The 227,402-nt window shown below is 69.7% G+C and carries 199 protein-coding genes, 1 tRNA gene and 1 pseudogene (2 of these 201 only partly in view); 109 read left to right on the plus strand and 92 right to left on the minus strand.

Going from position 1 to position 227,402, the window contains the following annotated elements; all coding sequences use genetic code 11:
- Positions 1-518, minus strand: partial view of a DUF924 family protein gene (locus OZ403_RS03280; protein ID WP_140797133.1) — the 5' portion only. It extends 37 nt beyond the left edge of the window; the window shows 518 of its 555 coding nt (coding positions 1-518); its start codon is at positions 516-518; its stop codon lies off the left edge, out of view.
- A gap of 159 nt (positions 519-677) precedes the next feature.
- On the opposite strand from OZ403_RS03280, the gene OZ403_RS03285 reads away from it, so the two are divergent.
- Complete coding sequence (locus tag OZ403_RS03285; RefSeq protein ID WP_237080170.1) at positions 678-1,190, plus strand: TspO/MBR family protein; 513 nt, start codon at positions 678-680, stop codon at positions 1,188-1,190.
- 13 nt (positions 1,191-1,203) lie between these two features.
- Here OZ403_RS03285 and OZ403_RS03290 read toward each other — a convergent pair whose 3' ends face one another.
- The 3 genes from OZ403_RS03290 to OZ403_RS03300 form a co-directional block, all read right to left on the minus strand.
- Complete coding sequence (locus tag OZ403_RS03290; protein WP_162520980.1) at positions 1,204-1,371, minus strand: hypothetical protein; 168 nt, start codon at positions 1,369-1,371, stop codon at positions 1,204-1,206.
- A gap of 154 nt (positions 1,372-1,525) precedes the next feature.
- Positions 1,526-3,121, minus strand: a complete 1,596-nt coding sequence (locus tag OZ403_RS03295; protein ID WP_140787138.1) for a sensor histidine kinase — start codon at positions 3,119-3,121, stop codon at positions 1,526-1,528.
- Between the two features lie 147 nt (positions 3,122-3,268).
- Positions 3,269-5,878 carry a M1 family aminopeptidase gene (locus OZ403_RS03300; RefSeq protein WP_268783448.1) on the minus strand — a complete coding sequence of 870 codons (2,610 nt, stop codon included), beginning with the start codon at positions 5,876-5,878 and terminating at the stop codon, positions 3,269-3,271.
- Positions 5,879-6,065: 187 nt separating this feature from the next.
- Between OZ403_RS03300 and OZ403_RS03305 the strand changes: the two genes are divergently transcribed.
- A complete protein-coding gene (locus OZ403_RS03305; RefSeq protein WP_268783449.1) occupies positions 6,066-6,857 on the plus strand; it encodes a J domain-containing protein in 792 nt (263 codons plus the stop codon).
- Between the two features lie 10 nt (positions 6,858-6,867).
- Here OZ403_RS03305 and OZ403_RS03310 read toward each other — a convergent pair whose 3' ends face one another.
- Positions 6,868-7,860: an endonuclease/exonuclease/phosphatase family protein gene (locus OZ403_RS03310; RefSeq protein WP_268783450.1), complete on the minus strand. Its 993-nt coding sequence runs from the start codon at positions 7,858-7,860 to the stop codon at positions 6,868-6,870.
- A 293-nt stretch (positions 7,861-8,153) separates the two neighbouring features.
- Between OZ403_RS03310 and OZ403_RS03315 the strand changes: the two genes are divergently transcribed.
- Positions 8,154-8,708 (plus strand): hypothetical protein, encoded by a 555-nt coding sequence (locus OZ403_RS03315; RefSeq protein ID WP_268783451.1) that lies wholly within the window; start codon positions 8,154-8,156, stop codon positions 8,706-8,708.
- 56 nt (positions 8,709-8,764) lie between these two features.
- Positions 8,765-9,322 (plus strand): hypothetical protein, encoded by a 558-nt coding sequence (locus OZ403_RS03320; RefSeq protein WP_268783452.1) that lies wholly within the window; start codon positions 8,765-8,767, stop codon positions 9,320-9,322.
- Here OZ403_RS03320 and OZ403_RS03325 read toward each other — a convergent pair.
- Both OZ403_RS03325 and OZ403_RS03330 read right to left on the minus strand, forming a co-directional pair.
- On the minus strand, positions 9,297-9,713 hold the full coding sequence (locus OZ403_RS03325; protein ID WP_268783453.1) for a DUF3037 domain-containing protein: 417 nt from the start codon (positions 9,711-9,713) through the stop codon (positions 9,297-9,299). The two genes, OZ403_RS03320 and OZ403_RS03325, sit on opposite strands and share 26 nt — an antisense overlap.
- Positions 9,691-10,476, minus strand: a complete 786-nt coding sequence (locus tag OZ403_RS03330) for a HipA family kinase (RefSeq protein WP_140873153.1) — start codon at positions 10,474-10,476, stop codon at positions 9,691-9,693. The genes OZ403_RS03325 and OZ403_RS03330 overlap by 23 nt, the downstream gene beginning before the upstream one ends.
- Positions 10,477-10,663: 187 nt before the next feature.
- On the opposite strand from OZ403_RS03330, the gene OZ403_RS03335 reads away from it, so the two are divergent.
- The 3 genes from OZ403_RS03335 to OZ403_RS03345 all read left to right on the plus strand — a co-directional run bounded on the left by OZ403_RS03335 (position 10,664) and on the right by OZ403_RS03345 (position 13,310).
- Positions 10,664-12,292, plus strand: a complete 1,629-nt coding sequence (locus OZ403_RS03335) for a S8 family serine peptidase (RefSeq protein WP_140797142.1) — start codon at positions 10,664-10,666, stop codon at positions 12,290-12,292.
- A gap of 107 nt (positions 12,293-12,399) precedes the next feature.
- Positions 12,400-12,855: a MarR family winged helix-turn-helix transcriptional regulator gene (locus OZ403_RS03340; RefSeq protein WP_171452291.1), complete on the plus strand. Its 456-nt coding sequence runs from the start codon at positions 12,400-12,402 to the stop codon at positions 12,853-12,855.
- A 17-nt stretch (positions 12,856-12,872) separates the two neighbouring features.
- Complete coding sequence (locus tag OZ403_RS03345; RefSeq protein ID WP_140787159.1) at positions 12,873-13,310, plus strand: organic hydroperoxide resistance protein; 438 nt, start codon at positions 12,873-12,875, stop codon at positions 13,308-13,310.
- A gap of 199 nt (positions 13,311-13,509) precedes the next feature.
- Here the strand turns inward: OZ403_RS03345 and OZ403_RS03350 are convergent, their stop codons facing one another.
- Entirely contained in the window at positions 13,510-14,733 is a 1,224-nt protein-coding gene (locus OZ403_RS03350; RefSeq protein WP_268783454.1) for a DUF6068 family protein, read from the minus strand.
- Positions 14,734-14,832: 99 nt separating this feature from the next.
- Between OZ403_RS03350 and OZ403_RS03355 the strand changes: the two genes are divergently transcribed.
- Positions 14,833-16,842 (plus strand): hypothetical protein, encoded by a 2,010-nt coding sequence (locus tag OZ403_RS03355; protein WP_140852976.1) that lies wholly within the window; start codon positions 14,833-14,835, stop codon positions 16,840-16,842.
- Between the two features lie 39 nt (positions 16,843-16,881).
- Here the strand turns inward: OZ403_RS03355 and OZ403_RS03360 are convergent, their stop codons facing one another.
- The 4 genes from OZ403_RS03360 to OZ403_RS03375 all read right to left on the minus strand — a co-directional run bounded on the left by OZ403_RS03360 (position 16,882) and on the right by OZ403_RS03375 (position 21,026).
- On the minus strand, positions 16,882-17,430 hold the full coding sequence (locus OZ403_RS03360; RefSeq protein ID WP_268784848.1) for a hypothetical protein: 549 nt from the start codon (positions 17,428-17,430) through the stop codon (positions 16,882-16,884).
- Between the two features lie 186 nt (positions 17,431-17,616).
- Positions 17,617-19,338 (minus strand): amidohydrolase, encoded by a 1,722-nt coding sequence (locus OZ403_RS03365; RefSeq protein ID WP_237078008.1) that lies wholly within the window; start codon positions 19,336-19,338, stop codon positions 17,617-17,619.
- A gap of 115 nt (positions 19,339-19,453) precedes the next feature.
- On the minus strand, positions 19,454-20,152 hold the full coding sequence (locus OZ403_RS03370) for a hypothetical protein (RefSeq protein WP_268783455.1): 699 nt from the start codon (positions 20,150-20,152) through the stop codon (positions 19,454-19,456).
- Between the two features lie 100 nt (positions 20,153-20,252).
- Positions 20,253-21,026 (minus strand): rhomboid family intramembrane serine protease, encoded by a 774-nt coding sequence (locus OZ403_RS03375; protein ID WP_140787171.1) that lies wholly within the window; start codon positions 21,024-21,026, stop codon positions 20,253-20,255.
- A 201-nt stretch (positions 21,027-21,227) separates the two neighbouring features.
- On the opposite strand from OZ403_RS03375, the gene OZ403_RS03380 reads away from it, so the two are divergent.
- The gene (locus OZ403_RS03380; protein ID WP_140787173.1) at positions 21,228-21,752 is read left to right on the plus strand and encodes a hypothetical protein; all 525 of its coding nucleotides are present in this window, start codon (positions 21,228-21,230) and stop codon (positions 21,750-21,752) included.
- A gap of 2 nt (positions 21,753-21,754) precedes the next feature.
- Here OZ403_RS03380 and rnz read toward each other — a convergent pair whose 3' ends face one another.
- Positions 21,755-22,678 carry a ribonuclease Z gene (rnz, locus tag OZ403_RS03385; RefSeq protein WP_268783456.1) on the minus strand — a complete coding sequence of 308 codons (924 nt, stop codon included), beginning with the start codon at positions 22,676-22,678 and terminating at the stop codon, positions 21,755-21,757.
- A gap of 120 nt (positions 22,679-22,798) precedes the next feature.
- On the opposite strand from rnz, the gene OZ403_RS03390 reads away from it, so the two are divergent.
- The 4 genes from OZ403_RS03390 (at position 22,799) to OZ403_RS03405 (ending at position 28,544) form a co-directional block, all read left to right on the plus strand.
- Positions 22,799-23,476, plus strand: coding sequence for a DUF2293 domain-containing protein (locus OZ403_RS03390; RefSeq protein ID WP_140873157.1), 678 nt, complete (start codon positions 22,799-22,801; stop codon positions 23,474-23,476).
- Positions 23,477-23,574: 98 nt separating this feature from the next.
- Positions 23,575-24,306, plus strand: coding sequence for a TetR/AcrR family transcriptional regulator (locus OZ403_RS03395; RefSeq protein WP_237078010.1), 732 nt, complete (start codon positions 23,575-23,577; stop codon positions 24,304-24,306).
- Positions 24,303-25,412: an efflux RND transporter periplasmic adaptor subunit gene (locus OZ403_RS03400; protein ID WP_140852980.1), complete on the plus strand. Its 1,110-nt coding sequence runs from the start codon at positions 24,303-24,305 to the stop codon at positions 25,410-25,412. Before OZ403_RS03395 ends, OZ403_RS03400 begins: the two co-directional genes overlap by 4 nt.
- Positions 25,413-25,424: 12 nt before the next feature.
- A complete protein-coding gene (locus tag OZ403_RS03405; protein WP_268783457.1) occupies positions 25,425-28,544 on the plus strand; it encodes an efflux RND transporter permease subunit in 3,120 nt (1,039 codons plus the stop codon).
- Between the two features lie 22 nt (positions 28,545-28,566).
- Here the strand turns inward: OZ403_RS03405 and OZ403_RS03410 are convergent, their stop codons facing one another.
- Positions 28,567-29,319 carry a hypothetical protein gene (locus OZ403_RS03410; protein WP_140873159.1) on the minus strand — a complete coding sequence of 251 codons (753 nt, stop codon included), beginning with the start codon at positions 29,317-29,319 and terminating at the stop codon, positions 28,567-28,569.
- A 55-nt stretch (positions 29,320-29,374) separates the two neighbouring features.
- Between OZ403_RS03410 and OZ403_RS03415 the strand changes: the two genes are divergently transcribed.
- Complete coding sequence (locus OZ403_RS03415; protein ID WP_268783458.1) at positions 29,375-29,932, plus strand: DUF2378 family protein; 558 nt, start codon at positions 29,375-29,377, stop codon at positions 29,930-29,932.
- Between the two features lie 54 nt (positions 29,933-29,986).
- Here the strand turns inward: OZ403_RS03415 and OZ403_RS03420 are convergent, their stop codons facing one another.
- The 3 genes from OZ403_RS03420 to OZ403_RS03430 form a co-directional block, all read right to left on the minus strand.
- Positions 29,987-30,415 (minus strand): hypothetical protein, encoded by a 429-nt coding sequence (locus OZ403_RS03420; protein WP_174258632.1) that lies wholly within the window; start codon positions 30,413-30,415, stop codon positions 29,987-29,989.
- 200 nt (positions 30,416-30,615) lie between these two features.
- Positions 30,616-31,182 (minus strand): endonuclease dU, encoded by a 567-nt coding sequence (locus tag OZ403_RS03425; protein WP_268783459.1) that lies wholly within the window; start codon positions 31,180-31,182, stop codon positions 30,616-30,618.
- A gap of 93 nt (positions 31,183-31,275) precedes the next feature.
- Positions 31,276-31,479, minus strand: a complete 204-nt coding sequence (locus tag OZ403_RS03430; RefSeq protein ID WP_002635980.1) for a cold-shock protein — start codon at positions 31,477-31,479, stop codon at positions 31,276-31,278.
- A gap of 267 nt (positions 31,480-31,746) precedes the next feature.
- On the opposite strand from OZ403_RS03430, the gene OZ403_RS03435 reads away from it, so the two are divergent.
- The 4 genes from OZ403_RS03435 (at position 31,747) to OZ403_RS03450 (ending at position 33,796) form a co-directional block, all read left to right on the plus strand.
- Positions 31,747-32,304 (plus strand): SPW repeat domain-containing protein, encoded by a 558-nt coding sequence (locus tag OZ403_RS03435; RefSeq protein WP_237080174.1) that lies wholly within the window; start codon positions 31,747-31,749, stop codon positions 32,302-32,304.
- Positions 32,301-32,621 carry a transcriptional regulator gene (locus OZ403_RS03440; protein WP_140787193.1) on the plus strand — a complete coding sequence of 107 codons (321 nt, stop codon included), beginning with the start codon at positions 32,301-32,303 and terminating at the stop codon, positions 32,619-32,621. The genes OZ403_RS03435 and OZ403_RS03440 overlap by 4 nt, the downstream gene beginning before the upstream one ends.
- A 99-nt stretch (positions 32,622-32,720) precedes the next feature.
- Positions 32,721-33,209, plus strand: a complete 489-nt coding sequence (locus OZ403_RS03445) for an SRPBCC family protein (protein WP_140787194.1) — start codon at positions 32,721-32,723, stop codon at positions 33,207-33,209.
- A gap of 41 nt (positions 33,210-33,250) precedes the next feature.
- Positions 33,251-33,796 carry an SRPBCC family protein gene (locus tag OZ403_RS03450; protein ID WP_268783460.1) on the plus strand — a complete coding sequence of 182 codons (546 nt, stop codon included), beginning with the start codon at positions 33,251-33,253 and terminating at the stop codon, positions 33,794-33,796.
- Between the two features lie 68 nt (positions 33,797-33,864).
- Here the strand turns inward: OZ403_RS03450 and OZ403_RS03455 are convergent, their stop codons facing one another.
- The 5 genes from OZ403_RS03455 to OZ403_RS03475 form a co-directional block, all read right to left on the minus strand.
- A complete protein-coding gene (locus tag OZ403_RS03455) occupies positions 33,865-34,245 on the minus strand; it encodes a hypothetical protein (RefSeq protein ID WP_140797155.1) in 381 nt (126 codons plus the stop codon).
- A gap of 144 nt (positions 34,246-34,389) precedes the next feature.
- On the minus strand, positions 34,390-35,361 hold the full coding sequence (locus OZ403_RS03460; RefSeq protein ID WP_140797156.1) for an aldo/keto reductase: 972 nt from the start codon (positions 35,359-35,361) through the stop codon (positions 34,390-34,392).
- A 240-nt stretch (positions 35,362-35,601) separates the two neighbouring features.
- Complete coding sequence (locus tag OZ403_RS03465) at positions 35,602-36,411, minus strand: M57 family metalloprotease (protein WP_237078013.1); 810 nt, start codon at positions 36,409-36,411, stop codon at positions 35,602-35,604.
- Between the two features lie 155 nt (positions 36,412-36,566).
- The gene (locus tag OZ403_RS03470) at positions 36,567-40,130 is read right to left on the minus strand and encodes a M1 family aminopeptidase (protein WP_268783461.1); all 3,564 of its coding nucleotides are present in this window, start codon (positions 40,128-40,130) and stop codon (positions 36,567-36,569) included.
- The gene (locus OZ403_RS03475; RefSeq protein WP_140873165.1) at positions 40,120-40,992 is read right to left on the minus strand and encodes an ABC transporter ATP-binding protein; all 873 of its coding nucleotides are present in this window, start codon (positions 40,990-40,992) and stop codon (positions 40,120-40,122) included. The genes OZ403_RS03470 and OZ403_RS03475 overlap by 11 nt, the downstream gene beginning before the upstream one ends.
- Before the next feature lie 237 nt (positions 40,993-41,229).
- Between OZ403_RS03475 and OZ403_RS03480 the strand changes: the two genes are divergently transcribed.
- Entirely contained in the window at positions 41,230-41,592 is a 363-nt protein-coding gene (locus tag OZ403_RS03480) for a YciI family protein (RefSeq protein ID WP_174259184.1), read from the plus strand.
- A gap of 18 nt (positions 41,593-41,610) precedes the next feature.
- Complete coding sequence (locus OZ403_RS03485; RefSeq protein WP_268783462.1) at positions 41,611-42,846, plus strand: RNA polymerase sigma factor; 1,236 nt, start codon at positions 41,611-41,613, stop codon at positions 42,844-42,846.
- Positions 42,847-42,926: 80 nt separating this feature from the next.
- Here OZ403_RS03485 and OZ403_RS03490 read toward each other — a convergent pair whose 3' ends face one another.
- Positions 42,927-43,178, minus strand: coding sequence for an SDR family NAD(P)-dependent oxidoreductase (locus tag OZ403_RS03490; RefSeq protein ID WP_268783463.1), 252 nt, complete (start codon positions 43,176-43,178; stop codon positions 42,927-42,929).
- A gap of 90 nt (positions 43,179-43,268) precedes the next feature.
- On the opposite strand from OZ403_RS03490, the gene OZ403_RS03495 reads away from it, so the two are divergent.
- Positions 43,269-43,529 (plus strand): LysR substrate-binding domain-containing protein, encoded by a 261-nt coding sequence (locus OZ403_RS03495; RefSeq protein ID WP_174259148.1) that lies wholly within the window; start codon positions 43,269-43,271, stop codon positions 43,527-43,529.
- A 21-nt stretch (positions 43,530-43,550) separates the two neighbouring features.
- On the opposite strand, the gene OZ403_RS03500 is transcribed toward OZ403_RS03495, so the two are convergent.
- Positions 43,551-44,258: a glutathione S-transferase family protein gene (locus OZ403_RS03500; RefSeq protein WP_268783464.1), complete on the minus strand. Its 708-nt coding sequence runs from the start codon at positions 44,256-44,258 to the stop codon at positions 43,551-43,553.
- A gap of 130 nt (positions 44,259-44,388) precedes the next feature.
- Between OZ403_RS03500 and OZ403_RS03505 the strand changes: the two genes are divergently transcribed.
- On the plus strand, positions 44,389-45,276 hold the full coding sequence (locus tag OZ403_RS03505; RefSeq protein WP_268783465.1) for a LysR substrate-binding domain-containing protein: 888 nt from the start codon (positions 44,389-44,391) through the stop codon (positions 45,274-45,276).
- 27 nt (positions 45,277-45,303) lie between these two features.
- On the opposite strand, the gene OZ403_RS03510 is transcribed toward OZ403_RS03505, so the two are convergent.
- The 7 genes from OZ403_RS03510 to OZ403_RS03535 form a co-directional block, all read right to left on the minus strand.
- Complete coding sequence (locus OZ403_RS03510) at positions 45,304-45,900, minus strand: class I SAM-dependent methyltransferase (RefSeq protein WP_140797162.1); 597 nt, start codon at positions 45,898-45,900, stop codon at positions 45,304-45,306.
- Positions 45,884-47,236: a cytochrome P450 gene (locus tag OZ403_RS03515; protein WP_268783466.1), complete on the minus strand. Its 1,353-nt coding sequence runs from the start codon at positions 47,234-47,236 to the stop codon at positions 45,884-45,886. Before OZ403_RS03515 ends, OZ403_RS03510 begins: the two co-directional genes overlap by 17 nt.
- 118 nt (positions 47,237-47,354) lie before the next feature.
- Positions 47,355-47,438, minus strand: a complete 84-nt coding sequence (locus OZ403_RS39615) for a cittilin family RiPP precursor (protein ID WP_225888965.1) — start codon at positions 47,436-47,438, stop codon at positions 47,355-47,357.
- A gap of 146 nt (positions 47,439-47,584) precedes the next feature.
- A complete protein-coding gene (locus OZ403_RS03520) occupies positions 47,585-48,343 on the minus strand; it encodes an iron ABC transporter ATP-binding protein (RefSeq protein WP_140787219.1) in 759 nt (252 codons plus the stop codon).
- Complete coding sequence (locus tag OZ403_RS03525; RefSeq protein WP_140787221.1) at positions 48,340-49,308, minus strand: iron chelate uptake ABC transporter family permease subunit; 969 nt, start codon at positions 49,306-49,308, stop codon at positions 48,340-48,342. Before OZ403_RS03525 ends, OZ403_RS03520 begins: the two co-directional genes overlap by 4 nt.
- On the minus strand, positions 49,298-50,260 hold the full coding sequence (locus OZ403_RS03530) for an ABC transporter permease (protein ID WP_140787223.1): 963 nt from the start codon (positions 50,258-50,260) through the stop codon (positions 49,298-49,300). The genes OZ403_RS03525 and OZ403_RS03530 overlap by 11 nt, the downstream gene beginning before the upstream one ends.
- A 12-nt stretch (positions 50,261-50,272) precedes the next feature.
- Complete coding sequence (locus OZ403_RS03535; protein ID WP_268783467.1) at positions 50,273-51,259, minus strand: siderophore ABC transporter substrate-binding protein; 987 nt, start codon at positions 51,257-51,259, stop codon at positions 50,273-50,275.
- Positions 51,260-51,463: 204 nt separating this feature from the next.
- Between OZ403_RS03535 and OZ403_RS03540 the strand changes: the two genes are divergently transcribed.
- Positions 51,464-51,745 (plus strand): hypothetical protein, encoded by a 282-nt coding sequence (locus OZ403_RS03540; RefSeq protein ID WP_268783468.1) that lies wholly within the window; start codon positions 51,464-51,466, stop codon positions 51,743-51,745.
- A 12-nt stretch (positions 51,746-51,757) separates the two neighbouring features.
- On the opposite strand, the gene OZ403_RS03545 is transcribed toward OZ403_RS03540, so the two are convergent.
- Positions 51,758-53,170, minus strand: coding sequence for an FAD-dependent oxidoreductase (locus tag OZ403_RS03545; RefSeq protein ID WP_268783469.1), 1,413 nt, complete (start codon positions 53,168-53,170; stop codon positions 51,758-51,760).
- 159 nt (positions 53,171-53,329) lie between these two features.
- Positions 53,330-53,653, minus strand: a complete 324-nt coding sequence (locus tag OZ403_RS03550) for a hypothetical protein (RefSeq protein WP_140797169.1) — start codon at positions 53,651-53,653, stop codon at positions 53,330-53,332.
- A 214-nt stretch (positions 53,654-53,867) separates the two neighbouring features.
- Between OZ403_RS03550 and OZ403_RS03555 the strand changes: the two genes are divergently transcribed.
- The 6 genes from OZ403_RS03555 (at position 53,868) to OZ403_RS03580 (ending at position 59,966) form a co-directional block, all read left to right on the plus strand.
- Positions 53,868-54,143, plus strand: a complete 276-nt coding sequence (locus OZ403_RS03555; RefSeq protein WP_268783470.1) for a hypothetical protein — start codon at positions 53,868-53,870, stop codon at positions 54,141-54,143.
- Positions 54,144-54,300: 157 nt separating this feature from the next.
- Complete coding sequence (locus OZ403_RS03560; RefSeq protein ID WP_268783471.1) at positions 54,301-54,807, plus strand: right-handed parallel beta-helix repeat-containing protein; 507 nt, start codon at positions 54,301-54,303, stop codon at positions 54,805-54,807.
- 79 nt (positions 54,808-54,886) lie between these two features.
- Positions 54,887-56,368, plus strand: coding sequence for a hypothetical protein (locus tag OZ403_RS03565; protein WP_268783472.1), 1,482 nt, complete (start codon positions 54,887-54,889; stop codon positions 56,366-56,368).
- 450 nt (positions 56,369-56,818) lie between these two features.
- Entirely contained in the window at positions 56,819-57,271 is a 453-nt protein-coding gene (locus OZ403_RS03570) for a hypothetical protein (RefSeq protein WP_237078016.1), read from the plus strand.
- 226 nt (positions 57,272-57,497) lie between these two features.
- Complete coding sequence (locus OZ403_RS03575; protein ID WP_237078017.1) at positions 57,498-57,770, plus strand: hypothetical protein; 273 nt, start codon at positions 57,498-57,500, stop codon at positions 57,768-57,770.
- Positions 57,771-57,911: 141 nt separating this feature from the next.
- Positions 57,912-59,966 (plus strand): B12-binding domain-containing radical SAM protein, encoded by a 2,055-nt coding sequence (locus tag OZ403_RS03580; protein ID WP_268783473.1) that lies wholly within the window; start codon positions 57,912-57,914, stop codon positions 59,964-59,966.
- A gap of 58 nt (positions 59,967-60,024) precedes the next feature.
- On the opposite strand, the gene OZ403_RS03585 is transcribed toward OZ403_RS03580, so the two are convergent.
- The 4 genes from OZ403_RS03585 to OZ403_RS03600 form a co-directional block, all read right to left on the minus strand.
- The gene (locus tag OZ403_RS03585) at positions 60,025-62,472 is read right to left on the minus strand and encodes an ABC transporter permease (protein ID WP_140797174.1); all 2,448 of its coding nucleotides are present in this window, start codon (positions 62,470-62,472) and stop codon (positions 60,025-60,027) included.
- A gap of 72 nt (positions 62,473-62,544) precedes the next feature.
- Positions 62,545-63,687 (minus strand): aldo/keto reductase, encoded by a 1,143-nt coding sequence (locus OZ403_RS03590; RefSeq protein ID WP_268783474.1) that lies wholly within the window; start codon positions 63,685-63,687, stop codon positions 62,545-62,547.
- Between the two features lie 221 nt (positions 63,688-63,908).
- A complete protein-coding gene (locus OZ403_RS03595) occupies positions 63,909-64,298 on the minus strand; it encodes a hypothetical protein (protein ID WP_140852994.1) in 390 nt (129 codons plus the stop codon).
- 316 nt (positions 64,299-64,614) lie between these two features.
- Entirely contained in the window at positions 64,615-65,529 is a 915-nt protein-coding gene (locus tag OZ403_RS03600) for an oxygenase MpaB family protein (RefSeq protein WP_268783475.1), read from the minus strand.
- Between the two features lie 167 nt (positions 65,530-65,696).
- Between OZ403_RS03600 and OZ403_RS03605 the strand changes: the two genes are divergently transcribed.
- From OZ403_RS03605 to OZ403_RS03615, 3 genes are all read left to right on the plus strand, one after another.
- Positions 65,697-66,647: an alpha/beta hydrolase gene (locus OZ403_RS03605; protein ID WP_140797178.1), complete on the plus strand. Its 951-nt coding sequence runs from the start codon at positions 65,697-65,699 to the stop codon at positions 66,645-66,647.
- A 188-nt stretch (positions 66,648-66,835) separates the two neighbouring features.
- Entirely contained in the window at positions 66,836-67,399 is a 564-nt protein-coding gene (locus OZ403_RS03610) for a hypothetical protein (RefSeq protein WP_237078018.1), read from the plus strand.
- 103 nt (positions 67,400-67,502) lie between these two features.
- The gene (locus OZ403_RS03615) at positions 67,503-68,312 is read left to right on the plus strand and encodes a metallophosphoesterase family protein (RefSeq protein WP_140787250.1); all 810 of its coding nucleotides are present in this window, start codon (positions 67,503-67,505) and stop codon (positions 68,310-68,312) included.
- A 27-nt stretch (positions 68,313-68,339) separates the two neighbouring features.
- On the opposite strand, the gene OZ403_RS03620 is transcribed toward OZ403_RS03615, so the two are convergent.
- The 3 genes from OZ403_RS03620 to OZ403_RS03630 all read right to left on the minus strand — a co-directional run bounded on the left by OZ403_RS03620 (position 68,340) and on the right by OZ403_RS03630 (position 71,972).
- Positions 68,340-69,533 carry a hypothetical protein gene (locus OZ403_RS03620; RefSeq protein ID WP_268783476.1) on the minus strand — a complete coding sequence of 398 codons (1,194 nt, stop codon included), beginning with the start codon at positions 69,531-69,533 and terminating at the stop codon, positions 68,340-68,342.
- Between the two features lie 512 nt (positions 69,534-70,045).
- Positions 70,046-70,546 carry a hypothetical protein gene (locus tag OZ403_RS03625; protein WP_140797180.1) on the minus strand — a complete coding sequence of 167 codons (501 nt, stop codon included), beginning with the start codon at positions 70,544-70,546 and terminating at the stop codon, positions 70,046-70,048.
- 82 nt (positions 70,547-70,628) lie between these two features.
- Positions 70,629-71,972, minus strand: a complete 1,344-nt coding sequence (locus OZ403_RS03630; protein ID WP_268783477.1) for a short-chain fatty acid transporter — start codon at positions 71,970-71,972, stop codon at positions 70,629-70,631.
- A gap of 177 nt (positions 71,973-72,149) precedes the next feature.
- On the opposite strand from OZ403_RS03630, the gene OZ403_RS03635 reads away from it, so the two are divergent.
- On the plus strand, positions 72,150-74,273 hold the full coding sequence (locus OZ403_RS03635) for an FUSC family protein (RefSeq protein ID WP_140787257.1): 2,124 nt from the start codon (positions 72,150-72,152) through the stop codon (positions 74,271-74,273).
- Positions 74,274-74,279: 6 nt separating this feature from the next.
- On the opposite strand, the gene OZ403_RS03640 is transcribed toward OZ403_RS03635, so the two are convergent.
- Positions 74,280-75,821, minus strand: a complete 1,542-nt coding sequence (locus OZ403_RS03640) for a PAS domain-containing sensor histidine kinase (protein WP_140787258.1) — start codon at positions 75,819-75,821, stop codon at positions 74,280-74,282.
- 220 nt (positions 75,822-76,041) lie between these two features.
- Here OZ403_RS03640 and OZ403_RS03645 point away from each other — a divergent pair, with 220 nt between their 5' ends.
- From OZ403_RS03645 to OZ403_RS03730, 18 genes are all read left to right on the plus strand, one after another.
- Positions 76,042-76,854 (plus strand): helix-turn-helix domain-containing protein, encoded by an 813-nt coding sequence (locus OZ403_RS03645; protein WP_268783478.1) that lies wholly within the window; start codon positions 76,042-76,044, stop codon positions 76,852-76,854.
- Between the two features lie 64 nt (positions 76,855-76,918).
- Positions 76,919-77,272, plus strand: coding sequence for a DUF3703 domain-containing protein (locus OZ403_RS03650; protein ID WP_268783479.1), 354 nt, complete (start codon positions 76,919-76,921; stop codon positions 77,270-77,272).
- Positions 77,273-77,359: 87 nt separating this feature from the next.
- The gene (locus OZ403_RS03655; protein WP_268783480.1) at positions 77,360-78,835 is read left to right on the plus strand and encodes an ATPase domain-containing protein; all 1,476 of its coding nucleotides are present in this window, start codon (positions 77,360-77,362) and stop codon (positions 78,833-78,835) included.
- Positions 78,836-78,863: 28 nt separating this feature from the next.
- Positions 78,864-79,229, plus strand: coding sequence for a response regulator (locus OZ403_RS03660; protein ID WP_140787265.1), 366 nt, complete (start codon positions 78,864-78,866; stop codon positions 79,227-79,229).
- Between the two features lie 5 nt (positions 79,230-79,234).
- On the plus strand, positions 79,235-80,059 hold the full coding sequence (locus tag OZ403_RS03665) for a hypothetical protein (RefSeq protein ID WP_140787267.1): 825 nt from the start codon (positions 79,235-79,237) through the stop codon (positions 80,057-80,059).
- A 232-nt stretch (positions 80,060-80,291) separates the two neighbouring features.
- A complete protein-coding gene (locus OZ403_RS03670) occupies positions 80,292-86,747 on the plus strand; it encodes a HAMP domain-containing protein (RefSeq protein ID WP_201799749.1) in 6,456 nt (2,151 codons plus the stop codon).
- Positions 86,744-87,580, plus strand: a complete 837-nt coding sequence (locus tag OZ403_RS03675; RefSeq protein WP_140787269.1) for a CheR family methyltransferase — start codon at positions 86,744-86,746, stop codon at positions 87,578-87,580. Before OZ403_RS03670 ends, OZ403_RS03675 begins: the two co-directional genes overlap by 4 nt.
- The gene (locus OZ403_RS03680; RefSeq protein WP_140787271.1) at positions 87,577-88,134 is read left to right on the plus strand and encodes a chemotaxis protein CheB; all 558 of its coding nucleotides are present in this window, start codon (positions 87,577-87,579) and stop codon (positions 88,132-88,134) included. Before OZ403_RS03675 ends, OZ403_RS03680 begins: the two co-directional genes overlap by 4 nt.
- Entirely contained in the window at positions 88,131-89,267 is a 1,137-nt protein-coding gene (locus OZ403_RS03685; protein WP_268783481.1) for a response regulator, read from the plus strand. Before OZ403_RS03680 ends, OZ403_RS03685 begins: the two co-directional genes overlap by 4 nt.
- A gap of 55 nt (positions 89,268-89,322) precedes the next feature.
- Positions 89,323-89,724, plus strand: a complete 402-nt coding sequence (locus OZ403_RS03690; protein ID WP_140787276.1) for a hypothetical protein — start codon at positions 89,323-89,325, stop codon at positions 89,722-89,724.
- Positions 89,717-89,977: a DUF5985 family protein gene (locus OZ403_RS03695; protein ID WP_140787277.1), complete on the plus strand. Its 261-nt coding sequence runs from the start codon at positions 89,717-89,719 to the stop codon at positions 89,975-89,977. The genes OZ403_RS03690 and OZ403_RS03695 overlap by 8 nt, the downstream gene beginning before the upstream one ends.
- Before the next feature lie 6 nt (positions 89,978-89,983).
- The gene (locus OZ403_RS03700; protein WP_140787279.1) at positions 89,984-90,259 is read left to right on the plus strand and encodes a DUF5985 family protein; all 276 of its coding nucleotides are present in this window, start codon (positions 89,984-89,986) and stop codon (positions 90,257-90,259) included.
- A 103-nt stretch (positions 90,260-90,362) separates the two neighbouring features.
- Complete coding sequence (locus OZ403_RS03705; RefSeq protein ID WP_268783482.1) at positions 90,363-92,870, plus strand: sensor histidine kinase; 2,508 nt, start codon at positions 90,363-90,365, stop codon at positions 92,868-92,870.
- Positions 92,855-93,631: an ABC transporter ATP-binding protein gene (locus OZ403_RS03710; RefSeq protein WP_140787283.1), complete on the plus strand. Its 777-nt coding sequence runs from the start codon at positions 92,855-92,857 to the stop codon at positions 93,629-93,631. Before OZ403_RS03705 ends, OZ403_RS03710 begins: the two co-directional genes overlap by 16 nt.
- Before the next feature lie 2 nt (positions 93,632-93,633).
- The gene (locus OZ403_RS03715; RefSeq protein WP_140787285.1) at positions 93,634-94,437 is read left to right on the plus strand and encodes an ABC transporter permease; all 804 of its coding nucleotides are present in this window, start codon (positions 93,634-93,636) and stop codon (positions 94,435-94,437) included.
- A 260-nt stretch (positions 94,438-94,697) separates the two neighbouring features.
- The gene (locus OZ403_RS03720) at positions 94,698-95,246 is read left to right on the plus strand and encodes a hypothetical protein (protein ID WP_268783483.1); all 549 of its coding nucleotides are present in this window, start codon (positions 94,698-94,700) and stop codon (positions 95,244-95,246) included.
- 385 nt (positions 95,247-95,631) lie between these two features.
- On the plus strand, positions 95,632-96,678 hold the full coding sequence (locus OZ403_RS03725) for a serine/threonine-protein kinase (RefSeq protein ID WP_268783484.1): 1,047 nt from the start codon (positions 95,632-95,634) through the stop codon (positions 96,676-96,678).
- A gap of 76 nt (positions 96,679-96,754) precedes the next feature.
- Positions 96,755-98,059, plus strand: coding sequence for an ABC1 kinase family protein (locus tag OZ403_RS03730; protein ID WP_268783485.1), 1,305 nt, complete (start codon positions 96,755-96,757; stop codon positions 98,057-98,059).
- A gap of 13 nt (positions 98,060-98,072) precedes the next feature.
- Here OZ403_RS03730 and OZ403_RS03735 read toward each other — a convergent pair whose 3' ends face one another.
- Positions 98,073-98,480: a response regulator gene (locus OZ403_RS03735; RefSeq protein ID WP_140853004.1), complete on the minus strand. Its 408-nt coding sequence runs from the start codon at positions 98,478-98,480 to the stop codon at positions 98,073-98,075.
- A 149-nt stretch (positions 98,481-98,629) separates the two neighbouring features.
- Between OZ403_RS03735 and OZ403_RS03740 the strand changes: the two genes are divergently transcribed.
- Complete coding sequence (locus OZ403_RS03740) at positions 98,630-99,292, plus strand: response regulator transcription factor (protein WP_268783486.1); 663 nt, start codon at positions 98,630-98,632, stop codon at positions 99,290-99,292.
- 178 nt (positions 99,293-99,470) lie between these two features.
- On the opposite strand, the gene OZ403_RS03745 is transcribed toward OZ403_RS03740, so the two are convergent.
- The 8 genes from OZ403_RS03745 to OZ403_RS03780 form a co-directional block, all read right to left on the minus strand.
- On the minus strand, positions 99,471-100,259 hold the full coding sequence (locus tag OZ403_RS03745) for a dienelactone hydrolase family protein (RefSeq protein WP_140853005.1): 789 nt from the start codon (positions 100,257-100,259) through the stop codon (positions 99,471-99,473).
- A 197-nt stretch (positions 100,260-100,456) separates the two neighbouring features.
- Positions 100,457-101,491: a methyltransferase gene (locus OZ403_RS03750; RefSeq protein ID WP_268783487.1), complete on the minus strand. Its 1,035-nt coding sequence runs from the start codon at positions 101,489-101,491 to the stop codon at positions 100,457-100,459.
- A complete protein-coding gene (locus OZ403_RS03755) occupies positions 101,488-102,336 on the minus strand; it encodes a tryptophan 2,3-dioxygenase family protein (protein WP_268783488.1) in 849 nt (282 codons plus the stop codon). The genes OZ403_RS03750 and OZ403_RS03755 overlap by 4 nt, the downstream gene beginning before the upstream one ends.
- Positions 102,337-102,423: 87 nt before the next feature.
- Positions 102,424-102,828 carry a response regulator gene (locus OZ403_RS03760; protein WP_013936116.1) on the minus strand — a complete coding sequence of 135 codons (405 nt, stop codon included), beginning with the start codon at positions 102,826-102,828 and terminating at the stop codon, positions 102,424-102,426.
- Positions 102,821-105,766, minus strand: coding sequence for a response regulator (locus OZ403_RS03765; RefSeq protein WP_140787304.1), 2,946 nt, complete (start codon positions 105,764-105,766; stop codon positions 102,821-102,823). Before OZ403_RS03765 ends, OZ403_RS03760 begins: the two co-directional genes overlap by 8 nt.
- 3 nt (positions 105,767-105,769) lie before the next feature.
- On the minus strand, positions 105,770-106,930 hold the full coding sequence (locus OZ403_RS03770) for an FIST signal transduction protein (RefSeq protein ID WP_268783489.1): 1,161 nt from the start codon (positions 106,928-106,930) through the stop codon (positions 105,770-105,772).
- A gap of 29 nt (positions 106,931-106,959) precedes the next feature.
- Positions 106,960-108,855 carry a cytochrome C gene (locus OZ403_RS03775; protein ID WP_140787309.1) on the minus strand — a complete coding sequence of 632 codons (1,896 nt, stop codon included), beginning with the start codon at positions 108,853-108,855 and terminating at the stop codon, positions 106,960-106,962.
- A gap of 225 nt (positions 108,856-109,080) precedes the next feature.
- Complete coding sequence (locus OZ403_RS03780; protein WP_268783491.1) at positions 109,081-110,925, minus strand: sensor histidine kinase; 1,845 nt, start codon at positions 110,923-110,925, stop codon at positions 109,081-109,083.
- Between the two features lie 228 nt (positions 110,926-111,153).
- Between OZ403_RS03780 and OZ403_RS03785 the strand changes: the two genes are divergently transcribed.
- The 5 genes from OZ403_RS03785 (at position 111,154) to OZ403_RS03805 (ending at position 118,427) form a co-directional block, all read left to right on the plus strand.
- Positions 111,154-114,207 carry a helicase-related protein gene (locus OZ403_RS03785; RefSeq protein WP_268783492.1) on the plus strand — a complete coding sequence of 1,018 codons (3,054 nt, stop codon included), beginning with the start codon at positions 111,154-111,156 and terminating at the stop codon, positions 114,205-114,207.
- A 144-nt stretch (positions 114,208-114,351) separates the two neighbouring features.
- Positions 114,352-115,161 carry a TadE/TadG family type IV pilus assembly protein gene (locus OZ403_RS03790; protein WP_140787317.1) on the plus strand — a complete coding sequence of 270 codons (810 nt, stop codon included), beginning with the start codon at positions 114,352-114,354 and terminating at the stop codon, positions 115,159-115,161.
- Positions 115,140-116,678, plus strand: coding sequence for a pilus assembly protein (locus OZ403_RS03795; RefSeq protein ID WP_140787319.1), 1,539 nt, complete (start codon positions 115,140-115,142; stop codon positions 116,676-116,678). The genes OZ403_RS03790 and OZ403_RS03795 overlap by 22 nt, the downstream gene beginning before the upstream one ends.
- 1 nt (position 116,679) lies before the next feature.
- On the plus strand, positions 116,680-117,630 hold the full coding sequence (locus OZ403_RS03800; protein ID WP_268783493.1) for a hypothetical protein: 951 nt from the start codon (positions 116,680-116,682) through the stop codon (positions 117,628-117,630).
- Positions 117,609-118,427, plus strand: coding sequence for a hypothetical protein (locus OZ403_RS03805; RefSeq protein ID WP_268783494.1), 819 nt, complete (start codon positions 117,609-117,611; stop codon positions 118,425-118,427). Before OZ403_RS03800 ends, OZ403_RS03805 begins: the two co-directional genes overlap by 22 nt.
- Before the next feature lie 3 nt (positions 118,428-118,430).
- Here OZ403_RS03805 and OZ403_RS03810 read toward each other — a convergent pair whose 3' ends face one another.
- The 3 genes from OZ403_RS03810 to OZ403_RS03820 are packed head-to-tail and all read right to left on the minus strand — an operon-like array spanning position 118,431 to position 120,030.
- Complete coding sequence (locus OZ403_RS03810) at positions 118,431-118,994, minus strand: hypothetical protein (RefSeq protein WP_140787326.1); 564 nt, start codon at positions 118,992-118,994, stop codon at positions 118,431-118,433.
- A gap of 3 nt (positions 118,995-118,997) precedes the next feature.
- Entirely contained in the window at positions 118,998-119,759 is a 762-nt protein-coding gene (locus tag OZ403_RS03815; RefSeq protein WP_268783495.1) for a hypothetical protein, read from the minus strand.
- 46 nt (positions 119,760-119,805) lie between these two features.
- Positions 119,806-120,030 (minus strand): hypothetical protein, encoded by a 225-nt coding sequence (locus tag OZ403_RS03820; protein ID WP_011550870.1) that lies wholly within the window; start codon positions 120,028-120,030, stop codon positions 119,806-119,808.
- 138 nt (positions 120,031-120,168) lie between these two features.
- On the opposite strand from OZ403_RS03820, the gene OZ403_RS39425 reads away from it, so the two are divergent.
- Entirely contained in the window at positions 120,169-120,789 is a 621-nt protein-coding gene (locus OZ403_RS39425) for a hypothetical protein (RefSeq protein ID WP_328285502.1), read from the plus strand.
- 973 nt (positions 120,790-121,762) lie between these two features.
- Here OZ403_RS39425 and OZ403_RS03830 read toward each other — a convergent pair.
- Positions 121,763-122,140: a hypothetical protein gene (locus OZ403_RS03830; RefSeq protein ID WP_140787333.1), complete on the minus strand. Its 378-nt coding sequence runs from the start codon at positions 122,138-122,140 to the stop codon at positions 121,763-121,765.
- A 93-nt stretch (positions 122,141-122,233) separates the two neighbouring features.
- On the minus strand, positions 122,234-123,997 hold the full coding sequence (locus OZ403_RS03835) for an ABC transporter ATP-binding protein (protein WP_140853012.1): 1,764 nt from the start codon (positions 123,995-123,997) through the stop codon (positions 122,234-122,236).
- Between the two features lie 158 nt (positions 123,998-124,155).
- Here OZ403_RS03835 and OZ403_RS03840 point away from each other — a divergent pair, with 158 nt between their 5' ends.
- The 4 genes from OZ403_RS03840 to OZ403_RS03855 all read left to right on the plus strand — a co-directional run bounded on the left by OZ403_RS03840 (position 124,156) and on the right by OZ403_RS03855 (position 129,884).
- A complete protein-coding gene (locus OZ403_RS03840) occupies positions 124,156-124,596 on the plus strand; it encodes a hypothetical protein (protein ID WP_140787337.1) in 441 nt (146 codons plus the stop codon).
- 168 nt (positions 124,597-124,764) lie between these two features.
- The gene (gene dnaJ / locus OZ403_RS03845; RefSeq protein ID WP_140797195.1) at positions 124,765-125,892 is read left to right on the plus strand and encodes a molecular chaperone DnaJ; all 1,128 of its coding nucleotides are present in this window, start codon (positions 124,765-124,767) and stop codon (positions 125,890-125,892) included.
- Between the two features lie 186 nt (positions 125,893-126,078).
- Entirely contained in the window at positions 126,079-128,244 is a 2,166-nt protein-coding gene (locus tag OZ403_RS03850; protein ID WP_174258637.1) for a penicillin-binding protein activator, read from the plus strand.
- Positions 128,241-129,884 (plus strand): WD40 repeat domain-containing protein, encoded by a 1,644-nt coding sequence (locus OZ403_RS03855; RefSeq protein WP_268783497.1) that lies wholly within the window; start codon positions 128,241-128,243, stop codon positions 129,882-129,884. Before OZ403_RS03850 ends, OZ403_RS03855 begins: the two co-directional genes overlap by 4 nt.
- A gap of 80 nt (positions 129,885-129,964) precedes the next feature.
- Here OZ403_RS03855 and OZ403_RS03860 read toward each other — a convergent pair whose 3' ends face one another.
- Complete coding sequence (locus tag OZ403_RS03860; RefSeq protein ID WP_140787346.1) at positions 129,965-130,657, minus strand: NAD-binding oxidoreductase; 693 nt, start codon at positions 130,655-130,657, stop codon at positions 129,965-129,967.
- Positions 130,658-130,741: 84 nt separating this feature from the next.
- On the opposite strand from OZ403_RS03860, the gene OZ403_RS03865 reads away from it, so the two are divergent.
- Positions 130,742-131,482, plus strand: coding sequence for a transglycosylase domain-containing protein (locus tag OZ403_RS03865; protein ID WP_237078026.1), 741 nt, complete (start codon positions 130,742-130,744; stop codon positions 131,480-131,482).
- A 12-nt stretch (positions 131,483-131,494) separates the two neighbouring features.
- Here OZ403_RS03865 and OZ403_RS03870 read toward each other — a convergent pair whose 3' ends face one another.
- The 4 genes from OZ403_RS03870 to OZ403_RS03885 all read right to left on the minus strand — a co-directional run bounded on the left by OZ403_RS03870 (position 131,495) and on the right by OZ403_RS03885 (position 137,894).
- On the minus strand, positions 131,495-133,222 hold the full coding sequence (locus tag OZ403_RS03870) for a serine/threonine-protein kinase (RefSeq protein WP_174259187.1): 1,728 nt from the start codon (positions 133,220-133,222) through the stop codon (positions 131,495-131,497).
- Between the two features lie 132 nt (positions 133,223-133,354).
- Positions 133,355-135,016, minus strand: a complete 1,662-nt coding sequence (locus tag OZ403_RS03875; RefSeq protein ID WP_237078027.1) for a DUF1565 domain-containing protein — start codon at positions 135,014-135,016, stop codon at positions 133,355-133,357.
- Positions 135,017-135,030: 14 nt separating this feature from the next.
- A complete protein-coding gene (locus OZ403_RS03880; protein WP_140787352.1) occupies positions 135,031-136,050 on the minus strand; it encodes a hypothetical protein in 1,020 nt (339 codons plus the stop codon).
- A gap of 41 nt (positions 136,051-136,091) precedes the next feature.
- Positions 136,092-137,894: a CpaF family protein gene (locus OZ403_RS03885; RefSeq protein ID WP_268783498.1), complete on the minus strand. Its 1,803-nt coding sequence runs from the start codon at positions 137,892-137,894 to the stop codon at positions 136,092-136,094.
- A gap of 179 nt (positions 137,895-138,073) precedes the next feature.
- Here OZ403_RS03885 and ung point away from each other — a divergent pair, with 179 nt between their 5' ends.
- The gene (gene ung / locus OZ403_RS03890; protein ID WP_140853017.1) at positions 138,074-138,751 is read left to right on the plus strand and encodes a uracil-DNA glycosylase; all 678 of its coding nucleotides are present in this window, start codon (positions 138,074-138,076) and stop codon (positions 138,749-138,751) included.
- Between the two features lie 68 nt (positions 138,752-138,819).
- The gene (locus tag OZ403_RS03895; RefSeq protein ID WP_140797196.1) at positions 138,820-139,632 is read left to right on the plus strand and encodes an acyl-CoA thioesterase; all 813 of its coding nucleotides are present in this window, start codon (positions 138,820-138,822) and stop codon (positions 139,630-139,632) included.
- A 3-nt stretch (positions 139,633-139,635) separates the two neighbouring features.
- Here OZ403_RS03895 and OZ403_RS03900 read toward each other — a convergent pair whose 3' ends face one another.
- Both OZ403_RS03900 and OZ403_RS03905 read right to left on the minus strand, forming a co-directional pair.
- Entirely contained in the window at positions 139,636-140,001 is a 366-nt protein-coding gene (locus OZ403_RS03900; RefSeq protein ID WP_140787381.1) for a response regulator, read from the minus strand.
- A 73-nt stretch (positions 140,002-140,074) separates the two neighbouring features.
- On the minus strand, positions 140,075-141,415 hold the full coding sequence (locus tag OZ403_RS03905; RefSeq protein WP_174259188.1) for a M24 family metallopeptidase: 1,341 nt from the start codon (positions 141,413-141,415) through the stop codon (positions 140,075-140,077).
- Positions 141,416-141,582: 167 nt separating this feature from the next.
- Here OZ403_RS03905 and OZ403_RS03910 point away from each other — a divergent pair, with 167 nt between their 5' ends.
- Both OZ403_RS03910 and gyrA read left to right on the plus strand, forming a co-directional pair.
- A complete protein-coding gene (locus OZ403_RS03910; RefSeq protein ID WP_140787386.1) occupies positions 141,583-142,362 on the plus strand; it encodes a tetratricopeptide repeat protein in 780 nt (259 codons plus the stop codon).
- A 168-nt stretch (positions 142,363-142,530) separates the two neighbouring features.
- Positions 142,531-145,359 (plus strand): DNA gyrase subunit A, encoded by a 2,829-nt coding sequence (gene gyrA / locus OZ403_RS03915; protein WP_268783501.1) that lies wholly within the window; start codon positions 142,531-142,533, stop codon positions 145,357-145,359.
- 1,174 nt (positions 145,360-146,533) lie between these two features.
- Here gyrA and OZ403_RS03920 read toward each other — a convergent pair.
- Together OZ403_RS03920 and OZ403_RS03925 are read right to left on the minus strand one after the other, a co-directional pair.
- Complete coding sequence (locus OZ403_RS03920) at positions 146,534-147,370, minus strand: PfkB family carbohydrate kinase (RefSeq protein WP_140797200.1); 837 nt, start codon at positions 147,368-147,370, stop codon at positions 146,534-146,536.
- Positions 147,371-147,380: 10 nt separating this feature from the next.
- Positions 147,381-147,995 (minus strand): nuclear transport factor 2 family protein, encoded by a 615-nt coding sequence (locus OZ403_RS03925; protein WP_268783502.1) that lies wholly within the window; start codon positions 147,993-147,995, stop codon positions 147,381-147,383.
- Positions 147,996-148,141: 146 nt separating this feature from the next.
- Here OZ403_RS03925 and OZ403_RS03930 point away from each other — a divergent pair, with 146 nt between their 5' ends.
- The 5 genes from OZ403_RS03930 (at position 148,142) to OZ403_RS03950 (ending at position 153,101) form a co-directional block, all read left to right on the plus strand.
- A complete protein-coding gene (locus OZ403_RS03930) occupies positions 148,142-149,125 on the plus strand; it encodes an iron ABC transporter substrate-binding protein (protein WP_140787394.1) in 984 nt (327 codons plus the stop codon).
- Positions 149,125-150,690: an ABC transporter permease gene (locus OZ403_RS03935; RefSeq protein ID WP_268783503.1), complete on the plus strand. Its 1,566-nt coding sequence runs from the start codon at positions 149,125-149,127 to the stop codon at positions 150,688-150,690. Before OZ403_RS03930 ends, OZ403_RS03935 begins: the two co-directional genes overlap by 1 nt.
- 48 nt (positions 150,691-150,738) lie before the next feature.
- On the plus strand, positions 150,739-151,797 hold the full coding sequence (locus tag OZ403_RS03940; protein WP_268783504.1) for an ABC transporter ATP-binding protein: 1,059 nt from the start codon (positions 150,739-150,741) through the stop codon (positions 151,795-151,797).
- Positions 151,798-151,910: 113 nt separating this feature from the next.
- The gene (locus OZ403_RS03945) at positions 151,911-152,177 is read left to right on the plus strand and encodes a YkvA family protein (protein ID WP_174259033.1); all 267 of its coding nucleotides are present in this window, start codon (positions 151,911-151,913) and stop codon (positions 152,175-152,177) included.
- Between the two features lie 96 nt (positions 152,178-152,273).
- Positions 152,274-153,101: an SDR family oxidoreductase gene (locus OZ403_RS03950; protein WP_268783505.1), complete on the plus strand. Its 828-nt coding sequence runs from the start codon at positions 152,274-152,276 to the stop codon at positions 153,099-153,101.
- A gap of 6 nt (positions 153,102-153,107) precedes the next feature.
- On the opposite strand, the gene OZ403_RS03955 is transcribed toward OZ403_RS03950, so the two are convergent.
- The 3 genes from OZ403_RS03955 to OZ403_RS03965 all read right to left on the minus strand — a co-directional run bounded on the left by OZ403_RS03955 (position 153,108) and on the right by OZ403_RS03965 (position 157,298).
- Positions 153,108-154,220, minus strand: coding sequence for a tetratricopeptide repeat protein (locus tag OZ403_RS03955; RefSeq protein ID WP_237081731.1), 1,113 nt, complete (start codon positions 154,218-154,220; stop codon positions 153,108-153,110).
- A 70-nt stretch (positions 154,221-154,290) separates the two neighbouring features.
- Positions 154,291-156,804 carry a VIT domain-containing protein gene (locus tag OZ403_RS03960; protein WP_268783507.1) on the minus strand — a complete coding sequence of 838 codons (2,514 nt, stop codon included), beginning with the start codon at positions 156,802-156,804 and terminating at the stop codon, positions 154,291-154,293.
- Positions 156,801-157,298 carry a MerR family transcriptional regulator gene (locus OZ403_RS03965; protein ID WP_268783508.1) on the minus strand — a complete coding sequence of 166 codons (498 nt, stop codon included), beginning with the start codon at positions 157,296-157,298 and terminating at the stop codon, positions 156,801-156,803. The genes OZ403_RS03960 and OZ403_RS03965 overlap by 4 nt, the downstream gene beginning before the upstream one ends.
- A 216-nt stretch (positions 157,299-157,514) precedes the next feature.
- Here OZ403_RS03965 and OZ403_RS03970 point away from each other — a divergent pair, with 216 nt between their 5' ends.
- Positions 157,515-157,976 carry a DUF2721 domain-containing protein gene (locus tag OZ403_RS03970; protein ID WP_140787410.1) on the plus strand — a complete coding sequence of 154 codons (462 nt, stop codon included), beginning with the start codon at positions 157,515-157,517 and terminating at the stop codon, positions 157,974-157,976.
- A 6-nt stretch (positions 157,977-157,982) separates the two neighbouring features.
- On the opposite strand, the gene OZ403_RS03975 is transcribed toward OZ403_RS03970, so the two are convergent.
- From OZ403_RS03975 to OZ403_RS03985, 3 genes are read right to left on the minus strand one after another with little or no spacing between them, the layout of a single operon-like run.
- A complete protein-coding gene (locus tag OZ403_RS03975; RefSeq protein WP_140787412.1) occupies positions 157,983-158,822 on the minus strand; it encodes a slipin family protein in 840 nt (279 codons plus the stop codon).
- Positions 158,822-160,177, minus strand: coding sequence for an NfeD family protein (locus OZ403_RS03980; RefSeq protein WP_268783509.1), 1,356 nt, complete (start codon positions 160,175-160,177; stop codon positions 158,822-158,824). Before OZ403_RS03980 ends, OZ403_RS03975 begins: the two co-directional genes overlap by 1 nt.
- A 1-nt stretch (position 160,178) precedes the next feature.
- Entirely contained in the window at positions 160,179-161,489 is a 1,311-nt protein-coding gene (locus tag OZ403_RS03985; RefSeq protein ID WP_268783510.1) for a glycosyltransferase, read from the minus strand.
- A 214-nt stretch (positions 161,490-161,703) separates the two neighbouring features.
- On the opposite strand from OZ403_RS03985, the gene OZ403_RS03990 reads away from it, so the two are divergent.
- On the plus strand, positions 161,704-161,922 hold the full coding sequence (locus tag OZ403_RS03990) for a hypothetical protein (protein ID WP_140787417.1): 219 nt from the start codon (positions 161,704-161,706) through the stop codon (positions 161,920-161,922).
- Positions 161,923-162,022: 100 nt separating this feature from the next.
- Positions 162,023-163,621 (plus strand): amidohydrolase, encoded by a 1,599-nt coding sequence (locus OZ403_RS03995; RefSeq protein ID WP_140873205.1) that lies wholly within the window; start codon positions 162,023-162,025, stop codon positions 163,619-163,621.
- Between the two features lie 18 nt (positions 163,622-163,639).
- On the opposite strand, the gene nhaR is transcribed toward OZ403_RS03995, so the two are convergent.
- Entirely contained in the window at positions 163,640-164,539 is a 900-nt protein-coding gene (gene nhaR, locus OZ403_RS04000) for a transcriptional activator NhaR (RefSeq protein WP_140787423.1), read from the minus strand.
- A 117-nt stretch (positions 164,540-164,656) separates the two neighbouring features.
- Here nhaR and OZ403_RS04005 point away from each other — a divergent pair, with 117 nt between their 5' ends.
- Both OZ403_RS04005 and OZ403_RS04010 read left to right on the plus strand, forming a co-directional pair.
- Positions 164,657-165,451 (plus strand): sigma-70 family RNA polymerase sigma factor, encoded by a 795-nt coding sequence (locus OZ403_RS04005; RefSeq protein ID WP_174258641.1) that lies wholly within the window; start codon positions 164,657-164,659, stop codon positions 165,449-165,451.
- A gap of 88 nt (positions 165,452-165,539) precedes the next feature.
- A tRNA-Phe gene (locus OZ403_RS04010) sits at positions 165,540-165,612 on the plus strand.
- Between the two features lie 147 nt (positions 165,613-165,759).
- Here OZ403_RS04010 and OZ403_RS04015 read toward each other — a convergent pair.
- Positions 165,760-166,206: a hypothetical protein gene (locus tag OZ403_RS04015; RefSeq protein ID WP_140873207.1), complete on the minus strand. Its 447-nt coding sequence runs from the start codon at positions 166,204-166,206 to the stop codon at positions 165,760-165,762.
- A gap of 453 nt (positions 166,207-166,659) precedes the next feature.
- Between OZ403_RS04015 and OZ403_RS04020 the strand changes: the two genes are divergently transcribed.
- Positions 166,660-168,315, plus strand: a complete 1,656-nt coding sequence (locus OZ403_RS04020; RefSeq protein ID WP_140873208.1) for a DUF6119 family protein — start codon at positions 166,660-166,662, stop codon at positions 168,313-168,315.
- Positions 168,316-168,375: 60 nt separating this feature from the next.
- On the opposite strand, the gene OZ403_RS04025 is transcribed toward OZ403_RS04020, so the two are convergent.
- A complete protein-coding gene (locus OZ403_RS04025) occupies positions 168,376-169,530 on the minus strand; it encodes a hypothetical protein (RefSeq protein ID WP_140873209.1) in 1,155 nt (384 codons plus the stop codon).
- 272 nt (positions 169,531-169,802) lie between these two features.
- Between OZ403_RS04025 and OZ403_RS04030 the strand changes: the two genes are divergently transcribed.
- From OZ403_RS04030 to OZ403_RS04045, 4 genes are all read left to right on the plus strand, one after another.
- A complete protein-coding gene (locus tag OZ403_RS04030) occupies positions 169,803-170,348 on the plus strand; it encodes a hypothetical protein (RefSeq protein ID WP_140873210.1) in 546 nt (181 codons plus the stop codon).
- A 104-nt stretch (positions 170,349-170,452) separates the two neighbouring features.
- Positions 170,453-171,859, plus strand: a complete 1,407-nt coding sequence (locus OZ403_RS04035) for a M16 family metallopeptidase (protein ID WP_174259980.1) — start codon at positions 170,453-170,455, stop codon at positions 171,857-171,859.
- On the plus strand, positions 171,856-173,316 hold the full coding sequence (locus OZ403_RS04040; RefSeq protein ID WP_268783511.1) for a M16 family metallopeptidase: 1,461 nt from the start codon (positions 171,856-171,858) through the stop codon (positions 173,314-173,316). The genes OZ403_RS04035 and OZ403_RS04040 overlap by 4 nt, the downstream gene beginning before the upstream one ends.
- 155 nt (positions 173,317-173,471) lie before the next feature.
- Complete coding sequence (locus OZ403_RS04045; RefSeq protein WP_268783512.1) at positions 173,472-175,088, plus strand: hypothetical protein; 1,617 nt, start codon at positions 173,472-173,474, stop codon at positions 175,086-175,088.
- 26 nt (positions 175,089-175,114) lie between these two features.
- On the opposite strand, the gene OZ403_RS04050 is transcribed toward OZ403_RS04045, so the two are convergent.
- The 5 genes from OZ403_RS04050 to OZ403_RS04070 form a co-directional block, all read right to left on the minus strand.
- The gene (locus tag OZ403_RS04050; RefSeq protein WP_268783513.1) at positions 175,115-176,470 is read right to left on the minus strand and encodes a DUF1615 family protein; all 1,356 of its coding nucleotides are present in this window, start codon (positions 176,468-176,470) and stop codon (positions 175,115-175,117) included.
- Between the two features lie 170 nt (positions 176,471-176,640).
- The gene (locus OZ403_RS04055; RefSeq protein WP_237078033.1) at positions 176,641-177,336 is read right to left on the minus strand and encodes a hypothetical protein; all 696 of its coding nucleotides are present in this window, start codon (positions 177,334-177,336) and stop codon (positions 176,641-176,643) included.
- Between the two features lie 143 nt (positions 177,337-177,479).
- Positions 177,480-178,289, minus strand: a complete 810-nt coding sequence (locus tag OZ403_RS04060) for a hypothetical protein (RefSeq protein ID WP_140787450.1) — start codon at positions 178,287-178,289, stop codon at positions 177,480-177,482.
- Positions 178,290-178,346: 57 nt separating this feature from the next.
- Positions 178,347-180,155: an acyl-CoA dehydrogenase gene (locus OZ403_RS04065; RefSeq protein WP_268783515.1), complete on the minus strand. Its 1,809-nt coding sequence runs from the start codon at positions 180,153-180,155 to the stop codon at positions 178,347-178,349.
- Between the two features lie 21 nt (positions 180,156-180,176).
- Positions 180,177-180,551, minus strand: a complete 375-nt coding sequence (locus OZ403_RS04070) for a hypothetical protein (RefSeq protein ID WP_237080998.1) — start codon at positions 180,549-180,551, stop codon at positions 180,177-180,179.
- 349 nt (positions 180,552-180,900) lie between these two features.
- Between OZ403_RS04070 and OZ403_RS04075 the strand changes: the two genes are divergently transcribed.
- Positions 180,901-181,449: a hypothetical protein gene (locus OZ403_RS04075; protein ID WP_268783517.1), complete on the plus strand. Its 549-nt coding sequence runs from the start codon at positions 180,901-180,903 to the stop codon at positions 181,447-181,449.
- A 3-nt stretch (positions 181,450-181,452) separates the two neighbouring features.
- Here the strand turns inward: OZ403_RS04075 and OZ403_RS04080 are convergent, their stop codons facing one another.
- Positions 181,453-182,067 (minus strand): hypothetical protein, encoded by a 615-nt coding sequence (locus tag OZ403_RS04080; protein ID WP_140787456.1) that lies wholly within the window; start codon positions 182,065-182,067, stop codon positions 181,453-181,455.
- A 63-nt stretch (positions 182,068-182,130) separates the two neighbouring features.
- On the opposite strand from OZ403_RS04080, the gene OZ403_RS04085 reads away from it, so the two are divergent.
- On the plus strand, positions 182,131-182,874 hold the full coding sequence (locus OZ403_RS04085; protein WP_268783518.1) for a hypothetical protein: 744 nt from the start codon (positions 182,131-182,133) through the stop codon (positions 182,872-182,874).
- Between the two features lie 14 nt (positions 182,875-182,888).
- Here the strand turns inward: OZ403_RS04085 and OZ403_RS04090 are convergent, their stop codons facing one another.
- From OZ403_RS04090 to OZ403_RS04110, 5 genes are read right to left on the minus strand one after another with little or no spacing between them, the layout of a single operon-like run.
- A complete protein-coding gene (locus OZ403_RS04090) occupies positions 182,889-183,089 on the minus strand; it encodes a hypothetical protein (RefSeq protein ID WP_140787458.1) in 201 nt (66 codons plus the stop codon).
- The gene (locus OZ403_RS04095) at positions 183,086-183,973 is read right to left on the minus strand and encodes a hypothetical protein (protein WP_237080999.1); all 888 of its coding nucleotides are present in this window, start codon (positions 183,971-183,973) and stop codon (positions 183,086-183,088) included. Before OZ403_RS04095 ends, OZ403_RS04090 begins: the two co-directional genes overlap by 4 nt.
- Entirely contained in the window at positions 183,970-185,106 is a 1,137-nt protein-coding gene (locus OZ403_RS04100; RefSeq protein ID WP_140787460.1) for a TadE/TadG family type IV pilus assembly protein, read from the minus strand. Before OZ403_RS04100 ends, OZ403_RS04095 begins: the two co-directional genes overlap by 4 nt.
- A gap of 10 nt (positions 185,107-185,116) precedes the next feature.
- On the minus strand, positions 185,117-186,745 hold the full coding sequence (locus tag OZ403_RS04105) for a pilus assembly protein (RefSeq protein WP_268783519.1): 1,629 nt from the start codon (positions 186,743-186,745) through the stop codon (positions 185,117-185,119).
- A 23-nt stretch (positions 186,746-186,768) separates the two neighbouring features.
- Positions 186,769-187,602: a TadE family protein gene (locus tag OZ403_RS04110; protein ID WP_237078037.1), complete on the minus strand. Its 834-nt coding sequence runs from the start codon at positions 187,600-187,602 to the stop codon at positions 186,769-186,771.
- 354 nt (positions 187,603-187,956) lie between these two features.
- Here OZ403_RS04110 and OZ403_RS04115 point away from each other — a divergent pair, with 354 nt between their 5' ends.
- The 4 genes from OZ403_RS04115 (at position 187,957) to OZ403_RS04130 (ending at position 192,444) form a co-directional block, all read left to right on the plus strand.
- A complete protein-coding gene (locus OZ403_RS04115) occupies positions 187,957-190,485 on the plus strand; it encodes a PAS domain-containing protein (protein ID WP_268783520.1) in 2,529 nt (842 codons plus the stop codon).
- A gap of 3 nt (positions 190,486-190,488) precedes the next feature.
- On the plus strand, positions 190,489-190,947 hold the full coding sequence (locus OZ403_RS04120; protein ID WP_140787468.1) for a response regulator: 459 nt from the start codon (positions 190,489-190,491) through the stop codon (positions 190,945-190,947).
- A gap of 11 nt (positions 190,948-190,958) precedes the next feature.
- Positions 190,959-192,086: a hybrid sensor histidine kinase/response regulator gene (locus OZ403_RS04125; protein WP_140796337.1), complete on the plus strand. Its 1,128-nt coding sequence runs from the start codon at positions 190,959-190,961 to the stop codon at positions 192,084-192,086.
- 151 nt (positions 192,087-192,237) lie between these two features.
- Entirely contained in the window at positions 192,238-192,444 is a 207-nt protein-coding gene (locus OZ403_RS04130) for a hypothetical protein (RefSeq protein ID WP_140787470.1), read from the plus strand.
- A 29-nt stretch (positions 192,445-192,473) separates the two neighbouring features.
- Here OZ403_RS04130 and OZ403_RS04135 read toward each other — a convergent pair whose 3' ends face one another.
- From OZ403_RS04135 to OZ403_RS04145, 3 genes are all read right to left on the minus strand, one after another.
- Complete coding sequence (locus OZ403_RS04135; protein ID WP_268783521.1) at positions 192,474-193,334, minus strand: DUF4202 domain-containing protein; 861 nt, start codon at positions 193,332-193,334, stop codon at positions 192,474-192,476.
- Positions 193,335-193,496: 162 nt separating this feature from the next.
- A complete protein-coding gene (locus tag OZ403_RS04140) occupies positions 193,497-193,733 on the minus strand; it encodes a hypothetical protein (protein WP_140787474.1) in 237 nt (78 codons plus the stop codon).
- A gap of 136 nt (positions 193,734-193,869) precedes the next feature.
- On the minus strand, positions 193,870-194,640 hold the full coding sequence (locus tag OZ403_RS04145) for a hypothetical protein (protein WP_237078039.1): 771 nt from the start codon (positions 194,638-194,640) through the stop codon (positions 193,870-193,872).
- Positions 194,641-195,012: 372 nt separating this feature from the next.
- On the opposite strand from OZ403_RS04145, the gene traC reads away from it, so the two are divergent.
- The 5 genes from traC to OZ403_RS04170 all read left to right on the plus strand — a co-directional run bounded on the left by traC (position 195,013) and on the right by OZ403_RS04170 (position 201,372).
- Complete coding sequence (gene traC, locus OZ403_RS04150) at positions 195,013-196,905, plus strand: outer membrane exchange accessory lipoprotein TraC (protein WP_268783522.1); 1,893 nt, start codon at positions 195,013-195,015, stop codon at positions 196,903-196,905.
- A gap of 298 nt (positions 196,906-197,203) precedes the next feature.
- The gene (locus OZ403_RS04155) at positions 197,204-198,691 is read left to right on the plus strand and encodes a pre-peptidase C-terminal domain-containing protein (protein ID WP_140787478.1); all 1,488 of its coding nucleotides are present in this window, start codon (positions 197,204-197,206) and stop codon (positions 198,689-198,691) included.
- Between the two features lie 116 nt (positions 198,692-198,807).
- Complete coding sequence (locus OZ403_RS04160) at positions 198,808-199,713, plus strand: AEC family transporter (protein ID WP_140787480.1); 906 nt, start codon at positions 198,808-198,810, stop codon at positions 199,711-199,713.
- Positions 199,714-199,844: 131 nt separating this feature from the next.
- Entirely contained in the window at positions 199,845-200,645 is an 801-nt protein-coding gene (locus tag OZ403_RS04165) for a nucleotidyltransferase family protein (protein WP_174258643.1), read from the plus strand.
- 130 nt (positions 200,646-200,775) lie between these two features.
- Positions 200,776-201,372 carry a hypothetical protein gene (locus OZ403_RS04170; RefSeq protein WP_140797229.1) on the plus strand — a complete coding sequence of 199 codons (597 nt, stop codon included), beginning with the start codon at positions 200,776-200,778 and terminating at the stop codon, positions 201,370-201,372.
- Between the two features lie 12 nt (positions 201,373-201,384).
- Here the strand turns inward: OZ403_RS04170 and OZ403_RS04175 are convergent, their stop codons facing one another.
- Positions 201,385-201,594 (minus strand): hypothetical protein, encoded by a 210-nt coding sequence (locus OZ403_RS04175; protein ID WP_011550932.1) that lies wholly within the window; start codon positions 201,592-201,594, stop codon positions 201,385-201,387.
- 198 nt (positions 201,595-201,792) lie between these two features.
- Here OZ403_RS04175 and OZ403_RS04180 point away from each other — a divergent pair, with 198 nt between their 5' ends.
- Both OZ403_RS04180 and OZ403_RS04185 read left to right on the plus strand, forming a co-directional pair.
- The gene (locus OZ403_RS04180; RefSeq protein WP_268783523.1) at positions 201,793-202,023 is read left to right on the plus strand and encodes a hypothetical protein; all 231 of its coding nucleotides are present in this window, start codon (positions 201,793-201,795) and stop codon (positions 202,021-202,023) included.
- Positions 202,024-202,077: 54 nt separating this feature from the next.
- The gene (locus OZ403_RS04185) at positions 202,078-202,371 is read left to right on the plus strand and encodes a hypothetical protein (RefSeq protein WP_268783524.1); all 294 of its coding nucleotides are present in this window, start codon (positions 202,078-202,080) and stop codon (positions 202,369-202,371) included.
- Positions 202,372-202,378: 7 nt separating this feature from the next.
- Here OZ403_RS04185 and OZ403_RS04190 read toward each other — a convergent pair whose 3' ends face one another.
- Complete coding sequence (locus tag OZ403_RS04190; RefSeq protein WP_268783525.1) at positions 202,379-203,572, minus strand: hypothetical protein; 1,194 nt, start codon at positions 203,570-203,572, stop codon at positions 202,379-202,381.
- 359 nt (positions 203,573-203,931) lie between these two features.
- Here OZ403_RS04190 and OZ403_RS39620 point away from each other — a divergent pair.
- The 4 genes and pseudogenes from OZ403_RS39620 to OZ403_RS04205 all read left to right on the plus strand — a co-directional run.
- Positions 203,932-204,393: pseudogene (locus tag OZ403_RS39620) on the plus strand (MG2 domain-containing protein); the annotation flags it as partial.
- A 2,340-nt stretch (positions 204,394-206,733) separates the two neighbouring features.
- Entirely contained in the window at positions 206,734-209,187 is a 2,454-nt protein-coding gene (locus OZ403_RS39625; protein ID WP_442929803.1) for an alpha-2-macroglobulin family protein, read from the plus strand.
- A 207-nt stretch (positions 209,188-209,394) separates the two neighbouring features.
- Positions 209,395-210,432, plus strand: a complete 1,038-nt coding sequence (locus OZ403_RS04200) for an effector-associated domain EAD1-containing protein (protein WP_140853051.1) — start codon at positions 209,395-209,397, stop codon at positions 210,430-210,432.
- 44 nt (positions 210,433-210,476) lie between these two features.
- The gene (locus OZ403_RS04205; protein ID WP_268783527.1) at positions 210,477-212,867 is read left to right on the plus strand and encodes a hypothetical protein; all 2,391 of its coding nucleotides are present in this window, start codon (positions 210,477-210,479) and stop codon (positions 212,865-212,867) included.
- 10 nt (positions 212,868-212,877) lie between these two features.
- Here OZ403_RS04205 and OZ403_RS04210 read toward each other — a convergent pair whose 3' ends face one another.
- A complete protein-coding gene (locus OZ403_RS04210) occupies positions 212,878-213,687 on the minus strand; it encodes an SDR family oxidoreductase (RefSeq protein ID WP_140873226.1) in 810 nt (269 codons plus the stop codon).
- Positions 213,688-213,799: 112 nt separating this feature from the next.
- Between OZ403_RS04210 and OZ403_RS04215 the strand changes: the two genes are divergently transcribed.
- From OZ403_RS04215 to OZ403_RS04240, 6 genes are all read left to right on the plus strand, one after another.
- Positions 213,800-214,480: a MotA/TolQ/ExbB proton channel family protein gene (locus OZ403_RS04215; protein ID WP_011550941.1), complete on the plus strand. Its 681-nt coding sequence runs from the start codon at positions 213,800-213,802 to the stop codon at positions 214,478-214,480.
- A 3-nt stretch (positions 214,481-214,483) separates the two neighbouring features.
- The gene (locus tag OZ403_RS04220; protein WP_140787504.1) at positions 214,484-214,918 is read left to right on the plus strand and encodes an ExbD/TolR family protein; all 435 of its coding nucleotides are present in this window, start codon (positions 214,484-214,486) and stop codon (positions 214,916-214,918) included.
- 16 nt (positions 214,919-214,934) lie between these two features.
- Entirely contained in the window at positions 214,935-215,735 is an 801-nt protein-coding gene (locus OZ403_RS04225) for an energy transducer TonB (protein ID WP_140787506.1), read from the plus strand.
- Positions 215,736-215,877: 142 nt separating this feature from the next.
- Positions 215,878-218,640 (plus strand): TonB-dependent receptor, encoded by a 2,763-nt coding sequence (locus OZ403_RS04230; protein ID WP_268783528.1) that lies wholly within the window; start codon positions 215,878-215,880, stop codon positions 218,638-218,640.
- A 1-nt stretch (position 218,641) separates the two neighbouring features.
- Positions 218,642-219,562: a hypothetical protein gene (locus OZ403_RS04235; RefSeq protein WP_268783529.1), complete on the plus strand. Its 921-nt coding sequence runs from the start codon at positions 218,642-218,644 to the stop codon at positions 219,560-219,562.
- 89 nt (positions 219,563-219,651) lie between these two features.
- Positions 219,652-221,835, plus strand: a complete 2,184-nt coding sequence (locus OZ403_RS04240) for a caspase family protein (protein ID WP_268783530.1) — start codon at positions 219,652-219,654, stop codon at positions 221,833-221,835.
- A gap of 114 nt (positions 221,836-221,949) precedes the next feature.
- Here the strand turns inward: OZ403_RS04240 and OZ403_RS04245 are convergent, their stop codons facing one another.
- Positions 221,950-222,723, minus strand: a complete 774-nt coding sequence (locus tag OZ403_RS04245; protein WP_140787514.1) for an alpha/beta fold hydrolase — start codon at positions 222,721-222,723, stop codon at positions 221,950-221,952.
- Positions 222,724-222,773: 50 nt separating this feature from the next.
- Between OZ403_RS04245 and OZ403_RS04250 the strand changes: the two genes are divergently transcribed.
- Positions 222,774-223,394 carry a nuclear transport factor 2 family protein gene (locus OZ403_RS04250; protein WP_140797239.1) on the plus strand — a complete coding sequence of 207 codons (621 nt, stop codon included), beginning with the start codon at positions 222,774-222,776 and terminating at the stop codon, positions 223,392-223,394.
- Between the two features lie 5 nt (positions 223,395-223,399).
- On the opposite strand, the gene OZ403_RS04255 is transcribed toward OZ403_RS04250, so the two are convergent.
- On the minus strand, positions 223,400-224,746 hold the full coding sequence (locus OZ403_RS04255; protein WP_140787518.1) for an erythromycin esterase family protein: 1,347 nt from the start codon (positions 224,744-224,746) through the stop codon (positions 223,400-223,402).
- Between the two features lie 166 nt (positions 224,747-224,912).
- Here OZ403_RS04255 and OZ403_RS04260 point away from each other — a divergent pair, with 166 nt between their 5' ends.
- The 3 genes from OZ403_RS04260 to OZ403_RS04270 form a co-directional block, all read left to right on the plus strand.
- Complete coding sequence (locus OZ403_RS04260) at positions 224,913-226,145, plus strand: alcohol dehydrogenase catalytic domain-containing protein (RefSeq protein WP_268783531.1); 1,233 nt, start codon at positions 224,913-224,915, stop codon at positions 226,143-226,145.
- Positions 226,142-226,522 carry a hypothetical protein gene (locus OZ403_RS04265; protein ID WP_140797240.1) on the plus strand — a complete coding sequence of 127 codons (381 nt, stop codon included), beginning with the start codon at positions 226,142-226,144 and terminating at the stop codon, positions 226,520-226,522. The genes OZ403_RS04260 and OZ403_RS04265 overlap by 4 nt, the downstream gene beginning before the upstream one ends.
- Positions 226,523-226,964: 442 nt before the next feature.
- Positions 226,965-227,402 carry the 5' portion of a M6 family metalloprotease domain-containing protein gene (locus OZ403_RS04270; RefSeq protein ID WP_268783532.1) on the plus strand. 1,626 nt of this gene lie beyond the right edge of the window, so 438 of the gene's 2,064 nt are visible here — the first part of the coding sequence; its start codon is at positions 226,965-226,967; its stop codon lies beyond the right edge, outside the window.

Below are 227,402 nucleotides of genomic sequence, written 5' to 3' on the forward strand. Positions count from 1 at the left end.
TCCTCCGGAGTCGTCGGGCGGCCCAGCGTCACGTTGCGATGCGGGAAGCGGCCGAAGCGCTGGATGACGTCCCGGTGTTGCCGGGCGTAGTCGAGCGCTTCCCGGCTGTCCGCGTGATACAGCGCGAGCACCTCGAAGAGGGCCACTGACAGCCGCTGGTCGTTGACGGACTCGCTGTGCTCGAAGGGCAGGTACATGAACCACCGCCACAGCGGCGGCAGGGTCATGTCCAGGCCGCGCGCCAATCCGTGCCGGGCCACCTCGCGCGCCCGCGCGTCCGCGGCGAAAGCCTGGGGCGTGCCGCGGAAGAGATTGCGCGGGAACTGGTCCAACAGCAGGAGCAGGGCCACGCAGCTGCGAGGCTCGTCCCGCCAGTCGTCCAGCTCGCCCTCGGCGGCGCGCTCGACGGCGGGCAGGAAGCGGCGCCGGCATTCATCATCGAAGGCTTCGTCCCGCAGGAACCACCGCTCGCGTGGCTGCCCGAACCAGAAGCCCAGGATTTCCTCTGCGCTCACCATGAGACGCCTCTTCGTCAACGAGGGGAAGCCACCTTGTACACCGGCGCCAGCCGGGGTGGCGGCTGGGAGGCTCCGGTACCACCTTCCACCCGACACTGGCGGGTGCTCCGCCAAGGGAGGACGCGGATGGACTGGACGCTGGAGCCGACGACACGAAACATGCCTGACCCGGTGCGGCGCACGGCGCTCAACCCCACGCTGCGCAAGGAGTCCGTGGTGGCGCTGGGTGTCTTCGGCGCCCTGACGTTTGGCGCGGCGGCCCTGGGCGCTCGCGTCAGCTCGGCGGACACGCGCTGGTACCGGCGTCTGCGCAAGCCCTCGTTCCAGCCGCCACCGAAGGTCTTCGGCCCGGTGTGGACGGTGCTGTATGGCCTCATCGCGCTTTCGGGTTGGCGTGTATGGACGGCGCCCGCGGGCGCGGCCCGCTCCCAGGCCCTGGCCTGGTGGGGCATCCAGATGGGATGCAACGCCGCCTGGTCCTGGCTCTTCTTCGGCAGACACCAGCCTCGCCGCGCCCTGGCGGACAACCTGGCGCTGCTGGGCAGCGTGACGGCGTATGTCGCCGTCACCAAGGACGTGGACCGCCCCGCGGCCTGGATGGTGGTGCCGTACCTGGGCTGGGTGGGCTTCGCCAACGTGCTCAACGCCGAAATCGTCCGCCTCAACCCCTGAGCCACCTCCCGCCCTAGTTGCGCAGCTTCGACGGCTGGGGCGGGTTCATCGCAAGCACGGTGGCGAAGTAGCGGGCCTGGCTCTCCGTGGTGCAGCGCACCTCCTGGATGCGTCCGCCCACCTTCACGCGGACGAGCCAGCCTTCATTGTCACGAGTCCAAGCAGGCGTGTCGGTCGTCATGGTCATCCTCCCTCGAAGTGCATCCTCCGCCTTTCGATAGAGCAGCCGCCATGCCAGCGCTGGAAGCGTGCGAATCCAGGCGCTTCCCCCGGCCTCTTGGCCAATGGAAGACACCCACACCTGTCATTTTTGCGGAAGGCGGGGTGGCGGAGTTTCAGTGGATGAGCTGTCCGGGTTCCTCGACGTTCGGCTGCGCGGGAGCGCCCGCCATCAACGGCAGGGCGACGTGGAAGGTGGAGCCATGGCCTGGCTCGCTCTCCACCCAGATGCGCCCGCCGTGGCGCTCGACGATGTCCCGGCTGATGTAGAGCCCCAGCCCCAGTCCACCGAAGGAATGGGCAGAGGCGTTGCGCGCCCGGAAGTACCGGTCGAAGAGCAGCTTCTGCTGGTCCGGAGGGATGCCGATGCCTTCGTCGGAGACAGACAGGAGCGCCAGCCCGCCGCGCTGGCGCAAGCTCACGCGCACGGTGCCTCCATTCGGGCTGTACTTGAACGCGTTCTCCACCAGATTGGCGAGCACCTGCTCCATCCGGAAGGGGTCCACGTTCACCTGCACGGGCTGCTCGGGCGCGTCGAACCGCACGGTGTGGTTGCCGCGCTGGGGCTCGAGCTCGTGGAGGACGTGCTCCACCAGTCCTTCCAGCCGGGTGGCCTCCCGGTGAAGGGCCAGTCGTCCTGCCTCGATGCGTGAGGAATCCAGCAAGTCGTTGATGAGGCTGGTGATGCGCAAAAGGTACAGGCGCGCCTGACGCAAGGTGGAGGACTCCACGAGCTCGCCACGCGCCAGCCGGCGCTCCAGCGTGGCCAGCCGGAGGCTCAGCGGGGTGAGGGGTGTCTTGAGCTCGTGCGAGGCGATGGACAGGAAGTCGTCGCGCACGCGGATGGCCTCCTGGGCTTCACGGTACAGGCGCTCGCGCTCGCTCTCCGCGCGGCGGCGCTCGGAGATGTCCTCGACGATGCCAATGCCGCCCTCCACCTTTCCGGCCGCGTTGATGTAGGGGGCGAAGCGGATGTGGACCGGCGTCTTCTTGCCGGAGGTGATGGCGCGGTACTCACCTTCGTAGTCGCAGGTATGTCCCGCCAGCGTCTCCCGGACGCAGTGGAGGATGCCCTCATCCCGGAGCGACAGGAGGTTGAGGCCCACCAACAAGCGCTTGGGCGAGCCGATGATGCTCACGAACAGCTCGTTGCACGCGATGACGATGGCGCTCCGGTCGAAGTAGATGATGCCCAGGGGCGCGTGCTCCACGACGATGCGGAAGAGCGCGTCGCCAGGAACGCTCTCCGACTCGCGTCCGTGCAGCGCGCGCTCCACGGGCTCTGCCAGGATGTCGACGACCTCGTGCAGGCGGCGGAAGTTGAGGACGATGCGCTCATCGTGGCCCTTGCCGGAGGCGCCCACCGTCAGCTCCACCATGATTTCAGCGCCGTCCTTGCGACGCGCGAGCACCCGGGTCGCGCGCCCCCCGAGCGTGGTCCGCCGGGAGAGCAGGTGGCGCAGCAGGCTCTCGCCTTCATGGCGGTGCAGCCGCTGGGGAAAGAGCCGGGACGCCGGCTGGCCGATGAGCTCTGCCTGCGTCCATCCCAGCAGGCGCTCTGCCGCGGCGTTGAGGAAGCAGACGTTCTCACCGGCGTCGCAGGCCACGAAAGGGTCCACGGCGGCATCCAGCCACGCGCTGAGCTCGTCGATGCATGAGGCCATGCTCTCCTCGGAAATCCGCTGGCCGTCGTTGCCAGCGTCCCGGGACATGGGAGCTCGAAACGCCTCGACGCGAAATGCGGAGGGCGTGTCCCTTTCCATACAAGTAGGCATTGGAGGCACAGCCCGCGTCTCCCACGTCGATGGTCGGCGTGCGGACGCCAGGTTCGACGGGCAGGCGAGCGGGCGGGCCCCTGTCTAGCGACGCGTGGCCTTGCGTGTCCGGCCACTCGCCTTGCGTGTAACGGGCTTCGCGCCCCCGCGCGGTGGACGCGGCGGTTCGGGGGGCTTCAGCGCGAGCCCTTCCAGCCGCTCGCGCAAGGCCCGCGTCTCCTCCTTGAGGCGGTCCACCTCTTCGCGCAGCGATGCCACCTCGCGGGCCTGCGGTTCACCTTCGCGCAGGAAGCGCACCGTCTCGCGCGCCGCGCGCCGGGCGACGGCATCCAGCAGTGGCGTCTGCTCCAGCGCGGGCAACAGGCGTGAATCCCCCAGGGTGCGCGCCGCCTCGAAGACGCCCATGCGCACGCGGAAGAGCGGGTCGCGGAGCAGCTCTGCGAGCAGGTCCACGGCCTCGCGCTTGCGACCCGCGACCTCCGCCAGCTTCGCCACCGCGAGCGTGGCGGCGCGGCGCAGCGGAGCCGCGTGGCCATAGGCGGTGCGCGCCAGCACCACCGAGAAGGCGGCGGGGTCCTGAGACTCGGCGAGCCCATCCACCGCGCCCACGGCGATGACGTCCTGGTACGAGGGCCGGGTGCTCGCGGCCTCCAGGACGCCCAACGCGTCCGGCGCGCGCACGCGGCCATAGCTGCGGGCGGCCTCCGCCTCCACGAAGTAGCTGGCGTCACCGCCGTTCACCAGGGCGCGCAGGCGCGCTGCCACCTCCGCGTCGCGGCGGAACTCGCCCAGCGAAGCCACCACGGCGCGGCGCACACGGGGGTGTTCGGTGGACAGCGCGGCCAGCAGGCGCACGCGGGCCTCGGGGGTACGGATGCGGCCCAGGGACTTCGCGCACGCGGCGCGAGTGCCCCAGAACAAGCGCGCGTCCGTTAGCGCCGTGCCCAGCGCGTCCACGGCGCGGGGGCTGCCGTCGCGTCCCAGGGCCACGGCGGCTTCGGTGCGCGCGCGCATCTCCGGCGCGGCGCGCAGCTCCTCCATCCAAAGGCCCGCGGACTTGTCCACCGTCAGCGTGCCGAGCACCCCGCGCCGAGGGTCCACCCGCACCTGCGAGGGCGCGCTGGGGCAGGGCAGGTGGAACGCGTGCTCCGCGTCCGTCACCTCCAGCCGGTGGACGGTGTCGCGGCCGTCCACGGTGAGCGCCACGTCCAGCGGCAGCCGGAAGAGGGGCACGCCGTCTGCCGTGGACTGCGTCTGGCGCACCTGGAGGCGCAGCCGCGCTTCCTCGGCGTCGTAGCGGACGTCGACCTTCAGCTCGGGGTGGCCGGGCGCGAAGACGTACTGGTCGAAGAAGGCGTCCAGGTTGTGGCCCGTGGCATCCTCGAACGCGCGGGCCAGGTCCACCGTCTCCACGGAGCCGTGGCGGTGCCGCGCGACGTAGTGACGCAGGCCCTTGAAGAACAGGTCATCGCCCAGCCGGCGGCGCAGCTCGTGGAGGACCAGGCCGCCCTTCTCGTAGAGGTGCCGGTCGAAGACATCCATGGGCGCGTGGAAGCGCCGCGCGACAATGGGGCGGGCGTAGCGCTCACGCGCCTCGCCCAGGTAGGCCTCCAGGTCCACGAGCCGGTGCTGGTCGGCCTCGTCCTGCCCGTCGGCGCGCTCCTTCCAGAGCATCTCGAACCAGGTGGCGAAGCCCTCGTTGAGCCAGCCGTGGGGCCAGTCTCGGCAGGTGAGCAGGTCCCCGAACCACTGGTGGGCCAGCTCGTGCGAGACGAGCGGCTCGGCGTTGTAGTCCGGCTGGGCGCGCGCGTCGTGGAGGACGGCGTCGGTGAGGCTGGTGGCGGAGGTGTTCTCCATGCCGCCCAGGATGAACTCGGTGACGAAGACCTGGGCGTAGCTGCTCCAGGGGTAGGGCTCGCCAGTGACTTCCTGGAAGACGCGCACCATTTCCGGCGTGCGGCGCACGCAGCGCAGTGCGTCCTCCTTGAGGCCCTTGGGGAAGAGGTAGCGCAGGGGCACCGTGCCAGCCGTGTCGGTGGCCTCTTCAAATTCACCCACCACGAGCGTGACGAGGTACGGCGCGTGCGGCTGCGCCATCCGGTAGTGCTGGGTGCGGCGCCCGTCGTGGACGCGGTCGCTTTCCAGTGTGCCGTTGGACAGGGACGTCATCGCCTCGGGGAAGGTGGCGATGACCTCGGACGTGGCCTTCTGGGCGGGCGTGTCCAGGCAGGGGAACCAGGCACGCGCGTCGATGTCCTGGCCCTGTGTCCAGGCCTGACGCGGACGGTGGGGATAGGCGGCGTCGGGAGCCCAGAAGTAGAGGCCACGGCGAGGCCGGGCCGTGTAGCGGATGGCCACCTCGAGGGCCTGTCCGGCGGCGAGCGGCGCTGACAGCTCCACGCGGACATGAGCGCCGGAGTTGGAGAAGCGCGCGGCGCGGCCGTCGACCTGGACGTCCGACACGTCGAGGTCCACCGCATCGAAGGTGACGGTGTGGACGGGACGGACGGCGGAGACGCGCGTGGTGCACAGGCCGTTGATGCGGTGGGTGTCGAAATCGAGGTCGACCTCGATGCGGACGTGCTCGGCGCGAACTGGCCGCTCGGCGGCATAGTGCTCGGTGGCGCCAGGAAGGGAGAAGGGGCGGGGGCCGGAGGGGATGGACTCGGAGGCGTGACGGTGGCAGCAGCGCATGGGCACTTAGGACTCTTTCGCAAGCTCGCGTCACCGTCGAGGAGGAGTGCACCCAGGGGCCGATGAGCGTCGTGTATCGACGAAGTCATGAAGATGACGCCAGGGTCGCGCTCCTCCCCACTGGGGCGTTCATGGCATTCACCTGAACACACGCGGAACGGCGTCGACCGGGTAGTCTCTGACCACCGTGCAGTGGGTCCTATTCTTCTCCGACAGACAGGTGCGTGAGCAGCTCTTCGCCCGGGTGGATTCGACCCGGGGGTTGTTGCTGGTGACAGGGGTCCGGCACGGCGCGGCCATGCGTCCTCCGGAGACGCGCGAGCCCTTCGCCACACTGGAGCGGCTCCACGGCGCCGTGTTGTCACAGGTGCTGGTGGCCGACGAGGGCACCACGGATGGCATGTGGAGAGACCCGCTGGGAGACCTGGGCGACCGGCTCCACCCCGGCAGCCGGGATGACGCCTACGCGGCGGCCACGGGCTACCTGCTGCTGCGGGACGGCCGTCCAGCGGCGGTGGTGCGCAAGCAGGGCACGCCGTTCGAGGAGCTCTGGTTCCTGCAAGAAGCCCTGAGCAAGCTCACCCCTCGCGTGCCCCCGCCGGACCCGGCCCAACGGCCAGGACGTCGCCGCGCGGAGCCCGCGCCCCGCTCACCCCCGCGGCCCGCGAGCGGTGGCACGAACGCCCGCGCCACGGGCACGCGGGAGCGGACCGTCTGGGACGATGAGGCCACGCCGCCCCGTGGCACGCGCGTGCCTCCGCCCGAGCCGCCGAGGAAGGACCCGTGGACGGTGCTGGGCATCGCGCCCGGGACGCCCCTGGATGAGGCGCGCAAGGCCTTCCGGGCGCTGGTGGTGCAGTACCACCCGGACAAGGTGGCCCACCTGGCGCCGGAGTTCCACGCGCTCGCCGAGCTGCGCACGCGGGAGATTCTGGACGCGTGGGAAGAGGTGGCGCGAGCGCTGTCCGGAGGGACGTGAGCCCGCGTGGCTACAGCAGCAGCGACGCCGGCGGAGGCGTGATGAGCGTCTTGCCGCTCTCCAGGGCGAAGCGCGCGACGATGGGCATGTGGTCGGACAGCCCGTGGAAGCGGCTGCGGAGGTCCCCGAAAGGCGACGTCTCCTGCGTGTCGAGCCAGCGCACGCCCGCGCCGGAGAACACATGGTCCAGGTGCATCCGCACGTGCATGAAGCCGGCGGTGGGGAAGCCGCGCGACACGTTCGGGTCAATCTGCCCCACGGCGGCCTGCGCGCAGGTGAGCCGGCCATCGGTGGTGAGGAAGCGGTACACGGGCGACGCGGGCGGCGAGTTGAAGTCTCCGCACACGATGTAGGGCTCGTCACCGGTGAGCCCTTGCATGAACTCCGTCAGCTTGCGGGCCTCGTGGAGTTGGTTGACGCCGCAGCCCATCTTGTCGCGCGTGGCCCAGAACTCACGCGCGAAGGGCGTGGGCAGGCTGAGGTGGGTGTTGAAGATGTGGAAGGGGTGCCTGTCCTCGCGGCGCAGCAGGCGCATGTGCGCGCAGATGCGGCTCTGCTTCCGGTCCTTGAGCCGTTGGACGTGGTGGTGGGTGATGGCCTGGGGCGCGCCCACGTTGTGCGTGGCCACCTCCAGCTTGCGCGTGTTCACCAGCACCGCCAGCCCGGTGGTGTAGAGGGACACCTCGCCGAGTTTGTAGTGGTGGGCGCGGAAATAGAAGGCCTCGTAGGGCATCTCCCGGCCCAGCCTGTCGAACGTCTCCACCATCCGGCCCATGAAGGCGGTGAGCTGCGTCTCGCCCGGCTGCTTGGGCCGGTCGGCGATGTTGCTGCGCAGCGAGGACGTCTCCACCTCCTGCAGGCAGACGACATCCGGCAGCGGGTCCAGCGACGCCAACGCCGCGGCGACGCGCCGCTTGGGGCCCACGGTGCTCGCCAGGCCGCGGAGCATGTGGCCGAAGTAGCGGACGTTGTAGGTGACGATTCGCAGCGGGGATGGGCTCATGGGCAGCGCGCTGGCCCCCTCCGGTGGGCCTCGGGAGGAAACTACTAACCACCAGGCGCTCCGGCTTGCGATGGCGTCAGGCACCTGACACTCCTCGGGCCTGCCTGCCCGGCCGTACTGTTCGTGCGGGGAGACGAGGACACCGCGCCAAGATGCTCTTCACCAGGCAACGACTGAATCTGGGTTCCAGCCACCCTGTGGTTTTCTGCTGAGGGTTCCGGGCTCACGGGGGGGGGACGGCGCCCGGCGACCGGTGACGGGTCATCAGCGGTGTAACCGAAGGAGGGCTGTTCATGCGGGGATACGCGTCTGGTGTGGCAATCGCATCCATGATGGGGCTCATCGGGTGCGGCGAGGACGACACGTATGTGTATGACGTGACGCTGGATGCGGCGGCCCTGAGCAACGTCCCGAACGAGTGCTCGGGCCAGCTCAAAAAGAACTTTGAAGGAGAAGGCCCGGCGACTGGAATCGAGGCCCAGCAACAGTGGCGCCTTCAGCGCGGGGAGATGGATTCGATGACGCTTGAGATGCCCGATCTCAACATTCGGGCTCCGGGTATCTCTGGGTACAGCGTGGACGCGGACGACGAGCCGGACATCTTCCACGGCTCAGTCGGCGCGGACGGTGGTTTTCAGTTCGTGCAAACCAAAGTGACGAACTTCGGGTTTGAGTGGGGGGCCAACCAGGCGTTCAGCATCGTCATCACGAGCAAGCACCTGGACGACACCATCCAAGGCCATCTGTGGTTCCGAAGTGAGCACCTGGTCGCGCCTCCGGCAGCCGATTGGGATGAGGCGGAATGCGTCGCGACCATCCCTTTCACGGGCAAGCGCGTGAAGGAGTAGGCTGCTCCGCTCGTGTCGCCGTGGCGCGAGCCCTGTGACGGAAGGAGCGGAGACCGATGCGTGGAGACCAGTGGGGCGCCATGGCCGCCGTGGTGATGGCGCTCACGGGATGCGGCGAGGACGACACGTACACCTACGACGTGACCCTGGACGCGGAGACGCTTGCCCAGGTGCCGACGGAGTGCAGCGAGTTGGTCGAACCCGCCCAGGGCCCCGCGGTCGGCCTGGACGCGCAGCAGCGCTGGACGATTCGCCGCGGGGAGTTGGACTCGATGTACCTCGAGGTCCCCGACATCGACTTCCAGACGCCGAACAACGCCTATGTCATCAACGGCGACGGCGAGCCGGACGTCCTCATGGGCTCGGTGGGCGCGGACGGCGGCTACCAGTTCATCCACATCCAGACGCGCCTGGATGAGGAGCACAAGCTGTCCTCCTTGGGCAACGAGCACGCCTTCCGCATCGCCATCAACAACAAGGACCTGGATGACGCCATCCAGGGCACCGTCTGGGTCCGCAACGAGCACGTCGAGCGGGACCCCGTCAACGGCTCCACGCTAGCCTCCGGCTGCGCCTCCGCCGTCCGCTTCACCGGCCGCCGGGTGACGGAGTAGCTCGCTTCATCCGCACCACGGTGTCCAGCAGGTGCTCCAGCGCCGCCTGGGGCTCGTTGCACAGGCCAGAGTGCACCGGCCCCGTCTGGATGATGGTGCTGCGCGGTGCCACCACCCAGTGCCAGCGCTCCTTCTGGGACAGCTGGCCAATGGGCCCCGAGCCCTTCCCGCCCTCGCACACGCGGCGGGAGCTCTCCAGGTGGCCTCGCACCAGGTCCACGTCCACCTCGGGCCACAGCGCCTTCAGCCGCGCCTCATCCGGCTCTACGCGCACGCCCAGGAAGCGCTGGGTGGCGCAGAAGAGGACGACGCCCGCGTTGATGAACTCCTCGCGCTCCACGCGCGGGACGACGCGGATGATGGCGTAATCAAACGAGCTGGGCGCGGGCACGGTCCGCCTCCTCGATGAACGCGGGCACGGCTTCCAGCCGGCGCAGCAGCCAGGTGGCGTAGGCGGCGCGGTGCGCCTCGGCGGTGGGGAAGGGGGACTCGGTGCTCGTGAGCCATGCCTCCGGAATGGCCCCGACGATGCGCTCCACCACCTCCCGGGTGATGCGCTCGCCCAGGTGCTTGCCGGCCTCCGTCAGCGCCGTGGCCCACGGCAGCAGCACGTGGTCCTTGATGGGCGCGAAGCGGCCCTGGCTGCGCGCCTCCCAGTCGTCCCACGAATGGTGGAAGTACAGCGAGGCCCCGTGGTCGATGAGCCACAGCTTCCGGTGCCAGGTCAGCATGTTGGGGTTGCGTGGGGTCCGGTCCACGTTGGTGATGTACGCGTCGAAGGCGACGATGCCGGACGCCTCCGCCGCGGTGGGCGCGGGGTCCGCCACCGGGTCGAACGTCACCGACGCCGGAAGGTAGTCCAGCGCCAGGTTGAGGCCCGCGCTGGCCTTGAGCAGCTCGCGAATCTCGGAGTCCGGCTCGTTGCGTCCCAGGGCCGGGTCCAGCTCCACCAGGACGAGCTCCGGCACCCGCAGGCCCAGCTCCCGGGCCAGCTCCCCGGCGATGAGCTCGGCGACGAGCGCCTTGGCGCCCTGTCCGGCACCCCGGAACTTCACGACGTAGAGCCCCGCGTCGTCCGCCTCGATGATGGCCGGCAGCGAGCCGCCCTCCCGCAGTGGCGTCACGTAGCGCGTGGCGGTGACCGTCCTTGGCATTCCTGACCTCCCGTCCTCTCTCCTGGCGTCGTCCCTGGGGCGCCGGGCCGCGCCGCGGCATGTAGCATGTCGGCCGGGGGTGGGAGGCGCTGACGCCGCCTCGGGCTGATCGCTGGAAACTTTGTCCGACACAATGCGACAATCATTTATCGGCGTTTTTTTCTGCCCCCCACGGAGCACCCCCACCATGGAAATCTCTCGCAAGCCGAAGTCGCCCGTGTCGCAGTCCACCCGCGCTGGTGACACGGCCAAGCCGGCCGCTGCGGCCAGGCCCGTGGAGAAGGCGCCGGTCCAGACGGCGAAGGACGGCTTCGACTCGGCGCCCACGGGTGGCGCGCGGGGCTCCAACTTCGTGGACCGCCCGAAGGGCAACTTCGTGGACCGCCCCACGGGCCTGCCCCAGGGCACCCCGTCGGCGCTGCCGGCCTCGGCCTTCACCTTCGGCTCCGGCCACGTCGCCGTCCGTCCCTTCGCGGCGAGCGCGGCCCGCGCGCCCGTCACGCTGGCGGCGTCCGCCACGCCCAACGCGAAGGTGAACGACCTCCAGACGACGACGTCCACCGTGTCCTTCGACCAGGACGTGAAGCTGGACTCGCTGAAGCTGAACCTGGACCTGGCGCACACCTTCAAGGGTGACCTGGTCGTCAAGCTGACCAGCCCCTCCGGCAAGACGGAGACCCTCCACAACCGCCAGGGCGGCAGCGCGGACAACATCAAGGGCAGCTTCGACCTGGCCGCCTTCAAGGGCGAGTCCACCAAGGGCACCTGGACGCTCTCCGTCGAGGACAAGGCGCGCCGCGACACGGGCACCCTGAAGAGCTGGAGCCTGGACGCCGCCGGCCAGACGACGGGCACGGGCCCCATCGAGGAGCCGAAGCCCCAGCTCTCCGGCCCGCCGGTCATCGCCGTGTTCGACGGCGGCGTGGACTTCAAGCACTCCGACCTGGATGACGCGATGTGGGTCAACCCGAACGAGGTCGCGGGTGACGGCATCGACAACGACGGCAACGGCGTCAAGGACGACATCTACGGCTACAACGTCGGCTACAACAGCGGCGACGTGATGCGCGGCAGCGGCACGGACCACGGCACGCACGTGGCCGGCATCATCGCCGCTGAGGACAACGGCGAGGGCAACACCGGCGTCGCCGCGGGCAAGGCGAAGATCATGAGCCTGGGTGGCCTGTACAACGGCGCGGACCTGCTCACGAACTTCGAGCGCGGCGTCGACTACATGGTGAAGATGAAGACCGAGCACGGCGTGAACATCCGCGCCGTCAACGCGAGCTTCGGCAACGAGTACCGTGACGCGGCCTCCGTGAAGCGCTGGACGGACGCGGTGCAGAAGCTGGCTGACGCGGACATCCTCCTGGTCGCGGCCACGGCGAACGGCTACGGCAGCAACCTGAACGACGTGGCGGACATGCCCGCCAACATCGACCTGCCCAACGTCATCACCGTGGCGTCCATGGACAAGAAGAACGACAAGCTCGCGGACTTCTCCTCCTACGGGGACAAGGTCGTGGAGCTGGCCGCGGTGGGCGAGGACGTGCTGAGCACCGTCCCGGGCGGCGGCTGGGAGGAGATGAGCGGCACCTCCATGGCCACCCCGACGGTGGCGGGCGCCGCGGCGCTGATGTTCGCCGAAAACCCCAACCTGACGGCCGCGCAGGTGCGTGACCTGCTGGTCCAGACGGTGGAGGTGGACTCCGACCTCAAGGGCAAGGTGAGCACCAGCGGCAAGCTGGACATCGCGGCCGCTGTCGCCGCCGCCAAGGCCACGCTCGAGGACGACACCACGGTCGCCGGGCGCTGAGCCGGTCCTGAGATGACGCAGTGAAGAGCTCCCGGTGCCCAGGCGCCGGGAGCTTTTTCGTGTCCGATTTGATTGCGCACAATTTAATTGCGCCCTATTTATCTTCCATGTCGATGGATGACCCGCTCAGCCTGGACCGGCAGATCTGCTTCCCGCTCTACGCGGCGGCCCGGGCGATGACGCAGGCGTATGCGCCGCTGCTGTCACGGCTGGGCCTGACGTACCCGCAGTACCTGGTGTTGCTGGTGCTGTGGGAGACGGACGGGGAGACGGTGAAGGGGATGGGGGAGCGGCTGTACCTGGACTCGGGGACGCTCACGCCGCTGCTCAAGCGGATGGAGTCCCAGGGCCTGGTCCGGCGGGAGCGGAGCGCGGAGGACGCGCGCTCGGTGCGCATCTACCTGACATCCGAAGGGCGGGCCCTGCGCCGCAAGGCCACGTCCATTCCCGAGGCGATGGCCTGCAAGTTGGGGCTGACGCTGGAGGAAGCAACCCGCCTGCGCCGCGACGTCCAACGTCTTTTCGAAGTGCTTTCGCAGTCCCACGTTGATTCCGCGAAGTAACGCTCAAGGAGAACACCATGGCTCCCGTCGCTATCAGCCCGCTGTACAGCACCTCCGCCACCACCCACGGTGGCCGCAACGGCCGCGTGAAGTCGGAGGACGGCGTCCTGGACCTGCCCCTGGCCATGCCCAAGGAGCTGGGTGGCGCGGGCGGCGCCGTCACCAACCCGGAGCAACTCTTCGCGGCGGGCTACTCCGCCTGCTTCGAGAGCGCGCTGCGGCTGGTGGCGCGCATGCAGGGGAAGAACCTGGGCAACGACGCGGGCGTGCGCGCCACCGTCACCATCGGCAAGACGCCGGACGGCGGCTTTGGGCTCGCGGTGGAGCTCCAGGGAATCCTGCCGGGAATCCCCAATGACGAGGCCCAGAAGCTGATGGCGGCGGCTCACGAGGTGTGCCCGTACTCGAAGGCCACGCGCGGCAACATCGACGTGAAGGTCTCCGTCGCTGGCTAGTTGCACGTGGAGTGCTCAGGAGGGCCACTCAGGCGTTGGTATCGTGCGCGATGGCGGATTCCTCGCTGCCTGCTTTCGCGCCGCGTGCATCGATGGCCCTCATCGCGACCGGGTGGGCCATGTCATCGGCCGGCGCGAAAGGAAGCCTGAGCACGCGCGCGCTGTTCGACGAGTGCGCGCGTGCCTGGACACAAGGCGCCTACGGTGTGACGCCCGGCACCCACACGCCCCAGTCCGTGAGCTGCGTGCCTCCACCGTTGGGCGTGATGCGGTCAAGCAGCGGCTGGAAGCGGGCCTCGTGGGCCAGCCCCGCCAGCGCATCCTCCCAGGGGTCGGCGGCGTATGCCTGAACGCGGACGTTGTTCGCCTGGGGCTGCGCGGTCTCGAACTGGAGCGCCGGAACGCGGTGCGAGCCCACCGTCACCGTCTCTCGCTTCGCCGGTGCGAGGCCTTCATGGGACGGCGGCCACTGGCGTGCGTCCAGGGACTCCCAGATGCGCGCCAGCACTGCCTCCTCCAGGGGCACGGCTTCCGCCTGGGCGAAGTCCGGGCACGCCGCGCCTGTCGTGGGCGGTGTCACCTGCTGACGCAGGATGAAGCCTCGCTCCGCGGCCTGGCAGGTGCGCAGCACGGACGTGGTGCCTTCCGTCTCCATCCGCATGTCGAACCAGGTGCCTGGGCCCCAAGGGCGGGCGAGCGCTGGAGGCAGGCCGGTGCCACCTTCCTGTCCCTGGCGCGCCTCCACCAGGGTGAGCTGTGAGCCGCCGCCCATCCCGAAGCCCGACAGCGTGATGCTCGCGTCGAGCAGGCCATTGGTGAGGTACAGCGGGCCCGGCGTCGCCGCGTAGAGGCGGTTCTCCAGGGGGCCGTCGAATGCCCGCTTGTCATTGAGGTACCGCTTCGCCTCCCACTGGCGGCCCGCGGCGGTGAGCTGCTCGGTGCTCTGCTTGCCCTCGCGGGGGACCTCCAGCGCACGCGACTCATCCGCTCGCATGGGCACCACCAGCGGCCGCGCCAGCATCGGCTGCCGCGACGGCGCGCCGCCATCCTCGGTGAAGTAGAGCGTCACCCAGACCCAGGGCAGCTCCACGGCGACGACCTCCAACGTCACCACGCCGGCCACCGCGGCCTCGGGCACGGTGCCGGACTGCTGCCGGCCCATGGTCTTGCGGTTGGCGGAGAAGGAATACGCCACGCGGTCGCCCACGCGAGCCCGCAGCCAGGGCGAGTTGCCGCGCCGCGTTGGCGTCTCCGCCTCCGTCTCCGTCTCCGTCACGGTCTCCTGGGTGGAAACTTCCGGCGGGGCGGTGGTGCCGTCGGAGGGCGTGGTGTGGGGCTCCACGCTCTTGCAACTCGTGCCAAGGGCCAGGGCCGCGCACAGCATCGCGGGGCGGGACAGGGAGGAGGCGATAGGCTTTGGCATTCGGGCAACCTCGGCGGTGAGGGGCATTGCGTCACCCCTGTCGGACCTTGATACACCGGGGCGTTGGCCCGCCCTCAACTTTCTGGAGTTCCGCGTCCCATGACCACGAACCTGCGCATTCGTCGTGTCGTTCTCTACAAGCATGGCGTCGGCTACTTCGAGCGCCGGGGAAAGGTGAGTGGCAGCGACACGCTCCACCTGGACTTCAAGGCGCGCGACATGAACGACGTGCTGAAGTCGCTGACGGTGTTGGACCTGTCGGGCGGCTCGGTGTCGGCGGTGAGCTACGACTCCACGAAGCCGCTGGAGCAGCTCCTCGCGGAGGCCACCATCCGCATCCCGGAGGACGGCAGCCTCACGGCGCTGCTGGGGCAGATCAAGGGCGCGCGCGTGCGGGTGCGCGTGGGCGGCGCGCAGGTGGAGGGCTCCATCATCGGCCTGGACTCGCTGGCGGTGGCGGCCGGCGAGACGAGCCTGATGCGCCCGTTCCTGTCGCTGCTGGTGGGCGCCTCGCTGCGGACCTTCGACATCCTGGACGTGGCCGAGCTGGAGTTCCTGGACGAGGCGGTGCGCAAGGATTTGGAGTTCTACCTGGCCACGGTGCTGTCCTCGTACAAGAAGGACTCCAAGCGGATGGCCATCCTCACCTCGGGCCAGGGCGAGCGCGAGCTGTTCGTCAGCTACGTGGTGGAGTCACCGGTGTGGAAGACGAGCTACCGCATCCTCCTGGATGAGGGCGAGCCGCCGCTGCTCCAGGGCTGGGCGCTGGTGGACAACACCGGGGACGAGGACTGGGTGGACGTGAAGCTGTCGCTCATCGCCGGGCTGCCGGTGTCCTTCGTGCATGACCTCTACAACCCCCGGTACATGAAGCGGCCGGTGGTGGAGGTGCAGACGGAGGCCGCCGCCGCGCCGGTGATTCCTGAGGAGAGCTTCGGCAGCGCCGGGGACATGATGATGGAGCAGGAGATGGCCGCGCCGATGATGTCCGACATGCCCGCCGCGGCCCCCATGGCCGCGCCGCGCCGTTCCCGGGCGGAGAAGGCCATGTCGGTGGGCGGCCCTGGCCGTGGAGGCCCGAGCCGGCGCGAGGCCATGGAGAAGAGCGCCGCGGTGACGACGCTCACGAAGGAGGTGGGGGACCTCTTCGAGTACGGCGTGGACCGGCCGGTGACGGTGCACCGCAACCAGAGCGCGCTGGTGCCCATCCTGCACAAGCCCTTCGAGGGCAAGCGGGTGCTCCTCTACAACCGGGCCACGCGTGAGAAGAACCCCATGGCGTGCATCGAGCTGAAGAACACCACGGGGCTCACGCTGGAAGGCGGCCCGGTGACGGTGTCGGAGGACGAGCGCTACGTGGGCGAGGCGATGCTCGACACGATGAAGCCGAATGACCGGCGCTTCGTGCCCTACGCGGTGGAGCTGGGCTGCGTGGTGTCGATTGAAGACCGCACGGAGGACGGGCCGGTGTTCCGGGTGGCGGTGAACTCCGGGATGCTGGTGGCGGAGTACTTCCACGTGCGGCGTACGACGTACGTGTCGCGCAACAAGGGGCAGCGGGCGCAGGTGCTGTTTGTGGAGCACCCGCGCCAGGGCTGGGAGCTGGCCAAGGATGCTCCGGAGCCTGCGGAGACGACGGACGGCTTCTGGCGCTTCAAGCGGGAGCTGGCCGCGGGGGCGCAGGACTCGCTCACCGTCACCGAGCGCACACGGGGGCAGCGCCAGTACCTCATCTCCAGCATGGGGCTGGACCAGGTCTCCTACTTCGTGTCGCAGCGCTTCGTTGACGAGAAGATGGCGGGTGCGTTGAAGGAGGTCGTCGCGCAGCGCGAGCAGGTGGATGCGCTGGCGAAGGACGAGCAGCGCCTGCAGGAGGAGCGCAACCAGCTCTTCCGGGACCAGGAGCGCATCCGCTCCAACATCGAATCGCTGAAGAGCGGGGCGTCGCAACGCGAGCTGGCGGACCGCTTCGTGTCCAAGCTCAACGAGCAGGAGGACCGCCTGGAGGCCATCGCCCGCGAGCTGGAGCAACTGGCCAAGCAGCGGCAGGAGGCGCAGAAGGCGCTGAACCGCCGCATCCAGGCGCTCAGCTACACGGTGGACCTGTAACCCGCGGTGGGCTGCCCGGACCGCACCGGGCAGCCTTCGCTACCCGGAGAGGATGCGCCAGCGCAGCGTCCCGTCCTTGTCCGGCGCGACGATTTCCACGCGCGGATTCTTGGCGCTGGAGCATTCCAGGTACGCCTTGAAGCCTCCCGCCATCTCATGGATGGCCACCGGCGTCTGGTAGGTGAACTGGCGCAGCAGCAGCATGCCCGTGCCGTTCTCCTCCTGGTGCAGCAGCTCCCCCTGGTCGCAGTAGGAGCGCCACATGCGCCGCGCCATCCCCAACACCATGTTGGGCGTGGTGAAGCGCAGCACCATCTTGAAGATGGAGTGGATGTCTCGCAGGGTGACTTCGTAGCCCACCGTGTGGGCCCCCTCCGGCTTCCCGTCGAAGTGCCGGTCCACCACGTGCTGGATGATGCCGAAGTACGTCTCCACCGGCACCCAGCCCACCGCCAGCGTCGTGCGCGGGTCCGCGTGGGGTTGCAGCTCGGGAAGCAGCGACTCCACGGCCGTACGCGCGGTGTCCTCGCCGAAGCGCTCGTGCACGTAGGCCAGCAGGTTCTGGACGGTGAAGCCCTTGTAATTCACTCCGGACAATGAGGCTGTCACGCTTGCGATACCCCCCGCTCCAACCTGTGAGCCGGCCTTGGCTCACAGGAGGGTTGCGGCAAAGTCGTATGCTAGAGCACTCCACGACACGGCGGAAATAGCGGTACGCGCCAATTCCCCGCGACAGCCACGTTGCGCCCTGGATTCCCCGCCTGTCCTGAGCGCTCAGCGCTGGAAGGCGCGGTAGACCTCCACGCCGGCCACCACCGTCAGCCGCACCTCGGCGCCGGGCAGCGTGGTGACGGGCCCGTCCACCGGGTCCACCGACAGTGCCACGAAGTCCGCGTCCATGCCGGGCTGGAGCCGGCCGCGCCGGGCTTCGGCGAAGGACGCGTGCGCCGCGCCCACGGTGAAGCCCTCCAGCGCCTCCTGCCCGCTCAGCCGCTGCTCCCCGTACCAGCCGCCGTCCGGCAGGCCCCGGACGTCCTGACGCGTGCGCGCCGCGTACAGGCCCGCCAGCACGTTGGGCCGCTCCACGGGGAAGTCACTGCCCAACGCCAGCACCGCGCCGGACGCCTTCAGCCGCTGCCACGCGTAGGCCCCGCGGATGCGCTCCGCTCCCACGCGGGCCTCCGCCCACGGCATGTCGCTGGTGGCGTGCGTGGGCTGCACGCTGGCGATGAAGCCGCTGCGGCCCAGCCGTTCAATGTCCTCGGGGCGCATGATTTGCGCGTGCTCCACGCGGTGCCGGCCGGACTGGAGCGTGCCGGTGGCCTCGGCCGCGCGCGCGAGCACGTCCAGCACCACCGTGTTGGCCCGGTCGCCAATCGCATGCGTGCACACCTGGAAGCCCTTCGCCATGAAGGCGCGCACGCGCGCTTCGTACTCCTCGGGGGACAGCAGCAGCAGGCCACGGTGGCCGGGCTCGTCGCTGTAGTCCTGGTGCAGCGCCGCGCCCCGGCTGCCCAGCGCGCCATCCAGGGTGAGCTTCACCGCGCGCATCGTGAGCATGCGCCCCTCATAGGGGCCGTCCTTCAGGTACGTCTCCCGGTCGCCCGTCTGGCCATCCGCCATGGCGTAGACGCGCAGCGGCAGCTTGCCTTCCTTGTCCCAGCGCTGGAGCAGGCGGAAGGTGCGCAGGTCCATGCCCGCGTCGTGGACACCGGTGAGACCCACTTGCGCGCCGCGCTGGAGCGCCGCGGTCAACTGCGCCGCGTGCTGCGCGTCCGTGGCGGGCGGCAGCACGGACTCCACCAGCTCCATGGCGTTGTCCACCAGGATGCCGGTGGGCTCTCCGCCCTCGCCCCGGAGGATGCGCCCGCCCGCCGGGTCCTTCGTGTCACGGGTGATGCCGGCGCGCCGCAGCGCCTCGCCATTGACCCACAGCGCGTGGCCGTCCACTCGGCTCAGCGCCACCGGACGCAAGGGAAAGCGCTTGTCCAGGTCGGCGCGCGACGGGAAGGTCTTCTCCGGCCAGTCGTTCTGGTCCCAGCCGCGGCCCAGCAGCCACTCACCCTGGAACGCGGAGGAGGGCGCCGAGGCGAGCCGCTCCAGGGCCTCCTCCTTGGTGTCCACGCCCTGCAGGTCCACCGTCACCAGGCCGCGGCCCAGGCCCGCCAGGTGCCCGTGCGCGTCGGTGAGGCCCGGCACGACCGTGGCGTTGCCCAGGTCCACCACGCGCGCGTCCTTCCCCGCGGCGGCGAGCACCTCGTCCTTCGTGCCGGTGGCCAGCACCTTGCCGTCCTTCACCGCGAGCGCCTGCACCTGGGGCTTCGCCGGGTCCAGCGTCCGGATGCGCTGGGCCACGTACACCGTGGTGGTCGCGGTGGGCTCCGGCACGGGGCCCGGGTTGTCGTCCACGGGCGCCACGCGCCGGGCGCAGCCCGAAAGGCTTGTCAGAAGGAGTACCGCTCCGAGCAATCCACCACTGAGTCGTCGCAAGCTCATGTCTGGCACCTGTCTGGGAGCCCGCGCCAATCCCTGGCGCGTCCGGCGCGACACTCTGGCGCACCCAGAGGAGGAGGCCAAGCACTGGCGTCCCCCTCCGAGCGTGCCTACGTCACTACAGGTTGGTGGGGCACGGTTGCGTGCGTGGCGAGCAGGCCGTGGACTCCACCTGGTAGGTCAGCTCGTACTTGCCACCGTGGCCTTCCAGCACCGTGGTGAAGGTCCCTGTCTGGCCGCGCAGCGTGGTCCAGCCAATCTGCTCCTGCACATCGAAGATGTGCATGCTCTTGTCCCAGAGCGCCACCAGCTTGCCGCCCGCGCCCACCGTGTTCGTCGTGAACAGCAGCGGCGGCGGATAGGAATTCAGGGGGCTCCACTCCACCCGCTTGTTCGGCGTCATGTAGTCGTCGTTCCAGATGACCTCGGACTGATGGTCGCCGGTGACCTCCGCCTCCAGCCAGGCCTCGTCGTTGCCGTCGATGTCCGACGTGGTGATGCACTTCAGGGACAGCAGGTTCGCCCGCCAGAACAGCGTGTAGTAGGGCCAGTCGGGGTCGGGCTCGTCGCCGCCACCGCCGCCCTCACAGGACGGGTCATTGCACTGCGCCGGCGGCGCCAGGCTGGCCTCCTGCAACTGCTTCTCCATCGCGATGATGTCCACCGGCTTCGCGTCCGCCGCCTGCGCGTCCACGCTCTCCATTGCGTCCGCCTCCACGGGCGGCTGCGCCGGCTCCATGCGCTCCGTCCCACAGGCCGTGAGCGCGAGCACCGCGCCCATCGTCAGCCCCAGCGTCTGCCGCTTCGTCTTGCTCATCCGCATCTGCGCTTCCTTCAGGTGTCTGGCCCCAACAGCCTGGATACGCAGTGCTTCACGAAGTCTGGCAATTCGCGGATGCGGAAAAGTCAGCCCTCCCTCACGGATGGTTGGGATGGAGCCGGTGGCGCATCGACGTGCGCTGGTTCGTGTATCGCGGGTTCTGGAACAGCTTGATGAGCGCCATGCCCGCCACGAAGCCACCGATGTGCGCCCAGAAGGCGACGCCGCCGGACGCGTCCGCGCTCACCGTGTTGAGCTGGGGCAGGCCGCTGAAGAGCTGCACGCAGAACCACCACAGCAGCACCGCCCACGCGGGCACGGAGAAGACGCGGATGAAGATGACGATGATGAACAGCATGTTCACCCGCACCCGTGGATAGAGCAGCAGGTACGCGCCCATGACGCCGGAGATGGCACCGGAAGCGCCCACGGTGGGCACCGGCGAGCTCGGGTCCACCAGCAGGTGCGCCGCCGCCGCGGCCAGTCCGCACAGCAGGTAGAACACCACGAAGCGCAGGCGGCCCATGCTGTCCTCGACGTTGTTGCCGAAGACCCAGAAGAAGAGGCAGTTGCCCAGCAGGTGTCCCCAGCCGCCGTGCAGGAACATGGAGGTGATGGGGGTGAGGAGGTTGATGGGCTCGTTGTCCACGACGCACGCCAGCCCGTCTCCGAGGGGAACGGGGAGGCCCAGCGCCGCCTTGCCCGTCAGCTCGCCGGGCACCATGCCCAGGTTGCAGACGCTGGCCGCCAGCCGGTAGGCGTCCAGGCCGGCGCCCTGGATGAAGACCCAGACGAAGCCGATGGTGCCGAGCAGCAGGTACGTCACGACGGGAGTGCGGAGGGTGGGGTTGTCGTCGCTGATGGGAATCATGTGGGGGCCCCATCATGCGCATCTCCCTGGCGGGGCGCGGCGGCGGAGGGGGCCTGGATGTGCGGCGCTGGACGCATGGGCACCCATACGGGCGGAGCGGGTGGGATGCTTGCCCAGGGAAACCATCCCCGGGGAGACTTGGCTGCGGGAAGAAAGTTGAGGGATGTTGAGTCGCCTCATACTCCCGTGGAGTCCTGAGAAATGAACCTGTCGATGCTGTCGCGCGGCGCCGCCGCGCTCCTCGTGGTCGCCGCGCTGTCCCTCACCACCACTGGTTGCGCCGGCCGCCGCCGCGAAGCCTTCCTGCTGGAGAAGGCGCGCAACCACGTCTACCGCAAGCCCGTGGCGGAGGTGTATCCGCAGGCGCTCGCCCTGCTGAAGGAGAAGGGCTACTCCTTCAAGACGGGCCAGGGCGGCTTCGAGGCCACCACCGAGTGGTTGATGCAGGGCGCCCCGTCGTCGCTGGGCACCACCCAGGTGCGCTACCTGGTGCGCGGCATCGAGAAGGGCCCGGGCCAGTGCTCGGTGGAGCTCACCCGGCAGCTCGTCACGCAGTCCGCGGGCGCCGCCAACACGTCCGGCCGCGCGAGTGACATCACCGAGCCCGCCGTTCGGGCTGACGGCGGCAACATCACCCGGGACGAGGCGCTGGAGTGGGAGCTGGTCCAACTCGTGGACGCCGAGTCCGCGTCGGCCCTGCGCGCCGAGTCCGAGAAGATTCAGTAGCCTCAGTCCCGGAGGGGCAATTCGACGGTGAACCCGTCGAAGGCCACCTCCACCGGCCCCTGGTACTCCTCACGCGCCTGCGTGAGCAGCTTCGAGGGGTCGGTGTCGTGCCGGCTGGAGAGGTGGGTGAGCACCAGCCGCCGTGCTCCCGCCTCTCGCGCCACACGCGCCGCTTCCCGCGCGGTGGAGTGCCGGGTCTCCACGGCCCGCTCCTGTTCGTCGTCGGAGAAGGTGGACTCGTGGACCAGCAGGTCCGCGTCCTTCGCGGCCTTCACCATGGACGGGCACGGGCGCGTGTCCCCGGAGATGACCAGCCGGCGCCCGGGGCGCGGGACGCCCAGCACGTCCTCCGGCTTCACCGTCCGCCCGTCCTCCAGCGTCACCGGCTCGCCCCGCTGGAGCTTTCCGAAGCTGGGGCCCTCCGGCACACCCAGCGAGCGCGCCATGTCCAGGTTGAAGCGCCCGGGCCGGTCGTCCTCCACCAGCGCGTAGCCCAGGGCGTTGATGCGGTGGTCCACGCCCACCGCGTGGACCGCGTAGCCCTTGCGTGGCACCATGTCACCGTCCTTCAGTTCGTGAATCTCCACTGGGAAGGACATGGACTCCACGCCCAGGTGGACGGCCTGGTGGAGCAGGCGCTTCGCGGAGGGCGGGCCGTACAGGTGGATGGGCTCTGAGCGCCCCGTCATGCCCAGCGTGCGCAGGAAGCCGATGATGCCCAGGTAGTGGTCCGCGTGGAAATGCGTGAAGAACACCGCGTCCACGGTGAAGCCGGTGCCGTAGCGAACCATCTGCCGCTGGCTGCCCTCACCGCAGTCGAAGAGCAGCAGGTCCGCGTGCGCCTTCACCGCGAGTCCGGACAGGTTCCGGTGCAGCGTGGGCTGCGCGGCGGATGTACCGAGGAACGTGAGCCTGAGGAGGGACATGCCGGCACTTCCCACGCGTTAGAGGACCTCCCGCGCCAGTCAACCGCCGACGCGAGGGGGCCATTTACCAGGGTTGGAGGCACCCATGCTATGTGGCCGCCCCCGACCTCGGACTTCACCATGCCTGAATCCCTGACCTTCGCGCCGACTTCGGACCCTCGCCGCGTGCGCGCGCCGGATGGCCGCGTGCTCACCGTGCCGGACGGCTGGGCCCTGCTTCCCCCCGGTGACGCCGGGCTCACCCGCCGCGTGAAGGCGGCGGGGCCTTCCTGGACCGTGGCGGAGAAGGTGGGCCGCAAGCTCTTCTCCCGGGGCGTGTGGGCGCCGGAAGCGCACATCCTCCGCGCCCGCGCCGTCCTCGAGGCCGAGCGCGCCACCCCCGCCTACGAGAAGAAGCTGGCCGCCGGACGCGAGCGCCGCGCCCGCGAGCAGGAGGCCTACGAGGTCGACTTCGCCAACGCCGTGCTGCGCTTCCTCGCCTTCTCCCCGGCGTGGCTGCCGCACGCCAAGCGCATGGCGGTGCTCGTCGCCACCCATGCCACCCCCGTGGGCAGCGGCACCGTGGCCCGCACCGAGCGCATCCCCCTGGAGCGCCGCGCCGAGGCCGCCGTCATCGCGTGGATGCGACATCAGACCACGAGCTACGACGACATGCGCATCGCCCGGGTGAAGGGCGCCCGGCGGGAGGTGCGCCGGGAGCTGGCGGACATCTCCCGCGCCGTGCTGGACCTGCACCGCCGCGATGCTCCCCACGGGCCCGCCGCGTGCCCGCTGTGCACCGCGCTGACGCGGACCTGAGCGGCGGAACGCACCCACAGTCGCAGTCTTTGGATTACTGACCCGGTGTTCAGAAACCTTGTGTGGTTAATGACCGGCGGGTTAGGAATCCGGCCAGCATGGCCCGTCCCGCCGACCCTCACGCTCGCAGTGCGCTGGTGTCCGCGGCCCGGCGGGAGTTCGCTCGCCGGGGGCTGAAGGGGGCGCGCATCGAGGACATCACCGCCGCGTGCGGGCTGTCCAAGGGCGCCTTCTACCTGCACTTCCCGTCCAAGGAGGCGCTGTTCGGGGAGGTGGTGGGCGCGTTCGAGTCCGGGCTGATGGAGATGAACGGGCGTCGCATGGCGCGCATGGAGGGCTTCTTCCAGACGCACGGCATCCCGGGCGCGCAGGACCGCATCGAGCGCAGCGAGCGCTACCTGCGGTTCCTCCAACTGGAGAAAGAGCACGACCTGGAGGCCCTGGATTGGGTGTGGGAGTTCCGGGACGTGTCCCTGGTCCTCACCAGCGGCAGCCAGGGCACGGAGTTCGAATCCCTGCTGTGGCGCGTGACGGATGCCCAGGTGGAGCGCATTTCCCACGACTTCCGGCGGCTGCAGGAGGCTGGCGCCATGGACCCGGAGTTGGACGCGCGAATCTTCGCCTCCATCATCGTCGGGTCCTTCCTGCTGCTCTCCACGCAGATGGCGCGGCTGGATGAGAAGCCGGACCTGAACGCGTGGGCGAACACGCTCCAGCGGCTGTGCCAGGAGGGCACCCGTCCGGCGTCGCCCGCCCCGTCCAAGCGTGTTGCGCGGCGGCCTCGTGCCGCCGCCGAGAACCCCCGAAAGACCTCGAGGAAACGCTCGTGAAACCCAACCTGAAGCCGTCCGCTGTCCGCGTGTTCGCCGCGGCGGGCATGGCCGCCGCCGTGCTGTCGCTGACCGCATGCCAGAAGGCGGATGCCTCGTCGTCGCCGCCCGCCAAGGGCTCGGCGCAGGAGGTGGTGCCCACGGTGAAGGTCGTCTCCGCGCGGACGGTGCGGGCCGCGCCGAGCGAGTCGGTGACGGGCACGCTGTTTCCCGCGCAGGGATTGATGGTGGGCTTCGAGGTGGGAGGCCGCCTGTCGGTCGTCCGGGTGAAGAAGGGGCAGGGGGTGAAGAAGGGCGATGTGCTGGCGCAGCTGGACCCGGAGATCGCCGACGCGCAGGTGGCCCAGGCCGAGGCCGCGGTGGCCGCCGCGGAGGCCGCCTCCACCATGGCCGCCGACGTGGCCGCCCGCAACGAGAAGCTCCAGCAGCAGGGTGGGGTGAGCGAGGTGGCCCACCGCACCGCCAGCGCCAATGCCGCGCAGGCGCAGGCGCAGTGGATGGCCGCCAAGGCGCAGCTGGCCCAGGCGCGCGCGTCCCGCCGCCGGCACGAGCTGCGGGCGCCCTTCGACGGCACCATCATCGACGCACCGGAGCAGACGGGCGCGACGGTGGCGCCGGGCACGCCGCTGTTCAACCTGGAGCGCCTGGACACGCTGCTCTTGAAGACGACGGTGTCGGAGGCCCTGCGCTCGCAACTGGAGCCCGGCGCCAAGGTGCGCGTGGAGTCGGTGGGCGCGCGCGTGTCCTCGGACGAGGCGGTGGTGCGCACCATCCTTCCCTCCGCGGACCCCGCCACGCGCCGCATCCCGGTGGAGCTGGCCGTCCCCAACGCGGATGGCCGCTTCGTGGCGCACACGCTGGCGCGGGCGGTCCTCTCACTGGGGCAGGCGCAGGACGCCCAGGTGCTGCCGGGCAGCGCGTTGTCGGCCCTCAACGGGGACCATGTCTGGGTGGTGGCGTCCGGTCAGGTGCGTCGTGTGGACGTGCGGGTGTTGGAGCGGCGCGAGCAGGGCGAGGTGGTGGTGCTGGCGTCCTCGCCGCTCGACTCCGTCGTTGACCACCCCACTCCGGGCCTGTCGCAGGGCGCCCGCGTCTCCGTGAAGTAGGGAGCCCTCTCCATGCTGCTCAGCGACGTCTCCATCCGCAGGCCCGTCTTCACCGCGATGTTGTCGCTGTGCCTCGTCGTGCTCGGCCTCATGGGCCTGGGCCGCCTGGGCACCGACCTCTATCCGGACGTGTCCTTCCCGGTGGTGGTCATCAACACCGTCTACAAGGGCGCGGGTCCGGGCGAAATCGAAACGCAGGTCATCAAGCCCCTCGAAGACGCCGTCGCTGGCATCAGCGGCGTGGACAAGATTCACTCCTACAGCCGGGAGAACGTGGGCATCGTGGTGGTGCAGTTCAAGATGACCGCCCCGCTGGACCGCGCGGTGCAGGACGTGCGCGACAAGGTCGCCGGCATCGTCAGTCGCCTGCCCCAGGACGCGGACGCGCCCGTCATCGGCCGCGTGGACCTGGGGGCCACGCCCATCCTCACCTACGCCGTCTCGGCGGCGCTGCCCTCGCAGGAGCTGCGCCGGCTCATCGACGACCGCGTGAAGCCCGCGCTCGCGCAGTTGGAAGGCGCCGCCGAGGTGCGCGTCACGGGCGGTGACACGCGCGAGGTGCAAATCGACATCGATTTGGACAAGGCGCGCGCGGCGGGCGTGTCTCCGCTGGGCATCGCCCAGCGCGTGGCGTTGGAGAACCTGGACCTGCCCGCGGGCCGGCTCCAGCTGGGCGCCTCCGAGATGACGGTGCGCTCGCTGGGGCAGTTCCAGAACGTGGATGAAATCCGCGACCTGCCGGTGGCGCGCAGCGCGACGGGCGCGCAGGTGCGGTTGGGTGAAATCGCCAGCGTGACGGACGGCGTGGCGGAGCGGCGCACCCTGGCGCGCCTCAACGGGCAGGACGCCGTCATCCTGGAAATCGTCAAGCAGCCGGGCTCCAACACCGTCGCGGTGAGCGATGCGGTGCGGCAGGTGATGTCGCAGATGGGCTCGGTGGTGGGGCATGGCTTCCAGGCCACGCTGCTCATCAACCAGTCGGACCTCATCCAGGAGAACGCGCACGAGGTCTGGGTGGCGCTCATCTTCGGTGGCGCGATGGCGGTGCTCATCATCCTCATCTTCCTGCTGGACGTGCGCGGCACCTTCATCTCGGCGCTGGCGCTGCCCACCTCCGTGCTGGGCACCTTCTTCGTGATGTACGTGCTGGACTACACGCTCAACCAGATGACGCTGCTGGGCCTGTCGCTGGCCATCGGTCTGCTCATCGACGACGCGGTGGTGGTCCGCGAGGCGATTACCCACCGGCTGGAGAAGGGTGAAGACCCGGTAAGCGCCGCGTCCAACGGCACCAAGGACGTGGGCCTGGCGGTGCTCGCCACCACGCTGTCGCTGGTGGCGGTGTTCGTGCCGGTGGCCTTCATGCCTGGCATCGTCGGCCAGTTCTTCCGGCAGTTCGGCATCACCATCTCCGTGGCGGTGCTGATTTCCCTGTTCATCTCCTTCACGCTGGACCCGATGATGTCGGCGCGGCTGGCGAAGCGGCGCGTGCCGGGCGAGGTCCGCCAGGAGAACGCGGTGGCCGCGACGCTGCGCCGCTTCCTGGACGGCACCGAGCGCGTCTACGAGTCCATCCTCCGCTGGGTGCTGGCGCACAAGTGGACGACGATGGGCCTCACGCTGGTGCTGCTGGTGGTGTCCTTCGGAGGCGCCAGCCGCCTGGGCATGGAGTTCATGCCCGCGGAGGACCGCTCGCAGTTCTTCGTGGACCTGACGCTGCCGGACTCGGCCAGCATCCGGGAGACGGAGGCCCGCACCGCCGACGCGGAGGTGCTGCTGCGCCAGCTGCCGGAGGTGACGGACGTCTACTCCATCGTCGGCAAGGACGGCGATGTGAACAAGTCCCGCATGCGCGTGCTGACGGTGGGCAAGGACGCGCGCACCAAGGGCATCCAGGTGCTGAAGGAGGATGCACGCGCGCTGCTGGAGCCAGGGCTGGTGGGCACGCGGGTGAACCTGAGCGACCCGCCCATCCTGGAGGGCATGGGCGACTACTACCCCATCATGGTGCGCATCACCGGGCCGGACCTGGCCCGCGTCAACGAGGAGGCCGAGCGCGTCGCGGGCATCCTCCGCGAGCTGCCGGGCACCGCGGACGTGCGCGTGGAGTCCAACCCGCCCAAGCCGGAGATGCAGGTGCTCATCGACCGGGCGCGCGCCAGCGACGTGGACCTGCACGCGGGCGCGCTGGCCACGCAGCTGCGGCTGGCCATTGGCGGTGACGTGGTGGCGAAGCTGCGCGAGGGCGTCACCGAGACGGACATCCGCGTGCGCCTGTCGGAGAAGGACCGCGCCACGCCGGAGCGCGTGCGCCAGTTGGAGGTGTACACGCCCAGCGGCCTGCGCCCGCTGACGGACGTGGCCCGGGTGGAGATGAAGAACGGCCCCAGCCTCATCGAGCATGAGAATCGCGAGCGGCAGATTGCCGTGTACTCGCAGCTGGGCCTGGGCGCGGCGCTGGGCGACATCGCCCGGGAGCTGAAGGCGCGCGTGGCGGCCCAGCCGCTGCCACCGGGCTACGCGCTCATCTACGACGGGCAGATGAAGAACCTGGACGAGCAGAACGACGCCTTCGGCGCGGCGTTCGGTCTGGCCTTCGTCTTCATCTACATGGTGCTCGCCAGCCAGTTCGAGTCCTACAAGCACCCGCTCACCATCATGGTGTCGCTGCCACTGGCCCTGGTGGGCGCGCTGCTGGGACTGGTGGTCACGGGCTTCCACCTGTCCATGGGCGCCATGATTGGCATCATCCTGCTGATGGGCCTGGTGACGAAGAACGCGATTCTGCTCATCGACGGCGCGCTTCAGAACCTGCGGGAAGGCGACACGGTGGACGAAGCGCTGCTCAAGGCGGGCCCGCGCCGGCTGCGGCCCATCCTGATGACGAGCGCGGCCATGGCCATCGCCATGGTGCCCACGGCGGTGGGCACGGGCACGGGTTCCGAGTTCCGCGCACCCATGGCCATCTCCGTGATTGGTGGCGTCATCACCTCCACCTTCCTCACGCTGCTGGTGGTGCCGGTGGTGTTCGCCGGCATGGAGCGCCTGGGCTTCAAGCGCAGCCGTCCGCGCGACGATGCCGCCGCCGCGCCGCCGCACCAGGTGGAGCCCAAGCCCGGTCAGGCGGCCTGAGGTCCACAGGCTCGGGGGACGTTCATCCCCTCGCGTACAGCGGCGCCATCGCATCCATGATGGCGCCCATCAGCCGCTGGCCGTCGGCCGTGTCCGGGCAGAGTCCGCCCCAGACGAGCGTGAGGCGTTCGGCCACCGGGCGGAAGTACATGCGCCCGCGCATGCGGACCGGCTCGTAGCTCTCCCGGCCGCCCACGAGGTAGTCCTCCTCTGGCACGCCGAACACGGCGTAATACGTGAGGTCCGGCGCCTGCGCGTCCTGCACCCGGTGCAGCCCGCTGGGGATGATGCAGCTCACCTCCGCCATGTGCCACGGGCCTTCACGGCCCTGGCGCACGTCCAGCACCTCGAAGCACATCTTCGACGCGGGGCAGCCCAGCTCCCCGGCCGTGAGGAAGTTGTAGTCGAGTCGCGGAATCTCCAGCATCTCGTCCAGGTCCGGGCGGCCGTCGCGGGTGAATCCCCACGGGCTGCCATCCCGCTTGTACGAGCGGATGCCGTAGGCGCCGTAGAAGACGTTGTACCAGGGGCTGTGCGGGTTGAAGTAGTTGGAGCAACCGGCCCGCTCCGGGAAGTCTCCGATGGTGAAGGCCACCAGCAGGTCCATCAGCCGCTTGGTGTCGAAGGCCATGAACGGTTCATGCGCCACCGCGCCAATCGACCCGCGGATGGAGGGCACCGGTGTGGCGACACCGGCCTCCGCCAGGAAGTTCTTCTTCCCCGGCAGCGGCGTGGCTTTCATGGCCAGGATGGCGAGCTCTCGTTGCAGACCCATGGAATTCCTACCCCCTCGCCGCACATCCTAGCGGAGGAAGGGTACACTGCTGAACATGCCGGAGAAGCTCGTCTTCGAGCACACCTTGGAGGGTCTCTTCGTGCGAGGACTGGGCGCCCGCGTCACCCCCGTGCTCCGCGAGCGGCTGCGGGAGGTGGGCGTGGACCTGGAGCGCAAGCTACAGCCCGCCTACTCCTTTGAAACATGGTGCTCCGCCGTGCGCGTGGCCGCGCGCGAGCTGCACCCGGACGTGCCCGACGACGTGGGCTACGCGCTGCTGGGTGAGCGCATGGTGGATGGCTACCGGGAGACGGTGCTGGGGCGCGCGGCCTTCGGTGTGATTCAGCTCCTGGGCCCCCGCCGGTGCGTGAGCCGGGCCCGGCAGATGTTCCGCTCCGGGAACAACTACACGGAGACACGCCTGGACGACGTGTCCCCCTCCGAAGTGGACCTGTGGATGAACGAGGCCGGGGCCATCCGCTACTTCACGCAAGGCGCGCTGCGCGCGGGCCTGCGCGCCGTGGGAGCGCCGCATGCCGAGGTGCAGGTGCGCGCCTTCACCGACGAAGGCGTCACCTACCGGCTCACGTGGCGCAACGGCGACGAGGCCTGAGCCTGCTGGGCTTCCATGGGCTGGAGCCATCCTGCTCCCGCCTGGAGGTGTTTCTCAGCGCGCCGCGTGCTCCACCGCGCCTTCCGGAGCCGCGCCCAGGAAGTAACGCGAGCGCGCCTTGGCGAGCTGCGAGTGCGCTTCCTCCAGCGACACGCAGTCCACCGTGATGTCGTTGTCCGCCGCCGCCGCCGAGGCCACCCGCGCCGTCTGCAACCGGGCGATGGTGGAGTCCGAGACGTGCGCGCACATGACGCAGCCCATCTGCCGGCCGTAGGCCACCACCTCTCCGAAGAGGCTGGCGGACTCCGGCTCCAGGGTCCTGAGCCCACGCATGTCCGCGAGCACCAGGTGTCGTCCTCCTCCATAGGAGTCTGTTTCGTGACGATACCGGCTCGCGAAGTCCCGCATCTCGTTCGGCCTGACGAACCCACTCAACCGCACGGTGACGGTACGGCGATTCTTGTCATTGATGACTTCGAACATGCGTGCGCCCTCCTCGCGAGGCAAAGATTAACATGAAAACAAACGGGGTTCCATGCAGCCCTCCAGGGCAGGTTCATGGCTGGAAGGGTGTGCAAGCGTGTCTGGATTGTCTGGCGCAGGTGGAAGATTCCGCGCGCTGGTGCCCACATGTGGTGGCGGCGCAATCCTCTGCCAGGAGGTGAAACCCGTCTGGGAAAGGTTCAGGCGCGCTGGCTGCTCTGGCCGGTGACGACGGCGGAGCCGATGAGGTGCGCCAGCCGCAGGGCCTCGGGGACGAGTCCGCGGTCCGTCACGTGGGCCAGCGCCTGGGCCACCCATGCGGGCTCCGCGCCCTGCACCTGGAAGGTGAAACCTCCCAGCTGGTGGATGGGACCCGCGCGCTTCAGCTTCGCCCAGCGCGCGTCCGCGCGAGGCAGCCGCCGCAGCGCGCGCTCCACCGCGCCCAGGTCCGGTGGCCGCCGCATCACTGCCACGCACGGCCGCTTCAGCCGGCTTGCCAGCAGGGGCAGGTCCACGACATTGAAGCCGCCGAACGCAATGCCATCCAGCAGCACCAGGTGGAGCTGCGGGAGGAACTTCCCGCCTTCCAGCAGCCGGCACACCTCCTGCGTGGCGTTCCAGCCGTCGCGGCGCACCCGTCCCCAGACGAGCCCTTCGAAGCGCGTGCCTCCACACACCACGCCCGCCAGGGGCACGGCGGCGCCGGGGCGGCGCGCGAAGGGGCCGTCGTCGAAGCCGATGACACGCGGGAAGCGGGGCAGGCGCATGGGCCGCGCAGCCTCTCAGGGGGAGCCCGCAAAGAGAAAGCCCGGACTCGCCATCCGCGAGACCGGGCTTTCATGGCTTCGCCGGACCGCCGTTCAGGCCGCGCGAACGTTCTGCGCCTGCAGACCCTTGGGGCCTCGGCCTACTTCGAACTCCACCTTCTGGCCTTCCTGCAGGGTGCGGAAGCCATCCATGTTGATGGCGCTGTGATGGACGAACACGTCCTCACCGCCGCCGTCCTGCACGATGAACCCAAAACCCTTCGCATCGTTGAACCACTTGACGGTACCGGTTGCCATGAATCGCGTTCTTTCGTTCCAAAGCGGCTGGGGTGGCCGCGGATATCGCCCTCTCAGAAACTGAAGGGCCGTGCTGCGAGCCATAGTCTGCCCGGGGCGGGCCACCGAGTGGAAGCCCCCCTGGTTGCCCAGCAGCCAGGAATTCGCGGGTGGACAGGCTTCCTACCCCCGGTGCCCGGGCAGGCGAGGGGCGCATCGCCGTGCGTCACGGGCCGCGTGCCTACCGTAGTGGCGACTTCACGACGGCAAGACTGGAAGGAGCGCCACATGGCTGAACCGCAGACCCTGAGTCCGTCCACCCCCAGACTCGTCCCTTCCCCGGTGCCTCCGGAAGGGCGCTTCCGGCGGGGCGTGCGCCGCGCCATGGACCGGAGCGCCGCCGCTGGCATCCTCTCCCGTCCGCTCCTGGGGCGGCTGCCGTTGCGCCGGTGGGTGCCCCAGGACCTGCACTCGCTCATGCACTACAAGGGCGGGACGGCCTCGGTGGTGGCGGGGGTGTTGTCCGGAGATGCCGTGGCGAAGTCCGCGGGCATTGCCCTGGGGTCCACCATCCTCGGTGTGTCATTGTTGACGGATTACCGCATCAGCTTGACCAAGCTCATCCCCATCGAAGCGCATGAAATCGCCGACTATGCCTTTGGCGCCGCGTTCATCCTCGCGCCCTTCGTGCTGGGCTACGCGAAGCGCAGCCCGCTGGCCGCGGCCATCCACGTGGCGGTGGGCGTGACGACCGTGCTCGCGTCGCTGGTGACGGACTACCGGTGCCAGACGGGCATGCACCTGGGAGGCGAGCTGGCGACGGACCCGGGGGCGATAGGCGCGTGAGTGCCCCCGTTCCTCCAGCGCGCGGCAGCACCGTGCGCGGCGCGCTGGAGGCGGCGCTGACGTCCGCCCCGGAGAGCGGCCTCACCGCGAAGGACCTCTCCGCCCTGGTGGGCATCTCCGAGAAGGACGTGGCCGGGCACCTGGAGCACCTGGAGAAGTCCCTCAAGGCCCAGGGCGCCCGCCTGGAGGTGTTGCCCGCCTCCTGCCTGGCGTGTGGCTTCACCTTCAAGGACCGCAGGCGCTTCACGCGGCCCGGCGCCTGCCCCCAGTGCCGCGCCACGCGCATCGATCCGCCGGCCTTCCGCGTCATCGGTTGAACGCGCCTGGGGGCGAGGTGGAGATTTCACCATTCGGTTGACAATCGAGCGGTGATGGCTGAAATATTCAACCAATTGGATGAATATCGGGAGTGCGTCATGGCGTCGACAGGGAATGACAAGGGTGCGCCGGTTGCCACGGCGATGATGATGATTCGCCGTCCCGTGGCGGACGTCTTCGCGGCCTTCGTGGACCCCGCAATCACCACGAAGTTCTGGTTCAGCCGGGGCAGCGCGCGGCTCCAGCCCGGCGGCACGGCGCAGTGGTTCTGGGACACCTATGGCGTGTCGGCCACCGTGAACGTGTTGGACTTCGAGCCCGGCGCCCGCCTGCGCATCGAGTGGGGTGACCCGGGTGTGATGACCTTCGTCGAGTGGACCTTCACGGCGCTGTCGCCGGACCGCACGTATGTCCGCGTCGTCGAGTCCGGCTTCCGGGGTGACGACAAGGCCGTCGTGGCGCGAGCGCTGGACAGCACCGGGGGCTTCAACCTGCTCCTCGCCGGGGCCAAGGCCTGGCTGGAGCACGGCATCGCGCTCGCGCTCGTTCCGGACCATGTCCCCGAGGACGCGCGGCACCTCGTCTGACGCCGCGGTTTCCCCCACCCCCACGCATGACCGAAGGCGCCATGAAACGAGACTCGCACGCCCGCTTGTTGTCCTCCGACACCGTCCGTATCGAGCGCCTGCTGCCCGGCCCCATCGAGCGCGTGTGGGCCTATCTCACCGAGCCGGAGAAGCGCCGGCTGTGGCTCGCGGGCGGTCCCACGGAGACGAAGGTCGGTGGCAGGGTGGAGCTGCTGTTCCGCCACTCCGAATTGGCAGAGGAAGGCGGCGCCCCACCGCCGCGCCACGAGGACATGGCACAGGGCCACGTGAATGCGGGACGCGTGACGGCGTGTGAGCCGCCGCACCTGTTTGCCTATACGTGGGCGGAGAACCACGGGGACCCGTCAGAGGTTCGCTTCGAGCTGGCCGAGCGCGAGGACGGCGTCCTGCTGACCGTCACCCACGTGCGCCTCAACGGCCGGGATTCCCTGCGCAGCGTGGCGGGAGGCTGGCATACGCACCTCGACCTCCTGGTCGACCGTCTGAACGGGCAGCGCTCGCCGAACTTCTGGGAGGCCTACGAGCGCGCCCACGCCGAGTACATCACGCGCCCGGGCTTTGAGTAACGCTGCCACCGGCGCTCCAGCGGTGCATCCGGGTGCGGCCCTTGGAGGACCGCCCCGGAGGCCAGTGCTTACATCGGGTCTTGGGGGTCGAAGCGGCAGTCCGGGTCGGTGCTGGCGCACAGCTGATTGCAGCAGCCATCCGCCCGGCAGCTGCAGGTGGGCTCCAAGATGATGGGCCTGCAGGTCTGGGAGTTGCCGTTGCAAGTCACGGTGCCGCCGTTGGCGCTGCTGGCCGAACAGGCGAAGCCCGTGCCATTGCACTCCTTGATACTCCCACCCTGGCACTCGATCCGCACGAAACAGTCACCGGTCAGCGCGGCCTCCTGCGTGCGGAAGTGGTCCTCGGCGGTGACGTCGTTACCTCCCTGGGTCTGCTCCTCGGTGGGTACGGGCCCGCAGGAGGTCAGCATCACCAGCGCCATGACGAAGATTCCAGCCATCGACTTCATGAGAACCTCTCTTCTGTTGGGGGACACCGCGACAGGAAATATGAAAGGAATTTCCTGTCGTCAATAGTGACGCTCCGTGATGGCTGGGTGTCTTTTTCGACCGTTTGAGAGGGATTTGTAACCCTTTATGTCTCGCCCGGTGCGTCACCAGGCATAGTCCTCCGGGGCGGGTTTGTGGCCCGGGAAGATGTCATCCAAGCGTGACAGTGTTTTGGCATCAAGAGTGACATCGGCCGCGCGGATGGCGGCGTCGAGCTGGGCGGACGTTCGCGGTCCGATGATGGGCGCGGTGACGGCGGGCTGGTGCAGCAGCCACGCCAGCGCGACGTCTCCGGGCTCATGTCCGAGCTCGTCGGCGAGCGCCTCGTAGCGCTCGATGCGCTCACGGTGCTTCTGGAGGGCTTCCTTGGCGCGTCCTTCCAGACGGCGCTTGCCCTCGCGCTCCTTGCGGAGCACGCCGCCCAGCAGTCCGCCCTGGAGGGGAGACCAGGGAAGGATGCCTACGCCATGGAACTGCGCGGAGGGCAGCACCTCCAGCTCCACGGTGCGGGCCATCAGGTTGTAGAGCGACTGTTCGCTGACCAGTCCGGTGAAGTTGCGCCGTGCCGCCACGGCCTGGGCCTGGGCGATGTGCCAGCCCGCGAAGTTGCTGCTGCCGACGTAGAGCACCTTTCCCTGCGCCACGGCCACCTCCATGGCCTGCCAGATCTCCTCCCAGGGCGTGGCGCGGTCGATGTGGTGGAACTGATAGAGGTCGACGTAGTCCGTGCGCAGCCGCTTCAAGCTGGCATCCAGCGCGCGGCGGATGTTGAGCGCGGACAGCTTGCCCTCGTTGGGCCAGTCACCCATGGGCGCATAGAGCTTGGTCGCGAGCACGGTGCGCTCGCGCCGCCGGCCGCCCTTGGCGAACCAGTTGCCGATGACCTCCTCGGTGCGGCCCTTGTTCTCTCCGAAGCCGTAGACGTTGGCGGTGTCGAAGAAGTTGATGCCGCGGTCGAGCGCGGAATCCATGATGGCGTGGGACTCGGGCTCCTCGGCCGTCCAACCGAAGTTCATGGTGCCCAGGCACAGCCGGCTGACGGAGAGCCCCGAGCGGCCCAATTGCGTGTACTTCATGGCGACTCCTCGATGGCCGGAGGCAGGCTCCCTCCGCCGAGGACGGCCCGGCCGTTCACCGCCCGCGGGTGCCGTGCATTCAGGGCATCCGCGGCGCATGGGGGCCAGGGGTTTGCGGTGACGCCCACGCCAGGTGTCGGGCAGCCAACCCGGACGCGCGTCGAGGCGGCGTTGGTGAAACGAAAAAGGGCCACCACCATGAAGGCGGTGGCCCTTGGGGCCGGCGGACGAGCGTAGGGCTTACGGGTACAGCGCGCGGGCGCCGCTGCGGTCGTAGCTGGTCAGCACCAGGTCACCCGTCTGGGTGCCGCTGCACTGCGGGTAGTGCATGACGGAGCTGGCGTCATACGGCGTCAGCGCGCGCCAGGCGTTGTCCTCGTAGCAGCCGGTGGTGGTGAGGCGGGTGTGCTCGTGGCGGAAGCCCAGCACGTGACCCAGCTCGTGGCGAATCACGCCCTCCAACGTCCAGGGGGAGATGTTCTGGAAGGACGTGGTCGAGATGAGGACGTTGGCGCTGCGGCGGGCGCTGTTGGGGAAGAAGGCGCGCGCCAGGTACTGGGACGTGTTGGTCTGGTTCACGTCGAACACGACGTTGTTGTTGCGGTTGGTGCACTTCGAGTCTTCAGCGCTGACGTGGACGAACTTGACGTTGGCAGCCGCCTCCCACTCCGCCGCGGCGCTCTTCATCGCGTTGACCACGCGCGTGTAGTTGCTCCCGAACTTGGTGCTTACGCAGTACGTGAGGTTGAGCGCCTGGCTGGCGCTCCATTTGATGTCGCGTCCACCGCTGTAATACACGGCCAGCGCGCCCTGCTGGGTGCCAATGCCGCTGACGGCCTGCTCGTAGAACTCGCGCAGCTCCGACTCCGTCGGCAGGAAGATGTCACCGTCGACGACGAAGCCACCCGACTCCGGCTCCTGGTACGCGCTGGCGCGGAACTCCTCGAACGAGACCTGCTGCGTATCCTGCGTCTCGGACTCAGGAGCGCCGCACGCGGAGCCAAGGAGGGAGATGCCTGCCAGAAGCGCAACGGAGTGAAACTTAGCCATGGTGGACCCTCGGAGCGGATTCTCGGAATTGAAACAAAAAGCGAGAAGAAGACCCCGGCTCCGAAAAAACGGACACACAGGTCCACGCGAATTCTGAACCGGGTTTCGAGTCCCACCGGAGGGGAGAGAGTCTGCTCTGACTCAGGGATATGTAATTAGGGTTGTTCCAACTTCCAGACGGTGCCGGTCCGCTCCAGCGAGACGCGGCGGAGGAAGGGGTCGACACCGATGGAGACGGGGCGTTGGTCCACGGTGAGGGAGACCTCGGTGATACCGCCTGTGAAACGGTGTTTCGCTGCGTACAGCGTTGCATCCTGGGACAACACCGCCACGTCGAGGGACTCGTTCATGGGCAGGGGGACGTCCTGTCCGTTCTGGCGTGCGTGCTTCGACGCCGATATCCGCGCGGTGACGCGGTAGCGGCCATCCGCCAGGGGCTCGACGGCGGCGGACTCCACCTTCAGCTCGTACAGCACGACCTGCGTCAGCCACTGGTCCACGAGCGGCCGCGCCTCCTCGGTGGCCTCTTCATGCAACAGGGCGAGCAGGTCGCTCGCGGTGGGCTGAGGCTTCGGGTGGGCATGCTGCTGGACGAGCTTGCGCAGGGCCCGGTCGAGCGCGGCCTCACCGAGGAGGTCCGCCAGGGCGTGCATCACCACCGCGCCCTTGCCGTAATAGAGGTAGGGCTCGTCCTTCGTCTGGAGGAGTGGAGGTTCCTCGCCGTGCTCCTCCGCGCGGCCTCGCAGGTAACGGTCCAGGTCGAAGGCCAGCACCTGACGCACCTGGGCCTCGCCGTGGAGGGCCTTCAGCACTCGCTGCTCGGCGTACTTCGCCAAGGACTCGGTGATGAGCAGTCCGCCGGGACCGCTCACCGGGTCGACCTGATGGCCCCACCATTGGTGCGCCACCTCGTGCGCGATGCGCCGGGTGATGAGGTCCACGGTGTCCTGCTCACCCGAAGCGGTGAGGAAGCCTCGGTGCTCGGGGTAGTAGATGGTGTTCGACAGCGCGAGCGCACCGAAGCCCCAGGTGGAAGGCACCTCCACGATGCGAAGCTGTCGGTGGGGGTAGCGGCCGAGTTGCTCCTCGAGCACCTCCAGCGAGCGTGTCGCCGCGCGCAGCATCCGCTCCACGTTGTGGGCATGCCCGGGGTGGTAATACACCTCCACGTCCACGCCCCGGTGTTTCTCCTTCTTCACCGCGTAGCGCGCGGAGACGAGGGCGAACCAGTTGAGCATGGGGCGCTCCATGACGTAGCGGAAGACGCGTCGGTCCTCCTCATTCCACGTCTGCCTCAGCTCGCCTGGGGCCACCGCGAGCTGGGTGTCCGGGGTCGACACCGTCAGGTCCAGCGTGGTCCAGGCGCGCTGCCCGCCGCCACCCTCCGCGAGCCCCAGGTCGCCCGCGGCCTCCGCCTCCACCCGAGGCGTCTCCGGCAGTCCTCGCTGGCGCCGCTCCCGGGCGTCGTCGAGCTCGTAGCCCTTCCGGTATCCGATGGCGGGAAATGCCTCCTGGTTGGAGATGAACGAGCCGTTCCCGGCGATGGAGGTGTCGCGCGCGCCTTCGCGAATGCCTCGCCGCTCCGTCTCGATTGAGAACGCGAGCCCGGTCTTCGCGCCGGGGGGCAGCGGCGTGTCCAGCTCGAAGGCGGACATGCCGAAGCGGCTGTCGTGGTGGACCTGTCGGGCCCCTTGCAACGAGAGCGTGGCGTGGCGCACGTCGCGGCGCACGGAGAGCCACACGCGTTGGATGGGCGCTTGCGTCCGGTTCTCCAGCACATAGCGGCCGGTCGCGTGATAGCGCGCTTCTTCTGGGTACAGGTCGACGCGGGCCTTCACGGCGACGATGCTGGGCTGGGGGAAGGATTCGTAGCGCTGGTAGGCCTTCTCGTAGTCGGCCTTCCAATCGGCGAGCTGGGCGCGCGTCTCGTAGCGGTTGAGCACGTTCGTGCCGTGGAAGATGAAGCCTCCCGCCAGCACGAAGAGGGCCAGGCACGCCGTTACCGCCGTCTGGCCTCTTCGTCCCCACACCTGGGGAAGGGCCGCGAGGCGTGCACGCAGCGGAGGGCTGACGCCGCGCCGCCACAGGCCACAAGTGAGCAGCCCCAGCACACCCGCCAGGGCGCTCCAGTACACCATGTATGCGTTGAAGCCGTGGACGCTGGCTCCAAAGCCATTCATGTCGGAGTAGCGCAGCGGCGGCCCGCTCGCGTAGCGCAGCAGGCCGTGCTCCAGTCCCACGAGGCCGCCCTGCCGCATGGCCAGCGCCAGGAGCAAGCCCAGGAACATCCCCACATAACGGTGGGGACTCAGCGTCTGGAGCCACAGCACCGCCACCGCGAACAGCAGCAGCGGCAGTCCGGAGAAGTACAGCAGCGACAGGTACAGCGCTGGCTCCAGGGGGCGGTGGCCTCGCGAGAGCTGGTACAGCACGGCGATGCCCACCGCGGAGGCCGTCAACACGAGGACCTGCAGGGCCAGCACCGCCAGCTTCGACAGATAGAACACGGCGCTGGAGGCGGGCGTCGCGTCGAGGAGTTCGCTCAGACGGACCCCGCGCTCCCGCCAGACGAGCTCGGCGCCGAAGTAGACCACGCACAGCGAGCCAAAGAGGAACAGCGGCGGCTGGATGGCTTGTAGAAGCAGCCCCGTGGTGGGCAGCAGCCGCGTGCCGTATTCCGCCTGCGTGGCGCTGGCGGCGACCTCCATGCCGAGCACGAAGACCCAGAGCGCCATCAACGCCAGGAAGGCCCGGCTCTTGAGGATGGCGTGGGTCTCCATCTTCCACGTGGATACCAGGGCGGCGCGGAACCGGGCGCCCTCGTCGCGTTCCGGCTCCACGGGGCGGTAGGGGACGCTGCCGGGGGCCGCCGTCTCGGACGCGATGCTCCGGGGCGTCGCGCCGGACGCCGCGCGGAAGGAGAAGCGCTGGTAGACGAAGGCCAGCACCCCGGCGGAGACGCCCAGCCATAGGAGCCGGTTGTGCAGGAAGGCACCTTCCAGATGGAGCAGGCGGGTGTTGCGCTCGTGTTCGGTCCAGTAGCGCGTCTGGGCGAAGAAGGCGGACAGGCCGAACGGGTCCAGCAGGGCGGCGCGCGCCAGGGCCTCCGGTGTCTGCGGCGCGGTGCCCGCCATCAAGGGGGAGTCCCCCAGCAGCGCCCCCACGAAGTAGAGCGCGTAGAGGAAGACGGCGCCGACATAGGTGGCCAGCGCGCTGCGCGTCAGCGTGGCGACGGCGAACAGCAGCGACGCGGCGAAGAGCAGGTTGGGCAACACCATGACGGCGAGCGCCCAGGCATAGCGGAGGACCTCCCAGCTCCCGCGCCGCTCGGGGGCCACGTCGAGGACCCATGGCGCCAGCATCATCCCCAGCGCGGTGACGCTGAACACGGCGAGCGCCGCCAGCAGCGCGCCCGCGAGCCGGACCGACAGGTACGTGAGCTTGGAGACGGGCGTCGCGTAGACAAGCGCCTCCATCCGGTGCTCGCTGTCCCGCAGGGCGGCGTTCGCGCAGAAGGCGCTGAGCACGAAGATGGAGAACAGTGACAGGAACCCCAGCGACTGCATGACGGACGCCGGGGAGTTGACGTGGGCGTTGTCCGGGCCATAGCCCGTGCCGACGAACACGAACGCCATTCCCAGGAAGGCGGCGACGGCCACGAGGAAGGCGGCCTGGCGCGTCTGGAAGCGCCACTCGAAGCGAATCAGCTCACCGGCCATGTCCGACCAGGGCGGCGAAGTAGACGTCTTCCAGGTCCGGTGGGACGCGCTCGAAGCCCGGCGCGGGCGCTTCGTCCGTCAGCACGCGGAGCACCGTCCTGCCTCCCGACAGCTGCGTGGAGAGCACCGTCTGGGAAGCGCGGAGGGCGGGGACCTCGAGTTTCTCCACCGTCTTGCGCCACACTCGGCCCGTCAGCTCGGTGACGAGTTGCTCGGGGATGCCTTCGCGCAGCACCCGGCCTCCGGACAGGATGGCCATGCGGGGACAGAGCTGGCGGACGTCCTCGACGATGTGGGTGGACAACAGCACCACGATGTCCTCCGCCACCTCGCTGAGGAGGTTGTGGAAGCGGTTGCGCTCCTCAGGGTCCAGTCCCGCGGTGGGCTCGTCGACGATGAGCATCCGAGGCTGGCCCAGCAGGGCCTGCGCGATGCCGAAGCGCTGCCGCATGCCTCCAGAGAAGCCGCTGACGGCCTTCTTCCGGTGCGCGTGGAGGTTGGTTTGATGAAGCAGCGCGTCCACCTGCTCGCGGCGCTGGCGCGCGTTCGTCAAACCCTTGAGCACGCCCAGGTGGTCCAGCAGCTCCACGGCGGACACGCCCGGGTACACACCAAAGTCCTGGGGCAGGTAGCCCAGGTGCCGCCGGTGCGCTTGTGGGGCCGCGAGCACGTCGACGCCGTCGAAGAGGAGCTGCCCCTCGTCAGGCAGCTGGAGCGTAGCCAGGATGCGCATGAGCGTGGACTTCCCCGCGCCATTGGGGCCCAGCAGCCCGAAGAGCCCCTTCTCGATGGTGAGGTCGATGCCCTGGAGTGCTCTGACGCCGTTGGGGTAGGTCTTCGAGATGGCGGAGAGGCGGAGCATGGGGGACCGGAGCGGGATGGGGTCCAACGGCTACGGTCCGCCCGAAGCGCGATTGCGCTCGTCCGGTGCCGTAAGGGGAATACGGGTTGTGAATGACTTGGCCCGCATCGACGGCGGGTACCGGGGGCTGGTAATCGAAAAGAAATCCCCCGTGAAAAGGCGGTCGATTCACGGGGGTTCCGTTCGACCACGGAAGCAGGGAGGCTCTTCTCCCGCTCACCCGTGAGGCACGGACCCATGAAGTACCTGCTGATGATCTACGAGAACGAGAAGGCCGCCGAGACGCTGTCGGAGGCGGACGTCCAGCGCGTGATGGGGGAGTACGGCACCTTCGAGGCGGCCATCAAGCAGAGCGGGCACTTCATCTCGGGCGAGGAACTGGAGCCCACGGCTGCGGCCACCACGGTACGCATCCGCGACGGCAAGCGTCTGACGACCGACGGCCCGTTCGCGGAGACGCGGGAGCAGTTGGGCGGCTTCTTTCTCGTGGAGGCCAGGGACCTCGACGAGGCCATTGGCATCGCGTCCCGCATTCCCAGCGCGCGCAGCGGCTCCGTCGAGGTGCGGCCGGTGCGGGAATTCACCATGCCCCAGGACTGACGCAGGGGCCCGCGCGGCATGATGGACACCACCTCCATTCTCGAACGGGCGCACCGTGAGGATTACGGGCGCATCGTGGCCACGCTCATCCGCGTGCTGGACGGCGACTTCGGCGCGGCGGAGGAGGTGGTGCAGGACGCCTTCGCCGCTGCCTTGAAGCAGTGGCCGCGCGAGGGCGTGCCGCGCGAGCCGGCCGGTTGGCTGATGCGTGTCGCGCGCAACAAGGCGGTGGACCGCATGCGGCGGTCCGCTCGCCTGGAGGCGCGCGTGGGCGAGTTGGAGGCGGTGGCGCCATCCGTGGACGCCGCCGAGTGGCAGACGTTGCCGGACGACTCGCTGCGGCTGCTCTTCACCTGCTGTCACCCCGCCTTGTCACCCGAGGCCCAGGTGGCGCTCGCGCTTCGTTGCCTGTGTGGGTTGACGACGGAGCAGATCGCCCGCGCCTTCCTCGTGTCGCCCGCCACGCTGGCCCAGCGGCTGGTGCGCGCGCAGCGGAAGATACGCACCGCGCGCATCCCCTACGTCATCCCGGAGCCCGAGGCGCTGGCGGAGCGTACCGAGGGCGTGCTGCACACGCTCTACCTCGTCTTCTCGGAGGGCTACGCGGCCACGGACGGGCCGGCGTTGCTGCGAGTGGACCTTTGCGAAGAGGCCCTGCGCCTGGCCCGGCTGGCGCGCTCGCTGCTCCCAGGCGACGCGGAGGTGGCGTCGCTGCGGGCGCTGATGCTGCTCCACCACTCTCGCCGCCGGGCGCGCGTGGCGGCGGATGGCGGGCTGGTGCTGCTGGACCGGCAGGACCGCTCGCTCTGGGATGGCGCGCAGCGGGACGAAGGGCTGGCGGAGCTGGACGCCGCGCTCGCCATGGGCGCCCGGGGGGCGTACACGGTGCAGGCGGCCATCGCGGCGCTGCATGCCCAGGCTCCGCGCGCCGAGGACACCGACTGGGCGCAGATTGCCGCGTTGTATGCGCGGCTGGTGGTGCTGACGCCGGGGCCCGTGGTGGCGCTCAACCATGCCGCCGCCGTGGCGATGGCCCGTGGCCCCGAGCACGGATTGTCCCTGGTGGATGACCTGGAGGCCTCCGGACGGCTGGCGGACTATCACCTGCTGCCGGCCGCGCGCGCGGACCTGCTCCGGCGTCTGGGGCGCAAGGACGAGGCCGTGAGTGCCTACCGGCGGGCACTGGCGATGGTCCGCACCGCGCCCGAGCGGCGTTTCCTGGAAGCGCGGCTTCGCGAGCTGCTGGTGGAGTGAAGGGGCCCTCCGTGGCGGAGGTCCTGGAGCGGCACCTCGGCCAGCCCTGAGCTGACGTGAGGCCGGCGGGCGCTCTGGATTCAGGGCGCCCGCGCTGGCTTCGCGGTGGTGTCTACAGCGCCAGGGTCATTCCTCCGTTGGCCCGTCACATAGGGGTGGTCATGCCGGGACATGGGGGTGTCCACCGAGCCGGGGCAGAGCGCGTTCACCCGGATGTCCAGGGTGCCGTACTCCAGTGCCGTGGCTTGGACCAGCCCCACCAGCGCGCGCTTGCTCGCGCTGTAGGCCGAGGTGCCCTTCCGTGTGGCGATGGACTGGACCGACGACGTCACGACAATCGAGCCACCCCCGCCGCGGAGCATGGTTCCGGTGACGGCTCGCTGTACCGCTGGCAGTTCCTGAAGAAGGGGCAGCCGCTGGAGATGGCTGTCCAGGGCAGCGTCATCGTCAATGACCCCGTGCTCAACCTGAGCGCCGCCGTGAAGGGCCTGGGGTTGGCCTGCGCGGCGGAGCCGCTCGCCGCGGAGCACGTGCGCCAGGGGCGGCTCGAGCGGGTCCTGGCGTCATCCTGCCCGGGCACGCCTGGCTTCTTCCTCTACTTCCCCAGCCGCCACCAGGCGCTGCCAAAGCTCCGCGTGTTCATCGACTCCGTGCGCAAGCACCTGAGGGTGTCACAGCCCTGAGGCGGCGGCCGCCGTCGCGGCTCAGGCGGGCAGTCGTCGCAGGGCCTCCGCGAGGCGGATGTGTCCCTGGAAGGCGCCGTTGCCCCGGGGCGTCTCGCCCTTTTCAATGGCGTGGGCGAAGCGCACGCCTTCGTCGGCCTCCAGCCGCTCGAAGAGGCCCTGGAGCTTCGGGTAGTCCCGGCGGTCCAGCACCTCGTGGTACCGGGTCCACCGGGCGATGCCGATGAAGTAGGCGTCCGCCAGGGTGCGCTGGTCGCCCAGCAGCCACGGCTGGTGACTCAGCATCGCCTCGAGCTTCGCGTGCGCGGTGACCACGCTGCGGGCTCCGTAGGTGCGCAGGGCCTGCTTGTCGAACTCCGGCAGCTCGGCGTGCTCCAGCGCGTACCAGAGCGGCGAGAAGGCGCCGAAGAAGGTGGTGTTCAGGTACGCGAGCATCTGGTTCAGGCGGTCGAAGCCCTCGGTGCCTTGAGCGAATGACAGCCCCGTGTCGACGCCGCGCGCGCCCAGGTGGTTGAGGATGGCCATGCTCTCGCTGATGCGCGCGCCTGTCTCCGTCATCAGGGTGGGCGTCTCCGCGACGGGGTTGATGCGGCGGTAGTCCGCGGTGGTGACGTCCTCCGGCATGGCGATGCGGCACAGCTGGTAGGGCCGGCCCAGCCATTCCAGTGCGACGATGGAGCCGAATGAGCAGCCAGAGGGGATGCCGTAGAAGAGGGTGGGCAGTTCCATGGTGAATCTCCTGTCCGAAGCAGAAGGCGCGATGCCTTCGATAGGGACAAGATGGCCGTGGAAACGTGCGCCGTGTAGACAGCGGAACGCGAACGCAAGGTCCACATCCGTGGACGATGAGGCGCGGCCCTTGAATCTCAACGACCTCCATATCTTCGTCCAGGCGGTGGAGAGCGGTGGCTTCGCCGCGGCGGCTCGGCGGTTGGGCATTCCCAAGTCCACGGTGAGCAAGCGCGTGGCCGAGCTGGAGGACGGGCTGGGCGTCCGGTTGATTCAGCGCACGTCGCGGAGCTTCACGTTGACGGACGTGGGGCGGGACTTCCTCGACCATGCCCGCGCTGTCGTGATTGAGGCGGAGGCCGCGGAGAGTGTGGTGCGCCGCCGGCAAGTGGAGCCCAGTGGCGTGGTGAAGATCACCACGGCGGTGCCAACGGCGCAGTTCCGGCTCGCGGACCGGCTGCCGCTGCTGGCGCTGGCCCACCCCAAGGTACGTGTCGAGCTTCACGCGACCGACCGCTTCGTGGACCTGGTGCAGGAGGGGTTCGACATCGCGGTGCGCAGCCACTTCGCGCCGCTGCCCGCTTCGGGTTTGGTTCAGCGTCGGCTGTCGGTGGAGCCCATCATCCTGGTGGCTTCGCCCGGCTATCTGTCCGGACGTGGCAAGCCTCGCCGGCCGGAGGACCTGGGCGAACACGACGGTCTCCTGACCAGCTCCATGGCCACCCAGTGGCGGCTGCGCGGACGCGCCGGTGAGGCCGTCACGGTGGTGCCTCGTGTGCGCATGAGCGCCGACGAATCGCTGGTGCTGCTGAAGGCGGCCATTGCTGGGCTGGGCATCGTCTGCCTGCCGGAGTCATTCACTCGCGCGGATGTGGAGGCGGAACGGCTGGTGCGCGTGCTGCCGACGTGGACCGCTGGCACGGTGACGACGACGCTGCTGACGCCACACCGCAGAGGCCAGTTGCCCGCCGTGCGCGCCGTCATCGACTTCCTGATGGAGGGCGCCGACGCTGCGTGAGCTTCGTCACCGCGCGTGACGGTGCGGCTACGTCGCCACCCGCTCGATGGTGGCGAGCCAGGCCAGCGCGCCCTCTGGGTCGGTCTGCTCGTAGTGCGCCTCCCGGATGGACTTCACGCGCCATCCTTCCCCGAAGGTCGCGCTCAGGGCCTCCGGGGGAATGGCACGCGGTCCGTCGCGGAAGTACAGCGCATGGTAGTGCCCGCCGGGCCGTAGCACGCTCGCGAGGCTGGCGGCGAACGCGGGCCGGTCTCCAGGCTCGAAGACGTGGAGCAGGGCCGAATCGAGGAGGGTGTCGAAGCGCCGGCCCAGCGTGGCCAGCTCCAGGGCGTTGCCCACGCGCAGGTCCACGTCGAGCCCGCGCAGGTATGCCGTGTCTCGCGCCCGCTGGATGGCCGGCTCCATCATGTCCACGCCGCACACCGGCAGGCCCTTGGCCGCCAGGAAGAGCGCGTTCTCCGCGAAGCCGCAGCCCACGTCGAGCACCTCGCCGGAAATCGCGCCGGCCTCCCACAGTTCGACGAAGGCCCGCTGGGGCCGTCCGATGTCCCAGGGCGCGCCCAGCAGATATGCCGAGCGGAAGAACTCGCGCCGGACCGCTGCTCCTTCAGGCACCCGCCGCATGCCGCACCTCGCCTTTCTGTGTGCTCTGAGAGCGATGCCGCGGAATCAGCCGGACCCCGAGCGGCTGGAGCGCGAGCGCCGGCCGGGGCCGCACCACGCAGCCCGGTGCCAGCTCCAGCCGGAACCGCCGGGCCACGCACGCGGTGATGAGCACCGTCTCCAGCATCGCCAGCGCCGAGCCGATGCAGAACCGGGGGCCGCCGCCGAACGGGAAGTAGACGTACCGGTGCATGCGCTGGGCGTCCTCGGACAGCCAGCGCTCCGGACGGAAGGACTCGGGGGCGTCGAAGTAGCGCGCGTCGCGGTGGGTGACCCACTGGCTCACCGCCAGCATCGTGCCCGCCGGGACGTGGAACCCACCGAGCTCACAGTCGCGCAGCGCCTCCCGGCTGGTAATCCACGCCGGTGAGTACAGGCGCATGGCCTCCTTCACCACCGCCTCCGTGTAGCGCAGGCGCGGAAGGTCCTCGGCGCCAGGAAGCCAGCCACCGAGCACCGTCTCCAGCTCCGCCACCAGCCGGGCCTCGGCCTCCGGGTGCTGGGCCAGCAGGTACCAGGCCCACACGAGCGCGTCCGCCGTCGTCTCGTGCCCGGACATGATCATCGTCGCCAGCTCATCGCGCAGTTGGGCCTCGGAGAGGGGCTCCGGGGCGGACAGCAGCAGGGCGAGCAGGTCCGTGCGCGACTCCGGTTGCTCCCGGTAGCGGCGCACGAGCGTCGCGAGCAGCGTGTTGAGTCGGCCCAGCGCCCGGCGCAGGCGCAGGTTGGTGGGAGTGGGCACCCAGATGGGCGGCCGCAGGGGACTGTCGGTGTGCCGCATGACGGCGTCCACGGCGGCGGCCACGTGGCGGGCCTCGTCGTCGATGGGCGTGTGGAAGAGGAAGCGGCTGACGATGTCGAGCGCCAGCGCGGACACGTCCGCGTGCACGTCCCGCGCGTCGCCGGGGCGCCACGTCTGGAGCATCGTTTCGGTGAGGGCCACCACGGTGTCACCACACGCGGCCACGTGCTTGCGATGGAACGCGGGCTGGACGAGGCGCCGCTTGCGCAGCCAGTCCTCGCCCTCGCTGTTCATCATCGCTTCGGGAAAGCCGCCTTTGTGACGCTTGCCTTGGCCCACGCCGGCGAGCTTCACGAAGTTGCCGTCGCCGTTGACCAGGACCCGTTCAATCAGGTCCGGGTGATTGAGGAGGAAGTTGCGCTTCCCCAGGCGCACCACGTCGCCGTACTCCCTGGCGCAGCGGGTGAGGAACCCCAGCGGGTCCTCGGAGAACTCCACCAGGTTGCCAGCAATGAAGTGGCCCTGGGGCCCCGGCGGAAGGCGCACCTGTGGCATGAAAGGGTCCTGGAGGGGGGAACTGCCGCTGGCGCAGGCGGAGCGAACCGTGCGCTCCACCCGCGTCGACCAGCTCTTGCGACCCAACCGTCAGGGCACAATGCCTGACGGCTTTTGACTAGTAATAGATATACGGGGCGGAGAGCTTGTCCGCGCGAGCAAACCGCATCAGCACAGCCAAAGAGTACAGGGCCTTCTTCATGGCGAACTCCTGGTTTGAGGTGGTGGCGTCTTGCTGTCTGCTGACGTCATGGCCAGCACGGTGAAATGTGGCACAGCCCGAGAAGGCAGTGCAAGTGTCTGTGATTAGTGGAAACCCCTTGCTTCCCAGGCTGGCGCGCCGCGCCGTCACCGGTAGTGGGTGGCAATCCAGTCGCCTTCAATCTGCTGCACGGAGATGTCCAGCTCGTAGATGGCGCGCAGGACGTCGGGGCGCATGATGTCCTCCGGGCGGCCCTGGAACGCGACCTTGCCGTCGCGCATGGCGACGATGTGGTCGGAGTAGCAGGATGCGAAGTTGATGTCGTGCAGCACCAGCACGAAGCTCTTGCCCAGCGTGTCCGCGGCGTGCCGGAGCCGCTTCATCATGGACACCGCGTGTTTCAGGTCCAGGCCGTTGAGCGGCTCGTCCAGCAGCACGTGGTCCGTGTCCTGGCAGAGCACCATGGCCACGAAGGCGCGCTGACGCTGGCCGCCGGACATCTCATCCAGGAAGCGGTCAGCGAGCGCGCTCAGCCCCATGTGTTCAATCGCCCGCTCCACGTGTTCGCGGTCCTGCACGGTGGGGCGGCCCTTGGAGTGCGGATAGCGGCCGAAGGTTACCAGCTCACGCACCGTCAGCCGGGCGGTGATGTGGTTGTCCTGCCGGAGGATGGCCAGCCGCTTCGCGAGCGTGTCCCCGGGCGTGGTGGAGACGTCCAGCCCGTCCACCAGCACGTTGCCCGACGACATGGGCATCACCCGGCTCATCATGGACAGCAGGGTCGACTTGCCCGCGCCGTTGGGGCCGATGATGGAGGTGATGCCGCCCACGGGCAGGCTCAGGGTGACGCCATCCACCACCAGCGTTTCACCGTAGCGCTTGCTGACGTTCTTCGCCTCGATCATCTCGTGGCCTTTCTCATGAGCATCGCGATGAACACCATCCCGCCGACGAACTCGATGATGACCCGGGGATTGGTGTCCAGGCGGAAGACGCGCTCCAGGATGAACTGCCCGGCGACCAGGGCGATGGCGGCGATGAGCGCGGCGGCGGGGAGGACGAACGCGTGCTTGTACGTCCGCATCACCGCGTAGGCGATGTTGGCCACCAGCAACCCCAGGAACGTCACCGGCCCCACCAGCGCGGTGGACACGGCGACCAGGATGGCCACCAGCGCCAGCACCCAGGACACCGTCCGCTGGTAGTCCACGCCCAGGTTGATGGCGGCCTCCCGGCCCAGCACCAGGACGTCACAGGCCCGCAGCAGCCGCAGGCCCAGCACGGAGACACCCAGCGTCAGCACCGCGGAGAGCAGCAGCAGTTCGTGCTCCGGGTCGTTGAAGCTGGCGAAGAAGCGGTCCTGCAGGAAGATGAACTCGTTGGGTTCGATGACACGCTGGACGAACGACGACAGGCTCCGGAACAGCACGCCCATCACCACGCCGGTGAGCAGCAGCAGGTGGACGTTGCCCCGCGCCATGCCGAAGAGCCAGCCGTGCAGCATGGCGGAGAAGGCCACCATGATGATGACCTCCGCGCCGAACAGGAGCCGGGGGTCCAGCCCCGCCACGGTGGTGGAGCCCAGGAAGAACACCAGGCACGTCTGGATGAGCACGTACAGGTAGTCGAACCCCATGATGGCGGGCGTCAGCACGCGGTTGCCCGTCACCGTCTGGAAGAGCACCGTGGAGACGGCGACGGCGTAGCCCACCAGCAACGCGGTGGCGACCTTCTTCCCGCGGAAGGGCAGCACGAAGTCCCACGGGCCGCTCACGTCGACGAGCATGAACAGGGCCATGAAGGCCGCGGCCACGCAGCCCAGCACGAGCAGGGACCGCAGGGGGCTGACGGACGGGGCGCTAGCCGACACGGGCGCCTCGCTTCAGCAGGAGGTACAGGAAGAGCACGCTGCCGATGACGCCGGCGATGGTGCCCCCGGGAATCTCATACGGGTGGCGCACCACGCGGCCCACGATGTCGCAGAGCAGCACGAAGGCGGCGCCGCTCACCGCGACCCAGGGAATGGACCTGCGCGCGTTGTCGCCCATGACCATGCTGACCAGGTTGGGGACAATCAGGCCCAGGAACGGAATCATGCCCACCGTGACGACCACCATCGCGGTGACCAGGGAGACGATGAGCAGCCCCAGCGCGACGATGCGCGGGTAGTTCAGCCCCAGGTTGGTGGTGAACGTCTCGCCCATGCCGGCCACGGTGAAGCGGTCCGCGGCGGTGTAGGCGGCGCAGGTGAGGCCCAGCGTCACCCATAGCAGCTCGTAGCGGCCGCGAAGCACGGTGGAGAAGTCACCCGTGGTCCACGCGTTGACCGTCTGCAGCAGGTCGTACCGGTAGGCGAAGAAGGTCGTCGCCGAATCGATGATGCCGCCCAGAATCAGGCCCACCACCGGGACGATGAGCGCCGAGCGCAGGGGGATGCGCCGCAGCACCAGCAGGAACAGCGCCGTCCCCGCCAGGGCGAAGACGGTGGCCACCATCATCTTCCCGAGCACCGGAAGGCCAGGCGCCAGCAGGGTGGCGGTCAGCAGGCCCAGGCTGGCGGACTCCGCGGTGCCCGCCGTCGTGGGCTCCACGAAGCGGTTGCGGGCAATCATCTGCATGATGAGGCCCGCGACGCCCAGGGACGTGCCCGCCAGCATGACGGCGAACATGCGCGGCAGCCGGCTGATGACCAGCACCTGGAGGGCGCGCTCATCCGGCTCGGGAGCGAAGAGGGCGCGCCAGGACACGTCACTGGCGCCAATCAGGAGGCTGACCACCGCCAACGTGACGAGGACGGCGGCCGCGGCGAATGCGCGCTTCACGGCGGGAACGGACTACTGGGCCTGCGCGTAGGCGCTCGCGACCTGGTCGCGCAGCTGCTTGACGGACTGGATGCCGCCGCCGGTCAGGTAGGTGATGCCGGGGTCCAGGTAGACGACCTGGTTCTTCTGCCAGGCCGTCGTCTGCCGCACCAATTCGTTGTCCAGCACCTGCCGGGCATTGCCCTCCTTCTGGCCGGTGGCGGCGTCCCGGTCGATGACGAACAGCCAGTCGGGATTCTTCTCCCGGATGAACTCCGCGCTGATGGACTCGCCGTGCAGCGAGGTGCGCAGGCCCTCGGCGGCCTCGGGCACGCCGAAGTCACCATGGATGACGCCAAAGCGGGAGCCCGGGCCATAGGCGCTCATGCGCCCGCCGGTGACGAGCACGACCAGGCCCTTGCCGCGCGGCGCCGTCACCTGCTGGAGGTCCGCCACCGACTTGCGCAGGTCCTCAATCAGGCCGCGCGCCTTCTCCTCCTTGCCGAAGACGCTGGCCAGCATCTCCGTGTTGGCAATCACCGAGGCGATGAAGTCCTTGCCGCTCATCGGCACGTCGATGGTGGGCGCGATGCGGGACAGGTTCGAGTACTTCGCGCTGGAGCGGCCCCCGGTGATGATGAGGTCCGGCTTCGCGGCCTGGAGGGCCTCGTAGTCGGGCTCGAACAGGGTGCCCAGGCGCGGGTACTTCGCGTCACGGAACCGGGTCAGGTGCTGGGGGAACATGTCTCCCGCCACGCCGTGGACGTCCACCTCCAGGGCCTGGAGGATGTCCAGCGCCACCAGGTCGAACACCACCACCCGCCGCGGCTTCAGCGGGACGACGGTGGTGCCCTGTCCGTGCGTCACCGTGCGGCCCTCCGGCGCGGCGGCCTCTGCGGCGGGTGTGGACGCGGCGGCGTCCGGGCGCTGGAACTTCACGCCCACCCACAGGACGGCCAGCACGACGACGACGGAAAGCAGGGCGAAGAGCGGAAGGGAACGCCTGTTGGATGTACTCACAGTGGTCGCCGGAAAGGGTGATTTTGATTCTGAGAATCAATTGCGTATCATAGGTGCTTACGTCCGCACCGTCAAAGCCTGGGTGTTTCTTCTGTCGCGCTCCGGGGCGGTCCCTCGCGCCGGGCTGCGGGTCGCCAGGCTGGCTGTTTGAATCCGGCCGCGCCGGAATGACGTTGCCGCTGGGGGACGCAGGAGGAGGACTCCATGGGCGAGGCATCCACGACCAGCACCCACCCCGAGCCGGGCATCCCCGCGCGCTTCTTCGGGGACCCGGACTTCGACTTCGAGGCGCGGCTTCACGAGGATGAGCAGTTCTGGCCCGGCCAATCCCAGGTGCTCTACCGCGCGCTGTCTGGTGAGAAGGTATTGGCCCGCTTCACCCGTGAGGACGGCGCGAACTTCCATTGCCAGCCATTGGGCCGCACGCTCACGGACGTGCGCATGTTCGACTTCTTCGCGGAACGGCTCGGCCGCCGCGTGCATTAGCGCGCGGGTCCGTCATGGAGACGAGGAGGGCAGGGCCGGGCGGATGTCCGTGTTCGCCCGCGCATGCAGGGGCATGAAGAGCGCGCGGGCGCCGTCCGCGAGCACTGGCAGGGCCACCGAAGGCTGGAGGACGGCGCCCAGCCCCGCCTGGAGATGCAGGAGGCGGTTGAACTGCCGGTGCACGGCGGCGTCCCGGGAGCTGCGCTCCATCATCCGCCGGATGTACCAGTGCAGCACCCCCACGCCGGGCTTCCGTTGGCCGACGGCCTGCGGGTACTGCAGGTCGATGTTCGTGCCCATGAACCAGGGCAGGCGGATGGTGTCGGACAGGCGCTTGCGGAAGCGCTGGGCGAGTCCGTCGAGCGTCGTGGGGGAGCGCCTGGCCTGCTCTTCGATGCAGGCGTGGAGCAGCGCCGCGCCCTGGGCCGCCACCGACATGCCCTGGCCGAAGACGGGGTTGAAGGCACACACGGCGTCACCGACGATGACCCAGTTCTCCGGGAAGCGCGCGAGGCGTTCATAGTGCCGCCAGCGGCTCTCCTTCACCTTGTGCAGGGTGAGCGGTCCCAACGGCCGGGCCTCCCGCAGGCAGGCGTACAGGTCCGGCTGGGGCAGGGAGCGGGCGAACGCGAGGAAGCCTTCGTCATCCGTGGGCGCGTGCTCACCGAAGTACCCATTGAGCGTGACAATCCAGCGGCCCTGCTCCACGCGGGAGATGAAGCCAGCGCGCCAGTTCACTGGCGGACACGGGTACTGCATGAGCACCTTCCAGTCCTCCTGGAGGTGCGCGGGAGGTTCGTAGAGGCGGGTGGTGTACGCGAGGTCCACCCGCACCTGTTCCTCCTCGGGACGTGCATGGCCCAGGGCCTCCAACCACTGGGGCGCACGCGAGCCCCGGCCCGTGGCATCCACCACCAGCGCGGCCTCCAGCGGCTCCTCCACGCCGTCCTTCTTCAATCGCACGCCGGTGACGCGCTGGTGGGAGGCGCCCGTGAGCAGCCCTTCGACCGAGACGCCGCCGTGAAACTCGACGTTGGGCAGCGCCAGCACCCGGCGCAGCACGTGCCATTCCAGGAAGGGACGCGTACACACCAGCAGGGGAAGTCCCTGGGGGACGCGCGACTTCCAGACGCCGAAGTGGTGCCACGCGACGTCCCGGCTCGAATCGATGAGCGCGGCCCCCTGGGCCTGGAGGTCCTGGAGGAGGCCGGGGAAGAAGCGTTCCAGGAGGCGGTGACCCGCGTCCAGCATCACGTGGACGTGCGTGCCCTGGGGAACACCTTTGCGCGCCGCGTGCGTGCCGGGGAGCGGGTCCCGCTCCAGGATGATGACTTTCTCGAAGTGGTCCGCGAGCGCGCGGGCGCTCAGCAGCCCCGCCATGCTGCCGCCCATGACCACGGCACGTCCAAAGCGATGTCCAGGCATGTCCACGTTTCAGGTCCCCTGCGTTCCATCCGACGTGCCCGCTTCGGGAGAAGGCAAGGCCATCTCCCGAAACCAGTCGCCGTCAGTGGGGACATTTCATGGCGTGGGTCTGACGTGTGCCGTTGGAATGCGCACGCGCTGCCCAGGCTGGACGCCTGCTCAAAGCAGTTCGCAGTCGGGGATGCAGTGACGCACGTTGATGAGCGTGCGCGTGCTCGCCATGCTGGACTGACACGCCGCGTACTGGGTCGCGGGCTGGCCGTTCTGACGCGTGTTTCCGCACTTCGCCGTACAGGCCTGCACGTTCTCGAACCAGTAGATGAGGTCTCCATTGGGGCAGTGAGGCGGGTGGCCCAGTCCCTGCTCGATGCTGATGGGGGCCTCACCCTCGGGGACGTCCATGTCGGCCTCTCCGCCACCGCAGGCGATGAGCGATAGGGAGAGACACGCGGTCAGCGAGGCGATGAGACGGGAGGCATTCATGGCTCGGCTCCTTCCAGGAGTGGAATCCAGAGATAGTGCACCATCCCCGGCCTTCACTGAAAGCACGTGCCGAGTGCTGCCGCGGAGGACAACCGCACCAGCACTTTTCGTAGGGAGCACAGATGCCGCGGCCCGGTCCGCCGCAGCCGCGGTCGCATTGGAAGTCGAAGGAGGCTCCCAACCGCAGGCGATTCATCGCAAAAGAAGAGTGACAATGGAGCCTGTTTCACTGCGCACCGCGTTCTGTGGCCTTTCTCTCATCGCGGCTCCCGCTGCCTTTGCCTGGGGGAGCACGCATTCCATTCCGCTGTTCGAGTCGCAGATGGCCGCGGGATTACGAACGCGGGAGATGGCGCGCTACTACGTCACCACGTGGGTGGACCCCTATGTCCGCGCGTGCCCGGGTGACATCGGCGGCTACGCCGTGGCGTTCGTCAACGAGGACTGGGACTCCGTCCGGTTCATCGAAGTGATGACCTGGTCGCAGTAGGGCCGGGACGCGGCCCTCATGGGGCGGCGGAGGCTGAATGGCCCCCTTCCACCGTCCCCTGCGTGTCTGTGGTTTGCATCTGTTCATTCGTTTGCACGTTGGCGTCCTCCTTGGGTGGGCAGCATGCCGCTCCCTCACGCTCACGAAGGAGGCACACGTGAAGACACGACACCCACTCTCCGCCCTGGTGACAGCCACGCTCATCCAGGTCAACGGCAACGGCGATGGGACGACGCTGCGCGGCTTATATGTTCGCAACGCCGGGAGCAACGGCATCCAGGTGCGCATGTCCGGAGAGGCGAGTGCTTTCACGAATCTCTGCGAGGACGTGCGCATCCAGGGCAACAAGGTGGAGAACAGCCGGCAGGACGGCATCAAGGTCCACCAGTGCAACCACATCCTCGTGGAAGGCAATCGGGTGGCTGGCTTCAGCAAGGGGAGCGACGCCGGCAACGAGCATGAGCACAGCATCGACTTCGTGGCGGTGGGCGCCTGTTGGCATTGGGTGAAGCTGCGCAACCTGGACACGTTGGCGCTCCAGTCTGGGAGCGTCACCTTCCGGGTGGAGAACCGGGAGAAGGGCGTCGCCATCGACCGGTCCTTCCTCACCAGCGATCCGAGCGCGCTGCCTTGGCCAGACGCCTTGTCGGATTTCCGGAAGTGACCTGCCCTCTAGGGCAATGGGCGTTCGCCACTCGGCTTCCCACCGTCCTCCGGTTTCGGACCGGAGAGGAGTGGTGCACATGCGCGTTGGCAGATGGTGTGTTCTTGCGGGGCTGGGGATGCTGGGCTGTGGTGGGGTCGAGGAGGACGTGCGCGCCGCCACCGGGGAAGAGCGGGTCCATGCACAAGCCTGTGCTCCCGGGGGCTCCGTCTACAAGGTGAAGGACATCCTGCCTCCGGGCGCGCCGCTCCCGTCCCCAAGCGTGCCGGTGCCCGACTCACTGACGAACGTGCAGGGCACGCTCTACTTCGGGTCGGACCTCTACGGAGACCGCGCCACCCTGTGGCGCAGTGATGGGACATCCGTGGGCACCGTGCCCGTGAAGGAGTTCATCGCGCAGGGGCCGGGTTACCGGGGACTGCGCGAGTTCACGTCGGTGGGCGCCCGCCTCTTCTTCATGGTGAATGAGCCACCATTCGGAAGGGAGCTGTGGGTCAGTGATGGGACGGGAGCGGGCACGCGGCTCGTCAAGGACCTCGAGCCGGGGACCGCCAGTTCCTCGCTGTACTACCTTGGACAGGCAGGGGACGTGCTGACCTTCTTCCGGATGCCCTCCGCGGGAGCCGGGCAGTCGCTGTGGCGCTCCGATGGGACGGAGGCAGGCACATTCCAGCTCATGGCCTACGGACCGGAGCAGGAGGTGTCGTCACGGTCGCTGGGGGTGGCGGGGGCGCGCTTGTTCACCGTGAGCAGCACGGGGGAGGGTACCTGGCTGTGGCGGACGGATGGAACGGCCGCGGGAACCACGCGGGTCAAACGCCTGGACGCGGAGCAGGTCTATCTCTCCGGCTGGGAGCACACCGAGGCGGGCGTGAGTGTCTTCACCTTCTGGGACTCGGGGTCCATCACCGAGGTCTGGAAGACGGACGGGACTCCGGGCGGCACCGTGCGCCTGGAGTCCTTCGGTGGCGATGTCCGGCTGTTGGGGGCCCTGGGTGGGCACGTCTATCTGTCGTCCGTTGTCGGGGGCGGGACTTCCTTGAGGGTGTCGAGGGTGTCGCTCGCGGGCGGTGGCAAGGAGGCGGTGACCACGCTGCCGAACCGCTACGCGGGCCAGCCCGGCGCGTGGCCCTTCGTGCAGATGGCGGTGCGCGCGGGCGGGAAGCTCTATCTGTCCGTGGGCATCGGCACGCCCGGGCCCGCGCCTCGCGAGGTGAGCCTCTGGGTGACGGATGGCACGGCGGCCGGGACGCGGGAGCTCAGCCGGGGCCTGTCGACGTCGGATGAGTGGGCCTCGCCGCTCTTCGACACCGGCGTCGGGACGCTGCTCTTCAGCACGAGCGAGGGCGGCACGGGCCTGGAGCCCTGGGTGACGGATGGCACGCACGAGCGGACAGGCCTCGTCGCGGACCTCAGCCCCCTGGGCGGCTCCGGGCCCGAGGACTTCACCCGCGTGGGCAGCACCGTGTTCTTCCGCGCCAACTCCAACACCTGGGGTGACGCGCTGTGGGCCATGCCCGCCAACGTGGCATGCCCCACCCAGGAGCTCCACGCGCGCTGACGCGATGCGCGCCGTGACGGCGTGAGGCGGTGGCTGGCGGCGTGCGTTCGAGCCTGCCTGGAGCAAGGCTCGACGCACGCGGTCGCAGCCGGTGTCGGGAAAGTCCCAGTTGTGACATGAAATGTAACAACCAGGCATCCATACATCGGTGATGGGGCTGGCTCTTGCCAGGAAATACGGGGGGATCCAAACGAGAATCGTGTCGTTGCGCGCCTCGTCGTGCTGATGGCATGTGACTGCATTCACACTTTGGCTGTCGTGATTTGACCGATAGTCCTGGCTGGATTATCTCTTCGTGCGCTGCTTCATGTCGCAGCCATGAAGCCTGTCGTCCATGCCGGTGGTCTGAAAAGGCAGGGCCCCATGAAGACGCTGAGCCGTGCGATAGGCCCGGGGCCGGCGCTGCTCCGCTCGTCGTCCCGCAGCCCATTCCCACAAGGAAGGTAGCCTGTGAACAGTCCCATCCTGATTCTGGGTTTGCTCGTGGCCAGCGCAGGCCCGAGTCATGCCGCGAACTCCTCGCGTGAAAGGGCGGCCACGGTGAACTCCGCCAGCTCCAGTGCCTCGACGGACCGTGTCTCCATGCAGGCCAATGGCGCGAGCCTGGTGGTCGAACTCAAGACGGTGCGTGACGTCAGCGCGGTGGTCGTCACCGAGTCGTCTCCAGTGGCGTTCTGGCCCTTCCAGAAGAACGACGTCATCGTGCGCATCAACACGAAGCAGATCTCCCGACCGTCGGACATCCTCTTCGTCTGGCGTACCGGCGCGCCCTCGTCCTTCGAGTTCGAGGTCCTCCGAGGCGGCACGCGCCTGGTGTTCACAGGCACGGCCGCGGAGTTCCCGGGGCTGGGCCTGCCGCCCACGCCGGAGCCGCCCCCGCCGCCTCCGCCCCCGACGCCCTGAGTCCCTGGCGCCGCCCGTCTCCAGTCAGTCGCGAGGCCCCGGTACGCCGGAGGCCCGCGTCTGCCATTCCAGGTGCCTGACGAAGCCATTTTAGTCGTGTGTCTGTTTTTGTCGGGCTGCGTCTTGATATGGCGTGAGAAAGTCATGAACAATCAAGACGCCCGGACAGGTGATGCGTGAAGACCTGAACGGGTCGCAGACAAAAACAACACCCCCGGAGGTACGCATGGACGACTCGAAGAAGGGTTCTCGTCGTACGATTCGCGCACTTGCCTCACCGGCTGCCCTGACGGTGCTCTTCGGAGCCTTCGCCAGCAACGCCGCGACCCTGAAGCCCGTGGTGAATGACACCATTGGCGTCAACAACGTCAGCTTCCCGACGACCGAGGTCCAGCAGCAACAGCAGCAGCAACAGCAGCAGGTCGTGAAGCCTGGCACCATGGCCAGCGGCAAGCCGGTGATGCTCCAGTCGCTCGTCGCGGACCTGGGCCTCGCATAGCTCCACCGAAGTCTGTTGTCAGCGCTGCCTTCCTGTGGGGAGGCAGCGCTTCTTCGGGGGCATTCAATTCATGGGAGCGCTCCCGGCGCGCGATGACGCACAGCCTTGTCGGTTCAGCCCAGCACATGGAGGTTCTGGCCCATGGAAACGCCCTTGACGCAGCGGCCCGGTGACACCCCCCAGGAGGCCCGCGACAGCTCGCGACCGGACCTTCATCTCGTCTTCCCTCCGCAGTGGTCTCCGCTCCAGCCCTTTCTGAGCACCCCGTCGCTCAAGGCCTACCTGGAGCAGAAGGGCCACCGCGTCCACCAGGACGACTGGAACGTCGTCTTCTACCGCTGGTTCATCAGCCGGGCGCGCCTGCCCCTGGCGCGGGCGCGACTGGAGCGCTTCATCGAGGCGCTGTCGGATGAGCACCGCCTCTACCGCGCCCGGTGCCTGCAGGCGCTGGCGACGCTGGAGGAGTATGAGCAGCTCATCGTCCAGGTGGAGGGGCTGCGCACCGGCGATACCTACGGCACGGTGGAGAGCTTCAAGGACAGCGTTGACGCGCTCAAGGCGCTGCTCGCGGCGTTCTCCGCGGCGGAGCCCGTCATCGAGGTGGGGACGACGTCACTCCAGGACGGCGACGTCCTGGGCTCCATTCCGTCACTGCTCGCCTTCATCGACAACCGCAACGCCAACCCCTTCATCGCCTTCTTCGAGGAGCAGGTCGCGGGCGTCAAGCAGCTGCCTCGCTACTTCGGCGTGTCCATCATCGGCACCGAGCAGATTGTCGCGGGACTCACGCTCTGCCGTGTGCTGAAGCAGCGCCATCCGGACGTCCCGGTGCTGGTGGGGGGCAGCGTGTTCTCCCGCCTGGTGGAGAAGGAGAGCACGTGGGTCACCCAGCTGTTCGACAGGTGCTTCGACTTCATCTGCCGGTACGAGGGCGAGCGCCCGTTGGACCGCTTTCTGTCCGTGGAAGACCCACGGGGAGACCGCCCGCCCAACTTCGCCTTCATGGAGGGTGAGAACCTGGTGCTGACGCCGCTGGGGGACTCACTGCCCATGAGCGAGGTCCCCACGCCGGATTTCGAGGGGCTGCCGCTGGATGAATACCTGTCCCCCGAGATTGTCCTGCCGCTGTTGACGACGCGCGGTTGTTACTGGGGGAAGTGCGCGTTCTGCTACCACGGCATGATTTACGGCGACCGCTACCGCATGCGCGCGCCCGAGATGATTGCCAAGGACCTGGAGGTGCTCAACGCGCGCCATGGCGTCCGGCACTTCGCGTTCAACGACGAGGCGCTGCCGCCCAAGCTCTTCCGCATGTTGCCGCCCGCCGTCCCCAAGGGGCGCTACTTCTTCACCGCGCTCTACAAGTTCGAGAAGTACTTCACGCGGGAGGACTTCCAGAACATGCACGACATCGGCTTCCGCTCGCTCTACATCGGGCTGGAGACGGCGTCCGAGCGCGTGCAGCGCCACATGCGCAAGAACAACACGCAGAAGGTGATGGTGGACAATCTCCAGTTCGCGCATGACGCGGGCATCTGGAGCCATACCTTCAACTTCTTCGGCTTCCCCACGGAGACGGAGGCCGAGGCGGAGGAGACCGTCCAGTTCCTGCTGGGGCATTCGGACATTCTGCACTCGGAGGGCACGGGGACCTTCGTCTTCGAGCACAACGCGCCCATCCACCTGTCGCCCGAGCAGTTCGGCGTGAAGACCTTCAAGCCGCGCACGGACACCGTGCTGGACCTCTTCTACGAATACGAGCCCGCCACGGGACTGGACGCGGCTGGCGCGCAGGCCGTGCTGGAGCGCTACAACCGCCTCAAGCGCGAGCGGAAGGTCTACCAGCATGGGCACTGGGTGGACCGGGAGCACCTGCTGCTGCTGCTCGGCCGCTACGGGCGGGACGCACTGAAGAAGGCCTTCGCCGAGGTCGAGGATTCGGACCGGGGCTATTCCGCGGCGGAGTTGCTGCGGGGCTATGAGTTCGACACGCCCGAGGGCAAGCGTCACTTCGTGGTGAACCGCCGGTTGCGCCGGGTGTGCATCACCAACGAGGACGCGGTGCGCATCGTCGGGTGGCTCCAGTTCGGCGCCAAGGTGGAGGACCTGCTCTCCGCCTATCCCGCGCTGTCGGCCGCGCTGGACCCGGTGCCCGAGGACGTGGTGGAGCTGACAGCGCTGCGCGAAGCGTCCTGAAGCCAGTGGCCCGTGTCCCTCGCGCCTGGAGGCCCCGGGCGCGAGGGACAGCGCCCCGTCACCGCTTCTGGATGGCGATGATGGGGTCCACGCGGGAGGCGCGGCGCGCGGGCAGCCAGGTGGCCAGCAGCGCCACGCCGCCCAGCAGCAGGGCGAACACGCCGAAGGTCAGTGGGTCCGTCCCGCTGACGCCGTACAGCAGGCTTTCCATGTAGCGGGACAGGCCGAAGGCGGCGACGAGCCCCACGCCGATTCCCAATCCCGCCATCTTCATGCCCTGGTCCATGACCAGCCGCACCACCCGGCCCGGAGGCGCCCCGAGCGCCATGCGGATGCCAATCTCCTGGGTGCGTTGCGAGACGAGGTAGGAGATGACGCCGTAGAGGCCCGCGGTGGCCAGCACCAGCGCGATGAGCGCGAACGCGCCCAGGAGCGTGAGGCTCAGGCGCCGTCCCGCCACGGACTGCTGGATGATCTCCTCCATGGTCATGATGTTGTAGAGCGGCTGCTCGGAGTCCACGGCGCGCACCGCGCCGCGCAGCGTGGCCGCCACGCCTGCGGGCGCCGAGTGTGTCTTGAGCACCAGCGTCACCGCTTGGAAGTACCAGAGCGTGGAGCGCGGATGGTTGTAGGGGAGGTGGACCTCGGGGAGGGGCTGCTGGTCCAGGCCCGCCTGCCGCACGTCTCCCACCACGCCGATGATTTCCACGGGCTGGCCCCCGACGAGCAGCCGGCGTCCCACGGCCTCGCTCCCCGCGAAGTGCCGGCGGGCGAGGGCCTGGTTGACGATGATGACCTGCTCGGCGCCGCGGCCGTCGTCCTCGGTGAAGTCGCGGCCGGCCAGCAGCGGTATCCCCAGCGACTTGAACAGGTCCGGGCTGGTCGTCCTGAACTCCGCGAACAGCGTCTTGCCCGGCTCCGCCGGCAGCTCGCCCTCCACGGCGTAGTCCCCGCTGGTCCACGCCGTCTGGATGGGCAAGAGGGAGATGAGCGCCGCGGACTCCACGCCTGGGAGCGTCCGGGCCTTCTCCAGGATGGGCTGGAAGAGGCGCTCGACGACCTCCTCCCGGGGGTACTGGTTCGGGGTGATGGGCAGGTGGGCGGTGAGGACGTGGCGCGGCTCCAGCCCTGGCTCGGTGCCCAGCAACTTCACGAAGCCTCGCAGCAGCAGCCCCGCTCCGACGAGCAGCACCAACGACAGTGCCACCTCCGTCACGACGAGCGCGCCGCGAAAGTAGTGGTGCGCGCGCGACGGAGACTGCTTGGCCCCCGGCTCCGCGAGGCTGGCGCTCAGCGGCGTGCGCGTCGCCTGGAGCGCCGGTGTCAGGCCGAAGGTGAGCGCGCTTCCCACGGAAATCAGCAGGAGGAAGCCGAGGACCCGCCCGTTGAGGGGAAGGTCCCCGGTGAGTGGGAAGGACGCCCGGACCAGGTTGCCCATGGCGCTCACACCCCAGGCGCCCAGGAGCACGCCCAGCAGCGCGCCCAGCAGCGACAGCAGCAGGCTCTCCACCAGGAGCTGCCGCACGATGTGCCCCCGGCTCGCGCCCAGTGCGAAGCGGACGGCAATCTCCTGCTGCCGCGTGGAGGTCCGGGCGAGCAGCAGGTTGGCCACGTTGGCGCATGCGATGAGCAGCACCAGCAGCACCGCGCCCTGCAGGAGCAGCAGCGTGGGCCGCACGTTGCCCGTCACCGTCTCCGCCAGGGACACCGCCGTGGCGCTCCGCCCGGCTTGCTGCGCGGGGTGTTCCTCCTCGATGCGGCGCGCCACTTCCTTCAACTCCGCCGCGAGCGTCTGGGGCGGGACACCCGGGCGCAGCCGCCCGAGGACACTCAGGAAGTGCGAGCCCCGGTTGTCCACCCGGTCGGCGGAGGGGACGAAGGGGATGAAGACCTCCATCCGGGCCCCCGCGGGAAAGCCCACCGCCGTGGGCAGGATGCCCACCACGGTGTGGGGCTGCCCGTCCAGCGTCAGCGTGCGTCCCACGAGGCCCGGGTCGGCCCCGAAGCGGCGCTGCCACAGGCCCTCGCCGATGACGACGACGGGCGCGGCCCCGGGCTGGTCATCTCCGGGCGCGAAGCCGGGGCCCAGCTTGGGCGGCGTGCCCAGGAGTTGGAACAGGTTGGCCGTGGCCGCCACCACGTTCACCCGCTCCGCGCCCTCGGGCGTCATCAGGTTGCGCCCCTGGAACTCGTAGGCGGCCACGCCTTCCAGCGAGGGGAGCTGGGTGGACCAGTCCTGGTAATTGGGCCACGACACCGAGCCCAGCCACTTCGGGTCCCGCGACGGCGTCGTCTCGAAGAGGCGAACGAGCTGCCCTGGCTCGTGGTAGGGCAGCGGGCGGAGCAGCACCGCATCCACCACGCTGAAGATGGCCGCGTTGGCGCCAATCCCAAATGCCAGACACAACACGGCCACCAGCGTGAAGACCGGGTCCTTCCGGAGCATCCGCGCCGCGAACTTGAAGTCGCTCGCGATGTCCCCCACTCCGTCGGCGATACGGGCCATGTCCACCTCGCGCGGGTGAGCCTAGCAAAAACAGCTCACCCGGCAATGAGGCCAAGCCCTGAGGGGCGGTGGTCAGGCCTTGGAAGGGACGGGCGCGTCCCGCGCAATCAGCCCTTCCTTCTTCAGTGCCTCCCAGAAGGTGTCTGGAATCGCGACCTTCATGGACTGCACGTTCGCCTTCACCTGTTCGGGCGTGCGCGCTCCAGGAATGACGGAGGAGACGACGGAAGGCGCGGCGGCGAACTGGAGCGCGGCTGTGCGCAGGTCGATGCCGTGCTTCGCGGCAATCGCGCTCATGCGGGCGCGCTTCTCCTGCACGCCGGGCGGAATGGTGCCGCCGTAGAGGTAGCGGTTGCGTCCGGCGAGGTAGCCGGCGTCGAGCGGCGAGCCCACCACCACGGAGATGCCGCGCTTCTCCAGGGCGGGGAACGTCTTGCTCAGGGCCTCCTCGTGGTTCGTCAGCGAGTACTGCGTGGCCAGCAGGAAGATGTCCGGGTCGCTGACCTCGAGGGCGCGCAGCGCGGGCTCCGCTCGGTTGACGCCGAAGCCCCAGGCCTTGATGAGGCCTTCCTCGCGCATCTTCGTCAGCTCGGGGATGGCGCCCTTGACGGCCTGGTCGAAGTACTCCGTCCACTTGTCGCCCATGTCCTGGTTGTCCGGCGACAGGTCGTGGATGAACACGATGTCGATGCGCGACACGCCGAGCCGCTGCAGGCTGTCCTCGACGGAGCGGCGCACTCCGGCGGACGAATAGTCGTACCGGTAGCTGAACGGAGAGGCGTCGCTCCACAGTAGCTTTGGCGGCGGCGCGTCCGCGGCGGTGAGGATGCGGCCCACCTTCGTGGACAGCACGTACTCGTTCGCGTCGCGGGTGTGCAGGAAGCGGCCGAAGCGGCGCTCACTCAGGCCCAGGCCGTACCAGGGTGACGTGTCGAAGTAGCGCACGCCAGCGGCCCAGGCGGTCTCCAGGGTGGCCTGCGCCTGCGCGTCGCTGGTGGACGCGAAGCCATTGCCAATGGCCACGCCGCCCAGGCCAATGCGGGTGGTGGGCCGGAACTTGCTGCCCGGAGCGTTGGTGGGAACGGACCGGGTGGCGTGTTTGCCCTTCGTCGGCATCACCGCGCCTTCGCCCGCGGCGCTGGCGAGCAGGGGCGCGGCGGCGAACGCGGCGGCCCCCGTGGCGGCGGCGGAAAGGAATTGGCGTCGATTCCACATGTCTTCCTCCAGGAAGTCCGGGCCGGGAGGGCTCGCGGGCGCGCGCATCCGGCAAGGTGGAGGAAGGACCGTGTCGGTGACTCCGCGGTGTGTCAACTGGATGCCGCCGCGGCACGGAGGTCCGCGGTGGATGGCGCCGCGATTCGTCGGGCGCTCATCACCTGGCTGTGAAGCCCCCAGTCCCGAACACGGGGCGTGGGGGCTTCACGGGGCGCGTCACTTCAGTGGGGAGCGATGCCCCGCTTCTCGCTGGGCGTCTCCGTGTAGGTGGACTTGAACAGCGAGGCCAGCCCATTGACGGTGGAGCCGAAGGCCTCCACGCCCGCCTGCTTGTAGTTGCCCTTCTTGGCGCTTTCGAAGGCATCCCGGCCGAAGTTCAGGGCCTCGCGCTGGTGGGCGTTGACCTCGCTGCGCTCCCCCGTCTCCACCTTCTTCACGTTGTCGATGACGCTGGCCTGGGAGCGCGAAGAGATGCCGATGTTGGCCCGGTCGAGAATCTGGTTCACGCCGCCGACCGCGTGGGCGTAGTCGCTCTTCTTGCCCTGCGTGGTCTGGTCGATCTGCTGCCGCATCGGATTCTGGAACGTGTGGTTCTGCTTGACCTTGAACATGGCGTTTCCCCCGTGGGCCTTCGCGGCCCCGCTATGTGATTCTTGAAATGATTGTCGGGGTGTGTGGGCGAAAGTTTCCTGGTCGCGCTTTTTCTCCCACAAAGGCGCCTGTGTATGGGGATGGGTGTGAGCGTCAGTAGAGGATGCTGCAGCCCCACCTCGGCTCCATGCGAGGTGCGCTTGGGCCCGCCTGGGGGAGCTTCTCCAGACGACGTCAGGCTCCGGCCCGTGTTGCGCTCATCGCCGCGCGAGTAGGTGATGTTGCCCCACCACTGGAGCGTGCCCGAAGGGCGTACTGCGTGGAGCGCCGGGCGTTTCAGAGGTTGCCTTTGGATGGCGCGTCTGGAGTGGCGGCGGCGCCGTGCTTCACGGGGCACGTCTTGGGGAAGGTGCCCAGGGATTCGACTGAGAAGCCCTGCGGGTAGCTGCGGATGTTGGCGCGCTTCCGGGCGTAGGCGGGCTCCTTTCGCGGAGACAGCGCGTAGCGCACGAACGTGCCGCGCGCCTTGAGCGCCATACGGAACACCTTGCGGCTGAGGCCGGACGGGTGGGGGTAGTTGAACGCGTCCAGCAGGGCGTCCTCCATCAGCGTGCGCGCGAAGAGGGTGACCAGCCGCTTGGGTGCGAGGTTCGTCGGCGGGAAGGTGGTGAGCAGCTCCAGGGTGGCGTCCGCGACGGCCTTGCTGCGCGCGTCGAAGGCGAAGTGCTCGGCTTCGTAGCCTTCCATGAACGAGCTGAAGGCCTCGTAGGTCTCCGGGATGTCCTGGATGCCCATGTGGCGGCCGACGGCGCGGTAGTAGTTCGTCCATGCCGTCACTTCATGCGGCGTGAGCGGCCGCCAGCCGAAGTCCGCAATCCAGCGCACGGGCATCACCACGAAGGTGGAGAGCACGTAGCGCATGTCATCGTTGGAGATGTCATAGGCGCCGTGCATCTGGTTCATGCGCCGGAAGGCGCTCCGGCCTTCTTGGCTGGCCATGCCGTGCTCCAGGATGGTGTCCAGGATGAGCACGGTGTCGTCGTAGCGCTTCTGGGTGCGCTGGGTGAACTCGCCCGTGTCGTGCAGGAGGACGCCGATGCTGGGCACCGCGTAGGTGCGGAACAGCGCGAAGCTGAGCGCCTGTTCGACGTCCCAGGGGAACTCCCGGGTGGCGAGGATGCGGACGATGTCTTCGTGTTGGGTCTGGGCGTCGAGACGGTCGGTGAGGTCACGCAGCGCGAAGCGGTTCATCCAACGCTCCTCTGTGAATGCCAACGCGGAGCCTAGCCCAGACAGGGCCTGCCGCGCCCGCTGGCGCCACGTCGGGGCCTTGCCCGCACGGTTGCTGACGCTCGCGACCGGATTGGCACCTTTCCGGCGGCGTCCATCCCTGGGCGCCGGACCAAGGAGCAGCGCGCATGAACCTGGACCCCTCCACACAGAAGTTCGTCTCGGACCTGGCGGCGTCGAACAGCCCGCCGCTGTACACCCTGACGCCAGAGCAGGCGCGGGAAGTCCTCCTCAAGGCGCAGTCGATTCCAGTGTCCATGCCGGACGCGGACGTGGAGGAGCGCAAGCTGCCCGTGGGGCCCAGGGGCTCCGTCCGGACGCTGCTCTTCCGGCCGAAGGGGAGCAAGGAGCGCCTGCCGGTGCTGATGTTCGTCCACGGCGCGGGCTGGGTGATGGGAGATGCCAGGACGCACGAGCGGCTGGTGCGGGAGTTGGTCAAGGGGGCGAATGTCGCCGCGGTGTTCGTGGACTATGGCCGCTCGCCTGAGAACAAGTTCCCCGTGGCCATCGAAGAGGCCTATGCCGCGACGAAGTACGTGGCGGAGCACCCGGACGAGTTCAACGTGGACGCCCGCCGCATGGCGCTGGTGGGGGACAGCGTCGGGGGGAACATGGCGACCGTCGTCAGCATGCTCGCGAAGGAGCGTGGTGGCCCGTCCATCCGCTTCCAGGTGCTCTTCTATCCCGTCACCGACGCCAACTTCGACAACGGCTCCTACCAGGAGTTCGCGGAGGGGCCTTGGCTGACGCGCAAGGCGATGAAGTGGTTCTGGGATGCCTACCTGCCGGAGGCCGGCAAGCGCGTGGACCCGCATGTGTCCCCGCTGCGGGCGTCACTGGACCAGCTCAAGGGGCTGCCTCCCGCGCTGGTCATCACCGATGAGAACGACGTGCTGCGTGACGAGGGTGAGGCCTACGCGGCGAAGCTCTCCGAGGCGGGTGTCAACGTCACCCAGGTCCGCTTCCTGGGGACGCACCACGACTTCGTCATGCTCAATGCGCTGGCGCAGACGCCGGCGACGCGGGGCGCCATCGAGCTGACCACCACCAAGCTGCGCGAGTGGTTGCACGCGAGCTGAGCCGGCCGAGGTGCTCGGAGGTGCTCCGAGCACCTCCGCCACAACGCAGATTCGCGAGCCTTTCATTTTCTGAGAGCCGGCCGGGAAGACTGGCAGGCGCATGACGGGCGCTGGCTCTCCGAGGCAATGGCTGCATGACGGCTGCCTCTCAATCTTGGCGCCTCCCCCCCGCTGCATTGGAGGCCGTCATGAAGCGCCTGTCTCTCAAGTCCTCATTCGCTGTTGCCAATTGCGTGAGTGGTATTGCCGCGCTGGCGTTCACTGTCGCTCCCGCGGCGGCGTTCGCGCAGGTTCCCCCACCCGAGTTCGCCCTGGTCGAGTGCACGCAGGGAAACCAGAGCCAGAACTACGCGCCGGCCATCTCGCTCTTCGCCCGCCCGGTGAGCGTGACGGGCTCGGGGCAGTTCTCGTCCTGTCTGGATGCGACGAACCCTGGGATTGCCTTTGGTTCGTTCACCATCACCGGGAACGGCGCGGCGAGCTGTCTGATGGCGAGCGTGCCCACCCAGAACACCGTGACCTGGAATGACGGCTCGCAGAGCGTCATCGAGTTCATCGGTGGGGTGGATGTGCGGCCGGTGGGGATGACGATGGTGACGCTGCTGGGCCGGGTCTCCAGCGGCCGGTATGAGAACGCGCTCGCCATCAAGACGATGGACGTGTCGTCCGTGCCCGGGGTGACTCAGTGCATCCTCGGCGGCGTGCGCTCCGCCACGGCGAACGTCTCGCTGTCCCTGCTGCGGCTGTTCTAATCGCTGCCCGCGGTATCCAATTCGCTGGGGCCCGAGGTCGTGGCCCCAGTTGGGGCGAACCGTGGCTGTCAGGAAGGCGCTACCCGGGGCGACCCTGGGCGCCATGCGAATCCTGAAGCTCGAAGCGGAACCGTTGTACCTGTGGCCCTACCTCTCCGCGGCCCCCAGAGGTGGAACCGAAACCCAGAACCTGCCCCTCCTGCAGGGGAAGGTCGACGCATTGCCAGCGGGGCTGGATGCCCTGGTGGTGACGTCGGACCTGCAGGGAGTGGCGCCTCGCGCGCTGCTGGGAGGCGCGGTGGCCCTGCTGGGAGAAGTCCTGGCGGATGGGCTCGCGTCCTTGAGTGCGGAGGGCGTGTTGCCTCCGCTTGAGCACACGGGCGTGGTGCTGGCGGGGGACCTGTTCTCCGACGACACCGCGCTGGTGCGGGGGGCATCAGGGGACGTGCGGTCCGTATGGGATGCCTTTGGACGACAGTTCCGCTGGGTGGCGGGCGTGGCAGGAAATCACGACACCTTTGGCACTGCGCGCGAGCGGGCGCAGTTCTTCCGCCAGCGTCCGGAGCAGCAGATGCTCGATGGCGACGTGGTGGATGTGGATGGGCTTCGGGTGGGCGGCGTGAGCGGCATCATCGGCCGTCCGGACAAGCCGGGCCGGCGCGACGAAGAGGCGTTTCTCCGGAGCCTTCGTGACGTCATACGGCAGGACCCGGAGCTGCTGGTGCTCCACCAGGGACCCGATGTGCCTGGAACGCGCATGCGTGGAAGCGCGGCCATCCGGGAGGGCCTGCCGGCCCGTGACGACCTGTTGGTGATTTGTGGCCACGCGCACTGGGACACGCCGCTGGTGGCGCTGCCCGCGGGGCCTCAAGTCCTCAACGTGGACAGCAGGGCCGTGATTCTCACGTGCTGAAGTCGCGGGCTCCGCGCTGGCTGTCCCTCAGGGCCTCAGGCGGAGAAGGAATCCATCCTGCGGGCGAGGGTAGGGCGTGCCTTCCGGAAGCGAGCGCGCCAACGCGCCCGCCGCCACCGCGTGGCCGCTCGCATCCACCGCCACCGTGCGCGCCAGGGTGGGGCTTGGACTGGTGAAGCTGCGCACCCAGAGCGAAGCGCCGTCCTCCGGGTGGAACCTGGCCACGTAGAGGCCCGCGGGCACGCCGCCGCCGCCCAAATCCAGCCCGCCATCATGCGAGCCCGCCAGGGTGAGCTGCCCGGCATCATCCGTGGCCAGCGCGGTGGCGGTGGCCGCGAAGGAGCGCGCCCAACGTTCCTTGCCATGGGTATCAAAGACAGTCACGAAACCCTGGTAGCCGCTGGAGGTGTGAGGCTTCCCCCGGAAGTAGAAGCGTCCGGAGAAGTTCCCACCGACGAAGACGCGGTCGGGGCCCACCGCCAGGGCATTGGCGGTGCCCTCGGTGCCACGCAAGTCCCGGCTCCAGGCGTGCGCGCCGTCTGAAGACAGCTTCAGCACGAAAGGCGAGCGCTGGCGCACCGTGACGAGCGTCGGCCCGCCAAAGCAGACGGAGCCCGCATAGGCACCCGCGACGTGCACGCCGCCAAAGACATCCACCGCCACGGCCCGGGCCGTCACCAGGCCTTCATCCCCCGCGGCCCAGGTGCGGCTCCAGCGCGTCTGGCCGCTGGCGTCCAGGCTCACCGCGAAGGCGGAGCGCTGGCCCTGAGGGGATTCCCTCACGCCGTCGCCGAAGTCGCGTTGGCCCTGGAAGTCTCCCACCAGCACCACGCCGCCAGTGCCGTCCGGCGCGAGCGCATTGACGGTGAGCGCACCCGTGCCGTTGAAGTTCCGCACGCGCTCCAGCGCGCCCTGGGGCGACAGCCGGGCCAGGAAGGCTCCGGGCGGGATTTTCACCTCGCCCAGCGCGAAGCCGGCGGAGACGCCGCCCAGCCACGCGTTGCCTTCGCCATCCACGGTGAGCCCGCCCACGTGCGCGCGCGCGGTGTCTGCCGCCGGTGTCAGCCCATGCGCCCAGCGCAGGGTGCCTTCCGAAGAGAAGCGCGCCACCAGCAGGTGAGGCGCTTTTGATACGTGGTTGAAGGGCAGGGGGCCTCCCCCAAGGTCCAGAGGCTCACGGTAGGTCGCCGCGACGAGGACGTCCCCGTCGGGAGCCACCACGGCATGTGGCGCTTCGCTGTCCCCCAGTACCAGCGGACGCGTCCACGCCAGGACCCCCTCGCCCTCACCTGCAGCCGACCCCGCCACCTCCAAGCCCGGAGCGCGGGCTGCCGCGTGCGCCCTCTCCCCGCACCCCGCCAGGAGAAGCCCGAACGCCAGCACCCCGATTGCCCATCGCCGCCTCCCCACCATCCCCGCCCCGGCCTCTCCCCCAACCCCAGCCCCGACAACCCCCTGCCCCTCAACCGCGGAAGCGCTTGTGCAAGGGCATTGCCAGACGCCGTCGCGGGTCGGCTCTCCTCTGGAAACGGGCGGAACATTGCCCCCGGGACAGAGGCGGGTGTCGGGTGCGCTGAAAAAACTCCCTGTCCGGCAGGGAACGTCGGAGGAAAAACGACGGCCTGCCCGATCTTGAGGGCAGGTGTGTGCCTGGTGCGCCAAAGCGAACGCCCGCCAGGTGGCCTGAGGGCCGCTGGCGGGCGCTGGGTGCTTCCACCTGCTTCAGGGGTGAATCAGAGCACCTTGACCTGAATCTCCTTCAGCACCTGGTCCCCGCGCAGCACCGACACCGTCCAGGTGCCAGGCTTGTTCAGCCGCAGGCCCGTCCACTGCCGCGCGCGCCAGCCCTCGCCCTTGATCTTCACGTCCTTCGTCTCACGGACGACGGCGCCTTGCTTCGACTGCACCATGATGTCCTCGACGGAGTCGCCCTGAGGCACCAGGTAGGCCTGCCACAGCATCACGCTGGTGCCGGCCTTGATGCCTTCCGGGCCGACCTCGGTGGTGCACTCGTACTTGTTGGGGCCTTCCTTGGCGACCTCGGTGCAGACCTTGGCCTCCACCAGCACGGGGCTCTGGCCCTGGCCCTTGTAGAAGTAGTTCCAGGTGTCACGCACCGCGTCCGCGTCCGGCGCCTTCACCTGCGCGGCGGCGGGCTCCGCGTCCTGCGCCATGGCCACCGGCGACATTCCCAGCACCGCGCACAGCAGGCTCCGCGTCAGCATCTTCGCCATCTCAAGTCCCCTCGTTCTCGTGATGTGGCAGGCCCCCAGGCCCGCCTTGCCAGGCTGGGTCTACCACACCCCGCGCCGCCGCTCAGCCGAAGAGGAAGAAGGCCAGCGTCACCAGCGGCAGGTACACGAGGAAGGCCACCAGCAGGAAGCCCAGGAGCTCCTTGAACTCCAAGCGCGCCACGGCCAGCAGCGGCAGCGCCCAGAAGGGTTGGATGAGGTCGGTGGCCATGTCACCCCACGCATACGCCAGCACCACCTTCTCCGGCGCCACGCCCAGCCGCGTCGCGGCGTCCAGGAGGTAGGGCGCTTCAATGGCCCACTTCGAGCCGCCGGAGGGGACGAAGTAGTTCACCACGCCGCTGTACAGGTAGACGATGGCGGGGAACGTCTCGCGCGTGGACAGCGACACGAACAGCTCGCCGATTCGCTCCGTCAGGCCGGTGGCCTTGAAGATGCCGTAGATGCCCGCGTACAGCGGGAACTGGAGGACGATGCCGTGCAGCACGGTGCCGGCCTCCTCGCTGGCCTTGAGCAGCCGCGCGGGGGTGCCGTGCAGCAGCACCGCCAGCACCAGGAAGGTGAAGTTCACCACGTTGAGGTTGAGCGCGCGCCAGCCGCCGTTCATCCACAGGTGCCGCGCCAGCCACACGAGCCCCAGGACGCCGATGACGGTGTTGAGCAGCCGCGAGTGGTCCAGCCACAAGGCGAAGCCGCGCTCGGCGGGGCGCGGGGGCGGGGTGAAGTCACCCAGGGACTCCAGCACCGCCGGGTCCACGCGGACGGTGTTCTCCGGCTTCGGGTGCAGCACCCACGCCAGCAGCGTCAGTCCCGCCACCACGACCAGCGTGAGGCCGATGTTGAAGGGCGAGAAGAGCGTCCTGTCGATGGGCAGCACGCCCAGGCTCTTCTCCAGGAAGTGGCCCGGCGTGGCCACCAGCAGCGGCGCGGAGGCGGACAGGCCCGAGTGCCAGGTGGCGCCCAGTCCGAAGTACGCGCACGCCACCAGCAGCCGGTAGTCCACGTCCGGCCGGCGCTTCACCATGAAGCGCACCAGCATGGCGCTGGCCACCAGGGACAGGCCCCAGTTGACGTAGGCCAGGGCCATGGAGACGAAGGCCATCCACGCCACCGCGCCCCGAGGCGTGCGGGGCACCCGCGCCGCGCGCTCCAGCAGCGCGCGCACCGGGCCGGTGAGGGCCAGCAGGTAGCCGGTGAACATCACCAGCGCCATCTGCATGGAGAAGCCGAGCAGCTCCCAGAAACCGCCGCCCCAGGCATCCAGCACGGCGGGCGGCGCGGCGCCGGCCCAGCCGGTGGCCAGCGCCATGGTGAGCAGCGTGAGCAGGACGGCGATGGCGAACGCACTGGGGACGAAGCGCGAAGAGAAGCGGCCGAGGCTCTCCGCGATTCGGACAAGGGTCTCCACGAAGTGTCGCTCCTTGGCAGGGCCGGCACGTTACGGCATGCGCGGCGCGCCGGTAGCGCAATCCCGCCGCGAGTCCTGGCCGCACGAGCCCGGGCGCGCCGGCTCCCCTGGCCGCGGGGGTGCCCGGAGAGGGAGGGCGGAGGTTCCTTCCGCGCCGCACGGTGTCAACGCTCCAGGATGCGCCGACTGCTGAGACACCTGCGCTCCGTCCTCCGCGTCCGGCCAGGAAAGCCCGCCATTGGCGCGGGCTTGCGGACCGCGCTGGCCACCGCCGTGCCCCTGGTCCTCGCGTTCCTGCTGGGTGTGAAGGATGCGAGCTGGGGGGGCTTGTCCGGCCTCCTGGTCTCACTGGCGGACAAGGGCGGCTCGTACCGGACGCGCGCGAAGGAGCTGGGCGCGGTGACGCTGCTGGGTGCGCTGGTGGGCGCGCTGGGCGCCCCGGGCGGGTCCACGCCGTGGCTGGACGTGTCCCTGATGTGGCTGGGGGTGACGGCGGCGGCCTTCGCGCGGAGCTACGGAGAGACGGCGGGCTCCGTCGGCGGGCAGCTCGCGGTCATCTTCGTCGTGTCGCTGGGCGCGCCCGCGGTGGGCGTGGATGCCGCGCTGGCCCGCGCCTTCTGGCTGCTCTTCGGCGGCCTGTGGGCCATGATGCTGTCCCTGGTGCTGTGGCCCTTGCGGCCCTACCGCCCGGCGCGGAGGGCCATCGCGCGCGTGTACCGGGAGCTGGCGGAGGCGTGCTGGGATTTGGGCCGCCTGTCGCGCGAGGGCGCCAGTTCCCAGGAGTGGGTGGAGGCCGCGGAGCGGCACATGAGCGTGCGGCCCCTCATGGAGCAGGCGCGCGCCACGCTGGGGGCCATGCGCGGCAGCAATCTGGGCAAGTCCCGGCGGGGCGAGCACCTGCTCGTGTTGCTCGAGACGTGCGAGCCGATGTCCGCCCAGCTCATCGCCCTGGCCGAGGCCATGGAGGCGGCCGTGCGCGAGCCCCGCTTCCTGCCGCTGCGCGCGCGCGTGGACTCGCTGTGTGACGCCTACGCGGCCATGGCGAGCTGGGTGGAGCAGGTGCTGGTGCGCGAGCGCAATGAGGGCGTCCCGCGCGCGCCCCGGATGGTGCCTCGCTCGCGCAGACGGCACTACCGGCCCGCTCCAGGCATCCGGAGCCGCGAGGACCCGCTGTCCATCCACGTGGAGGCGCTCTTCGGGAAGCTGCGGGAACTGGCGGGAGTGGCGCACGAGACGGCCGCGGGCCTGCTCCATGGCGACCCGGTGTCCGACCGCGGGCGGAGCGTGGTGGGCCATGAGCAGCGGCGCGCGCGCTCGTGGCTGGCCCCGCTTCGCGACCACCTCCGCTCCGACTCGCTCGTCTTCCGGCACGCGCTGCGCGTGGGGCTGGTGGCGACGACGGCGCTGGTGGTGACGCGGGCGCTGGGCATCCGCGACGCCCACTGGGTGAGCCTCACCGTCATCGCCATCCTCCAACCGTATTCGGCCATCACCGAGGAGCGCGCGCTCCAGCGCGTCGGCGGGACGCTGCTGGGCGCATGCCTGGCGGCGGTGATTGCCACGCGCGTGCATTCCCCCTCCGCGCTGCTCGCCGTCATCGTCCTGCTCACGGCGGTGTCGGTGTCCCTGCTGCCCATCAACTTCGGTGCCTTCCAGATTCTGCTCACGCCCGACTACCTGCTGCTGGCCACGTTGAGCTCGGGGGACTGGAGCCTCGCCGGCCAGCGCGCGCTGGGCGTGCTGGTGGCCTGCGCGCTGGCGCTGATGGGCGCGTGGCTGCTGTGGCCCATGCCGGAGCGCCGCCGCTTCCCAGAAGCCGCGGCGGCCGCGTTACGCGCGGATGGTGAATACCTGCGCGAGGTCATCTCCCGACGCAGCGGCACCCGGCCCGAGGTGGGCGCCGCGCGGCGCACCTTCGGCCTGGCGCTGCTGGACGCGGAGGCCTCCTTCGAGCGGCTCACCGCCGAGTACCACGGCCCGCCCCAGCAGCTCGAGTCAGGCATGGCCGTCATCACCTATGCGCGCCGCTTCGCCACCGTGGTGACGGCCCTGGGCATGGAGCGGCCGGAGGCGGAGGTCCCCGGCCAGTTGAAGCAGCTGGCGCACCAGGCGGGGCGCGCGCTCGACGAACTCGCGGACGCGCTCAGGGACCGGCGCGTGCCGCCGCCCCTGCCGCCGTTGAAGGTGTCATGCAAGACGGATGACCCCGTCTTCGGCGCGTTGCTCGAAAGGGTGCCCCGCCAACTGGGCATGCTGCACGGCGCCGTGTCACGGCTCAGCAGTGGCACCGTCCTGCGGTGACCCGCGTCAGGGATGGGCCTCCCGCTGCGCCGTCGCGGTGAGCACGGGCAGCGAGACATGGAACGTGGAGCCTCGGCCCGGCTCGCTGTCTACGCAGATGTGGCCGCCGTGCCGTTCGATGATGTCCCGGCAGATGTAGAGCCCCAGGCCCAGGCCCCCGAAGCCGGACACGGGCGCGTTGCTCGCGCGGAAGAAGCGGTCGAAGAGGTGCGCCTGCTCCTCCTGGGAGATGCCGATGCCGCCGTCCGCCACGCTGAGCACGGCGTTGCCGTCCGCATGAGACAGGGAGACGCGCACGGTGCCGCCCAGCGGGCTGTATTTGACGGCGTTCTCCAGGAGGTTGGCCAGCACCTGCGACAGCCGGCCCCGGTCGCCCATGACGAGGAGGTCCTCCTGGGGAAGCTCGCACGTGAAGGCATGCTCCGCGCTGAGGGCGCGGAACTCCGAGCACGCCTCGTTCGCCAGTTCCAGGAGCGACACGGGCTCACGTTGCAGCTTCAGCCGGCCCGCCTCCACGCTGGAGGCGTCCACCAAGTCATTGACCAGCGCGGACAGGCGGTGCACCTGCGCCATGGCCTTGTCCACGCGCTCCGGTGCGATGGGCTCCTTGGCCGTCAGCGTCCGCTTCAGCAGCTCCAGGTGGAGGCGCAGCGGCGTCAGGGGCGTCTTGAGCTCGTGGGCGGCGATGGAGAGGAAGTCGTCGCGCACGCGAATGGCCTCGTGCGCCTCGTCCAGCAGCCGCTCCTGCGTGCGCTGTGCGTGCACGCGCTCGGTGATGTCGCGGAAGCTCCAGACGCGGCCGGTGATGAGCCCGCGCCACCGCTGGGGCAGGGAGTAGTGCTCCAGGATGCGGCCGTCGCGCAGTTCGATGATGCCGAAGCTCTCCTGCCATGGCTCCTCGTACAGGGCCTGGACCCGCGAGAGGAAGGCGTCCGGGGCCTTCAGCTTCTCGCGCACGGCCGCGAGCAACGTCGCGTCGTGCGTGCAGGCCGCCAGTCCCGTCAGTCCCCAGAGTTGCTCGAACTGGCGGTTGCAGGCGGTGATGTGTCCGTCCCGGTCGACCACCAGCAGTCCGTCCGCCGTCGAGTCGAGCGTGGCCTCCAGCAGGGACACCGTCTGCTCCAGCCGCTCCTGGGCCTGATGCTGCTCGGTGACGTCCACCATGAGGCCGTGAAGCCGGTGGGCGTGGCCGTCCTTGGACAGCACGGTGACGATGTCACGCAGCCAGACGATGCGGCCGTCCGCGGCCAGCATCCGGTATTCGAATTCGTGGGGAAGGCATTGCTCCACCGCGGAGCGGCAGTAGGTGGAGGCCCAGTCCCTGTCGTCCGGATGCAGGTGCTCCACCCAGAAGTCGGGCTCCGTGAGCCACTGCTCCACCGGATAGCCGAGCAGCCGCTCCGCCTGCTTGCTGACGAAGATGAAGCGGATGGCGGGGTCTGCCTCCCAGACGATGCCATCGACGTTGTCGACCAGCGTGTCATGTCCACTCCGGGCAGGGGGGCTGACGACCCCGGCTGCGTCCAGGCCCGGCTCCCTCTCCGACATGGCGCGCTCCCTCCCCTGGAGCGGGGGCTCTCCCGTGTCTCAGGCCCCTTCAATCAATACACCCGGGGAGCCCGGCGCCACCGGCCCCTTACGGCCAGTGGTGCATCGTCCGCCAAATCTCCGGGGCCGGGCAGGCCGGGGCGCCCCGGTGCAAGGCCTTGCTTCCGCGCGGGGAATGCACAGGCGGAGACATGCGATGATGGCGCACCGAGCCCGCCCCATGACGCCTCCTCGCCCCACCCGTGCCCGAGCGAAGTCATCCCGTGAGGACCGTTGGCTGGGGCGCGTCTTCTTCGGTCCCCGGCGCTTGATGTACGCGGGGCCACTCGCTCCGACGGACCCGCATGCCCACCCCACCTTCCAGGTCCTGCTGTCCCTGGGCGCGCGGGTGCGCCTGCGCGACGCCCGTCAGCAGGAGGTCGAATGCCAGGCGGCCGTCGTTCCTCCGGACGCCGAGCACGCCATCGTTGAAGGCGCCCTGGCCACGGTGCTGCTCCACGTCCCCGCGGAGGACCTGGTGGGCCGCCGGCTGGCGACGCTGGGCATTGGCGCGGACGCAGCCGCGTGGGACGCGGCGGGCGAGCGTTTGAGGGCTTGTGGCATCGACCGGTTGCCGGTGCGCTGGGCGGAGGCCGAGGCGCAGACGCAGGCCCTGCTGCGTGAGCTCCAAGCCGACGCGGGCGTCGCGAAGCCCACCCACCCCGCGGTGAAGAAGCTGCTGCGGCTGCTGCCAGAGGCGCTGGATGAAGACGTGCGGCTGGCCACGCTCGCTCCGCGCGTGGGCTTGTCGGTGGGCCGGCTGTCGCATCTGTTCAGCGCGCAGGTGGGCTTCCCCTTGCGGCCCTACATCCTCTGGCTGCGCCTGCACCGGGCCGCCGGGCACCTGCAACAAGGCGCGTCCCTCACCGAGGCCGCGCACGCCGCGGGCTTCACAGACAGCGCGCACCTGAACCACGCCTTCCGCCGCACCTTCGGCCTCAAGCCCTCGGAGATTGCCGGGGTGGTGGAGTGGGTGCGCCCGCCCTCGCGATAGCGCGTTCTTACAAGCCGGCGGGGGCTTCGTGACGCGAAGGTGGCGACATGACCAGGAAGAATCCATGTCGATGAAGGCGAAGCTGCGCGCCGCTTTCGAAGCGGAGCTGCGCGAGGCCCATGAAGCGGAGTCGCGTTCGGAGCATGTGCGTGCCTGGCGGCACCTCGAGCGGGCCCACGTCCTCAGCCAGGCCCACGCGGGCCCTCACGTGCGGGTGCACTGGCGCATGCTGGGGTTCGGGTGGCGCCGGCGGAACGCCGCGGAGTGGGTGGGGCAGGTGGTGCGGCTGCTGGTCGCCGCGCCAGGCTCATGGCTCGGGCGGGCGCCGTTGGGAAACACTGGTGGCGTGAACGTGGGCATCCTCACGCCCATGCCCATTCCCGACGACCTGCGCACCCTGCTGGACGCCGACCGCTGAGGCCCTTCCGTCGTTCACGGTCCGCGCGGCTCTCTTCTCACATTCCGAGGCGCGTGCTGGGGCGAATTACGGTATGGAACGGACATCATGTCCTCTTCCGAGCAACCCGCACGGCAGGACGCACGCGTATCGACTGGCGTGCCTGGGCTTGACGCCGTGCTGGGCGGCGGCCTCGTGTCGTCGGGTGTCTACATCGTCGTGGGGGAGCCGGGCGCGGGGAAGACCCTCTTCGCCAACCAGCTCTGCTATCACCAGGGGCGCGCTGGCGCGCGGTGTCTGTATGTCACGCTGCTCGCGGAGTCCCACGCTCGCATGCTGGCCAACATGCGGGACATGGCCTTCTTCGACTCGGCGCTGCTGCCCGAGGGCGTCTACTACATCAGCGGCTTCCGCACGCTGGAGGAGCAGGGGCTGCCGGGGTTGTTGGAGCTCTTGCGGCGCGAGGTGCGCAACCACAACGCGAGCATCCTGGTGCTGGACGGCCTGGTGCAGGCGCAGGAGGCGGCCGGCAGCAGCCGCGACTTCAAGAAGTTCATCCACGAGCTTCAGGTCGCCGCCGGGCTGACGCGCTTCACGGCGCTGCTGCTCACCAGCGCCAACGGTCCCGCCGTCCATCCGGAATACACCATGGTGGATGGCATCCTGGAGCTGCGCGAGCGCACCCAGGGCGTGCGTTCCTGGCGCGAGCTGCAGGTGCGCAAGTTCCGGGGGAGCGCCACGCTCCACGGCGTCCACTCCTTCCGCATCACCAGCGACGGTCTGGAGGTCTTCCCGCGGTTGGAGTCACGCGTCCAGCGCACGCCGCCGCCGGACCCGGGCGCCCATCGCCTCCACTTGGGTGTTCCATCCCTGGACGCGCTCTTCCCGGAGGGGTTGGCGGCGGGGTCCACCTCCCTGGTGCTCGGTCCGCCTGGCGCGGGCAAGACGCTGCTGGGCAGCAGCTTCCTGGCGGAGGGGCTGAAGCAGGGTGAGCACTGCCTCTACATGGGCTTCTACGAGCCCCCCAACCGGCTGCTGGGCAAGGTGGCATCCGCGGGCATCGACATGGGCGGCGCCATGGCGGACGGACGGCTCAGCTTCATCTGGCAGCCGCCTTCCGAATGCATTCTCGATGTGCTGGCGGACCAGCTCCTGTCGGTCGTGCGGCGGTGCAACGTGAAGCGGGTGTTCGTGGACGGGCTCAGCGCCATGCAGCAGGCCTCGCCCGAGCCCGCGCGCATCAATTCGTTCTTCGCGGCCCTCACCCAGGAGCTGCGTTGCACGGGGACCACCACCCTCTTCGGCATGGAGACACCGCGGCTCTTCGGTCCGGTGCTGGACGTCCCGATGGAGGTCGGCCCTTCCGCTGTAGCGGAGAACCTCTTTTTCCTGAGACATGTCGAGCTTGAAGGCCGCCTGCGCAAGCTGCTGAGCATCTTCAAGATGCGTGACACCCACTATGACCCCACCCTGAGGGAGTTCGTCGTCACCCCCCAGGGAATCGAGGTGCTGCCCCCCTTCAGTGTCGCTGTGGATACCTTGCTCACGGGACTTGCCCGGCATCCGGGCGCTGGCCATTTCTGAACGAACGTCGAGGAGTAGTACCACCCGTATGGAGACGGTCCTGGTGGTGGATGACGAGCAGGGCATCCTGGAAGCCCTGGCGGACCTCCTTCGAGAGGAGGGCTACCGCGTTCTGACGGCCTCTCACGGACGTGAGGCGCTGGAGCGGATGGCGGAGCTCCGGCCGGACCTGGTCCTCACTGACTGGATGATGCCCGTCCTGGACGGACCGGCCCTCATCGCGCGCATCCGGGCTGAACCGGCCTACAAAGATGTATCACTCATGGGGATGAGCGCGGTGGACGTGTCCTCGCTGCGGCATCTGTATCCCGGCATGCCGTTCCTCCAGAAGCCCTTCGACATCCACGCGCTGATGCGACAGGTCCGCAAGGCCCTGGACGGAAAGCAAGGCTGAGCCCCATGTTCTACCTGCTCAAGCTGGGCCCTGTGCCACTCAGCCAGGGCAACACGCAGGTCCAGGTGTATCTGCGTATCTCCGATGCCGGAGAGCCCGCCGCGCCCGTCTTCGAATCGGATGACGGGGCCGGGCTGCGGGCCCTGCTGGAAGGAGTGGACGCGGCGGAGGTTCGCTGCGAGCCGGCGCTGGCCGCCGCGGGCGCGGAGCTGGGGCTCGCCGTGGCGGAGCCTTCGCCGCAGGCGCTGTCTTCCTGCGCGGCCATCGCTACCTTCGTGGCGTGGGGACAGCGAGGCTTGTCCGGGCTTGGCTCGGACAAGGCGCTGCTCTTCGTGCAGGCGTCGACGGAGTACTGGGATGCGCGGCCCTGGACGCATTGGGATGACAGCCAGCCCTTCGAGGTGGCCGTCACCGGGCCGATGAACCACACCTTCGAGGGGTGTGTCTTCCACATGGGAGACGGGCGCGCGGGACTGGCGCTGTACTTCAAGCCGGGCGCGCTGCAGATGCTGATGGAGATGCAGGCGCGCGGCCAGGGTGACGCCGCCACCAGCCTTCCCGCGATTGCCGTCACGCTGGACACGTCTCCTTCGTATGCCGTGGACGCGCTCACCGCCGCGGGGCGAGCGCCGCGCCTGCCGTTGCCCCTGAAGACGGGGCCGGATGGCATCAGCGTGCCGTCTCCGCTGGAGTCCCTGGTGCTGGTGGCGTCATTGCGCGCCGTGGCCCGGCTGTCACCGGAGCAGCGCGAAGTGCTCAGCAGCGTCGTGGCCGGAGACGAGCAGATGCAGGTGCGCGTCCGCGCGCCCGCGCCTCGCGTCCGTCACTGAGCCTGTCTGCTCTGTCGGCGAGCGCACCGGACTTTCACGCCGGGTGGCGGCGCGTTTGAGCCAGTGTTGGCTGCCGGACGAAGTCCTCCTGGAATGTCGCCTGATGGCCAGCCGAGCGCCTCGGGGGGGCTGGTTCAAGTGTGCGAAAGCGCGAGAAAACACGCTCCAGCTGCGAGATTCCCGCAGGACGGCAGCCCGTGCTTCGCCGTTCCGGGACCGACCAGGAACTCATATGGCCACGAAGAAGGTTTCCTCCCGCCGCGCACCCGTCGCGGCTCCACCTCCGCCGCGAATCCGGGAGGATGATTCGCAATCGCTCGATTCGCGTCAGTTGCTGCGTGTCCTCACCGCTGTCCGCAAGGGCGACTTCTCCGTGCGCATGCCGGTGGACAAGGTGGGCAGCGCCGGCAAGGTGGCGGACACGCTGAACGAAATCATCGAGCTCAGCGAGCGCATGGCCCGTGAGTTCGAGCGCATCGGCAACGTGGTGGGCAAGGAAGGCCGCATCACCCAGCGTGGCAACGTGGTGGGCGCGCTGGGCTCGTGGGGTGACTGCGTCGAGTCGGTGAATACGCTGGTGGCCGACCTGGTGCAGCCGACGACGGAGATGGGCCGCGTCATCGGCGCGGTGGCCAAGGGTGACCTGTCGCAGACCATGGCCCTGGAAGTGGATGGCCGTCCCCTCCGGGGCGAGTTCCTCCGCACCGCCCGGCTGGTGAACGGGATGGTTGAGCAGCTTGGCGCCTTCGCTTCCGAGGTGACGCGCGTGGCCCGCGAGGTGGGCACCGACGGAAAGCTGGGCGGTCAGGCCAAGGTGAAGGGCGTGGCCGGCACGTGGAAGGACCTCACGGACAACGTGAACTCCATGGCCTCCAACCTCACCGCGCAGGTGCGCAGCATCGCCGAGGTGACCACCGCCGTGGCCAAGGGCGACCTGTCGAAGAAAATCACGGTCGACGTGCGCGGCGAGATTCTGGAGCTGAAGAACACCATCAACACGATGGTGGATCAGCTGTCGTCCTTCGCCTCGGAAGTGACGCGTGTGGCGCGTGAAGTGGGGACCGAAGGCAAGCTGGGCGGTCAGGCCGTGGTGAAGGGCGTCGGTGGCACGTGGAAGGACCTCACGGACAACGTGAACTCGATGGCGTCGAACCTGACGTCGCAGGTGCGCAACATCGCCGAAGTCACCACCGCTGTGGCCAAGGGTGACCTGTCGAAGAAAATCACGGTTGATGCCAAGGGCGAGGTGCTGGAGCTGAAGAACACCATCAACACGATGGTGGACCAGCTCAACTCGTTCGCGTCGGAAGTGACGCGTGTGGCGCGTGAAGTCGGCACCGAAGGCAAGCTGGGCGGACAAGCCGAAGTGAAGGGCGTGGCCGGCACGTGGAAGGACCTCACGGACAACGTGAACTCCATGGCGTCGAACCTGACGTCCCAAGTGCGCAACATCGCCGAAGTCACCACCGCCGTGGCCAACGGTGACCTCTCCAAGAAGATCACCGTGGATGTGCGCGGTGAAATCCTGGAACTGAAGAACACCATCAACACGATGGTGGACCAGCTGTCGTCCTTCGCCTCGGAAGTGACGCGCGTGGCGCGTGAAGTGGGGACGGAAGGCAAGCTGGGCGGTCAGGCCGTGGTGAAGGGCGTCGGTGGCACGTGGAAGGACCTCACCGACAACGTGAACTCGATGGCGTCGAACCTGACGTCGCAGGTGCGCAACATCGCCGAGGTGACGACGGCCGTCGCCAAGGGCGACCTGTCGAAGAAAATCACGGTCGATGCCAAGGGCGAGGTGCTGGAGCTGAAGAACACCATCAACACGATGGTGGACCAGCTCAACTCGTTCGCGTCGGAAGTGACGCGTGTGGCGCGTGAAGTCGGCACCGACGGAAAGCTGGGTGGTCAGGCCGACGTGAAGGGCGTGGCCGGCGTGTGGAAGGACCTCACGGACAACGTGAACTCCATGGCGTCGAACCTGACGTCGCAGGTACGCAACATCGCGGAGGTGACGACGGCCGTCGCGAACGGCGACCTGTCGAAGAAGATCACCGTCGACGTGCAAGGCGAAATCCTGGAGCTGAAGAACACCATCAACACGATGGTGGACCAGCTCAACTCGTTCGCGTCGGAAGTGACGCGTGTGGCGCGTGAAGTGGGGACCGAAGGCAAGCTGGGCGGTCAGGCCGTCGTGCGCGGTGTCGGTGGAACGTGGAAGGACCTCACGGACAACGTGAACTCCATGGCGTCGAACCTGACGTCGCAGGTGCGCAACATCGCCGAGGTGACCACCGCCGTCGCCAAGGGCGACCTGTCGAAGAAAATCACGGTCGATGCCAAGGGCGAGGTGTTGGAGCTGAAGAACACCATCAACACGATGGTGGACCAGCTGTCGTCCTTCGCCTCGGAAGTGACGCGCGTCGCGAAGGAAGTCGGTACGGAAGGAAAGCTCGGTGGTCAGGCCATCGTGCGCGGCGTCGGTGGAACGTGGAAGGACCTCACCGACAACGTGAACTCCATGGCGTCCAACCTCACGTCCCAGGTGCGCAACATCGCCGAGGTGACGATGGCGGTGGCGCGCGGTGACCTCTCCAAGAAAATCACCGTCGACGTGCGCGGGGAGATTCTGGAGCTGAAGAACACCATCAACACGATGGTGGACCAGCTCTCGTCCTTCGCCTCGGAAGTGACGCGCGTGGCCCGCGAAGTGGGGACCGAAGGCAAGCTGGGCGGTCAGGCCATCGTGCGTGGAGTCGGTGGAACGTGGAAGGACCTCACCGACAACGTGAACTCGATGGCGTCGAACCTGACGTCGCAGGTGCGCAACATCGCCGAAGTGACGACGGCCGTCGCCAACGGTGACCTCTCCAAGAAGATCACCGTGGACGTGCGCGGCGAAATCCTGGAGCTGAAGAACACCATCAACACGATGGTGGACCAGCTCAACTCGTTCGCCTCGGAAGTGACGCGTGTGGCGCGCGAAGTCGGCACCGAGGGCAAGCTGGGCGGTCAGGCCGTGGTGAAGGGCGTGGCCGGCACGTGGAAGGACCTCACGGACAACGTGAACTCCATGGCGTCGAACCTGACGTCGCAGGTGCGCAACATCGCCGAGGTGACGACGGCCGTCGCCAAGGGTGACCTGTCGAAGAAAATCACCGTCGACGTGCAAGGCGAAATCCTGGAGCTGAAGAACACCATCAACACGATGGTGGACCAGCTCAACTCGTTCGCGTCGGAAGTGACGCGCGTGGCGCGTGAAGTGGGGACCGAAGGCAAGCTGGGCGGACAAGCCGAAGTGAAGGGCGTGGCCGGCACGTGGAAGGACCTCACGGACAACGTGAACTCCATGGCCTCCAACCTCACCACGCAGGTGCGCGGCATCGCCAAGGTCGTGACGTCGGTGGCCAACGGTGACCTGAAGCGCAAGCTGGTGGTGGACGCGAAGGGTGAAATCGCGGAGCTGGCGGACACCATCAACGGCATGATTGACACCCTGGCGGTGTTCGCCGACCAGGTGACGACGGTGGCCCGCGAGGTGGGCATCGAAGGAAAGCTGGGCGGTCAGGCCCGTGTGCCCGGTACGGCGGGCATCTGGCGTGACCTCACGGACAACGTGAACCAGCTGGCTGCCAACCTCACCACGCAGGTGCGCGCCATCGCCGAGGTGGCCACCGCCGTGACGAAGGGTGACCTCACGCGGTTCATCACCGTGTCCGCGCAGGGCGAAGTGGCCGCCCTGAAGGACAACATCAACGAGATGATCCGCAACCTGAAGGACACCACGCGGAAGAACACGGAGCAGGACTGGCTCAAGACGAACCTGGCCAAGTTCACCCGCGTCCTCCAGGGGCAGCGGGATTTGCTCACGGTGTCCAAGGTCATCCTGTCGGAGCTGGCGCCGCTGGTGGATGCCCAGCACGGCGTCTTCTACATCTCCGAGCGCGCGGACGGCGGCGACCAGATGCTCAAGCTGCTGGCGTCCTACGCGTACCGTCAGCGCAAGGGGCTGGCCAACACCTTCAAGTACGGCGAGGGCCTGGTGGGCCAGTGCGCCCTGGAGAAGGAGCCCATCCTCCTGTCGGATGTGCCGGACAGCTACATCCGCATCGCGTCCGGATTGGGCGAGGAGGTGCCACGCAACATCGTGGTGCTGCCGGTGCTCTTCGAAGGGGAAGTCAAAGCCGTCATCGAGCTGGCCTCCTTCCACACCTTCAGCGAGGTCCACATGGGCTTCCTGGAGCAGCTCACGGAGTCCATCGGCATCGTGCTCAACACGATTGCCGCCAACATGCGCACCGAGGCGCTGCTGAAGCAGTCGCAGGCGCTGACGGACGAGCTCCGCAAGCAGCAGGAGGAGCTGACGGAGACGAACAAGCGCCTGGAGCAGCAGGCCACCTCGCTCCAGCAGTCGGAGGAGCTGCTCAAGCGGCAGCAGGAGGAGCTGCGCAGCACCAACGAGGAGCTCCAGGAGAAGGCGAAGCTGCTCTCCGAGCAGAAGACGGAGGTGGAGCGGAAGAATGGCGAGGTGGAGCAGGCCAAGCTCGCCCTGGAGGAGAAGGCCGAACAGCTCAGTCTCACGTCCAAGTACAAGTCCGAGTTCCTCGCCAACATGAGCCACGAGCTGCGCACGCCGCTCAACTCACTGCTCATCCTCAGCCAGACGCTCAGCGACAACGTGGACGGCAACCTCACGTCGCGGCAGGTGGAGTTCGCCAAGACGATTCACGCGTCTGGCGCGGACCTGCTGGAGCTCATCAACGACATCCTCGACCTGTCGAAGATCGAATCCGGCACCATGGCCGTGGACGTGGGGCCGCTGCGCTTCGGCGACCTGCGCGAGTTCGTGGACCGCACCTTCCGGCAGGTGGCGGACAAGAAGGGGCTGGAGTTCCGCATCCGCCTGGCGGACTCGCTGCCCGGCGAGTTGGAGACGGATGCCAAGCGGCTGCAGCAGGTGCTCAAGAACCTGCTGTCCAACGCGTTCAAGTTCACCGAGTCCGGCTCGGTGTCGCTGCAGATGGGCCTGGCGAAGGACGGCTGGTCTCCGGACCACGCCATGCTGTCCTCCGCGCCCTCGGTGGTGGCGTTCACCGTGGTGGACACGGGCATCGGCATCCCGAAGGACAAGCACCAAATCATCTTCGAGGCCTTCCAGCAGGCGGACGGCTCCACCGCCCGCAAGTACGGCGGCACCGGCCTGGGCTTGTCCATCAGCCGCGAAATCGCGCGGTTGCTCGGCGGCGAAATCCGGCTGGAGAGCGACGTGGGCAAGGGCAGCGCCTTCACGCTCTACCTGCCGCTGGCCTTCATGGCGGAGCGCCCGCCGCAGGAGCCTTCTCGCTGGGACTACCATCCGCTGGCCACCACGGTGCTCCCCGCGCCCATCGCGGAGCCAGCCATCGAGTCGTCGGTGTCTTCGCTGAGCCGGATGGACATCGATGATGACCGGGGCTCCATCCAGCCCGGAGACAAGGTGCTGCTGGCCGTGACGCACCTGGCGGACCATGCCGCGCGCCTTCGTGCCGCGGCGCAGGGCACGGGCTTCAAGGTGCTGGTGTCCACCGAGGTGGAGGGCGCGCTGGACGCCGTCCGCAACATGCGGCCAGCGGCCGTCGCGGTGGACCTGGACCTGCCGGAGATGGCGGGCTGGGTGGTGCTGGACCGGCTGAAGCACGACGCGGCCACCCGGGCGCTGCCGGTGTACACGGTGTCGGAGGAGGACCACCGCGAGCGCTCGCTCAACCTGGGGGCCATTGGCCACCTGCGCGCGGCGGCGGACCCGGAGGCGGCGGTGGCCGCGCTGGAGTCCCTCAAGCGCTTCGTGGAGCGCAAGGGCCGCGGGCTGCTCGTGGTGGAGGACGACCCCGTCCACCGCCAGACGCTGACGGAGCTCTTGGGCAGTGAAGACGTGCAGACGGTGGCGGTGGGCACCGCGGCGGAGGCCCTGGCCGCGCTGGCCGAGCGCCGCTTCGACTGCATGGTGTTGGACCTGGGCCTGCCGGACATGCCCGGCACGGAGCTCATCCGCCGCATCCATGAGGCGCATGGCGCGGGCGGGCCGCCGCTCATCGTCTACACGGGCCGCGAGCTGACGCGCGCCCAGGAGACGGAGCTGCGGCGGGTGGCCGAGGCCATCGTGGTGAAGGACGCGCAGAGCCCGGAGCGGCTGCTGGAGGAGACGAGCCTGTTCCTCCACCGTTCGCCCTCGGAGCTGACCGAGCCCAAGCGCCGCATGCTGGAGAAGGCGCGCGAGAAGGACCCCTTGCTGGTGAACCGCAAGGTGCTGGTGGTGGACGACGATGTGCGCAACATCTTCGCCCTCAACACCGTGCTGGAGCGCTACGGCATGAAGGTGGCTTTCGCGGAGAGCGCGCGAGAGGGCCTGGGCCAGCTGGAGAAGGACGCCGACATCGAGCTGGTGCTGATGGACGTGATGATGCCGGAGATGGACGGCTACCAGGCCATGCGCGCCATCCGCCGCATGGAGCGCTTCGTCCACCTTCCGATTCTGGCCCTCACCGCCAAGGCCATGAAGGGTGACCGGGAGAAGTGCCTGGAGGCGGGCGCGTCCGACTACATCACCAAGCCGGTGGACATCGAGAAGCTGCTCAGCCTGCTGCGCGTGTGGCTGCACGCGCCGCGGGGCATGCCGCCGCGCGGCCTGCGCACGGAGGTCTCCGGATGACGGGGCCCGGCGCGCGCGGCGCGGAGCTGGAGGCGCTGGAGGTGGACCTGCTGCTGGAGGGCGTGGCCCGGAAATGGGGCTTCGACCTGCGCAGCCGCTCCCGGCCGCAGCTTTTGCGGCGGCTGCGGCACCACCTCCGCGAGGAGCGGCTGGACAGCTTCTCCGCGCTCCAGGCCCGCGTGCTGCACGACGCCGAGGCGCTGGACGCGCTGCTGCGCACGCTGTCCTGTACACCGCCCGCCCTGTTCGCGGAGGCCGCCTTCTTCCGCGACTTCCGCACCCGGGTGGTGCCCGTGCTTCGCACCTGGCCCTCCGTGCGGGTGTGGCACGCGGGCTGTGGCACCGGCGAGGACACGTACTCGCTGGCCATCCTCCTCCAGGAGGAAGGGCTGTGGGGCAAGTGCCGGCTGTATGCGTCCGACGCGAGTGAAGGGCTGTTGGCGGACGCGCGCACCGGCGTGCTGCCGCTGCCCACGAAGGAGGACGCGCAGCGCTACCTGGAGACGGGCGGGAAGGGCGCGCTCTCCGACTACTACACGCGCGACGGCAACTGGGCGCTGCTCCAGCCCCGGCTGCGCGACGGCATCTTCTTCACCCAGCACAACCTGGCCACGGATGGCTCGTTCAACGAGTTCCACGTCATCGTGTGCCGGGACACGCTGCTGACCTTCAACCGCGCACTGCACGACCACATCCACGGCCGTCTCTTCGAGAGCCTCGCGCGCTTCGGCTTCCTGTGCCTGGGGCGCAAGGAGTCGCTGGCGCGCACGCCGCACGCGGGGGCCTACGAGATGCTGGAGGACCGCGGTCGCATCTTCAGGAGGGTGGCATGAATCCCTTGGGCTTGCTGGTGGTGGGGGCGCCACGCTGCGCGGCGGCGGACGTGGAGTCGGTGCTGGCGCTGCTGCCGCCGCACCTGCCCGTGCCGGTGGTGTTGGCGCTACACCGGGGCCCACTGGATGCGCTGGCCGCGCCGCTGGGACGCCGCTGCGCGATGCCGGTGGTGGAGCCGGACGACAAGGATCCGCTGCTGCCCGGCGCCGTGTACCTGGCGCCTGCGGGCTACCACCTGTTGGTGGACCGGGGCTGCGTGTCCCTGTCCGTGGAGCCGCCTGAGCATGGGCAGCGGCCCGGCCTGGACGCGCTCTTCGAATCCGCGGCGGACAGCCATGGCCCCAGGGCCGCGGGGCTGCTCTTCGCGGGGCACGAGGATGGGGGGGCGGGCTTGCAGGTGCTCCAGGCGAGAGGCGCCCGGGTGGCCGTGGTGAGCGCGCTCCAGACGGGCGGAGAGGGTGAGGAGGGAGAGATGGAGCAATTGACGGTGGGTTCCGTGGGAGGGTGGCTCGCGCGGCTGGCCTATGTGCCGCGTTCCAAGGTGCTGCCTTGAGCGGCGCGCCCACGCGCGAGCGCCTGCCGGCGATTCCGGCGGAGCCCGTCTGCCTGCTGCTGGTGGATGACCAGCCGGAGAACCTGCTGGCGCTGGAGGCGACCCTGGCGCCCCTGGGGCAGCGGCTGGTCACCGCGAGCAGCGGCCGTGAGGCGCTGCGTCACCTGCTGACTCAGGACTTCGCCGTCATCCTCCTGGACGTCGTCATGCCGGACATGGACGGCTTCGAGACGGCCCAGCTCATCCGCGAGCGGGAGCGCAGCCGCGGCACGCCCCTCATCTTTCTCACCGGGCTGTCGCGGGGGCCACATCCGGAGCTGCGCGGCTATGCCATGGGCGCGGTGGACTACCTGCTCAAGCCCTTCGAGCCGGCCATCCTGCGCTCCAAGGTGAGCGTCTTCGTGGAGCTGTACCGAAAGACGGAGCTGGTGCGGCGGCAGGCGGAGGCGCTGCGCGATGCCCAGCAGCGCGAGCACGCGCGGGAGTTGTTGGAGGCGCAGCGGCGCGTGGAGGCCGAGCGGCTTCGTTCAGAAACCAACCGGAACCAGCAGCGCTGGCTGGAGGCGGTGATCGCCGCGCTCCCCATGCCGCTGGCGCTGGTGGAGCCGGGGAGCGGCCACACCCTGCTGGCCAACCGGGCGGCGCAGGGGCTGGCGGGGGGCTGTCTGGCCTATCGCGAGGCGCGCGCGCTGCATGCGGACGCACGCTTCCTCGGCGCGGATGGACGGCTGCTCGAGGACGACGCGCTGCCGCTGATGCGTGCCGCGCGCGGCGAGGTGTTCCAGGCGTCTCCCGTGGAGTGGAACGTGGGCGGCCAGCGCGGTTCGGTGCTCGCTTCCAGTGAGCGGCTGCCTCGCATGCACGGACGCCCGGAGACAATGGTGCTGGGCCTCTTGGACGTGACGGCGCTCCGAGCCGCCGCTCGCCACGACTGGCTCCCCCTGCCGCTGACGGAGCACATCGCTACACTGGAGGCACAGGGGGAGGACACAGGCCCGCTCACCCGGCTCATCGAGGTGCTGCGGAACCTGCCGGGCTTGAGCACCGCGAGCCCCGGACAGGAACGCGAGGAGGGCTCCTTGCCAGCGGAGGAGAGCAGCCAGGCGGGCAATCCTCCTCGGCCCGCGCGCTGAACATCGCCGGTCGAGAAATGGTTGACGCACAAAATAACATGGGCAAGGTGGACGTGTGAGTGACGCCGGAATCCCACAGCGGGTCCAGCGCTTCATCTCGACGCACATCGACTCCCTGGAGAAGTTGGAGGTGCTCCTCCTGCTTCGTGCGCGCGCGGACAGGGAGTGGACGGCATCGGCGGTGAGTCTGGAACTGCGCATTACAGATGCTTCCGCCACCTCCAGGCTGGAGGACCTGACGAACCGACGCATGTTGGTGAGTGATGGTGCCTCACCTCCGTCGTATCGCTACAGTCCTGAGTCGTCGGAGGATGTGCAGGCGGTGACGGAGCTGGCGGCGGTGTACGGCGCGAAGCGCGTCAGCGTCATCTCCTTCATCTTCTCGCGGCCGCTGGACAAGGTGCGAGGCTTTGCCGAGGCATTCATCCTGAAGAAGGACAAGGACGGCGATGGCTGAAGCAGTCTACATCCTGTGTGCGTTGACGAGCGTGGCGTGTGCGGTGCTGCTGCTCCGCGCCTACAAGCGCACGGGCATGCGGCTGCTTTTGTGGAGTGGGCTGTGCTTCGTGGGCATGGCGGTCAGCAACGTGCTCCTCTTCGTGGACCTGGTGCTGCTGCCCGCCACCATCGACCTGTACATGCCGCGCCTCATCGCCACGTTGTCCAGTGCCTCTGTCCTGCTCTATGGCCTCATCTGGGATGCGTCCTGAGGTGCCATGATGCTCAAGCCCATGCTCAACGGTGCGGTGGCGATGGCGTGGCTGGCGAGCGCGCTGTTCTTCCTGCGCTTCTGGGTCCAGTCGAAGGACCGGCTCTTCGCCTTCTTCGCGCTGGCCTTCACGATGCTGGCGGGCAACTCGGTGGTGGCGGCGCTGCTGGACGCGGATGACGAGCGGCGTCACTACATCTACGTGGCGCGGCTCTTCGCCTTCCTGCTCATCCTCTACGCCATCTGGGACAAGAACCGCGCGAACCGCCACGGCTCCGGGTAGGGCCGCGCCGTTGTCTGGCAGGTCATCTGGCTGACAGTTGTCTCGTACCTGCGTCCGAGCACCGTTGTCGCAGGTGGAGGGGCGTCATTATCTCCGGCACCCCATGTCGCGCCGCCCTTCTTCATCCTCGCGGCCCGCGTCCGTGGACGAGCGCGAACCCGAGCGGTCCGTCTCCACGGAGCCGGACGCGGTGTGTCCGCCGCGAGGGCTGGAGTCCCAGGTGGGTGGGGCCGGGAAGGCCGTCCGCTTGCGCGGCAGTGACGACGCGGAGGAGCGCCTCGCGTTCCTGGCCAGCGCGGGCGAGCTGCTGTCGTCGTCCCTGGATTCGGGCACGGTGCTCCAGCGGCTGGCGGAGCTGGCCGTGCCGCTGCTGGCGGACTGGTGCGCGGTGGACGTGCTCACGGCGGACGGACGGGTGGAGCGGGTGGCCGCGGCGCACCGCCTGGCGGAGCAGGTGCCGCTGGTGCACGAGCTGGCGCGCCTCCAACCCCTGGACCTGACGGCCAAGGGCGGCATCCCGGAGGTGCTGCGCACCGGCAAGGCCGCCCTCCTTCCCGAGGTCCTGGACGCGATGCTGCCGGGTGTGGTGCTCACGGAGGCGCAGCTGGAGGTGGCGCGGCGCCTGGGCATCCGGGCGGGCCTCATCGTGCCGCTGCTGGCACGAGGCCGCGTGCTGGGCGCGCTGTCGCTGGTCCGGGGCGACTCGGACGGCGTGCCCGGCGCGTCCGACCTGGAGCTGGCATTGGAGCTGGCCCGGCGCGCCAGCCTGTCCCTGGACAACGCGCTGCTGTACGCGGAGGCGCGCGGCGCGCAGCAGCGCACCGAGCGCCTCCAGGCCATCACCGCGGCCCTGTCCCGCGCGGCCACCGCCGAGGACGTGGCCGAAGCGCTGATGCGCGAGGAGCTGCGGCCCGCGGGCCCGGCGCGCGGCGCGGTGCTCGGCATGCTGGAGGATGGCCGGCTGCACGTGCTGGGCTCCTTCGGCTACGCGCCGGCGGTGCTGGATGCCCTGCGAGGGCTGTGGGCGGACCAGGTGCCCGGGGTGGACCGGGCGCTGGAGCAGCTGGAGCCGCAGTGGTTCTCCACCCACGCGGCGGTGCCGCGCGCCGTGCCCGAGTGGGCGCGGGACCTCGTCCAGGGGATGGGGACCGGGGCCTGGGCGGTGCTGCCCTTGAAAGTGGAGCACCGCATCCGGGGCTTCCTGCTGTTCGCGTGGGACGGGCCGCAGGTGTTCCTCGCGGAGGAGCGCGGCTTCCTGTCCTCGCTGGCGCAGCAGTGCGCGCAGGCGCTGGAGCGCGCGGCGCTGTACGAGGCGCTGCGTGAGCGCGGCGGCAAGCTGCACCTGGCGCTGGAGGCGGGCAAGGAGGCCGAGGAGCGGCTCTTCTTCCTGCTGGAGGCGAGCCGCGCGCTGGCCGAGCACCTGGACGACGTGGAGTGGACGCTGGAGCACCTGGCGCGAGTGGCCGCGCGAAACGTGGCCACGTACTGCCTGGTGGAGTTGATGGGGGCGGACGGCGTGCTGCGCGGCGTGGCCGCGTCCCACCGGGAGCCGGAGCGGGACGCGTCGGTGCTGGCCTCGCTGTCCCCTTCATGGGTGGAGGGCACGCTGAATCCGGCGCGCGAGTGCTTCCTGTCGGGGGAGACGCGCTTTTTGCCCGAGGTGGGGCCGGAGCTGCTCGAGCGCATGTGCCAGGGGCCCGAGCACCGCGCGTTCCTGGAGGCGCTCAATCCGCACTCGCTGCTCGCGGTGGCGGTGCGCATGCGGGGACGCACGCTGGGCGTCATCACGCTGGGCACCGCGGCCCCCTGCCGCCGGTTGGTCACCGCCGACGTGGCCATGGCGGAGGAGCTGGCGCGGCGCGTGGCGGTGGCGCTGGAGAACGCGTCGCTGTACCGGGACGCGCAGGCCGCGGTGCGTCTGCGCGACGAGTTCCTCTCCGTGGCCAGCCATGAGCTGAAGACGCCGCTCACCAGCCTGAAGCTCCAGCACGGCCTCATCGACCGCGCCGCCATCGGGGACGTCGGGGACAAGGTGCGGCCCCGGCTGGCCACGGCCGTGCGGCAGGTGCAGCGGCTGAGCGCGCTGGTGGACAGCCTGCTGGACGTCAGCCGGATTTCGCTGGGGCGGCTGATGCTGGAGCCGTCCGACGTGGACCTGGGCCAGGCGGTGCGCGACGCGGTGGACCGCATGGAGGAGGTGTTCACCCAGGCGGGCTGTCCGGTGCGGGTGGAGGTGCCGGGCCCGCTGCCGGGGAAGTGGGATTCGCTGCGGCTGGACCAGGTGCTGGTGAACCTGCTCACCAACGCGGCCAAGTACGGCGCGGGCCGGCCCGTCCTGGTGGAGGCGGCCCTCGAGGGCGAGGAGATGGTGCGGGTGTCGGTGCGTGACGAGGGTATCGGCATCGCCGCGGAGGACCTGCCGCGCCTGTTCGGCCGCTTCGAGCGCGCGGTGTCCGACCGGCACTATGGCGGCCTGGGACTGGGGCTCTACATCAGCCGGCAAATCGTGGACGCCATGGGCGGCCGCATCGAAGTGGAGAGCCGGCCCGGGCTGGGTTCCATCTTCACCGTGCGTCTGCCCCGGTCCACGGCACAATGCGCGCCATGGTGACCGTGGGAAGGGCGGATGTGCCCAAGGTGTTGTCGGTGGCGAAGCTGCGGAAGGAGTACGGTGGCAAGGCCGCGGTGGAGGGTGTCTCCTTCGAGGTGGGACGCGGAGAGATTGTCGGGCTGCTGGGCCCCAACGGCGCGGGGAAGACGACCACCATCAACATGGTGCTCGGCGTGCTGCAGCCCACGTCTGGCACCATCCACATCCAGGACCTGGACCTGGCGGCGCAGCGCTCCGCCGCGCTGGCGCTGACGAACTTCGCCGCCGTCTACTCGCCGCTGCCGGGCAACCTCTCCGTGTACCAGAACCTGCGCGTCTTCGGCCTCATCTACGGGGTGAAGTCCCTGGGGGCTCGCATCGCGGAGTTGCTGGAGCAGTTCGACCTGGTGAAGTACCGCGACGTGAAGTGCGGCGTGCTGTCCTCCGGAGAGCAGACCCGCGTGGCGTTGGCGAAGGCGATGCTCAACCGTCCGCACCTGCTGCTCCTGGATGAGCCCACCGCGTCGCTGGACCCCGCGACGGCCCGCGACATCCGCGCCCGGATTCGCGAGTTCGCCTCGCGGGACACCGGCGGCGTGCTGTGGACGTCCCACAACATGTACGAGGTGGAGGAGGTCTGCGACCGGGTGTTGTTCCTGGCACGCGGCCGGGTGCTCCTGGAAGGCAACCCGCGGACGCTGCCCGGCGAGCACGGCCAGGCCTCGCTGGAAGAGCTCTTCATCACCGTGGCGCGCGAGCCGCTCGCGCTGGAGCGGAGCTGACCATGCACCTGCACCGGGCCGCCGCCGTCGCGCTTCGCCACTACTACCTCCTGCGAGGGAGCCTCGCGCGCTTCCTGCCACTCTTCGCATGGGTGGCCATCGACATGGTGCTGTGGGGCTTCATGAGCCGCTACCTCAACACCGTCACCTCTCAGGAATACAACTTCGTCCCGGTGCTGCTGGGCGCCGTCCTGCTGTGGGACTTCTTCATCCGCGTCATGCAGGGCGTGACGATGGTGTTCTTCGAGGACGTGTGGTCGCGCAACTTCCTCAACATGTTCGCGTCCCCGCTCACCATCTCCGAATACCTGGGCGGGCTGGTGCTCTCCAGCATCGCCACCAGCACGCTGGGCTTGTTGGTGATGCTGGTGCTGGCCAGCACCGTCTTCGGCCTGTCCTTCGCCGCGTACGGCGTGCTCTTCGTGCCCTTCCTGCTGGTGCTGTTCCTGTTCGGCATCGCGCTGGGCATCTTCGGCTGCGCGCTGGTGCTGCGCCTGGGCCCGGCGTCGGAGTGGTTCGTCTGGCCCATCCCCGCGCTGCTGTCGCCCTTCGCCGGCGTCTTCTACCCGCTGTCCACGCTGCCCGCGTGGATGCAGGCGGTGTCCCATCTGCTACCACCCTCGTACGTGTTCGAGGGCATGCGCACGCTCGCGGCGGGGGGCGCGTTCCAGGTGTCCACGCTGCTGTGGGGGGCTGGCCTCGCCGTGGTGGAAATCCTGCTCGCGTGCGCCTTCTTCACGCGGGTACACCGGCAGGCCGTGCGCACCGGACTCATCGCGCGATACAGCGCTGAAAGCGTGAGCTGAGACAGGACGTTTTCAGTCGTGCTGTCGACACAGTGAGGGCGTGCGCAAACGCGTGGCCGGTGGGGCCGTGGGCGAGTCTATTCTCCGTGGTGGCTGTATCCGCGGGGGGCCGAGTCCTGGACGAACCGCGCTTGTGACTCCAGATGCCGCGCCCCTGCCCGCGGACTGGTGTCGACATGTGCAAGGTGGTGGTTGAGGTCGTCGTGGAGGAGGCCCGGCGTGGGTGGCAGCACTCGCACACCCGAACCTGGAGCATACCGATGCGAAGCCTCAATCCTGTTTTCTCGTCCGCGGTGGTGATGGCCCTGTGCTCACTGCTCGCGGGCGGTTGTGGCGGTTCACCGTCGGGCGGTGAGTCCCCGGACACGCAGACCCCTCAGAGCGGCGGGCTGGGCGGCAAGGCCGGCGAAGGAGGCCCTGTCTTCGGCGACGAGCCGACGTACCCCGGGGACGATGACGCCACGCCGGGCAAGGTCACCATCTGCCACATTCCCCCGGGCAACCCCGCCAACGCGCACACCATCTCGGTGTCCACGTCGGCCTGGCCGGCGCATGAGCGGCATGGAGACACACGGGGCCCCTGCGACGGTGACGCGGGCACGGGCGGCGAGGAGCCGGATGCCGGCGGTGGCGAGGAGCCGGACGCGGGCACGGGCGGCGAGGAGCCGGATGCGGGCACGGGCGGCGAGGAGCCGGACGCGGGCGCTCCGGTGTGCGGGCCCATTGGCGCGGCCTGTGGTGAGTCCGCCGCCTGCTGCTTGGGGCTGATGTGCGGCGAGGACAACACCTGCGATCCCGTCATCGGCTGACGTGGATGAACGCACCTCCCCGTCCGCAGCTGGGCGGGGAGGTCCGCCGCGCTCGGCTCACGGGCGCGGACGCGCGTTGAGCGCAGCACACTTGCCGAGGCTCCAGACGGTGGCGCGACGTCCGCCATGGAACTCCCGCGAGGCGTGCGTGCTCCGCCCAACAGAGCGGTCGTTGCGCGTTCGACGCACGTTCCGAAGTGCGTCGCGAAACGCGCCGTGACGGCGTTAGGGTTTCAGCTCAAGGAGGGGGACATCGGAGCGCCAGGACGCGCGTTCCGAACGGGCACTGTCACATCTTCCGAAACCCATTTCGCGCTGGCTCGTGCGTGGGCCCACTGGCTGCTGGCCAGAGCGGGGCGCCTGTCGCGCGAAGGATGTTGGCATCATGTCCCGGTTGGATGTCACCACCTCCATTCCCGTGTTCACCCAGACCTTCCGGTCCACGTGTGGCTGTGTGCCCGAGCACGGGGGGACCTGCGAATGTCCGGCCCGGGCGCGCGCGCGTCGTGCACCCTTGGAGTGTCCGCCAGCCTTCATGGTGCCGCCCGCGAGGGAGGCCCCGCTTCCGTCCTCGGCGGCCTCGCTGGTGGGACAGCAGGTGGGGCACTTCCGGCTGCTGCGCGAGCTGGGCCGGGGGAGCCTGGGCATCGTGCTGCTCGCGGAGCACGCGCTCATCCAGAAGCGCGTGGCCATCCAGGTGCTTCACACGCACGTGACGCAGGACCCGGCGCAGGTCGCTCGGTTCCTTCAGGCGGCGCGCACGCTGACGCTCATCCAGCACGCGCACATCGTCTCGCTCTACGACCTGGGCATGCGCGATGGGCGTCCCTACCTCGTCAGGGAGTACCTGGAGGGACAGAGCCTGACCGCCTTCGCGAAGGGGCCGCTGGCGTCCGCGCTGGTGGTGGACCTGCTCACCCAGGTGTGTGACGCGCTGGGCGCCGCGCATGCGCACGGCATCGCCCACGGCAGTCTCAATCCCACCAGCATCTTCCTCATCCCCGACGCGAATGGCCGCCAGCACGTGAAGCTGCTGGACTTCGGCATCGCCGGGTTGCTCCCTCCCTCCGACAGCGCCGCCGACCTGCCGGTGGCCGCGGACCTCTTCGCCGTGGGCGTGCTGGGTGCGTTGCTCGTCTCGGGCCGGCTGTCCTCGCGCGGGCACGCGGCGGAGGAGCCGCATCCTGGCCACGCTCGGGAGGTGCCACCGCTGCCGGCGGGCATCCCGTCGGCGCTGTCACGCGTGCTGCTCAAGGCCATGGCGCGCCGCCCGGTGGACCGTTATGCCAGTGCAGCCGAGCTGCGCGCGGCCTTGCAGGCGTCGGTGGCGCTCGACGGCGGCGTGGCGCATCCAGAGGCCCTGGAGCTGGAGCGGCTTCCCAGCTGGTACACGCGCCGGGGGCCGCCGGGGGCCGCGCCCGCCTCCAGGTAGGGCGGCCTGGCTGTCTCGGCGGGGCGTCATGCCTTGCGTCTGGCGGGGCCCTCCTCGTTAATCCACTTCAGCTCCCATGGCCTCCGACCCCGACGACAAGCTTCCTCCCCAGGGCCGCTTCAACCGCCTGCGCAAGCTGGCGGGCCTCTCCGTGCAGGTGGGCGCGGATGTACTCAAGAGCGGCGCGAAGCGCCTGTCCGGGAGCACGCCCGACCTGCTCAGCAAGGAGGCCGCGGAGAAGCTGGTCTCCACCCTGGGCGAGCTGAAGGGGGCCGCCATGAAGATGGGGCAGGCCATCTCCATGGACCCGGACCTGCTCACCCCCGAGGTGCGGCAGGTGCTGGCGCGGCTGCAGAACCAGGCGCCCTCCATGTCCTACGCGCAGGTGTCGCGCGTGGTCCAGGCGGAGCTGGGCGCGCCGCCGGAGTCGCTCTTCCGCGAGTTCAGCGAGGAGCCGTTGGCGGCCGCGTCGCTGGGGCAGGTGCACCGCGCGGTGCTGGAGGACGGCCGGGCGGTGGCGGTGAAGGTGCAATACCCCGGCATCGACGTGTCCCTGGCCCACGACATGGCGAACCTGGGCATCGTGGCGAAGACGGCGTCGACGGTGCTGCGCGTGTCCGATGCCGGCGCCTACTTCCAGGAGTTCCGCGACGAGATGCTGCTGGAGTTGGACTACCTCCGCGAGGCCGAGCTGGCCGAGGGCTTCGCGCGCAGCGTGGCGAAGCTGCCGGAGCTGTGTGTGCCCGCCGTCATCTCCAGCCACAGCGCGAAGCGGGTGCTGACGCTGGAGCTGCTGGAGGGGCTCACCCTCAAGGACTGGCTGCCGACGAATCCCTCCAACGAGGAGCGCTTCCGCGTGGCGCGCCAGCTCATCCTCGCCACCTACGGGCCCTTCTTCGGCGCGGGCGAAATCCACGCGGACCCGCACCCGGGCAACTTCATGGTGATGCCGGATGGGCGGCTGGGCCTGCTGGACTTCGGCTCCATCAAGCGATTCTCCACGCGCTTCGTGGACGTCAACCAGCGCATGCTCCGGCAGACGATGCGCACGGAGCCGTTGGACATCCTGAGCCTGAGCCGGGAGGTGGGCTTCACCGTGGAGCTTCCGGACGAGGAGGCCGAGGCCCTCATCGCCGAGGTGCTGCGCATCGCCGGGCGGCCCATGCGCCTGCCGGACTACGACTACGCGGTCTGCGAAATCAACCGCGACATGCGCCACCACTTCTCTCGCAACGCGCCGCGCTTCCTGAAAATCAGGCCGCCACCGGAGGCGATGATGTTCTTCCGCTCCACCGGTGGGCTGGCGCAGAACCTGAGGCTCATCGGCGCGCGGGGGGACTTCCGCGCTGTCTTCCTGGAAGTGACGGACCTGCCCGCGTGAGGCCGGCGCCGCGCTAACGCGTGGCCGGCACGGCTTCCGAGGCTGCGGGCTTGAGGTGGAGCGCCTCCAGCCGCTGGGCCAGCTCCTCGCCCTGCACGCTCTTGCAGATGTAGCCGTCCGCGCCCGAGGAGCGCGCCAGGGCGCGCAGCTGGGATTCGTCCGACGCGGAGTAGAGGATGAACTTGGTGCCCTTGGGCGCCTGACCGCGCGCGAGCGTGAGCACCTTGTCGCCGCTGAGCGCGGGGATGTTCACGTCCAGCAGCACCAGGTCCGGCTGGGTGGTGCGCACCAGGTTGGACACGCCCAGGGAGGAGCGGTGGGTGCGGACGTCGAAGCCAAAGGCGGAGAGCGTGCGCTCCGCGAGGGAGAGCTGGTCCTGGTCATCGTCCACGATGAGGACGCGAATCTTCGTCTCCGGCATGGCTTCCCCCTTCAGCGTGCGGATGGCACTGCGGGTGCTTCCTGACGGGGGAAGTATCCTCCAGACGTCATTCCCTGTCGCCCCCCACATGAGGGAATCCCCTTAGAGGGGTTGAATCGCAGGGGACGAACGGGGAGGGTGGAAGGGCCATGGAATCGGAACGCATCCGGGTGGCCATCCTGGAGGACCAGCAGGTCTTCCGGGAGGCCCTGGTGGCTGTGCTGGAAGGCGCGGGCATGGACGTGGTGGCGGGCTTCGGGGAGCCCGCGCCGTTCTTCGCGCGCGTGCGCGAGACGCTGCCCCACGTCGCGCTGGTGGACCTGCGCCTGGAGCAGCCGGGGTGGGACGCGTCCACCAGCGGGGTGTCGGCGCTCCAGTGTCTGCATGACTTCTTCCCGGCGGTGAAGCCGCTGGTGCTGTCGGGCCACCGCGAGGCGGAGGTGGTGGAGCAATGCCTCCAGGCGGGCGCGGCCGGCTACCTGTGGAAGCAGAACGTGGGCTGCGCGGAGGTGGTGGAGGCAGTGGAGCGGGTGGTGCGTGGCGAGCGGCTGCTGCCCGCGGGGCTGGCGTGGCCCCAGCCGGAAGCGTCGCCGCAAGGTGAGCTGGGCCGGCTGACGCCGCGCGAGCGCGAGGTGCTGGGCTACATCGCCGCGGGCGCGGACAACCTGCGGATCGCCGCATGCCTGGGCATCACCGAGCGCACGGTGAAGGCGCACATCACCGCCATCTACAAGAAGGTGGGTTCGGAGAACCGCACGCAGCTGGCGGTCCTCGGGTGCCAGTTGGGTGTGCAGCGCCCGGCAAGCCTCTGAGTCCGGAGGGCTTGCGCGTCAGACCGCTGGGCACTGGGAGCGCGCCACGACTGGTGGCACCGTCGAGGTGCCCGGGCGTCAGGCGCGCTCGCGTCTTCTCCCCCCACGCCAGGGCGTCCGCTGGGGGCCAGGGCAGCGTTGCTGGCTGCCCTGGCCCGCTATGTGGAAAGCCGGTGCTTCAGCTCCCGGCGGCGCGCGGCGCGGGCAGGGAATCCCAGCGCGGCGCGCCCAGGTGCTGGAGGAACCAGATGCACGCCAGGTCCACCATCTGCGTCAGCGTGCCGGGTTCCTCGAAGCGGTGCGTGGCGCCGGGGATGACCTCCAGGCGCTTCTCCGTCGTCATCGCGGCGTAGGTGCGGCGGTGGGGCTCCTGCGCGGACGTGTCCTCCGCGCCGACAATGAGCATGGTGGGCGCGCGCACCCGGGCCAGCGTCGCCCCCGGCTGCGCCAGGCGTCCGCCCCGGCACACCACCGCGTCCACCGCCTCCGGCCGCATCGCCGCGGCGGCCAGGGCCGCGGCCGCGCCCGTGTACGCCCCGAAGTAGCCGATGCGCAGGGCGCTGGTGCGAGGCGCGCGCCGCAGCCAGCGCGCCACGCCCGCCAGGCGTCCGCCGAAGAGGCCCAGGTTGAAGCGCAGGTCCCGCTCGCGGCAGGCCTCCTCTTCCGCCGCCGTCAGCAGGTCCACCGCCAGGGTGGCCAGCCCCTCGTTCTGCAGCAGCCGGGCGACTTCCAGGTCCGTGGCTCCGCGGCGGCTGCTGCCGTGGCCCCGGACCATCACCACCACGCCAGTGGCGCCCGGAGGCACCTGGAGCAGGCCCCTCAACTCCACCCCTTCCTCCACGGGGATGCGGACCTCTCCGTCCGCGGCGGGCGGCGTCCAGCCTCCCGTGCCTTGCGGCTGTGTCACCAGCCCGCGGACCGCCTTCTCCGAGCCTTCATCCGACCTGCGTGAACCCTGCTTCTTCATGCGGAGTCCCTCCTCTTTGTCGGACTGCGTCGCTGCCGTGCTACACGCGCTACGGACTGGAAGATTGCAGAAGCCGTGCCAGGGTTTCACCGGACACGGGGTGAGCCCATTCTACCAGCGCTCCCTGGCGCGGTGCGGTGGGGCCGGTGACACTTGGGGGACAAACAGGTGGACCCACCTGTGGGGTCCTGTCGTTTTTACCGGTGGGCCAGGATGAGCTCGAAGGGGCCGGGCAGGACTTCGACGTCCTTGAAACCCGTCTCGTCCAGCACGCGCAGGTAGTGCTCCACCTCGCGCAGGCGGCTCACGCAGGTGTCCACGCCCATGAGGAAGTAGGACCAGAAGAACTGGGCCGCCAGCCGCTCCGGGGTGCGGAACTCCTCGCAGATGAGGACGCGGCCACCGGGTGGGAGCGCGTCGCGCGCGGCCATGAGCAGCGCGCGCGCCGTGTCCGCGGGCCAGTCATGCAGCACCCGCACGAAGCAGAGCGTGTCGTAGCCGCCGGGCAGCGGTTCCCGGAGGAAGTCTCCGCCCTGGAAGCCCAGGCGCTCGGGGGAGAGGCCGAAGCGCTCGCGCGTGTGCGCCACCAGTGGCTCGGTGGCGGGCAGGTTGAACACGTCCACGTGAAGGCCCGGGTGCTCGCTCGCCAGGTGGGCGGCCAGCGTGCCGTCACCACCGCCCACGTCGAGCACATGGCCGCCGCGCTCCCAGAGCCGGTCGCGGTGGGCGCGGAACGTCTCCAGGATGGGGGGCAGGCCCGCGGCCATGCTGGCCTCGAAGCCCGCCACCTGCTCGGCGGTGCGCGGAGGCCAGTCGAAGGCGGCGGGGGGCATGGAGCGCTCACCGCGCAGCACCTGGGGCAGTTGCCCGTGCAGCTCGTGCCAGGCGTAGCGCTCCCGGTCCTTCTCCAGGGACTGCGGGCCCAGCACGGCCTGGGCGGCCGCGCGCAGGCCGGGGATGGCCTGGTAGCGCGCGGACTCCAGGGCGTCGGTGGGCTGCTCGCGCCGCACCAGCCCCAGGCTCTCCAGGCAGTCGAGCAGCTTGTAGAGCCGCACGGGCACCAGCCGGTGCCGCGCCGCCAGTTCTCCCAGGGTGACGGGGCCCGGCTCCAGGGCGTCCAGCAGCCCCAGGTCCAGGGAGGTCCTCAACACGTCCACGGCGCGGGCGCCGTTGTACAGCAGGTGGAGCAGTGCGCGAGGGGTGGTGGCCAGGGCCGTGGCCTCCCCCTTCATGGCTGTTCCGCCTGCATCCTAGCCGCGTGCGCCATGGGGCAGCCGCCGCCTGGAGGGGCCCGGTTGGCGCCCGGGGCGATGCCGCCCTCGCGTTGCCACCCGGACGTCAGCTCCAGCCGCACGTCCCAGAGCTGGCGGAACAGCGGCAGCGTCATCCGCCCCGCGAGCACCTGCGTGGGCAGCCCATCCAGCGCCTTCACGGAGCGGTCCACGCCGATGGTGCGGCGCACCAGCTGGAAGTGGGCATGGAGCCAGCCCTGGAAGGCCTCGTCCATGTCCACCAGCTGCTCGCAGATTCGCTTCAAGTCGTCCGGGCCACCCGCGGTGTACACGGACGCCAGCGCCAGCCCGCGCCGCGCGAGCAGTCGGTCCAGGGCGCCTTCCAGACCCTGCGCCACCCGCCGCAGCATGTTGTAGCCGGGGGACTCCTGGCCGCTGCCGTTGCCCAGGCTGCGCCGGATGACCTGGTAGGTGTCCGGCGTCATCGTCTCCAGGATGGCCAGCTCCTGCTTCACTGCCTGGAGCACCCGGCAGATGCGCTCCAGCCGCGACGAGGCAGCCCACAGCGCGTCCCGGTCCAGCTCGGCCACGACTTCCACCGCCTCGCGCGAGGCCAGCTTCAGCCAGAGCTCCTGCGCCTGGTGCACCACCTGGAACATCAGCTCGTCGTGGGCGACGCGCTCGCCGTCCGGCGCCTGCAGCGACAGCAGCGTGGGTGTCTTGAGGTAGACCTCGTAATCGAGCTCGCCCTTGCCCACCCACTTCTTCAAGAGGGGGTTGAAGAGGGGTTCTGCCAGTTCGAGTCGTAGTCTTTCAGCGTAACTGTAATCGATGGACGCGCTCATGCGGCCCTCCTGAGTGGGGGGGTAGCTCGGAAGGTGTGGAATCGCGGGCACCGTCCCAACGGTACCCGCGGGCATGTCATCCGGCGTTCAGGGGGCGGGCGTCGGGGTGGGTGGCCGGGGCTTCAGGTGGAAGGCGCGCAGGCGCTGGGCCAGCTCCTCGCCCTGCACGCTTTTAGAGATATATCCGTCCGCACCGGACGCGAGCGCCAGTGAGCGCAGCTTTGATTCGTCGGATGCTGAATAAAGGATGAACTTCGTCTTCGGCAGCGCGTACTGGCGCGCCAGGTTGACGACCTTGTCGCCCTTGAGGGCGGGGAAGTTCACGTCGATGAGGACGAAGTCCGGCTCCACCGAGCGGACGAGGTTGGAGACACCCAGCGCGGAGGTGTGCGTGAGCACCTCGAAGCCGTAGGCGCTCAGCGAGCGCTGTACGAGGTCGAGCAGGTCCGGGTCGTCGTCCACCACCAGGACGCGCGCTTTTTCTTCAGACATGGGTTCTCCCTAGATGCTTTCGAATCATCTCGAGCAACTGGTCACGATCAAGGGGCTTGGTGAGGTACGCGGTGCAACCGGCCTCGTGTGCCTTGTCCTGGTACTCCCGCCCCGCGTGTGCCGTCACCGCGATGACGGGAACATTGGCCGCGGCGGGTAGGGCTCGCAACCTGCGGGTGACTTCCCAGCCGTCCAGGCGGGGGAGCGACAGGTCCATCAGGATGAGGTCCGGGGCGTCGCGGATGGCGCGCTCCAAGCCGTGCTCGCCGTCCTCCGCTTCAATGACTTCGAAGTGGCCGTTGAGGTAGCGGCGGACGATGTCGCGGTTCTGCGCGCTGTCCTCCACATAGAGGATGCGGGCCAGCTTGCCGGCGCTGGCGGCGCGCTGGGACAGCAGCAGGCCCTTGGCCTGGGCGATGACGTCCTCCAGCGCGTGGCCGCCCTTCTTCACGAAGCCGGCGAAGCCGTCACGCAAGAGGGCCTCTTCCTCCGCGGAGAGCGTCTTGCCGGTGAGCACCACCACGGGCACCTGGAGCTTCTCCGCGCGCAGCCGGCGCAGGACTTCGAAGCCGTCCAGGTTGGGCATCATCAAATCCAGCACCACCAGGGCGGGCGGGGAGACGCGCGCCTTGAGCAGGGCGTCCTCGCCGCTGCGGGCCTCGGAGGTGGAGAAGCCGGCGCGGCGCAGGTTGCGGCTGACCAGCTCGCGGGTGGCCGAGTCGTCGTCCACCACCAGCACTTCGCCCACGCTGGTGGTGGCGCCAGGGGCCTGGTGGAGGCTTCGCTGCACCACCTCCACCAACCGCTCCGGCTCCACCGGTTTGACGAGGTACTCGCACGCGCCCAGGGAGAAGCCGCGCGCGCGCTGCTCCTCCACGGAGATGAGGATGACGGGGATGCCGGCCAGCGAGGGCTCGCTCTTGAGCTGGCTGAGCACCGACCAGCCGTCCAGCTTGGGCAGGTGGATGTCCAGGAGGATGGCCTGGGGCCGCAGCTCGCGGGCCCGCTTGAGGGCGGCGATGCCGTCCTCGGCCACCACCACCTTGAAGCCGGCGGGCTCCAACTGCCCGGCCACCAGCTGCTGGATGAGCGGGTCGTCGTCCACCACCAGCACCGTGCTGCCCGGCTGCGCCATGGTGCCCACGTGCTGGGCCACTTCCGCCACGGGCACGCCGCGCTCCAGGTGCGGCCCGCCGCCGTTGTCCGGCGACTCCAGGGTGGTGGGCAGGCGCACCGTGAAGGTGGTGCCGCGGCCCAGCGTGGACGTCACGGACACGTTGCCGCCCAGCACGCGGGACAGCTCACGGACGATGGCCAGCCCCAGTCCGGTGCCGCCCACCTTGCGCGTGGTGGAGCCGTCCACCTGGCGGAACTTCTCGAAGATGAAGGGCAGCTGGTCGGACGGGATGCCGACGCCGGTGTCCTCCACCGTCATGATGACTTCGCCGCCCGCGGGGACCAGGCTCAGCGACACCTCGCCCGCGTCGGTGAACTTGGCGGCGTTGCTCAGCAGGTTGAGCATGATCTGCCGCAGCTTCAGCGCGTCCGAGCGGAGCATGCGGGCGGACGGGTCGATGTTGGTGGTGAGGGCCACGTCCTTGCCCTTGAGGTACTCCTTCACCGTGGCCAGGCACTCCTCGGCCAGCTCCTGCACGTCCACCTGCTCGGTGACGACCTCCACGCGGCCGGACTCAATCTTGGACAGGTCCAGGATGTCGTTGATGAGCGCCAGCAGCGTCTTCGCGTTCGTCTTCACGACGTTGAGGTCGCGGCGGCCGTGCGCCGTCAGCCGCTGGCCCTCCTCGCGCATCAGGAGGTCGCAGTAGCCGATGATGCCGTTGAGCGGGGTGCGGATTTCGTGGCTGAAGTTGGCCAGGAACTCGCTCTTGAGGCGGGCGGCGGCCTCCGCCTCGCGGGCGCGCTCCTCCTCGTTGCGCTTGGCCACCGCCAGCTCCTGGGCCAGCCGGTCCAGGTCCTCGTTCTGCTGACGGATGATTTCCATCTGCAGCGCGCGCTGCTGGTAGGACGCCAGCGAACGGGCGGACACGGCGCGCGTGCGCTTGATTTCCTCCAGGCTGGCGGCGAGCTGCTTGTTGGCCGCCTCCAGCTCCGCCTTGGACGCGCGCAGCATCTCTTCATGCTGCTTGCGCTCGGTGATGTCCTCCGTGACGCCCATCACGTAGCGGGCCACGCCGTGCTCGTCGAGCAGGGGCAGCTTGCGCGTGGCGAAGATGCGGTCCACGCCGTCGGCGCGGGCCACCTCCTCGAAGGACCTCATCTGCTTGGATTCGAGAATCTCCGAGTCGATGGCGATGAACGACTCGGCCTGCTCCTTGGGGAAGTAGTCGTGGTCCAGCTTCCCCAGCAGCCACTGCTTGGTGACGCGGAAGGCGTCCGCGAACGTCTTGTTCGCCACCACCAACCGGCGCGTCTGTGCGTCCTTCACGAAGAGGACGAACGGAATCGCGTCGATGATGTTTTCCATCAAGTAGTTGGTGCGCTCCAACTGCACCGCGGTGGCGGTGTGGCGGCGGCGGTCCGCCGTCATCCGCAGCTCGCGCTGCACCACGGGCACCAGCCGGCTGAAGCGGTCCTCGGTGATGTAGTCGAGCGCCCCGGCGCGCACGCTGGCCTCCAGCGTGTCCTCGCTCCAGTCGCGCGACAGCACCACGAAGGGCAGCTCCTTGCCGTGCTTGCTCCACAGCGCCTGGACCTCGGCGAAGCCCATGTCGGGGACTTCCGAGCCGCACAGCACCAGGCCCCACGTGCGTGACAGCGCGGCCTCCGCCGCGGCCGCCGTGGTGGCGCGCTCCGTCACCACCGTCACGCCCGCGCGCTGGAGGGCTTCCTCCACGCGCTGGCACTCACGCTCGCCGGCCACGAGCAGGAGGGACGCATTGTCCGCCGGAGACTCAGAGGGAGGCTGCGAGGAGGCCATGGCTCAGTTCGCCCCGAAGACCAGCGCGGTCAGCGTGGTGTTGATGTGGAACCCCGAATAGATTTCGAAGTGCACGTTCATACCAGCGGCGGTGGGCGCGGCCTTCAGCGTTTCCGCCAATTGCTGCGCGGTGTTGGTGGCGCTGGCGTACCACATGCGTCCACCACAGTGAAAAAGCAGGGCGGCCTGGGGGTTCTGGACCCTGCGGGGTACCTCGTCGGTGAAGAAGCTGCGCGTCATGCCGGCCATGTCGCCCAGCTTCATCAGCTCCAGCTCGGTGCCTTCCTCCAGCAGGTTGGCGAAGAGGATGGAGCCATCCTCCTGCGGGCTCCAGGCGGCGCGGATGAAGTATTCGCGGCCCACGCGCAGGGCGGTGGGGCGCACGGCGAAGCCGCGGGGCGTGCCGAACTCCAGCTCGTCCACGCCCACGCCCAGGATTTCCGCGTAGCGTTTGGCCGCCGGGTGCCCGTCGATTTCGAGCGCGCGGGTGTGGCTCTCATCCACCTTGGTGATGGTGAGCTTCTCACCGGTGGGCACGTACCAGTGGGAGCGGAGCGCGGCCCAGGGCGCGCTCGTCTTGAAGAGGGCCACCAGCACCGCGTCGGTGGCGACCTCGCCGTCCACGTGGACCATGGCGGACTGCTTGGCCGGGTCGCGGTTGGTGTCGCTGGCGCCGCCGCCCACCAGCACCAGCGTCTGGCACTTCTCGAGGATGCCGAGCAGCAGCTCTTCCTTCTTGTAGCGGAAGCCGTCGTCAATCACGAGGCCGACGAACCGGCGCGGGTCCAGGTCCTGCTGCCGCACGCCCAGGTCCTCGCACGCGCGCTTGATGGAGGCGGCGCCCGCGCTGATGGCGTCCACGGACAGGCCGGTGCCCAGGCCCAGGCCCACCTCGAAGTCACCGAAGAGGGCGCTCATCACCACGCTGCCCTCGTGGATGCCGGTGTTGTCCAGCTCGCCCGCGGTGGTGGCGCCAATCAGGCGCGTGCCCGCCGGCAGCCGCTGACGCACGGCGCGGTTGAGCGCGTGCTGGTCACGCTCCCGCGAGGCGAACATCGTCACCAGGCGGGGCGTACCGCTGCCCAGCTGACTCAGGAGGTCCTCCGCGGCGGCATCTGGCTCCCTCAGCGTGGTGCGAGCCGTCTGCATCTTGACCTGAGCCATGGAGGAACTCCGGGGTGCGCGAGCGGGGGTTAGAGGCCGCTGCCGGGGTGCCGAGTATGACAGGCGCCGGTGCACTGCTGGAAAGACTCAGCGCCCCCCCCCACGTACATGCTCTCGATGGGTCCAAATTGCGCCACGTGACTGTCCGGGTAGCTCTTGTGGCAGGACAGGCATGCGGCCTTGCTCGTGCGCTGGATGCTCTCCTTGGTGAGGTGACAGGACGAGCACTGGTGGAGCGGTGCGTCAAAGCGGTTGGACCGGGAGTGGATGAAGTGGGTGCGCACGAAGATGGGGCCCTCCAGCTCGAAGGCGAGCGGGGCGTGGCACCCGGCGCACGCGGCGCGGTTGTCGTTGGCGTGCAGCACCACGCTCAGCTCGCCGCCCTTGCTGTGGCAGGAGGTGCAGGGGCCGGTGGTCAGCTTGGGCTGGGTGCGCTGCGGGGTCCCCACCTGGATTTCAATGGTCGTCGTCCCGGGGATGTCCTCGCCCAGGTACGCGCGGCGGCCCTTCACCGTCACCAGGTAGGTGCCGGGCACCGCGTTGTCCGGCAGCTTGAACTGCCAGGTGTCCGTGTTGGGCTGGTTCCAGAGGTTCGGGTCCACGAAGGCGCCGCCGAAGAGGACGTTGGCGAAGGGCAGGGTGGCGAACTGGGAGAAGACGCCGTCGCGCTCGGGCGTGGCGACCACCTGCTCGTCCACTTCGGGGTCCAGGAAGGCCTCCAGGGCGACGATGGAGCGGATGGGCTGGATGTTCTGCGCCGGCCCGATGATTTGCGTCATCAGCATGCGCTCGCGGTGCTTGCGCCGGTAGTAGGTGGTCGTCGCGTCGAAGAAGGCCCGGTAGTACTGCAGCCCGGAGTCGGTGCCGTCGGGGGCCACTTCGTTGTAGGGCGGCAGGTATCCCTTGTCGTGGAGCCGGTTGCCCGCGCCGTCCCGCAGGGTGAGCTGGAAGCTGATTTCCGTGCCGGGGGCATAGGTGCCGTCCGGGCGAGGCGGGGTGAGGGCCTCCACGCCAATGCGGAAGCCGTAGGTGTAGCGCCCGTCGCGCACCTGCTCCACCGGGATTTCGTAGGGCGCGGCCGGACGCAGGCTCCAGCGCAGGCGCAGCGTGCGGGTGTCAGAGCGCAGCGTGAGCGTCTGGCGCTGGGCGTGCTCGTACGCGTTGCGCAGCTCCAGGATGGCCTCTTCCTCGAAGTCGGTGGAGGCCGAGCAGTCGTCGGGCGTGGCGCAGCCGGAGGCCGTCTGGATGCCGCGGAAGCGGCGGATGAAGAAGTCATCCATGCCCGCACGGCGCTGATGCTCGGTGCCCGCGTTGAGCAGGATGGGGACGCCGGTGAGCCGGCCGCGCGAGTCCACCGGTTCCACGATGAAGTGGCTGGGCAGGTCCATCCACGCCGCGTTCCGGAAGAAGCGGCGGCGGGTATAGGGCCCCGGGGCGCCAATGGACTCCTGGTCCACCTGACGCACGCCCCACCAGCCCAGGCCGCCGAAGTCGCTCTGGGCGATGAGGTTGCGCAGGCCCTCGTCCCGGGTGGAGGTGACGAAGGTGCGGATATCAATCTGGTTGATGAAGAAGGTGGAGCCCTCGCGCACGCGCAGCGGCTGTCCCACGCCGTTCTTCACCTCGAGCGCCAGCGCCACCGCGGGCGTCTTGTTGCCAGGCCACGGCCAGCCACCCAGCAGCGACTGGGGGTCCGCGTCCAGGAGCGTCTTGTCCGCGGACCGCGCGTCCAGCGAGGCCGTCTCCAGCGAAGCCGTGTCCAGCGAGGCCATGTCCAGCGCCTGCGCGTCCAGCGAGGCTGCGTCCGGGGCATCCTGTCCGCCGCAGGCGAGCATCAGCCCCGCGAGCGACGCGAGCAGGGCCCGGGGGGCTCCAAGTCCACCCATGGTGCAACTCCTCGTACGTGTAAAAGCCGACGCCGCCATGGCGCCTGGGGCCAGTGGGCCGTGTAACCCGTCGCCTATGGGGCGGTGTGGGCTGGGCCTCTCCCGTTTCCGGGTTTCCCCGGTTCGAGCCTTTTTGGCCGTACGAAGATTATCTGCAACCAGCAGATTTGTTCAACTTCTGGGAAAACAATCCGCCTGGAGTCAAACCTGCTGTGTTTTCAAGGAGATGAATGCCTGCCCCGCAGGGCCGCCTCACCTACAAGGTCATACCTGTACTTCATTCACTGAGCAGGATTCCTTGTTTGTCCTGCGGGGAAGTTCAATTGTGAATTCCGCGCCTTCCCCGATTCGACTCTGGACGTGGATGGTGCCCCCGTGGGCTTCGACGAGTTGGCGGACGATGTAGAGCCCCAAACCGGTGCCGGGGTGCTGTCCGCCGGCATGGACGCGCTGGAAGCGGTGGAACAGGCGCTGCTGTGCTTCCACGCCAATGCCGATGCCGCCGTCCCGGACGGCGAAGCGGACGCAGTGGGTGTCGGCCTGGACGCGCAGCTCCACGGGGTGGCCGCGGCCGAACTTGAGGGCGTTGCTCAGCAGGTTGGTGACGACGCGGTCCAGGCGCTGCCGGTCCCACTGGCCGGTGGCGCCTTCCTCCACGCGGATGCTGAGGGCGCAGCCCGCGGCGTTGGCCTGGTCGCGGTGGCGCTCCACCACCTCTCGCACCAGGTGCGCCAGGTCCAGCGGCTCCGTGTCCAGCACCATGCGGCCCGCCGACAGGCGGGACAGGTCCAGGAGGTTGTGCACCAGCCGGCCCAGGCGCAGCGTCTCGCCCTCGGCTCCGGCCAGGCCTTCGCGCAGCCGCGTGTCGGAGGTGCCGGCGCTCTGCATGGACATGCGCCGCAGCCGCAGTTGGAGCGAGCTGAGCGGGTTGCCCAGGTCATGCGCGGCGATGCCAATCAGCTCCAGCGCGCCCTGGGCCTGCGCCAGCAGCCGGGCGTTGTCGAGCGCGAGCGCGGCGCGCGCCGCCAGCTCCTCCATGAAGGCCCGGTCCACCTCGCCGAAGCGGCGGTGCGTGCCGGTGGACATCAAGCACAGCGCGCCCAGCACGCGCGAGCCCACCGCCAGCGGCACCGTGAGGGCGGACGTCACGCCCAGCGCGCCCAGCAGCTCGCCGTGCGCGCTGCCTTCCAGCGCCGGCGTGAGACGGGCGCTGTCTAGCTCCGGCAGCAGCTCGCTGCGGCCCGTGCGCACCACGCGGGAGGGGCCCACCTCGCCGTCCTCCGGACAGCGCAGCAGCGGCTCCCACATGCGGTGGGTGGCGGCGATGTCCTCGCAGGCCACCGCGTGCGGACGCACCGTGCCGTCCTCGGAGGGGAGGAAGAGGATGCAGGCGTCGGCCACCTCGGGCACGCACAGTCGGGTGAGGGCCTCGCCCACTTCGCGCGCGCCTGACAGCGGCTGGAGCACGCGACCGGCTTCCGCGAAGAGCGCCTGGGCCCGCTCCATCCGGCGGCGCTCGGTGATGTCGCGTGTCACCTTCACGAAGCCGCGCAGTCGCCCGTGCGCGTCGTACAGCGCGGTGAGCAGCGTCTCCGCCCAGAAGCGGCTGCCATCGCGGCGCACCCGCCAGCCCTCCGCCAGCAGGCGCCCCTCGCGCGCGGCCCGCTCACGGTGCGCGCGGGGCACGCCAGCGGCCACCTCGTCCACCGGATAGATGCGGTCCGCGTCGCGTCCGGCGAGCTCCACCTCGGACCAGCCCGTGAGGCGCTCGGCGCCCGCGTTCCACGCCGTCACCCGGCCGTGCCGGTCCAGGAAGCACAGCGCATAGTCCGTCACCCCGTCCATGAGGAGCTGCAGGTGCTGCTCGCTGGACTCGTGGCGCGCGTGCAGCGGCGCCAGCGCGCGGTGGAGCACGAAGCCCAGCGCCGCCACGCAGGCCAGACCCAGCAGCCCCGCCAGCACGGCCTGGGGCAGGGCGCCGTGGCCCACGGGCGTGCTGGCTTGCGCGTAGACGGCGGACAGCAGCGTCGCGAGCAGCAGCAACCCGGCGAACAGGCAGGCGGACAGGCCCGCGCTCACTCGCTGAGCGAACGTCCAACGGCGCATCATGTGTGGCTCCCCCCCAAGGCACCCTGTCGGGCGTGCCGTCGGTAAGGAAAGCATCACCCATACTGCACGCTGGAAGACATCGTCCTGGTGGACGGGGTGGGTCCGCCCCAGGGGGGCTCGGGCCGTGCGGTGCGGGCCTCCGGAGGGCGCTCCGTCCGACGAAAGGCCGTCACGGGAGGCTGTCATGGAATGGCCTTCATCCGGACGGGGGGTTATGAGCGGACGTCCATGTCTCTCGTCGAAGGTTCGAAGGTCCGCTACCTCCCGCAGCCCGAATGGGGTGTGGGGCATCTGTTGTCGCTGCAGGAGGACGGCGCCAAGGCGCTCGTCGCCTTTCCCGCCCGGGAAGACGCCCCGGTGCTGGTGTCCACCAAGGGGGGCGCCCTGGTGCAGTACCCGCTGCCTCCGGGCGAGCCGGTCATCACCTACAAGGGCCGCCTGGCGCTGGTGGTGCGCGAGGAGCCGGGGGCGCGCGGTCTGCGCCGCTACGTGCTGCGCTACGTGGAAAACGACGAGGAGGACGAGCTCCCCGAGTCCTCGCTGCGCGCGCTGCCGCCCCGCTCCGACCTGCTGACCACCCTGCGCGAGGGCCGCGTGGGCGAGGCGCGGGCCTTCACGCTGCGCAAGCAGGCGCTGGTGCTGGACGACGAGCGCCGCTGTGACGCGCTGGGCGCGCTGCTGGCCAGCCGCATCATGGTGAAGCCGCACCAGGTGGGCGTGGTGCAGCGCGTGTTGTCCGCCAGCCGTCCGCGCTTCGTGCTGGCGGACGAGGTGGGCCTGGGCAAGACGATTGAGGCGGGCATGGTGTTCAGCGCGCTGCGCCTGTCCGGACTGGCGCGCCGCTGTCTGGTGGTGGCGCCCAGCCACCTCACCGTGCAGTGGCTGGTGGAGCTGTTCCACAAGTTCAACCAGCTCTTCACGCTGATGGATTCGGACCGCTACGCGCAGTCCCTGAAGGAAGCGCCGGAGGTGTCTCCCTGGGCGCGCTTCCCACTGGTGGTGACCAGCCTGGAGTTGCTCCAGCGCAGCGAGGAGCACCGCCGCGCGCTGGCCGGCGAGGACGCCTTCTGGGATTTGGTCATCATCGACGAGGCGCACCACCTCAAGGGCGAGCGCGCCTTCGAGGCCGCGCAGGTGCTGGCGAAGAACACGTGGGGCCTGTTGCTGCTCACCGCCACGCCCATGCAGTTGGACCCGGCGGAGTACCACGGCCTGCTCACCCTCATCGACGCGGCCACGGCGCCCTCCGTCGCGGGCTTCGAGGAGCGGCTCAAGCGTCAGGAAGAACTGTCCGCCGCGGTGCGCGCGCTGATGGAGGGTGGCAAGCCGTCCGCCGCGGTGCAGGCGCTGGCGAAGCGCTTCCCCGAGGACGCGAAACTGTCCTCGCTGAAGGACCGCGACGCGCTGCTGCAACACCTGTCGGAGACGTACAGCCTCAGTGACCGGCTGGTGCGCAACCGCCGCGCGGTGGTGGGCGGCTTCTCCACGCGCCGGCTGCACCGCCACCCGGTGACGCTGCCCGCCGAGGAGCTGAAGGTCCGCGACGCCGCGCTGGCGGTGCTCGCCGGGGCCAGCCTGCGCGGCGCGCCGCTGGGCAACGTGCTGCGCCGGCTGGAGTCCAGCCCCGCCGCCTTCGCGGGCGCGGTGCGCGCCATCCCCGTGTTCAAGGGGCATGCGGACGCGCTGCGGTTGCCGTCGCGCGACGCGAAGTTCGGCGCCTTCCTGGGCGTGCTGCGCGGCGTCTGGAAGTCGGAGCCGGCGGCGAAGGTGCTCGTCTTCACGGAGAGCCGCGACACGCTGGACGCGCTCCAGTCCGAGCTGGGCCGCGAGGGCGTGGAGGCGCTGGGCTACCACGGTGATTTGCCCCTGGTGGAGCGCGACCGGCAGGTGGCGCGCTTCCGTGACCCGGAAGGGCCCAAGGTGCTGCTGTGCACCGAAGTCGGTGGCGAGGGCCGCAACTTCCAGTTCGCGCACCACTTGGTGCACTACGACCTGCCTTGGAGCCCGGCCACGGTGGAGCAGCGCATTGGCCGCCTGGACCGAATCGGCCAGACGCACCCGGTGGAGATTCACGTCTTCGACCCGGCGGGCACGCTGGCCTCCGACGTGCTGATGCTGCTGGCGGACGCGGTGGGCGTCTTCGGCGAGACGGTGGGCGGCCTGGACGCGGTGCTGGAAGAGGTGGAGGCGCGGCTGGCCGAGCTGGCGCTGATGCCGCGCGAGGCCCGCATGGCCTACGCGCAGGAGCTGAAGGCCCGCGTGGAGGCGGCGCGCGCGCAGGTGAAGCGCGCGTATGACCCGCTCCTGGATGTGCGCAGCTTCGACCGGCCCGCGGTGGAGCGCCTGGTGAAGCGTGCGCAGGAGCGCATGGGCATCGAGGCCGACGAGGAGGACGAGGACGGCGAGGCGGAGGCGTCCGGCGTGGAGGATGGCCTGTGGGGCATCGCGCGCGACCTGGACGAGCGGCTGGAGGAGACGGTGACGGAGCTGGCGCGCCGGGTGGGCATCGGCGTGGACACCGACGAGCAGGTGGAGGCCTTCCAGGTGGCCTTCCAGTTCGGCCACGCGCTGAAGGTGGACGGGCTGCCGGGCATCGACGTGATGGAGGACCGCACGCAGCTGGGCACCTTCTGGCGCGACACCGCGGTGGAGGCGGAGGAGCTGGAGTACTTCGCCACCGGCCACCCGCTGGTGGAGGCGCTCTTCGGCTTCCTGCGAGACGGCCCCTACGGGCGCAGCGCCTTCCGCTTCATCGAGCGGCGTGGACCCCAGAAGGGACGCGGCGTGGAGCTGCTTTTCCACGCCCAGTTGCCGGAGCCAGAGGACACGTCCCCTGGCGCCCGGGTGCCCAGCCGCCAGCTGGCGCGCTTCCTGGAACGCACGCTGCTGCACGTGGCCGTGGTGGACGGCGCCGGCGGCCCCAAGGCCGACACCGCGCTGCTTCCCGCGCTGGAGACGGAAGGGCGCTCGCTCAAGGGCGACGAGGTGGCGCGCGCCTTCCCGGGCTTCGCGGACTTCGTGGACGCGGCGGTGCCCGTGGGCCAGAAGGCCGCCGAGGCGGAGCTGGCGAAGCTGGCCACCCGGGCGCGCAAGGCCATTGAAGCCGAGCGCGACGCCGCCGTGGCCCGCCTGCGCTTGTCCCTGGGACACCAGGGCCTCTCCACGGAGGCCGTGGAGGCGCAGCTGGACGCGGAGCGTAACCACTACGCCCGGCTGCTGGACGCGCTGGCGGGTGCCAAGGTGGTGCTCGACTCCGCCTGCGGCTTCGTCCTCAACCGCTGAGGCGCCCCGCCCAATGTCCGCCTGTTGACGCGCGATGTCGTGTTGCTGGGACTTCCAGAGTTTCTGCTTTTGTTCTCCTAGTGAAATCGCGCGTCTTCAGGATGGCGGGCCATTTGACCGATTCCTCAATCAACGAGAAATAGGATGGTGGAGGCTCGCATGATCCACCGAGGCACCCCACGCACACGACGTCAGTCGGGACAGGCCGCGGTGGAAGCGGCGCTGACCCTTCCGCTGGTGGTGTTCCTTGTCCTGGGGACACTGCAGCTCTTCATGATGCTCCAGGCCCGCATCCTGGCGCAGGTGGCGGCATACCGGGCGGTGCGCGCGGGCAGCATCAACCACGGCAACTGCCTGCCGATGATGCACGCGGCGCTGGTGACCATGCTGCCCACGGTGGCGCGCACGGACAGCGCGGAAAACCTGGCGGCGGCCTTTTCCCCCCGCCGTCACAACCAATTCCGGGTGCGCAGCTCCTACGGGCGCGACTTCAACGAGCCGTTGATTGAAATCGTCCGGGAGTCGCCGGATGCCGGCTGGGCGCAGGAGCTGACGGGGGGCGAGGACCTGCTCTTTGATCAGCCCACGGACAACGCGGCGGCGCTTCGGGCCCGCACGTTGGAGATACGCATGGTGGCCTGGTACTACATGCGCGTCCCCTTCGCGAACTGGGTGATGAGCCGCATGCTGCTGGCCCACTTCCGGCTCCGGCGCTACACGGCGGCCAACCCGCTGATGCCGGTGCAGCGCCGCTCCGCGTGGTGGGGCGAGACGAGCGCCACGCTGGGGCGCGACGGCTGGCCCGGCGGTGATTTGGGCACGCGCATGGTGCGCTGGAGCGACGAGGGACACTTCGTGTTCCCCATCCAGGTCAACGCGGCCATGCGAATGATGACGCCCGTCATGTCCGAGTACTTCATGGGAGGTCCCGCGTGCAATCTCCACGGCTCGTGAGGCACTCGCGGCGAGGCCAGGCGCTGGTGCTGTTCGCGCTGACGCTGCTGCTGCTGACGTTGATGGTGCTGATGACGCTGGGCTTCGGCATGCGCGCCAAGGAGCGCGTCGAAATCCAGATGGCCGCCGACGCGGCCGCCTACAGCCAGGCGGTGGCCACGGCGCGCGCCTTCAACGCCATCGCGGTGATGAACCGCGCCCAGGTGGCGCACATGGTGGCCATGGCCGGCACCCAGTCGCTCATCAGCCACAGCAGCCAGGAATACGCGGCGCACGACGTGGCCTGCCCCGGCTCCATCCCGCCGCCGGTGTGGTTCGCCGCGGACGCGGCCGCCGCCATGCAGGTGCAGCAGCTCCAGGGGCGGGCCGGCAACATGTTCCAGGCCGGGCTCAACATCTACGGCAAGCTCCTGAGCGAGCACATCGCGGAGCAGGAGCTCACCCGGCGTGTCGCGCAGGCGGTCAGCTCGGAGCTCCGCGCGCCGCCCGAGGGCGCGGCCAAGAGCTTCTCCGAGCTCAATGGGGGCAACGACGTCCCGGAGCGCGACGCCGTCATCCAGTCCATCAAGGCGGGCACCTATGGCTGCGGCGTGGGAGACGGAGCGCTCTGCCCTTCGGGCGGCGGCACCCCCGCGCTCAACGCCACCATGGGGAGCATGGGGTGGACGTGGGTCCACAACCGTCCGGGAGGCACCGCCGGTTTCGGCACCGGCGGCGCCGCCATCTCCACCAGCTTCCGCCGCTACGGCTCGGTGTCGCAGATGGACCCCGCGTCGTACCACACCGTGTCGGGCCGCAACTCGACGGCGCATGACCACGGGCGCGTCGTCATCCCCACGCGCTGCACCAGAGCGCCGACGCTTCCACCCATCGCGACGGATGCATGGGTGATGTCCGACGAGGAGCAGACGCACGAGGACCAGCACGTCTACGGCGCGCGTATGCCCCCGGGCCAGGCGCCGGAGGACGGCAAGCCGCCCTACGAAACGCACACGCTGGGCGCGTGCGTCGTGTGCCCCGGCATCTGGCCCTACTCCGTTGGCTACAACGTGGACGAACTGCACGCCGGCGCGTCCAACCACTATGGCCAGCCCAAGCTGTACAGCATGCTGTACCGGGACTACGCGAGCGCGGAGCGCCAGGCCCGTCCGGACCCGTGGAACCTCTTCTTCCGCTTCCGCTTCGCGGGGACCGAAACAGAGTTCGACAACAGCAGTCCGCTGGGCCGCATTCGCCCCACGGGCCGCGAGGACGTGCACCGCAACCAGGTGGCCCTCTCCGCCGGCATGGTCTACTACCACCGACCCCGGCCCGCGGCGCAGGGCGGCGGCTGGCGCGAGCCTCCCAACTTCCTCAACCCCTTCTGGCGCGCCACGCTGGTGAGCGCGGAGGGCGCCCGGGATGACCGGCCCGCGGACAGCCTGTCCGCCGCGGGCTTCGCCGGACACGCGCGGGCACTGCGCGAACTGCACTCCGTGGGCTACCGGGGCGGTGGCCCTGGCGACAGGGGCTACTGACATGCGGGCTCGCCACGCACGAGGCCAGTCGCTGGTGGAGACGGCGCTGGGGACGATGGTGTTCGTCACCATCCTGCTGTTCGGCATCTACTTCGCCGAGGTGGGCGCGCTGACGCTCAAGGTGCAGGAGGCCGCCAACTTCGCGATGTGGAACGCCACCGGCCGGGTGATGCACGACCCGCAGGACAATGAGTGGGGCCGACGGGGCACGGTGCTCGCCGCCGAGGCGGAGGCCAACGGCCGCTACTCGGACTTCGACGGACGTCAGCGCATGGGCCGCACGGGCGTGGCCGTCCAGCAGGCCATTGCCCGCGCGCAGCCCATCCAGGTGGATTGCCGCCCGGAGCTGCCGGGCACCGTGCGCGGCCTCTCCATGGCGGATGCCGACCCGGACCTCGCCGGCACCATCGCCATGGGGACGCAGGGCATGGGGTGCACCGCGTCCTCGAGCATTCGCGGCGTCCGGATTGGCCGCTATCTGGAGAATGGCCGGGAGGGGTTCTTCAAGGTGTCCCAGCGCCGGGCCGCTGATGCCTTCACGGTGTGCGCCGCCGGGCGTGCCTCGGGCGGCCGCTGCACGGCGCGCTTCGGCATGCTGCTGGATGACTGGGGGCTGGGCGGCGTGGAGGAGGGCCGGGCCTGCGCGCTCAACATCAACGGCGCGCGCCGGTGCGCCAACCCGGACTACTACGAGTGGGCGCAGCGCGTGTACCGGGCCAACGGTGCGGGTGGCAACGACGGCTCCGCGCTGGCGGCGCTGACCGGCGCGGCTGGCGTCAACGAGGACCAGTTCTTCATGAGCTTCCGTGGCGAGGAGAACAACTACGAGGAGAACCTCGGCTCCACGCACGCCGGCGGCCAGACGCGCTGGGAGGTGACGCCCTTCGACGCGCCCAACATCCGCTCGCACAACGTGGGCCGGGTGAACCATTGGCTCGGGGTGCCGCGGTGACGTGGCGCCGGGGGCTGCTCGTCACGGCGTGCCTGCTCGGCGCGGCGCCGGTGGTGGCCCAGGGCACGGCGGCGAAGGCACCCGTGGCTGCACGGGGCTCGGCAAGCAAGGCACCCGCCGCGTCTCCGGCGCAGCCCGATGCTTCCGCGCGGCCGCGCTTCGCCTGGCCCCGCGTGCAGGTCATCGACACCGTCGAGTCGAATGAAATCGTCGAGGCAGGGGGCATCCCCGTCGCGCTGCGCGCCGTGCACGCGAAGGAGCGGATGGATGACCTGGTGCAGCGCTTCGCGGACGCCTTCATCCAGGCGGGCCTGCACCTGCCACCGGGCCATGAGCAGCCGCAGCTCGCCAGCGGCGCGGTGATGCTCACCGCCATCGACGGCCACCGGGGCATCACCTACACCGTCATCTTCCAGCCGCAGCCGGACCGCACCACGAAGATGTACCTCGGTGAGGCCAATCACGCCCTGCGCAGGGACCCGGCGGCGGCGGGGGACTTCGCGCCCATGCCGCCCCAGGCCAGCCAGGTGCTGCGCGTCAACAGCGAGAGCTCACGGACGCTTGCCTTCCATGTCCCCCTGTCTGGCGAGGCCGTGGACGCCTTCTACGCCCAGGCGCTCACGCGCGCGGGCTGGAGGCTGGAGGAAGGGGAGACGTCCTTCTACGTGCGCGCGGGCGAGGAGCTGCGCGTGGTCCACGAGTCGGGCGAGGCCAACCAGCGGGCCGTGGTGCTGGTGTACCGCGGCGGACGGAGCGTGCCACCGCCGCCGCCCGGGCCCGCCGCCGTCGTGCGCTGAAGCTCAGGCGCGCAGCTTCTCGCGCAGCGCCTTGGCGCGGCCCTGCATGTCCGGATCCATGCTCGTCAGCTCAACGGACTTCAGGCGCTGGTCCAGGCTCTGCGGCACCTTGGTCTTCAGCTTGCCTTCCTCTCCGAGGACCTCCAGCTTCGCCAGCGCCTTGTCGACGATGCGCTCGCGCGGGTGGTCCAGCAGGCTGTCGAGGAAGTACGCGTCCTCGGGCAGCTCCGGGTACTTCTCCAGGTAGTCCACCACGGCCTTCACCCAGTCGGCGCGCGTCTCGGACTCCGTCACTTTCTGCATGGCCTGCTTCTGGGCCTTGCGCTTGCCTTCGGGGTCGAACGTCTTCGCCAGCCCTTCAGGCAGCTCGCCGCCGGTGAAGAGCGCGTCCGCGGCGGCCTTGTACTTCTGGTAGCTCGCGCTGCGCTCCAGCTTCTGCTGCGCGGGGTCGTCCTGGCGGGAGGTGTACTTGCTGCCCTTGCCGCGCCCCGCGTCGATTTCGCGCCAGCTCTTGCTTCGCTTGCCGGAGAAGCCGCCGCCGCCGTTGTCGTCCCTGTCCTTGGCCATCCTTCATCTCTCCTTGCGAGCGCCCCACAGCGCCGCCAGTCCGCGATGGACGAGGCGCCGCACCACCTCCAGTTCCTGGGAGGACAGGGGCTGCTCCTCGTCCTGCTCCGCCTCGAAGAGCGCCTCGTCCGCGTAGTCCTTCAGCGGCTGAGGCACTGGCGGGGCATCCGTGTCCGCCTCCAGCACCGCCGGCTTGATGGACGTGAGTCCCGGCGGCCAGCCCAGCTCCAGCATGGCGTACAGCTCGAGGAGCAGGTGGCGGGCGACGCCATATCCTTCGTCCGTGAGCGCCGCCGCGTCAAGCGCGCCCAGCAGCGCGTCCTGCCGGTTTTCGAAGGCATGGGTGAAGCGCGTGCGCGTCTTCTCGTCGTCCTCCAGGTAACGCCAGGCGGCCTCCACGAATTCGCCCGAGGGCGTCCCCGGGTGGAAGGGCGCGGGCGCGGGGGCCTTCACCTTCTTCGGGCGGGGCGGGCGGGCCTCGTCTTCCAGCCGCACGTGCTTTCCCTCCGCCACCAAATCCCAGAGGCCCAGCAGGTTCTGGTACAGGCGCCGGGCGATTTCGGGGGAGGGGAAGCGCGGCTCCTCGTCGAACAGCGCGGGGATGACGTCGCTGGGCGGCGTGCCATTGGCGCGGGCGTCCCGCATGCGTTCGAGGACCTGGGCGCTGTCCAGCCCGCTGCCGGCCAGGTCCAGCAGGCCGTCGAGCGTCTGGGCGCCCTCGAAGTGGCGTTGGAAGTCATCACCTCTGTCGCGGGAGCGGCTCATGTGGGCGGGCACGCTAAGCACAGCGGGCGGGCGGGCGCACGCGGCTTCATGACTCGCCGGGCCATTCGCCCATCAGTTCGTCCTGGCGCTCCTTGGGATTGGAGGTCCACGCGTAGTCTTCCGGGACGTGGCCGCCTCCGTGCGCGGCCCAGCCATCCCAGCTCACCTGCGCCTTCATGAAGGCGTCGGTGGGTTCGTCAGTGACCTCGGGGCGGTTGGCAGGGACCTCGAAGGGCGTCTCGATGGGCTCATCAGGAAGGGTGATGGCCATGGCTCAATCCTCCTGGTGTGAACAGTAGGGAGGCTCCGGGTGCGAGAGGAGCGGGGCTGCCAGGCAGACGAGCAGCGGGTCGTCTTCCGTTTCGGGACCTTCGCACCTAGTCTCCGTTCACAAATGGCAGAAACCTCCGTGGAAACGTTGAAGACCGCGGTGCAGGCGCTCTACCGCGTCCACGCGGTGGAAGGCCCGCCCGGCGAGAATGGGCTGCGCACCGTCTGGCATCTGTGCCCGGACGGCGCGGAGCTGATGTCCCTGGTGGATTCAGAGGGGCGCGTGCGCCGGCAGGAGCTCACGCTGCTGGAGGACCACTATGTGTGGGCCAGCGGTGAGGGCGTGCGCACCGGCTACCTGGAGCGCGGCGGCGGCAAGCCCACGGCCGCGGCGGTGGTCCAGACGGACCCGGAGCTCGTGCCGCAGCGGCTGATGCGCGCCGCGCTCGCCATGGGCACGTACACGGGACAGGACCGCTACCTGCTCCACATGCAGCGGGTGCTGGCGCTGGCACGCGAGGGCCTGGAGATGAAGGGCGGCCTTACCCGTCCCTCGGAGCCCACGCTGCCCGCCGTGGAGGCGCCAGTCGTGACGACGGCTCAGGCCGCCGTCTTCGACGTGCCGCCCGCTGCGGTGGCGGTGGTGGAGGAGGTCACGCCTCCGGTGGTGCGGCCCGGTGAGGGCATGACGATGCTGCTGGTGCTCGCCCTGGGGTTGCTGGTGGGGTTCGGGATGCTGGCGTTCATCTTGATGGGCTGAGCGGGGCTCACGTCTCCGGAGGGCGGCTGCGGCATGCTCCCCGAGGGGCTCTCGCCGTGTTCGGCGGGAATGGCCACGGGCGCGTGTTCCGTGGCGGAGCTCACCGGGTGCGCATCCAGCACCAGCAGCACGGCCACCGCGGTAGCGGGCACCAGCCGGGCGGACCAGCCCAGCGGCGTGTGGGAGTCTTCTCCGGCGCGCCGGGCCATCAGCGTCAGCCCCAGCACCGTCAGCACCCCGGTGCACGTCCACCGCAGCGCGCGCAGGTTCGCCGTCGCGGCGAGCCCCGTGGCGATCAACTCCGAGCGCTCCGCGTCCGGCATCCGCGCCAGGCTGGTGAGGAAGCTCAGCAGGTGGCGGGCCTCGAGCGCGCCCACCATGGCCACCGAGGCCAGGGACGCGGAGACGCCGCTGGCCAGCAGCAGTCCGCGGTTGCGGGGGGCCGCGGCCTCCCGGAAGCCCGTGGGGCCGAAGTGCGCCAGCGCCAGTCCCAGCGCCAGTCCCAGCAGCAGCGCGGTGCTCGTCCAGGCGCCCAGCAGCCGCGGCGCCATGGCCTCTCCCGTACTGGTCGCCAGCACCAGGCCCGCCTCCACCGTGTCCAGCCGGGGCAGGGACACCAGCACCCGGTCCATCAGGACCTCGGTGCCCATCAACCCCAGCATCCACGGCAAGGTGGCGAGCCCCAGCATCGCGGACAAGGGCACCCGCCGATCCATCCCGGAGCTGACCAGCGCCAGGGACAGCAGCGGCACCTCCAGCGCCAGCGCCATCGCCACCAGCGCGGCGAATGGCCCGGCCGCCTGGAGCGCGTGCGACACGCCGGCCATCCCCTCCAGCAGGGGACCCAGTGTGAAGCACCACACGAACACTGTGATGGGCACGGCCAGCGCCACGGCCAGGCCGGGCGCGAGACGAAGCCGGAGCGGAACGAGCATTTCAGGAGAGAGTAGTCTCTCCGGTTAAGCCTGTGAAATTAGACCGGGGGACGACCCACGAGCCAGTAGATGACGCTCGCCAGCACCCCTGCGACAGGAGAGACGAGCACACCCAGCAGGTAGAGCTTGGGACACCCGCCGCCGCTGCAGCCGATGCGGCCGTAGGCGAGGACGCCGGCCAGCAGCAGGGGGACGTGCATGCCCATGAGGAAGACGCCCACGCCGCGCAGCACGAGCCCGCGGTACCAGGTGCGTGTCCACAACCGGAAGACGACGGGGAGCAGCAGCAGCGTCAGGGTGGCCGCGGTGGCCAGGGTTCCTTGCTGAGCCGACACCGCCACACACGCCAGGGCCGCGAGCGCCAGGGCGGGGACGAGCAGCAGGGCGTTGAGGGACAGGGGCTCCCGGGGACGCATTGAAGTCAGCCAAGGACGCTGGCAGAGCGACGGTGGGGGTGCAAGGACGGAAGCGGGCGGGGTGTCCGGCATCAGCCAGGGCCGCGCGCCGCTTCACGCCGCGACAGCGCCTTCGCCCAGGAGCTGCGTGTACCGGCCCCGCAGGGCGAGCAGCTGCGCGTGGGTGCCGGCCTCCACCACGCGGCCGGCCTCCACCACGGCAATCAGGTCCGCGTCACGCACCGTGGACAGCCGGTGCGCGATGACGAGCACCGTGCGCCCCTTCATCAGGGCCACCAGGCCTTCTCCCACCGCGGCCTCGCTCGCCGCGTCGAGCGCGCTGGTGGGCTCGTCCAGCAGCAGCAGCGATGGGCGGCACAGGAAGGCCCGCGCCAGCACCAGCCGCTGCCGCTGTCCGCCGGACAACCGGCCGCCGCGCTCGCCCACCAGCTCATCCAGGCCGCCGGGAAGCGAGCGGACGAAGTCGTCCGCGTGCGCCAGCCGCAGCGCTTCCCACAGCTCCTCGTCCGTCGCCTCGGGCCGGCCCAGGCGGAGGTTGTGCCGCACGGTGCCGGAGAAGAGCACCGGCTCCTGGGGCACCCACGCCACCTGGCCGCGCACGCTGGACGGCTGGAGCGCCGTCAGCGGCGCCCCGTCCCACAGCACCTGTCCGCCCGACGTGGGCAAGAAGCCCAGCAGCACGGAGAACAGCGTCGTCTTGCCCGCTCCGGAGGGCCCCACCAGCGCCACGCGCGCGCCAGCGGGTACCACCAGGTCCACCCCGCGCAGCGCCTCGCGCCCGTCCGCGTAGGTGGCCCGCACGCCTTCCAGCCTCAGCTCGCGCGACAGCGGCCCGGCGGCGTCACCCACGTCCGGCGCGGACGGCTCGTCCGCCATGGCGAAGAGGCGCTCCGCGGCGGCCATGCCCGTCAGCACCTGCGACAGCGTGCCGCTGAGCGACTTCACGGGCTGGTACAGCAGCAACGCGGCGGCCATGAAGGAGAGCAGCCGCCCCGCCAACGCAGGGTCCGCCGCCACCGCGCGCGCGCCCCAGGCCACCGCCATGGCCACGCCGGCGATGCCCAGCAGCTCCACCGTGGGGCTCACCGCGCCGCGGAGGAAGAGCGAGCGGCGCATCTCCCCCAGGTACTTGTCCGCCTCCACCTCGAAGGCCTCCAGCGCCCGCGGCTGCCCGCGGAAGGCCTGCACCACGGGCAGGTTCTGGAGTTGCTCGGCGGTGAGCGCCGTCAGCGAGCCCAGCCGCTCCTGCGAGCGCGCGGCCACCTTCTTCAGCGAGCGCGCGAAGCGGTTGATGGGCAGCACCGTCACCGGCACCACCACGAAGGTGAAGAGGAACAGCGTCTTGTCGATGAGGAAGCAGGTGGCGAGCAGCGCGATGATTTGCAGCCCGTCCTTCACGTAGGACGTGAGCGCCTGCGTCACGGAGAACTCGACCAGGGGCACGTCCGCGGTGAAGCGCGCCAGCAGTTCGCCGGAGTGCCGCCGCTCGAAGAACGCGGGCGGTTGGCCGAGCAGCCGTCCGTAGAGGAACCCGCGCAGGTCCGCCATCACGCGCTGCCCCAGCCGCTGCATCAGCCCGCCCTGGAGGAACTGCGCGGTGGCCTTCACGATGGCCACGGCCACGACGAGCAGGGGCAGCCGCTTGAGCAGGGCGTCTCCCGGCAGGGATACCCCGGCGACGGTGACGGGCTCGTGGGTGAGCAGCGCGCGCAGCAGGGGGCCCACCACCCAGGCATAGGCGGACGTGGCGATGGCCGCGGCCACCGACGCGCCTACACCCGCGGCGAGCAGCAGCCGGTACGGGCGGAGGTAGCCGAGGAGCCGACGATAGACGTGAGGAGAAGGACGGGGAGCCACTGTTCGGCGGCGGACTCTGTCACTGAGTCGCCAGAAGGTCCAAGGCTACCGGGTTTCGGGGGCTGGTGCCCTGTTGGCTGCCCTGCCACCGGGCGCTTGCGGCGCCCGGGCCAGTTCCATTGCCCACCTTCAACCCTGCGGACAGGTTCAGGGGAGCCATGGAAACCAATAACGAAAAAGAGGCCCTGTTCAATCCGGGCTGTGAGCCGGTGGTGGAGGACGAGGAGCGCCGGCGGCTCCTGTGGCTGATGGCCGAGTACTTCCGCACCATCGGTTACACGGACATCAAGGCGCGCCTCCCCGGGTTCATGCCTCCTCCCATCCTGTCGGGGACCATCGAGGACCATCGCCCCGACTTCACCTGCAGGCAGTCGGATTCGGCTCGCACGCCCATCATCCTGGAAATCGTCACCCCGCACATGGTGGACGACCCCACGGCGGAGAACCGCTGGAGCCTCCTGGCCAGCGCCGCGAAGCTGTACAACGCGGAGCTCCACTTCGTGGTGCCCAAGTGGGCCGCTACGGGCGCGGTGGACCCGGGACTCAAACGCAGGCTGGCCCGGATGGAGCTGACGGCCAACCGCGTGTGGACCGTCTGACGGCTCCCTCTCTTCCCGCCACGCCACCCGCCCGGATGCCCGCCCGGCGCCGGGTGGGCGCGGGCGGCGCGTGTCCCCACTGGATTGCCGGTGCGTTTCGCTGCGTTATAGTGACTCGAGATTTTACGCAGCGCAGAAAAGCACAGCAAATTCCAGGGGTTGTAATCAATGTCAGCGGCGGCGGGTCAGAAACGCGACTACTACGAGGTCCTGGGCGTCCAGAAGTCTGTCTCCGCGCAGGAGCTCAAGAGCGCGTTCCGCAAGGTGGCGCTGCAGTACCACCCGGATCGCAATCCGGGGAACTCGGACGCCGAGGAGAAGTTCAAGGAGGCCTCGGAAGCCTACGAGGTGCTGAGCGACCCTGAACGGCGGGCGAAGTACGACCGCTTCGGGCACGCGGGCAACCCCTTCGACGGCTTTGGTGGCGCCGGGGGCGGGTTCCAGGGCGTCAACATCAACGACATCTTCGGCGAGATTTTCGGCGACATCTTCGGCGGTGGCCGGGGTGGGCGGCGGACGAGCTCGCGTGGCGCGGACCTGCGCTACAACCTGGAAATCACCTTCGAGGAAGCGGCCTTCGGCTGCCGGCCCAAGGTGACCATTCCCCGGCCGAAGAAGTGCGAGACCTGCTCCGGCTCCGGCAGCAAGAGCAACACCGGGCCCCGGCCCTGCTCGGCGTGCGGCGGCAGCGGCGAGCTGCGCTACACCCAGGGCTTCTTCGCGGTGTCCCGGCCCTGTGGTGACTGCGGCGGCACGGGCGCGGTGGTGCCGGACCCGTGCACGCGCTGCAAGGGCTCGGGCAAGGTGCCCTCCGAGGAGGTCATCGAGGTGGCCATCCCCGGCGGCGTGGACAACGGCACGCGCGTGCGGCTGTCCGGCATGGGCGAACCGGGAGACCGGGGCGGTCCGCCGGGTGACCTCTACGTCACCGTCATCGTGAAGGAGCACCCGCTCTTCCAGCGCGAGGAGTACGAGGTCTTCTGCGAGGTGCCCATCTCCTTCACGCAGGCGGCGCTGGGCGCGAAAATCGACGTCCCCACGCTGGACGGCAAGGTGAAGATGACCGTCCCCAGCGGCACCCAGTCCGGCAAGGTGTTCCGGCTCAAGGGCAAGGGCATCCCCCACCTGCACAGCCAGCAGCGGGGAGACCAGCACGTGCGCGTCGTGGTGGAGACGCCCACCGAGCTGTCGTCGAAGCAGCGCGAGCTGCTGGAGAAGTTCGCGGAGGCCTCCGGCGAGGAGTCTCACCCGCAGTCGAAGAGCTTCTTCGCCAAGGTGAAGGAGCTGTTCGGCTGACGACGGTTGCGGGCGCGGGGCCGCGATAGCGCGGCTTCCGTGCCGCGCCTGGTGGGCAGGCGGGCGCCGCGGCGCGGCAGGCCGCCGTGGGCACGGGCACTGCAGAACAGCGGACTCTGGCAGTGGAATCTTCCCCCCGCTCGGGTGTCGACGGGGGCGCACCCCACTGCTATGCACGCCCCTGCCATGGATGTCCTGCCCACCCTGCGCCGCTCGCTCGTCATCGCCCTGGCCCTGCTGCTGACGGCCTGCCCCCGGTCCACCCGCACGCCCTCTGGAGGTGACACCGGCGGGGACCTGCCTTCGGGAGACCCGTTCCCCAAGCGTCCTTCGGTGGAGGCGAAGAAGGACCCCGCCGCCGACGCGGCGCTGGCGCAGGCGTCCCAGACGGCCCGCGCCACCCCGGACAAGAAGAAGGCCGCGGAGGCCTACCTGTCGGTGCGCAAGGCGTATCCCGCCACCACTTCGGGTCAGGACGCGCTGTACCAGGCCGGCGTCCTCTTCTTCGAGTCCAAGGACTTCGTCAACGCGCGCAAGAGCTTCAACGAGCTGCTCTTCGAGAACCCGCTCTACTCGCAGGCGGATGACGCCAAGCACAAGCTGGCCATCTCCGCGATGGAGGTGGGCGCCTACCGCGACGCGTACCAGACGCTCTCCAGCCTCGCCGAGCGCGCCAGTGGCGCCGAGCGCACCCAACTGCTCAACGAGGCCGCTCGCGCCGCGGCGGGCGCAGGCCTCTACGGGCAGGCGCTGCAGATGGCGGTGGACGAGGCGGGCCAGGCCCAGGGCGCTCAGGCGCAGGCCGCCGCGGTGGCCAAGGTGGAGGCGCTGGTGGAGGGGCGCGCGGGCTTCGTGGACATCGCCCGCGTGGCGGAGGGCCTGTCGCCGTCCAACCCGGCGTGGCCCGTCATCACCTTCAAGCTGGCGCGCGTCTACTACCACCTGCGTGACTGGACGCGGCTGGAGGAGACGCTGAACCGTTTCCTCGCCCAGGCGCCCGGCCACGCCTTCGCGCCGCAGGCCCGCGAGCTGCTGGCCCGCGCCACGCGCCGGGTGGAGGCCCGCCCGCGCACGGTGGGCGTGCTGCTGCCCATGACGGGCCGCTACCAGCCCATTGGCGAGGCGGTGCTGCGCGGCCTCCAACTGGGGCTGGAAGGCAGCGGCGTGGAGCTGGTGGTGAAGGACACGCAGGGCGACGTCAACAAGACGGGTCAGGCCATGGAGCAGCTGGCCTTCGACGACGGTGCCATCGCCGTGCTGGGGCCCCTGCTGGCGGACGACTCGAAGCGCGCGGCGCTGGTGGCCGAGGAGCTCCAGGTGCCGCTGCTGACCATGAGCCGGCAGGACGGCATCACCGAACTGGGCAGCTACGTCTTCCGCAACATGCTCACCAACGCGGCGCAGGCGGAGGCCATCGCCGACTACGCGATGAACGTGAAGGGCTACAAGCGCTTCGCGCTGCTGTACCCGAACATCCCCTACGGCGTGGAGCTGGCGGATGCCTTCTGGGACCAGGTGGTGGCGCGGGGCGGCGGCGTGCGCGGGGCGGAGCGCTACTCGCACGACCAGACGACCTTCACCACCGAGGCCAAGAAGCTGGTGGGCCGCTACTACCTGGATGACCGCGGCGACTACATCGAGGGCGTGCGCGACGTGCAGGGGGAGAACCTGGACGCCTTCCGCCGCCGCAAGGCGATGGAGAAGGTGAAGAGCGGCGTGGAGCCCATCATCGACTTCGACGCCATCTTCATGCCGGACGACTGGCGCCGCGTCAGCCTGGTGGCGCCCGCGCTGGCGGTGGAGGACATCGTCACCAACGCGTGTGACCCGCGTGATTTGGAGCGCATCCGCAAGACGACGGGCAAGAAGGAGCTGAAGACGGTGACGCTCTTCGGCGCCAACCAGTGGAGCAGCCCCAAGGGCCGCTCGGGGCTGCCGGAGCTGGTGGAGCGCGGCGGCAAGTTCGTCACCTGCTCGGTGTACGTGGACGGCTTCTTCGTGGACTCGCAGCGTCCGGCCACGCGCCGCTTCGTGCAGCAGTACCGCGAGGCCTACCGGGCGGAGACAGGGCGGGACCCAGGTCTGCTGGAGGCCATTGGCTACGACTCCGGTCGGATGTTGCGGCAGCTCATGGAGCAGAAGGATGCACCGCGCACTCGCGCGCAGATGCGTGACGCGATGGCCAACCTGAAGGACTTCGACGGGGCCACCGGGCGCACGTCCTTCAACGAGAAGCGCGAGGCGGTGAAGCAGCTGTTCCTGTTGTCCATCGACAACAAGGGCGTCACGGAAATCAACGTCGAGAAGGAGCGGCAGAACGCCGCCTCGGCGTCAGGAGGCTCAGGGACATGAAGTTCGCGAGGGGGGCGTTCGCACTGCTGACGGGCGGGATGGTGGCGGTGGGCGGTGATGGCTGTGCACACGCGCCTCCTCGGGTGTCCCCGGAGCTGAGCGCCCGGCTGGAGTCGGAGCCGGGCACCTGGGTGTCAGGCAGCGCCGCGGGCCTTGGGCGCAAGGCCGTCCTCAACAACAAGGACTTCATCTGGGGCCTGGCCTTCGCGCCCCGGGGCGCCCGGGTGGCGTACTCGCGCCTGGGCAGCAAGTCCTACTTCCTCTCCGTCTGGGAGCTGGGCTCCGCCGAGCCGACGATGCTCGCGGACCCGGCCATCAACCCCTACGAGTTCGACGTGGAGGGCGTGGCCTTCTCCCCGGACGGCACGCGCGTGGCCACCGCGGGCAAGGACAGCGTGGTGCGCCTCTTCGACGCGGCCACCGGCGCGCTCGTGGCGGAGCGCCGCACCGAGGAGCCGCTGTCCGTGGTGGCCTTCCACCCGGAAGGGCAGTGGCTGGTGGTGGGCAGCTACAAGGGGCTGATGACGGTGCTGTCGGCGCCCGCGCTGGAGTACGGCTCCGAGGAGCGCGGACACATGGGGCCGGTGACGGCGCTGGCCTTCGCGCCGGACGGGACGCTGTATTCGGGGGGTTGGGACAAACACGTGCGGGCCTGGCGCACCTCCGTGGAGGGGCTGCGGCCGGGGCAGGCGCGCATGCGCTTCGAGCGGCGCGCCGGTTCCGTGGTGCTGGGCGGTACGGTGAATGACAAGGCGCCGCTGTCCTTCGCGCTGGATGCGCGTGCGCCCGCGCTGGTGCTCACCAGCGAGGCGGCCGCCGCGGCGGGCATCGACGTGCCTTTCCTGAAGGCGACGGTCAACGTGCCGGGGCCGCTGGGCACCATCGCCGCGCGGCTGGCGCCGGCCCAGTCCCTGCGCTTCAAGTCCATGCGGGTGGAGGGCGTGGACGTCGCCATCTGCGACGCGTGCGTGCCGCAGGGCACCCAGGGCGTGCTGGGCGCGCCCTTCTCCGAGCGGGTGGAGGTGGCCTTCGACGAAGTCACGCAGGAGGCCGTGCTGTCGCTGAAGGGCGGCCCGCCCGAGGGCGCGGTGACGGTGGACGCGCTGGTGCTCGCGCGGCGCTCGGAGTTTCCCTTCCCGGCCTACGTGAGCGACGTCACCGTGGACGCGCGCGGCCAGCGGCTGGGCGTGGGGCTGTCGGAGCAGAAGCCGGAGCGCGACCGCAGCGTGTATGAGCGCGAGCGCAAGGGTGTGGAGGAGCCGCAGGGCCCCTTCAACGCGGGCGCGCTGGTGGACGCGCAGTCCGGCCAGGTGCTGGCGAAGTGGCCGGTGCACCGGGGCGTGGTGGCCACGGCGGCCATCTCCCCGGACGGACGTTCGCTGGCCAGCGGGGGCTGGGACAAGCGCGTGTACCTGTTCACCGAAGGCGACGTGAGCGCTCGCGGCGAGCATCGCTTCGACTGGTCCGTGCGGCGCGTGCGCTTCAGTCCGGATGGGCGCTGGCTGGGCGTGGCCGCGTGGACGCCCCAGGTGGCGAGCCGCGACGGGGACAGCGACCCGGCGGCGGTGCTGCTGGACGTGGGGTATGAGTCGCCCACCGTGCAGGGGCCAGGCGCTGCCGGCGCGTCCGCCACTCAGTAGTTCCAGCCGAGACGGAAGCCGCGAGTCGGAAGCGGTGCTGCTGGACGTGGGCGGCCGGGCACGGCCGGTGCGTCCGTCGCTCAGAAGTTGAGGTGGATGTCGCCCGCGGGCATGCCGCGGGCCTGGAGCGTCGTCATCACGCCCCGCACCATCTCCTTCTGTCCGCAGAGGAAGGCCACCGCGGATTGCACGGGCCCTTCAACCAGGTGGGCCTGCACATAGCCGGTGAGGCCCTGCCAGCCGCTGGCGCCGGGCTGGCTGACGGTACGCACCACACGCACCCCTCCCGCTTCCCACTCGTGGAGCTCGTCCACGTAGGCGAAGGCGCCCGGTGTGCGCGCGCCGAAGTAGAGCGTCACCTGGCCGTAGGCGCCGCGCTCCAACTGGATGCTGGTGATGACGGAGCGGATGGCGGAGATGCCGGAGCCGGTGGCGAACAGGAGCACGTCCTGGCCTCGGGCGCGCTCTAGCGGGAAGCCCCGTCCTTCCGGCCGTGACACGTCGACGTGGGCGCCCCGGGGCAGGTGGATGAGGGCGTCTGGCAGCGGGCTGCCCACCTTGAGGAGGAACTCCCACTGCGTTCCCGGGCGGCCGGGCGGAGAGGCGATGGCAAAAAGCCCTTGTCCCACACCAGGCAGGCGCAGGTGGACGTATTGGCCCGGCCTCTCGTGGGTTCCGGCCAGGGGCGTGCCCTGGACGTCCAGCACCAAATCGGTGAGGCCATCTGCGGCGGGTGCACTGTCGGTGACGGTGGCCGGGTGCCAGTCGGGCATGTCGGGGTTTTAACCTACGCGCCTGACGCGTGCTGCCCCTGGTAGCCTGAGGGGGTGAAGAGTCTGCTCTGGACAATCTTGTTCATGCTGGGCCTGGCCGGCGTGGTGATTCCGCTGACGTACCTCTACACGGCGAGCAAGCTGCCGCCGCTGGAGAGCGAATTCGACGTGGAGAAGCAGCTCAAGCACAGCATCGAAGGCGAGCGGATGAGCCTTCGGGCGGGGCAGTCCCAGCGCAACCCGCGTCCCATCACCTTCGTGCGGCCGGACTTCTCCAAGCTGCCCAAGGACCTGGTGGCCCTCTACATCCGCCACCTGGAGTGCCCCCGGTACTTCCAGACGCCGCGAGAAGATGGGCCCGCGTGGGCCTGGCGTCTGTTCCTGGGCGCCACCGTGGGCACGTCGCCGCCGGGAGACGGGGCCTGTGAGCGCGTCCTGGCCATGCGCATCGCCGCCGCGCTGGGCATCGAGGGCACGCGTGAGAGGTCGGTGGCCGCGCACCGCATCCACACCTTCATGCAGAAGGACCAACTCATCGCGTACGACCTGTCCATCATCTACTTCGAGCGCGGCATCGTCGGCGTGGAGGACGCGGCCCTGGCGCTCTTCGGCCGAGAGCTGAGCGAGTTGAAGCTGGAGGAGCTCGCCGAGCTGCAGCTGGCCCTGCCGCCGTACTCCGACTACTACGGCATCAAGATTTGCAAGAACCCCACGGTGCTCCGGCAGGACCGCAACCGGCTGTTGGAGGACCTGGCGGCGTGGCGGCTGGTGAGCGAGGACCGCGCGCGCAACGCCATGGCCCAGCCGCTGACCTGCGCGCGCTGAGTCAGGCGCGGGTCAGCGAATCATCCCCGCCACGCCCGTCACCTTCTTGAGCAGGTCGATGCGGGCGTGGGCGCTGGTGTCGGCCCGCGCGTCGTCGCGGTACTTCGCCAGGAGGTTGCGCGCGGCGTTGGCCTTGGGGGCGTCAATCTTCCCGCTCGTCTCCAGCCGGTCCACCCGGCGCTCCAGCCGGTCGATGCTCTGGAGGATGTCCTCCAGCGTGGGGGCGGAGGCCTTCAGGGGCCGGGGCGGCGCGACGCGGGTGTCCTCGGCGCGCGGGGCCGGCGGCGGACGCTCCACACCGTCCGGCGGAGCCGGCGCGACGGCGGCGGCGACCAGGGGCTGAAGCGGCACTTCCTCCACGGGCGCCTGCTCTGGCTCGGCGGGAGGCGGGGTGACCGCAGCGGCCTGCTCCGGCGCCGCGGCTTGCTGCGGCGTGATGGACGGCGGCACGAGCGCGGGGGCCTTCGCGCCGCGGATGACGACCGCGGCGGCGCCCGCGAGCAGCAGCACGGCGAAGCTCACGGCACCCACCAGCGGCAGGTGCTTGCGCAGCGGGCCTCGGACGCCCGCGGCGCGCAGCTCCTGCGAGGTCAGCTCGGTGTTCAGCTCCGGGGGCACCGGCACCGGCGTGGTGGGACGGCGCGCGTCCGCTTCCGCCGCCGCGGCGGACTTCTCGAAGCCGGGCGCGAGCGCGCTGGGATTGGAGCGCGTGGAGGCCCGCAGGGTGCGGCGCAGCTTGTGGAGTTGCTGCCGCAGCGCGTCCGCGGAGTTGGGGCGCGTCTCCGGGTCCTTGGTGAGCATCTGCAAGATGAAGGCGTCCAGCGCGGGCGGCAAATCGGAGACGAACTCCGACGGGCGAGGCGGCCGCGCCTCCACGTGCTTCATCAGCAGGTCCACCGGCGAGCTGCCCACGAAGGGCAGGCGGCCGGTGACGATTTCGAAGGTGACGACGCCCAGGGCGTAGAGGTCCGTCATCGGACCCACTTCCTGGCCGCGCGCCTGCTCCGGCGCCATGTACTCCGGCGTGCCCACCACCATGTCCGTGCGCGTCTGCGCGGTGCGGCCGGTGGGGCCCTGGCCTCGCTTGGCGAGCCCGAAGTCCAGCACCTTCACGTAGCGCGAGCCGTCCGGCTGCTGCACCAGGAAGATGTTGCTCGGCTTGAGGTCGCGGTGCACCACGCCCGCGCCGTGCGCGGCGGCCAGCGCGGCCAGCACCTCGTCGAGCAGCGCCAGCGCCTCCTGCACCGGCAGCCGGTTCTTCTCCGTCAGCACCGCGTCGAGCGCCTGGCCCTCCAGGTACTCCATGACGATGTACTGCCGGCCGTCCGGCACCTGGCCGAAGCCGAAGATGTCGATGATGCCCCGGTGACGGATGGCGTTGACGGCGCGGGCCTCCGCCAGCAGCCGCTCCACCTGCTCGGTGGAGTGAGCCAGCTCCGGGCGCAGCACCTTCACCGCCACGCGCTTGCCGATGAGCGGCTGGATGCCTTCGTACACCAGCCCCATTCCGCCCACGCCGATGCGCGAGCGCAGCTCGTACTCGCCCAGCTTCAATCCGATGAGCGGGTCCCTCTGCACGGCTGCGGGCGGGGGAGGCTCTGAGGCCTGCACCACCACGTTCGGCTCCTCGCGCGGGGGCACGTCGAACGACGACAGCACCACCGTCCCATCGCGTGGGCACACGGTGGTGTCGGCAGGTACGGCCAGGCCGCAGGTATCGCAGATCAACTCGGAAGCCATCTCAAACCGGGAAGCAGCGTAGCAGGAGGACCCGGGTGGGGCGATGTGCTCCGGTCCGGAGTGCCTGGCCGGCGGTCAGGCGCAGCACGCAAGCGCCCTCCGGGCAGGCACCCCAACGTCGGACAGCGGACGCTACGGGTTGGCACTGACGCAGTCGAATTCCGGCAGTTGCTCGCCCGCGCTTCCTTCGAGCCCGGGGCCGGAGCCGCCCCGACCGCCCGGACCGACCTGGAAGGTGACGCCGCCATCCGTGTAGCGGACCGTCGCGCCCGGGCCACACCACACACCCACCGAGGGCCCGCCACCCCCGCCACCCCCGCCACCCCCACCGCCACCCCCGCCGCCGGGACCGCCCGCGCCGCCCGCGCCGCCGGTCGTCCGGTGGATGATGACGCCTCCGTCGACGACGCCTCCGTCCCGCACGACATGGCCGCCGTTGCCGCCGTGCCCGCCTTCGCCTCCGGGGCCTCCGGTACCGCCTTCGCCACCCTCGCCACCCGGGCCTCCACCGAGCGTGCGCAACACGCTGCCTTCCTCCATGGCCGCCTGGGAACCGATGAGCAGCAGGGAGATGGACGCGCCGCCACCGCCACCGCCGCCGCCGCCCGCACCACCACAGCCGCCCGTTCCGCCCGCGCCACTGCCACCGCCGCCAGCGACGCTCACGTTGTCGATTCTGCAGCTTCCACCAGACCCGCCGCCGCCACCGCCGGAGCCCGTCGTGCCGCCGCCGCCGGGCTCGCCTTGCTGTTCGGCGGTCCATGTCCCGTCGCGCAGCACGCCCATGCCCGCGCCGCCGCCACCCGGTGCGCCGGGGCCTCCTTCCGTGCCGCCCTGGCCTTGCTCGCCCGAGGAGGGGTTGCAGACGCACTCACGCCCGGAGCACGCGGCGTCCGGTGCATCACCGCCCGCGCCGCCCGCGCCGCCCGTCTCGCCGGGCCCGCCCGTGCCGCCATCCCGTCCAGGAGAGCCGTTGCCGCTGCCAATCACACCCAAGCCGCCCGTGGGCGCGATGCCATCCGGGCAGGTGATGGAGACAGGCGTCCCGCCCATGCCCGTATCGGAGTTGCCGTCGCCTCCGCTCTGCCCTTCGCCTCCGTCGGGGCCGCCCAGGCCCGCGTCCCCCGCCTCGCCGGGAGCTCCCTGGCCCCCCGCGCCCGCGGCCAGGGTGACGTGACGCAGACGGACCCCGGAGGAGTCCACCATGCGCACGGCGATGGAGGGCTCACCGGGGCCGGTCGCGGTGGCGGCGCTGACCTGCACGTACTCCATCAGCACACCCGCGTCCTGGAGTCCCCGCACCGTCAACCCCAGCGTGCCGGCGTCGAACATGGCCACGCGGTTCGCGGCGCGGCGCCAACCGCCACTGCGTCCGGCATAGCCGCCGTGCAGCGAGACGGGGACGTCCAGCACCAGGCCCGCCTCGTCGTAGGCGCCGCCCGCGAGGAACAGGTGGCGCGGGCCGCCGTCCAGTTCGCGCAGCATCGTCAGCGCGCGGCCCACGGTGCGCAGCGGCGCCTGCCGGGTGCCCACGCCCGCGTCGTCATCCCCGTCCATGGGGTCGATGAAGAGCCCCGCGTCCGCCTGGCCATCCACGCCGTCACAGTCGGTATCGGCGAAGGCGTCGTCGGGAAGGTCCTCGCCGGGGGCGGGGGTACATGCGGCGACGTTGGGCTCACAGCGTCCCTCGTCGCTGCAGCGCTGCCGCGCACCGTCGAAGTCGTAGCACGCGCCCGCACCGAGCGCCGCCACGAGCGCCGTGCCCGTGGCGCCGAGCATCCTGGTCTTCCGCATGACTCTCCTCGAATTCAAGGCAACGTCCCGGACAGGCCCACCATGCCCCCACCGGGGACCACGGCGGCGGAGGGCTGTACCTTCGCGGGCAGCTCACCGGGCAGCAGGAACATCACCGCGCCCGCCACGAGCCCCGCGGCGCCCAGTCCAAAGGCCACCCGACTCAGCGTCTGCGCCCGGCGGCCCGACGACGCGAGTCCATCCGCGTTGTCCAGCGGAGCGTCCGGCGTGCCGTCCTTGTCGAGCCGCGAGTACTTGTCGCCCGCCTGCAGGTAGAACACGGTGCCCACGCCGGCCAGGGCGACACCGCCCGCAGCGGGCAGCCACGCCCAGCGGCGCAGCGGGCGGATGGGCTCGGGCTCCAGCTCCAGGGCCAGCGGCTTCGCCTCCACCACGGCCACGGGCGGCGGGGGCGGCTCGGCTTGGGGCGGCGCCGGCGGCGGGCCGCGCAGGGCCGTCTGCGCCACGGGCAGCACCGCGTCGATTGATTGGGTGAGCGAGTCCAGTAACTGGTCCTCGCTCACGCCGGGGATGAGGTGCTCGGTGACGAGCGCGCCGTCGTTGGCGGTGTAGATGCGCGCGCCCGTGCGGTAGCCGCTGAGCAACTGGCCCAGCTCCGTCACCAGGACGAGCTCCGTCTTCCCCGCGGCGCCCAACGAGCGGATGCAGGAGGGCGCCGTTCGGTTGCAGCGCAGCAACGGGCGGCGCTTGGACGCGGACAGCTTGCGGGTGATGTCCTCGATACGGACCACCACCAGCCCACGGGCCCGGAGCTGCTCGGCCACGTGCTCCTGGGCGAACTCGACGACGTGGGAGGGAGCTCCCGCCGCGTCAGGCGGTGCGACCAGGACGGACAGGGGCGGCGGGGGAGCCGCGGCAGGCGCCTGGGTGGCCAGGGTGAGCGCGGCGAGGAGGGAGATCCACACCCAATCACTTTCCCCCCGACCGGACCTCCTCGCAAGGTCGGGAATCACCGCTCGTGCTTCGGGTGAAACCCACCGGGGCGGAGCGCGTGTGGTGGGAGGCCACCCCACCGGCCCGGGGTCGTTTCCGACGCGCCGGGCCGGGCGTGGCTTCAGCGCCGGGGCCGCTCCGACGGGGCCGGGCGAATCTGGGTCTTCTCGGAGCCGCCATTCGAGCCCTGGGTGCCGTCGTCGTCTTCATCGGACTCCGTCGCGGGGCGGGACGGCGGGGGGCGGCGCGCGCCCACGGCCGGGCGTGCGCCGGTGGCCAGGTTGGGCGAGGGCGCCCGCGAAGGCGGGGTGAAGGGCGGCGGCCGGCGCGGAGGCACCGTGCTGGGGCCGTCATCCTCCGCGAGCAGGTCCTCGGAGACCTCGACCTTGGCCTCGGTGGGGATGGCGGTGCGCGTCTCCTCGGCGGCCTCCGCGAAGGGGTTGCGCGTGGGCGGCGGCGTCGCGTCGTCGTCCATGGCGGGCGGCGGGCGCGGCGGCGCGGCGGCTGCGGGCCGGGCCACGGGCGTCGCGGGCTTCACGGCCGGCGGAGGCTCCGGCGGCCGGACGCGCGCCGAGGGCGGCGGGGTGGGGTGACTGGCGGGCACCTGCACCTGCACGGCTGGCGCGGGAGGAGGCGGCGGAGGCGGCGGAGCGGCGGCCTTGCCGGCCTTCGCGTCGCGGGCGTCCTGCTTGAGGCGCTGCTCGAAGTCGGCCCACTCCTTCTTGAAGTGGGCGGGGTCCGGACGCCCCTCCTCGCGGTGCTTGAGCGACGGGGCCCATCGCACGGTGTACGACTCACCCGCGTGGAAGGTGGGCGGCGGCGGCAGGCCGTAGGTGGCCGGGTCGAAGAAGGACTCGTCCAGGTCGTGGAAGCCGTACGCGCGCGCCTTGCTGACGAAGTTGGGGATGATGCCGGTGGGCGCGTGGTAGCCCAGGATGTGGTCGTCCTCATCCTTGGTGACGGGCGTGAAGACGAAGATGTCCTGGGTGCGGTAGTCGCCCTTCTCATTGAGGGGCAGCACCTCCGACAGGGCAATCGTCTTGCGGCTGCCGTCGTGGAGGCGCTCGCAGCAGATGATGAAGTTGATGGCGCTGGCCACCTGGGCGCGCACGGCCACCATGGGCAGGTCCACGCCGGACATGAGGCACAGCGACTCGATGCGGCGCAGCGTGTCCGTGGGCGTGTTGGCGTGCGTGGTGGCCAGCGAGCCGCCGTGGCCGGTGTTCATGGCCTGCATGAGGTGGAAGGCCTCGCCGCCGCGCACCTCACCGACGACGATGCGGTCGGGGCGCAGCCGCAGCGCGGAGTGGAGCAAATCACCCATGTCCACCGCGCCCTTGCCGAACTTGTCGGGCGGCCGGCTTTCGAAGGGCACGACGTGGGACTGATTGAGCTGGAGCTCGGCCGAGTCCTCGATGGTGAGGATGCGCTCCTCATCCGGGATGAGCGACGACACGATGTTGAGCAGCGTCGTCTTGCCGGAGCCCGTGCCGCCGGCCACCAGCATGTTGAGCTTGGTGGCGATGCCCGCTTCGATGAGGCGCGCCATCTGCGGCGTGAGCGACCCGAACTTCATCAAGGATTGGACCGTCAGCTTCTCCTTGAAGAACTTGCGGATGGAGATGGTGGTGCCCTTGCGCGCGATGGGCGGAATCACCACGTGGATGCGGCTGCCATCCGGAAGGCGCGCGTCCAGGCGGGGGCGCTCTTCGTTGAGCATGCGGCCGACGAACTGCGCCATGTTGCGCGCGGCGCCGAGCAGGCCTTCGTCGGTGAACGATGCATCCACTTTCGTGAGCCGGCCCTTGCGCTCAATCCAGATGTCGGTCGGGCCGTTGATCATGATTTCCGACACGGCCTCGTCATCCATGTAGGGCAGGACGGGCTTGAGGAACGCGCGGAGTGACTCGGTGTACATCGTCATGGCGCCACCCAGGCTAGCGCGCTCTGGCCCCAGGGCCCAAGAACCCGCCCCGCCTGCCCGGCTGCTTTCTGGGGCAGGGGCCGCCCACCGGCGGTTTCCAGCGCGGGCGGGCGGAAAGCAGTGGGCGCTCCCGGGGCCCGGTGTTTCAATGCCGCCGCCGTTTGGAATGGGAGGCGTTCGTGCTCGCGGAAGGGCTGCCGGAAGACTGGAAGCAGGAACTGCGCGCGGCGCTGGCGTCGCCGTCGTTCCATGAGCTGGAGCGCTTCGTCGAAGCGGAGCGGCGGGAGGCCACCGTCTTTCCGTCGGAGGAGGACCTCTTCTCCGCCTTCCGGCTCACGCCCTATGAAGACGTGCGGGTGTTGCTGCTGGGCCAGGACCCCTACCACGGGCCGGGACAGGCGCATGGGCTGGCCTTCTCGGTGAAGCCGGGGGTGGCGCCGCCGCCCTCGCTGGTGAACATGTTCAAGGAGCTGGAGAGCGACGTGGGCGTGCCCCGTCCGAAGGACGGCTCTCTGATTCCGTGGGCCCGGCAGGGCGTGCTGCTGCTCAACGCGGTGCTGACGGTGCGGCAGGCGAAGCCCAACAGCCACGCGGGGCACGGCTGGGAGGACTTCACGGACGCCGTCATCCGCGCGGTGAGCGCCAAGGACGACCCGGTGGTGTTCCTGCTGTGGGGCCGCTACGCGCAGAAGAAGAAGAAGCTCATCGATTCGAAGCGGCACGTCGTCATCGAGGGCACACACCCCTCGCCGCTGTCGGCCAGCAATGGCTTCTTCGGCAGCCGTCCCTTCAGCGCGGTGAATGCGGCGCTGGAGTCCCACGGCCGTCCGCCCATCGACTGGCGCTTGCCCGCCTGAAGAGGCGGCGAGCCCCGTGAGACTCGGGCCGGACACACCGGGTCCGCGTTGATACGCTGCGGCGCGACATGACCGCTGCCTTCCTCGCCGCCACCACCCCCGAGCCGCTCTCTCCCAACCGCTACGGCATCCGCTTCACCGCGCCCTGGTACCAGGGCAAGGGCGCCTATGGCGGCATCGTCGCGGGGGCGACGCTGCGCGCGTTGGAGCACACCCTGGCGCAGGCCCAGCAGCCGGGCCGTCCCGTGCGCACGCTCACCGTGCACTTCTGCGCGCCCGCGGTGGAGGGGGAGGCGGAAATCCAGACGCGCATCGAACGGACGGGGCGGCTCGTCACGCACGCGACGGCGCGCATCGAGAGCGCCGCGGGTGTGCTGTGCGTGGCCACCGCCACGTTCGGCACCTCGCGCGGTGGCGTGACGGAGTACTTCGACGTCAAGCGCCCCGTCGTCCCGCCGCCGCACGAGGTGCCCGCGGTGCCGGATGACGTGCCCATGCCCACCTTCTGCAGCTTCTTCGAGTACCGCTTCTGCGTGGGCTCGGCGCCGTACTCCGGCGCGGACGTGGCGGAGACGGGCGGGTGGATTCGTCCCAAGGACTCGCTGGTGCTGGACGCGCCGCTGTGCGTGGGGCTGATGGACGCCTATCCGCCGTCGGTGCTCTCGCGGGTGGATGGTTTCCACGCGGCGGCGAGCGTGGACTTCACGGTGCACTTCTTCCACGACCTGCCACGGCCCGGCCTGCGCGAGGACGCCTACTTCCTGCGTACGGGGCGCTCACGGCAGGCGGCGGAGGGTTACTCGGAGGACTTCCAGCAGCTGTGGACCCAGGAGGGCGAGCTGCTGGCCCAGTGCCGCCAGTTGGTGGCGGTGTTGGGGTAGCGCTCAGGCCGCCGAGGCGAGCTGTTTGACCAGCAGTCGCACCAGCTCCACGGGCTGGATGGGCTTGGGCAGCAGCTCCGCGCCGTAGCGGATGGCCACGGACACGAGGTCATCCAGGTCCTCGTGTCCAGTGAGGAAGATGAACGGCACCCGGCAGTCCTTCAGCTCACGCATCACCGTGAGCACGTCGGAGCCGTTCATGTCCGGCATGTTGTAGTCGCAGAGGATGGCGGAGACGCTGGACAGGTCCAGGTTGAACGCCTCTGCGGGTGACTGCACCGTCACGACTTCGTAGCCCGCGCTCTGGAGGATGTCCCTCACCACCGAGAGCACGAAGGCGTCGTCGTCAATCACCAGCACGTTCTGCATCGGGCCCTCTCCGGGAGCGGTTCAGCGCATCCTACTCAAGCTTCTCCCACGAGATTGTCACGTGACACATGTCTCACGGCACGGGGCGGGATGGACCCGGGGAGGGGATGAGCACCAAATCCTCCTGGGGTGGGATGAGGTATTCCGCACCCGTCTCGGTGACGACGGCCATCTCCTCCACGGCGATGATGCGCTGCTCGCCCTCTCCGCCGTCCGGCCACGCGAAGAACCCGTCGAAGGCGAAGACCTGCCCGGGCCGGACGATTCGCGCCGCCTGGCCCGCCGCGGGCTTGCCCTGCTGCGCGCCGGAGAGCGCCGGGCCCACGTCATGCGCCCAGTAGCCCACCGGGTGCCCCGTTCCCCACATGACGGGCGCGGAGCCGGCTTCCCGCATCCAGTCGCGCTGGGCCTTGTCCACGTCCCAGCCGCGCACGCCGGGTTTCAGGGTGGCCAATGCAATCCGGCTGCCCTTCTTGCCCTTCTCCCACTTCTCCAGGGCCTCCTTGGGCGGTTGCGTCTCGCCCGGCGCCAGCACGTAGGCGAAGCGCTGGATGTCCGTCACCCACATGCCGCCCACGCGGATGCCGAAGTCCGTCTGGATGAAGTCACCCGGCTGGATGACGCGCTCGGTGGCGTGGGAGTGCCCGCGCGTGGGGCCGCTCTGGACGTTGGGATTCTGGTCCGGCGCCCAGGCGTCGCCCACGCCCAGCTCCGCCATGCGCTTGCGGAGGAAGCGGGCCACATCCACGTCGCGCGTCTTGCCCGGCACCACCGCGCGGTAGGCCTCCACCTCCATCTGGGACGTCAGCGCGGCGGCCTTGCGGAGGATGTCCACCTCCTCGGGCAGCTTCACGGAGAGCCACTCGGAGACGAGGTCCTCGGAGGACACCAGCTTCTTGCGCAGCGCGGGCGTCAGGGCCTTCTCCAGCGCGGCGCGCTGCGTGGCGGACAGGCCATCCGCCACCGTCACCGACGTGGACGAATTGACGGCGATGCGCCTCGGCTTCGCCGCCGCCAGCCGCGAGGCCACCTGTGCGTAGAGATTCGTGCCGCGTGGCAGCGGCACCACCTCGTCGAGCGGCGCCACGTCGCGGAGCGCGGTGGCCTCGCCTTCCGGTGACAGGGCCACGCCGCGCACGGCCGCGCCCTGCTTGAGGAACAGGAAGGCGGCGGTGCCTCCGGCGTTCTCACAGCCGACGTGGATGGCCAGCGGGTCGTTGTCGTTCTCCCGGCAGATGACCACCCACGCGTCCACGTTGGCGCGGGCCATGGCCTGGGGCAGCAGCTTCTGGATGCGCTCCTTGCGGATGCGGGGCCAGGCGTCCTGGGACGCGATGGGGTCGGCGGGCGCGGCGCTGGCGATGGGGGCGGCGAGGAGCAGGGCGGAGAGCAGGGCGTGCCGGACGCGAGTCATGCGGGGAGCAGTCCTTTCGGGAAGGAACGTCATCATCCCCGAGCGCCTGGCGGGAAGGGACGCGCGCGGCGTGAAGTCGTGTGGCGTGCGTGCGAAGAACCGTGCGAAGCCCACCATCGGGCGGCACCATGCAAGCGTTGTCGCCGTGGCTCGTTTAAGGTGTGTCCATGGCCAAGAGCACGTCCCAGAAGCGTCCGTCGAAGGCGAAGAAGCCCGCCGCGTCGAAGGCGAAGGCGAAGAAGGCCGCTGCCCCGAAGAAGGCCGCATCGAGGACGAGCGCCGCGCCCCGTCGCGCCAGCGCGCCGGTGTCTGAGCCCACCGTCGAAACCCCTCGGCCCCCCGTGCTGGAAGCCGAGCCCGTCCTCGCCGACGAGCCCACCTCCGGACGCCCGGGCCCCAAGGCGCTCCCGTCCGGCGAGCCCGCGGGCCGGGTGCTGCCCTTCGAAATCGACCCCAAGCGCATGGAAGAAGGGCTGCGCAAGCTCCAGGGGGAGATGGTCCACTGGGCCAACAAGGGCCGCTACACGCGGGTGCGTTTCAAGTTCCGGGGCAAGCAGCTGCTTCCGGACCTGCCGCTGGCCGCCGTGGTGGCCGCGGAGGGACTCACGTTCTACTGGGGCGGCATCCTGCGCGTGCTCATCGCCAACGTGGTGGGCGGCAGCGTGTTCCAGGTAGAACTCGTGAATGACGCGGAGAAGCGCGTCCAGGCGGGCAAGGAGGCCCTGCTGTCGGGAGACGTGGACCAGGCGCTGGTGCTCTTCCGGGAAGCCGTGGCCATGGACCGTGACTTGCCCTCCGCGCACCTCAACGTGGGCGTGGCCCTGAAGCTCAAGGGCGACCGGGAAGGGGCCTTGGAGGCGTTCGAAAAAGCGAAGGAAAGGGACCCGGAAGGACCGGTAGGCGCCGAAGCAGAGCGCCTGGCCGCTCCCCTGCGTCCGCAGGGCTGAAAAAGGCTCGCTCAAGCGTTCAAAAAAGAGTCCCTTTCCGGCATCCCGCCGTTCGGGGCGGAAGCCCCTTGTTTCCCCTGTTGACGCTGGGAAATCCAGGGGTTACGAACGCTCACTCACTGGACGGCGGCCCCTATTCGCGGGCCCCTCCGCAGACTTCCAGAGCTCATGGCTGACGACACGACTGACAAGCCGGCATCGCCCTCCGCGCCTCCTCCCCCGGACAGCGCTGGAGAGCTCATTCCCGTCAACATCGAAGACGAGATGCGCCGTTCGTATCTCGACTACTCCATGTCCGTCATCGTGGGGCGCGCGCTGCCCGACGTACGTGACGGACTCAAGCCCGTGCATCGCCGCGTGCTGTACGCGATGAATGACTTGGGCAACCTCCACAACCGGGCCTACAAGAAGTCCGCCCGCGTGGTGGGTGACGTCATCGGTAAGTACCACCCGCACGGTGACTCGTCGGTGTACGACGCCATGGTGCGCCTGGCGCAGGAGTGGAGCCTTCGCTACCTGCTGGTGGACGGCCAGGGCAACTTCGGCTCGGTGGACGGCGACTCGCCAGCGGCCATGCGCTACACGGAAGTGCGCATGGAGCGGCTGGCGGAGGACCTGCTGGCGGACATCGACAAGGAGACGGTGGACTTCGGTCCCAACTACGACGACTCGCTGGAAGAGCCGCTCGTCCTCCCGTCGAAGTTCCCCAACCTCCTGGTCAACGGCAGCAGCGGCATCGCGGTGGGCATGACCACCAACATCCCGCCGCACAACATGACCGAGGTCATCAGCGGCACGCTGCACCTCATCGACAACCCGGGCTGCACGGTCCGGGACCTGATGGAGTTCATCACCGGTCCGGACTTCCCCACCGGCGCCATCATCACCGGGCGCGAGGGCATCGTCCGCGCCTACGAGACGGGCCGCGGTCAGGTCACCATCCGGGCGCGCTCGGACATCGAGACCTCCAAGAAGGGTGACCGCGAGGCCATCATCTTCACGGAGATTCCGTACCAGGTGAACAAGGCCCGGCTCATCGAGAAGATCGCCGAGCTGGTGCGCGAGAAGAAGCTGGAGGGCATCAGCGACATCCGCGACGAGAGCGACCGCCAGGGCATGCGCATCGTCATCGAGCTCAAGCGCGATGCGATTTCGCAGGTGGTGCTCAACAACCTGTACACGATGACGTCGCTGGAGACGACCTTCGGCGCGGTGATGCTGGCCATCGACGGGGGCCAGCCGCGCACGCTCAACCTGAAGGAGATGCTGGACCGGTTCATCGCGCACCGCCGCGACGTGGTGACGCGCCGCACGCGCTACGAACTGCGCAAGGCGCTGGCGCGCATGCACATCGTCGAAGGCCTGCTCGTCGCGCAGGACCTCATCGACCTGGTGGTCAGCCTCATCCGCGCGTCCAAGGATCCGGACGAGGCGCGCTGGGGCCTGATGCACATCCTGTCGCCCGCGCTGTACGAGCACGAGCGCTTCGTCAACCTGGAGCGCATCGACTACGCGAAGGCGAAGGCGCAGATGGAGCTGCTCGTCTCCCGCGCGCGCAACGAGGAGCCCAGCTACGGCGGCCTGGCGCACAAGTACGAGGGCGCGGGCTTCAGCGAGGGCCAGGCGCAGAACATCCTGGAGATGCGCCTGCAGCGGCTCACCGGCCTGCAGCGCGAGGAGCTGTTCCGCGAGTTGATTGGCCTGGTGCGCGACATCGCGCGGCTGCAGGACATCCTGGCCAACGAGCGCAGCCTGCTCAACGTCATCAAGACGGAGCTCGTGGAGATTCGCGAGCGCTACGGCGACAAGCGCCGCACGGAAATCACCGGCGCCGTGGATGAGATGACCAGCGAGGACCTCATCGCCGAAGAGACGATGGTGGTGACGCTGTCGCACACGGGCTACATCAAGCGCTCGCCGCTGACCGAGTACCGGGCGCAGAAGCGTGGCGGACGCGGGAAGACGGGCGCTGCGACGAAGGAAGACGATTTCGTCAGCAAGCTGTTCGTGGCCAGCACGCACGCGTACCTGATGCCCATCACCACGAAGGGCAAGCTGTACTCGCTGAAGGTGCACCAGATTCCGCAGGCCAGCCGCACGTCGCGCGGCAAGGCCATGGTGAACCTGGTGCAGTTCGGAGAGGGCGAGCGGCTGGCGCAGGTGCTGGTGACGCGTGACTTCCCGGAGAACCGCTACGTCTTCTTCGTGACGAAGCGGGGCGTGGTGAAGCGCACGGACCTGAGCGCGTTCGAGAACGTCCGCTCCAGCGGCATCATCGCGCTGGGCATCGACGACGGTGACGAGCTGGTGGCGGTGATGATTACCGACGGCAGCAAGGACATCCTGCTGTCGACGGCATCGGGCATGAGCATCCGCTTCCCGGAGACGGAGGTCCGCTCCATGGGCCGCCAGGCCTACGGCGTGAAGGGAATCACGCTGGAGGACGGCGACGAGGTGGTGGGCGCCGACGTGGTGGAGACGGACGCGGCCATCCTCACGGTGACGGAGAACGGCTACGGCAAGCGGACGCAGGAGGCCGAGTACCGGCAGCAGGGCCGTGGCGGCAAGGGCATCATCGACATCAAGACCACCGAGCGGAATGGCAAGGTGGTGGGTCTGCTCCAGGTGAAGGAGTCGGACGAGGTGATGATTGTCACCAACGGCGGCATGCTCATCCGCATGCGGGTGAAGGAGATCTCCGTCATCGGCCGCAACACGCAGGGCGTGCGGCTGATTGCCCTGGAGAACGAGCAGGAGAAGGTCATGGCCATCTCCAAGCTGCCCGAGAGCGACGAGTCCGAGGAGAACGGCGAGGCGGTGGCGCCGGTCGAGGGCGCGCTGCCCACGGCGGAGGCCAGCGCCTCGGAGGCGACTGACGCCGCCGCGCCTGCGGACGCCACGGCTGAGGCGGCGGCGCCTGCGGAAGCCGTTGTCGAGTCGCCCTCGGCGTCTGGGGAGGGCGGCACCCCGGGTGGCGAGGAGCCCACGCAGGGCTGAGCCGTTCGCAGTGAGGAGCGGGGGCCCACGGGCTCCCGCTCCTGTGTCACCCGTGGGGCACTGTCTCAGGGCCTCACGGGCGTTGAATCGCCAGATTCGGTGCTTCGCCACCTCGACGGCGTAGGTGGAGCCCATGTCCGCGACGGGACCGTCCTTGTCACAGGCGCCGTCCTTGACGGTGAACCGGACGAAGACCACGCCCTCTGGCCCTGGGGCCACTGTCACGTCAAACGACTCCCGTCGATACAGGCACACCTCGTCGGGTGTGGCGCCTCGGTGAGGCTTCACACCCAGCGGGCGGAAGTCGTCCATCGCCAGCGAGATGGCCGCCGCCAGGTCCGCGGGAATCCGCACGCGTCCATCGGCTGGGAGGTCGATGGGGAGCGTGAACCGGGCCGCCTCAGCCGCGGGCGCACGCTCCGGTTTCAGTGGCCGGTGGAAGAGGCCACAGGCGGGCAGCGTGAGGCAGAGGCAGAGCCGCAGGCGGCGCGACATGTTCCCTCCTGACTCCGGCAACATGGAGTTCAAGCTTCATCGACGGGAGTGATGAAACCAATGAGCTTCCAGGTCTTTCCTTGCCGAACGTACACTTCGTCAGGGCGGCCAGGGTCATCCATGTGCGGTATCAGCTTCATGACTCGGCACTCTGCGTCGAACTGGATGCGGATGACCCAGCGCTGATTTTTCGCGCGCCTGTCCTCAGGAGACATGGGGGAAGGGAACCACGGATGGCTGTGGTAATCCGCGAGGATTGAGGCGTAGCCCCGAGAGTCATTGACGTATCGAGGGGAGTGGCAGCTCTTTCGCTTGTCCTCGAAGACAATCGTCGTCCGACCCTATGGAGATGGAAAGCTGGCGTAGTGCATGCCATCCCGCAGCGTGTAGATGGCACCGCAGTATTCCTGGCCGAAGTCCTTCGCCCGGGCGCCATCCATCTCCATGATGGCCGGGCAGGGTTGGTCGATGACGTCATCAATGTCACGAGAAGGGTGAATCGCTGGCCAAGGGCCCCGTCCCCATACATCGCCATTCTTGCGGCCAAAGTAATGCCCGGTGCCTGTCCGAACGTACGACTGGCCATTGCATCCAAGTGCCAGGACTGGCAATACGAGTCGACTGTTCCTCATGGTCCCCTCAGAGGCACTTCGTCAGCGTAACGCGGGAGGATGGTAGCTCAGCGCAGTTCCGCTGGAAGCCGGCTGGCATCCAGCTTCGGCACACCCACCTGCGTCACCGCCTGCGCGCCAAACCAGTTCGCCAGCGCGGCGCAGCGCTCGAACGGCAGTCCTCGCAGCAGTCCCAGCGTGAAGCCAGCGAGGAAGCAGTCCCCCGCGCCCGTGGCATCCACTTCCTCCACCGCAACCGTGGGCACGTCGATGCGCGCATCCGCCGTGAACACCGTGCAGCCCCGCGCCCCACGCGTCACCACCAGGCACGTCCGCTGACGTACCCGCTCGACGTCCATCGCCCGGGCTTCCTCCTCGCTGGCCTTCAGCACCCGGAGCCGCTCCAGCAGCCCCGCGAAAGGCGTGTCCTCCAGGCGGAGATTGAGCACCCGTCCGTCATCATCGAGCGCCCGAATCAACCCCTGCGCATCCGCCAGCACATGCCGCGCCCGCCCAGAGACATGGATCAGCGTCTCCGGCAGCACCTCACCCGCCACCCCGCAGGCCAGTGCCACGCGTGCGTCCACGGTGATGTCCGCAGGGCGAATCGGCTCCGCCTTCGCACTGACGCGAAGCGTCCGTGCCTCTCCCTCGAAGTCCGCGATGAACTGCGTGGTGCGCGTTCCCGGAACGATGCGCGGCGGATACCGGACCTGGTCCGCGTAACGGAAGTCCTCGCCGGCCACCGCGGCCACCGCGTACTCCAGCCCCATCGCATCCAGGACGGACGCGATGTACGCCGCCGACCCGCCGAGCGCATGTGTTTCCCGCCCGGGGCCATGCCGGAGCAGGTCGTGGCAGTAGCTCCCTACAACCAGCACATCGCGCAGGGATGCGTCACCCATGACGCGCGTTCTACTTCCGGGTGAAGTCCTTCGGCACGGGAACCCCCGCGGCCTTGTCGTCCGTCCAGGCGATGTTGAGAATCCACCAGCGCCGCCCATCGAAGACGAGCTGCAAGCTGTTGACGCCCGTGGTCATCACCGGCCCGTCCGCGGTTTCACGCGTCTCATACGCGCTCAGCACCTGGACCATGTCGCCATAGCCCGATGCCTGCCGGCGCGTCTCCTTCTCGAAGAACCCCCGCTTGTCGAAGGCCACAGCGGCGGAGGTGGCATAGTCATCCGGCGTGAAGGGCGTGGCCGCGGGCCCCTTGCCGTCCTTCGGGCGGCGGATGGGAATCATCTGCGCGCCCGGGTGGAAGAGGGCGCGGAAGCGATGCCAGTCGCGCGCCTGTCCCGCAGGGCCGCTGATGACGTCGTACAGCGCGGCGATGAGGGAGTCGATGGAGCGCACGTCCTCGGGGCGAGGCGCGGGGGCGAGCTGGAGCGCGCTCCGGGTTCGCTCGGCGGCGTCCTTCATCGGGTTGGGCGTGGAGACGGGAGGCTTCGGGGTCGCAGGCGGCTGCGCGAGGGCGGAAGGCGCGGCGAGCAGGGCGGCGGCACAGGCGGCGACGAGCGGGCGCGGCATGGGTGTCTCCACGGTGGCGGGAGGTGGCGGCCCACGAGGCTACTCCGGGCCGGGAAGGAGCGCTGTCGTCACCTGTTTCGCGCTTCACCGGGCGCCCGCGCGCAATCGGTGGAAGCGGGGGAGGCCGTCCGTTAGGGTTCCGGCCCATGGTACGACTCCTCCTGACCTCCCTGGTCCTGACCCTGGCCTCCCCCGCGCTCGCGGCGGAGACGCTCACCATCTACTCCGGCCGCAACGAGAAGCTGGTGGGCCCGCTCCTCAAGAAGTTCACCGAGAAGACGGGGGTCGAGGTGAAGGTGCGCTACGGCGAGACGCCGCAGCTCGCCGCCACGTTGCTGGAGGAGGGCGCGAAGACGCCCGCCGACGTGTTCTTCGCGCAGGACGCGGGGGCGCTCGGCGCGCTGGCGAAGGCGGGCCAGCTGCAGGCGCTGCCCAAGGAGACGCTGGACAAGGTGGATGCGCGCTTCCGCTCGCCGCAGGGCGTGTGGGTGGGCACCAGCGGCCGGGCGCGCGTGGTGGCCTACAACACGAAGAAGGTGAAGGCGGACACGCTGCCCAAGAGCATCCTCGGCTTCACGGATGCGAAGTGGAAGGGCCGCCTGGGCTGGGCGCCCACGAACGCCTCGTTCCAGTCCTTCGTCACCGCGCTGCGGCTGCTCAAGGGCGACGAGGCCGCGACGCAGTGGCTCAAGGGCATCCAGGCCAACGCGCCGCGCGTCTACAAGAACAACTCCGCCATCATCGAGGCGCTGGGGCGCGGTGAAATCGACGCGGGCTTCGTGAACCACTACTACCTGTACTCCGCGAAGAAGAACAAAGCGGACCTGCCCGTGGCCAACTACTTCGTCGCGGCGGGTGACCCGGGCGCGCTGGTGAACGTGGCGGGCGTGGCCATCCTCAAGGGCTCGAAGAACACCGACGCGGCGAAGAAGCTGGCCGCGTACCTGCTGGACGCCGAGGCGCAGACGTACTTCGCGCAGGAGACGTCCGAGTTCCCGCTGGTGTCTGGCGTGAAGCTGGCCGAGGGCCTGCCGGCGCTCGACAAGGTGGGCTCGCCCGACCTGGACCTGTCCAAGCTGGATGACCTGCGCGGCACCGTGAAGCTGCTCCAGGACAACGGCGTCCTCTGATGCGCCGTCGTGCCCCGGTGGGGTTGTGGGTGGCCGGCGTGGCCATGGCCGCGCTGGCGCTGGTGCCCGCGGTGTACCTGTGCGTGCGGGCCGTGGACGCGGATGCGGACGCATGGGGCCTGCTGCTGCGAGACAGGACGTGGGGCCTGATGGGCCGCACGTTGGGGCTCGCGGCGGCGGTGACGGGCTGCGCGGCGCTGTTGTCGCTGCCGCTGGCCTGGCTCACCGCGCGCACGGACCTGCCAGGGCGCCGTCTGTGGACGGTGTTGCTGTGTGTGCCATTGGCGGTGCCCACGTTCGTCAGCGGCTACGTGCTGCTGGCGGCGTTTGGCGTGGGCGGCGCGCTGGAAGAACCCCTGACGCGCTGGGGCCTTCCGGTTCCACCCGTGTATGGCTTTCCCGGAGCGCTGCTGGCGCTGACGGTGTCGACGTATCCGTACTTCTTCCTCGCGCTGCGCGCCGGGCTGCTGTCCCAGGACCCGGCGTGGCTGGAGGGAGCGAGGAGCCTGGGGCTCACCCCCGCCCGGGCCTTCTTCCGCATCACCGTGCCCCTGCTGCGTCCGGCCTTCGCATCGGGCGCGCTGCTGGTGGGCCTGTACGTCCTCTCCGACTTCGGCGCGGTGGCGCTGCTGCAGTACGACGCTTTCTCGCGCGCCATCTACGTGCAGTACGAGGGCGCGTATGACCGCAGCTACGCGGCGCTGCTGGGATTGGCGCTGGTGTCCGTGACGGTGGGCGTGCTGGCCCTGGAGCTGTGGCTGCGCGGCCGTGCGGGCTACCACCGCAGCGCGAAGGGCGCCGCTCGGGCCTCCTCGCTCGTGCGGCTGGGCCGTTGGCGCGTGCCGGCGCTGCTCTTGTGCGGCGCGGTGGTGGCGGTGGGCGTGGCGCTGCCAGTGGGCATCCTCGTCTACTGGGGCGTGCAGGGGCTGTCGGTGGAGTCGGGGCCGATGATGGGGCCCGCGTGGAACTCGGCGAGTGCTTCCATGCTGGGCGCGGTGGCGGCGGTGGTGGGCGCGCTGCCGCTGGCCTTCCTCGCGGTGCGCTACCCGAGCCGCCTCACGGTGGCGCTGGAGCGCGTGTCCTACGCGGGCTATGCGCTGCCGCCCATCGTGCTGGCGCTGTCGCTCGTCTTCCTGGGCGTGCAGGCGGTGCCCTTCCTCTATGGCACCCTGGTCATGCTGGTGCTGGCCTACGTGGTGCGCTTCCTGCCGCAGGCGGTGGGCGTGGTGCGGGCGTCGCTGCTCCAGCTCAACCCGCACCTGCCGGAGGCCGCGGCGTCGCTGGGCCAGCCTCCGTCCGGCGTGCTGCGCCGGGTGACGGCGCCGCTGCTGCGGCCGGGGCTGCTGGCGGGCGCGGCGCTCGTCTTCCTCACGGCGATGAAGGAGCTTCCGGCCACGTTGCTGCTGGCGCCCATCGGCTTCGAGACGCTCGCCACGCGCGTCTGGGGCGCCACGGCCGAGGGCCGCTTCGCCGAGGCCGCGCTGCCGGCGCTGGTGCTGATGGCCGTCTCCACGCTGGGTGTGGGACTGCTGGTGTCGCAAGAGGGCAGCTCGTCCCCGAGTTAAGCCAAAGCGCCCGGGCTCGCGGGAACGCGGTAGGGTGCGCCGCCCGCCATGCCTCTGCTTTCGCTCGACGACGTCACCCTTCGTTATTCCTCCAGCGGTACCGCCGCGGTGGACGGCCTGTCCCTGGCGGTGGAGCCCGGCGAAGTGCTGGCGCTGCTGGGCCCGTCGGGGTGTGGCAAGACGACGACGCTGCGGCTGGTCGCGGGCTTCGAGCGCCCCAACAGCGGCACCGTCACGTTGGAGGGCCGCACCCTGGCCAGCCCTGGCGCCTTCGTGCCGCCCGAGCAGCGCAGCGTGGGCATGGTGTTCCAGGACTACGCGCTCTTTCCGCACCTGTCCGTGGTGGAGAACGTGGCCTTCGGCCTCACCGCGATGCCGCGTCAGGAAGCCCGCGCCCGCGCGAGCAACATGCTGAAGCTCTTCGGCCTGGAGGGCTTCGAGTCGCGCATGCCACACGCGCTCTCGGGCGGACAGCAGCAGCGCGTGGCGCTGGCCCGGGCGCTGGCTCCCGGGCCTCGGGTGCTGCTGTTGGACGAGCCCTTCTCCAGCCTGGACAGCGCGCTGCGGGCCTCCACGCGGATGGAGGTCCGGCGGGTGCTGAAGTCGCTGGGGGCCACGGTGATGCTCGTCACGCATGACCAGCAGGAAGCCATGGCCTTCGCGGACCGGCTGGCGGTGATGCGGGCGGGCAAGGTGGAGCAGGTGGGCACACCGGAGGCCGTCTACGCCACGCCGCGCACGGCCTTCGTGGCGTACTTCCTGGGCGGCACCAACCTGCTGCCGGGTGTGGGCTTCGGCAATGGCGCCCGGACGCTGCTTGGCATCCTTCCGGTGACGGGCGCGCCAGCGAAGGGCAACGTGCTGCTGTCGCTGCGTCCAGAGGCGATGCGACTGGTGCCGGACACGGATGGCGTCGCGTTGGGCGGCGCGCTGCGAGCGGAGGTGTTGGCGCGCGAGTTCCAGGGCCCCGCCGCCGAGTTCACCGTGGCGTGCAACGGCCTGGAGCTCACCGTGCGCGGCGCGCCGGACCTGCCGCTGCGCGCAGGTGACCGGGCGCGGCTGGAGGTGGTGGGGCGGGCAATGGTGTTGGAGGACACTCCGGACTGAGCCTGGCTGTCCCTCGGGCGGCCGGACGGCATACGCTGGGTGTGGGCCGGGGCCGCAATCACCCGGGCCCTTCATGCGTAGAGGTAGGTATGAACATCGCAGGCCTTCGTGGAATGGGGAGCCGTTTTTTCCGGTACGTGCGCGACCCGCACGTAGCGCTCTGGCGGAAGCTCGCTGGCGTGATGGCGGTGGTCTACTTCCTGTCGCCCGTGGACGCGCTGCCGGACGTGATTCCGGTACTCGGCTGGTTGGATGACCTGGGCGTGCTGTCCGCCGCCGCCTTCTTCATGGTTCGCGAGGTGCAGCGCCACCAGATTGTCATCCCGGGAGAGGCTGCGCAGCCGGGTGTCGCCGCCCCGGCGCGCAGCAAGACGGTCTGAGTCGCCGGGCACCCCCGTGACGCGGGGTGAGAGGCTCTTGCCGGGTCCCGGGCACCCGTGGTTTGTGCGCCAGGAAGACTGTTGCACGGAGCCTGGATGTCCGGTTCGCAGGGAAGTGTCGTTCTCATCACCGGTGCGTCGTCCGGCATCGGCAAGGCGTGCGCGGAGCTGCTGAGCGCGCGTGGCCACATCGTCTACGGCACCAGCCGCCGTCCCGTGGAGGCCGCGCCGCCGGGCTACCGGATGCTGGAGCTGGACGTCACCCAGGACGACTCCGTGCAGCGAGCCGTGGAGACGGTGCTGTCGCGTGAGGGCCGCATCGACGTAGTGGTGAACAACGCGGGTCATGCGCTCGCGGGCGCCGCCGAGGACACCTCCATCGAAGAAGCGCGCGCGCAGTTCGACGCCAACTTCCTGGGCGCGCTGCGCGTGTGCAAGGCGGTGCTGCCTTCAATGCGCGAGCGGCGCTCTGGCCGCATCATCCAGGTCAGCTCCCTGGGCGGGCAGGTGGGGTTGCCCTTCCAGTCGCTCTACAGCGCCAGCAAGTTCGCCCTGGAGGGCTTCACCGAGGCGCTGCGCCAGGAGGTGGCCGAGTTCGGCATCGAGGCGACGCTGGTACAGCCCGGAGACGTGCGGACGCAGCTCACCCAGAACCGCGTGTGTGTCGTGAAGGCGGGCGCGGGCTCCGTGTACCAGGAGCGCTTCGAGGCCGTGCTGAAAGCCATCGAGAACGGCGAGCGCGAGGGACTCGCCGCCGAGGACGTGGCGAGGAAGGTGCTGGAGGTGATGGAGCGCGGAGCGCCTCGCGTGCGCTACCCGGTGGCCCAGCTGGCGCAGCGCGTGGCGGTGGTGGCGAAGGCCGTGCTGCCCTCGCGCACCTTCGAGCAGATCCTCATGTCCATCTACGGCCTGCGCCGCCGCTGACCGAGGCTAGAACCGGCCCACCATCGATACGCCTGTGCCCCCACGCGACGTGGTGAGCGGCGCCAGCGTCACCTGGGGCGCGTCCGGAAGGTCGAAGTTCCGGGAGAGGTACGTGGTGAGGGCCAGGCCGCCCAGCACGCCGATGCCGCTGCCCACGAGGATGGCGTCTCCCGCGTCGTTGCCCGCGGTGAGGTAGACGGCGCTCGCGCCCACCAGTCCGCCGAGGATGCCGCCCGCGTCGATGATGAGCATGCGGCCTCGGGACACCGGCACGTACTTCGACAGGATGGCCATCGACAGGATGCCCGCGGCGGTGGCGCCCAGCTCGACAGCGAAGAAGCCCTGCGTGTCATTGTTGTCCGAAGTCGCCAGAAACAGCGCCGTCACCGCGCCGGCCCAGAGGCCACCCGAGTTGGCCAGGGACACCTGTCCCGAGGTGGGGTTCACCAGGTGCGCCAGCAGGACGCCCACGCCGGTGAAGCCCGCCCCGCCGAGGATGGCGGAGCCCAGGGCATTGTCACCATCCAAGTCGAAGGCGAGCAGTGTCGCGACACCGAACCAGAAACCCCACACGGTGCCGGAGTTGATGACGGCGGCTTGTCCGTCCGTCACACCGCCCCGGGTGAGAAGCAGCGAGCTGGCGGCGCCCGCTCCTGCGCCCAGCAGTGACACCGCGGCGTAACCCTGGCCGCTGCAATCTCCGATGGCGCACAGGAGGACGCCTTGGGTTACCCCGTGCAGCGTCTGCACCACGACGAGAGAGGCACGCGCGGCGCTGGAGTGGGGCTCTCTCCCCACCGCGCTCGCGGCGGCGGTGGCCAGCCGCCCCCCGGGCGCGAGCCGTGTCCGGGAGAGCCGGGCCAGCTCGATGGCATATGGGTGCTGTGGACAGGCCGCGAGCACTCGCTCGAACAGCGCCAGCGCCTTCGCGTCGTTGCCGCTCACGAGCGCATCGAAGCCAGCCGAGTAATCCGCCTCGGAGCTGGCCGCACAGGCATCGGGCGTGGACACCAGGGGCGGTGCGGTGACCGTCTCCGGTGCCGTGGCCTCGGAAGAGGGCGGAGTCTCCGGGGGCTGAGCGGAGAGCGTGGCAAGCAGGATGAGCGTGGCGAGCGTCATGGCGCCCGGCACTGTATGCGAAGCGCGGCGGCGGCATGTATCAGCCATGCCGCCGCCTTTTCGCGGTGCGTCAGCGCGCTGCCAGCGTGTCGACGTGCTCACGCAGGGCCACCTCGTTGCCCAGCCGGCCGTTGAGCCCGACGAGCGGCTTCGCGGCCTGCTCGATGCGGCCCCGGGTGCGCGGCCCCGCCGCGGCCAGCCACGCCACGCCCAGCGCCAGCTCCGCCACCTGTGCATCGCCGCTCAGGCTGGCGGCCAGGGACAGCAGGGCCTCCACCGCCTTCTTCACCTGCGCGCCATGCAGCGGATGGCTGCTGGTGATGCCCTCGCGCAGCAGCGTCAGCAAGGCCAGCGCCGTGGCACGCGCCTGTCGCACGGGCTCGGAGCCTTCGCCGGTGCCTTCCCAGAGCCCGTTGGCGAGCTGCCGAGACAGCAGTCCCTCCGCGCCCGTGTCGACACCGCCCTCGGCCGCCGGAGCCTCGTCGCGGTACGCGTCGGATTCCCCGAACTCCGCCTCCTTCATCGGCTCTGGAGGCTGACCGCCGCCGAAGAAGTTGGAGAGGATTCCTCCCTTATTGCGCTTCTTTTTCATGGCGTCGGCCTTGCCCTGTTCACGCCGCTCGCTCCTCATGATCATCCAGTCCGTGGTGCCGCCATCGGCATCGATGGAGGGCGTGCTCTGCGCGGGCGCGGGCGGGGGCGGCATGGCGCCACTCGCGGCCATCCGTCCGCGACGGGGGACGGCGCCACCGATCGCGGCCTCCTCCTTCTGTGCGCCGAACATGGCCCAGCCCGCGGGGGCGTTCACGGGGATGACGCGCGTCTTCGCCTGTCCCGAGTTCCGCCGCTCGCCCTTGCGCTCCTCCACCACGACGAACGAGGTGTACCGGGTGACAATCTGGTGCGCGACGGCCAGCTCGACGATGCGCTGTTTCATGGACTCCGCGCGGCGTCCGGTGAGCTGCGCGGCCTCCCAGCCCCGGATGCGCTCGGCGGCCCACAACTTCTCCACCGCCGGCCGGTCCGACACCGCGGGCAGGTCCACGCGGACGGTGAGCGAGAAGGGCTCCCGTCCCGAGCGCCCACGCAGCGTCACCGTGCCCGTCCCGGGCGAGGCATAGCGGCCCAGCAGCGTCCAGGGCACGCCATCCACCAGGGGGGGCAGCTCGGCGGGCGCCAGCTCCGCGCACTCCACGCCGTCGAAGTGGACCTCCAGCTCGGTGACGCGAGGTGCCAGCGCGCGGGAGAACTGCGCCACCACCTTGTCGTCGATGCGCTCGCCCGGGTGGATGAACTCCACGTCGCCGCCCGTCTGCTTCGCCATGTCCCGCAGCAGCACGTCGCTGACGTTGGTGCCGATGCCGAACGAGTACACCCGTGCCGTCTTCCGAGCCTCGAGCACGGCGCGCAGGATCTCCGACTCGTTGCCCACCTGTCCGTCCGTGAGCAGCACGATGACGCCGTCGGGAGCCGCCTGCACCGCGGCGCGCATGGGCGCGAGCAGCTCCGTGCCGCCATCCGCGTTCAGCGCGGCCACCCATCGGTCCGCCTCCTCGAGCGTGCGCTGCGTGAAGGGCACGGGCTCGGGCTGGAACGACCGGAAGTGATTCTCGAACGCGATGACGTTGAACCGGTCGCCCTCGCGCAGGTGGCGCAGGCACAGCCGGAGCGCGGCCTGGGCCTGGGGCAGGCTCTCGCCGGCCATGGAGCCGGAGACGTCCACGACGAACACCACCTCCTGCTTGGCCGGCGCGGAGGCCATGGCCAGCAGGTCCGGCACCACGGTGAGCGCGAAGGTGCCCGGGCCTCCCTCGCCCTTGCGGTGCGTGACGAGCGGCGTGAACACCGCGCTGCTGTCCGGGCTGCGCAGGCTCAGCACCAGGTCGCGGTCCAGGGACACCTCGCCGCGCGAGAAGCCAACGCGCACGCGGGTGCCTTCCTCCCGGGTGACGGTGATGGCGTGGGACGGGCTCTCCACCACCACCTCGCGGCCCAGGTCCACGAGCAGGTCCATGCGCAGGCCGTAGTGCACGTTGCCCACGGGCGGGGTGATGCGGTCCGCGTCCGGCACCTGGGCCGTGGGCGCTTCACTGCCGTGGCCGGTGCGGTCGCCCGTGGTCGCACCGGGGATGTAGCGAGGCGCCACCAGCGTGGGCAGCATCCAGCGCACGCTACCTTCCTCGGCGGTGACGGCCTGGAGGAACTCCACCTCCACCACCGTCTCCTCGCCGGGCAGCAGGTTGCCCACCTGCGCGGTGAAGACGTTGCGGCGCTCCTCGTCCAGCAGGGCCGCGCCGTGGCCCGCGGTGACGGCGTCGTCGTAGGTCCGGAAGGCCTCTTCACGCTCCCGCACCACGCCTTCAAGGCGCCGCCCGGCGCACGTCATGGAGAAGGCGGAGAGGGTGCCATCCGAGGGCAGGGGGAAGGTGTAGATGGCCTCCACCGGCTGGTACTCGTCGTTGCGATAGCGCTGGCGAACGCGCACGCGTGCATGTCCGCCGAGGAGCTCGCCCGTGACTTCGACACCCTGGAGGGGGACCTGCGTGCCGTTGCGCGTGTACAGCCCTGCCTTCTCGTTGGTCATGGCTTCTCCCTTTCCTGGAACTCCGCGATGAGGGCGCGAACGCGTTCCGCGAGCGCCCGAGTCTTCGTGTCCGCTGCTTCCGAGACGTGCAGCTCCAGCCCTGGGAGAAGTTCCCAGCGCTCGTAACGCTTCAGGCCCGTGGCCGGGGGCGGGGGCGCTTGCTGTGGCGCCACCACGGCGGGCCCCGGCGCCGGCTGCGCGTACACCGGGGGGGTGGGTGTCGCGTCTGAATCGGCGAGCTGGCGCAGCTCATCGAGGCTCAGGCGCTGCAGCTCCGCCTGGATGGCATCCAGGGGAAGGAACCGCGCCTGCAGGACGCGGATGGCCTTGAGCCGCACGAGGTGCTCTTCCCCGTACACGGTGTCGGGTCCCCGGAAGGGGGGCGCGGGAAGCAGGCCGCGTTGGACGTAGTAGCGCACCGTCCGCGGCGAGACGCCCACCGCCTCGGCCAGCTCCGTCAGCTTCCATTCGCTCTGTGTCTTCGGCGTGCTCACGGTTCAGACAGTACGACTCGACATTCTGAGTGTCAAGCTGCCACTGACGAATTGGCAGTAGCGGTGGCTGGAACGCGAGGGCCCCAGCTCAGCGGCATCTCGACAGTGTTGCTGCCAAGTCATGACACCCGGCGCTTGTCCGCTGTCATGACCCGGTGGCGGGCGAAGGGCGCGGAGGTGTTGCGTCAGTCGGGGTGGGGTGGAACAGAGGAGGGCATGAATGGCCTCGCGGAAGTCGTGGACCTCTCTTCCATCCGGCTCATCGGCACGGCGGTGACGCCCGCGGTGATGGTGTCGGCGTGTGGCATCGTGGCGACGGGGTTGGACAACCAGATTGCGCGCATGACGGCGCGCATCCGGGAGATGGCGCGGGAGTGGCGGCTGCTGCCGGAGGGGCACACCCGGCGCGCGGTGTTGCGCCAGGAGGTCGCCATCCTGGACCGGCGGCACGCCATCCTCGCCCGGGCGATTGCCTTCACCTACACGGCGCTGCTGGCCTTCGTGGTGACGTCGCTGCTGTACCTGACGAAGCGGCAGACGCAGCTGCCCGAGGCCCTGCCGGTGGTGTCCTTCTCGTTGGGCGTGGTGCTGCTGGGCGCGACGGCGCTGCTCGTGCTGGCGTCGCTGCGGCTGAGCCGGCGGGCCATCAAGCTGGAGCGGCAGGAACTCTTCGACTAGCGGCCGTCAGGACAGGCCGCCCGCGGGAGGTCCCTCTTCTTCATCCTCGGCGTATCGCCGGTTCTCATGTCCATCGTCGGCCTGCTCCAGGTGGGCCTTCACGCCGCTGAGCGTGCGCAGCAGGTCGAGCGGGATGGGCAGGATGGTGTGATTGCCACCGGTGGTGATTTCCACCAACGTCTGGAGGTAGCGGAGCTGGAGGGTGGCCGGGTAGCGGCCGAGGACCTTGGCGGCCATGGAGAGCTTCTCGGCGGCCTGGTGTTCGCCCTCGGCGGCGATGATTTTCGCGCGGCGCTCGCGCTCGGCTTCGGCCTGCCGCGCGATGGCCCGCTGCATCTCCGCAGGCAGGTCGATGTGCTTCACCTCCACGTTGGACACCTTGACGCCCCACGGGTCGGTGCGTGCATCGAGCACCTGCTGAATCTCGTGGTTGATGCGCTCCCGCTCGGAGAGGAGTTGGTCCAGCTCCACCTGGCCCAGGATGGAGCGCAGCGTTGTCTGGGCGAGCTGGCTGGTGGCATAGAGGTAGTCCTCCACCTGGAGCACGGCCTTGTCCGCGTGGATGACGCGGAAGTAGACGACGGCGTTGACCTTCACGCTGACGTTGTCCCGGGTGATGACGTCCTGTGGGGGCACGTCACGGGCCACGGTGCGCAGGTCGATGATGACCATGCGCTCCACGAAGGGGATGAGCCAGCGGAAGCCCGCGCGCTTGAGCCCCACGAAGCGCCCGAGCCGGAACACCACGCCGTTCTGGTACTCATTGACGATTCGCACCCCCGACAGGAAGAGCAGGAACAGGATGGCGACGGGGATGAGCACTCCGAACAGTCCGGTCAGTTGCATCAGGTCGGTACCTCGTCGACGAAGAGGGTGAGTCCTTGCATGCCTCGCACCACCACGTGCGCGCCGGAGCTGATGGGTGCGGTGGACGTGGCGCTCCAGCGCTCTCCGTGAATGAACACCTCGCCGCCCTCCGGTGTCACCGGGGCCAGGGCGGTGCCTCGCTCACCCACGAGCCCCAGGTCGCCACCTTGCTGGGGGAGCCGCCGCGTCTGCGCGCTCCGGTAGGCGACGTAAGCCGCCGCACCCGCCAGCGCCACGGTGGTGGGCACCAGCCACGTCCACGACACCTGGAAGGAGCGGTCCACGAACCACTCCGGGTCGAAGCGGTCCACGAGGAACAGGCCGCCCAGGCCCAGCAGCACCACGCCCGCGGCGCCGAGCAGTCCACTGGTGACGAACAACTCCGCGATGATGAGGGCCGCGCCCGCCAGCATCAACAGCACCGCGCCCGCGCGGACAGGCAGCGCGGACGACGCCACCAGCGCCAGGACCAGCGCCACCACGCCCATGAGCCCCGGGGCAATGGCGCCCGGATGTGACAGCTCCACCACGAACCCCAGCGCGGCCAGCAGGAACAGCAGGTAGACGATGGCTGGATTGGCGAGCGCGTGCACGGTGCGCTGGGACAGCGTGGGCTCCAGCGTGACGATGTGCGCATCCCGCGTGGAGAGCCGCACGGACTCGCCGCCCGCCACCGTCACACGCCGCCCGTCCGCCTGCGTGAGGAAGTCCGCCTCGGTGGGCGTGACGTACTCCACCACGCGCAGTGCCCGCGCGTCGTCCGCGGAGACGCTGACGCTGTCGCGCACGGCGGAGGCGGCCCACTGCACATTGCGGCCCCGCTGCTGGGCAATGCTCTCCGCGAACGCGACGGCGTCGTTCTCCACCTTGCGGGCCAGTTGCTCGCCGCCCACGGCTTCCGGGGACTGGCCGGAAGGGCCCACCACCGGGTGTGCGGCCCCGATGTTGGTGCCCGGCGCCATGGCCGCGACGTTGGACGCCAGGGCGATGAAGACGCCCGCGCTGCCCGCGTGTGCGCCGGAGGGGCCGACCCAGACGAGCACCGGGACAGGTGACGCGAGGAAGGCCCGGACGATGTGGCGCGTGGCCTCCAGCGAGCCGCCGGGGGTGTCCAGTCGCACGAGCAACGCGTCATGCCCCGCGGCCGTGGCGCGTGCCACGCAGTCGGACAGGTAGCCGCCGGTGCCGGCGTCGACCACGCCCTCCAGGTCGCAGCGCGCCACGGTGGGCTGGCCGTTCCTCGTGGGCGCATCGGCCGCGGGTGCGAGCAGGCCCGCCATGAGGACACACAGGAGGGCCGGACCCGCGAGTCTCCACCGTGCCCGTTGGTGCATCTCACACCCCCTGGAGGCTGGCGGGGTTGAAGGAAGCAGGGACGATGCCGCGCTGGGGCAAGGGGCGCAGGGCTGCCAGTTGCTTGATCATCCGCAGGTGGTCCACGAGCAGCCGAGGCATGAGGAAGTGCTGACGCACGTGCTCGTGTCCACGCGCGCCCAGCAGCCGGGCCTCGTCGGGACGGCGGAGCATGTGGAGCATGGCCTCTGCACATTCCTCCACGGTGTCCACGAGGACGCCGCCGGTGCCCTCGGGCAGCTGCATGGGAATGCCGCCCACGCGCCCGCCGACGACGGGGGTGCCCTTCCACAGCGTCTCCGAAACGACGAGCCCGAAGCCCTCGCGCAGGGACTTCTGGATGACGACGTCGGAGACGGCCTGGAGCGCGTTGACCTCGATGTTCCCCACGCCCACCAGGTTGGTGAGGATGTGGATGAGGCTGTCGCCCGCGGTGGCGTCGCGGAGTTCCTCGTACACGTCCCAGCCCTCCGGGTCGTCCAGGGCCAGTGAGCCCGCGAGCGCGAGCTGGAGGTCGGGGACGTGGGGCCGCACGCGCTGGTAGGCGCGGACGACACCGAGCGGGTCCTTCCACCGGTCGAAGCGGCTGACCTGGGTGACGAGGGGCCGGTGGGTGCGGATGCCAATCCACTCCAACACGTCGCGCGAGAGGGCCTCCGGCAGCGGGTGGTTCTTGGGACTGAGTGGGTCGATGGCGGGCGGGTAGATGCGGACGTCGGAGATGGGGAGCTGGGGTGGAATGAACTCCCGCATCGTGAAGATGGCGGCGTCGTAGGCGCGCAGGTAGGGCGACAGGAAGTCCCAGAAGGCCGGGTTGGGGTGCGAGGTGTCGATGTGGCAGCGCCATATCCAGCGCGCATCGAGATGGGGACTCAGCGCCGCGAGCACGGCGGGCTGCGGGTCATGGACGAAGACGAAGTCGTAGTTCTCCGAATCCGTGACGAGCCGGTGGGCGTTGAGCTGGGCGTTGGCCAGGTAGGTGGCCTTCTCGGACTCGGTGAGCTCGCCGGGGGCGCCTTGCAGGCCGTTGTGGATGCGCTTGGTGACCTGGAAGAAGGTGTCGTCGCCGTGGATGATCTTCCAGTCCGTGACGATGCCCAGGTCGTTGTAGAGCGGGACCAGGGAGCGGAGGATTTCGGAGACGCCGCCGCCGTAGGGCGTGGCGCTCAGGTGCATGCACCGGGCGCCCCGCAGGTCCTCGGAGAGCCGGTGCAATTCGTCGAGGAGTTCGTCGGGAGCAATCCCGCGATAGGTGGCAAGCGAACGCTTGCCAATGTCCACGACGTCCAGCATGGCCTCGGCCTCCCAGGTGAGCGCTCCAGGCAACGGTGCGCACGGGAAGCAGCATCATCCCGCGCCGTGTGACTGCCGGGCTGCTGTCCGGCACCGGGGGCAAGCCCCCGACGGTGTGCCCGGGCATCCGCTGGTGGACGTTCGCTGTCGTCGACAGATTGTCGATGGAGGGCACGCTCCCTAGGGTCCGTCCGCAACTCGATAAGGAGGCTACATGCGTCGTGCCGTTCTCATTGCCCTGGGCGTGGCAGTTGCTGCGCCCGCTTGCAAGACCACGCAGCCCGAAGGAACCGAGAATCGTCAGCCCTTGACGGGCCCGGATCAGATCCGCGAGCCCGTGCAGACGGTGCCGGATTCCCCCGCGGGCCCCGCGACGCCCCTGCCGGATATCGACGCGGGCACGCCGGAGACGCAGGAAACGCCGGCGGAGTAGTCCGCGCCAGGACGGTATTCATCGCCACGCGTGTGACCGTGACAGCGCAGCCAGGCTCGCGCACAGTTCGCGTCCGAAGCGGCACGCGGAAGGAGTCACGGTGCAGGCGACAGTCTACCTGGCGGAGCGGGTGTGGACGTTGGATGCGGCGCGGCCACGGGCCCAGGCGCTGGCGGTGCGGGATGGGCGGCTGCTGGCCGTGGGGACTCGCGAAGAAGCGGAGGCTGCCGCGGGCCCGAATGCGCGCCGGGTAGACCTGGGCGCCGCCACCGTGGTGCCGGGCCTCGTGGACGCGCACGCGCACATCCACGGGTTGGGCCGGAGCCTGACGACGGTGCGGCTGGAGAAGGCGGCCTCGGTGGATGAGGCCATTCGCCGGCTGACCGAGGCGCCCGCCTCCAGCTTCCAGGGAGACTGGCTGCTGGGAAGAGGGTGGGACCAGAACGAGTGGCCTGGTGGCGCCTTCCCGGGCCGCAAGGAACTGGACGCGCGCCTCCCCTCGACGCCCGTGTTCCTCACCCGGGTGGACCACCACGCGGCCTGGGTGAATGGCGAGGCCCTGCGGCGCGCTGGAGTCACCCGCGACACGCCGGACCCCGAGGGCGGCCGCATCCTCAAGGACGCGCACGGCGAGCCCACGGGCGTGCTGGTGGACAACGCCATGGACGTGGTCGCCGCCGCGATGCCTCCACCTTCCAGGACGCAGCTGGAGACTCGGCTGCGGGCCGCGCTGACCCGTTGCGCGCAGGTGGGGCTGACCGGGGTGCATGACGCGGGCATGGAGTGGGATGCCTTTCGCGTGCTCCAGGCATGGGACGCCGCGGGCACGTTGCCTCTGCGCGTCTACGCGATGGCGGCGGGCCAGGGTGACGAGCGGCACGCGTACCTCGAGCAAGGACCGTGGCAGGGGCGGATGCTGGCGATGCGCTCGGTGAAGTTCCTGGCCGACGGCGCGCTGGGGAGCCGGGGCGCGGCGCTGCACGACGACTACTGCGACGAGCCAGGGCAGTGGGGCTTGTGGCTGCTGCCACCCGAGGAACTCGCCTCACGCGCCCAGGCCTTCATGTCCCGGGGCTTCCAGGTGTGCATCCACGCCATTGGAGACCGTGCCAATACCTTGGTGCTGGACGTGCTTCTGCGCGGCGCCGAGGTGACGGGCACACAGTCGCTGCGGCACCGCGTGGAGCACGCGCAGATTCTCCGGCGCGAGGACATCCTCCGCCTGGGGGCCGCGGGGCTGGTGGCGAGCGTGCAGCCCACCCACGCGACCAGCGACATGCCGTGGGCGGAGTCCCGGCTGGGCCGCGAGCGGCTCAAGGGCGCCTATGCCTGGCGCAGCCTGCGCGACGCGGGCGCGCACCTGGCGTTGGGCAGTGACTTCCCCATCGAAAATCCGGATGTTCTGGCGGGGTTGTACGCGGCGCGCACGCGGCAGGACGCGGCCGGCAGGCCCGAGGCCGGGTGGATGCCGGAAGAGCGACTGACGGCGCGCGAGGCGCTGGAGGGCTTCACCACCGGGCCCGCCTGGGCGTCCTTCGACGACGCCCGGCGCGGCAGGCTGGCCCCGGGGCTGGACGCCGACTTCGTGGCCCTGTCGGAAGATCCGCTGGAGGGGCCCGCCTCGGCGTTGGTGAAGGCGCAGGTCCTCGCCACCGTGGTCGCAGGCGCAGAGGTGTACCGCGCTCCGTCCCTGGCCTGAGCGCGGCGTCTTGGATGCTCACTCGCCGAAGATGTGCGAGCGCGCCGCCTCGGCGATGGTGACGACGGCGGGGTGGCGAATCTTCCGCTCGACGGTGATGGCGTAGAAGCAGGTCTCGATTTCGTCGGTGCGCCCGATGACGGAGCAGTTGAACTGACGCTCCACCTCGGCCTCGATGGCGCTGGGCATGGCGAAGACCCCGTGCCCGCGCTGGCCGAAGGCCTGGAGCAGCGCGCTGTCATCGAAGTCACCCGCGATGACGGGGCGCAGGCCCTTGCGCTCGAACCACAGGTCCATGGAGCGGCGCGCGGAGGACTCATCTGACGGCAGCAGCACGGGCGCGCCGTCCAGTGATTGAGGGAAGTTCTCCTTGAGTTCGAGCAGCTTCCCGGCAGCGAAGAAGGACACGCCACACTTGCCGAGCAAGTGGTTGAACGAGCGCACGCTCACCGGCTCCGAGCTGGGCGCATCCGCGAGCACCACGTCCAGCTCGTGCAGGGCCAGCGAGGCGAGCAACTGCGGCAGGGGCCCTTCGCGGCAGATGATGCGCAGCGACGGGCCTGCTTCGAGCGCGGGCTTGAGGAGCTGTTCGGCCACCAGCTTGGGGATGACATCGAGCACGCCGACATTGAGTCGCAGCTGCTGCCCGGGCGGCAGGCCGGAGACGACGTTCTTCAGCTCGTTGCCCAGGCGGAAGATCTCGTCCGCATAGCGCATCACTGTGCGGCCCACGTCGGTGAGCACCAGCTTGCGGCCCTGGCGCTCGAACAGCTTGTGGCCCAGCGACTCCTCCAGGAGCTTGAGCTGGCTGCTGATGGTGGGCTGCGCCAGATGCAGCTCCTCGCCTGCCTTGGCGATGCTGCCCGCCCGCGCAACCGTCCAGAAGTACAGGAGGTGATGGTAGTTGAGCCAGCTCATATATATAGAGATAGTCGAAGTGTTGTCGTTAAACTACCTAATTTTCTTATAGAGCCCCGACCTTTAATTTCCTCTGCGTCGCGCCGTCGTGTGGGCGCGCCCAACCGGAGGAGGTCCATGGAATCCATCAGCCTGAACGTATCCTGTGAATCCCCTGAGCTCGTGGTTACGGCCGAGGTCGTTGAAGCGCGCGTCCGTGGGCACCTGGAGTTGGTGCGGCGGTTGGCGTGGAAATACCGGTGGACTGGCCTGTCGATGGAAGAGCTGGTGGCGGAAGGCAACGTTGGGTTGATGGAAGCCGCGGGACGTTTCGAGGAACGCGGGGTGCCGTTCGCGGCCTATGCCAGTCAGTGGATTCGTGCGCGCATCCGCGCCTACGTGGGCCGCAACTGGAGCATGGCGGGCGGCCGGGCGCCTTGGGTGGTGTTCCAGCTCCGGAGGGAGCGGGCGCGGCTGGAGGCCCGGTGGGGGGAGGGCCACCCGGAGGTGGAGAAGCGTCTGGCCGAGGCCTTGGGGAAGCGGGAGGACGAGGTGGCCCGCGCCATGGAGGCGCTGTCGCGGGACGTGTCGCTGGACGCGCCGGTGTCTCCGGACTCGGAGGCCACGCGGCTGGAGGGGCTGATGGCGGATGCTGACTCGCAGGAGGACCTGGTGGACCGGGCGAAGTGGGCGCGGCGGCTCCGGGCGAGCGTGGACGCGGCCTGGCCGGAGCTGGATGCCCGGGAGCGCGCGCTGGTGGAGGAGCGGATGCTGGCGGAGGACGGGGTGAGCGCGGAGCTGCTGGCGCGCCGGTTCGGGGTGACGGCGGTGCGTATCCGGCAGATCGAACAGGGCCTGCGGGTGAAGCTGCGCCACAGGCTGACGGCCGGTCTCACGTCCTGGGACGGGGAGGCCATGTCCCTGGCGGCCTGACGCCTGACCGCCCGGGTGGCGGAGAATGCTGTTGACGGAGGAGGGAGGGGCTCGCTATGAAGGCGCCGTTCCGCGCGGTGCCCCTTACGCCCAGGTAGCTCAGTCGGTAGAGCAGGGGATTGAAAATCCCCGTGTCGGTGGTTCGATTCCGCCCCTGGGCACTTAGCGGAGATGAAGGCCTCTGGACCCAAAGTCCAGAGGCCTTTGTCGTTTCCGGCGCGGTGCGTCACGGCTCCGGGGTGGCGCCCAGCTCATGGGCCGACGGTGGACGGTGCGCAGCCGGTGGGTGACGACGAGCTCCCCGGGCTTCAGCGCGGCGCCCCGTTCGAGTCCGGCGAGCACGTCGCCTTGCATGATGGCTTCGGGGGCTCGCTCATCTCCGTGGTGGACACGTGGACGGAGAGGCCCACCGAGGGCTCCCGGACGAAACGGAAGATGCTGGCCCAGTCCTTGGTGCTGGCGCGGACCAACTGCAGCGTGAAGTCGGGAATCTTGAGTGTGGGTGCGAGCGCGAGGCGTGCCAGGGGAACCGCCAGGGCGTCGGGGGCCGCGCTCGACAGGCCCATGCGGAGCTGGAGCCGCGCCATGCGCTGGGCCAGGGGAGAGGTCAGGAAGGCCTGTGCCTGGTAGGCGTAGACTTGAAGGTCGAGCGTCCGGAGCCGGGAAAGGCGCTCGTATCCTGGGCGAGCTCGTGCCACTTCGGGTTGGGTGCTGTCGGCGATGAGGGATTCCAATCTGTGCAGCTTCGCGAGCATCTAGCAGTCGACGTCGCTGGAGGCGAGTGAGCGCAGGGACTGCATGACCGAGTGCGGGGTGATGGTCTGGTCGCCGCAGCCTTCGTGAGCCGCTGCTCTTGTGCCGCGTACTTGGTCATCAATACGCTCTTGGAGCTCCCTCCTGAAAGCCGACTGCTTCGGTCGCGATCCGTCCAGAACGGTGACGCGCGTCAGCGATGTTTCCGCGGTACTTGTAGACTGTGAACTGTAATTCCCGTGGTGGTGCTTCGCCGGTCTGCGCGATGCCGCCCGAACGTGAGCAAGAGGGCCGCGTGTGCGTCGATGCCAAGGCCTTGCGCGTGCATCGGTTGGCTCGCTGGAGGGGGACTACCACCTGAGAGGTATGTCCACTGCGGTCTGTCCCTCGTACGTTTTGTGGACGCGCCGAGACAACTGGCGCGGCGTGGGAGGCCCTCGTTGAAGACAGCGACGATGAAGACGAAGAAGCGTCTTTCCCCAGAGAAGGCGCGGACACGCAACCTGACGCTCTTGCTGCTTCGGGATGATGTGAAATCTCCGGTGGATGCGCTGAAGGCGCCGAACGAAGTGCAGGAGCACCCTTGGGCTCCTGGGCTTCGGATGCGCGGAGGGCTGTTCCTGTCGGCGACCACTCCGAACTCCCCGAGATGGATTGAGTTTCTCCAGGAGGGGTTCTCCGACCTGCCCTCGCTGACGAGCAGTGCGCCACTGGGGGTACTGTTCATCCATGCGGACACGCGGCTGTTCGCACTGACGCTCGGCCACGGGCGGCACCTGTTGAGGCCGGAGTCGTTCGAGCTGGATTTCGGGCTGAAGGTGACGCTGAACACCGCAGACGCATCGAAGCTGCGGAGCCTGGACCTGCGCACGTTTGAGGAACTGACCGTTCACACGCGCCTTCAGGTGAGCAGGGCGTCGCCCTTGACTACGTTCAACGTGGATGTCTCGCGAGACATGCTCCGGGCCTTTACGGGGGAGCCCAGGGACGCCACACTGGCCAAACGGTTCACAGGAAAGGATGCCCTGGTCATCAATGGGCCAGTCCGCTTCTCGGAGCTCGAGGAGAAATGCACTCGCCTCCTGAAGGAATTTCACAGCGACGAGTACAAGAAGGAATTTGCCTGGGTCGACAACATCAAGGCGATTCGTGACACCTCGCTCGTGGACAAGCTCGATGCCAAAGTGCTCAAGATGCTGAGTGAGCGGAGTTTTGACAATGCGCACCTCGCACCACCCGACATGCTGGAGTGGAACGAGGTGCCTGGTTTTCAATACCCCGGTGAACGAAAAGACATCCATTCCGACATGGACCTGGCGGAGTGTCTCGATGCCATTGCCAGGTTCGAGCAGACGGAGCCGGAAGAACTCGCCTTCGCGATTGAGGACCTGAAGAAGCGATATAAGATTCGTGTCGTCGTGGACGAGCATGGCCGCGAACGTGAGCGTTGGGCCGTCTACGACTGCCTCGTCCTTGAGCTGGACGAAAAGGACGCGCTCTACGTGCTCTCTGGCGGTCAGTGGTTCCGAATCGAGAAGGACTTTGTCGGTGCTATCAAGAACCGGGTTGCTACGCTCGCTCGCGATATGCCGAGGCTTCCTTTGGCTGAAGCCAACCAGGTGGAGGGCGCCTACAATCGTAAGGCTCACCGAGGCTCGAAAGCCTTCGCACTCTTGGATGAGGAACTCGTTCGGTGTGAGAGGGCCCACACTTCCATCGAGCCATGTGACCTCTTGACGGAGGAAGGCCCGAATCTCCAGTTCATCCACGTCAAGCGGAAGACACGCTCATCCACCTTGAGTCACCTCTTCGCTCAGGGTGTCGTTTCGGCCCAGGCGTTCCTGGGGGACATGGCCTTCCGTAAGGGGCTCAAGCAGGTCGTGAGCAAGCAAGGTCGTCCGAATCTGGTGAGGCGGCTGGGCGACCCTGCCAAGAGGCCTTCTGCGGAAACCTGTGAGGTCATCTTTGCCGTGATTGCAGGCGCGCCGAAGCGGGGAGCGAAGTGGCCACTGTCACTGCCGTTCTTCAGTCAGCTCAACCTTTCGAATGCAGCAGAGCGGCTCCAGGATCTGGGCTGCAAAGTCGGGATTTGCCGAGTCGACATCCAATAGTGTCCCTCCTCCTCGCACGAATTGCTTGGGGACCGGTGAGCAGTCGTTCGGGCTCGTGAATCACGATTGTTTCGTTGGGGTTCGAAGAGGCACCTTCGGCTCCAGCGTCCAGACATCCTTGTCTGCTTGGTAGATCGTTGCGCGTTTCCCCGCGGAAACATGCGCCTTCGTCGAGAGGAGCCCCGCGTGCCAGAGGTTCTGCTTCAGCTTGAACACCGTGGACGGGTTGTAGGCTGCGTCGGGAAGGTGGGGCGCTATGTCGCCTGAAGGGTCTGCGAGGAAGAGCGCTCCCGCGAGCGCCGAATCCAACTGGGAAGCCTCGAAGGCCAGCTTCGGAAGCTCCAGGGCCCCGCCTCTTTCCGACAGTGCTCGGTGAACCAACCGCACCGCGGGTTGTCGCAGCAGGACGAAACGTGCGACGGCGGCGAGCCCCGCGTCCACGTCCGCCAGCCGATTCCGCTTGTCGTATGCGCGAGTTGGGGTGAAGCGGAGGGCCTCGAGAAGATCGGCCACCGTCCTGCCCTCCACGGTCGGCTCGCCATTCATGTCAATGAGCCCGAGTGTCATCGCACCCGCGATGGCGAGTCGCCGTGAGTCCGCCGAGGAGAGGTCGCGCCAGAGCTGAGTGATGGCGTCCGAGAGCGAGAGAGATGTGCTCTTCCGGTCCGAGATGAATGCCACCGCCAGATAGTTGAGTGGGTGGTTGAGTTGCAGGCTGCGCGCGACTGGGGCGCCCTCCAGCATTGCCGCGGCATAGCTGACGACTTGTGGAAGCGGACGGGGGTCGGTGGGAAGAAGGGCTTCGCTCCAGCGCCTCTCGTTGAGCACGAGCAGCCCTACGCCGTTGTCTCGGGCCATCTGGGAGGCCGCGCGTGTGACGTCGCCATCCTGGTCAGGGACCGCGAGCCACGCATGGTGGACGCCAACGCGATACCGATGAGCTTGTCCCAGGCCTTTGACCCAGTCTCCACCTGAGGCTTTCACCTCGATTCCGGCGATGAGCTTTCCGCCTGCCGTCTCAAGATTGCAGATCATGTCCGGCCGCGCGTCGTCGAGCGAGAGCCGGGTCATGGGCTCGAGCTTGTGCTTGAAAGGGCTGCGCAGGTAGCTCGGGTCGGCGTCCACGAGGATTCGGCTGACGCGCGCGCCGCGGAGCCCATGCTCGAGCAGATGCTGTTTCAAGGAGTGAACGACGCTGGCTTCCGGGCTGGCCATGCCGGGCGAGCGTACCGTCTGTGGGGGAATCCGGCACGCTTGGCGCGTTTCACACACCCGTGAGCTCTTGGCGGGTGGAGCTCGGGGGACTTCCCCCGCCAGGATGGCCCCCTGCTTGCTCCCCAATGGCCGTAGGGCGCTCATCAGGCGGACGGGTTTGCCCCAGAGTGTGATACCCGTATCCAAGTCCAGCACCCGACGCGCTGCGTGGTACCGCATGGCGGTCCGGGGAGGCCCCTGGTACGGACAGGTTGTCGGAGGAACGAAACACGATGGACGCGAACGCAGTGGCGGAGCTCGAGAAGGCGGGCGTGAAGGTGGACCAGCCCGAGCGCCTGTACGTGGCGGTGGAGTGGGACGCGGGCGGCAAGCACGTGCGTCCGGTGGGGGAGCGCGTCCAGATTCGCGCGGGCGAGCAGCTGGCCCATGTGACGCTCAAGCCCATCTCCCAGCTCTTCGTGGGCGACGTGAAGCCCCCCAGCTTCGCCAAGGCGCCGCCGCCGGAGTATCAGCCCTTCTTCCTCCTCATCGAGGCCACCGCCGCCGGCTACTGCCGCGCCGTGCGCAACACCGAGACGGACCAGGAATTCGAGCGGCTCTACCGCCACCTCCTGCGCCGCCCCGACGGCACCGACCGCAACCCGCTCTTCTCGCACCTCCAGGGCGCCGTCCGCCTCTACATGTCCCTTCGCGACGTCAGCCAGGCGGAGTTCGAGGCCGTCATCCAGCGCCTCCACCAGTCCGCCAGGCACTTCCAGACACACACGGGCAGCATCAACTACTTCCAGGAAGTGCTTCGCGGCGTGCTCGGCGCCTGAGGCGTCCGTCATCCCCACGGCCCTCCTGGTCAACCCAGGAGGGTGGCAACTGGAATATCGTGCGCCGCCGCCCGTTCCTGGGCGTTCTTCCGACAGGAGCACGGATGTTCCGTCAGTCGTTACTCTGGACCTCGTGTCTGGCCCTGCTCTCCGGCCCCGTGGCCTGTGCGCAGACGCAGGCCAAGCCGGTGGCGAAGGCCGCCGTGTCCGCCGCGCCCAAGCTCGGCGCCGGCATCGAATCCCGCACCCTCAAGAACGGGCTCAAGGTCATCGTCTGGCCCGACCACGACATTCCCAATGTCGTCCTCTACAACTGGTTCCGCGTCGGCAGCCGGAACGAGTACCCCGGCATTACCGGCTTGTCCCACTTCTTCGAGCACATGATGTTCAACGGCGCGAAGAAGTACGGCCCCGGTGAGTTCGACCGCGTCATGGAGGCCAACGGCGGCGCCAACAACGCCTTCACCTCCGAGGACGTCACCGTCTACATGGACTGGTTCCCGCGCTCCGCGCTCGACGTCATCTTCGACCTCGAGGCCGACCGGCTCCAGCACCTGGCCATCGATCCCAAGGTCACCGAGTCCGAGCGCGGCGTCGTGTACTCGGAGCGCCGCTCCGCCATCGACAACGACAACATGGGCGCCCTGATGGAGCAGGTGCAGGCCACCGCCTTCGTGGCGCACCCGTACCAGTTCCCCGTCATCGGGTGGCCGTCCGACATCGAGTCGTGGCGCATCGAGGACCTCCAGCGCTACTACAAGACGTACTACGCGCCCAACAACGCCACGCTCATCTTCACTGGCGCCGTGACGCCCGCCGAAATCTTCGCGCTCGCGGAGAAGTACCTGGAGCCCATCCCCTCCCAGCCCGCGCCGGAGCCCGTCCGCACCAAGGAGCCCGAGCAGCAGGGAGAGCGCCGCATCGTCGTGAAGAAGCAGGCCCAGGCCCCGCTCATCCAGCTGGCCTACCACGGCATCTCCGGCAAGGACGCGGACGTGGAGGCGCTCACGCTGCTCCTGAGCATCCTCACCAACGGCGACTCCTCGCGGCTGCACCGCCGCCTCGTCGAGGAGGCGCGCGCCGCCCTCCGCGTCAACACCCACTTCAGCCCGGGCTTCGACCCATCGCTCGTCTGGGTCTACGCGGACCTGCCGCCCGGTGCTGACGTCGCCAAGGTGGAAGGACTGCTCACCGAGGAGCTGGCCCGCGTCGTCAAGGACGGCGTCAGCGACGCCGAGCTCAAGAAGGCGCGCAACATCACCCTGTCCCAGTTCTGGCGCAGCCTGGAGACCAACAACGGCCGAGGCCGCGCCTTGGGCGCCGCGGAGACGTTCCGCGGTGACTACCGCCAGCTCTTCGACGCGCCCGACCGCTATGAGCGCGTGACGCGTGACGACGTCCGCAAGGTCGCCGCGCGCATCTTCAACTCCCAGCGCCGCACCGTTGGCTGGCTCGTGCCCGCCGACGCGCAGGCCGCCACCCCCGACTCCCGCAAGGAGGCCTCGCGATGAGCGCCCCCCTCTCCTGGAAGGCCGCGTTCACCACGCTGCTGCTGTCCTCCGTCCCCGCCGCGGCCCAGGGCTCCGCCGCTGCTCCGAAGACCGCCACGGCGGCTCCGGCGCAGCAGGGCGTGACGCTCCCCAAGGCCACCACCGTCACGCTGAAGAACGGCGCGCAGCTCCTGCTCGTGGAGCGCAAGGAGCTGCCGCTCGTCTCGTTCAGCGCGTGGGTGCGCGGCGGCGCCCTGGGCGACCCCGCTGGCAAGGAGGGCCTGGCCGCGCTCACCGGCGAGCTGTTGCAGAAGGGCGCCGGCGGCCGTGACGCGCGCCAGTTCGCCGAGGCCGTGGACGGCGTGGGTGGCGAGATTCAGGTGGCCGCCAACCTGGAGGCCCTGGTCATCAGCGGCCAGTTCATGTCGCGCGACACCGGGCTGATGGTGGAGCTGCTCACCGACATGCTCACGCGCCCGCGCTTCGACGCGGAGGAGCTGGAGAAGGTCCGCGCGCGCAAGGCCTCTGAGATTGCCGCCGCGAAGGATGGCGACCCGCGCATGCTGATTGGTGCGTACTTCCAGGCCTTCCACTTCGCCGGGCACCCGTATGGCACGCCTGTCAACGGCAGCGAGGCGTCACTGCCCGGCCTGTCCCGCGAGGACGTGCTCGCGTACGCGAAGAACCACCTGGGCGCGGACCGGCTCATCCTGTCCGTGGTGGGTGACTTCGACGCGAAGGCGCTCGCGAAGAAGCTGGAGTCCTCGCTCGGCGGCTGGGCGCGCGCCGCCACGTCCGCGCCCACCGTGCCCGCCACCGCCGCCTCCAAGGGCCGGCGCGTGCTGCTGGTGGACAAGCCGGACGCCACCCAGACGTACTTCTGGATTGGCAACACCGGTATCTCCCGCGATGACCCGGACCGGGCCTCGGTGCGGGTCGCGGAGACGGTGTTCGGTGGACGCTTCACCTCGTTGCTCAACACGGAGCTGCGCGTGAAGTCCGGCCTCAGCTACGGCGCCAACTCCGTGTTCATCCGCCACACGCGTCCGGGGCCCGTCATCATCGCCTCGTACACGAAGACGGAGTCCACCGGCCGCGCCATCGACCTGGCGCTGGAAACGCTCTCCGGCTACCGGAAGGCCGGCATGGATGACGCCATGCTCGCCTCCGCGAAGTCGTATGTGCTGGGGCAGTTCCCGCCCACGCTGGAGACCGGGACGCAGGTGGCGGGCAAGCTGTCGGAGCTGGCCTTCTACGGCCTGGATTCCAGCGACGTGGACGGCTTCGCCAACGCCGTCTCCGCCACGACGCGCGAGGGGGTGCACGGCATCATCCAGCGCAAGCTTCCCGCGCCGGAGGACCTCACCTTCGTCCTCATCGGCAAGGCGTCGGACATCCGGGAGGCGGCTCGCAAGTACGGCACCGTCACGGAGATGAAGATTTCCGACAAGCACTTCGCGCCGCCCGCGAAGCGCTGAGACTCGCCGCGCATCGCCGGACCTGGAGGTTGTCGGGCCGGCGATGCCTTCGGGGCGGAATCCTCCGTCCCCGACGCAGCCTGTCTGGCCGCCCAGCAGGAGATGTCAGAGGCCCTCGGTAGGGTGCTCGGCGCTTCATCCTCCATGGGGGTCATATGCGTTTGCGTCACTGGTCGCTGCTGCTGGTGCCCACCTGTGCGGCATGGCTTGGCTGTGCGGGTGGCGATCCGGGTTCCGCTTCGGACTTCGGCGACGGACAGTCGCCCGTGAGTACGGACCGTCCCTCGGGCGACGGAACGGGCACGGACGAGCCGCGGTCCGATGTCAGTGAGCCCGGTGATTCCGACGACGTGGTGTTGGTGACGCGGACCACGCGCTTCCACACGGCGGTGGGGGTCGCGGAGCGCCAGGAAGACCTCTCCGCGAATCCTCCTGAAATCTACGTTCCCTCCGGGAACACGTTCAGCGTCGTGTCGGGCTCGGCGTCTCCGGAAGGTTGGCGCTTCACGGGCATCCCGTCCGGTGCGTACTACCTGCGAACGGGCAACAGCTTCGTCGTCACGTCCGCGCGCGCGGTGGACATTGGCAGCAACCGGCTGGGCCGTCCCGATACGGTCTTCAGTGATTTGTATGGGTCGCCCGTCCAGGTGAACCTCGCCAACCTGGCGCCATGGGTGCCATACGGAGGCGTGACGCAGCCGGGCTCGAGCCTGCAGGTCGCGTCCGCACAGGTGGACCTCTATGGCGGCGTGAATGTCTTCGACGAGGTGCTTGAAGGACAGACGCACCTGCTCAGCAACAACGCGGAGATGTGGGTGAGCAGCGGCTATTCGCTGCCTGTCTTCGAGGCTGGCCGGGGAGACCGGCTGTACGTGAGCCAGCACGGCCAGCTCGACGCGGGGACGCTGCCGGACGGGACCCCGCTGGCGTATTCGGCCCTGGTGCGCAGCGTGGAGATGGGGGCGTTCGACTTCGTCCCGGATGGTATCACCCCCATGCCGCTGACGGGCGTCATGCGCCCCGTGCCGATGACGGAGTTCCCCATCGAGTGGCGCCTGCCGGACTTCACCCGGTACGTGCACGCGGTGCACCCGCTCGCCACGGCCAGCTACCCCTCCTTCTTCGTCATGCCCGCGGCCCACGGCCTGAGCGACGGCTGGGTGGGGTACTCGGGGGAGGCGCTCTCCCTGACGTTTCCGCGGGGCACTTCGTTCAACTTCACCCGGCGCTTGTCGTATGGCAACCCGTTCCCATCCTCGTGGGAGATGGTGGGCGGAGCGCAGTACTCATTCCGCGTCCAAGCGGAGGTGCCGGGGGGCTCCGGGCTGTGGGTCTACCTGTCCGGCAACATGTATACCTATGAGCGACTGGATAGCCTCGTCGCAGGACCCATCCTGCCGCGCGTGTCTCCGCCTCGTGAGCTGACCATTGACGGTCTGCCCGCCAGTGATTCCCGTGAGGTGGGTTCCGCGAGTCCCGTCATCGCGTGGCTGCCTCCCATGGTGGGGTCACCCGCCGCCTACCGGGTTGCCATCTACCGGTTCCGGGAGGACGTCCGTACCAGCGTGCTGCATGGCAGCGTGAGTGTGCCCGGCTCGATCACCCAGGTGCGGCTGCCGCCCGGAACGCTGGCGCCAGATGGCATCTACTACCTGCGTGTCTCGGCCGTGGATGCTCCGTACTACGAGCTGGAGCGCTTCCCGTTCAGCACCGTGGACCGGTTGCCCCAGGCGCGCGCGGACACTCTCAGCTCGTTCTTCACCACGCCGTGAGGCGTGGTCGCTGAACCCGGGGCCCGCTACTTCGCCGTCAGCGCGCGGTAGCGGGTCATGCACTTCTGGAAGCGCTGGTCCACCGAGCGCGCGAACCACGCGGTGGTCAGTTCTCGCTTCAGCTTCGGGCTCTGGAGTGTCACCCGGGGAAGCTGGGCGTAGGACGGCGATTCGCCCGTCTCCCGCTGGTAGAGCCGCTTCACCGCGCGGAACGTGTCGGTGGATTCGAAGTCCGGCTCCTTCTCCTTGCGCACGTCACGGCGCACCTGCCGCTCGCTGAGCTCCTCCGGGGTAAAGCGTTGACGGAAGGCGAGCAGCGCCAGCAGCGACTTGCTGTCCTCGCTGCGCGGCTGCCCCTGCTTGTCATAGAGCTGGAGGTCTCCGTCGGGCGCCAGGGGATGGCCGGTGAGACGGCTCACCTGCGACTGGAGCGCGGCGTTGCGTGAGGCATAGACGCCCGCGTTGTAGTCCGCGAAGCGGAAGAGGGGCTCTGGGTATGCGGCCTCGTAACCCAGGAGCCGCGCGGTGCCGTAACGCACGCCGCCCGCGCGGGTGTACATCGACTCGCGCACCTCGGCCGGGTCCGCGTCCTCGCCCGCCTTCTGCATCGCGTAGCGCACGCTCACCTGCATGGAGCCGGCGGTGGTGACGGGGTTGAACTCGCTCAGGTTCCCCGAGGCGAAGAGGCCGCTGGCGAAGTCCACGACCTTGAAGGTGCTTGGGTATTCGTTCTCGTAGTACGCGAGCATGTCGCGGAAGAGCCGGTCCAGGTCGCGCTCGGTGCGCAGCGCGCGCAGCCGCTCGTCGAAGGTCTTCTTGCTGCCCTTCGCGCGGCCTTCCAGCACCGACGCCAGGACCTTGCGGCCCAAGGGGCCCAGCTTGTCCGCGTGCTCCTCCAGGCGCGCGCGGACCATCTTCGGGAGCCCTGGGACGGCTGGGTCGACCTTGTAGCCAGACTCTTGTTCGATGACGGCCAGCACGGAGCAGACCGCGGGCGGTGACGGGGCAATCTCCTCCACCTCCAGCGCGGCCAGCACGTCGCGGGCCCAGTCCTCGCGGTCCTGGAGACGCGGCGGCATCAGCTTCGCCACCTGCGACGCGGAGAGTCGGGGCGGCGGTGGAATGGACGGTTGGGCCGTGCCCGCTCCGCGGGTCGCACATGCGGTCATCGTGCCCAGTGCCAGCAGCATCCCCAGCCGGGCGCCCCTTCGGTGGGCGGCCATGGCCAGGTGCTGACGCGCGTCATTCGTCGCGTGTGCGCTGAGGACCGTGCGGCGGCAGGCCTGTGTCCAGGTGTGCCGCGCCGCGAGTGTCACCCACAGGCCGCGCCACGCACGGCGCCAGCCGGAGGTGTGGGACCGCGGTGGAATGGGCTCCTGCATGCGCTCGCCTCCGAGGCTTGGGCCCCAATATCTCAGGAGGCGCGTGGCGCTGGCGAAAGCCATGAGCCCTTGCGCTTGCCCGGTGTGCGGACGAGCGGACAGGCTTCAGGCGGTGATGACGCCGGGCAGGGCCTCCCTGTTGGCAGGCCCTACCACGGCGCGGGCTCGTCTCAGCGGTGGATCTGCACGTCGCGCGCGACGGCGCGGCCACCCATGAGGACGAACTGCGCACGCACCGGCGTGCCTTCCCGCAGCTGACGCAGCGGCACCTTCCGCCCCTGCCGCAGGCCACGGCTGCGCGGGTCCAACTCCAGCTCGTAGACGCCGCCCTCCAGGTCCTTCACGGTGATGGTGTTCTGCTTCACCTGCGTGACACGCCCGTTCACGGAGCTGGAGGCGATGATGACGTCCTCCAGGGGCGCATTCCCCGAGCCGCCCTGGCCCGTCTCCACCGTCGCGTCCTGCGCCGCGCGCGCCGCGCCCAGGTACCAGTCCTCATCCTCCCGGGCCTGGACCGCCTCGGAGCCAATCATCACCCGGCTCGCGGTCGCCTGCTGCTGCGTCCGCGGCGCGGAGGACTCCGCCACCGGAGCCGGGGCGCGCACGGGAGCGCCCTCCAGCGGAGCCACGGACGTGTCGCTCAGGGCCGTGGGCGCTCGCGCCGGGGTGTTCATCCGGGGCGCCCGTTCCTGTACCGCCATCGCGGGCTGGAGCGCCGCGGGCTCTGTCGAGCTGTTCACCGCCATCGCGGGCTCGCGTGCAATGGCCCTGGCCGTCATGTCCGCTTCCACGCCGCTGGGCGTGACAACCGCCGCCCGAGGCTCCCGCTCACGGCAACCCGTCGTCAACGCGAAGAGTCCCAGCATCCCCACCCACGCCCATCCTCTTCCCATACTGTGCCCCTCGAGTTCCCACTCGTTCCGTTTCGCGGCTTCCAATGCAAACTGTGTGCGCCGGCCCCTCGGTGGGAGCCATGCGTTGGAAATCCATCAGGGGCAGCCCCTTCGCGTCACGCCGCCAGCGCGCGGGCCACGGCCTTCACGTGTGAGCGCACCAGTTCGCGCGCGCCCATCAGCTCCGTGGCGTCCTTCGGCGCATAGCCCAGGCACAGCACCACGTCGTCCTCCGGCGCCGTACGCACGCCCAGCTTCACGTAGTCCACGGTGCGCGGCACGGGCTCGCCGTCGGCGTCCCGGTTGAAGCGGCCGAACACCGTGGCATTCGTGCCCCGTCGCGGCGCCGTCTCCTTCAGGGCGAACAACCGGCGTATCGCGGCGAGCGCCTCCGGCTGCTCCATCAGCACTTCCGGACGCGCGGGCCCGGCCAGCTCCCACTCCAACAGCCGCAGGCAGCCGCGGACGAACTCCACGTCGGTGATGACCAGCCCGTACAGGTACCAGTCCGCGCAGGCCACCTGCACCAGCCTCGCCTGGGCGTCCGTCAGCCACCCGAACGAGGGGCAGGTGAACGTCTCACAGACGGATGAGCGGTACACGCCGCAGTCCCGCAGGTCCGTGCCGCCCGTCACCAGCGGGTGGGCCAGGCAGCCCACCTGCTTGCGCTCGTTGTCGAGGAAGCCCAGCAGTGGACACACCCGCACGGCGGAGAACATGGGCTCGGCGCGCCGGGCGGCCAGCAACTCACGGGCGGCTTCATGCCACGCCGAGGCTTCCCAGGGCACGCGGCGCAGCCGCTCCGTCTGCATGGAGAGCTGCTCCGCCACGGCCAGGCGGGAATGGTCCCGGAAGTTGTAGAGGCCGCAGCAGGCACCACACGACGCGCCTCCACCGGGCTGGCACAGGTGGAAAGAAACAGTCACGCTTTACATCTTACGAGCTCCAACGATTCATGCAGGAGAATCGTCGGGGGCGTCGTCTCAGAACCATTCCGGGCGCATGCGCGCGTAGGAATCCTCGCCTGACCGACAGAGCCGGGCGAGCAGCGGCACCCGGGGCAGCTCCACCGCGAACCAGTACTGCGCCGCGGCCAGCTTGCCCTCGTAGAAGTCGGCGCCCGGGGCGCCGCGCCCCAGCGCCTCCTTCGCCGCCGCGGCCTGGGCCAGCCAGCGCCAGGCCACCGCGAGCACGCTGAACAGCTCCAGGAAGTCCGCGCTGTGGCGCAGCATCAACTCCACCTCGCCGGACATGCCGCGGGCGCCCAGCTCCGTCACCACGGTGGTGGTCTCCGCGAGGGCCTGTTCCAGCGCTTCGCCCCACTCCGGCGTCACGCCCGCCGCGCGTGCTCGCGCCACCGTGGTGCCCACTTCCTCCGCGAAGGACTGGAGCGCCGCGCCGCCTCCGGCCACCACCTTGCGCCCCAGCAAATCCAGGCCCTGGATGCCGGTGGTGCCCTCGTGGATGCTGTTGAGCTTCTGGTCTCTCAACCAAGCCTCGGGAAGGTACTCGCTGGAGTAGCCGTAGCCCCCATGCACCTGCACCGCGAGCGCATTGGCCTCGAAGCCGCGCTCGGCGGGGAACGACTTCGCCACTGGCGTCAGCAGGTCCACCAGCAGGCCCGCGCGCTGGCGCGTGGCTTCGTCCTGGCCATGTCCCGCGAGGTCCGCCTGGTACGACGCGGCGAGCAGCAACGACAGGCCCCCTTCGACGATGGCCTTCTGCCGCAGCAGCATCCGCCGCACATCCGCGTGTTCGATGATGGGCGTCTGCGGCCGCGTGGCGTCGCGCACGCCAGTGGGACGGCCCTGGGGGCGCTCTCGCGCGTAGGCCACGGCCTCGTGGTACGCCACCGTCGCGGTGGCCACCCCGTTCATGCCCACCATGATGCGCGCCTCGTTCATCATCTGGAACATGCACGCCAGGCCCCGTCCGGCAGGCCCCACCAGCCAGCCGTGGCAATCACCCGACTCGCCGTAGTTGAGGGCGAGGCTGGGGATGCCCTTCCAGCCAATCTTGTGGATGACGCCCGCCACGCGAACGTCGTTGTCCACCAGCGTGCCGCCCTCCGGCCGCCGCGAGGGCACCGCGAAGAGGGAGATGCCCCGAGTGCCACCCTCCGCGCCTTCGATGCGCGCCAGCGTCAGGTGCACCACGTTCTGGCTGAAGTCCTGGTCCGCGCCGCTGATGAAGATTTTCGAACCCTGGATGCGCCAGCTGCCGTCCGGCGCGGGCGTCGCGCGGGTCCGCACGTCCGCGAGGCTGCTGCCCGCCTGCGGCTCGGTGAGGGCCATGGTGCCCGTCCACTCGCCCCGGTACATCGGTTCCATGAAGGCCGCCTTCACCTCCGGCGTGCCGAACACCTCCAGCAGGTGCGCCGCGCCCAGCGTCAGGCCCAGCCAGGCATAGACGCTCAGGTTGGCCGCCATGAGGTAGGCGGTGGACACCGCGTGCACGGTGAGCGGCAGTTGCTGCCCGCCGACGTCGGGTGGGCGTGTGGCGGTGAGCAGGCCCAGCTCCACCAGGCGCGGGTACAGCTCGCGCATCAGCGGGTGGACGTGGACGCGCCCGTCCCGGAAGGACGGGGGCTGGGCGTCCATGTCGCGGTAGGTGGGGTAGAGCACCTCGCGCGCGAAGCGACGCGTGCTGTCCAGCAGCAGGGTGAAGGTGTCGCGGGAGTGCTCCGCGAACGCGGGCAGGGCACACAGCGACGTGGCATCCAGCACCTCGTAGAGCTGGAAGTCCACGTCGCGGTCCGACAGCAGCGGATTGGGGCGGGGCGCGGTCGTCATGCCCCGGTGTTAACAGGCGCGCTAGTAGGACGCGAAGGCAGACTCGAAATCGAGGTCGTCGTCCGGAGCCTCGTCCCGGATGTCGCGCACCGCGCCGGGCCGGGCGGCCCACTCCGGTGGACTGTCGTCACCCACCAGCGGCAGGACGGACACGCCGAGCAGCGCCATGGTCAGGGCCGTCTCCATGGACTCCATCAGCGGCTCCTGGGAGCGGTGCCACCAGCGGTGGTGCCCCCGCTTCCTCCGACGCAGCCGCTCCAGACACGAAGGGCCCAGCACCTGGATGCCGGCGCCGCCCAATGCGGCGAGCGACAGTCCACAGGCCATGGAGGACGCGCCATGCGGCCGTCCCCGGTAGGGGCGCGGCGGTGCGTGTGTGTCCAGGGGACGGGACATCGCCGGCGGGGCCGTCAGGGGACGCGCGGGTGCGCGCGTCCCACCACGCAGGCGCCACGGCGCGGGACGGACTCGACGGGGAGATGGGCTCCACATGGGGGTGTCACGCTCCTCACGCGGCCTATCCCTCTCAGGTGATATCCGCTGGCGGAAGGTGGTGTCCCTTCCTCGAACCCGCCATGTGGGAGTTGCTCGCTCCCTGGCCGGAGGGTGGCAGTGCGGCAGAGGCGCAGAGGGCCCGCCTGTCCGCCTGCCCATTCCCAGTCGCCCCGCGTACAGTGGGCGGACGCCGATGCCAACGTCCTCCGTCGCCTTTCATTTCATCGCAGTGACAGGCTTTGGTGGCTGCGTGCCATGGCTCCTCCTGGAGGCCCAGGTACTGGGCGGCCGGAGGGGACAGGTGGACCTGGCCGTCACCGTCGCCGCGGGCGGGTTGGCGCTCCTGTCGGGCCATGCCCTGGTGTCACTGTGGTTTGCCCGTCCGCTCACGGTGCTGCGCGCCCGCGCGGAGGTCGGCACCTATCTCCAGGTGCTCGTCGCGGTGGGCGTGCTGGGCCTGCTGGGGCTTCATCTCCTGACGTCCGCCGAGCCACGGCCCGCGCTGGGCGCCTTCTGTCTGGGATTGACCACCTGGTTGAGTGCGCTGGGCTTCCAGTGGGTGCCCTCGTTGTTCGTCGGACGCGAGGGCTTCGTGGACCACCTGGGACGGCGGACGCGCTTCTCCGAGCTGGAGTGGTTCCGCTTGCGCAAGCAGGACGGCGAGTTGCCTCGCACCTGGCTCCAGGCGGGACGGGGAGACACCCTGCGGCTGGAGGTCCGTCTTCCCACGGACGAGGCCGAGCGGGCGCGAGGGCAATTGCTCCAGGCGGGGCTCGCGCACCGCGCTCCAGGGCGCTGAGGCTCACTTCGGCGCGGGAGGCACCGGCCACTTCGCGCCCGAGGCCACACCCTTCCACGGGTCTCCGCCCACGCCGAAGGCGACGAGTTGGAAGGGCTCCGGTCCGGACACCTGCACCAGCCCCACGCCGGGGACGGCGGAGGACCACGTGGCCGTGAGCCCCGCGGGGAAGGAGTACTCCGTCACGGGAAGCTCGCGGCCGGCGATCCGCGTCGTGGCTTGCCGGAGGACGCGCGGCTTCCAGGACGCGGGGCGCGCGGCTCCGGAGAAGACATCCGCGGTGTCCTGGGGCGCCTGTCCTGGCATCCGCACTCGCGTCAGCAGCACCTGCTCGGCGGAGAAGACGTCGCCCTTCACGAGGAACTCGAGCGCCACCCGTCCCGTGGCGGGCACGTCGACTTCCAGGACGAGCCACCGCGCGCGCTGGCCCTCGTGCGTGTCCGAAGCGCCCACCTTGAACACGAAGGTGGAGGGCCCTTCCGACGACTGGCCCACGTAGCGGGCCCAGCCTCCCTCACGCAGCACGAGCGGCAGGCCCAGCATCCCGTCCTGGGCGGAAGCCGGCGCGGCCAGAAGACAGAGCAGCAGCGCCCCCAGGTGCCATGTCCCTCGTGTCATGTCCGCTCCGAATGCTCAGACGCCTGTCTGGAAATGCCATTGATTTGCCCTAACATGGGGCCCATGCGACGCCTCCTGACCGCGGTGTCTGTCGTATCCCTGCTCACGGGTACTGCCGGGGATGCATCCGAAGAGGTGCGTCCAGCGCCTGCCACGTCCACGGCGGGGCAGGAGGCCGCGCGCCCACCGACGAGTCCGGCGCCGGCCGCGGCCATCACCGTGGCCCCGGCCCGCGTCGAGGAAGCCCGGGCGCTGGTGCCTCCGCCCCTGCTCCATGCCCGCTTCCAGCCCGTGGTGGGCACCTGGGTGGAGTACGAGTACCTCACCGCGCAGGGGCGCTTCCCCGTGCGAGTGTCGGTGGTGGGGGAGACGCTGCGCGAGGATGGCCTGCCGCTCTACCAGGTCGAACTGGACTACCAGACGACGCCGAGGGCGCTGATGGCGGCCTGGGTGGTGGGCGGCGCGCGGCCCGTCGTGGAGCGGTTGGCCGTCTCCGTGCCGCCCCATCCGCCCATCTCCCTTCCCGTGGACCTCTACATGGACCAGCCCGAGCTGCGGGGCGTATTGACGGAGGAGAAGCCCACGGACATCCGCGAGGGCGCCTTCGCTGGCAAGGCCCGGCAGCGCGTCTACCGCCAGGAGGCGCAGCGGAGTGTGTCCGTCATCCTGTCGACGAAGGTCCTGGTGACGGGCGTCGAGTCCATCCGCGACGACACCGCGTCCTGGGTGGCGCGCAAGACGGGCTCCGGCGCGCAGCCCGAGCTGAGCGCCGTGCCCATTGCGATTCCCCGGCTCCCGGAGCAGTGAGGCGGCCGGCGCGCTCACCCCAGTGGATATCCGAGCACGAGGTAGAAGCCGCGCACGTAGATGGTGAAGGCCGCGAACATGTCCGGCGCGAAGCTGGCGATGCCACCGCCGATGACGAGCAGGGCCATCAGCAGCAGTGAGAACTCCGCCAGGGCTTGACCTCGCGTGCGCGGACGCCGCACCCACTTCAAGGTCCGCGTCATCCAGCCAATCATGGGAAGGACTCCGTGGAAGGCGTGGTCCACTCCTGGACCACGGTGACAAGGGATTCGGGCGGGCCGTCCTTGGCGACGGGAGACAGCGACAGCGAGAGCCGCTCGCCCTGCCGCTCGAAGGCCAGCAGCTCCACGCCGTTGGCGCCCGTGCGCGCCGGGGCCGGTGAATAGCCGCGCCCGGTGAAGGCCTCGCGGTAGAAGGCCGCCAGCATGGAGGGGGTGCCGTGCGCGACCTCCGTGAGCGTCATGCTGTTCGCGGCGGGGCCCCGCGCGCTCCGGTCATCGACACGCAGCACCGTCATGGCGCCCGGAGGCCGGGGCAGCGTGTCCGGCGCGCTCCCGTGGAGGTGGATGCCCTGGGGCGTGTCGACGAGCGAGGGGAAGACCATGGTGCGCGGCGGCATGCCGCCCATCCCGATGGCCGTGACGGAGACGAGCGCGCCCCGGATTTCGTCGTAGTAGTTCACCACGCCGCCCCCCGTGCCATCCGGCTGGTGGGTGACGCGGCGGCCCCGGCGGCGGAACTCCCGGGCGTAGAACTCCAGCACTTCGCCCGGGGGACTCTGGGTTTCGAAGAAGCCCATCTCCATGGGGTTGCCGTTGGCTTCCATCCGGCCCATGGGAATGAGCGTGGTGCGGGGGAACGCCGGGAAGAGCCCGTTCAGCAACTGGCGCTCCGGCGGAGGCGGGCGTGCGGGCAGGGGCGGCGGCGCTGGTGGATGCTCGGGCACCGGAGGGGGGGCGGGAGTCGGCTCGGGCGGTGGCTCCCGCAGCGTGGCGGCCGTGAGCACCAGCAGCATCAGCGCCCCCAATCCCAGCAGCCGCGGCAGTGCGCCCGTCTGGTCCGTCAGCGCTCTCCTCGCGGGCGGTGGCGTGGCGCTCACTGACACGCGTTCCCGTCGTAGTGGTGGTACTGCTCCCGCTTCACACTGAAGATGTACGCGTCGGAGTAGACGGATTCGGGAAGCTCGGACTTGCTGGCGCCCTGGAAGTACGGCCCCCGGCAGTTGTAGGCGCGCATGGGCCAGTTGTCCCCGTAGCCGCCGTTCTGGGAGAAGCCTCGCTTCTGCTGCACGGCGTTGGGCTCGCAGTTGCCGAAGCACCAGCGGGTGTCGTTGCGCCAGTAGGCCGCTTGCAGCACGTCGCCGGGGACGGTGCGCATCTGCGTCGGCAGTTGAAGCCGGGGTGTGGGCTGCTGCGTCACACGGAGAATCCGGACCGAATCGCGCAGGTAGTCATTGCTGAAGGGGAAGTCCAGGCCCAGCACCTGGAGCACGTCGCCAATGGAGTCCAGGACGCCGCCGGAGTTGGCGGAGACGCCCGCGTAGGCAATGCGCCGCACGCGGTCATAGGTGCGCTGTTCGACGCGCGGATAGCTGCTGCTCCCAGGCATGTCGCCGGGTCCCCAGGCGCGCCACGTGTCATGGAAGAGGTAGAAGCGCTCCGTCATCCGCATGTCCAGGCGGCCGTTTCCGAAGCCCGTCGTGTACAGGGCGAGGGTCTCCGGGATGAAGCCGTTGCGGATGGTGAGCTCGACGTCCGTCTGGATGGCGCCCTGGCGCGAGTCCAAGCCCATCTGCCGGGCGACGGCGTCCACCGTCCCGCCCAGCACGCTCATGGCCGTGTTGGCGGCCGCCATCAGCCCGCCCGACGAGCGGCCCGACATGGAAGACGACGTCAGCGGCGCATCCGCGTTCCGGGCTCGCACGGCCACGGTGAAGCGGCCCTCGAAGGTGGAGTCCAGCGAGCCCGTCTTCGTGGAGCCGTCCAGGTCCTTGTAGCGCTCCTGGGCCTCCGCGGCGATGCCGTCCACGTCGGTCTTCACGGTGCGCTCGAAGGCGACGTACCGCGCCAGCTCGGCGCCCTTGAGGCGCACGCGCTGCAGGTCCCAGAAGTAGTTGGACCAGAGCACCAGGACCACCAGCAGGGGCGCCAGCAGGGCGAACTCGACGGTGGCGGCGCCGCGCCTTGCCCGGGAGCGTCGACGCGTGAGGCGAGAAGAGGTGTGTGGCTTCACGGTGGCTCCGTCAGTAATTGAAGGCGTTCCTGAACCAGCCCGCGCTGAGGTCCCACTCCCGAATCATCAGGCGCATGGCGGAGTCCTCCCAGTGGGTCTTCACGGGAGCCAGACGCGCCGTCCACAGCGGGTTGAAGAAGTTGGGCTCCTCCTTCCACTCGCCGGGGCGGTGGTAGACGGCGCGGCCCACCGCGATGGCCATCATCCCGCCGGTCGTCTGGCGGAAGTGGTCGGCGTCATCGTCGAAGTCACCGTTCGCCATCCGGTAGCCGCCCACATACTTCCACGTCATGTCCAGGAATCCGTCACCCACGATTTCGCCTTCGGCGTCGATGCGGCCCGACACGTTCTTCATGAAGGCGTTCTCCGAAAGGTTCTTCATCTGGAAGGGCGCGTTGTTGGCACCGCTCACGGCGCCCATGTCCTTGGACAGGACGGTGACGTTGCAGGGGTAGCCGAAGTGGTACTGCCACGGCCGGATGAAGCTGGGGTCCGAGGTGACGAACGGGGTGATGCCCGTCCAGTCGTGGTGGTCATCCGTCTTGCGGCGGCCGAACTCCTGGTGGAAGCCGCCCTGGGCGTCCGCCGCGGCGCGAAAGCGCAGCTGGAAGACGGTCCGCCAGCGGCCGATGAAGCAGGCGGGCCGGACGCGAATCTGGATGTCGTCGGCGGCGTAGAGCTGGTCCTTGCGGTTGTTCTCGAAGTCCTCATGGAAGCTCTTGATTTGGCTGTCGGCGGTCTTCGCGATGCGCACCTGGAAGAGGGCCAGGCACAGGCTCAGGTTCCACCGGCGGCCGATGAGGACCGGGCCTTCGCCTTCGGCCGTCCACCGCCGCCGCACGGCGTTGGCCAGGTTGCCCATGAGCAGGCGGTACTTGGCCATGTCCGGGTCGGAGAGCTTGTTGTCGCGCAGGAGCTTGGAGCGTGTGCCCGTGCCGGTCGGGTCGCTGAGGTCCACGCTGCCGCTGCTGTGGGGCCCGTCGTCGAGCGGGTGGAGGAAGTTCTTCAGGTTCGAATAGTTGGTGCTGGTGACGGCTCGCAGCACCGACAGACCGGGGTTTCCGCCGCCGGTCCCGTGAGTCATCGCCACGCCCACCTGGGCCTTGGGGTCGGTGCCCTGGATGACGGTGTTTCCGTCGGAGGTCACCAGGTCCAGGAGCGTGCTGTAGAGCATGGCTTCCTGGGCCAGCCACAACGCGATGTTCAATCCCGTGAGGATGGGGATGAGCACCCGTGACACCACCTCCACGGCGGATTTCCAGAACTTGAGCGCCGCCTCCACCGCCGCGAACACGGCGCCGATGACGGGGATGTACTTGAGCACGCTGGCCGCGCTGCGAAGGGTCTGGTCCAGGTAGACGGCGTGGCTCACGTAGGACATCACCGTGAGCATGGCGGAGTAGTGCACCACCATGGCGCGGTTGGTGTAGGCCAGGAAGTTGTAGGCCCGCGCCTCCTTCACCGCGATGGAGTAGGCCTGCGCGTCGGCGGCGTCCTGGAGTTTGATTTTCTCGTAGACGCCATGGCCGATGCTCACCGACGCCATCACGCTGACGGCCAGCACCAGCATGGCGACGGCGCCAATGACCATGGCCTGGCCGCGTTCGTCACGGCGCATCCTGCGGAGGAGGCGGAACATGGGGCTCCAGTCCGAGTGGGGGCTCAGCTGTCGACCGCGCAGCCACGCGGCCCGTAATTGCGGTTGTCGAAGTAGTTGGACTGCATGCGCATGGACCAGGTGGCCGTCAGGGGCATGACGTAGGTGCCTTCCCCGGCGAGCGTGCTCAGGCTCCGGTGGATGTCGCTGCGCGCAGCGCCCCGGCGCTCCAGGTACTCGGTGGCGGACTGGCCGCCCACGCGCTGGTTCTCGAACTGGATGCCGCGCAGCTCGCCCAGGTATTCGCGGCCCATGTAGAAGCTGTGCAACTGCCAGTTCGCGAAGGGGATGCGCATCTCGTAGAAGTACGTCAGCCGGATGGAGAGGAGGTTGGCCTCCACGATGCGCGCGTCCCGGATGTCGTCGTAGTCCACCTCGTTCGCGTTCATGTGCGAGCCGTAGGTGGCGAACAGGCCGTCCAGGTCGCTGCGTCTGGGGTTGACCACCTCCAGCCGGAACAACGGCAGCGCGCCGCTCTGGTAGCGTTCGAAGACCTGGATGAACGTGTTGTCCAGGTAGCCCGTGAACAGCCGCCGCGTGTACGCGGTGTGGACGCCCTGGGCGAAGTCGAGCGTGTCCACGCGGCCCTTCACGTCCTGGCTCAGGGGGCCCAGCGTTGGCAGCAGCGCCGTCAGAGCGGCCTTCCGCATGATGTTGCAGTCGCCGTGGTTGACGATTCCCGCCCGGGCGGCCCGGTAGGCGCCGTACTCCGTCATCAGCCGGGCGTGGTGCACCATGCCCAGTTGGATGGTCCCCAGGACGATGAAGACCATCATCGGGACGACGAGCGCCGTTTCGACCGCGGCTTGTCCTGCTTGATGGCGACGGCGGACGGACATGGGGTCCATGCTCCTCCTGAAGCCTTACAGTGAACCTCCCCCCGGCACCGACCCGCGTCTGATGTCTTCGTATGAAAGGCTACTGGAAATGTTTGTCATGGCAAGCGAGGGGCCTGTCTGATTTGTCCGCGCAATGACAGGCATCTACGACCGCGGGGCATTGACACGGGACGCTGGGGGGCCCGCCTCCCTGGCTGCCCGGCGTGGGACGCACCCTGTCGCGGGACTGTCGGCTGTTGAAAAGCCGCCTCCCGCCAGGAGGGTGTGGCCCGTGCGGGCTGTTAAGGTCGGGTGCCTTCCATGACGCACCCCCTCCGTAGTCCACCGGCTGTGGTCCCGGAATCCCAGCGTCCGGTGCCGGCGCTCCCTGGCGTGGACGCCTTGCAACTGCTCGCCGAGAGCATCCCCCAGCTCATCTGGGTCACCGGCGCGGACGGCCACCACGAGTACTACAACGCCCGTTGGTACTCCTACACGGGCCTCACCCCCGAGCAGTCAGTGGGGGCGGGTTGGCGGTTGGCCTTCCACCCCGATGACCTGGAGGAGACGGGCCGGCGCTGGGCGGACTCCCTGCGCACCGGTGAACCCTACGAGGTGGAGTACCGCTGCCGCCGCCATGACGGCGTGTGGCGCTGGCACCTGGGACGGGCGCACCCGGTGCGCGACGACAGCGGGCGCATCGTCAAATGGTTCGGCACCTGCACGGACATCGAGGAGCAGAAGCGCGCCGCGGAGTCCCTGCGCGTGCTGGCCGAGGCGGGCGCGCTGCTGTCGTCGTCCTCGCTGGATTACGAGGCCACGCTCGCGGCGCTGACGCGGCTGGTGGTGCCGTCGCTGGCGGACTGGTGCGCCATCGAAATCGCCTACGAGGATGGCTCCACGCGCCAGGTGGGCGTGGCCCACGTGGACCCGGAGAAGGTGCGCTACGCGGAGGAGCTGCGCGTGCGCTACCCGCCGCGCCATGAAGACCCCTCTGGCGTGTTGTCCGTCATCCGCACGGGGGCGCCGGTGGTGCTCCATGATGTCCCGGACGCGCTGCTGGTGGCCGGGGCCCGTGACGTGGAGCACCTGCGCATCTCGCGGCAACTGGGGCTGCGCTCCGCGATGATGGTGCCACTGACAGCGCGCGGCCGCACCATTGGCGCCCTGTCGCTGGTGCACGCGGAGTCAGGCCGGCGCTTCGCCCAGGCAGACCTCCTGCTCGCCACGCAGCTGGCCGAGCGCGCGGCGGTGGCGCTGGACAACGCCCGGCTCATCAAGGACGCGCGGCGGATGGAGCTGCGCTTCCGCTCGCTGGTCACCGCCTCTACCCAGGCCGTCTGGGTGACGCGCCCCGACGGCGACATCGAGGAGGACAGCCCTTCCTGGCGCGCCTTCACCGGACGGACGTATGCGCAGTGGCGGGGACACGAGTGGCTTTCGGCCGTGCACCCGGAGGACCGGGACAGGGCGGCGCGGAGCTGGTTCGCCGCGGTGGAGCAGCGCCGCCCCTATGAGGCGGAGTACCGCCTGTCCCGTCCAGACGGGCACTACACCCCCGTGCGCGTGCGCGCGGTGCCGGTACTCAATCCGGACGGCGGCGTGCGCGAATGGGTGGGTACCACCACGGACATCTCCGCCCAGCGCCAGGTGGAGGACGCCGCCCGCCGTCTGGAACGTGAGGCGGCCGCCCGCAGGCTGGAAGCGCTGCGCGCGGAGGTGAGCCTCGCCCTGGCTCGCGAGGACGCCTTGTCGGAGATTCTCCAGGACTGCGCCGACGCCCTGGTGACGCACCTGGGGGCGCAGACGGCGCGGCTGTGGCTGTACTCACGCGACACTCACACCCTGGAGCTGGCGGGCAACGCGGGCCCCACCGCGCCGCCGCGCGACAAGTGGATGCGGGTCCAGGTGGACGGCCCCAGCATGGTGAGCGAGGTGGCCCGCCTGCGCACGCAGCTCCGCGTGGACGACCTGACCAACGACACGCGTGTCCTGGACCGCGCCTGGTTGAATGAGACAGGCGTGCGCGCGTTCTCGGGCATGCCGCTGATGGTGCGTGGGCAGCTGGTGGGGGTGCTCGGCGTCTATTGCAGGGAGCCGCTGGGTGAGGACGCGGCGGCCGCGCTGGCGGCGGTGTCGGACGCCATCGCCCAGGGCGTGGAGCGCCGCCGCGCCGAGGAGGGGTTGCAGCAGCGCGCCCAGGAGCTGGCCCGCTCCAACGAAGAGCTTCAGCAGTTCGCCTACGTGGCTTCGCACGACTTGCAGGAGCCGCTGCGCATGGTGGCCAGCTACACCCAGCTGCTGGGCCGGCGCTACAAGGGCAAGCTGGATGCGGACGCGGACGAGTTCATCCACTACGCGGTGGATGGCGTGAACCGCATGCAGCGGCTCATCCAGGACCTGCTGGCCTATTCGCGGGTGGGCACGCGGCGCCGGGACATCCGCCCGTGCGACGCGGGACGGGCGCTGGAGCGGGCGACCGCGAACCTGCGGGCGGCCATCCAGGAGACACGGGCCTCGGTGGAGCACGGCCCGCTGCCAGCGGTGCTCGCGGACGAGACGCAGCTCACCCAGTTGTTCCAGAACCTGGTGGGCAACGCGCTCAAGTTCCACGGCGCCGCGCCGCCCCGGGTGCGGGTGCACGCCGAGCCGCGGGGAGAAGAGGTCCGCTTCACCGTGCGCGACTGGGGCATTGGCATCTCCCCCGAGTACTTCGAGCGCATCTTCGTCATCTTCCAGCGGCTCCACGGCAAGGAGGAGTACCCGGGCACGGGGATTGGCCTGGCCATCTGCAAGAAAATCGTCGAGCGCCATGGTGGCCACATCGGCGTGGAGTCCCAGCCAGGCGAAGGTACGGCCTTCTGGTTCACGCTGCCCGCCGCACCGTCCCATCCGGAGTCTTGAGACATGAGCCACGACGCGACTGGCAGCCCGATTGAAATCCTCCTGGTGGAGGACAACCCCGGCGACGTGCGGTTGACCATCGAAGCCCTCAAGGAGGGGAAGGTGCGCAACAGCCTGTCGGTGGCGCGCGACGGCGTGGAGGCGCTGGCCTTCCTGCGGCGCCAGGGCGCGTATGCGAACGCCGCCCGGCCCGACCTCATCCTGCTGGACCTCAACCTGCCCCGGAAGGACGGGCGCGAGGTGCTGGCGGAAATCAAGGTCGACCCGGTCCTGCGCCGCATCCCGGTGGTGGTGCTCACCACGTCGAAGGCGGAAGAAGACGTCCTGCGCACCTACGACCTGCACGCGAACTGCTACATCTCCAAACCGGTGGACCTGGAGCAGTTCATTTCCGTAGTGCGCTCCATTGACGACTTCTGGTTGTCCGTCGTCCGGCTGCCCCCCAAGCCCGAGGCTTCATGAGCGACCGGAGCATGGACGGGCGCCCCCTGCGCCTGCTGCTGGTGGAGGACAACGCGGGCGACGCGCGGCTGCTCCAGGAGGAACTGAAGGAGATTGCCACCGCGCGCTTCGACGTCCTCCACGTGGAGCGGCTGGCGGACGCGGTGCGCGTGCTGGGCGGCGCGGGCGTGGACGCGGTGCTGTTGGACTTGTCGCTGCCAGACGGGCAGGGGCTGGCCAACATCCCCCTCCTGCTCAACGCCGCGCCGTCGGTGCCGCTGGTGGTGCTCACCGGTACGGACGACGAGCAGCTGGCGGTGCAGGCGGTGCACGAGGGCGCGCAGGACTATCTGGTGAAGGGGCGGGTGACGGGGCCGCTGTTGGTGCGGGCGCTGCGCTATGCCATCGAGCGCAAGCGGGTAGAGGAGGGGCTCAAGCGCGAGGAGGCGGCGCGGCAGACGGCGGTGTTCCGCGAGCAGTTCCTGGGCGTCCTCGGGCATGACCTGCGCAACCCGCTGCAGGCCATCTCCGGCAACGCGGCCCTGCTGCTGCGCTATGGCGGACTGGCAGAGCCGCAGCGCAAGGCCGTCAACCGCATCTCCATCTCCGCGGACCGGATGGCGCGGATGATCAACGACTTGCTGGACTTCACGCGTACCCGGCTGGGCGGCGGCTACCCGCTGACGCGCGCCCGGGTGAACCTGCACGAAGTGTTGCGGCAGGTGGTGGAGGAGCTGGAGGTGGCGCACCCCATGCGCCGCTTCGAGCTGGCCCTGTCCGGCAATGGCTGGGGCGAATGGGACGCGGACCGCATCGCCCAGGCGGCCTCCAACCTGGTGGGCAACGCCGTGCAGTATTCGCCCGAGGACACGTCCGTCAGCGTGTACGTGCGCGATGAGGAGGGCGGCGTCCGGATGGAGGTGCACAACTGGGGGCTGCCCATTCCCCAGGAGCGGCTGCCTCACATCTTCGACCCCTTCGTGCGTGCGCAGGACATGCGCAGCGCGCAGCGCAACGGGCTGGGCCTGGGGCTCTACATCACCCACGAAATCGTGCGGGCCCACGGCGGTCTGCTGCAGGTGACGTCCACGTCGGAAGAGGGCACTCGCTTCTGGCTGTGCCTTCCTCGCTTCGAGAAGACAGACATGCTCGCGCGTTAGCCGCCTGCCTGCTGGACGGGCGGACGTCCCTGCCAGGGACGGCCGGGGAAGCAGCGCCGTGAGTGGCGGGACGACACACCTTTACAGGGTGAAGTCAACGCGGCCGTGCTCGCCTCAGTGGCGCGCGGTCCCAGCAAGCGAGGGTCAGCTCATGGAAATCCTTGGCGCCACCATCCTGGGAGTCGTCATCTTCTCCGTCCTCATCATGGCCGTGATTCTGGGCGGAGCCTTGGGCAACAAGCAGGAGCGCCACCTGCGCGAGGTTACCGAGCGGGAGCAGGCCGCTGGCCTCACGGGCGACGTCACCATGAACGACAACGCCCTGGGCTGCCCGTCGGACCGGACCGTTCACGCGTAGCGTGGGCGGCCGCGCGCGTGTCGTCCAACTCAGGCCGTGCCGTCCACCGGGAAGTGGGCGGCCACCAGGACCTCGAGCTGGCCGCGCACGGCCGGCGCCAGGCGCATGTGTCCCAACCAGCGCAGGTGTTCGGGCCGCAGCCGCGCGAGCATCCGGGCCACCTGACGGCGGCGGTGCTCGGGCGGGGCCTCGCGGAACCAGGCGGAGGCCTCCCGGCAGAAGAACGACAGCGCGTCCGCGGTGTCCAGCAGTGACACGTCCCGCGCGTTGGCGGGGCGCGCGTCGCGCGCCAGCAACTCCCGCACGCGCCGGCAGGTGGCGTCATCCGCGCCGGCCTCCTCCAACACCTGAACCGCACGGTCGGCGCGAGCTGGCGTCGTGGGTTGCTCCCCTTCATGGAAGAAGGCCGCGGCCTGCGGCGGAAGGTCCACATCTGGCCGCAGCCGGAGCGTCCATTGCCAGGCATCCACCGTGCGGTGGAACTCCGCGCGCACCCGAGGCTGCTCCAAATCATGCAGCGAGCGGTACCGCGCCAGCAGCCGGCTGAAGAGCGGTGTGGCCGAGGCCGCGTTGCGGCGCCGCACCAGACATTGATAGCGGGTGAGGATTTCCAGCGCGGCCACGACGAGCGCCTCACAGCTCGCGCCGTCCAGATGCAAGGACAGCCATTCGGTGCTCTCCGCCGCTTCGAAGACGCGAGCGTCCCAGGCGATGGGGTCGAAGGCCGGCGCGTTCCATTCGGAAGCGTCCAGGTGCAGCACGCGGCCCCCGCGCCCTGCGGCCAGGGGCGCGAGCTGCACGGTGGGAAACGTGTGCTGCACCAGCGGCCAGCCATGTCCGGCGGCGGGGCCCTCGGAACGGAAGTCGGAGAGCAGGAGCTGGCGCAGCATGGGGGCCTCCAGGTTAGGCCCCAAGCTGGCGTCAGGAGCCCCGCATGCCTACTCCCTCCAGGAGTCCCGGCTTCGCGTGGGCTGGTCAACGGAGGCTCCGGCGGTGGGGCGCTCCCTCGTCCCATGGAAGCGCGCACCGCCGGGGCCTGTCCGCGGATGCCGCTAGGGCCGGCCCGGATCCGCGGGCTGGTTGAAGGCGTACGCGCTGGCGCCCGGGGCCTGGTCCTCGTGGAACAGAGGGCACTTGGCGCAGGTGAAGCTATCCCAGTCCTTCTTCACCGCGACGTCGATGCAGCCGCCGTAGAAGCGGCAGTGCACGTTGCGGTGGTCGTCGATGGAGAAGGACTCGGCCCGCAGCGGAAGGCGGAACTCGGTGGGTCGTGGCTGTGGACAGGACATGGTGCCTCTCTCGCCCCCCTCGTGGGACGTGTCATTCCACTACCTGCCATTGCGCCGCGTCATTCCCGGCGCCTCCGAGGCGAGGTGGGGCGCGCCGCCCGGGTGGCGGGCGGGCGCTCATCCACCTGGGGGCAGCTCACACCTGAAGCGTCTTCTCGACCTCGGACAGCTTGTAGCGGGCCATCGCCAGGTTGGCGCTGGCGCGGTGGAGGGCCACGTACAGGAACAGGCCCTCCTTGCCCGTCAGCGGGCGGATGAGGTGGTACTGCTCGCCGAGCGTGATGAGGATGTCCTCGATGCGGTCCTTGATGCCCAGCATGCTCATGGCCTTCATCTTGGAGCGCACGACCTCGGTGTTGGCCGCCGCCGCCGTCTCGATGTTGAAGGCCGGGTTGCCGCCAACGCTGCCCAGACACATGCCGCTCTTCGAGTCCGCCAGACAGGCCGCGAAGGCCCCTTCGATTTTCAGCGCCTCTTCCAGGGACTGCTTCACGTTCGCCATGACTTCGCTTTCTACCAGGGGGTGGGTGGGAGGCTTCGCGACAGTGGAAATCAGCTCATCCAGGCCATACGTCAGTTGGCTGGAGTAGGTGCGCGGCTGCGGAACGAACATGGCCTGGGCGTCCGTCAGCGACAGCAAGGCCTCCAACTGCTCCGACATGTGGCGGCGCAGCAAGTCCCGCATGGTGTCCCGGGGAACCAGGCCCCACGTCACCAGCGTCTCGCAGAAGTTGCCCCCGCTCTGCCGGCACTCCGCCACCACCTGCTCGACGTCCTCGCGGCTGACCACCCGCTCCCGGATGAGCACCGAGGAGAAGTTGAGCGCCCCCGGCCCATTGAGGACCGCCCAGGCCACCTTCCGCGCCACCACGAAGATCCGTCCGGACACGGAGGTGGACCGGACCACGACCTCCCCACCGAGTTTGCTCTCCAGGGCCTCATGAAGCACGGTCCGTACGACCTGACGAGGCGCTGAAGTCTGGGAGCGGGCGACAGATTCCATGGGGGAGGGTCCAGAGTGCTCCGGTTGGGAATGCAGCGGGAGGGCGATGAATGAAGTGAATTTATACAGTCAGAGAAAACTATCGCAACTGGACTGTAAATATTGGCGGAATTTACGAGGGGTGGGGCGTTTGGGACTCATTCTGGGGCAGAGTAGCCCGCAGCGCAAGAATTCAAGGTCGCTGAAAAGGTGACATACATTGTCGCCGCAACAGGAAGTGAGGGCTCTTGGCGGGAGCGGGGGCCTGGCTGGCAATGGCAGACCTCCGGGGGAGGGGTGCCTGCCGGGATGGCCGGCGGCCAAGAGGACGTCCGGAGTCTTCACCCGGTGGGGGCTTTCCTCGAAGATGCGGGTGTGAACGCGTCTGCCCGACCCCCCCGCCCCCCTCCTTCTTCGTCCCACCCCTGGTTGGGGGCCCTGGCCCTGGCCCTGGTGCTCGCACTGTCCGGCTGTTCCGCCTTCTCCCGTGCGGTGAAGGAGGGAGACGCCGCCAGCCAGGAACAGAAGTGGGCGGAGGCGGAGGCGGCCTATCTGCGCGCGCTGGCAGCGGACCCGGAGGCCTCCGAGGTCAAGGTGAAGCTGGGCAAGGTGCGTCAGGCTTGGAGCGAGGTGGTGCTGGAGGATGCGCGCGCCGTGCATGCCTCCGGGGACCTGGATGGCGCGATGAAGCGCCTGGTGCGCGCGCTGGAACTCAACGCGGACAACGTTTCGGCGCGGGAGCTGCTTGGCGCCACCCTGGATGCGCGCGTGGCGGCGGGCAACGTGGCGTTGAAGGCGGAGCGGTTGCAGGACGCGCGCACGGAGTTCGACGCGGTGCTGTCGGTGGCGCCGGACCACGCGGCCGCCAAGCGGGGTGTGGACGGCGTGCAGGTGGCCTGGGCGCGGCGCTGGTTCGGCACGGGTGAAGGACTGGAGAAGGCCGGCAAGCTGGGCAACGCGCTGGTGGCCTACGTCCGCGCGGACCAGGAGCGCGTGGGCGCCACCGCGGCGCGGGAGCGGGCCGAGGCCGTGCGCCAGAAGCTGCGCGACGAGGTGGCCTTCCTGGTGGTGGCCTCGCCGGTGGAGGACCGGGCCGGAGCGCCGGACGTGGCGCAGCGGCTGGCGGCCGGCCGGCTGGCGGCGATGCTGCCCACGCAGCTGCCCCTGCGCGTGGTGACGGAGGCCCCGGCGGGCCGCGAAGGCGTGACGCTGGATTTGTCACTGGAGCGGGTGCTGCCGCTGCAGGTGGTGGAGGAGTCGCAGCGCACGCAGCGCTACCTCGCCGGAAATCGCTCCGTGCCCAACCCGCGCCGCGGCGGCTTCGAGACCCAGCTCCTGAAGGCCGAGCGCACCCTGGAGGACGTGGAGCGCAAGCAGGCCGCCGCGCTGCGCGAGTACCTGCGCATGCAGGCGGAGCTGTCCATGGTGCGCGTGGCCGCGGAGCGCTGCCGCGAGCGGGAGCGCCGCCAGTGCCGCGAGGCCCTGCAGGATTGCGGCGAGGCCGCGCGCGAGGTCAGCGGCCCGGGGCAGTTCCCCAGCGAGTGCAACCCCTCACGCTGCGACAACAAGGCGTGCGTCGCCGAGGAGGTGCTGCTGGTGGCCAAGGCCGCCGCGTCCCTGCAGAAGGAGAAGGCGCTGGAGGAGGCGCTGGACAAGTCCGAGGGCCAGCGCACGCAGGTGCAGCGCCACCGCGACACCACCTTCCGCGAGCCCATCACCGTGGAGGAGCCCATGTATTCGGACTTCGTGTTCGACGTGCAGCTCCACCGGCTCACCGTGACGGCCTCCGTCACCGCGGTGATGCGGGACCTCATCAAGGAGCAGCAGGTGCCCGCGCCCAACACGCAGGACTACGCGGTGATGCACGAGGACATGGCGCACAAGGGCTACGACCGGTACGGCGTGCTCGCGGACCCGGTGCAGCTGCGCAACGAATTGGAGCTGCGCGTGGAGGTGGGCGACAAGGCGGTGTCGGACGTTGCCCGCCGCGTGAAGGAGCGCTTCGACGCCTACCGCGGCAAGCGCGTGGCGGATGCCCGCCGCGGCATGGTCCGCCCTGGTGCCGAGGACGTGGTGGAGACCGCCGTGCGCGCGCTCCTGCTCACCGCGGACGCGCCGCCGCAGGACATCCTCCAGCCGCTGGGCCGTGCGCGCGGCCTGAATCGTCCGGAGAGTCTGGTGGGGCTGTAGGGTTTCCGTTGCTGCTGTCTCTTTTCAGGACGGACGAATACGGACGGTTGATGAAGGGGTGTCTTGTTTCAGGGCGGCCTGTCCGAGTTTCGGTCAATCGTGCTTCTACGGGTAAGCCCTTAGAAGCACTATCGTTTGAGGGTGAAGTGTAAACCCTGTTTACGAATTGCCGGGGGGGCTTGGAGTCCCGGTACACCTCGTTGAACGGGGAGCCATCAGAAATCCTGAATGACGGCGATGACTTGGATACTGGCATGGCGGCTGCTTAATCGGCTGCGAACCACTCATCCCAACAAGGATGTCCATGTCACAGTCCAAGTTTGTCGGCGCCCTCACGGGCCTGGCGCTGCTCGCCGGTTGCGGCGGTAGCGATGGCACCACTCCTGCTTCCGAGGAGACGCTCGGTCAGGGGATGTCGTGGGAGGAGTTCCTCTCTCTCGTGTACCAGGAGCCCGACACGGGCATCTTCATCGCCGACGGTGACACGACGTTCGCGACCGAGAAGCACCTGCGCGAGTTCTATGACACCAACGTCAAGAACGGGCAGCTCATCGTCCACCGCGTGGGCGGGGCGGACGCGAAGTGGAACGACACGCAGAAGCTGAACCTCACCTACTGCGTGAGCACCTCGTTCGGTAACAACTACCAGACGGTGGTCAACGCCATGGCCAGCGCGACGGCCGCGTGGGAGGCCGCCGGCCACGTGAAGTTCGTCCACGTGAGCGCGCAGGACTCCAACTGCACCGCCTCCAACAACAACGTGCTGTTCGACGTGCGCCCCATCAACGTGAATGGCCAGTACATCGCCCGCGCGTTCTTCCCGGGTGACGCGCGCTCCAGCCGCAACGTCCTCTTCGACAACAGCGCCTTCGGCCCCATGGGCGTCTGGACGCTGGCGGGCGTGACGCGCCACGAGCTGGGCCACGTGCTCGGCTTCCGTCACGAGCACACCCGCCCTGAGTCCGGCACGTGCTTCGAGGACAACAACTGGCGTGTGCTGACCGCCTACGACGGCGCGTCCGTCATGCACTACCCGCACTGCAACGGCACGCAGACGGGTGACCTCGTGCTGACGACGAAGGACGTCCAGGGCATCCAGGCGCTCTACGGCACGCCGAACGGTGAGCCGCCCCCGCCGCCCCCGCCGCCGCCGGAAGGCGTTCCCACCACGGAGACCCGCTCGGGCTCGGTGGCTGCGAATGCGAACGTCAACTACGGTCCCTTCACCATCGTCCCCCGCTCGACCTTCAAGGTCGTGATGACGGGTACGGGTACGGGTGACCCGGACCTCTACGTCCGCTTCGGCTCGGCGCCCACCACGACGGAGTACAACTGCCGTCCGTACCTCGCCGGCGCCAACGAGACCTGCGAGATCGAGGTCCCGGAAGGTGTGACCAGTGCGTACATCATGGTGCGTGGCTACTCGGCCGCCAACTTCAGCCTGACCATCAACTACCTCGCGCCCCTGGGCGGTGGTAACGGCACGCCCACCAGCGAGACGCGCTCTGGCTCCGTGACCTCGGGTGGCAGCCAGAACTACGGCCCCTTCAGCGTGAAGGCCGGCACCAACTTCAAGGTCGTGATGACGGGCTCGGGTGACCCGGACCTCTACGTCCGCTTTGGCTCGGCCCCCACCACGAGCGCGTACAACTGCCGTCCGTACCTCAGCGGCGCTTCCGAGACGTGCGACATCGCCGTGCCCGCGGGACAGACCACCGCGTACATCATGGTGCGTGGCTACACGTCCGCTACGTTCAACCTGGCCATCAACTACACCAAGCCGTAGTCCAGGCTTCGGCGTGAAGTGAACGACGGGCGGTCTTCCCCCACGGGAAGGCCGCCCGTTTCTTTTTCCGCATGTCGCTGGAGTCCGACGCGGCGGGCTGAGACGCTGCGGCCGCCATGGGGAACGTCATCGGGCTGTTGGGGGCGTGTATGGTGCTGGGCGTCCTGGCCCGGCACAGTGGGAAGTTCCCGGAGGGCTCCGCCGGGGCGTTCAACACCTTCGTGCTGTACGTGGCGCTGCCCGCGCTGGTGCTGCGGGCCATGCACCAGTTGGTGTTCGTGCCGGAGCTGCTGGTCGCCGCCTCGGTGCCGTGGCTCTACTACCTGGGCGCGGGCCCCTTCTTCCGACTGCTGGGGCCCCGGCTGGGGCTGTCGAAGCCGTCCATCATGGCGTTGGTGCTGACGGCGGGACTGGGCAACACCGCCTTCGTGGGGCTGCCCATGGCGGAGGCGCTGCTGGGGGCCAAGGGCCTGCCGGTGGCGGTGGTGGTGGATCAGCTCGGCTCCTTCCTGGTGCTGTCCTCGCTGGCCACGGTGGCGGCGGCCCGGGCGGGCGCGGACACGCCGCTGTCCCTGCGCCAACTCGCGCGCAAGGTGGCCACCTTCCCCCCGTTCCTGGCGCTGGTGGTGGCGTTGGCGACGCGGCCTTGGGCCTATCCGGTCTGGCTGGACGGAGTTCTGGAGCGGTTGGGCGCGCTGCTGACGCCGCTGGCGCTGTTCGCCATTGGCCTGCAGCTGCGCCTGTCGGGCATCAAACCCCGGCTGCCCGCGGTGGCCCTGGGGCTGTCGTACAAGCTGCTGTTGGTGCCGGCGCTGACTGCCGCGGGCCTGCTGGCCCTGCCAGGGCTGGCGCCCACGGTGGTGCAGGCCACGCTGCTGCAGGCGGCCATGGGACCCATGGTGAGCGCGGCCATCCTCGCGGCCGAGCATGACCTGGACCCGGACCTGGCGGTGTTGATGGTGGGAGTGGGCGTTCCGCTGTCCTTCGCGACGGCGCCGCTGATGTTGATGCTGGCGCGCTGACGCCTGCACGGCTGCCCTGCGGCCTGCCACGCGGCCGGACCGCTGTCGTCCCGGCATCGCGCTCCTATTTTTGGCGCATGGCTGAGCAACCACCGAAGGCCTCGGGCGCGCCCGGGGGAGACCCACGGCGGATGGAGGTTCGGCGGCCGGTCGCCGAGCTGGGCGCACGGGCCTATGCCATCCAATTGTTGTCTGACGCGCGAATCCCGTTCCTGGTCGGCGGCGCCTACGCGTTCGCCCACTACACGGGCATCTATCGCGACACGAAGGACCTGGACCTGTTCATCCGCAAGGACGACGCGGACCGCGCATTGGAGGTGCTCGCGCGCAATGGCTGGAGCACGCAGAGCAACGTCCACGGCTGGCTGCACAAGGCCTTCTGGGACGACTTCCTCGTCGACCTCATCTTCGCGTCCGGCAATGGCATCACCGTCGTTGACGACGGCTGGTTCGAGCACGCGGTCCGCGCCCGGCTGCTGAACTGCGCGTGCAACGTGCCTCCGGCGGAGGAAATCTATTGGAGCAAGGCCTTCGTCCTGGAGCGCGAGCGCTTCGACGGGCACGAACTCACGCACCTGCTCCTGAAGACGGGGCGCACGTTCGACTGGCCGCGGCTGCTGGCGCGCTTCGACCGGTACTGGGAGGTGCTGCTCTCGCACCTGATGTTCTTCCGCTTCGCGTACCCCGCGGACCGCGACATCGTCCCGGAGTGGGTGATGCGCGAGCTGCTCTCCCGCGCCAACAGCTCGCTGGCGGAGGGCAACTGGGACTCGAAGCTGTGCCGGGGCCGGCTGTTGTCGCAGGTCAGCTACCAGGTGGACGTCGACGAGTGGGGCTACGAGGACGGCCGCGCCTGGGATGAATCCGAGCGCACGCGCGAGCGCGAGCCCGAAGCGGTGCCCGCCGCGAGCGGTACTTACGGCGGCCACTGAGCCACGGACCCCGCGCTCGCTTCCCGGGACCTCTCCAGTCCCGGCGTGAGCGCGCCAGGTCCACTGGCCCTGCCACGGCTTCGGCGGAGCCTCACCTTCGGGCAGAGTACCCGCCGAAAGCAGGTGTCATGTGTCGCGGAGCGAAACCGGGCCACGAGGTGTCATCGGAATCCTGGGCGTGTTGTGCCTGACGCTCGCGCCCTCCGCGCGGGCACAGGTCTCCGTCACCGGGCAGGGAGGACCGCTGCGGCTCGAAGCGGGCTCGCAGTCGGTGGCGCTGTCCCTGGAGGAGGGCGGCGTCGTGCGGGGGCCCGGCATCGAGCTGCGTCAGCGCGGCGCTGCGCTAGTGGGACAGGTGCGTGGCAGTGACGTGGATGTCGGATGGGCCAGCGGAAACCTGCTCGGACGCGTGGGGGAAGGCACCGTCGACCTCCGCGTCCTCGAAAGGACGCCGGAGCCGGGCCTGCGCCTGGAGGGAGACTTCGCCAGCCAGCCGTCGAGCCTCGTCATCGCGCCCTTCGCCATCGCTGGCGCCATGGGCGGATGCAACTACACGCTGTCCGTGACGGGAGAAGGGTATTCGGGCTGGCGCACCTGCCAGCCTGGGACGACGCTCCAGCCGGGCCCCGTCTCCCTGTCCCTGCCCGAGGAGGTGCTGCGCCTCGGACAGGGAGAGAAGGCGGCGCTGCTGGCGCTGTTGCTGTCGGAGACGATGTTGCCGCCGTGAGGCGGCGCGTGCTCAGGCGAGCACGGTGGTGGCGAAGGACAGCTCCACGCCGTTGTCGCGCACGCGCATGCTGGGCTTGGACAGCCAGTGGCACCGCGGGCAATAGCTGTGCGCACCCGCCTGAGAGGCACGCACAGTCACCTCTCCACCGCAGAGCACGCAGCCGTCGGGGAGGACGAATTCGGCGAACCGCTCGCCGGTGTTGCTCTCGAATTGAGTCATGCTTCTGAGTTAACGCAGGAATCGCGGGGCACAAGGCGACCTGAGGTGTCCCCCGGTCGGGCATGGCCCATCAGGCAGGCAGGCGGCCGAGCCCTCCTGCATTCCTTACGGGCTCGCCGCGCTTTGGTGGGTGGCCGACACCGCAACCCGGTGATGTCGCGTGAACGCCCTGGCACGGGGATTTCAAGGGCCCGGGGCATGGATGCACAGGGTGAGGGTGACGGCATGGGTGGGGTGCTGCGGGTGGAGCTCCTCCATGACCGGCGAGGCTGGGGCGTGGAGGTGGAGACGTGGGCCGGGGCCGTGCGCCGGTACCGGTATGGCAGTGAGGCCCAGGCCCGCTTCTTCGCCGCGGTGTTCGAAATGGGCCCCCGCGTGCTGCCGCCGGCGAGCGCCGGGCGCCGCAAGCGGACCCGCCGGGCGGCCTGAGGCTCCGCGTCTTCCCTCTACCCTCGCGGGCTGCTTTCGGAGAGGCTACGGGCCATGAGTGACGCACCCAAGCCCTTCCTTCACCGTCCCAACCGCCAGCTCATCACCAAGGAGCCGGACCCCGCGGGCCGTTGGTCCAAGCAGTTCCCGGACATGATTGGCTACGCCAGCCAGGGCGGCGGCAAGGTGCCGGCCGACTTCGGCTGGAACACCAACCCCAAGCAGTGGCAGGAGGAGATGACGCCGGAGACGCTGGCCGCGCGCTACGACGAGCTGCGCATCCTCCCGCCGAAGCCCGAATCGCCCGCGCTGCCCGAGGGCGCGAAGTCCGAAGGCACCAAGCCGTAATCCCGCTTCAACTGAAGGGCAGGGCCGCGAGCCGCTCCCGGAACCGGCCGAGCAGCTCCCGCGCCCCTGCCTCCTCCAGTCCGTCGCCCGCCTCCTGTCGCGCCTTGCGCAGGAAGACGTCGAACGGCGGCGAGCGGCCCTGGAGCGCGCCCGCCGCCTCCACGGCCTCCGCGAGCACGCGCTCCGCGCCCCGCGAGCCCAGCGTCAGGTGCATGTCCGCCTGCTCCAGCTTCATGCCGCAGGTGGCCCAAACCGCGCGGTCGTGGACGACGAGCCAGGTGCGCGTCACCTCCTCCATCTGCTCATCCAGCGCCGTGAGGTAGGGCTCCACCAGCCCCGGCAGCGCGTCCGGCGCCAGCTCCGCCTGGGTGGCCGTGTCCAGCAGCCTCGCGCGCAGCTCCAGCACCTGGTGCTTCTGCGGCGTGCGCAGCGCCACTGACGCGGGAAGGGATACGAAGGCGGACAGGCTCTCCGCCACCTGTCGTGCCAGCGCGGGGCGCGCGCGGGGCTCCGCCTTCGCCGCGCGCTCCAGCCGGCCTTGCAGGGAGCGGCGCAGGTCCGCCGCGGCCGCGCGCAGCGCCGCCCGTGCGCCCACCTGGTGGGCGTAGCCGGGCACCACCTCTTCGCGGCGCACGTCGGCGAAGGCGGAGGCGGTGAGGTACACGAGGTCGCCAATGCGCACGCGGAAGTCGGCGCGGAAGGCCTGCAGCTCGGCCATCAGCGTCCAGCGGTCGCTCACCACCTCCGGGCGGCGCATCTGCTGTCCCAGCTCCGCCACGCGGCGGGCCAGCCGGTCCGCGATGGCGTGCAGCACCGCCTCCACCTCCTGCGCCAGCCGCTCATCCGAGCTGGCCGGCGGCGGGGCCCAGCCACCGTCGCCGAGCCCGGCCGAGCGCGTGGGGGGCGGGAACTCCTGGTGGACGGCGCTGACGAGCTGGTTGACGCCCACCAGCGTGTCGCCAATGGCCGGCGCCATCGTCTCCCACAGCGACAGGTCCGCGCCGCCGTCCGCTTCCACCGACGTGGGCTCGTACTTCGCGATGCTCAAGTGTCCCAGCCGGTCGATGGCCACCGCCGCCGCGCGGTGCACGCGCTCCAGCCGGTCCGCGAGATGCCGGTCGGTCAGGGCTTCCAGGAGCGATTCCAGGCGCGCGGGAAGCGCGTCCTGGGGCGGGCGGGATTTGGGTTTGGGCGCTGGCAAGGAGCGGCGACCCTAGCGCACCGCATTGAGCCACGCGAAGAACGGGGGGACTCGTCAGGGCCTCGGCTTCCCGGCATAGAGTGGAGGGAAGGGGAGAACCGATGACAATCCGCTTCCGGCGCCGCCGGCTGCTGGGGGGAGGACTGGCTGCGTTGCTCGTGGGGGGCGCGGTAGCCTTTGCCTCCTGGGACGTCTGCCTTTCCGCCTGGGTCCTGCGAGGAGTGAAGGTGCCGAGCTGTCCGGACGGACAGTTCCGCCAGGTGGTGGAAGTCCATGGCTCCGGCCTGGCGCGCGGCGACACGGGCCAGGTGATGGTCGTGACGCATGCGCTGGCGCCGCATCCGGAGTCCGGCCAGCTGATGAAGGCCCCGGTGACGAAGGGCACGGCCGCCGTGTTCCTGGTGGATGGGGAGGGGAAGGAGACACCGCTTCCACTGTCCAAGGAGACGGACTGGAAGCGCACCCAGGACGACCGAAGCCTGTCGGCCCGGGTGGTGCTGCCGGAGGTACCGGACGGTGACTACCAGCTCCGGGCCCGCGTCACCTCGCCACTGGGCACGGACTCCGTGGATGCGCCGCTGCCGCTGTATGCCAATGCCCTGGCGCACGTGCTGACGGACCGGCCCCTGTACGAGCCGGGCCACGAGGTCCTCTTCCGCGCGGTGGTGCTGAGGGCCAAGGACCTGGCGCCGTTGGATGGGCGGCCGGGGACGTGGGTGGTGCGGGATTCCACCGGCGAAGTGGTGTTGGAGGAGCGCGCGCCGGCCGGCCCCTGGGGCGTGGTGGCCGGGCGCTTCCCGCTGGACCGGGGCGCGCCGCAAGGGAGCTGGACGGTGAGCTGGGTGAGCGGCGGGGCACAGGCCTCGGCGTCCTTCGAAGTGAAGCCCTTCACCCTGCCGCGCTTCCGCGTGGAGGCGCGCAGCGCCCGGCCCTTCTGGCGTGCGGACGAGGTGCCGGTGGTGGATGGGCAGGTGACATATGCCTCGGGCGCGCCGGTGGCCGACGTCGAGGTGGGTCTGACGTGGAACATCCACGGTGACTGGCCCGCGCCCACGGAATGGCATGCGGGAGGCCTGCCGGACCGCGCGCGCACCGACGCCGCGGGGCGCTTCCGCCTGTCGCTGCCGCGCGTGCCCATGGACCTGCGCGGACAGGCCCAGTTGGTGGCGCGTCTGGTGGCGCGGGACGCGGCGGGAGACCGCATCGAAGGCGGCGTGTCGCTGCTGCTGTCCGAGGACGCGCTGCAGGTGTCGGCGGTGACGGAGGTGGAGGGTGGACTGGCGCCGGGGTTCAACAACCGCGTCTACGTACGCGCGACGACGGCCGCGGGGCAGGTGCTGCCGGGCACGGAGTTGACGGTGAAGCGCGCCTGGGACCCGCGGGACGAAGGCGTGCGCGCGTTGACGGACGAGGACGGCGTGGCCGTCTTCCAACTGGACCCCGGGCCTCCCGTCAATGTCGTGGTGCCGCCCATGCCCGTGCGCCCGCCGCCGCCCGAGCCCACGGTGCGGCTGGGCCAGACGCGCAACCTGCTGGCGCCGGAGACGGAGGCCTCGCTCGAGGACCTGCTCGCGCTGGAGAAGGGGTTGGCCGCGCTCGAGCCCTGTGCGCGCTTCGTGACGCGTGAGGATGGAGAGATGGAAGTCGCGCTCGGCCTGCGCGTGAGTGCTTCGGGCGCGGTGGTGGACGTGGTGACTGGGGAGGAGGGCGCACTGCCCGCCTGCGTGGCCTCGGCGTTGCGTACCCGCGTGCTGCCCGCCGGGCGTGAGCGGGTCTTCCAGGTGAGCCTGGCCATCATGGACCCGGGCCTGCCGGAGTTGGAAGTGGAGGTGGAGGCGGCCATTGGCGCCCCTGAGATGCTGGTGGCCGCGCTGTCCGACGCGGCCCTCGATGCGCGCACGTGTCTGCCGCGAGACCTGGGAATGGAAGCCCCGCTGCCCGCGGCGTTGAGCTGGCGGCTGGGGAAGCGGGGCCTGGAGTCGCTGACGTGGGTGACACTGCCGAAGCAGTCGAACGCGCTGGCCGCGTCCGCCCTGCCCTGCATCCAGGAGCGCTTCGCGCGCGTCCGGCTGCCCGAGGCCGAGTATCGGCAGAACGCCCTGGGCGTGGGGCACCTCACCGCCCGTCCGTCGGGGGAGAAGGGGCGCCAGGCCGTTTCCCAGGCCACCACCTTCCTGGGCTACGAGCTGAAGGTGAGCGGCACGCAGGGCGGTGAGGTCGTAGGCGAAACGAAGCTGGTGCTGCGTCCGGCGGAGGTACCACCCACGCGCCTGCGCGCCACGCCCGTGCTGGCGCGCGGCGGCGAGGAGGTCCGCATCGAGCTGATGCGCGGTCCCCAGTTCGAGGGCCCGCTGCCCGACGCCCTGGTGCTCCAGGCGGGCAACCAACGGATGGAAGAGAAGGTGGACAAGGCGACGCGCTCGGTCCGCTTCAAGCTGCCCGAGGACTTCGAGGGCTGGGCGATGACGTACTGGGAGGGCGCGCAGGGCCGGGTGTACGTGGTGCCGCGCGCGCAGCTCTCCGTGGAGGTGACGCCGGACAAGCAGCGCTACGCTCCCGGCGAGCTGGCCCGGCTCCAATTGCAGACGCGGGTGGATGGCCAGGACGGTCCGGCGGCGGTGGGTCTCTTCGGCGTGGATGAGACGCTGGCGCAGCTGGCACCTCTGCCAGGGCCGGACGCGCTGGGGCAGCTGCGGCCCGTGCCGACGGTGGCCTTGCCCGCCTTCGGTGTCCTGGACGGTCAGGCGCTGGCCATGGGCCGCATCCGCGGGGCAAACGCGGCGTCGGCGGCGGTGCTGCGGGTGAGCGATGTACCTCGGCGCGAGCACACGGAGCCCCGCGTGACGGTGAACGCGGTGACGGCCTTCGAGCCGGAGTCGGAGCTGACCGAACCCTTCTACGCCGTGCTGGCGGAGCTGCACGCGCAGGTGCGCGCCTGGGAGGAGAAGGCGCCGCAAGGGCAGACGCTGGACCCGGCGGGCATGGCCCGGTTGTGGGAGGGCGCGCTGGCGGCGTGTGAGAATCGCGGCGACAAGGTGAGGGATGCCTTTGGCCGCCGGTTGAAGCTGTCGCGGCTGCCCGTGGACCTGCTGGCCCTCACCGACCCGCGGGGTGGTGTCCAGCGGCACGCGGCTGCCGGAGGACGTGGAGAACTGGAACGCTTGGGTTGCCCGGGAGGCGCCATGAATCGCTCGTTCTTCGCCGGGGTGGGGTGCTCCCTGGCGAGCCTGGTGGGACTGGTCATGTTCGTGGCGCTCTTCGGTGACAACATGCGGCGCCTGTTCGGCTCATCCGCTGACGCGCTGGCGGGTGCGTCCGCGCCCCAGGCGTCGAAGAGTCTCCGCTCCTTTGGTGAGAACTCCGCGTACGACGAGGTGCAAGCGGTGATGGCCCCCCCGCCGGTCATGGCGGAGCCGCAGATAGAGATGGAAGTAGAAGGGGGGATGCCCGGGTTCGCGAACGAGCCCCGCCGTGCCCGCGCCGTCGTGGTCAAGGATGATGCACGCAAGGGCGGGGGCGGCGCGGAGGCAGACGCAACGCCCAGCCGTGCCTGGTTCCCGGAGACGTTCCTCTTCGAGCCCCTGGTGGTGACGGACGCGTCCGGCGCGGCGACGGTGCCGGTGCGCGTGCCGGACCGCCTCACGCAGTGGCGGGTGCTGGCGCTGGCGCACTCGCGTTCGGGCGCGCAGTCCGGCGCGGTGACGTCCTTCACGGGCACGCTGCCCACGTACGTGGACCCGGTGCTGCCGGCCTTCCTGCGCGCGGGCGACGCCGTGCGGATGCCGGTGCAGGTGATGAACACCACGGACGCGGCGGTGGAGGCGCCCTTGAAGGTGGAGGTGCCGGGCGCGCTGGTGGAGGGCGGCAGCCGCACCGTGCGCGTTCCGGCGCACGGCAGCGTGGTGGAGTACGTGACGGTGCGGGTGTCCACGCCGGGCCAGGTGGCGGTGCGCGCGGCGTTGGGCGCCACCGACGCGGTGGTGCGGGACTTCCCCGTGTGGGCCACGGGGCGGCCGGTGGTGGAGACGCGCGGTGGCACGCTGGCGGCGCCGCGCTCGCTGTCGCTCACCGGGGCCGTGGACGCGCAGCCGGGAAGCGAGCGCGTCCGGGTGCGGGTGTTCCCCGGCGGGCTGGGCGTGCTGCGCTCGGAGCTGCTGAACGCGAGCGGGCGCGAGGACGCGGCCGGCGTGGGTTATTCGCTGCTGCTGGCGGGCCGCGCGCCGGAGCTCCTGAGTGCGCTGGGCGAGACGCGGTCCGCGGAGGCACTGAAGGCGCTAAGCACGCCCGGGCAGCGGCTGAAGGCGCCCGTGCCTCCGGAGTCCGGTGAAGTGGACGTGGAGTCGGTACGGGCGGGGCTGATGCGGGCGACCCAGCGCGCGCTGCGGTGGAGCCGGGCGCCGGACGTGGCCACGGCGGCGCTGCTGGCGGAGGGCGCGCTGGCGCATCCGGACAACCCCGTGCTGGCCCGCCTGGGTGAGCGGCTGGCCGCGCAGGTGGCGGCGGCGCAGCTTCCGGATGGCACCTGCCAGGGCGGCGCCGGCTGGACGCTCCAGCGGTTGTTGGTGGCCACCGCGGACTGCACGCGCGCGGTGAACGCGGCGGCGGTGACGCCGGAGGGCAAGCGCCGCGCGGCCTTCTTCACCGCGCGGGCCTCGGGTGCGCTGGAGCGCAACCGGGCGCACGTCAAGGATGGCTACACTGCGGCGGCGCTGCTGGCGAGCGGCGCGGTGACGGGCTCGCTGCGGGACTCACTGCGCGAGCAGGTGCGGGACGCCGTGCAGCGGCGCGACGAGGGTGCCGCGTTCCTGCCCGTGGAGGAGGGCGTGGTGGACGCCACGGGCGGCACGCCGACGGAGGCCGAGGCCACCGCGCTGGCCGTGCTGGCCCTGGAGGGCGACGCGAAGGCACCCGTGGCGGACCTGGGCGCCGCGTTGCTCGCCAGCTACGAGCCGGTGAATGGCTGGGGCAACGGGCGCGCCAACCGCCTGGCGTTGCAGGCCGTGGTGTCCCTCTTCCGCGAGCCGTTGCCCGCCCAGGTGCGGGTGGTGCTGGAGCGGGACGGCCAGGTCATTACCGAGGGCACCTTCGACGCCAAGGCCCTGCGTGAGGTGCTGTCCCTGGAGGCGGCGGCTCCGGGCTCCGGCGGCGCGCATACCTGGACGGTGCGCGCGGAGCCCGCGGTGCCCGGGTTGGGCTTCGCGCTGGCGTTGAGCGCTGCGGTGCCGTGGACGCAGCAGGCACAGGCCGGGATGGAGTTGTCCGTGCAGGTGCCCTCGGACGCGAAGGTGGGGCAGCCGTCGGAGGTGACGCTCCAGGCATCCACGCCGTCGGGCCTGCCGCTGGTGATTCGCCACGGGCTGCCCGCGGGCGTGCAGGTGGACACCGCCAGCCTGGAGGCGCTCGTGCGTGAAGGGAAGGTGGCGTCCTGGCAGAGCGAGGATGGCGCGGTGACGCTGCGGCTTCATCCCCGAGGGCCGGGCGAGCCCTTCCAGGCGCGCTTCCGCGTCATCCCGACGCTGGCGGGTACGCTCCAGGGAGGCGCGTCGTCGCTGATGACCCTGTCGCGCCCTGACCTGGTGTCCTACGTACCCCCCGCTACGTGGGCCGTTCGCTGAGGAGAGGTCGCTGTCACTTCCTGCCCCCCGGGCCACTGCCCTGGCGCTGGGGGGCGCGTTATGTGTCGACTCGTGGTGACTTCACGGGCCTCCAAGAAATGTAGTCCGCGCTCCCAACTGGGCACCCACGCAGGGGATGCACAGATTTCCCAGCAGCAACACGGAGTCGCAACCGCTCCCAGGGTTGTTTCGTCGTGGGTGGCAAGCATGGAGCTCGACGGTGCGGAGAGGGACGAGCTACAGCGGGTGCTGACGAGCGCGTTTGCCTCGGTAGAGCACCTTCGCCGGGTCGTGGCCGCCACCTGCCGCAGGGATTTGGAAGCGCTGGGCGTCTCCGGTGGGCTGCGTGAGCGCGTCTTCACGCTCATCCACATGGCGGAGGCGGAGGGCTGGCTGCGCGAGCTGATTCGCGGCGCCTACCAGGCCCTGCCCCGACACCCTCGCCTCCAACGCTTCGTGCAGGTGTACCTTGCGTCCGTCCAGCGCAGCATCCCCCGTGTCGGACTGGAGCGCATCTTCGGCAGCGGCCGGGCGGACGCCGAGCGTGAGCACTGGCGCAAGCGCCTGACGTCCATCGAGCGGCAGGTGTGCCGCGTGGAGCCGGAGGTGGGCGCGGCGCTGGGCACCGGCTTCCTGGTGTCGCCCAACGTCGTGCTCACCAATTTCCACGTCATCGAGAACAGGCTGCTGGAGTCTCTACGGGTGCGCTTCGGCCGCAAGGTCCTCCAGGACGGGACACTGCTACATCCAGGGACGGTGTACCGCGTGACGCGCTGTCTGGCGCGCAGTCCTTACAGCCCCGCGGACCTGATGCACCCGCGTCCGCGCGATGCCACGTCGGGCGAGCTGGACTACGCCTTCCTCGAGGTAGCGGGTGTCCCCGGCGAGGACCTGGTCGACGGGGAGACCCGAGGCTGGCTGGAGCTGCCCGACTCGCGGGAGTCCTTCACGCCCGGCAGCCTGGTGCTCATCGTCCAGCACCCGGCGGGCCAGCCGATGAGCGTCGCGCTCGATGAGTTCCTGGGCGTCAATCCGGGCCGCACGCGTGTGGCGTACCGCGCGTGCACGGGGCCGGGCTCCTCGGGGGCACCCTGCTTCACCCAGGACCTGCGGCTGGCCGCGTTGCATCACAGCGGTGGGCCCCGCGTCCCGTCCGTGTCGGTGGGACACAACGAGGGCATCCCCATCGACACCATCCGCGGCAGCCTGTCCGGGAGCATGTTGAGCCAGCTGGGGTGGGGGTAGGGGCGCGAAGTGGAGGCATGGGGGGCGCCTGATACAGTCAGTGAATGCATTCCGCTGGCACCCGTCCCGCCGTCACCCACTCCGCGTGGGGGCTCGTGCGTCTTCCGGCCCTGCTCCTGTTGCTCGTCCTTCCCTGGAGGGCCAGTGCTGAGCCCTCGCTGCGCGTGGCGGGTGCCTCCGCCAGCAACGAGGTGAAGCTGCGGACAGCGTCGGAGGACTTCCGGCACGTGCTGCGCGTGGATTTGCTGAGCGCGCCGGAGGGGGTCGGCGACGTGGCCGTGGCCGGCGGCGTGGTGAGAGGTGTGGACGGCGAGCTGCCCGGCGGCGTGACGGTGCTGGTGGATCCGCTCCAAGCCCAGGACGGCGTGCAGGTGGCGTTGCAGGCGGTGGTGAAGGAAGCGGAGGCCGGGAGCGCTACGGTGCCCATCTCCACGCGGCGCCCCATCCACGTCGAGCTGACCGGGAGGCTGCCCGTCACGGGTGACTACACGGGCCATGTGGTGCTGGTGCATGCGCAAGGGCGGGAGACCACCGCGCTCATCGTCACGCGCGTGCAGGCGGTGCCCGCGGTGCAGTTCATTGCCACGTCGCCGGCGGTGACGTCCGCGGGTTGGGGCTGGGGCTCCATCGACGCCACCGTGCGGCTGCCGTTCAAGGAGACGGCGGGCGTGGGCGGTGTCGTGTCGGTGCCCCAGTTGCTCCAACTGCAGCGCAAGGCGCCGGACATGGACTCGGCCCTCATCCAGCCGCGCTTCCAGAGCGTGCGCTTCGCGCTGGAGGGCGGGAAGCCGGATGGCGGCAACCTGGATGTCACGTCGGTGGACGGCGGTATTCCCGTGAGCGCGCATGGGAGCGGCGCGCTGCTCTTGAACCTGCGGGGCCTGGACGGTCCGGGCGAGTACACCGGCACCGTGCGCCTGTCCGTGCGCTCGGGCATGCCGGTGGAGCAGCCCTTCACCTTGTGGGTGAGCTCGCCCTGGTTGTGGGGCGCGTTGCTCATCGCGGCGGGGGCCGTGTCGTCGTTCGGCGTGCGCCTGTATTCGCAGCGCATCCGGCCCCGGACGTTGCGTTTGCAGCGGGTCATGGAGCTGCACCGCCGGCTTCAGGCCGTGGTGAGCGGGCAGGGGGCTCGGGCGCGGGAGGTGGGGCAGGTGATGCTGGGCCAGGTGGACGGGCTCGCGTCGGAGATTCGCCGGCCGGTGCGAGGCATCCGCGTGCGCGACGGGGACCTGACCGCGCTGGAGCCTCGTCTACGGCTGTATGGCGCGTGGTGTGACACGTCACGCAAGCTGGACGCGCTCCCGGCCGAGCTGCGTCCGGAGCAGGCGAGCCAGTTGCTGGCGGAAGTGGAAGGCGCGCTGCGCACGGAGGACACCGCCACCGAGCAACTGGACCGCCTCGCCGCCAAGGTGCGGGAGCTGGACGTGGACGGACTGGCGCGCGCCGGGCTGGAGGCGCGGTTGCAGGACATCGACCGTCAGGCGCGGACGCTGGTGGAGCAGCACGGTGAGGATTCGCTGGGCTTCCGGCTCAAGTACGAACTGCTGTCCCTTCTGTCGACCGTGCGGGAGGAGCTGGCGCGGGGCGCGCTGGACGCCGCCCGGCGCCAGTTGGAGTTCGCTCGCCGCTCGTACTTCGACATCCTCTGCGAGGAGCTGTCCGCGGCCCTGGCGTCCCGCACGCCGCCGCGAGGCTTCACGGAGGAGGAGTGGGATGCCCTCACCCGGCAGGTGAACACACTGCTGGAGCGAGCCCGCGAGCGTGCGAACACCAGCGTGGATGATGCCGTCCGCATGTACCAGGGCGCGCATGCCGCCTATGTGCGCCAGCTCATCGTGGAGCTGCGCGGCGCGGTGGACGAGGCGCGGCACGTCAGTGAGTCCGAGGCGCAGACGCAGGCGCTCGATGAGGTGGAGGCGCTCCTGCGCGAAGCCATGGGTCTTCTGGTGGCGGAGTCGTCGCACGAGGCCGCGGGGAAGTACGGCGAGGCGCGCGTCCGGTTTGTCTCCGCCAGCCAGTCCCAGCGGATGGCGAAGAGCTTCCACCTGGAATCGCTCGCGTCGGACGACGGGGGCGACGGGGCGCCCTCCGTGCCTCCTCCCACCGCGCCCAGCGGTGGAAGCATCCTCGCGCTGCCGGAGGCGCCCGCCGGAGGGGCGCCCGCGCTGGGCGACTTCGAGGGCATGCCGCTGCCGTCGCCGCGTCATATGTGGCTGGTGGAGCTGGGCGTGCTGGCGCTGCTCACCACGGTGGCGGTGGCGCTGGGGCTTCAGTTGCTCAATGTCTTCTCGCCCACGTGGGGTGGTTTCGGCGCGGGCATGACGGCCTTCCTCTGGGGCTTCGGCCTGCACCAGGTGGGCAACGCCTCCTTCGAGGGAATCACCGGGCTGCTGACGCGCGTGGAGCGGCCGGCCTCGCCTCCGCCGGCCACCTGAGCCGCGCGAATCAGCGCTGCCGGTCCTGGATGGTCTTTGCGGCGATGCGGTCCACCACGCCCGGGACCACCAGCTTGAGGAACTGGGCGACGCGGGCCTTGGTGGTCATCACCACCTCGCGCTCGCGCCGCTCCATGGCGCGGAGGATGATGGCCACGCAGGTGTCCACGTCCATGTTGCCCGCGCTCTCGTCGTGCTTGCTCTGCCGCACGGGCTGGCCGTCCGCGCCCAGCGCGCTGTCGCGGATGTTGGTGGCGACGAAGCCGGGGCACACCACCGTCACGTCCACGCCGGTGCCGCGCAGCTCGATGCGCAGTGAGTCGAAGAAGCCGTGCATGGCGTGCTTGCTGGCCGCATAGCCGCTGCGGTTGGGCACGCCCGTCTTGCCCGTGAGGGACGACACGGCGACCACCAGCCCGCGCCGGGCCTTGAGGTGGGGCAGGGCGTGGTGGGTGCAGTACACCGCACCCAGGTAGTTGATGCGCATCAGCCGGTCGAAGAGGGACAGGTCCTTCACCTCGTCCACGCGCGCGTCCATCGTCACGCCCGCGTTGTTGACCAGCACGTCGATGCCGCCAAAGGCCTCCACCGCGCGCTCCACCAGGTGGCGGCAGGCCTCCGCGTCACCTACATCGGTGGGCACCACCACCGCGCGCCCGCCGGCCGACTCGCACCGGGCCTTCACCCGCTGGAGCGCTTCCTCGTTGCGTGCCGCCAGCACCAGGTTGGCGCCGCGTCCGGCCAGCACCACCGCCAGCGCCTCGCCAATGCCCGCCGAGGCGCCCGTGACGACCACCGTTTTTCCTCGCATGGCGCGCATTCTGACCCCTCGCCGTCAGGGGGGCCCGGAAAAAATCCGACCACCAGGTGACACTTCAATTCGGGCCCGGTGTTCTGGTCGCGCCAACGTGTTTCGCGAGGGGAAAGACACCATGCCGTCCATCGCCGTTTTCGCCCAGGCCCACCCGGAGCAACTGGGGTGGCTCAGCAGCAAGCTGCTGGGGGTGACACTCACGTCCGCGGAGTGGGTGCTGTGGGTGCTGGTGTGCCTGTCGGTGCTCTCCATCGCCATCATGCTGGAGCGCACGGTGTACTTCGCCCGTCACCGGCTGCCGGACTCGGAGGCCCTGGCGGTGCGGCTGTCGCGCGGTGAGCTGGACGCGGTGAAAGCCGCCATCCAGGGGCGTCAGGGCATGGAGGCCGCCATCCTGCGCGAAGGGCTGGCGTGCGCCGACCAGGGCGCGGACACGGTGGAGCAGGTGATTGCCTCCACCCTGTCGCGTGAGCGCCCGCGCTACGAGCGCTTCCTGTCGTATCTGGGCACGCTGGGCAACAACGCGCCGTTCATCGGTCTGTTCGGCACGGTGCTGGGCATCATCAAGGCCTTCAATGACCTGGGGAAGATGAACGCCCAGGGCGGCGGCGGGGCCATGCAGCAGACCGTCATGGCCGGCATCTCCGAAGCGCTTGTCGCCACGGCCGTGGGTCTGGCAGTGGCGATTCCGGCGGTGGTGGCCTTCAACGTCTTCAGCCGTCAGCTCAAGACGCTCACCAGCCGCGCCAATGCTTTGGGCCACGCGCTGGTGGGCAGTCTTCGCTCGGAGGCCCGTTAGGCCATGGCGGGCGGCGCGCAGGACAACGACGACGAAATCACGGGCATCAACGTCACGCCGCTGGTGGACGTGGTGCTGGTGCTGCTCATCATCTTCATGGTGACGGCCAACTTCATCGTCCGTGAGACGGTGGAGGTGGACCTGCCCCGCGCGGCCAACGGCGGTGAGACGGTGCAGGGCCTGGTCAACGTGGTGCTGGACAAGGAGGGCAAGTTCTTCTTCGACGGCACCGAGATGACCGAGAAGGAGCTGGAGGCGAAGGTCGCCGAGGCGGTGGCCAAGGACAAGGAGACGCGCGCCATCATCAGCGCCGACCAGTCGCTGCCCTACGGACGCGTCATGCGGCTCATCGACGTGGTGAAGGGCCAGGGCATCGCCAAGTTCGCGCTCAACATCGAGAAGGACGTGGCCCCCTCGGCCACGGCCCCCGCGCCCTGAAGCGAGGCATCAGCGCATGAGCCAGGCGGTCCTCGAAAATAGTCCCACGACGTCCACGCACGACCGCTCGTTGGTCGTGGTGGGCGCCTTTCTGCTCGTGTCGCTGGGGATTCACGTCGGCGGCTTCTGGGCGCTGGGTGAGGGCGACTCGCGCTCGCGCCCCGTGCCCAAGCGTCCCGTGGAGATGGTGATGGTGGAGGTGCAGAAGCCGCCCCCGCCGCCTCCCGAGGCGCCGAAGCCGGAGGAGCCGCCCAAGCCGCCACCCCCCAAGCCCAGGGTGGTGAAGCCGCCGCCGGTGAAGGTGGCCGAGGCCCCCAAGCCGCTGCCACCACCGCCCGTGGACGCGCCGCCGCCCCCCAACGAGACGCCGCCGCCGTCAGCGAAGCCCGCGCCCCTGGTGGTGGGCCTGTCGATGTCCTCCACCACCAGCGCTGGAGGTTTCGCGGCGCCCGTGGGCAACACGCTCTACGGAAGGACGGGCCCCACGGCGAAGGCGCCCCAGGAGGTGAAGGCGTACAGCGCGCCGAAGTACGCGCCCATCTACCAGGTGGACTCCGAGCCCACGGTGGCCTCCGAGGTGAAGATTCCCTATCCGGAGGAAGCGCGCCGCGCGGGCGTGGAGGGCACCGTCACGCTCTCCATCACCATCGACCACGAGGGCAAGGTGGTGGCGGTGAAGATTCTCAAGGGGCCCGGCTACGGCCTCAACGAGGCGGCGAGGGATGCCATCCGCCGCTTCCGCTTCAAGCCCGCCATCAAGGGCGGCGAGCCTGTCTCCACGGAGATGAAATACTCGTACACCTTCCTGCTCGATTGATGTCGCCACTCCCGCTGGGAGAGCGGCGGAGCACGGGCGTGCCCGGCATGTCAGGGGTACCCATCCCCACAGGCATTGCCGGGATTCCACCTCGCCATCGCTCCGTCTCTCTTTCAGCGGGAGCGGCAACCCCCTCACCCGTATGCTTGGACACGCCATGTCCTCCACCCTGAAAGCCCGAGGCGCGCTCGTCGCGGCCTCGCTCCTGCTGGCGGCGCCCGTGCTCGCGCAGGCACCCCTGGCTGGTGCGCCACCCACGGACGCGGCCACGCCACCTGCGGCGCAGGCCCAGCCCACCATCACCAAGCCTCCCGAACTGGTGCAGCAGGTGGAGGCGCAGTACCCGCCCGAGGCGCTCGCCCAGGGGCTCACCGCGTCCGTGCGGCTCATCATCACCATCGCGGATGACGGCTCCGTCGCCGAGGTGTTGCCCACCGAGCCGGTGGGCCACGGCTTCGACGAGGCGGCCATCGCGGCGGTGCGCCAGTTCCGCTTCTCGCCCGCCGAGGTCGACGGCGTGCCCGCGCCGGTGCAGGTGGAGTACGTCTACCACTTCACCCTCACCGCGCCGGAGCCGGAGGCGGGCGCCGAGGCCGCGGAGGCCGAGCAGCCCAAGGCCACGCTCACCGGCCAGCTCATCTCCCGCGGCAGCCGTTCGCGCGTGCCCAACGCCACCGTGCGCTGCGGCGACGACCCGGACGCGCCCGAGGTGATGTCCGACGAGGACGGCCGCTTCACGCTCGAGGTGCCCGCGGGCACCTGCGAGGTGCGCGTGGTGGCCACGGGCTTCCAGCTCTACCAGACGAAGGAGGAGCTGAAGCCGAACGAGACGACGGAGGTGAACTTCTACCTCGCGCCCTCGGGCGGCGGCCTGGAGACGGTGGTGCGCTCCGACCGGCCGAAGAAGGAGGTGGTGCGCCGCACCATCACCCGCGAGGAGGCGCAGAAGACGCCGGGCTCCTTTGGAGACCCCATCCGCGTCATCCAGTCGCTGCCGGGCGTGGCGCGCGCGCCCTTCATCTCTGGTGAGCTGCTGGTGCGTGGCTCGAACCCGGGCCAGACGTCGACGATGATGGACGGGGTCCAAATCCCCCTCCTGTTCCACCTGCTCGGCGGACCCTCGGTGGTCAACGCCGAGTTCATCGACCAGCTCGACTTCTTCCCGGGCGGTTACGGCAGCCAGTACGGCCGCGCGGTGGGCGGCATCGTCGAGGTGGGCACGCGCAAGGGCGCCTCGGACACGCTGCATGGCTCGGTGAAGGTGGACCTGCTGGACGCGGGCTTCTTCCTGGAGAGCCCGATTACGGATGGCATCAGCGTGGCCGCCGCCGCGCGCCGTTCCTACATCGACGCGATTCTGCCCGCCGTCCTGCCGGAATCGGAGGGGGGCACGCTCTCCGTGGTGCCGCGCTACTGGGACTACCAGTTGCGCGTGGACTTCGGCGCGAAGCGGGGCTCGCCCAACGACGACACGACCGTGGCCGCCGGGGGCGCGCGCAGCTCCGGCTACATCATGGCCTTCGGCAGTGATGACCAGCTCCGCGTGGTGTCCACCGGCCCCAAGACGGAGCGGGACCTGGAGCTGGACACGCGCATGAACTTCCACCGGGTGAAGGGCGACTGGACCTACCGCAAGGGCGCGATGTGGTCCGTGTTCACGCCCTTCGTCGGCATGGACCGCAACGATATCGACTTCGGGCTCGCGCGGCAGGAAGGCAAGACGTACACGCTGGGCGCCCGCGAGGTGCTGGGCATCGAGCTGTCCTCCGCGCTCACCCTCCGCACGGGTCTGGACATCGTCTTCGAGCACGAGCGCTACGACGTGTCGTTCCCCGCGCCGGGCGGCATCGAGTACGTGCCCTTCCCCGGGGCCGAGCCGGTGGGCCAGCAGTTGGAGGAGCAGATTGCCCTGAACGCCTTCGACGGCGCGCTCTTCCTGGAAGCGGACTTGTTGGTGGGGCGCTTCACCTTCACGCCGGGCGTGCGCGGCAACCTCCAGTCGGTGGGCAACACGCGGAACCTGGCGCTGGACCCCCGGCTGTGGGTCCGCTACGCGGCCACCTCGCGCACCAACCTCAAGGGCTCGTTGGGCCTCTACAGCCAGCCGCCGGAGACGTTCCGCTTCATCTCCTTGCCCTACGGCAACCCGGACCTCGCCTACCAACGCGCGTTCCAGAGCAGCCTGGGCGTGGAGCACCGCATCACCGACGTGCTCAACGTGGACGTCACCGGCTTCTTCAACCGCCGCTTCAACAACATCGTGTCGCCCGGCCAGCTCGTCACCAACGAGGGCGGCGGCGTCTTCACGCTGCCGTACTCCAACGACGGCATCGGCCGCGCGTATGGCGTGGAGGTGATGCTGAAGAAGGAGCGCGCCTCCGCGACGGACAAGTGGTCCGGCTGGCTCTCGTACACCTTCAGCCGCGCGGAGGACGGGCGCACGGGGCCGCTGCCCCAGGGCGGAGGGGCCTTCGGTGGCGGCAGCGTGCCGGACGACTCCACCTATGGCCTCAGCCCCTGGGACCAGACGCACATCCTCACGCTGGTGGCGGGCTATGTGCTGGGCGACGGCTGGGAGCTGGGCGGCCGCTTCCGCTACACCAGCGGCCGGCCCATGACGCCGCTGGCGAGCGGCTATGACGTCTACGACGCGGACCGCAACCGCTACAACGCGACGTTCGGTCCCTACTTCTCCGACCGCACGGGCGGCTTCCACCAACTGGACGTGCGCGTGGACAAGAGCTGGCGGTTCCAGAGTTGGACGCTCACGGCCTATCTGGACGTGCAGAACCTCTACAACGCGAAGAACGTCGAGTTCGTCTTCAACGACTACCGGTTCCGTCGGGAGTACGAGGTGCCGGGCATCCCCATCCTCCCCGTGGTGGGTGTGAAAGGAAGCTTCTGAGATGAAGACCCTGCTCGAGTATGGCGGCCTGTTGCTGCTGCTGGGAGCCACCGCGTGTGTCGACGTCGAGGACCAGCCTTCGCGCGTCCACGACTTCCGTGTGCTCGGCCTCGCCACGGAGCCGCCGGAGTTCATGGCGTCTGCTTGTGAGCTCACCCCAGCGACGCTGGATGAACTCTCCGAGCCCGTGACATACCGCGCGCTGCTGGTGGACCCGGCGGGCGAGGGCCGTCCCATCCAGTACACGTTGTGGGCGTGCGCGGACCCCGAGGACCGGACGTGCGCGAACGAATCCAACCGCGTGCTGCTCGCGGAGGGCACCACCGCGCCCGGTGAGCTCACGCTCAGCATCCGCCCGGGCGCCGCTACGCTGGCCGAGGACACGCCGCTGCTCGAGCGGGTGCAGGAGCTGGACCCCTACCTGGGGCTGGGCGGCCTGCGCATGCCGCTGGTCCTCTTCACGCATGCGGGGGAGGAGCGGGTGTATGCGCAGAAGCTGATGGTCTTCTGGTGCCCGGTGGTGGAGGGAATGCGGGCCAACGTGCAGCCGGTGATTCCGGGCCTGCGCGTGGACGACGTGGCCTGGGCCGAGGCGGCGCCACTGGAGCTGCGGGGCGCCGGGCCCTTCGTGGTGACGGCCGAGGACGTGGCGGCCTTGCAGGAGACGTACGTGGTGCCCGGGCTGCGGCTGGAGGCGGTGACGCTGCGGGAGAGCTGGGGGATTTCGTGGCACGCGACGCTGGGCGAGTTCTCGCCGCAGGAGACGGGCGGCTCGTCCTTCGGCGGGCAGGAGGGCCGGCACCGCACGGAGTGGGAGCCGCCGGAGGGCGCGCAGGCGCAAGAGGTGACGTTCTGGGCGGTGGTGCGGGACGGCCGGGGCGGCAGTTCCTGGTTGGTGCGGCGGGCGCTCTGGAGTCCGTGAGCCGGGCTCGCGCGCCGACCTTCAGTCGAGATATGCCGAGGGGACTCGCTTGAGGCCGGGCCGGGCCTGACGCGTGGGGTGGAACGCGGATGATGAGACGCACCACTGCTGGGGAATGGGGCCGCCGGTGCGGTCTGCTGGCCGCCGCCTGCCTGGGCGTGTGGGCCACGGTGTCCGCCGCGGCCACGCCGCCCCCGGCGGAAGAGCCCCCGGTGACGCTGCGCCGCTTCGCGCTGCTCGTGGGCTCCAGCGAGGGCGGTGAGGGACGCGAGCGGCTGCGCTACGCGGGCTCGGATGCGCTGGCCATGTCCCGCGTGCTGGGGGAGCTGGGCGGCGTGGCGGTGGCGGACCGCGTGCTGCTGCTGGAGGCGGACCGGAAGGGCCTGCTGGGCGCGCTGGAGCGGATGCGGGTGCTGGTGGAAGCCGCGGCCGCTGACGGCGTTCGCAGCGAGCTGGTGCTCTACTACTCGGGCCACTCGGACGCGGAGGGGTTGCTGCCGCGCGGTGAGCGGCTGACCTACGCGGCGCTGAAGCAGGGGCTGGGCGCGGTGCCCGTGGACGTGCGCATCGCGATTCTGGACTCGTGCGGCTCCGGCGCGGTGACGCGCTTCAAGGGTGGGGTGCACCGGCCGGGCTTCCTCATGGACGCGGCGTCGCAGGTGCGGGGCCACGCGTACCTCGCCTCCAGCTCCGCGGATGAAGTGGCGCAGGAGTCGGACGCCATTGGCGCGTCCTTCTTCACGCACTTCCTGGTGACGGGCCTGCGCGGCGCGGCGGACGCCAGCGGCGACGGCCGCGTCACCCTGCACGAGGCCTACCAGTTCGCCTTCCATGAAACGCTGGCGCGCACGGAGCGAACGCAGGGCGGTCCGCAGCACGCGGCCTATGACATCCAACTGGCGGGCAGCGGCGACCTGGTGCTGACGGACCTGCGCACCTCGCGCGTGCGGCTCACGGTGGCGGAGGACGTGCAGGGCCGCCTCTTCGTGCGCGACTGGGGCAACCAGCTGGTCGCGGAGCTGCAGAAGCCCGCGGGCCGGCGCCTGGCGCTGGGGCTGGAGGCGGGGCGCTATCAGGTCGTGCTGGAGCGGCCCTCGCAGCGGCTCGAGGCGGAGTTGACGGTGTCGCCGAAGGGAGGCTCGGAGCTGCGCGCCGAGCACTTCGTTCCCATGACACTCACCCGCACGGCGGCCCGAGGCGGGACGGACATGCGGGCCGAGGCCCTGTCCACCGGTGAGCCGGTGGTCCTCGGTGACATGCCCTCCGTGCCCTTCAACCTGTCACTGGTGCCGCCGCTGGCCACCACCGCGCTGTGGGGAGGCGGCGGGCGCAACCATCTGGCGCTGGGCGCGTTGGGCGTGCGCTCGATGCAGCTTCAGGGGTTGGGCGTGGCCGTCGGCGTGGGGTGGGTGGATGGGACGGTGGAGGGGTTCCAGGTGTCGGGCGTCGCGAACGTGGCGGGCGGGGAGATTTTCGGTCTCCAGACGGCGTTCGGCGGCAACCTCGCCTTCGGTGGCGGGACGGGCGGGCAGGTGTCCGCCGTCTTCAACATGGCCGAGCGGGACTTCACGGGCTTCCAGGTGAGCACCACGGCGAACCGCGCGGCGGCGCGCCTTCGTGGCGTGCAGGCGGCCGTGGGCATCAACCTGGCGGAGCGGCTCGCGGGCGCGCAGGTGGGCCTCATCAACATCTCCGGGGACGTCGCGGGCGCGCAGGTGGGCCTCATCAACGTGGCGGCCGAGGTGCGCGGCGTGCAGCTGGGGTTCATCAACATCGCGGATGACGTGTCGGTGCCCATCGGCTTCTTGAGCATCGTGCGCAAGGGGCGCTTCGTGCTGGAGCTCTCCGCCGACGACGTCATGCCCCTGTCGGTGGGCATCAAGTATGGGAGCCGGACAGTCTACGTGCTGGCCACCACGGGCGTGGGGATTGGCGAGGACTCGCTGCGGACCTTCCTCAACATGGGCCTGGGCGTGCACGTCCCGCTGGATGCCGCGGACCGCTACTCGCTGGACGTGGACCTGTCGTACGGCAGCTGGCAGCCGAACTTCTATGGCTCGGGGCCCAAGAACACGCTGTTCCGGATGCGCGCCACGCTGGGGTGGGAACTCAAGCGGCGCTTCGCGCTCTTCGGCGGCGTGTCCCTCAACGCGTATGACCCTTCGTCTCAGGACGAGGACCGCAACGTGAGCTGGCTGCCGCAGTGGAAGTTGGGGCGCGGCCCCGGCGGCGTCCGGATGTGGCCCGGCCTGCTGCTGGGCGTTCGCATCTGACTCGAATTCCCAGCCGCGAGGCCTGCGACATCGGCGGCCCGCCCATCCTGGATGTCGGCGCCAGCTACGCCATCGACACGCGCGGCTGGCGCATCCTCCAGGTTCAGCAGTAGCTCAGCGCAGCCACGCCAACACCGCTTGCGGCGCGTCCACGTGGACGAAGTGCCCGGCCTCCGGCAGCGTCTCCACCGGGCAGCCCGCGGCCACCAGGCGCTCCGCGTCCGCGTCACTCACGTACTTCGAGCGGCCACCCCGAAGGCAACGCGTCGGTGGGCCCTCCTTGCGCTCCACCGCCGCCCACAGGTCCGTGTCATTCACGCGCGAGTGCAGGTCCGCCAGCCCCTGCCGGTCGAAGCGCCAGCGCACGCCGCGCTCCTCGGTCACCAGGTTCATCAGCAGCCAGTCCGCCAGCGGCTCCGACAAGCCGCGGCCCGTGAGCTCCGCGCGCATCGTCCGGCGATTCTCCGCCTGGGACGGGGCCTGGAGCAGGATGCCCAGCACCTTGCCACTCTCCGACAAGTCTCCCGGGACGGGCCCCGGGGCGATGTCCAGCAGCGACACACTCCGGACGGCCTCCGGCACATTGAGGCTCGCCGCGAGCGTCACCCTCCCTCCCAGCGAATGCCCCACCCAGTCGAACGGACCCTGGAACCCCTGCGCACGCGCCGTGTCCACCACGTCCCGGGCCATGCTGTAGAGGTCCGAGTTCGCCGGCAGGGCAGGGGACGTCCCATGCCCGGTGAGGTCCGGCAGGAGGATGCGCCGGCTCGGGTCCGCCGCGCTCCACGCCGTCGCCAGCGAGCGCAGATTGCGCCCCGTGCCCAGGAAGCCGTGCAGCATCACCGTGGGCACATCGCCCTCACCCACCAGGAAACTCTCGAGGACCATGCGCTTCGTGCCTTTCTCTCCACCCCGTTCGCCTTGACGCGGGGCGGGCCGTGCCGCTTCATACCTTGAACGCCCCGCCTGACGAGGTCTTCCGCGTGCCTACCGTTTCCTTGCTGCTCTTCGTGCTCGCCTCCGCTCCCGCGAACACGGCCCCCGTGGACCCGAAGGCCGCTGTCACCGCCGTGCTGGATGACTGGCACCAGGCCGCCGCCGCCGCGGACGAGGCGCGCTACTTCGGCCACTTCACCGACGACGCGGTGTACCTGGGCACCGACGCGACCGAGCGTTGGACCCGTGACGAATTCCACGCCTGGGCGAAGCCGTACTTCTCCAAGGGCAAGGCCTGGAACTTCAAGGCGACGTCACGCCACATCTTCTTCTCGAAGGATGGCGCGGTGGCCTGGTTCGACGAGGCGTTGGACACGCCCAACCTGGGCCCCAGCCGCGGCAGCGGCGTGCTGGTGAAGGACGCCGACACCTGGAAGATTGCCCAGTACAACCTCTCCATCCCCATCCCCAACGACGTGCTGCCGGAGGTGAAGCGGCGCATCGAGCGGCACCTGGTGCGGAGCCAGAAGCCGCCGAAGTCGACCACCGGCAGGCCGCCGGCGAAGGTGCCCGCGCCGCAGACGCCCCCCATCAAGGAGAGGGCGCCCGCTCAGGCGAACTAACCTCCTCACAACCCGAAGGGATACGTGTCAGGCGCGTCCTCCTCCCCGTGCCCGGCATCCGAATCCAACGGGCGCAATGCCCGCGTCTCGTCGTAGTGCAGCACCGCGTCGAACTGCGCGGGCAGGTTCGCGTGGAAGTAGTGGCTCCACCGCTCGGTGCGCGGCGCGTACACCACGCCGATGGCACGCTCCAGGCGGCGCTCGTGCAGGCCGCCCGCCGCTTCGCCCAGCTCGGCCATGCGCAGCAGGAACGCGGGCATGCCCACGTCGTGGAACAGGCGCTCGTAGCTGCCGGACATGGCGGGCTGGATGCGGCGTCGCAGGCCGGGCTCGTCCCATTCGTGCGCGGCGATGACCACACCCGTATACGTGGTGAAGCCCACGTTGTACGTGGCCGCGCCGTGCCGCTCGCGCAGGAGCTGGCCCACGTTGAGCTCCCCCTGGTCACCCATCTGCGTGGCGCGGGCATCACCCAGGTGGGAGTTGTGCGCCCAGATGACCAACCGGGCCGGTGGACCGCTGCGTGACAGGTGCGCCGCGAGCGCGTCCACCGTGTCCGCCATGTGCGTGTCACGCAGGTTCCAGCCTTCGTGCCGGCCCGCATACACGGCGCGGTAGTACGCCTCCGCGTTGGCGACGAGCCGGGCGTTCTGCTCGGCGTGGAAGCGGGCGTCCGCGTCCTCGGGCCCTCGAGTCCTCCGCCGCTGCAACTCCACGAACTGGGCCCAGACCTGCTCCTCGCACGAGTCCGCCTGCCCCGACGTGGTGGACTGGCCATAGACGTGGGGCTCGGGGCCGAAATGGTCGAAGCAGGCGTAGCGCTCGCGGGCCCGCTGCGCGGCGTCCGGGTCCACCGTGTCCAACCAGGCCACCACCTCCCGCATGGAGTCGTGAAGGCTGTACAGGTCCATGCCGTAGAAGCCCGCACGCTGCTCCGGCGGCACCGTGGCGTTGTGGGCACGCATCCAGGTGACCAGCTCCTCCATCTCCCGGTTGCGCCACATCCACCGTGGGAATCGCTGGAAGTTGCCCAGGGCGCCAGCGGCCGTCGTGTCCTGCCCGTTACCCCGCACGAACGTGTCGACGCGCAGGGCGGTCGGCCAGTCGGCCTCCACCACCAGCGCGCGGAAACCCTGCTCGGCGATGAGGCGGCGGGTGAGGGTGGCGCGTGCCTGGTAGAACTCGTGTGTCCCGTGTGTGGCTTCGCCCAGCAGGACGAACCGCGCATCACCGATGCTCTCGATGAGCGGGTCCAGGTCCGAAGCGCGGCCCGACACGGGGAGCGCGGCGGCTCGGATGCCCTCCAGCAGGGCGGCCGACACCTCCGGGGCGTCCTCCTCCATTGAACCCATGCCTCACAAGGTGGGGCGGACCCGGCGGAGTGACCATCGTGCCTTTCCCTCAGCCCGGACGGCGGACGGGAAGGCACCCCCTCCATTGCATTCACGGGGCCTCGTGCCAGCGCCCCATCGGGTCCCCAGCCTTAGCCAGGCATCGCAGTCCAGGAGGAGCCCGCTCATGCCCAGCAATCACGGCGTCGTCTATCTCGGTCCCGGCAAGGTGGAGGTGCAGTCCATCGATTACCCCAAGCTGGCCAACCCGAAGGGGAAGCCCATCGAGCACGGCGTCATCCTCAAGGTGGTCACCACCAACATCTGCGGCTCGGACCAGCACATGGTGCGCGGAAGGACGACTGCGCCGAAGGGGCTGGTGCTCGGGCACGAAATCACCGGCGAAATCGTGGAGAAGGGAAAGGACGTCGAGTTCCTGAACGTGGGCGACCTGGTCACCGTGCCCTTCAACGTCGCCTGTGGCCGCTGCCGCACGTGCCGGGAGCAGCAGACGGGCGTGTGCCTCAACGTCAACGAGGGCCGCGCGGGGGGCGCCTATGGCTACGTGGACATGGGCGGCTGGGTCGGCGGCCAGGCCGAATACGTCATGGTGCCCTACGCGGACTTCAACCTCATCCGCTTCCCCGACAAGGCGCAGGCGATGGAGAAGATTCTCGACCTGACCATGCTGTCGGACATCCTGCCCACGGGCTTCCACGGCGCCGTCAGCGCGGGCGTGGGCGTGGGCTCCACCGTGTACATCGCGGGGGCCGGGCCCGTGGGGCTCGCGGCGGCTGCGTCCGCGCACATCCTGGGTGCGGCGGTGGTGATGGTGGGGGACATGAACAAGGAGCGGCTGGCCCATGCGAAGTCCGTGGGCTTCGAGCCCATTGACCTCACGAAGAGCGACAAGTTGGAGGAGCTGATCGCCGCCGTCGTCGGCGTCCCCGAGGTCGATGCCTCCGTGGACGCGGTGGGCTTCGAGGCGCGTGGCCATGGCGCGCAGCATTCGACGGAGGCGCCGGCCACGGTGCTCAACTCGTTGATGGCGGTGACGCGGGCCGCGGGCGCCATCGGCATCCCCGGGCTGTATGTGACGGAACGGCAACCTGCGCATGCGCTTCGGTCTGGGCTGGGCCAAGTCGCTCCGCTTCGCCACGGGGCAGACGCCGGTGCTGCGCTACAACCGCCAGCTGATGCAGGCCATCCTCCATGGCCGCCTGCCCATCGCGAAGGTCGTCAACGCCACCGTCATCTCGCTCGACGGCGCGCCGCGCGGCTATCACGAGTTCGACACGGGCGTGGCGCGCAAGTTCGTCATCGATCCGAACGGGATGCTGAAGAAGGCGGCCTGACACGGGACGTCTGGCGCGGAGCCTCCCGCCGCCACCGCGTTGGCGGTAGGCTCCCGCCTGCATGACTGGCCATGACGACGTCACGGGGTGGATTGCCTGGGCGGGCGGATTCGTCGCCGCCATGTCGCTCGTCATCGTCGTCGTGCGACTGGCGCGCCGGAAGCGCAGGAGCATCTGGACGCACGGGCAGCGCGCACGGGCCCGGCTGGTGAAAGCGGAGGCCGGCGTCCTGGACCGCAACCGCCAGCGCACCACCGTGATGACGTTCCAGGTCGACGGCGTGGACGGCGGAGCGCCCTGGATGCTGGTGCAGCAGCGGACCCTGAGCCCCGAGCACGGCCACCTGCTCGCGCCAGGAACGGAGCTGGAGGTGATCTACCTCCCAGAGGCTCAATACTCGGCCGTCGTCATTCCGAGGTTCGACGGTGAGGATTGGGAGTAATCCGCCCCCAGGCTCCCTGTTCGTGCCGAGAACGACTCGGCCCGCCGTCCTGCTGGTGACGCGGCGCGACAGTAGACCAACGCGCTCCGGAACCCCTACCCGGCGTTGGACGGGCTCGACCTCACAATGGCGATGGCTCGGGCGCCGGTGTCTCTGGACGGCTCGCCGTCGCATCAGGCCTGGGCGGAGGCCGCCAGCGCCCGCACGGGCGGGCAGATGGTCCTGCCAGGGCGTTGAGCGCAGCAACTCGGCTTCGAATCCACGAGCGCGCAGCAGCCGCTCCGTGAGCGACCAGATCTCGCTCGCGAGCGAACCGCGCCGTGTCTCCAATCGTTCCGCGTGAATTCCTCATGGCTTCGTCGGAGATGCGTTGCGCGAGTGAATCGCTCCGGGCACAAGGCGCGCGGCGACCCGTTCCGGGCCGCCGTTCTCCGGAGGGGAAATGTCCCGCACGTGGAGCATGGTATCGGCCGTGTGGTTCGCGGCCTGTAGCGCGCAGGTTTCCGACGTGGATGAAGCGCAGGACGGGTCGCCACCACACGAAACGGTGAGCCGTCAGGAGTCATGGGAAGGGGAACTGGAGGTCGTGGTGGTGGACCCGCCCGCGCCCACCGCGTCGTGGGAAGAGTACTTCGTGACGCAGGGGAACCAGCGCCGCCAGGTGCGCTTCGAACACGGCGCGCCGCCGGGACTGCGCAGCGGGCTCCAGGTGAAGGTGCGTGGGAGCGAGCAGGGCGGCCAGTTCATCGCCCAGGGCGTGGACGTGGACACCCATGCCGCGTCCTCGCTGAGCACGGCGAGCGCGTGTGGCGTCAGCGGCGTGCAGCGCAGCCTGGTCATCATGACGGAGTTCCCCGGCATGGCCCGGCCCGCCATTACC

The sequence above is a fragment of the Myxococcus sp. NMCA1 genome, assembly GCF_026810205.1.
GTDB lineage: Bacteria > Myxococcota > Myxococcia > Myxococcales > Myxococcaceae > Myxococcus > Myxococcus xanthus_A.

Coding starts and splice junctions, on each gene's coding strand:
- OZ403_RS03655 (WP_268783480.1), top strand. CDS start 77,360: ATGTCCTCTTCCGAGCAACCCGCACGGCAGGACGCACGCGTATCGACT.
- OZ403_RS04160 (WP_140787480.1), top strand. CDS start 198,808: ATGGGGAACGTCATCGGGCTGTTGGGGGCGTGTATGGTGCTGGGCGTC.
- dnaJ (WP_140797195.1), top strand. CDS start 124,765: ATGTCAGCGGCGGCGGGTCAGAAACGCGACTACTACGAGGTCCTGGGC.
- OZ403_RS03940 (WP_268783504.1), top strand. CDS start 150,739: ATGCCTCTGCTTTCGCTCGACGACGTCACCCTTCGTTATTCCTCCAGC.
- OZ403_RS03390 (WP_140873157.1), top strand. CDS start 22,799: ATGCCTGAATCCCTGACCTTCGCGCCGACTTCGGACCCTCGCCGCGTG.
- OZ403_RS03800 (WP_268783493.1), top strand. CDS start 116,680: ATGCGGGCTCGCCACGCACGAGGCCAGTCGCTGGTGGAGACGGCGCTG.
- OZ403_RS04120 (WP_140787468.1), top strand. CDS start 190,489: ATGAGCCACGACGCGACTGGCAGCCCGATTGAAATCCTCCTGGTGGAG.
- OZ403_RS03735 (WP_140853004.1), bottom strand. CDS start 98,480: ATGCCGGAGACGAAGATTCGCGTCCTCATCGTGGACGATGACCAGGAC.
- OZ403_RS03980 (WP_268783509.1), bottom strand. CDS start 160,177: ATGCACCAACGGGCACGGTGGAGACTCGCGGGTCCGGCCCTCCTGTGT.
- OZ403_RS03495 (WP_174259148.1), top strand. CDS start 43,269: ATGGCTGTCCAGGGCAGCGTCATCGTCAATGACCCCGTGCTCAACCTG.
- OZ403_RS03675 (WP_140787269.1), top strand. CDS start 86,744: ATGACGGGGCCCGGCGCGCGCGGCGCGGAGCTGGAGGCGCTGGAGGTG.
- OZ403_RS04240 (WP_268783530.1), top strand. CDS start 219,652: ATGATGAGACGCACCACTGCTGGGGAATGGGGCCGCCGGTGCGGTCTG.
- OZ403_RS03855 (WP_268783497.1), top strand. CDS start 128,241: ATGAAGTTCGCGAGGGGGGCGTTCGCACTGCTGACGGGCGGGATGGTG.
- OZ403_RS04155 (WP_140787478.1), top strand. CDS start 197,204: ATGTCCATGTCACAGTCCAAGTTTGTCGGCGCCCTCACGGGCCTGGCG.
- OZ403_RS03310 (WP_268783450.1), bottom strand. CDS start 7,860: ATGAGCCCATCCCCGCTGCGAATCGTCACCTACAACGTCCGCTACTTC.
- OZ403_RS03365 (WP_237078008.1), bottom strand. CDS start 19,338: ATGAGCTTGCGACGACTCAGTGGTGGATTGCTCGGAGCGGTACTCCTT.
- OZ403_RS03640 (WP_140787258.1), bottom strand. CDS start 75,821: ATGTCGGAGAGGGAGCCGGGCCTGGACGCAGCCGGGGTCGTCAGCCCC.
- OZ403_RS03950 (WP_268783505.1), top strand. CDS start 152,274: ATGTCCGGTTCGCAGGGAAGTGTCGTTCTCATCACCGGTGCGTCGTCC.
- OZ403_RS03900 (WP_140787381.1), bottom strand. CDS start 140,001: ATGCAGAACGTGCTGGTGATTGACGACGACGCCTTCGTGCTCTCGGTG.
- OZ403_RS03945 (WP_174259033.1), top strand. CDS start 151,911: ATGGGGAGCCGTTTTTTCCGGTACGTGCGCGACCCGCACGTAGCGCTC.
- OZ403_RS03320 (WP_268783452.1), top strand. CDS start 8,765: ATGCGTGGAGACCAGTGGGGCGCCATGGCCGCCGTGGTGATGGCGCTC.
- OZ403_RS03705 (WP_268783482.1), top strand. CDS start 90,363: ATGTCGCGCCGCCCTTCTTCATCCTCGCGGCCCGCGTCCGTGGACGAG.
- OZ403_RS03355 (WP_140852976.1), top strand. CDS start 14,833: ATGACCACGAACCTGCGCATTCGTCGTGTCGTTCTCTACAAGCATGGC.
- OZ403_RS03725 (WP_268783484.1), top strand. CDS start 95,632: ATGTCCCGGTTGGATGTCACCACCTCCATTCCCGTGTTCACCCAGACC.
- OZ403_RS04050 (WP_268783513.1), bottom strand. CDS start 176,470: ATGCAGGAGCCCATTCCACCGCGGTCCCACACCTCCGGCTGGCGCCGT.
- OZ403_RS03460 (WP_140797156.1), bottom strand. CDS start 35,361: ATGAAGTACACGCAATTGGGCCGCTCGGGGCTCTCCGTCAGCCGGCTG.
- OZ403_RS03475 (WP_140873165.1), bottom strand. CDS start 40,992: ATGCTCCGCCTCTCCGCCATCTCGAAGACCTACCCCAACGGCGTCAGA.
- OZ403_RS03860 (WP_140787346.1), bottom strand. CDS start 130,657: ATGCCCGACTGGCACCCGGCCACCGTCACCGACAGTGCACCCGCCGCA.
- OZ403_RS03935 (WP_268783503.1), top strand. CDS start 149,125: ATGCGCCGTCGTGCCCCGGTGGGGTTGTGGGTGGCCGGCGTGGCCATG.
- OZ403_RS03815 (WP_268783495.1), bottom strand. CDS start 119,759: ATGAGCCGCTCCCGCGACAGAGGTGATGACTTCCAACGCCACTTCGAG.
- OZ403_RS03960 (WP_268783507.1), bottom strand. CDS start 156,804: ATGACCAACGAGAAGGCAGGGCTGTACACGCGCAACGGCACGCAGGTC.
- OZ403_RS03625 (WP_140797180.1), bottom strand. CDS start 70,546: ATGGCGAAGATGCTGACGCGGAGCCTGCTGTGCGCGGTGCTGGGAATG.
- OZ403_RS03830 (WP_140787333.1), bottom strand. CDS start 122,140: ATGCGTCCCCGGGAGCCCCTGTCCCTCAACGCCCTGCTGCTCGTCCCC.
- OZ403_RS03450 (WP_268783460.1), top strand. CDS start 33,251: ATGAAACGAGACTCGCACGCCCGCTTGTTGTCCTCCGACACCGTCCGT.
- OZ403_RS04030 (WP_140873210.1), top strand. CDS start 169,803: ATGGACGCGAACGCAGTGGCGGAGCTCGAGAAGGCGGGCGTGAAGGTG.
- OZ403_RS03605 (WP_140797178.1), top strand. CDS start 65,697: ATGAACCTGGACCCCTCCACACAGAAGTTCGTCTCGGACCTGGCGGCG.
- OZ403_RS03580 (WP_268783473.1), top strand. CDS start 57,912: ATGGAAACGCCCTTGACGCAGCGGCCCGGTGACACCCCCCAGGAGGCC.
- OZ403_RS03465 (WP_237078013.1), bottom strand. CDS start 36,411: ATGGCTAAGTTTCACTCCGTTGCGCTTCTGGCAGGCATCTCCCTCCTT.
- OZ403_RS03680 (WP_140787271.1), top strand. CDS start 87,577: ATGAATCCCTTGGGCTTGCTGGTGGTGGGGGCGCCACGCTGCGCGGCG.
- OZ403_RS04035 (WP_174259980.1), top strand. CDS start 170,453: ATGTTCCGTCAGTCGTTACTCTGGACCTCGTGTCTGGCCCTGCTCTCC.
- OZ403_RS04020 (WP_140873208.1), top strand. CDS start 166,660: ATGAAGACGAAGAAGCGTCTTTCCCCAGAGAAGGCGCGGACACGCAAC.
- OZ403_RS03720 (WP_268783483.1), top strand. CDS start 94,698: ATGCGAAGCCTCAATCCTGTTTTCTCGTCCGCGGTGGTGATGGCCCTG.
- OZ403_RS04165 (WP_174258643.1), top strand. CDS start 199,845: ATGGAGGTTCGGCGGCCGGTCGCCGAGCTGGGCGCACGGGCCTATGCC.
- OZ403_RS03740 (WP_268783486.1), top strand. CDS start 98,630: ATGGAATCGGAACGCATCCGGGTGGCCATCCTGGAGGACCAGCAGGTC.
- OZ403_RS03575 (WP_237078017.1), top strand. CDS start 57,498: ATGGACGACTCGAAGAAGGGTTCTCGTCGTACGATTCGCGCACTTGCC.
- OZ403_RS03905 (WP_174259188.1), bottom strand. CDS start 141,415: ATGACTCGCGTCCGGCACGCCCTGCTCTCCGCCCTGCTCCTCGCCGCC.
- OZ403_RS03585 (WP_140797174.1), bottom strand. CDS start 62,472: ATGGCCCGTATCGCCGACGGAGTGGGGGACATCGCGAGCGACTTCAAG.
- OZ403_RS03810 (WP_140787326.1), bottom strand. CDS start 118,994: ATGGCCAAGGACAGGGACGACAACGGCGGCGGCGGCTTCTCCGGCAAG.
- OZ403_RS03405 (WP_268783457.1), top strand. CDS start 25,425: ATGCTGCTCAGCGACGTCTCCATCCGCAGGCCCGTCTTCACCGCGATG.
- OZ403_RS03955 (WP_237081731.1), bottom strand. CDS start 154,220: ATGACGCTCGCCACGCTCATCCTGCTTGCCACGCTCTCCGCTCAGCCC.
- OZ403_RS04175 (WP_011550932.1), bottom strand. CDS start 201,594: ATGACTCAATTCGAGAGCAACACCGGCGAGCGGTTCGCCGAATTCGTC.
- OZ403_RS03910 (WP_140787386.1), top strand. CDS start 141,583: ATGGCCAAGAGCACGTCCCAGAAGCGTCCGTCGAAGGCGAAGAAGCCC.
- OZ403_RS03635 (WP_140787257.1), top strand. CDS start 72,150: ATGCGCCGACTGCTGAGACACCTGCGCTCCGTCCTCCGCGTCCGGCCA.
- OZ403_RS03555 (WP_268783470.1), top strand. CDS start 53,868: ATGGAGCCTGTTTCACTGCGCACCGCGTTCTGTGGCCTTTCTCTCATC.
- OZ403_RS03840 (WP_140787337.1), top strand. CDS start 124,156: ATGGAAACCAATAACGAAAAAGAGGCCCTGTTCAATCCGGGCTGTGAG.
- OZ403_RS03920 (WP_140797200.1), bottom strand. CDS start 147,370: ATGGGTGACGCATCCCTGCGCGATGTGCTGGTTGTAGGGAGCTACTGC.
- OZ403_RS03930 (WP_140787394.1), top strand. CDS start 148,142: ATGGTACGACTCCTCCTGACCTCCCTGGTCCTGACCCTGGCCTCCCCC.
- nhaR (WP_140787423.1), bottom strand. CDS start 164,539: ATGAGCTGGCTCAACTACCATCACCTCCTGTACTTCTGGACGGTTGCG.
- OZ403_RS04025 (WP_140873209.1), bottom strand. CDS start 169,530: ATGGCCAGCCCGGAAGCCAGCGTCGTTCACTCCTTGAAACAGCATCTG.
- OZ403_RS03775 (WP_140787309.1), bottom strand. CDS start 108,855: ATGGCGGCGTCGGCTTTTACACGTACGAGGAGTTGCACCATGGGTGGA.
- OZ403_RS04200 (WP_140853051.1), top strand. CDS start 209,395: ATGGAGCTCGACGGTGCGGAGAGGGACGAGCTACAGCGGGTGCTGACG.
- OZ403_RS03730 (WP_268783485.1), top strand. CDS start 96,755: ATGGCCTCCGACCCCGACGACAAGCTTCCTCCCCAGGGCCGCTTCAAC.
- OZ403_RS03290 (WP_162520980.1), bottom strand. CDS start 1,371: ATGACGACCGACACGCCTGCTTGGACTCGTGACAATGAAGGCTGGCTC.
- OZ403_RS04090 (WP_140787458.1), bottom strand. CDS start 183,089: ATGATTGGCTGGATGACGCGGACCTTGAAGTGGGTGCGGCGTCCGCGC.
- OZ403_RS03330 (WP_140873153.1), bottom strand. CDS start 10,476: ATGCCAAGGACGGTCACCGCCACGCGCTACGTGACGCCACTGCGGGAG.
- OZ403_RS03610 (WP_237078018.1), top strand. CDS start 66,836: ATGAAGCGCCTGTCTCTCAAGTCCTCATTCGCTGTTGCCAATTGCGTG.
- OZ403_RS03340 (WP_171452291.1), top strand. CDS start 12,400: ATGTCGATGGATGACCCGCTCAGCCTGGACCGGCAGATCTGCTTCCCG.
- OZ403_RS03875 (WP_237078027.1), bottom strand. CDS start 135,016: ATGCGGAAGACCAGGATGCTCGGCGCCACGGGCACGGCGCTCGTGGCG.
- OZ403_RS03925 (WP_268783502.1), bottom strand. CDS start 147,995: ATGCCGCGCCCGCTCGTCGCCGCCTGTGCCGCCGCCCTGCTCGCCGCG.
- OZ403_RS03645 (WP_268783478.1), top strand. CDS start 76,042: ATGACGCCTCCTCGCCCCACCCGTGCCCGAGCGAAGTCATCCCGTGAG.
- OZ403_RS04235 (WP_268783529.1), top strand. CDS start 218,642: ATGAAGACCCTGCTCGAGTATGGCGGCCTGTTGCTGCTGCTGGGAGCC.
- OZ403_RS04230 (WP_268783528.1), top strand. CDS start 215,878: ATGCTTGGACACGCCATGTCCTCCACCCTGAAAGCCCGAGGCGCGCTC.
- OZ403_RS04015 (WP_140873207.1), bottom strand. CDS start 166,206: ATGCTCGCGAAGCTGCACAGATTGGAATCCCTCATCGCCGACAGCACC.
- OZ403_RS03985 (WP_268783510.1), bottom strand. CDS start 161,489: ATGCTGGACGTCGTGGACATTGGCAAGCGTTCGCTTGCCACCTATCGC.
- OZ403_RS03785 (WP_268783492.1), top strand. CDS start 111,154: ATGTCTCTCGTCGAAGGTTCGAAGGTCCGCTACCTCCCGCAGCCCGAA.
- OZ403_RS03870 (WP_174259187.1), bottom strand. CDS start 133,222: ATGGCTTCCGAGTTGATCTGCGATACCTGCGGCCTGGCCGTACCTGCC.
- OZ403_RS03295 (WP_140787138.1), bottom strand. CDS start 3,121: ATGTCCCGGGACGCTGGCAACGACGGCCAGCGGATTTCCGAGGAGAGC.
- OZ403_RS03415 (WP_268783458.1), top strand. CDS start 29,375: ATGCCGGAGAAGCTCGTCTTCGAGCACACCTTGGAGGGTCTCTTCGTG.
- OZ403_RS04180 (WP_268783523.1), top strand. CDS start 201,793: ATGGATGCACAGGGTGAGGGTGACGGCATGGGTGGGGTGCTGCGGGTG.
- OZ403_RS03315 (WP_268783451.1), top strand. CDS start 8,154: ATGCGGGGATACGCGTCTGGTGTGGCAATCGCATCCATGATGGGGCTC.
- OZ403_RS03285 (WP_237080170.1), top strand. CDS start 678: ATGCCTGACCCGGTGCGGCGCACGGCGCTCAACCCCACGCTGCGCAAG.
- OZ403_RS03750 (WP_268783487.1), bottom strand. CDS start 101,491: ATGAAGGGGGAGGCCACGGCCCTGGCCACCACCCCTCGCGCACTGCTC.
- OZ403_RS03370 (WP_268783455.1), bottom strand. CDS start 20,152: ATGAGCAAGACGAAGCGGCAGACGCTGGGGCTGACGATGGGCGCGGTG.
- OZ403_RS04215 (WP_011550941.1), top strand. CDS start 213,800: ATGCCGTCCATCGCCGTTTTCGCCCAGGCCCACCCGGAGCAACTGGGG.
- OZ403_RS03895 (WP_140797196.1), top strand. CDS start 138,820: ATGACCGCTGCCTTCCTCGCCGCCACCACCCCCGAGCCGCTCTCTCCC.
- OZ403_RS03500 (WP_268783464.1), bottom strand. CDS start 44,258: ATGGAACTGCCCACCCTCTTCTACGGCATCCCCTCTGGCTGCTCATTC.
- OZ403_RS03790 (WP_140787317.1), top strand. CDS start 114,352: ATGGTGGAGGCTCGCATGATCCACCGAGGCACCCCACGCACACGACGT.
- OZ403_RS03665 (WP_140787267.1), top strand. CDS start 79,235: ATGTTCTACCTGCTCAAGCTGGGCCCTGTGCCACTCAGCCAGGGCAAC.
- OZ403_RS04225 (WP_140787506.1), top strand. CDS start 214,935: ATGAGCCAGGCGGTCCTCGAAAATAGTCCCACGACGTCCACGCACGAC.
- OZ403_RS03565 (WP_268783472.1), top strand. CDS start 54,887: ATGCGCGTTGGCAGATGGTGTGTTCTTGCGGGGCTGGGGATGCTGGGC.
- OZ403_RS03350 (WP_268783454.1), bottom strand. CDS start 14,733: ATGCCAAAGCCTATCGCCTCCTCCCTGTCCCGCCCCGCGATGCTGTGC.
- OZ403_RS03745 (WP_140853005.1), bottom strand. CDS start 100,259: ATGAAGAAGCAGGGTTCACGCAGGTCGGATGAAGGCTCGGAGAAGGCG.
- OZ403_RS03515 (WP_268783466.1), bottom strand. CDS start 47,236: ATGCCACAGGTGCGCCTTCCGCCGGGGCCCCAGGGCCACTTCATTGCT.
- OZ403_RS03865 (WP_237078026.1), top strand. CDS start 130,742: ATGCTGGGCCTGGCCGGCGTGGTGATTCCGCTGACGTACCTCTACACG.
- OZ403_RS03545 (WP_268783469.1), bottom strand. CDS start 53,170: ATGCCTGGACATCGCTTTGGACGTGCCGTGGTCATGGGCGGCAGCATG.
- OZ403_RS03765 (WP_140787304.1), bottom strand. CDS start 105,766: ATGGCCTCCTCGCAGCCTCCCTCTGAGTCTCCGGCGGACAATGCGTCC.
- OZ403_RS03410 (WP_140873159.1), bottom strand. CDS start 29,319: ATGGGTCTGCAACGAGAGCTCGCCATCCTGGCCATGAAAGCCACGCCG.
- OZ403_RS04005 (WP_174258641.1), top strand. CDS start 164,657: ATGGAATCCATCAGCCTGAACGTATCCTGTGAATCCCCTGAGCTCGTG.
- OZ403_RS04125 (WP_140796337.1), top strand. CDS start 190,959: ATGGACGGGCGCCCCCTGCGCCTGCTGCTGGTGGAGGACAACGCGGGC.
- OZ403_RS04260 (WP_268783531.1), top strand. CDS start 224,913: ATGCCCAGCAATCACGGCGTCGTCTATCTCGGTCCCGGCAAGGTGGAG.
- OZ403_RS03695 (WP_140787277.1), top strand. CDS start 89,717: ATGGCTGAAGCAGTCTACATCCTGTGTGCGTTGACGAGCGTGGCGTGT.
- OZ403_RS04040 (WP_268783511.1), top strand. CDS start 171,856: ATGAGCGCCCCCCTCTCCTGGAAGGCCGCGTTCACCACGCTGCTGCTG.
- OZ403_RS03850 (WP_174258637.1), top strand. CDS start 126,079: ATGGATGTCCTGCCCACCCTGCGCCGCTCGCTCGTCATCGCCCTGGCC.
- OZ403_RS03435 (WP_237080174.1), top strand. CDS start 31,747: ATGGCTGAACCGCAGACCCTGAGTCCGTCCACCCCCAGACTCGTCCCT.
- OZ403_RS03760 (WP_013936116.1), bottom strand. CDS start 102,828: ATGTCTGAAGAAAAAGCGCGCGTCCTGGTGGTGGACGACGACCCGGAC.
- OZ403_RS03710 (WP_140787283.1), top strand. CDS start 92,855: ATGCGCGCCATGGTGACCGTGGGAAGGGCGGATGTGCCCAAGGTGTTG.
- OZ403_RS03700 (WP_140787279.1), top strand. CDS start 89,984: ATGATGCTCAAGCCCATGCTCAACGGTGCGGTGGCGATGGCGTGGCTG.
- OZ403_RS03485 (WP_268783462.1), top strand. CDS start 41,611: ATGATGGACACCACCTCCATTCTCGAACGGGCGCACCGTGAGGATTAC.
- OZ403_RS03345 (WP_140787159.1), top strand. CDS start 12,873: ATGGCTCCCGTCGCTATCAGCCCGCTGTACAGCACCTCCGCCACCACC.
- OZ403_RS04185 (WP_268783524.1), top strand. CDS start 202,078: ATGAGTGACGCACCCAAGCCCTTCCTTCACCGTCCCAACCGCCAGCTC.
- OZ403_RS04140 (WP_140787474.1), bottom strand. CDS start 193,733: ATGTCCTGTCCACAGCCACGACCCACCGAGTTCCGCCTTCCGCTGCGG.
- OZ403_RS03470 (WP_268783461.1), bottom strand. CDS start 40,130: ATGGCCGGTGAGCTGATTCGCTTCGAGTGGCGCTTCCAGACGCGCCAG.
- OZ403_RS04105 (WP_268783519.1), bottom strand. CDS start 186,745: ATGTTCCGCCTCCTCCGCAGGATGCGCCGTGACGAACGCGGCCAGGCC.
- OZ403_RS03510 (WP_140797162.1), bottom strand. CDS start 45,900: ATGCGGCGGGTGCCTGAAGGAGCAGCGGTCCGGCGCGAGTTCTTCCGC.
- OZ403_RS03380 (WP_140787173.1), top strand. CDS start 21,228: ATGAACCTGTCGATGCTGTCGCGCGGCGCCGCCGCGCTCCTCGTGGTC.
- OZ403_RS03885 (WP_268783498.1), bottom strand. CDS start 137,894: ATGACGATGTACACCGAGTCACTCCGCGCGTTCCTCAAGCCCGTCCTG.
- OZ403_RS04255 (WP_140787518.1), bottom strand. CDS start 224,746: ATGGGTTCAATGGAGGAGGACGCCCCGGAGGTGTCGGCCGCCCTGCTG.
- OZ403_RS03600 (WP_268783475.1), bottom strand. CDS start 65,529: ATGAACCGCTTCGCGCTGCGTGACCTCACCGACCGTCTCGACGCCCAG.
- OZ403_RS04130 (WP_140787470.1), top strand. CDS start 192,238: ATGGAAATCCTTGGCGCCACCATCCTGGGAGTCGTCATCTTCTCCGTC.
- OZ403_RS03335 (WP_140797142.1), top strand. CDS start 10,664: ATGGAAATCTCTCGCAAGCCGAAGTCGCCCGTGTCGCAGTCCACCCGC.
- OZ403_RS04110 (WP_237078037.1), bottom strand. CDS start 187,602: ATGTCCGTCCGCCGTCGCCATCAAGCAGGACAAGCCGCGGTCGAAACG.
- OZ403_RS04265 (WP_140797240.1), top strand. CDS start 226,142: ATGACTGGCCATGACGACGTCACGGGGTGGATTGCCTGGGCGGGCGGA.
- rnz (WP_268783456.1), bottom strand. CDS start 22,678: ATGTCCCTCCTCAGGCTCACGTTCCTCGGTACATCCGCCGCGCAGCCC.
- OZ403_RS03650 (WP_268783479.1), top strand. CDS start 76,919: ATGTCGATGAAGGCGAAGCTGCGCGCCGCTTTCGAAGCGGAGCTGCGC.
- OZ403_RS03755 (WP_268783488.1), bottom strand. CDS start 102,336: ATGAGCGCGTCCATCGATTACAGTTACGCTGAAAGACTACGACTCGAA.
- OZ403_RS03455 (WP_140797155.1), bottom strand. CDS start 34,245: ATGAAGTCGATGGCTGGAATCTTCGTCATGGCGCTGGTGATGCTGACC.
- OZ403_RS04210 (WP_140873226.1), bottom strand. CDS start 213,687: ATGCGCGCCATGCGAGGAAAAACGGTGGTCGTCACGGGCGCCTCGGCG.
- OZ403_RS04205 (WP_268783527.1), top strand. CDS start 210,477: ATGCATTCCGCTGGCACCCGTCCCGCCGTCACCCACTCCGCGTGGGGG.
- OZ403_RS03715 (WP_140787285.1), top strand. CDS start 93,634: ATGCACCTGCACCGGGCCGCCGCCGTCGCGCTTCGCCACTACTACCTC.
- OZ403_RS03420 (WP_174258632.1), bottom strand. CDS start 30,415: ATGTTCGAAGTCATCAATGACAAGAATCGCCGTACCGTCACCGTGCGG.
- OZ403_RS03595 (WP_140852994.1), bottom strand. CDS start 64,298: ATGTTCAAGGTCAAGCAGAACCACACGTTCCAGAATCCGATGCGGCAG.
- OZ403_RS03425 (WP_268783459.1), bottom strand. CDS start 31,182: ATGCGCCTGCCCCGCTTCCCGCGTGTCATCGGCTTCGACGACGGCCCC.
- OZ403_RS03670 (WP_201799749.1), top strand. CDS start 80,292: ATGGCCACGAAGAAGGTTTCCTCCCGCCGCGCACCCGTCGCGGCTCCA.
- OZ403_RS03480 (WP_174259184.1), top strand. CDS start 41,230: ATGAAGTACCTGCTGATGATCTACGAGAACGAGAAGGCCGCCGAGACG.
- OZ403_RS04080 (WP_140787456.1), bottom strand. CDS start 182,067: ATGACACGAGGGACATGGCACCTGGGGGCGCTGCTGCTCTGTCTTCTG.
- OZ403_RS04070 (WP_237080998.1), bottom strand. CDS start 180,551: ATGTCCCGTCCCCTGGACACACACGCACCGCCGCGCCCCTACCGGGGA.
- OZ403_RS03770 (WP_268783489.1), bottom strand. CDS start 106,930: ATGGCTCAGGTCAAGATGCAGACGGCTCGCACCACGCTGAGGGAGCCA.
- OZ403_RS03970 (WP_140787410.1), top strand. CDS start 157,515: ATGAATGGCCTCGCGGAAGTCGTGGACCTCTCTTCCATCCGGCTCATC.
- OZ403_RS03395 (WP_237078010.1), top strand. CDS start 23,575: ATGGCCCGTCCCGCCGACCCTCACGCTCGCAGTGCGCTGGTGTCCGCG.
- OZ403_RS03590 (WP_268783474.1), bottom strand. CDS start 63,687: ATGTGGAATCGACGCCAATTCCTTTCCGCCGCCGCCACGGGGGCCGCC.
- OZ403_RS03430 (WP_002635980.1), bottom strand. CDS start 31,479: ATGGCAACCGGTACCGTCAAGTGGTTCAACGATGCGAAGGGTTTTGGG.
- OZ403_RS03445 (WP_140787194.1), top strand. CDS start 32,721: ATGGCGTCGACAGGGAATGACAAGGGTGCGCCGGTTGCCACGGCGATG.
- OZ403_RS04135 (WP_268783521.1), bottom strand. CDS start 193,334: ATGCTGCGCCAGCTCCTGCTCTCCGACTTCCGTTCCGAGGGCCCCGCC.
- OZ403_RS03975 (WP_140787412.1), bottom strand. CDS start 158,822: ATGCAACTGACCGGACTGTTCGGAGTGCTCATCCCCGTCGCCATCCTG.
- OZ403_RS04085 (WP_268783518.1), top strand. CDS start 182,131: ATGCGACGCCTCCTGACCGCGGTGTCTGTCGTATCCCTGCTCACGGGT.
- OZ403_RS04220 (WP_140787504.1), top strand. CDS start 214,484: ATGGCGGGCGGCGCGCAGGACAACGACGACGAAATCACGGGCATCAAC.
- OZ403_RS03550 (WP_140797169.1), bottom strand. CDS start 53,653: ATGAATGCCTCCCGTCTCATCGCCTCGCTGACCGCGTGTCTCTCCCTA.
- OZ403_RS03990 (WP_140787417.1), top strand. CDS start 161,704: ATGCGTCGTGCCGTTCTCATTGCCCTGGGCGTGGCAGTTGCTGCGCCC.
- OZ403_RS03615 (WP_140787250.1), top strand. CDS start 67,503: ATGCGAATCCTGAAGCTCGAAGCGGAACCGTTGTACCTGTGGCCCTAC.
- OZ403_RS03820 (WP_011550870.1), bottom strand. CDS start 120,030: ATGGCCATCACCCTTCCTGATGAGCCCATCGAGACGCCCTTCGAGGTC.
- OZ403_RS39615 (WP_225888965.1), bottom strand. CDS start 47,438: ATGAAGAAGGCCCTGTACTCTTTGGCTGTGCTGATGCGGTTTGCTCGC.
- OZ403_RS03780 (WP_268783491.1), bottom strand. CDS start 110,925: ATGATGCGCCGTTGGACGTTCGCTCAGCGAGTGAGCGCGGGCCTGTCC.
- OZ403_RS04055 (WP_237078033.1), bottom strand. CDS start 177,336: ATGCTGGGACTCTTCGCGTTGACGACGGGTTGCCGTGAGCGGGAGCCT.
- OZ403_RS03660 (WP_140787265.1), top strand. CDS start 78,864: ATGGAGACGGTCCTGGTGGTGGATGACGAGCAGGGCATCCTGGAAGCC.
- OZ403_RS03540 (WP_268783468.1), top strand. CDS start 51,464: ATGGGCGAGGCATCCACGACCAGCACCCACCCCGAGCCGGGCATCCCC.
- gyrA (WP_268783501.1), top strand. CDS start 142,531: ATGGCTGACGACACGACTGACAAGCCGGCATCGCCCTCCGCGCCTCCT.
- OZ403_RS03375 (WP_140787171.1), bottom strand. CDS start 21,026: ATGATTCCCATCAGCGACGACAACCCCACCCTCCGCACTCCCGTCGTG.
- OZ403_RS03300 (WP_268783448.1), bottom strand. CDS start 5,878: ATGCGCTGCTGCCACCGTCACGCCTCCGAGTCCATCCCCTCCGGCCCC.
- OZ403_RS03520 (WP_140787219.1), bottom strand. CDS start 48,343: ATGATCGAGGCGAAGAACGTCAGCAAGCGCTACGGTGAAACGCTGGTG.
- OZ403_RS04045 (WP_268783512.1), top strand. CDS start 173,472: ATGCGTTTGCGTCACTGGTCGCTGCTGCTGGTGCCCACCTGTGCGGCA.
- OZ403_RS04245 (WP_140787514.1), bottom strand. CDS start 222,723: ATGGTCCTCGAGAGTTTCCTGGTGGGTGAGGGCGATGTGCCCACGGTG.
- OZ403_RS04065 (WP_268783515.1), bottom strand. CDS start 180,155: ATGACGACCGCGCCCCGCCCCAATCCGCTGCTGTCGGACCGCGACGTG.